We start from the raw sequence: 223,925 nt of genomic DNA, 5'->3' as shown, positions 1-223,925 counted from the left end.
CTCTTCCTCGGTGAGGTCGGGGCGCGAACCAGAATAGCTCTTGTCTTCCTGCTCTTTCAGGACGGCGCCCGGGCCGTTCAGGTAGCCGATGACGGTGAAGGGTTTGCCGTCGTCGGCGAGAACCGGTTCGTCGGAGTGTTTCACCTGGCCCTTGCCGATGTCGTAGCAGAGCCCGAGGATCGGCGAGCCGCGACCGCAATAGCCGTTGAGCGCAATCGAATGCTCATGGTCGGCCGTGACGATGATGAGCGTATCTTCCGGATTGGTCATCTCGGCCGCGGCGGCGACCGCATTGGCGAACTCCACACCGTCCGTCACGGTGCGGAAGGCGTTGCCGTCGTGATTGGCGTGATCGACGCGACCGGACTCGATTTCCAGATAATAGCCCTCGTCGTTCTTGGAGAGATAATCGATGGCCGTCTTGGTCATCTCGGTCAGGGACGGCTCGTCGGCTTCGGTGCGATCGTGCTCGTACTTCATGTGGCTGTCTTCGAAGAGAGCGAGCACAGGCGTTTCGCCGTCGAGATTGAGCGCCTTCGCGGTCTCCGTATTCCAGGCGTACTGGACGCCCGCTTCCTTGGCTTCATCGACGAGATTGTGGCCGTCCTTGCGTTTGCCCTTCTTGCCTTCTTCGTCGGTCACGGTCTCAGGCAGGAAATAGCGACGGCCTCCGCCCATGGCGAGGTCGACGACGCCCGCCTTCATCTGGTCGAGAAGCTGCGTGGCGATGTCGGTGCAACCTTCCGGCGCTTCGCCTTCCCAGTTGCGGTTCGCCGTCTTCGCATAGGCCGCCGCGGGCGTCGCATGGGTGATGCGCGCTGTCGTGACGACGCCGACGGACTTGCCCATCTCGCTCATCAGTTCGGAGAAGAGTGTGAGCTTGTTGCCTTCTTCCGAGGCGCATTCGTCATGAACGGCGTTCTCGCTCAGATTGATGGTGTTGAAGACTTGTTTCACGCCGGTGTTCATCGAGCCCGCCGTCGGTGCGGAATCGGGCGTCTGGGCGTTGATGTTGTAGGTCTTCACGAGCGCCACGTTCGGAAAGTCCTGATAGGCCTCGTAGGGCAGCACGTGCTCGGAGCCGTATTCGCCGTTCTGCTGGCCGGCATAAAGCCGAATGGCATAATTGGTGCCGACGCCCATGCCATCAGCAATGAACAGGATGACGTTCTTGGCGCGATTGGTGTTCGGCTGATGCTCGAGCCGCTGATTGAGAGCGGCCTCCGCATCGGTGTACCAGCTGCTTTTGCTCTGGACGATGTCCTGGGCAAAGGCGGCGGTGGATCCGAGCGCGAGCGCCGCGGAAGTCAAAAGGATGTTTCGAAGCACGACCTTCTCCATACGGAATTCCTACGGTCGCGTTCCTAGCTTCGCTGTGTGACAGCCGAGCGAAGGTAGTCGATCCTAAATGTGGGCTTTGCTTGCGGCCGCCGCGTATCAGGTCGGTGGCTTTCTTATGAAGTCATTCTAGCGTAGCCATGCCGCCGAGAATTTTCCGCAGGAGTGCCCATGACCCTCGATATTGCTCAAGACGCGCGTGCTATCCTCAACCGCCTCGGCGTGGCCGAAGCCGCCTTGTCGGGCGGTGACATTGTCGCGCGCACACCACTCACCGGTGCCGAGATCGGCCGTGTGCCCGCAGCTGATGCGGCCGCCACCGACAGCGCGGTCGATGCCGCCCATTCGGCCTTCCTCGAATGGCGTATGGTACCTGCGCCGCGCCGTGGTGAGCTCGTCCGCCTCTTCGGCGAAGAATTGAGGGCCGCAAAGGACGATCTCGGTCGTCTGGTCTCCATCGAGGCCGGCAAGATCCCGTCAGAGGGAGCGGGCGAAGTGCAGGAAATGATCGACATTTGCGATTTCGCTGTCGGTCTCTCGCGGCAGCTTTATGGTCTCTCCATAGCCACTGAGCGTCCTGGCCACCGCATGATGGAAACCTGGCATCCTCTCGGTGTTGTCGCCGTCATCTCCGCCTTCAATTTTCCCGTGGCGGTGTGGTCGTGGAATACGGCTCTCGCTCTCGTTTGCGGCGATGCGGTGGTGTGGAAGCCTTCGGAGAAGACGCCTTTGACGGCGCTCGCCTGCGAGGCGATCTTCAAGAGGGCAGCGGAACGCTTTGGCGGCGTGCCCGAGGGATTGGTCCGCGTCGTCATCGGCGATCGTGCTGTCGGTGAGGCCCTCGTTGACAATCCGAAAGTGCCGCTCGTTTCCGCGACCGGTTCGACGGCAATGGGCCGCCAGGTCGGGCCACGTCTGGCGCAGCGTTTCGCCCGTGCCATTCTGGAACTCGGCGGCAACAACGGTGCGATCGTCTGTCCATCCGTCGATCTCGAAATGGCAGTGCGCGCCGTCGCCTTTAGTGCCATCGGCACGGCTGGACAGCGCTGCACGACGCTGCGGCGTCTCTTCGTTCATGAGAGCGTCTATGACGAACTCGTACCGCGTCTGAAGAGGGCCTATGAAGGTGTGAAGGTTGGAAATCCGCTGGCCGGCGATGCGCTTGTCGGCCCCTTGATCGACAAGCCTGCCTTTGAAGGCATGATCCGTGCGCTCGATGCTGCGAAGGCGGCCGGGGGCAGTGTGACGGGTGGTGCGCGCGTCGAGACGGGCGATGCCGACGCTTACTATGTTCGACCGGCACTAGTGGAGATGCCCGAACAGACCGGGCCGGTTCTCGAAGAGACCTTCGCGCCGATCCTTTATGTGATGAAGTATCGTGCCTTCGACGAAGCGCTGGCCGCTCACAACGCGGTGGCGGCAGGTCTCTCCTCATCGATCTTTACGCGAGATCTGCAGGAAGCCGAGCGCTTTCTCAGCACGGCGGGCTCCGATTGCGGCATCGCCAATGTCAATATCGGCCCCTCGGGTGCAGAGATCGGTGGGGCCTTCGGTGGTGAAAAGGACACCGGCGGCGGCCGCGAATCGGGTTCCGATGCCTGGAAGGGCTACATGCGGCGCGCCACCAATACGATCAATTATTCCAACGCCTTGCCGCTCGCTCAGGGCGTCTCATTCGATATCGATTGATCGGCTTTCGGGTAGCGGCGGTTTCCCTGCCGCTGCCTGTTTTCCCGAAGCGTCGGTGGCCTCGACACTCTCTTCTGATTTAAGCGACCTGTGTCACCGCAACCGCGCGACTTGATGCGCTTGCAGATCTGCGCCTCTGGGCTCCGGATTTGAAAGAAGCGCCTGAACGATCCGACGTCGTCAGCTGCGTCACGCCTGATTCTCGATCGTCTCGACGTCGCGATCGTTGGATCGCCCGCTCGGCCGGCCGATAGGATCCGAATCAAAGCTGCGATTCGCCCCTTGGGCGGCGGTTCTGGCAGGGCTTGGGAGAAGATACGTCGCGGTCTGGATCTTTGGCCCAGACTGGACCGGCAGCGTAGGCCGGCAAAAGCTAAGGAGCCGCGATCCCGCCCCAAAGCCTCGGGATAAAATGGTCGGAGTGGCAGGATTCGAACCTGCGACCCCCTCGTCCCGAACGAGGTGCGCTACCAGGCTGCGCTACACTCCGCCAAAGCGGGGTGGCTTATAGCCTTGCACCGCTTCAGCTTCAAGCCATCTTCTTAATGTCATGCAATGGATTTCGCATAAGAGGCCTGCAGCTATGTCGCAGGCTGCTTCGCCGGCTCTTGATGGGCTCGGCATGTTGCCCAATTTCGTCAAAGCCCTTATAGGCGCATTCACTGCTCTCGCGAGCGTGTATTGGGGCGTAGCCAAGCGGTAAGGCAGCGGCTTTTGGTGCCGCCATTCGCAGGTTCGAATCCTGCCGCCCCAGCCAATTCCCTCATGTTTCGTAGTCCAGCTGGTCGCTTTCCCCGGGTCGGTTGCGCTCGGCTGTGGGCGGCGACCGCCCGCAGAGCGTGGATTGCGTGCGCAAACCTTGACCGGTAAGGCCTTGTGGGGGATCCCTGCCTCTGGTGATGAGACCGATGCGCTTTTTCCTGCCGCTCCTTTTTGCCGGCCTTTGGTTCTCTCTCTTTGCATCCGCCGGACAGGCGAAAATGCTGCGAGAGGATTTCGAAAGCGGCGAACTCGATCCCGCCGTTCTCTATTACAAAGACAATTTCGAGCAGCGGGCCGGCAGCTACCGCTTCGTGCCAGGGGAGGGGCGGGACGGCTCGACCGCGATCGAGCTCACGCTTGAGGAGCATTGTCCGCCACAGGCGGAAGATTGCAGCGAGCGGGCCGAATTGTGGGAATCGAAGAGTGCCCATCTGCCGTACGGAACGCCCGTCTGGTACCGCTTCTCGGTGCGTTTCGTCGGTCCCCGCCCGGACGGTGATCACCGGCACGTCCTGGCGCAATGGAAGCGTACGATCCCGAAGGGCGTCCCCGGCAACTCAAGCCCCTTCCTGGCTCTGAGACTGCGCGACGGGAAGCTCTTCTTCACCGTCGAGGCCGAATTGCTGAAACCGCTGCTCTCCGCTGACGGGACCAGGATCTCTCCGTGTCAGCCGGGCGAAATGGAGGTCTGGAACCGACCCTACGATGGTCAAAGCCGTGGCTGGGTGATTGCGGAGGGTGGCGATCGACCTGCCCGCCACGAAAAGTATGATGCCTGCACGGACGAGATCCATGTGACCCGTTTTGTGCCGGCCTTGCCCGAAGCGGAGGATGGCTGGTTCAATATCATTGCTTTCACACGCGCCGGGCCCGACGGTGACGGCCGCATCGAACTCTTCGTCAACGGCGAGCGGGTGGCGCAGGTGACCGGCCGCATCGGCCATCGCCATCTCGGTCCGAATCAGTATTTCAAATTTGGCCCCTACCGCGATGCCGGCGACGGCACGTGGTCGCTCTTATTCGATGATTTCGCGCGCAGCGAGAAATGCACCGATATGCTGGCGGAGAAGATTTGCCGCGAGCTCGGCTTGTGAGAACGCACAGGTGGCGGGTCTACGAGGAGGGCGTCTCAAGACCGAACTCTGCACGAAAGCGGCGTGCCATATCGTCGTTCACTTCGTCGCCGAGCCGCTGGTAGCGTGTTGGTGAAATCCGCAAGGTGGGTGCCGTCGCCCCCCCAAGAAAGCTGAAGATCTCGGCAATGCGCTCTTCCGGTGCTGCGAGAACGTCTTCGTAGACGACATTGAGTGCTGGCCTTCCTGTCCTGAAAAGCCAGCCGTCGATGGTGGCTTCTGCGGCGCTGTGCCGGCGATAGGAGGCGAGGATGCGCTGATAGTCGTAGGTGACGGCCTCTTTCGCCTCGCTGTAGGCGGCCATCGCTTCGCTGTTGCGCACATGCCAGACCTTTGTCGCTTCCGCGATATATTCCGACACCGCCTGGGCCACACGATCACGCCGACGAAAGCGGATGAAGCACGTCTTCGCGGCAAGGCGCTGGACCACGGCCCGTTCGCTGGCATCGAGAAGCGGAGCAAGCGAAATGGCGAAATCGTCGATGACCTTTGTCCCGAAGACCCCGTTTTTCTGCTCCTGCCGCACAAGAAGGGCGAGCCAGCGGCCGAGATCCACTCCAAAGCGGCTTCGGTGACGTGCCATAAAAACGATCAGCGGGCGCAGATGCTCGGTGGGCCGACCGAGCCGTCCCGTTTCGCGCAGGAGATTGACGAACCAGGTGGAGCCAGTGCGGGGCCCGCAGATAACGGCATAGAGCCGGCTGGGCTCCGGCTCACTGAGGATGCCGGTTTCGTCGGCAAGGGGATCGGCATGTGCCGCTGCTCTGAGAGCCGCATCGCCGATGAAGCCGGCGACGATCGTATCCGGAAACCGAACTGCCAGGCGATGTTTCAGACCTGCTTCATCATCGCACGAGACAGCGATGATCTGGTCGGGATGGCGAGCGGAGGCCGATGATCCTTCCTCGAGAAGAAGGGCGGCATAGGCGCCGTTGCGGTAGCGTTTGAGGAATTCGGCACAGGTGGGATCTGCCGCGATGCGAACATCTCCGGCATCCTGGAAACGCTGCAAGAGGTCGAGCTTCTTGACGGTGCGAAACAACTCCCGCGGGCTTGGCGGTTCACCCATGGGTCGTTGGGCATCCCGGCTCGCGTAGCGCGAAAAGCTCCTGGAGAGGCGGAAAGGCCGCGCCAGGATGATTTGCGAGGAGCGTCAGCAATTCGCGGGAGAAGTCCCAGCAGGCTTGGTCATGGGCGAGATGGTGGGTGAGGATGCCGATCGGTTCGCTGGCGCCCGCGAGCCGTCGCTCCGCCTCCTGGGTGAGAAGGTGGTAGGCCGCCTCTCGGCCGATGAAGCCGCGCGTGTGCCGCCATTCGATGATGTCGAGATGGGTGTTGCATTCCCCGCACGCGCCCTTCGTCGCACCAAATCGCGACAGACCCTGGATCCCGAGCGCAGTCAGTCCCTCCACAACGGGATGCGAGACGTTGTTCCATGGCGGCACAAAGACGGGGAGGAGCCTGCCGTCGAAAAGCTGCAGCAACCGCGTGCGACCGGTTTTGACATCGGCGAGACAATTCGTCAGCGGGCGCGAGAGCGGAAATTCCGACTTCTTTTCGCCTTCCTGCGCGTGATTTCTGTGTGCCAGGCCGTGTTGCAGGATGGCGATATGAGGCTCGCGTGCGAGCCGGTCGACGAGCGCCGGGCGGGCGCCGTCCGGGATCACCGCGAGGCCGAGCGGTGGACGTCTGGCCTCGTCGATCTCGCCGAAAAGACCCGCCAGTCTGTCGAGCTCGGGCGTCGGTTCGGTGGCGTCGTCGTCGCGCCACCAGAAGGAAAGCGCCCTTCCGGTCTCCGCCGCCGCGTCCAATCGCGCGCAAAACCGCTCCGCTTCTTCCATCACGATCCTCTTTTCGCCGCCGCGATCAAAAGCTTGGCGGTTTTTTGGGCGCCATCCAGCGAAACCGGCACAGCCATCGGTCTAAGCTGCATCGCCTGGTCCACTGCCCGGGCGAGGTTCTTCGCAGAAAGAGCTTCTTCTGGCACGACGACGGCAAGCCCATGGATGGCAAATAGGTCTGCACGCTGCGTTTGCTCGGTTTCAGATCCGGCCGCGAATGGAACGAAGAGCGCGGGCACCTTGGCCTGCAAGATGTCAACGGCGGTGTTGTAGCCAGCCTGGCTCACCGACAGCCGCGCACGTTTCAGGAGATCTGGAAAGTCACGCCTTGCTCTCTCCACAACGATGCCCGCCGGGGCAGCCTTCGCAAGAGCGGCAAAATCACCGGGGCTTAGATGGGGACCAGCGAGCACTCGCCAAAGGCATGTGGCTGCATGGGAGCTATGAAGGCGCGCTGAAAGCGCAGCCCGCAGGATGGTTTGTCCCACCGCTCCACCTCCGCAAGAGACGATCACCTCGCCTTCGCCATCACCATCCGGTGCGGGCACGGCGGAACTGGAATTGACATAGCCCGTGTAGGTGACGAGCGGCGCGAGCCTTTCCGCTTCCCCGAAACTATGTTCCAGCCGCACGAGCTGCGGATCTGAATGGATCAGGAGCTTGTCATAATAGGCGAGGGCAAGATCGGCCATCGCCCTTTCTTTGTCGGGTGGCTTGCGCACCAGGATGTCGCGAACCGAAGCGGCGATGATGGGTCGCCGGGGCTTCGCCCGTAACTTCTGAAGAAATGGGACGAGCTCTGTCCGAAAGGCGCGCCTTGCGAGCGGGAATGCCTCCGTCACCACGATGTCGGGATCGATCCGATCGGCGAGCGCGAGAAGGATGTCGCGTCGCCTTTGCCAGAAGGCATCATCCACCTTGCGGCCGTTGTCATCGATGATGGCGCTGAAGGCCGGATCAGATGCTCGCGCCGCCGGTAACGTCGTGACCTCGACGCCTTGTGTATCGACGGAGCTCGGCAAAGACGCTCCGGTTACGAGCGTGACGGCGACGCCTTCTTCACGAAGCGCACGCGCGATCGCGCCGGCGCGGACCGCATGCCCGACGCCCAGAAGATGCTGAACCCAGATTAGCGCCCGCATCAGGCGGTCTCGCGGCCGGTGACACCCGCTCGCGCGATGAGGGAGGACAATCCTGCCATGCCCGCCTCGAGGCTGTGCTTTTCGACAGCGATCTGCCGCCCTGCGGCGCCCATCCGCGCCCGCAGCCCAGGATCAGCGAGCTGGGAAAGCGCTGCCACCACATTCTGCGGCTCTTGCGGCTCGACGAGAAAGCCGTTCACGCCGTCCTGCACCAGATCCGGCACGCCGCCGCCACGGCCTCCAATGATTGGAAGGCCGCTTGCCATCGCTTCCAGGAACACAAAGCCGAGTGGCTCTTTGCGTGCGGGCCACACGAAAACATCAGCCGCCGCGTAAAGAGCGGGCATGGCGTCCGGCGCGACCGCGCCGATGAAGCGTGTTTTGGCTTTGGGGAAGAGCGGTTCGAGCGTGGACCGTTCTGGGCCGTCGCCCACGGCGGTCAACGTCCACTCTGCCTCCTCCCATGCTGCCAGTGCTTTGGCGAGGGCCTGGTATGTGGAGGCCTTGCTGCCTTCCCGCATCATGCCGACAGCAAGGAGCCGGAGAGATCCAGAATGCGGCGTGCTTTCGACGCGCAGAAACGGACTAAGCTCCATGAAGGGTGCGAGATGGGTAAGCCGTGCCTGCGGCACGATTTTGCGAAGTCCTGCAAGATCTTCAGACTGGATCGCCGCGACCATGTTGGCTTTCGCAAGCGCCGCCTCCGCAGCCGCGGCCCCCTCGCGCCAGGGGCCAGAACGCTGCTTTTTCGCGAAGCTTGCCTCGATCACGACATAGGGGATTGCGAGCCCTGCGCTGATTTCGGGTCCAAGCCAATCCGGCGCCTTGTGATAAAGGTGATAGGTAAGCCAAAGATCCGGAGGTGCGGTTTCGAGCCGGCCACGCACCGCCGCCCGTTCCGCCTCTGCGGCATGCGCGAGCGCGGTCTGTTCTCCAGGATTGCGGCACCAGCTGCGGAAGCGAGAAACCACCTCGACCTCGTGCCCAAGAGCCCTGAGAGCGGCAAGAATGGCGCGGGCAAAGGTCCTGTCGCCGGACGAAACAGGATGGTCCGGAGGTTTCATCGGCGCGTAGAAAGCAATCTTCATCTGGCGCTCGCGGCAGATGCTTCTTGATCCTCCTGATCGCCAATCAAAGAAGACCGCAGCATCGCTGCCACCTTGTCGATCCCTGGCGTTGCGGCAAAATCGGAATGTGCTCGGCGGAAAGCCGCAAGACCGAGATGGCGTCGGAAGTCCCCCTCGCGCATCAAAGCTGCGATAGCAGTCGCAAGTCCCTCCGTGTCGCGTTGCGCCACGAGCCGGCCGGTGACGCCATCTTCGATGAATTCCGGGATCGCCGAGACGCGGGTTGCGATGATCGGCAAGGCGAAGGCGGCCGCCTCCAGAATCACATTCGGCAGGCCGTCGCGATCGCCATCCGCGGTCACGCGTGACGGCAGAACGAACAGATCGGCCTGATCCAAGGCTGCGAGAACGGCGGCTCGCGGCTGCGGGCCGCGAAACTCGATACGTCCTGAAAGCCCAAGCCGTTCGGCTTGTGCCTTGAGAGGTGCGATCAGTGCGCCGCCGCCGATATGGACGAGCCGCCACCGGGGCTCCACAGGCAGACGTGAAAGTGCCGTGAGAAGATCGTCGAAGCCTTTCTTCTCGACGGCTCGACCGACGGTGATGAGCGTGAAGCAGCTGGCGTCCGAAGGCTCACGGCGTGGCTCTTTGGGAAAGCGGGAAAAGTCGAGACCATGATAGACGAGTTCGACCTTCTCGGGATCGTGCGTCAGGCTTCGAAGATACTGAAGATTCGCCTCGGTGCAGGTGACGCCCCAGGCGGCGCTCGCGAGTTTGTCTGCGAGCTCCTCCGGTGGTGTTGTCCAGATATCCTTGGCGTGGGCCGAAAACGACCAGCCGATGCCCGTCATCAGGCTTGCATAGCGCACGACCGAAGCCGGGGTATGCAGGAAGTGGCAGTGCATCCACCCGATATCTTCTGGCATTTCCGCAGCAAGCACCGCCGCCTGTCCGAAGCGGCGCCGACGGTTGGCTGTCGGATCGCGGGCGAAGTCCTGCTCAAACGCCGCTTTCGCCGCCTCGAAGCCTGAAAGCTTCTCCACCTTCCGCCGCGCCTGTGACACCCGCTTCGGATCGTCTTTGAGATATTCCGGAAGATAATAGCGCTCGGCTTCGATTTCGCGGTGGATGTCGTGTTCATAAGGATCTGTGGGATGGCGCAGCGAGACGATGCGTTGCGCGATGCCGCGCCGCTCCAGGCCTCGGATCTCCTGGGCGATAAACGTCTCCGACAGGCGTGGATAGCCTTTGAGGATTGTCGCGACGCGCATTTTGAACCCGCGAGAAGCCTTGCTCACGGCAAGCTGCGCTTGAGTGCCGGGGTTTCCAGAAAAGGCGTGAGCAATTCGCGGATCGTGTCCCACCCATCGAGAAGGCCCGGAACAAAATGCTGCGATGGCAAAGGTCGATCTGGCAAATCCGCAAGCGCTTCGGTGATGGCGCTCACATCCGGGTAGTCGTCGATCGGTAGATGCGTGCACAGGCCGAGCTTCTCCGCCTGTTCGGCCCGGATCGCCTGCTCGCGCCTCGGAACGACGCGTGGGATGAGGAGCGTCGGCTTGTCGAAGGAAAGAGCCTCGCAAAACGTGTTGTAGCCGCCCATGCCGACCAGGGCGACGGCATCATTGATGAGCGGTTCGAGTTGCGGGGTAAAGCGCATCGTCTTGACGTTGCGCAGCGATTGTGCCCGCTCGAAAAAACCCTGCTGATCGTTATGCGCCATGAAAGGTCCGAGCACGATCAATGCGGGAAAGAGCGGCCGCTCCTGCGCCTCATAGGCGCGCAGCACCCAATCGACGAGCTCAATGCCGTCTGCTCCACCGCCCGGTGTGACGAGGATGAAGGGATCGCCGTCGAAAGGCTGCGGATGGTTCGGATCGAATCTCGGCAGCTGGCGCCGCAGATAGCCCGTGAAAATTATCTTGTCGCGGACAGCGTCACTAATGGGCAGTCCGGCCAGTGGGTCATAGATGGAAGGCAGGCCATAGACCCAGATATCGTCATAGACGTCGCTGAGGGCCCGGTAGGAATCCTTGCGCGCCCATTCCTGGGCCAGGATCTCCTGATCATCGAGCACGTCACGGAGGCCCAGAACGAGGCGTGTGCCCTGCTTTTTAAGGAGCGACAGCGTGGGGCGCACCTCGCCCCTCAGACCGTACGGCTCTTTGTCGACGATAAAAATGTCCGGCCGATAGATCGAGGCCGTATGCTCGATGATCGATGAGCGCAGCGACAACGTCTCGTCGATGTCGATCTTTGGGTTGAGGGAGGTGTATTCGCCGTTCCTGAGTTTGATGACACCCGGAACCCGAACGAAATCGACGCGCGAGCGGTACTCGAAGCTGCCGATGATCGGTGATCCCGACAGGATCATCACCGATGCGTGCTCGAAATTCTCGACAATCGCCTCGGCAAGCCCCTGGCATCGCCGGAGATGACCCAGCCCAAAGGTATCGTGGCTATAGATAAGAACGCGTGATTTCTGTGTCATGCCGCTGCCGAGCCCGCCGTACACGAAAGGGCATGACCATTCCCCCAGTACCAACTTGCCCCGGGGGAAAGGTATCGCGCCCGTTCTTGTCCAACAAGAGAGGGGAGAAGGGCTGAATTGCCCCGGCGCTTTGAAGCCTTCATTGGTCGCCCATGGCAAGCGAAAAGCAGCACCGCTTCACGATAACCGCCGGCGAGATGAGGTGAGGGAGCTCGCCCGACCGGCTCTCTGCGGCAATTCTTGTGCAAGGGAATTCCGCGTCTGAGGCCGGGATGCTGTATTCCGCCGACCGATTTTATCCTCGCTTTCCGCCCGGCAACTGCCGACTGCGTTTGTGGCTTCTCTGAAGCTCTATCGCAACCGTATCGGAGGACAACGAAAGCGCTTGCCTGCCCTAAAGGGCTTCGCCAAGCTATGAGCCGTGGACGATGTAAAGGCTCCTCACTCTCCGTCGTTGCGTCTCGATGCGGCTCCCCGCCCGGTGCTCGAGATCACCGATCTCGTGGTGGAATTCGCCGGCGACGAGGGTCGCACACGCGCTGTCGATGGCGTCTCTTTGAAAGTGCCCGGGGGCTCCACGGTTGCTCTCGTCGGGGAATCCGGTTCCGGAAAGACCGTGATTTCGCAGGCGATTCTGGGAATACTGCCGCAAAAGGGCCGTATCGCAGGCGGGCGGATCGTCTTCACTGACCCCCGCGATGGCACCAGCGTGGATCTTGCGGCCAAGGACCCGCGCAGCCCAAAGATGCGAGCGATCCGCGGCGATCGTATCTCCATCATTTTTCAGGAGCCTATGACGGCGCTGTCGCCGCTTCACACGATCGGTGACCATCTGGGTGAAGTGGTGCGTGTGCATCGTGGCGCCAGCCGGGCGGAAGCGCGGGCGCTGTCGGCCGAAATGCTGAGGCTCGTTCGCTTTCCGGATCCCAAGCGGGCATTGTCGGCGTATCCTTTCGAGCTCTCCGGAGGCCTCCGCCAACGCGCCGTCATTGCCATGGCTCTGATGTGCCGGCCGGCGCTCTTGATCGCCGACGAACCCACGACCGCGCTCGACGTCACCATCCAGGCCGAGGTTTTGAACCTCATTTGCACGGTGCAGGTCGAGCTCGACATGGCGGTGCTTCTGATCACGCATGATTTCGGCGTCGTCGCCAATATCGCCGACTATGTGGCGGTTATCTATCGCGGCCGCATCATGGAGACGGGGGCGAGCGAGACCATCTTCCGTGCGCCAGAGCATCCCTATCTGCGTTCACTCCTGCGCGCTGTTCCCCGCTTCGATATGGGGCCGGAGGAGCGCCTTCAGCCCATCCGCCCGATTGAGGCCCAGCCGGCCACGTTTCTGCACCGCCCCGCACAGGACCAGCGGGCGCGTGGCAACGAGCCGTTGCTCGAATTGCGCAAGCTCAGCAAGGTCTACCGTCTGCGCAAGATGGGAGACGCGCTGACCCGAACGGTGCGGGCGGTCGATCGGCTCGACCTGACCGTGAAATGCGGCGAATGTCTCGGTCTCGTCGGGCAGTCCGGCTCGGGCAAAACGACCGCGGCGAAGCTCGTCTTGGGGGCCGAAACACCCGAGGAAGGACGCGTGCTTTACCGCCTCGACGGTGAGATGCGCGATCTGGCGCATCTTTCTAAATCGGAACGCTTCGCCTTTCGTCGCAAGGTACAGATCATCTTCCAGGATCCCTTTTCCTCGCTCAGCCCGCGCATGACGGTGCGCGAGATCCTGACGGAGCCGCTCGCCATCCATGGCATCGGCACGGCGGCTGAGCGATACGAGCGGGTGAAGGAGCTTGTGCGCATGGTGGGGTTGAGCGTCAGCCACCTCCGGCGCTATCCGCATTCTTTTTCGGGCGGGCAGCGCCAGCGGATCGGTATCGCTCGGGCACTGGCGCTCTCTCCGGAACTTCTCCTTTGCGACGAGCCGGTCTCGGCGCTGGATGTCTCGGTGCAGGCGCAGATCCTCAATCTTCTGAAGGATCTGAAGTCCGAGCTCGGCCTCACGTTTCTGTTTGTCAGTCACAATCTCGCGGTCGTCGATTACATCGCCGATCGGGTGGCGGTCATGTGCGCCGGTCGCGTCGTGGAGGTCGCCGACAAGAAGGCGATCGTTGAGGATGCGCGTCACCCCTATACGCAGGCGTTGTTGACCGCGATCCCGACGCCGAGCCTGGACCACAAGCTCGATTTCTCTGCTCTGGTGGAAAACGGCGCGAGCGAGCCGTCCTGCTGGCCAGAGCCCTACAGGCTTCTCCCCGGTATGGAACCGTGCCTGCGCGAGGTCGCGCCCGGCCATCTCGTCTGCCTTCCTGAATCCCACGATAAGGCCGCCTGATGCGCGTCCTTAGTTTTCTTTTGGTCGTTGTCTTTGCCGCGGCTTTTGTCGCTCCGGCTCATGCGCAGCCGCCGTTGATCGAGACGGAGACTTTGAGCAACACACATGACCCGGCGACGCTGCCGCCGATCGAAGATCGCGTGCCCGACGAGCCGCTCATCTACGACGATTTCCCGGAAGGCGGTGGACCTGGCCGCCATGGCGGAGATCTCAGAACGATCATCACGCGGTCCAAGGATGTGCGGCTGGCCAATGTCTGGGGCTATGCCCGTCTCGTCATCTTCGATCGAAACCTAAACCTCGTACCGGACCTCCTGAAATCCGTGGATATCGAAGGTGATCGCATCTTCACCTTCCATCTCAGAAAGGGTCACAAATGGTCTGACGGGCATCCGTTCACGGCCGAGGACTTCCGCTATTATTTCGAGGATATCGCATCCAATCCGGAGCTGATGCCGACGGGACTTCCGAGCTTTCTCCTGGTCGACGGCAAGGGGCCGCGCTTTGAGGTGCTGGATCCGCTGACCGTGCGCTATTCCTGGGATGGCCCCAATCCCGGATTTCTGCAGAACCTCGCCAAAGCACGGCCGCCCTTCATTTATCGTCCGGCGCATTTCCTGAAGAAATGGCATGGGCGCTATGGGAATAAGGCATTCATCGAGAGCGAGATGGCACGCGACCGCAAAAGGAGTTGGGCGGCCGAACACAATCTCATGGACGACATGTATGGTAACGAGCATGCCGGGATGCCGACCTTGCAGCCGTGGGTCATCCAACCCAGCTCAGGTCGCCGCTTCATTCTCGTCCGCAATCCCTACTATCACCGCATTGATCGCAACGGGCGCCAGCTTCCCTATATCGACCGTGTCGTAATGGATGTCGCCGATGCCCGCCTCGTCGCCGCGAAGGTGCATGCGGGCGAAGCGGATTTGCAGGCGCGCGGCCTGAGTTTTTCAGACATTACCGTGTTGAAAGACGGAGAGCAGGAGCGTCGGTATCAAACGCTGTTTTGGCCCGATGCTCGAGCCGCGCGGATCGCGCTCTATCCAAATCTCAATGTCGAAGACGAAGCTTGGCAAAAACTCTTTCGCGATGTGCGCTTCCGTCATGCGCTTTCGCTCGGAATCGACCGTGAGCTCATCAATCGTGTTCTTTTCTTCGGCCTCGCTGAACCTTCCAACAATTCCGTCACACCGCTGAGCCCGCTCTTTCGACCGCTCTATCGCAGTGCCTGGACCGAGTACGAGCCCAAGCGGGCGGAAGCTCTCCTTGAGGACATTGGTCTCACCGAGCGCCGTGGCGATGGCATTCGTATCATGCCAGATGGACGGCCCCTGCAGATCATCGTGGAAACGGCGGGAGAGAACCCGGAGATCGTTGACGCTCTGGAGCTCATCCGCGAGACATGGCGCGAGATCGGTGTCGACCTCGTCATCAAACCGTCTGAGCGTGACAACATCCGCCGCCGTGCCAATGCCGGGCTCGTGCAGATGATAGCCGATGCCGGCTTCGACAATGGCATCTCGACAGCTGACATGCCGCCTGACGATTTTGCGCCGGTCTCTTACGAAAGCTTCATCTGGCCCGCGTGGGGCGAGTATTATGCGCATCGTGGCGCCAAGGGAGAGCCGGTCGACTATCCACCCGCGAGCGAGCTCCTGAAACTCTATGATGCCTGGCAGCACACGGTGACGCTGCAGGAGCGCCAAATGATCTGGAGGCAGATTCTGGAGATTCATGCCGCGGAGACGTTCTCCATCGGTATTGTCGCCGACGTCTTTCAGCCGGTCGTACGCTCCAACTATCTGCGGAATGTGCCGCCCGCCGGCATCTATGGCTGGGATCCCGGCGCCCAGTTCGGTCTTCACCGCATGGATGCGTTCTGGTTCGACGACAAGCCGAAGATGGTGGATGCGCCCCTCTTCGGCAGGACGAAAAGCCTTGCGTCAGGTGAGTGAAGCTCGCCTGATCGTCTGCGAGAGGAGGGGCTGATGCTGCGCTATATGCTCCGCCGCCTCCTGGGTATGATCCCGACGCTGTTCGTCATTTCGTTGCTGATCTTCTTGATCATCGAGTTGCCGCCGGGCGACTACCTCAGCAATCAGATCGCCGCCTTGCGCGCTGCCGGCGAGGGGGCGAGTGCCGACAAGATCGCCTTCCTTCGAACCGAATTTGCGCTCGATCGTCCGTTTCTCGAGCGCTATTTCATCTGGATCGGCCTCTGGCCGGGCCCCACGGGCTTCTCCGGTCTTCTGCAAGGTGATTGGGGCTGGTCGTTTGAATATAACGCTCCCGTCGAGACCGTTATCGGCCCGGCTTTGCCGCTCACCATTATCTTGAATTTCGCGACGATCCTTTTCGTCTATGCGGTGTCGCTGCCGATCGGCGTCTATTCAGCCATGAAGCAATATTCATTCGGGGATTATTTTTTTACGTTTCTTGGCTATGTCGGCCTTGCGACGCCTAATTTTCTCTTGGGGCTCGTTCTTCTCTACTATTCCAATGTCTGGTTCGGCATGTCGATCGGCGGCCTTATGGATCCCGTCTATGTCGACGCGCCTTGGTCGCTCGCTAAGGTCGGCTCACTGCTGTCGCATCTGATCGTGCCGACAATCGTCATCGGCACGGCCGGAACCGCCGGGATGATCCGACGGCTGCGGGCGAACCTTCTCGACGAACTCGACAAGCAATATGTGCAAACCGCTCGCGCCAAGGGCCTGTCGGAGGAACGCCTCGTCGCAAAATATCCGCTCAGGATGGCGCTCAACCCCTTTGTCGCCGATATCGGCAATCTCATTCCTTCACTTGTTTCCGGCTCGGTGATCGTCTCCGTGGTGCTCAATCTGCCCACCGTCGGGCCGATCCTCCTTGATGCGCTGCAGTCACAGGACCAGTTCCTGGCAGGCTTTATCCTTCTCTTCGTCGCGATCCTCACTTTGATCGGCATGCTCGTCTCTGACGTCCTGCTCGCCGTGCTCGATCCCAGGATTCGGCTTGGTGGGGCCGCCCGCAAATGAAGAAGCGGCCATCTTCCGAGGGCGAAGTTTTTCCGCGCTACGTCGATCAGGCGCCCTTTGATCCGTCTGTGGCCGAAATTCTGACGCCCGAACAGGAGCGGTTTTATGCAGCCTCTGCCGCCCGCATCATGTGGTGGAAATTCCGCCGCCACCGTCTCGCCGTCCTCGCAAGCTTCGTTCTCCTGATCTTCTATCTAACGGTGCCGTTCGCGGAGGCGATCGCGCCCTATGCGCCCAATACACGGCATATCGATTACCTCTATGCGCCTCCCCAGGGAGTGCATCTCTTTCACGACGGACGGCTCATCGGCCCCTATGTTCATCCATACGTTGCCAAGGTCGATCTCGATCGTCTGCGTTGGGAATACACCCGCGCTCCTGAGGAGGTGCAGAAGCTGCGCGTCTTCTGCCAGGGCGAACCTTACCATTTCTGGGGCCTGTTTCCTGCGCGCTTTCATCTCGTTTGCCCGCCAGTGGGCGGAACGCTCTTCCTCGCCGGCACCGACCGCCTCGGACGCGACGTCTTCTCGGGTCTCGTCTATGGCGCCCGCATTTCTCTGACCGTCGGGCTCGTCGGCGTTGCGATCTCTATGCTGCTCGGCGTCGTCATCGGCGGAGCAGCTGGCTATTTTGGCGGCTGGGTCGATGCCGCATCCCAGCGTGTGATCGAGATTCTTCGGTCGCTGCCGGAGCTCCCGCTGTGGATGGCTCTGTCCGCGGCGCTCCCCGTCACCTGGAGCCCGATCTTCATTTATTTCGGCATTACCATCATTCTGGGGCTTCTCGACTGGCCGGGCCTGGCGCGCGCCGTGCGCTCAAAACTCTTGGCGCTGCGCGAGGAGGAATATGCCAAGGCAGCAGTTCTCATGGGCGCCTCGCCCACTCGCGTCATCGGCCGCCATCTCGTCCCGGGCTTCATGAGCCATTTGATCGCCAGCGCCACTTTGTCGATCCCGTCGATGATTTTGGGCGAAACGGCTCTCTCCTTTCTCAATCTTGGACTGCGACGCCCGATCATCTCCTGGGGGGTGATGCTCAACGAGGCGCAGTCCGTGACGATCATCACCGTTTATCCATGGCTCGTCGCGCCAGTGGTGCCGGTCATCATCGTCGTGCTAGCATTCTCTTTCTTTGGAGATGGTTTGCGGGATGCGGCGGACCCATACAAATAGTCCTGGGCCGGGCGCGGCAAACACAGAGAGAAAGGCGCGGGACGGCGGTCTCGATCGCAATTTCTTCCGCTATATCTGGCGCTATTCCAGGCGCCAACAGCTCGTCATTCTGGCGATTACGCTGGTTTCCTTCCCGATCCTCTATGTCACGCTGGAGCTTCCCAAGACGATCGTCAATCAGGCGATCGGCGGCACGAACTTCCCCAAAATCGTATTCGGGAGAGAGTTCGATCAGATCGAATATCTGATCCTTCTCTCCTTGGGCTTTCTCTTGGCTGTAGGGCTCAACGGCGTCGTCAAATACGTGATGAACGTCTATAAGGGGCTTGCTGGCGAGCGCACCTTGAGACGCCTGCGCTACCAGCTTTTCGAGCGCGTTCTGCGCTTTCGCCTGCCGCATTTTTCGCGCGCTTCGTCGGGCGAGATCATTGCCATGATCGCTTCTGAGGTGCAGCCGCTCGGCGGCTTCATTGCAGATGCCATCGCTGTGCCGATCTTCCAGGGCGGTACGCTCCTCGTCTATCTCTCCTTCATCTTCATGCAGGATCCGCTCCTCGGCGCGGCTGCCGTCTCGCTCTACCCCTTTCAGGGATGGCTCATTCCGCGCCTGCAGAAGCGTGTGAACATGCTGGCGCGCGAGCGTGTGCGCAATCTGCGTGAATTGTCGGAGGATGTCGGCGCCTCTATCGCCGGCATTCGCGATATCCACGCCAACAACACAGCCGCTTATCATCTTGCCGAATTCACCAATCGGCTGCAGAGAAATTTCGACATCCGCTACGAAATATTCAAGCGGAAATTTATGATCAAGTTCATCAACAATCTGATGAACCAGATCACCCCGTTTTTCTTCTATTCCGTTGGCGGCTATCTGGTGATCAAGGGCGAGATTTCCTTCGGTGCGCTGGTCGCAGTCCTTGCTGCCTACAAGGACCTGGCTTCGCCCTGGAAAGAGCTTCTCGATTATTATCAGAGTTTTGCCGACACCCAGGTGAAGTATGTCGCCGTCGTCGAGCAGTTTGATCCGCCCGACCTTTATCCGGTGGAGCGCCTGCACGCCGACCCGGAAATCGATTTTTCAGCTGCGCAAAGCCTCGTTCTCACCCATGTCTCCTATTCGGGTGAGGGAGCCGGGCAGGAAGTGAACGACGTTTCGGCGGAAATTCCGCTCGGTGAAAAGCTCGCGGTGCTCGGTTCTGAAGCGAGCGGACGCACACAGCTTCTGATGATGATGGCGGGCCTTCTGTCGCCCACCGCGGGGCGCATCGAGATTGGTGGATATAACCTTGAGACGCTGCCTCAGTCTGTGCTCGGCCGGCGTGTCGCCTACGCCTCGGCGCACCCTTACATTCTCAACGATACGATTCGCTTCAATCTGGTTTATGGGCTGCTGCATCGCCCGATTGCGCCCTCCGACGGCGTTGACGAGGCCCTTCTGAGAACCCGTCTCGCCGAAGCCAAACTGACAGGTAACGCGTCCTACGAGTATCTGAGCTCATGGGAAGATCTGGCCGAAGCAGGGGTCGGTTCAGTGGAAGAACTCGACCACCGCATCATTGAGAACATCGAAGCCTTCGGCATGAGTGACGAGGTTTATCGCCTCGGCCTCCAGGCGCGTTTGCCGGAGGGGCTCGGCGAGGAGGCCCGCGAGCGTATTCTTTCGGCTCGCAATATGATCGCGGAGAAAGTGACGGCGGGTGGTGCCAAAGCGGATTTCGTCGAGTTTTGGCGCGAAGACAGCTTCAATCGCAGCGCCACACTGGCGGAGAATCTGCTCTTTGGGGTGCCGCGCGACCCTGGCGTGACAACCCGCGAGTTGGCTGACGTTCCGGCCTTTCGCGAGGCTGTAAGAGAGGCAGGGCTCGAGGATGTTTTGGTGGCCGCGGGCCGTGATCTTGCGGCCGCCATGGTCGAGCTCTTTTCGAATGTCAGCGGACAGAGCGATGCTCTGGCGAATTACTCCTTCATTCCGATGGACGAGTTACCGGAAGTCGCGCCGGTTCTGCGACGGGCTAAAGATGGGATCGGCCGTTTAAAGCCGCGCGACCGCGCCCGACTGTTGGGTTACGCGCTGCAACTTGTCCCGGCGAAGCATCGGCTAGGTATCGTCACTCCTGAACTTGAGGCTCGCGTTGTCTCCGCCCGCCCTGACCTCGTGAGAGCACTGCGGCGCAAAGCGCCGGGTGCCTTCCATTTCTTCTCGCGAGAATCCTTCAACGAGGCTCTGACGGTGGAACAGAACCTCCTCTTCGGGCACTTGCGCGCCGATCGCAGGAAAAGTCGCGAGCAGGCGGAAGCTGTCATTGCCGATGCCGTCGAGCGCTTCGAGCTCCGTTCACTTATTCTGCGGGCTGGGCTTGATTTCCGCGTCGGTATCGGCGGATCGCGTCTGTCCTCCCTGCAGCGGGTCAAGATCGGATTGCTTCGCGGGCTCATGCGTCGTCCGGAGATCCTCGTTGTGGACGATCTTTTCAAAGGCAATGGCGAGGAGGGCGAAGATGCGCGTCTGGGCAAGCTCTTGCAGATGATAGAAGGCCGCACGGTGATCGTCGGAATGACGGGAATGTCCCTCTTAGATCAATTCGATCATTGCCTTAGCTTGCGTGGTGGCGCAATTCTTGCGGACGAGCGGCCTCCGTCACGCTCTCGGCCCGGAGCCCGCAGCCAGAGCGAAGACGACCCAGATGCGGTCGCCGCCGAATGATGAGGAACGCGCGGTCATGAGCATGGACGAGGAAGTCAGGGCCCTTTCGCGGGTGCCGATTTTCGCTAACGTCGATGTCGCGAAATTGAAGCTTCTCGCTTTTATCAGCGAGCGCGTGGTCTTCCACCCCGGAGAGGTCTTGTGCCGGCAGGGCGAGGAAGGCGACACGGCGTTCATTATTCTGTCCGGGGATTGTGATGTGCTCGTCGATACCGGTCAGGGGCGGAAGAAAATTGCCGAGCTTGGCAGCACGGACATTGTCGGCGAGATTGCCGTCTTGTTTGAGGTGCCGCGCACGGCGACGGTTGTCGCGACGCACACGACCGAGGCCCTGGCTTTGTCGCGCGATCAGATGTTCTCGCTGCTTCGGGAATTTCCGGATGTGGCCTTCGACATCATGCGTGTGCTCGCCCATCGCCTGGAGCGCACGACGCAGGATCTCGCAGAACTGAGGGGGCGGCTGGCAGGCGAAGCGGTGTAAAAATGGAAAACCATACGGGGCTTTCGATCCGTTTCTGGGGCGTGCGGGGCTCTTATGTGGTGCCGGGCGCCAAGACCGTGCGCTATGGCGGCAATACGTCATGCATGGAAATCAAGGCAGGCGGGCAAAGCCTCGTTGTCGATTGTGGGAGCGGTGTGCACGACCTCGGCGAAGCTTTCCTGAGGGCGGGAAAACGTCGAACGACCGTGCTTTTTACTCATACCCACCTCGATCACATTTGCGGTCTGCCTTTCTTCAGACCGGCATACTGCAGGGATTTCGAGGTCCGTTTCGTCGCGGGGCATCTTCTCGCGGATATCAAGCTTCGTGACATCTTTGAACGCTTGATGGATCCCGTTCTCTTCCCGGTTCAGCCGGTCGTGTTCAAAGATTGCGCGTTTCACGATCTGAGTGTTGGAGAGGAATTGGTTTTCGCGGACGGCCTGCGTGTGACCAGTGAGTGTCTCAATCACCCGGGGGGTGCGCTGGGTTACCGCTTCGACTATCGCGGCTCTTCCATCGCCATCATCACCGATCATGAACACGGCGACCAGGGTAAGGACGAGGCCGTGGAGCGTTTCGTCCGCGGTTGCGATATCATGGTCTACGATGCCACATACACGGCCGCGGAGTACCGAGACCACGTTGGTTGGGGGCATTCCACCTGGCAGGAGGGGGTGGCGCTTGCGCGCCGAGCCGGAGTCTCCCGGCCCGTGATGTTCCATCACCATCCAGAGCGCTCGGATGACGCCCTTGACCTTCTGCGTGCGCAGATGCGGAAGGTTTGTCCGGCTGCAGAAATCGCCTGCGAAGGTATGGTGCTTCATGCTGGGGAGGTGACGGCGCCGGTTGGATGAGCCGAACAATGAAGGCACTCCCGCCTGGCCTCAAACGGCGGATCGACGAACTCGATGAACGGGCCGAGATCCGCATTGGCTGGGCGCAGCTGGCTCTCATCGTCTTTTTCGGTTCGGCTTACGCATTTCTGCCCCGTGCGGAAGGCTCGGCAGGCTTCAACTTCGTGCCATACGCCCTTGCTTCCTACGCCGTGTTCACTGTCCTCCGGCTTGGTTTGGCTTACCGGCGCCGGCTTGGAACTTGGCTGATCGTCGCCTCGATCATCTTTGATGTGGCACTCCTAACGGCAATCATCTTCTCGTATCATGTTCAATATGACGAACCCGCGGCCTTCGTGCTCAAGTCGCCGACAGTTCTCTATTTCTTCCTTTTTATCGCACCGCGAGCGCTGCGCTTTGATCCGACCTTTCTTATCTTGACGGGGGCACTTGCGGTCGCAAGCTGGGTGTCTCTCGTCATCTATGCGATCTATTTTGACCCGGATTTCGCGGGGATCACCCGCAATTACGTGGAATACACCAACGGCTCGAAAGTTCTCGTGGGGGCCGAGCTCGACAAAATCATCGTCATCTCCGCCACCACCTTCCTGCTCGCCTATGTCTTAATGCGTTCCCGCGCACTTCTCGTTTCGGCGGTTCGCGACCACGTGATTGCCGGAAATCTTTCTCGTTTCTTCGCTCCGGAGATTGCCCGCAATGTTGGTGAACAGGAGCCGACGGAACTCGTGTCGGGCGTAGCGACGACGCGTGATATCGCTGCACTCTTTATCGATATTCGTGGCTTCACCGCCCTGGCGGAGGCAATGCAGCCCTCAGACGTGATGGCGCTTCTGACGGGCTACCAGAGTGCGATGGCGACCGTTATTGGTCGCTTTAACGGCCATATCGACAAATATCTGGGTGACGGCATTCTGGCGACTTTCGGTGCGGTGGATGTTTCTCCATGTTACGCGGCCGATGCGCTTCACGCTGCATTTAGCGTCTATGCCGCGGTCGATGCCTTGAATGAAGAGATGGCAAGGGAGGGGCGTGCTGTTCGCCTGCGGGTCGGCTGTGCAGTTGCCGCCGGATCCGCTCTTGTCGGCGTTGTTGGTGGTGGGGAGCGGCTTGAACACACCGTCATCGGCGTGCCGGTCAATCTGGCGGCCAAACTGGAAGATGCCAATCGCGTCGAGGGCACTGCCGGGCTTACCACAAGATCGACGCTCAAACTCGCCAAGCGCCAGGGCTTCGTGACGCCGCAACGCCTTGAACTCCGCAGAAAGCGGCAAGTTGCCGGCCTATCGGGGCGCGTCGACCTAATCGTTCTGAAAAGCGCGCCGGCGAGCACAGAGACGGTCCCGACTACGGCTTTGTCGTAAAGGGGAATGGCCTCTCGCATGCCGCAACTTCGCTGGGAACCTCACTTGTCTGCCGAATAGCGGCGCTTTAACCTCCGATGCATGAGCTGGTGGTCGGCGGCACTAATGAGAGAATGGTTCAAATCGCGCGGACGAGAGCTGCTGCCGCCTGGAGACAGGCTGTGAGCGGCCATGTCGTTTTGGCTGGAGGTGCCTCAGGCATTGGGCTCGCCACCGCCCGGCTTCTCGCTCACAGCGGCTTCCAAGTCAGCGTGCTTGATGCCAGCCGCGATTCCCTTGCCGGGGCCGATGCCGAACTCCGGGGCGGAGATGCCCTTCTTCTGGAAGCCGATATCACCGACGAAGACGCTGTCGAGGAGGCGCTAGACGAGGCGGAGGAGACTTTTGGCCCACCGGTGGGGCTTGTTAACTCGGCCGGATTTGCCCGCGACCTTTCCTTTGAAGCGACTGATGCGGAAGGTTTTCGCGAGGCGCTCGAAATCAATCTCACGGGGTCTTTCATAACCGCCAAGGCCGTCGTGTTGCGCATGGTCGATGGAGGGGCGGTCGTCAATGTCTCCTCGGTGTCTGGACTGAGGGGCTTCCCGGGGCGCATCGCCGACGCCGCAGCCAAGGGCGGCCTTATTGCGATGACGCAGGCGATGGCGGCAGAACTTGGCCCCAAAGGTATTCGCGTCAACGCCGTTGCTGCCGGTGCCATCGATACGCCTCATGTCCATCATTTGCACGATGCAGAGATGCGCAGATTGTGGCGCGACCACATTCCTCAGCGCCGCTACGGGGAGCCTGCAGAGGTCGCGGCCGCCGTCCACTTTCTGTTGTCGGAGGCGGGCGGCTACATCAACGGCCATGTCCTTTGTGTCGACGGCGGCTTTCTGGCTGCTGGTATTCTGCGTCCCGATTAGGCCGTGAGCTGAACTATGGAAGATCCCATTCTCGTTGAAGTGACGCGCGGCGGGCGCGTCGAAAGCCGTCACCGTGGTGCATTCGTGGTGTGTGATGCGCAGGGAAGCATGCGCGCCTGCGCTGGTGATGTCGAGCAGGCTGTGTTTCCGCGCTCGGCGGTGAAGGCGCTGCAAGCCTTGCCGTTGGTGGAGACGGGGGCGGCAGATGCCTATGGCTTCGGGCCAGCGGAGCTGGCGCTTGCTCAGGCCTCACATGGTGGAGAGCCCGCCCATGTGGCGCTCGCCCGCGCCATGCTGGACCGCTGCGGCCTGACGGAGGCGGCGCTGTTGTGCGGTCCGCAATGGCCGAGCCACGAGGAATCGATGCTGCATCTCGCCGCGAGCGGCGGCATGCCGAGCCCCCTTCACAACAATTGCTCTGGCAAACATGCCGGCATGCTCGCAGTCGCTGTGGGTTGTGGCTTTGATCCCGCCGGATACGTGGAGCCTGATCATCCCGTCCAGCATCTTGTCCGCGAAGCCTTGGAAGGCGTGACGGGCGTCGCCCATCCCGTAGAGCGGTCGGGCATCGATGGCTGTTCATTGCCGACCTATGCCGTGCCTTTACGCGCCCTCGCGCATGGCTTTGCCCGTTTCGGCACCGGTGCAGGTCTGTCGCCCGAGCGCGCCGCCGCGGCCGAGGCGCTCTTTGCCGCCGCCACCGAGCATCCCTGGTACGTCGCCGGGACCGGCCGTTTCTGTACTCTTTCCATGCAGGCACTCGGCGGGCGTGCGCTCGTCAAGACAGGTGCAGAAGGCGTCTTTTGCGCGGCTTTGCCTGAAGTCGGCCTCGGTATTGCTCTCAAGGTCGATGACGGTGCGACACGCGCCTCAGAAGCCGTGATGGCGGAGATTCTGGCCCGCCTCGTGCCGGGATGTGCGGCCTCATTCGCGCCTTGGCGTCCTCGAGAGCTCGTCAATCGCCGCTTGATTCCGACGGGCCATGTGGGCGTGATCGAAGAAGCTTTCGCGGGTCTCAGCTGAGCCGCTTTTCCGCGCCGCGGGATATCTCAAAGTGCCGGGCGTTGCGGAAGATCGTCGGCGTCTGCCAGTTCTTCGGTGACTGCACACCCTCTTGCGCTGGGGCGATCGGACCACGCAATTCCGCCGGGGCCTCACCGTGCGGTCCGGGACAGAGAGTCGCGGGAAGGACGGCGAGGGCTGTGAGGAGCAGCCGGTGAGAGAAAGACAGCTTTTTCATCTGCGCGATTATGACCCAAGATGTCCCGCGCCAGTCACTTTTGGTTAAGATAAAGTTAATGCAAAGCCGCAAGTTCGCGACGTTGCCTGTGTGCTCGGAGCTTGAGGAGAATCTCATCGCAGCAGGCGCACCATCGCCTCTTCGGCCGCGGCGGCCGCGCTCTGTCCGCCGTCTCTGACCGTATCTTCGAGCCTTGTGATCTCGTCTTCGAAGCCCGCCAGGACACGTTCGCGGATGCGCTCGTCGAGAATGGCGTGAAACCAGATCACGGCCTGCCGCCTGCGCCGCGCGGCGAGGCTGCCGGTTGTCTCACCTTGTTTGCAGAAGCTGTTGATCGTCTGCCAGAGCTCGTCGAGCCCTTCATTGGCAAGCCCCGAAATTGCCAGTACCGGAACAACCCAGCCATCCGGCCTTGCCCCGAGAATGCGCAAAGCCGACTGCAGATCGCCTGCCGCCTCGCGGGCGCGCGCGGCATTTGTTCCCTCCGCCTTGTTGACGGCAAGGATGTCGGCAATCTCTACGACGCCCTTCTTCAGCCCTTGCAATTCGTCCCCCGAGCCGGGCAGGGCGAGAGCCACGAAGACATCGACCATGTCGGCCACGGTCGTTTCTGACTGGCCGACGCCCACCGTCTCCACAATGATGACGTCAAATCCAGCTGCCTCGCAGACGAGCATGGCTTCGCGCGTGCGGGCTGCAACGCCGCCGAGTGTGCCGCCGGTCGGCGAGGGACGGATGAAAGCGTTCGTGTCCTGCGCCAGCCGGCCCATGCGGGTCTTGTCGCCGAGAATCGAGCCGCCGGTGCGCGTCGAGGTCGGATCGACGGCAAGGACGGCGACCTTGTGGCCCGCTGTGGTCAGATTGCTGCCGAAAGTGTCGATGAGGGTCGACTTTCCGGCGCCCGGTGAGCCCGTCATGCCGATACGGATACTGCGCCCGGTTTTTGGCCGGAGTTCTTCGATGAGCAGCGCTGCCTCGCGACGATGGTCCTCACGCCGAGATTCGACAAGCGTGATGGCGCGCCCGAGTGCCCGCCGTTCGCCGGCAACGACGGCCTGTGCAAGAGTTTTGATCGCTTCGGTCTGGTTCTTGTGCCCCATGGTGCTGTGGTAGCTGCCGGGCAGACATGGGTCCATGCCCTCGCGGATGTCTTACCCGTTACTCCACCAAAACCGCGGTGCCGGAGGCCGAGACCATCATCATGCCGCCGCGATCGCCGATTGAAATTGTTTCATAGTCGATGTCGATGCCGATGATCGCATTGCTGCCGAGTGCCCGGGCTTCCGCCTGCATTTCGGCAAGCGCTGTTTCGCGCGCTTCGCGCAGAGCGTTCTCGTATGCTCCGGCACGTCCGCCGACAATGTCCCGGATGCCGGCAAAGAAGTCACGAAAGACGTTTGTTCCAAGGATGGCTTCGCCGGTAACGACTCCGAAATATTCGCGGATGCGACGGCCCTCGATTGTGGGCGTGGTGGTGACGAGCATATCGGGCTCCTTCAAGCGACGACCGCAATTTGCCGTAAGCGCTGCCCGCTGAGAAGCCCGTGTTTCCCTGGTGTGGGAGGTGACCCGGATTCGTTCCAATTCAGAGTTTCGTCGAAAGACAACGTTCACGCTTGCAAATGCTGTGTCTATACAATCATAAATTGCAATAGTAGCCTAAGAACGTCGCCTGGGAGATGCGGCGACCACAGGTTCGGACCTGTAAAACGGAGGATAAAATGGCTGAATATTCAATCACTGTTGAAATGGACCAGAATACCGTCAAGGCCCTTAAGGATTCCGGGTACTATATGTATGGCTTCAAAGCTGTGCGCGGGCAATCCTCAGGTATGCCGACGGTCTGGTTCTCGAGTCAGAACTTCCTCACCGACACAACGCTAACCTGGGAGGAGAACTACCAGGCCTATATCTCGAACGATCAAATCGAATCGAACGTCGTGATCCACGCCTCGGCTAAAGCCGACATCGATCTCGGCCAGACGATGAATGTCGACAATGTCGGCAATGTCAGCGTGACCGGCGAGGGGACCGCCGGCGCGATCTCGATCATGAACAATTCGACGACGCAGTACACCTGCGGCATGTCTCAGCAGAACCCGAGTGGCGACTATACGACCCTGTGCGCCTTCCCGCTCTACGGCAATGGGCTCGATCTGATCGTGCCGATCGAGACGGTGCTGCTCATGTTCGCCACCAAGCCGGTCAAGACCGCGACGGTGATTGCCCAGGCCTTCGCACAGGGCGCCCTGATCGACCTGACCGGTGTGAGCTCGCGCTCGCTGACCTTCGACATCAACAAGGGCTGGGATGCGTCGAGCGCGACGTGGATGAAGAAGATCGCAGCCAACAGCCCCCTGCAGCCTCTCCTGATCCTCCCCCAGGTCAGCGAGAGCAAGGCCGCCAGACGGCTGGTTGCAGCTGCCGCTTGAGCTTCTGTGGCATTTCGCGACAGCTTGGCGGACTGCGATCGGGAGGGGGCGATTGCGCCCCTTCCTTTTTCTCCTGCGAAGCTGAGATTCTCGCCTGGTTGCCAGGTGCCGGGCTTTCTAAGCGGATAATGGCATGGCCTCGCGTAACGTCACCATCGAACTTGATAACGCGACGCTCTCCCAGCTGAGCAAGCAGGGTGCCCGGCTTTACGTGCTCCGTGCCGTGACCTCGGCCGATAGAACCGGCCAACCCACGGTCTGGTACACGAATTCGGCGCTTCTCGCGTCCAACTACGTCAGCTGGGACGCGACCTATGAAGCCTATATCTCGACCGATCCGCTGACCGCCTACGAGGTGGTTCGTCCCCAATCGAAAACCAAGATCGCGCCCTCGCAGGTGGCGGTCATCTCGGAGCCGGGCACGCTCACCACCCAGACCGGCGATCTTGAGGGGCGGTTCCAGATCGAGAATTCGAGCAAGACGGCCTACACTTGCGGCATCATCGGGGATTCCGCTGTCGGCGGCAATTATTGCGCCTTTCACGTCACGGTCGGTGGCCTCGTTGTCATCACGCCGACCGACAAAGTGTTCTTCATGTTTGCGTCTCAGAAGTTCGATGTCGGGACGATCATCTTGCAATCGTTTGGTGCGGGAATCGTTGTCGATGTACCTTCTGGGAATACAAATCTGAATTTCAATATTAACTCAGGATGGAGCGTGGATACGTCTACAAACTTCGAGTTGGTCGCTGCCGGAGAAAAACTTCAAGAAAAGTTAATCATTCCAAGTCAAATGATATTTGCTAGTCAGATGCAGAATTGAAGTATAGATGAAAAAATTATTGTCACATAGGAGAAATAGAATATAATGGATGTTGCAAGTTAAATTGCAGGATGAAGGAGATGCGGAAATGAAAAAATATGTTGTTTCCGGCTTTGCCGCTCTCGCGATGTTGGCCGCGATGGCTGCGCCAGCGGTTTCCAGCGAGACTCAAACCAACGGTTCGACACAGGTGGTGACGGAAGCGTTGAAGAAGCTCGCCCAGGCCGACGATGCGAGTGCCTGCGCCAACATCCCGACGAGCGAACTCGGCCGGTGCACGCTCGACAATCCGCCGGAGGTCCTCAACAATCTCAATTGCCCGGCCTGTTGTGCGCACCGCAATGCGCTGACGTGGATCTCTGCCAACCACAACGTGGCCTGCCAATGAGATAGGCAGCTGAGCACGGCTGCTTCGCTGCTTGAAACCCGGAGGCGGCGGCACCTGCGTCGCCGCTTCTACTCTTGCCCAAATCTGTCCCCTTGCTGCGTGAGCGCGACAGCGATGCTCGGCGTTGCCGGCAGGAGCGGCGTGAGCGTCGCCTGATAGGCGTGATAGAGATCTGGCTTGCCTTCGTAGATACGCTCACTGTCGCGCCCTTCGGCATCGACTTCGTTGAGCCATCCGCCGCGTTCGCGGTCAATCATGGCAAGGTCGATATAATCCCAAAGACGTCGGTACCATTCGCCATAGATTTTTCGCCCCGTCCGCTTGAAGAGCGTGGCCGCGGCAGTGATCGCTTCCGCGTGCACCCAATGAGCGCGTTCGGGGACGCTGGGCCTGCCGTTCCAATCAAGCGTGTAGACGAGGCCTGGCCGTTCATCGGCCGCCCATCCGAGATGCATCGCGGTCTCAAACAGAGCAATGGCATCCTCCAGGAGCCAGCTGGGCGGCGTCTCTCCATGGGCTAGAAGTGCTGCTTCCAGCTTGAGAAGCAGATGCGACCATTCCAGAGAATGTCCCGGCGTCGTGCCATAGGGGCGGAGATCGTCTTCCGGTTTGTCGCGATTGTAATCGCGCAAGATCTGCCAGTTTCGGTCGAAATGCTCTGGGATGCAGTAATCATTGGCGCGTGCATGGTCGTGGATCAGGCGTTCGGCGATGCGAACCCCGCGCTCGCGCCATTTCGGTGCATCGAGGGCGTCCGCAAGCGCGAGGCACATTTCCAGGGAATGCATGTTGCTGTTGGCGCCGCGATAGTCCTCTTCGTTGCCCCAGTCTGAGGCGAAGCTCTCTCGCATCGCGCCTTCCACGTCGTCCCAGAAATGCGTCTCGATCACGTCGATCGCCTCGTCGAGCAGCCGTTTCGCAGCCGGTCGCTTTGCGACGAACGCTGTCGAGGCTGCGAGCGCCACAAAGGCATGCGCGTAGGCCTGCTTGCGTCTTGGGGCGCCAGCATCCGGGTCCCGCAGCCACCAGCCGCCGTTTTCGCCGTCACGTAACGGCCCCGATGCGAGCGAGGCCAGGCCGTGATCGACGAGCGGAATGCATCCGGGAAGGCCTTGCAGCATGCCGAGCCCATAAGAATGCACCATGCGCGCAGTCACGATGGTTTCGGCGACCGGCTTATCCGGAAGGCGTCCATCGAGATCGAGCGCAGCAAACCCGTGGGCGACAAGCGACGGCTTGGAAAAGTCGAGAAGTCTGCGACCTTGCGTTCCGAGCCAAGCCTGGTGCTGGCGTTGGACGAGCCAGTTGCCCGGCTCCGGTCCGAAAAGTGCAAGAGGATCAAGCATTGACGATCATGCCGCCGTTCACGTGGATCGTCTGACCGGTAATGTAGGAGCCGTCTTCGCTTGCCAGATAAACGAAGGCGGGGCCGACTTCAGAAGGCTGGCCGATCCGGCCCATTGGCGTATCCTTACCCATCTCGGGCATGCTCTGCGGATCCACGCGACCCCAGCTGGCGGGCTGAATGGGCGTCCAGATTGGGCCTGGCGCAACCTGGTTGACCCGCACGCCTTGTTTGGCGACTTGCTTGGCCAGAGCCCGGGTAAAACCGGATATGGCCCCCTTGGTGCTCGAATAGGCGAGGAGATCTTGGTCTCCTAGAAAGCCATTGACGGAGGCGCAGCTGATGATCGAGCTGCCCTTGCTGAGATGCGGCACTGCGGCCCGGCTCAGATAAAAGATCGAATGAATGTTGACGTCGAAATGCCAGTTCCAGTCGGCATCGGAGATCTCGGTCACATCCTTGGCCACTTTCTGAATGCCGGCGATCGGTACCAGAATGTCGAGGCCGCCGAAGGCGGCAACAGTCTTTTCGACCGCCTGCTGACAGAAACCCGGATCCCGCAGATCACCTTCAATCGCTATGGCGCGCGTCCCCTCTGCCTCGATCCGGCGGATCGCTTCTCGCCCGTCATCGGCTTCTTCCGGCAGGTAGACGATGGCGACATCCGCTCCTTCGCGAGCAAAATGCAGTGCCACGGCGCGGCCGATGCCGCTGTCGCCGCCGGTAATGAGCGCGCGCTTCCCGGCAAGGCGTCCGGCTCCTTTGTAGCTGTCTCGGATATGTTCGGCCGGCGGCGTGAGTTCGCTCTCGCGGCCCGGCATGCGGTCTTGGCTTTGCGGTGGGATCTCGGTCAAGGGATCGTCCTCCGTTGTTTATGGGATCAATAACGCAACGGAGAAATGCCGAGCCCGTTGCATGATCGCTGTCATGCTGGGCGATATCTGCTGGGTCGACGCGCGTGGGCGCCCGACTTGGTTTTCAAGAGGCTTGCGGGGCGGCGGGAAGCCGCCCGCAGTACCTCTTCAGATCCGAGATCTTACTCAGCCGCTTCCTGACTGTGATAGCCACGCCGATGATTGAGCTCGTCCAAAAGCTTCGCCGCCGATTCCGCAATCACGGTTCCGGGAGGGAAAATCGCCGAAGCTCCGGCCTTCTTCAGCGCCTCGAAATCCTGCGGAGGGATCACGCCGCCGACGACGATCATGATGTCTTCAGCCCCCTCGCGATCAAGCGCCTGCCGCAGCGCCGGTACGAGCGAGAGATGGCCCGCTGCAAGAGACGAGACGCCGACGACATGCACGTCGTTTTCGACCGCCTGACGCGCCACTTCGTCCGGCGTGGAGAAGAGAGGGCCGACATCGACATCGAAACCGAGATCCGCGAAGGCCGACGCGATCACTTTCTGGCCCCGGTCATGCCCGTCCTGACCCATCTTGGCGACGAGGACGCGCGGTCTCCTTCCGTCGGCGCGTTCGAACTCGGCCGTCATTTTTAAGACTTTTTCGACCGCTTGATTCATCGAGCCGACCTCGCGTTTGTAGACGCCCGACAAGGTCTTTACCTCGGCCATATGGCGGCCGAAGACCTTCTCCATGGCGTCGGAGATTTCGCCGACCGTGGCGCGTGCCCTCGCGGCCTCGATGCTAAGGGCGAGGAGATTGCCTTCGCCGCTTTCGGCCGCTTTGGTCAAATTGGCGAGGGTTTCCTGAAGTTTCGCCGGATCGCGCTCCGCCTTGAGGCGGGTGAGTTTGTCGATCTGCTCGCGCCGCACGGCCTCGATGTCGACCTTGAGGACATCGATCTCCGGCTCTTCGTCGCTTGGGTAGAGATTGACGCCGATGACGGCCTGCTTGCCGGAATCGATGCGCGCCTGCGTTTTCGCGGCGGCTTCTTCGATGCGGAGCTTCGGCAGGCCAGCCTCAATGGCCTTGGTCATGCCGCCGCGGGCTTCGACCTCTTCGATATGGGAAAGGGCGCGCCGTGCGAGATCGTCGGTCAGTTTCTCGATCGCGAACGAGCCGCCCCACGGGTCGATCGTATCGGCGGTGCCGGATTCAAGCGCGAGGATGAGCTGGGTGTTGCGGGCGATGCGGGCGGAGAAATCCGTTGGCAGCGCAAGGGCTTCGTCGAGTGAATTCGTATGAAGACTTTGCGTGCCGCCTTGCGTTGCTGCCATCGCCTCGATCGCCGTGCGCGCGACATTGTTGAAGACGTCCTGCGCGGTCAGCGACCAGCCGGAGGTCTGGCAGTGGGTGCGCAGCGACAGCGAGCGCGCATCGGAGGGAGAAAAATTCTCCTTGATCAGCTTCGCCCAGAGGAGGCGGGCGGCCCTAAGCTTTGCCACCTCCATGTAAAAATTCATCCCGATGCCGAAGAAGAAGGAGAGCCGCGGTGCGAATTTGTCGACGTCGAGCCCGGCTTTGACGCCGGCGCGCACATATTCGATGCCGTCGGCGAGCGTGTAGGCGAGCTCAAGATCTGCCGTCGCCCCGGCTTCCTGGATATGGTATCCGGAAATCGAAATGGAGTTGAATCGCGGCATATTCTCCGCAGTATAGGAGAAAATATCAGAAATGATGCGCAGAGACGGGGTCGGCGGATAAATATAGGTGTTGCGGACCATGAACTCTTTCAGAATGTCATTCTGGATGGTTCCTGAAAGATCCTTCTGCGCAACACCCCGTTCTTCCGCCGCGACGATGTATAATGCCATCACCGGCAGGACGGCGCCGTTCATCGTCATCGACACGCTCATCTTGTCGAGCGGGATGCCGTCGAAGAGTTCCTGCATGTCGAGAATGGAATCGATGGCCACGCCCGCCATGCCGACATCGCCGGAAACGCGTGGATGATCAGAGTCATAGCCACGATGGGTGGCGAGGTCGAAGGCGACCGAAAGGCCCTTCTGACCGGCGGCGAGATTGCGGCGGTAGAAGGCATTCGATTCCTTCGCCGTGGAGAAGCCGGCATATTGGCGGATGGTCCACGGTTTCTGGACGTACATGGTCGGGTAGGGGCCGCGGAGATAGGGCGCGATACCCGGATAAGTCTCTAGAAAATCGACGTTTTCGACGTCGGACGCGCCCGGGCGGGGGGTGAGCGTGATCTCTTCCGGCGCGGTCCAGGAGCCCTGTTCGTGAGTTTTCGGCGCGGTTTCGGGCTTTTGCCAGGCGATCTGGCGAAAATCGGGAAGCGGGCTCATGCCGACACCTTTTTGTTGGCCGTCAGGGCCGTGATTTCAGCCGCATACAGCGGCGTGAGAAGACCGGATTGTTGTGGAATTTGAGAGGCTTCCACGGCAATCTCCGGCTCCTTCGGATTGGGGTAGAGCGTCGCCCCGACAAAGGGCGAGGCGCCGTCCGAGATCTTTTCAAGCAGCGCCTTGCGCGCCTCCGCGATGCGCCCGGTAAAAGCCTGATCGACAAGGCTTTTCAGGATTCCGCCCTCGGATTCGATCGCCTGAAATTCTGCCCAGCTTTTCTCACAAAGGGCGTCCGTGAGGGCTTCGACGGCGCCGGAGCCGGCGGTGGGATCATCAAGATGATGTATGCCGGATTCCGCCATCAACAAATGCTGGATGTTGCGGGCATAACGGCGCGCGGCGCGGTCGGGCAGCCCGTGGGCGGAAGAAAACCCAAGCACGCCAAGGGTTTGTGCCCCGCCGGCGGCCGCCGAAAAGGCCGCGATCGTGGTGCGGATGAGGTTGTTGTGCGCGTCCGCCGCCATCATCATGCGCGACGCCGTCTCGCCGTGAAGGCACGGGGAAAAGTCCGACACACCGCAGACTTCGCCGAGCCGGCGGGTGAGAAGCGACACAGCGCGGAATTTGCCGATGGTGGCGAACTGGTCGTGCCCGGCCGCGAGCGTAACGCCGATTTTCGGCAGGACTTCGCCGGGCGAAAGCCCTTCGGCCGCAAGACCGCGAACAAGGCCCGCGATCGTCGCCACGACGGCGGCAAGCTCCTGCGCCTCGCTCGCGCCGGCGGAATGATAGATGCGTCCGTCCGCTTCGAAGACCGGACCGGCAAAGCCGGCTGTCTCGAGTTCTTTCAAAAGAACAGCGAGAGCGGAAAAATCGACCGACGAAATATCCCCGCCGAAACGGGCGATGCGGCCGATCGGATCGATGCCGAAGGCGATGGAGCACTCGGCCGGGGAGAAGTTTTTCTGGGCGATGAGCGCTGCGACACGGCGCGCGGTTTGAACCGCGTCGGCACCCGGTTCGAGACGAAGATGAATGGCCGGGAGCTCGACGCCCTCGAGCGCGGTCGCGATCGCCTCCTCGCTCTCCGGCAGACCGAAGCCGGCGGCGGACGGCGCCCCCGCGAAGATGAGGGCGAGCCCATCGGCGCCGCCCGACAGATCGGCAAGCGCCTGGCGCGAGGCGGCGGCCGGTTCGGGATGGTCGATGCGCTGCACGATCCGCCACGGCCCGCTGCGTGAGGCGATCGGCGCGGCATCGGCGGCGCGGGGATAAAGCGGCTCGATCGCGATGCCGTCGCGGGTCTCTGAGCGCAGCGAGGCAAACTCCGCGCCCTTCAGCGCCTTGTCGGCGAGCGTGCGCCAGTCTTCGGCGGCGGGCTGCGGAAAGATGTTGAGCGGCGGGCGCTGCTGCCCGGTTCCTGATGCCCCTGTTCCGGGCGAAGAGGCCTCAGATGAACGGCTCGATGACATGACAAATCCTCCCGGCCTTTTTGGTTTGGCCGTTTTACTCTTGGGCGAAGCGAGGGGGCAAGACAGGCGGGGATTTCGCCCGCACATCGACGCCGCTTTCGCCACACCGCTTTTGGCTGGCGTCTTACCGGCTCGAAAGCCTGGCGCCCATTCGCCAATAGTCGTTGCCGCTCAAGCGCCTCGGGGGCGGGGGGTGAGGGAAGGGCGCGCATGGCGCGAAAACGTGGCGGAGTGCGCGCGCGTCGGGCGCGCGGCCAGGCGGACCCTCAATAGGTCATCATCACGGGCAGGCTTTTGGCTTCCTCGACCCAGCCGGCGACGCGCTTTTCGCTCGGCAGAAGCTGCACCATCGGCCGCGCCGCGTTCGCCTCCTGCATGCGCTTGACGAGATTGGCGACGTTGCGCCGTTTCAATTCCTTGACGGTGTCGACGCCCGCTGCTTCGAGGAGCTCCGAATATTCCTCCGCCACGCCGCGAATGCGCATGAGATCGGCCATATTGGCGAGGCGCAGGATGAATTTTTCCGAGATGCCGGTTTCCTGGGCGAGCATCCGCCGCCCCTTCGGCGTCGACGCACGCTCCAGGAGTTTTGCGGTCGTGCGAACGCGCACGCGCTTCAACGCGGCGCATTCTTCAGGCGACAGGCATTCCATGGCGGAGATGGAATAGGACGGCACGCTCTTCCTCCAGCAGCCCCCCTCTGCCATCATTTAGACGCATTTTCGCCCGCAACGCCAGCGCCGAGATCACGTGGGTGTGAGCGGCCCCCGGTCGCGGCTCGGATGACGGCCTGGACGACGGCCCGGACGACGGCCCCGTGGCCGGCCCGAGCGACGAGCCCGAACGCAGGTGTTTGAAGGTCCGGCTTTAGAGAAACTGGGAAAGCCCCGGCGTGCCGCGCACCAGTCTGTCGGTCGTTTCCGTGCCGACCTTTTCGCGGGCAAAGCCAAAGATTTCCTCGCCCAGCGTCTGGATCTGGCCGATGTCGAGGCCGAGCCCCTGAAGGGCGCCCAGAATTTCCATGATGCCGCCGCCCATCAGCCCGCCGAGGCCGCCGAGCGTCACCGCATCCTGATCGGGCGTCGGCCCGACATAGTCTTCCGCCCCGTCGATCGCCGCGACGAGTTTTGCCATTTCCGCCTCGGGGCCCTCCCGGTTGAGGAAGGAGAACACGGCGCGGATGGCGGATTGCGCCGTCTCCGCGTCGACACCAAGGGCGCGCCTGACGCGCTGAACGAGCTCTTCCATGAGGGTCTTCCCGCGAGGTTTCGGCGAGGGGTTATGGCCGCGGGGAGGAGGGGAGGCAAGGGGGAGGGCAAAGTGGCCAGCTCCGGAGCGCGGAACCGGATCTCTGAAATTTTTTGATTCGTTCATCCATCTTGGCTGGCGGAGTCATTTCGGAGGTGACGTGGCTGCGCTTTGTTTTTCTCAAACCTTTTTCTTGAGGTTCGCGGGAGATCTGTTCAATCGGCCATTCTACGTAGTTTTCTGACCAGAAATTATGTATAATTCTTAGAGTTAATTTACCAGCCTTAGGTGGCCGCGAGGCGGCGTAGTCGGTACTGTCTGCGAGGCCGACGGTACGCCAACGGTCGCGAGACCAAACAACAGTCTCGCAAGCTCCGTCCCGGGCAAGTAAAGAAGCTCCGACAACCTGGCTAATCCCAGGCGTTCGTCTCGACGAACCTCGCTTAGCACTTTCTGCCATATCTGGGATTGCTCCCGTCGAATTGGCGAAGGCTCTTCAGTCCGCCAGCCACGCCTAGAGATCTCGACAAATATCTGCTGGTAGTTCCATTTGGTAAGGAGGCCAAGCTCGTGCAGTCGGTAAGCCATGGCAGCCACAGATACAGACCACTCCTGCTTCAGCTGCACTACTTTTGGAAGTCCGGAAACGCGCCCCACAGCTCGGAGCGGCGCCTCTGGCATCAAGAAGGCTGCTGCGAACTCATTAGCCTGCTTCTCTGCCTCCAAGCCGTTTGGCGCCGCATGCTTGTGTAATACTAGGTGCCCGAGCTCATGCGCAGCGTCGAAACGGCTTCGCTCAGCCGATTTTTGGGTGTTTAAAAACACATAAGGTCGTGCATCACGCCAGAGCGAGTAGGCATCGATCTCTTTGCCGTCTTCCCCAAGGGAGAAGACTCGAACACCTTTTAGCTCCAGCAAATGAACCATGTTCTTGATGGGTTTGTTGCCCAAGCGCCAATAGTCTCGGAGCCCAGCTGCCGCAGTCTGAGGTAACTCTTCTCGCATGTCGGGTAGGTCGGCCTCGGGCAGGTCAAACTCGCTTTCTAGCCAATCCGACAGAAGAAATGCTACAGCCCCAGCGGCGATCGCACGATCCCGCTGCCTAGCGGTCATTTTACTCATAGACCGAAAACTCACACCTTCCGCCCGAGGTATGTCTAGGTCTTCCGCTATGAAAAACTCCTGTGGAAACCCCAGTACCTGCTCAAATTTTCTGACTACGTCGTCGCTTGGAAGGTACTCTCCAGCCTCATAGCCGGTCACAGTACGAGGTTCGATGCCAACTCTCGACGCGAGTTCTCGCATCGTCAACCCGGCGCGCTGACGAGCGACTTTCAGTCGCGAATTGTTGAACATTTATGCGGCCTTACGCTTCACCGGCACGTCGATATCGGGCGTGTCATCTATGTTCTGCGGCACGCCGCCGTCCGCACTAGGTATGGGGATGTAAATACGTTCGGCCCAACCTGTTACCATCTGGTCGTCGAACTCTGAGGGAAGGGAGAGCTCAGCCCGGCACTGTTCGTCATCTATGTTTATAAGCAGCATGTATGTCTTGTAGTTGAGTATGTTTGCGGCTCGCCGGAGATCATATTCCACTGTGTCAGGAAAAAGGTCACCCTCTAAACTGTTCTTCAGCACGGCCGCCTCAGTAAAGAGGCCCTTTAGTGACTTAGTTTTTGGCATGCCCGGCGACCTGCAGGTGAGGTCGTCAGCGCTCGCCACTACAATGTTAATCTCACTCGAATCGTTGATTACCAAAGAGTAATTGCTCGGGTCGTCTTTGCGCCAACCAAGGGGCACCAATTCGTCCCTCAGAGTGCGTACTACCATTCTCCATGCCTCAGTGCCGGGTATGAAAGGTGGATCATTGTCCGTGCAATTCAACCGAGCCACGTGACCGGCCAGGACAGCCTTTATCAAAGCCTCCACAGAGATGCCGAGTTCCATCAGACGGCGGCGAGCGTCGTGAGGGTGCTGGTAGAGTGCGGTGCTCGCGCCAATGTTCATGAGAGAAGCTCACTTCATTTTCCGGACCTTCTAGCAGGTAGAAAAAATGAAGTCCAGCTCGAGCGTCGTGTCTTGTATGATACGCCATCCGTGTGGACTCCCTTCGGCCTCGCCTAACAAAGAGTTCAAGCTCGTCGAAGCGCTTATGGAGTGCGCTTAATCGGCTTCTCTTAGGCCAATAAGATCGCCGATTCGCTCTCCGAACTCCTTCTCACCCGGTTGTTTGCGGCCACCCTCTCCCCCCCCATAGTGTTTTGGGGGGGGCGAGGGTTGGGCCGTGCCGCGGGCTGATGGCGGGCTCGACAATCGGCGCCACCCCTCACCCGCCGCTGCGCGGCGACCTCTCCAGCCTGTGTTCCTTTGGGGGGAGAGGAACAGGCCGTGCCGCGGGCGAGGCGGTGGCTTGACTCGTGCTTTCCTGGTTTGTCGTGACCTATGCCGAGCTCCGGTTGCGGCCGACGGATGGGTGAGGGCGTGTGTTCGGGCACGGCGGAGTTCCCCTCCCCCTTGCGGGGAGGGGTTAGGGGAGGGGTGTCGGCGGCTTTTGCGCGTTTGGCGCGGCCGTGCCCCGAGCTGGCTCGGAGTTGCCCCTCACCCGGCTGCCTTTGGCAGCCACCCTCTCCCCGGAAGGGGGCGAGGGTAGGCCGTGCCTTAGGCTGATGGCGTGCTCGCCAATCGGCGCCACCCCTCACCCGCCGCTGCGCGGCGACCTCTCCAGCCTGTGTTCCTTTGGGGGGAGAGGAACAGGCCGTGCCGCGGGATGGGCCGTGCCGTGAGTGCGGCGCCGTGGAGCGACGCGCTTTCTCTTTTGCGCTTCCTTGCGTGTCGGCTTAGGCCGTCCCGCCTTATCCCCTCTTTCTCCCCCCGCGCGTGAACCTCAATGCGCTCAGGGCGTTGGCCTCTCACGAGTGGACCAAAAACGTGGGAAACGGCATGTCGGAGACAGCGGAAAGAGTGGCCCCGGAGAGAGGGGCGCAGGGCCGGGCGCCTGAGAGTGGAATGCCGGCGAACGCCAACGGGCAGGGGCGTGCGAGCGGGGCGAAGGAGGCTGCCGTTTATCGCATGGTGATGGAGGAGCATGTCTGCCCCTATGGCATCAAGGCGAAGGATCTGCTCGAACGCGAAGGGTTTGCGGTCGACGATCACTGGCTCGAAACCCGCGCGGAGACCGACGCCTTTCAGCGCGAGCATGATGTTGAGACGACGCCGCAGATCTTCATCGCGGGCCGCCGCATCGGCGGCTATGACGAATTGCGCGAGCATTTCGGCCAGCATGTGACGAAGGAAGGCGAGACGAGTTACCGGCCGGTGATCGCCATCTTCTCCGTCGCCTTTTTGATGGCGCTCGCCGTCAGCTTTGCCGCCTTCGGCACCATCTTTACCGTGCGCGCGCTCGAATGGTTCATCGCCATTTCGATGTGCCTGTTGGCGGTGCAGAAGCTGCAGGACGTGGAGAGCTTTTCCACCATGTTCCTGAACTACGATCTCCTGGCGCCGAAATATGTGCGCTACGCCTACTTTTATCCCTTCGGCGAGGCGGCGGCCGGGATCTTGATGATCGCCGGGGCGCTCACCTTCATTTCCGCGCCGATCGCGCTCTTCATCGGCGGGGTGGGGGCGGCCTCCGTCTTCAAGGCCGTTTATATCGACAAGCGGGAGCTGAAATGCGCCTGCGTGGGCGGCGGCAGCAATGTGCCGCTCGGCTTCGTGTCGCTGACGGAGAACCTGATGATGATCGCGATGGGGATCTGGATGCCCTACCGGATGCTGGTTCTGGGCTGGTGATCGGCGCACGGCTTTTCTGCGGGTCCGCCATGCGCCTGTGATTTGCCGAGCGGGGGCGCGATCGGCTAGGGACGGGGGAACCCTGGCGCGCCCGGGCGGGACAGGCATCGTTCGTGCGATGCCGCGATCGCAACGCCCGCCCGGCCGGCGCGAAAACATGAAGGCTCACATGCTTCAAGACACCCTTGCCCGCATCGATTCCGCCGTTTCCGGCGAGGCGCTGGAGCGGCTCTTTCAGCTGATCCGCATTCCGTCGATTTCCGCCGATCCGGCCTATGCCGCCGCCTGCCGCAACGCCGCCTCCTGGTGCGCGACGCAGCTGAACGAGATCGGTTTTGAGGCGTCGGTACGCGACACGATCGGCCATCCGATGGTGGTCGGCCATTACAAGGGCGCGGGCGCGGACAAGCCGCATATCCTCTTCTACGGCCATTACGACGTGCAGCCGGCGGACCCGCTGGAGCTGTGGGAGACGCCGCCGTTCGAGCCGCAGGTGGCGGGCGAGGGCGATGAGGCGAAAATTCTCGGCCGCGGCTCCTCCGACGACAAGGGCCAGTTCATGACCTTCATCGAGGCGGCGCGGGCCTTGATGGCGGAAGAGGGCGCGCTGCCCGTCAATGTGACGGTGCTTCTGGAGGGCGAGGAGGAATCGGCGAGCCCGTCGCTGCTGCCGTTCCTCAAAGAGAATGTCGAGGAGCTGAAGGCCGACGTCGCCTTCGTCTGCGACACCTCGCAATGGGACGCCGATACGCCGGCGATCGCGACGCGCCTGCGCGGGCTTCTCTATGAGGAGGTGTTCATCGAGGGGCCGGCCTATGACCTTCATTCCGGGCATTACGGCTCGGCGGCCAGGAACCCGATCCATGTCTTGACGAAGGTGCTCGCCGATCTCCGCGACGATGAGGGGCGCATCCAGATCCCGGGCTTTTATGACGGCGTCGCCGAGCTGACGGCGGAGGAAAAGGCCGCCTGGGAAAGCCTCGGCTTCGACCCGCAGGCGTTTCTCGCCGAGATCGGCCTCAAAGAGCCGGGGGGCGAAAAGGCCTATTCGGTTCTGGAGCAGATCTGGGCGCGGCCGACGGCGGAGGTGAACGGCATCATCGGCGGCTATACCGGCGACGGCAGCAAGACGGTGATCCCGGCGAAGGCCTCGGCCAAAGTCTCCTTCCGGCTTGTCGGCGAGCAGGAGCCGGACAAGATCCGCGAGGCGTTCCGCGCCTTCGTGGCGGCGCGCGTGCCGGGCGATTGCAAGGTGACGTTCAAGAGCCATGGCGGCGAGGGCGCCATCACCCAGCCATCCGACAGCGAATGGGTGTCGCGGTCGCTGACGGCGCTTTCAGAGGAATGGGGCACGGAGGCGAAACTCATCGGCATGGGCGGCTCGATCCCGATCGTGGCGCAGTTCAAGCGCGTGCTCGGCATGGACACGGTGCTCGTCGGCTTCGCGCTCGATGATGATCGCATCCACTCGCCGAACGAGAAATACAATCTGAAGAGTTTTCGCCACGGCATCCGCTCCTGGGCGCGGATTCTTTCCGCGCTCGGGGCGTAAGCGGGGCATATTATGCAGGCGATCTGCGTCTTTTGCGGCTCCAATGCCGGAGCGCGCGCCGATTATGCGCGCGTGGCCTGCGGTCTCGGCGCGGCGATTGCCGAGGCGGGGCTGCGCCTCGTCTATGGCGGCGCGCGCGTCGGGCTGATGGGGGCCGTCGCCAACGCCGCGCTGACGGCGGGCGGCGAGGTGATCGGCGTCATCCCGCATGCGCTCGTGCAAAAGGAGGTGGCGCATAAGGGGCTGACGAAACTCCACGAAGTCGGCTCCATGCATGAGCGCAAAGCGCTGATGGGCGACCTTTCCGACGGGTTCGTGGCGCTGCCGGGCGGGGCGGGCACGCTCGAAGAGCTCTTCGAAGTGTGGACCTGGGGCCAGCTCGGCTATCACACAAAGCCGGTCGGGCTGTTGAACGTGGCGGGGTTTTACGACGGCCTCGCCGCCTTCCTCGACCACCAGGCGGCGGAACATTTCATGCGCCCCGAACACCGGGCGATGCTGATGGTGGAGGCGGATCCCGGCACGCTTCTCCACCGCTTCAAGACCTATCAGCCGCCGCAGGTGGAGAAATGGATCGCCGGCCGCGAGAGGTGAGCGCGCCATGAGGGAGATGCGCTTCGACGATGAGGAACGCGCGCGCCTTGAACGGGCGCTTCAAGCCCGCGCGCCCGGCGCATTTCACTTCCCCGAGATCTATGGGGACGCCTGGGACGGGCTTTACATCGGCGACCGGGTGAAGCTCGGCCGCACGTTCTTGAACGCCGTGCGCGCCGGCGATTTTCCGGGCGTCGAGGATACGGGCCGCAAGACGGACGGCGGCCGGGTCTATCGCTGGGCCGGGCGATGACCCCGCCCGTGGACAGGGAAAACCGCGCCAAAGAGACCGCTGAGGGCGAAGGCCCGGAGAGGGAGGGTGCGGGCGCCCGCGCGGGGATCGACGATGCGGGCGCCGGTGATGCGGGGGTGGTGGAGCTGCGCGCCCACCATCTCCTGTGCATGCTGACCTTTGCGGGCAAAGGCTATTCGCCGGGCTTCGTCGCCCGCTTCGAGGAGGTGGCGGCGGCGATCAATGCGGGGGCTGCCGTCAAGATCGTCGACGGCCCCGACCCGCTCTGCGCCTGCGTGATCGCGGCGGAAAAAGAGCCGCATTGCTTCAAGGCGTCCGTCACCGAACGCGACCGCAAGGCCGCCCGCGATGTCGGCGAAAACCTCGGCCTGACGATTGAGGCCGGCACGGTGATCCCGCTCTCCCACACGCGGGTCGACGAGATGCGCACCTGGTTCCAACAAGGCACCACCCGCCCCGCCTGCGCCGGCTGCGAATGGGACACGCTGTGCGCGCGGCTCGCCGATGGCGGATTTGAGGGGTGCCGGGTGAGGGGGGTGTAGGGAAAGCGCTGTGCCGACGGGAAAACAACTGCTAAGGACCGGGAGCGGAACTTCCGTTTTGGAGTGCTGCGGTCGGAAAGCTGACGTTCAGGTTTCGACCATCTCCCATCATTTAGGCTGATCTGCCTGGATCACAGGAGCAGACCTAACGCTCAGCGTGTTGTGCGATCCCTCAGCTAATTTACGAACCTGGTGCCTTCCCTGTGCATCAGTCTTCACTTCGAAGTTCAGCGTCATGCCCTCTGAAAGATTCGACTGTACGTCTCGATCGAATATCGAATAATGGAAGAACGCGTCCGCTCCCAACTCTGGCACGTACACGAACCCGTACCCGCGTTCGTTGAACAGCCGGGTAATTCTACCTGTAAAAATTTTTGACGGCGGCGTCACGACATCGTGGATAGCCGAGATATAGTAACCTTTAGCGTTCTTTGATAGGTCGCAGAGGAGATCGTCTCCGTCATGCACGTCAAAACCCGCACTATCTGCGACCCGAATGTGCAGGAACGCATCTTCCTGCAGTCCCTCCACGGAGGCGAAGCCAAAACCTTTAGAGTGGTCGAACTTCTCTACGGTAGCGATGACGCCTTCTGCTACGTTGGCGTCCCCCAATATAGGAACGTCGATAAATCTACTGCACCACCGCGCCCGTACATCTTCGACGAGCGTTCGCTGGAGTGCAAACTCAGCCCGATCCGGTACTGCGCCAAAACGGAGATCTTCATCTATGAGATATGTGGCGAATAGCCTGCGGACGTTCTCCATTTTCTCTTGGAGCGAAAGGTTTTCGTGATATGCACCCCTGATTTGAGCCGCAACATCCGCGTTAGTAATCCGGGTAGTCAACGCCATCTGTTCGAAGTAGGTAGAATTCGCCATTGCCAAGTCCACGTGAGCAAGGCCACTATGCGTAATCGCAATCCTTTGATCCTGCGAGTATCCTTTCATCGACAGATCGAAGGGTTCTATCAATTTCGACTCAAGTAAATAAATAAGAGATTTTTCAACAGCTACTTCAGAAAAAGACATAAGATCGAAGTATGAATATATAGATTTGACATTAATATGACGATCTGTCTCCTCAGAAGCCTTTATATGCGCGTCGCGAAGTAAAATTAGGATGCGCAAATGTATCAGTGGTGATTGGCGGATATTAATGTCAACTTCGAACATCGGAAATATTTCATGATCGTCATCGCGCCGGAAGTGGGAGTAGTCCCCCTTAAGGAGCGCATTCATAAACTTTTCCGCCGAGGGTGTGACGATTTCCCCCGAGAAGTAGGATTTGACGATATCATCGATGCCAAGAACCGACGATGTTATGACTCGCTTCGAAAGCTTCAACGTCTTTCGCATGTTGTAATTAGAAAGTTCCCCAACCCTTTTGGATGAGTAACCTTGATCCACAAAAATGTTTTCGACGACGCTAGCAAAGGCGGATAGATCGGTGATCTTGAGTTTGATACCCTGTCCGACCAGGTATTGAGATTCCGTCTTTTCTTTTGATTGTGTGTTAATTTTATCTTTCAAATAGTCGACACGTTTTCTGAAAACCTCCCGCGGCGAAGGAGTTGGAAGAAAAAAAGATTTTGAGGAGTAGATATTGAAAATATCTGTTTTAGAAAACGACCATGCCGATTTATCGGTAACTGGAAAAATCAAAAGGCAAAATTTAGCTGAGCGACTAAGAGACTGAAAGTATTGAAAAACTTTCTCTTTATAAGATATATCAAACTCATCCGTGTTATCGACCACGAAAATCGGCAATTTATTTCGGTTCGATACAACATCTCTGAGGAGTTTGAGGAGATATCCTTCTCGATCATTTTCAACTAAGTCTTCAACGATACCCGCAAACTTGCGTTTAAATGCCGGTTTGTCGGCCGCATATAGGTCTGCATCCACTCCTTTGAGGCGCTTCAGGTATTCCAAGTGATATAGCCCAAGAAGGTTATCCCATTCTGGTATGCCATCAGTGAAGATGTTGTCCTCGATTAGAGATATGACTCTATTTGTCATCGAGGGAATAGCAGTGGTTGGGTCACCGGTCGCATCTAGTGCGTTGATGCTTATAACCACACACCGGCTTCGTATCAGGGGTGGCAGGGTCTTTTTAAAAAATCGGTCGAGGAACGTGCTCTTGCCGGCACCTGAAGGTCCAACAATAAAGACAGTCTGCCCCGTACCTGCTTCAATCGTCGTCTCGATTACCGAATGCAAGCCTTCATCAACGGGCTTCTCGGCAGGCTCAAGATTGCCGAGGACGTTGGCCGTTATGCGCTCTAGCGAGAAGTCAGCGACTCGGCTTTCTCTGGTCTCAACGAAGCAGTTGATAAGGAGGTCAGGGTCATCATCGCCGGCGAGGTTTGAGAAGAATTTTGCAAAGACTCCTTCTAGGTCAAATGCCAGCGCAGATTTCGGTTGAACGTGGATTTCGCTCAAAGGAATCGCAGGCACAAGCGACGCCGTTTGTACCAATCTGTTTTCATGAATATTATCAAATATAATCTTATATGTGTTCTTTCGGCACTCTGTTTTTGAAATTAATTCATAGAACACATTAAAATCATTTAAAACAGATTCGAAAGTCGGAAAAACAATGGCTTGTTTTTCCTGATATCGACCGCCGGGTATATGCGGGAGAAACACGACCCAAGTGACGCCGTCAGTGAGTACGCCAAGTTGGATCCCAAGAGGGGAAGCATATGCGGCAGCCTGCGCTATGCCTCGAGCTGCCTCTTTTAGTGCTGGACCCGAGATTTTGTACTTTTGCATTGTCAGGGCGTGCGTCGTGATGCCGATTACTCCGACCTTTTTCGCCTCAACTACGAAAGCGTCGTGGTCGCCATCGGACACAATGTAATCCGAAAACCCATTCTCATTGTGATGTTCGGCGGAAATGTCTTCGAAACCCCATCCCAATGCGTCGGTTAGCACCCGGGTGATAATCTTCAGCTTCGCGTCTTCTTCGGATTTGATGTTTGCGAGGTCCTTGGAAGCGCCCTCAAAGATCGCTTTGGCTATTTCATACGATTCGTCGATCTCGGCCAATGGTCTCACTCCGACGTTTGGCAGGCAAATTTCCACTCAAGATCAATATTCGCCTGGGTATCAATTCAGCAAATAGCCACATATGTGGAACGCGTAACCCGTTGCTACAACGATACAGATAAATGACGAAACGCCCACACAGGGAATGGTCGCGTAGCATCGATGGCGCTTGTTGCTGGTGGAATCGGAGGAGCCGGCCGTTCAAAACATCATCCTTGGCGATTCGGCTGAGTCCCGATAGTTGGTCGTCCAACGGACGGATTTGCAACTCAGAGATCGAGCCAAAGATCCTCCACACTCAAAACAGATCGTAGGTCCGGTTAAGCGGTCAGGTCAAGAATCTCGGCGGCGGCGTCTACCTCGCAGGTGCGTTTCGAGTGTGCTTTTGGGAGACCGAACCCGTTGCGGTGTCTTGAATATCCAGGGGGGATGTGAAGAGGACCGAGGGCAGGGCGACTACCCGAAATGGACTACGCGATGATCGCTTCAGGGCAAGGTTGGAAACTCACCACCTATTGAAAGGGGGATCTATATGGCTAGCGTAATATTCGGCTCCCGGAGAAGTCGAAAGTTCCGCCCGATCGACCGGCCTGGGCGCATAGCGGCCGATCGTCATTACTTTTCGTCCTTAGTGACCTTGTAAAAGAAAAAGGGCGCGAGCAGCCCGCCCGCGCCCTACGCTTCTCTCAACCCCACGCCCCTACACCACCTCCGCCAACCCGATCGGAAAGCTCCGCACACGCTTCCCCGTGGCGTGGAAGATGGCGTTGGCGAGGGCGGCGCCGGTGCCGGTGATGCCGATTTCGCCGACGCCTTTGATGCCGAGCGGGTTCACATGCGGGTCTTCCTCCGGTACCAGGATCGCTTCGAGCCCCTGAATGTCGGCATTCACCGGCACGCGGTATTCGGCGAAGTTGGCGTTGACGATGCGGCCGCTGCGGCGGTCGTGGACGGCTTTTTCGTGGAGCGCGAAGGAGAGGCCCCAGATCATGCCGCCCAGATACTGGCTTTCCACCATGCGCGGATTGATGACGCGCCCGGCGGCGAAGGCGCCGACGAGGCGGTTGACGCGGATCTGGCCGAGTTCCGGATCGACGGCGACCTCGGCGAAGACGGCGCCATGGGCGTGCATGGCATAGGCCTCCTGCGCGGCCGCATCGCTTGCCGCCTGGCCTTCGGCCGCGATCTCCTCAAGGCCGGCGCGCGTTAAAATGTCGGCAAAGCTCTCGGTTGCCGTCTCGTCGTCGCGGCGGGTGAGGCGGCCTTCGCGGGCGACGACCCCGACATTGCCGGCGCCGAAGAGGGGGGAGCGCTCGTCGGCGACGGCGAGGGAGGCGAGCTTGTCGATGACGGCCGCACCGGCGCGGTGGATGGCGTTGCCGGCGGTGGCCGTATGGCTCGAGCCGCCGGCGAGGCCGGCATCGGGGAGGTCCGACGTGCCGGAGCGGAAATCGACCGCCTCGACCGGGAGGCCGAGAGAATCGGCGGCGATCTGGGCAAAGGCCGTCCAGGCGCCCTGGCCCATATCGTGGGCGCCCGCCTCCATCACGCCGGTGCCGTCGCGGCGGAGAACGGCGCGGGCATTGCCCTGAAACATGATGGCGGGAAAGATCGCCGTCGCCATGCCCCAGCCGAGAAGGCGGCCCGACGGATCGCGCATCTGGCGCGGCTGGAGCGGGCGGCCCGCCCAGCCGAAGCGCTCGGCCCCTTCGCGGTAGCATTCCTTGAGCGCCTTGGAGGAGAAGGGTTTGCCGGAGATCGGCTCGACCTCGGCATAATTTTTGAGGCGGAAGGCGAGCGGGTCCATGCCGGCCGCGTAGGCCGCCTCGTCGATGGCGCTTTCAAGGGCGATCGAGCCCGAGGCCTCGCCCGGCGCGCGCATGAAGGAGGGCGTGCCGATATCGATGCGCACGCCCTCATGCGCGGTGTGGAGCGCCGGCACGTTGTAGAGCGACTGGCCGACGCCGGAGGAGGGCTCCAGAAAGTCGTCGAAGCGGCTGGTGGCGGCGCGGGTGAGGTGATCGAGCGCGGTGAGGGCGCCCTCTGCATCGATGCCGAGACGGACCGTCTGGCGCGTCTGGCCGCGATGGCCGACGGGGCCGAACATCTCTTCGCGGGCGAGGACGAGTTTCACCGGGCGCCCGGTGAGTAGGGCCGCGAGAATGCCGAGCGCTTCCGGGCTCGAGACTGAGCCTTTCGAGCCGAAGCCGCCGCCCAAGAACGGGCTGCGGATATGGATGTTCTCAGGGTTCAGGCCGAAAAGGCCGGCGATGCGCATCCGCGACATGGCAAGGCCCTGGGTGGGCATGTCGAGGAAGAGTGTGTCGCCGTCGAAGCGGGCGACGACGGCATGCGGCTCCATGGCGTTGTGGTATTGCGGCGGCGTCTCGTAGACCGCCTCGATCACCTGGGCGGCCGCGGCAAAACCCGCATCGACATCGCCCTTCGTGGCCTCCGCCGGCTGGCCCGGGCCGACGGCCTCGGGCGTGTATGGCTCGGCATCGAGGGTGACTTCGGGCGTGTCCGCCTCGTAGCGCGGGGCGAGGAGGGCCGCACCTTCTTTCGCCGCTTCCAAAGTCTCGGCGATGACGACGGCGATCGGCTCGCCCGCATAGCGCACCGTCGGGTCCGACAGGAGATGCATGCGGAACATGAGCGGGTTGGACTTTTCGTACGGGTCCATCGCAAGCGGCGGGCGGTTTTCCGGCGTCATCACCTCGACGACGCCCTGATGCGCCCTGGCGGCGGCGACATCGAGGGAGGTGACGCGGCCGCGGGCGATTTTCGCCGGCACGATGACGGCGTGGAGGAGGCCGTCCGGATGGTTGTCGGCGGCATAGACGGCGGCGCCGGTGACTTTGAGGCGGCCATCGGCGCGGGTGAGCGGCTGGCCGATATTGGAGCCGTGGCGCTGGCGCGGGCCGGGCGTGAGCTGTGCGATCTCAGACATGGGAGGCACCTTCTGGCTGGGCATCTTGCGGGATGAAGCCGTCGGGGAGGGCGGCAAAGGGCGAGGCGGGGAGCGCCGGCATCTCCTCCGGCGTGCCGGCGGCGGCCATCGCCAGCGCCCGCACGACGAGGCGGCGGCCGAGCGCGATCTTGTAGGAATTGTCGCCGGAGGGTTTTGCGGCCGCGAAGGCGATCTCGGCGGCCTCTTCGAAGGCGGCGCGGTTTGCCGGACGGCCGGCGAGGCGCGCTTCCGCCTCTTCCGCGCGCCAGGGTTTGGCCGCGACACCGCCCAGCGCAAGGCGGGCCTCGGTGATCGTGCCATCCGCGAGTGTGAGCGCGGCCGCGGCCGAGACGACGGCGAAGGCATAGGAGGTGCGCTCGCGGACTTTGAGATAGCGCTGGTTGGCGGCGAAGGCGGCGGCTTCGGCCGGAAGGCGCAGGGCGACGATCATCTCGCCCGGGGAGAGCAGGTTTTCCCGCTCGGGCGTGTCGCCGGGCAGGCGATAGAAATCGGTGATCGGCACCTCGCGGCGGCCACCCTGTCCCTCGATCTCGACGATGGCGCCGAGCGCCGTCAGTGCGACGCAGAAATCGGAGGGGTGGGTGGCGATGCAATGCTCGCTGAAGCCCAGGACCGCATGGCCCTCATTGGCGCCGCCGAGCGCGTCGCAGCCGGAGCCAGGCGCGCGTTTGTTGCAGGCGCTGGCGGTGTCGTAAAAGTACGGGCAGCGGGTGCGCTGCAGGAGATTGCCGCCGACGGTCGCGGCGTTTCGGAGCTGCGCCGAGGCGCCGGAGAGGAGCGCTTCGGCGACGGCCGGAAAGCGGGCGGAAAACGCCGCGTCGTAGGCGAGCGCGGAATTCTTGACGAGCGCGCCGATGCGCATGGCGCCGTCGGAGAGCGTTTCGATGGCACCGAGGCCCGGCAGATGCGTGACGTCGACGAGGCGCTCGGGGCGCGCGACGCCGCCCTTCATCAGATCGAGAAGGTTGGTGCCGGCGGCGAGATAGACGGAACCCGGCTTCGACGCGGCGGCGACGGCCTCGGCGATCGAGGCGGGACGGAGATAATCGAAGCGGTTCATGCGGCGTCCCTTTCGCGGCTTGCGAGCTTCGCTTCGGCCTCGAGCACCGCCTCGGTGATGCCGCGATAGGCGCCGCAGCGGCAGAGATTGCCGCTCATCAATTCGCGCACGCGTTCCGCATCGCCGTGCGCATGGCCTTCGGCGATGAGGCCGACGGCGCTCATGATCTGGCCGGGGGTGCAATAGCCGCATTGAAAGCCGTCATGGGCGAAGAAGGCCTCCTGCACGGGATGCAGGCGGCCTTCTTCGGCGAGGCCTTCGATGGTGGTGATCGCCGCACCGTCATGGCTGAGCGCGAGCGCGAGGCACGAATTCACCCGCGCGCCATCGACGAGAATGGTGCAGGCGCCGCACTGGCCGCGGTCGCAGCCCTTCTTGGTGCCGGTGAGATGCAGGCGCTCGCGCAAGAGATCGAGGAGCGTGACGCGCGGATCGTCGAGTGCGACGGATCGTGGCTCGCCATTGATGGTGAGGCTGATAGAGAGGGTCATGCGGCCACCTTTGGACAAGAGGTCGGGCCGGAAACGCCGCCGCGGCGATGACGCATTCGGCGGTTTTCCGTCGCGCAGCCCGGAAGGTGCACTGCGCACTGCCGGGCCTGGCTCGCATGAGTTATATGGAGGGTGCCTCCGCTTTCAAGGGAGGTGAAGTGAAAAGACTGGCGTAAAAGACTAGATGGAACGGAAACTGGAACAGCCAAGGCGCAGGCCGCGTGCCGATTATCTGCGCAACCGCGAGCGGCTTCTCACCGCCGCGGCCGAGGTGTTTCGCACCCATGGCGGGCAGGCGACTTTGGAAGGCGTGGCGAAGGCGGCGGGGGTGGGCATCGGCACGCTCTACCGGCATTTTCCGACGCGCGAGGCGCTGTTTGAGGCCGTCTATCGCCGCGAGATCAACGAGATGGTGGCGCTCGCCGAACGGCTCGAAGGCGAGGCGGACCCGGTGGCCGCACTGCGCCAATGGGTGCACGCCAATATCCGGCTGATCGCGACGAAGCAGGGCATGCTGACGGCGCTGGCGCTCGCCGTCGACAAATCCTCGGAGATCTACACCTATTCCTACACGAGCCTCACCGGCGCGATCGCACGCCTGCTGGAGCGCGCCAAAAAGGCCGGGCGCATGCGCGAAGACGTGACGCCCGAGGATCTGCTTCTGACCCTCATCGGCATGTGCCTGGTGCGCACCGGGCCGGAGTTTGAAGATGATGTGACCCGGCTCGCGGATCTGTTTTTGGATGGGCTGACGCGGGGGTAGGGGGAGCGAGACTGAATGCCGTGTGGTGGCCGCAAGTGTATGGCGAACGGGGTAAACCCAGCACGTGCACGTCATTCGATCGTTGCGTCGCGAATGGCATGGCGAACTTCGGGAAGCGGGTCGCATGCTGCAAGTTTTAGCCACGCACGGACCGATCCTCTTGTCACTCCCTTCTCCCCTAGTGCATGTGCGAGGCGAACGCATTCGGCCCGAACGAGGGGTAAGGAGATCCCTCGATCGGACTCGATATCAGCGTCACCGTTGGGTGGACCATACTCGGTCGCTGCCAGCATTTCTTCGAGCACTTCGGTGATTTGAGAGAGTTCAGGGCCGCCGCAACGACCCGCTTCGATCAGGCGACGTGCGAGATAAATGAGGTGGGCCAGTCCGCCAACCCGCCCTCGCTCCAATGCTCGTAGCGCACGATCGCGCAAGATGTCTGGCAAAGACGGCGCTTTCCCCGCTTCGGCCAGATGGAGCCAGCGGTCAACAGCGTCGACGGCGGCAGGAGTCGCGCTGCGGTCGCCAATTGCGAGTGACCGGCGGAAGGCGTCAACGATTCGCTCGTCGATGGTTGCATCCAGGCCATGAAAAACGGGTAGCGCAGCGAGGGCTTGGGGCAGACCGGTCTTATCCAGGAAGGCCAGTGCCTCCTCTGCACGCTCAACCGTGCGGTCTTTAGGCGCCAGCGCCGGCGCCGCAACGACACCGAGCACCGACGCTATCGTTCGCTCGTTTTGTTCTTGGATCGGACGGGTAAGGGCATCGCCGATGGATTCGGACGCGGGTTTTTTCTGGCCCCAGCCTACCACGTCGCGGAACAGTCTTACCGCGTCCGCTTCGCTAGGCTGTAGGTACGGCGTTCGGTCCCAGGCAGCCGCAACCAATTCTGGCCTCCCCACTCGTGCGCCTTGCGCGAAAAGGTGCGCATAAACGCGAGCGCGCGCATCGATGCCCGATGGCGCGGGCGCAACCAGGAAAGCGTGCGAACGTAGATTGAAGCCTTCGGGTAGCGCGTTGCCCTGGCGCGGGACTCCCTTCCAAAGAATGTCGGCGAATGCGTCGACCTGTTCGCTCGTTAACTGCTCCTCCTTGTGCAGATGGAGGAGACGGACTGCGGCCTCAGGCTGCGATAGCCCACCTGCAGCCAGATGTTGAAGGAATACGGCTACGCGAGCGTCAAAGATACCTTCACTTCCGCATCGGCGCACAAAGGGGTAGGTATCCGGAGCAAGGTCGTACCAGTCCATCGACGGCCTGTTCGCATCCCGTTCCCCGGCCAAGGGGAAACGCAGAAACTCGGACGACAACCCTCTACGCTTATCCGGAGGAACCGCACTGACGGCGCGTTTCAGTAGATTCCCGATCGGCTTATCCAGCCACCAGTGGTTCAACCGATCGTCGCTTCCCAGCTCCACAGCAAGACGTGCGTGCGCTTGTGCGGTCTTGGGATCGTCGCGTGCCGCTAGGCGGGACAACGTCTCGATGTACAGGCGCAGTGAGCTAATGTCGTTTTCATTGAAATCGCTTCTCTCACGTACGCGGACGCGCCAGAAGTCGACGGCGCGCTCGACACGCTCCCGAAGCACAGTGACCGTGTCTACATCGAGCCGCGCGACGGGAATGCGACCGAAGTGGATGTCGATCGGCCCCCTCGGGTAACGTGGCTTTGTCGAGAGAAATGCAGCGTGCCAAGCGGCGGTCGGCTCGAAGGCGAGGCGGAGCGCATCCGCGAGGTTGGAGCCGAGCATGTCCACATGCGACATCCGGATTGGCAGTCCAGCTCGCTCGGCAATGTGACGCAACTGACCGAGAGGTGTAACCTCGGCGGCATTGCCGAGAGTAACAGTGTTGCGGTTATCGTGGTAAGTTCCAGCTTCGAAACCGGGCTCGATTTGTCGTGCCTCTAAACGCTTACGGAGTCCGTCGTCGACCTCCGCGTCGAGCTTTCGCAACTCCTCCCATGGATCATATTCGCGCAGCGTTAGGCGATCGCGGCCGCCCAATTCAGCAAGAAGAGCGCCGCGGTCCTCCCACTGTAAGGCATGAGCCAGCAACTGCACCCAAGCTAGGCGTGAGCGGAGCGCGACACTGTCCGGGTTGCGAAGGGTGCAGCGTTGAAGTTCGCGTGCAGTCGCACCGATCGTTTGCAGCGCCTCATCCGCCTCTCCGACCCAATAGAGCAGAGCTGCCCGCCGGAGTCCCCAGGCGGAGTCGTCGCCGGCGACGTTGCCCGCATTTTCTGCCACGAACGCGAAGTCGAGTCGATCCCGTGCAAACAGGCAGCGCTCGTGCGTGACGAGAGCGGTTATATCTCCTGGAGTAGGGAGTGCTTCGAAGAGCCGCGCGCGGGCCTCAAGCATTCCCTCTTCATCAGCCGCACGAGCTGCACCCAGGAGGACACGGGCGAGGGAGCTGATCAATTCCGGCTCGGATTCTGCCAGAGCTTCGGGCGTCGCTATCGCGTCCATACGCTCGGCCAGCCATGGTGAAAGCGGCTGTGCACTGCAGTCATGCCGCCACGCCAACTCCAACAGAGAATCCCGGCGTTCATTCTCTGGTAGAGAGTCGATGGCCAGCGAGAGGTTGTCGACGCTGTCGGTGCCGTGGCGGATAGAACGACGTAGGTCATGTGGGAGAACGAGCCAACGCGGGCACGTCTGCCGGTCCTTGCGCCAGATCGCCAAGGCTGCACGGACAGATTCAACAGCCTTCACGGGGTCGTCAAAGTCGCGGGTCCAAGCTTCATGATCTTCGCCGTGCAAGCTTGGATAATCGCGATACGATGCTGGCTTCCAGTCGCCCGGCTCCTCGAGCCCGGCCGCCTTGAGATGCGCGAGAAACAAGGAAATAGCAGCGGCGTGACGCCGGTCGGTCCGCTCCCCCTCCACCGCTGGGGCAAGATCGATCGGGGCGACGCCCCGCGCCTCTAGTAAGCGCCGCTTGACTGGCGGCAGGTCGAGTGCGCCGACGAGGTAGATACGCCGCGCGCGGCCGCCAAGCCGGTCGCGCACCCACCCCGCCCATTGGAGAAAGTTCGGGTCGTCACCCGAGAAGCCGAGTAGGCACAGTTCATTCTCAATGAACAGCTGCCGGGCGGTGTTAACGAACGCTGCCCGGCGCTGCGGGTATTTGCGGTAGTCCTCTTCTGAAATTACGATGTTCTCCCCATCCCTCAAGGAGCCATGCAATTTGATAATCCGTTTGCCTCCTGCGTGTGCGAGGTCGCTCTCCGAAAGTACAAGGTCGTAGCCTCGCCGTGACTCCTTCGCCGCGCGCTCAAGCAGCGTGTCATAGTTCGTCGTCAGCACGTCGGCCCACGGCAAGTCGAGTAGATCAAAGTGGATGTTTCCCGGCTCAAAGGCATCGTCGCGAATGCGGCGCCGTAGAAAATCTGTCAGCGCCGCATCGCCAAGGCCAGCTCGGAACTCCTCGGCGAGCCTAAGCGGGTCCCTCGGTGCTTTCGCACTTTGGTCGCCATAGAGTTCTTGGGCCATGTCGTCCGCGAGATCGGACCACAGGGGTGGAGGTGGTGTATCCTCCGAAAGAAGCCTCGCCCCACCGCGGCTGACGCCTGCCCCTACAAGAACGGCCGCGCCCCGCAACGTTCCGCGAGACCACAGCGCGCGGGACAGTTGCTCCAGCATCGGGCGGTCGGGCAGATCGGCGAGGGGGTCTGAAGGAGATAGAGAAGCGTTGGGAGTCGACACGGCAGCGTTAGGGGCGAGTGAGAACGACGGATATAGAGCCTAGCATTACTTTCCGTCGGCTCACCAATTCTTTGGATGAAAGATTATCAATCAACGGCTTTCGTGTGCGCGACCGCGATAGGATAGAGGTGCAAATTGCAGGCTCTGAGGTCTGAAATCGCAGCATCGCGCATGCCGTAGGGGGCGTTGGAGAGACAGACGAATTGCAAGATAGTCGCGGTCGTCGGCTCTCAAATTCAGGTGACCGTGGCCAGAGTCCCCTGCAAACCTCGCGCCCAAACACGGCTTTGGGAGATCAGATCATGGCGTCGGAACGGGTGATCCGGAGCGGGCAGTGCCATTGTGGGGCGGTGCGTTTTGAGGCGGAGCTTGTCGATGATCTTGCGACGGCGCGGCGGTGCACCTGCTCTTATTGCCGGATGCGGGGTGCGGTCGCCGTCTCGGCGTTGACGGGCGGCGTCCGGATTCTTCAGGGCTAGGGGTTTTTGACGCGTTATCGCTTCAACACCGGGACGGCGGAGCATTTTTTCTGTTCGCGCTGCGGGATCTACACGCACCATCAGCGCCGCTCCAACCCGCTTCAGTATGGCGTCAACGTCGCGTGTCTTCAGGGGCTGAGCCCGTTCGATTTCGCCGAGGCGCCGGTCACGGACGGCGTCGAGCATCCCTCCGACACCGGTCGGCCCGCGCGCCTCGCTGGTGTTTTGCGCTTCATTCCCGCGGAAGACGACGCGACGGCGTGAGCGGGCGGCGGGTGAGATGAGAACGGATGCTGCGGCCTGACGGGGCCTCGGCGACCCCCACCCGACGCGCCGGGCGGCGCGTCGACCTCCCCACAAGGGGGAGGTGGGAGCGCGCGGCGTGGCCTTGCTGGAGAAGTGGGCGCCGGGGAGGGTGGAGTGGTGCGGGGGGCGAAGGTCGCGCGACTGGGTTCGAGGGCGTGCCTGGGTTTGAGAGCGGGCCCAGATTTCAGAGCGGGCACGGGTTTGAGAGTGGCACGGCCGTCCCCCTCCCCCTTGTGGGGAGGGGTTAGGGGTGGGGGTCCGCTAAGAGAACCGGCGCTGGGTGGTTGGAACGAACTCGGTGACCCCCACCCGACGCGCCTGGCGGCGCGTCGACCTCCCCACAAGGGGGAGGTGGGAGCGCGCGGCGCGGCCTTGCTGGAGAAATGAGCGCGGAGGAGGCTGGAGCGATGTGGCGTCACAGATTTCAGAGCGGGCACGGCCGTCCCCCTCCCCCTTGTGGGGAGGGGTTAGGGGTGGGGGTCAGCTGGAAGAAACAACGTCTGAGATCTGACGGGGCCTCGGCGACCCCCACCCGCCGCGCCGGGCGGCGCGTCGACCTCCCCACAAGGGGGAGGTGGGCGTGTGCGGCGCGGCCTGGCTGGGCCGGGCGGTGGCGCGGGGCGCGTTTTGGGGCTCGGTCAGATCCGCAAACCGCTCATTCGCTGCGAAAGCGGATGTGGGGGCGGCCGGTGTCGTCGGCGGGGCTTACCTCCGCCTTGATGCGGAAGACGTCGCGCAACAGGGGTTCGGTCAGCACGTTCGACGGCAGGTCGCAGGCGACGAGCGCGCCGCCCGCAATGACGGCGATGCGGTCGCAAAACATGGACGCGAGATTGAGATCGTGCAGCGCCACGACGCTGGTGAGGTCGAGGTCGCGCACCATGCGCAGGATCTCGATCTGGTGGTGAATGTCGAGATGGTTGGTCGGCTCGTCGAGGAACATGATCGTCGGCGATTGCGCCAGCGCGCGGGCGATATGGACGCGCTGGCGCTCGCCGCCCGACAGCGTCTGCCAGGGCTGGGCGCGACGCTCGACCATGTCGACGCGCGCGATGGCGGCGGCGACGGCGGCTTCGTCGGCGGGCGACCAGCCGGAAAGGGCCGAGCGATGCGGCGTGCGCCCGAGCTTCACCACGTCGCGCACGCTGAGATTGGTGTCCGATGCGGCGCTCTGCTGAACGAAGGCGAGCTGGCGCGCGAGAGCGCGGCGCGACAGGTTTCCGATCTCGCGCCCCTCGATCTCGACTTGTCCCGAACGCGGCCGCTTCAGCCCGGCGAGAAGCCGCAGGAGCGAGGATTTGCCCGAGCCGTTCGGGCCGATGAGCCCGAGCGTCTCGTTCTTTTCGACGCGCAGGGAGACATCGCGCACGATGGTTTTTCGTCCGACGCCCCAGGTGAGATTGTCGGCACGGATCGTCATGCGCGTCATGTTGAGGGCCGCGCGCGATAGAGGATGATGGCGAAGAACGGCACGCCGACGAGCGCCGTCACGACGCCGATCGGCACCGTCTGCTGTGTGGCGACAACGCGCGAGGCGATATCGGCGAGCACCATGAAGACGGCGCCAAGCGCGGCCGAGGCCGGCAGAAGGCGCAGGTGCAGCGGGCCGACGATGTAGCGCGCCGCATGGGGAACGACGAGGCCGACGAAGCCGATCGCGCCGACCATGCTGACGATCGTCGCCGTGATCAGCGCCGTTACCGCGAAGAGGACGAGGCGGATGCGCGCCACCGGCACGCCGAGCGCCGCCGCATCCTCGTCGCCGAAGGTGAAGGCATCGAGCGAGCGGGCCATCCACAAACAGACGGCGAGGCCGAGCGCGATGACGAGGGTGAGAAGCTGAAAATCCGGCCAGCGCACGCCGCCGAAACTGCCGAGAAGCCAGAACATCACGTCGCGCGCCTGCTGGGCGTTGCCCGACGTCGTCACGATGTAGGAGGTGAGGGCGTTGAAGAGCTGCGCCGCCGCGACGCCCGCGAGGATCGTGTGGTTGGGACCGCTGGTGGCGCCGTTGGAGAGAAGCGCGACGAGGGCGAAGGCCGCAAACGCGCCGGCAAAAGCGCCCATCGACAGGGAGAGGCTGCCGGCCCCGATGCCGAGGACGATGACGCAGACGGCGCCGGTCGAGGCGCCCGCGGAGACGCCGAGCACGAAAGGTTCGGCGAGCGGGTTGCGCAGGAGCGCCTGCAGGATGGCGCCGCAAAGCGCGAGACCCGCCCCGGAAAAAGCCGCCACCAGCGCCCGGCTGAGACGCAGATCCCAGACGACGGATTCCTGGATGGGCGGAATGTCGGCGCCGGTGAGCCCGAGACCGTTGGTGATCGCCAGAACCACCGTCCCGAGCCCGATCCTGAAGTCGCCGATCGTCGTCGCCAGGGCGACGACGAAGGCGAGCGCCACGAGCATGAGCGCGAGGAAGAGGGCGAGCCAGCCGGCCCCGTCTTCCGCGGGTTCTGGCGGAGCCTTGTCCTCAGTCTCTTGCAATGTCTCTGGCGCTGCCCCGGGCGCTGTCTCTGCCGTCGTCACTGGAGGTCGAGCGTCCGCAATTGCTTGGCGACCTCTTCGGCGCCGTAGAGGGTCTGGATGCTCGGATTCATGGCCGCGCCTCGCATGACGACGATCCGGCCCTTCTTGACCGCCTGCATCTGGCTGACGGTCGGGTCGGAGGTCAGATAGGCGATCTTCGCGTCCGCCGCGTCGAGCGCCCAGCGCTTGCGATCGACCTGCGAGGCCACGATGACGGTCGGATCGGCGGCCATGATGCCTTCCCATCCGAGCGTCGGCCAGTCGGCTTCGGTCTTGATCGCATTCGAGCCGCCGAGGAGATCGGCGATATAACCCGACGGGCCGTTGCCGCCGCCGAGATAGGCATCGTCCGCGGGCGACGGGCTGGAGAACCAGAAGACGAAGGTCGGGTTTGCGGGACCGGAGAATTCGGCACGCAGAGCCGCCTCGCGCGCCTTCAGATCGGCGATGAGGGCCTCGCCGCGATCGGCGACGTCGAAGATCCGCGCCAGGTCGTCGATCTCCTGATAGAGGAGGTCCATGGTCCACAGCGCGTCGCGGCTGCCATAGGCGTCGTTGGCGTCAAGTGTCGTCGAACAGGCGCTCGGCGCGAGATAGGTCGGGATGCCGAGGCGTTCGAAATCGTCGCGCTTGGCGACCTTGCTGTCCGGCCCGAGGAGCGTCGTCAGCATCGCGGCGACGAAATCCGGCTGCTTCGACAGGACCGATTCAAGCGTCGGAAATTCGACCGTCAGGACATCGACCTCGTCCTTCGCGGCCCGCAGCTCCGGCAGCACCTCGTTCGGCCAGAAGGCGGTGGCGGCCATCCGGTCCTTCAGCCCGAGGAGGAGCATGATTTCGGCGGTGTTCTGCCCGAGCGCGACGGCGCGCTCCGGCGCCTTGTCGAAGGTGATTTCCCGGCCGCAATTTTCGATCGTGAGGGGATAGCTCGTCGCTTCCGCCTGCGCCGACGCGCTGAAGGTGGCCATGAGAACGGCGAGCGAGAGCAGAATCCTGTTCGGCATGTTCGGGTCCATTGTGCACCGGGAAACGTGGCGCCTGCCTATTCGGACATGTTGGAGAAAACAAGACTCTCGCGCTCATGATTTTGTGTGTTGCGCGGGTGTACGTGCGCGAACGCGGGCTCGGCACCATTTCACCTTATCCTAGCAGTAGCTTGCCAGCTACAATCCCCACCCCGATCGCTACTACGGTAGTCAAAACCCTGGACGGGATATGGCCGCCATCTGCAATGTCTGACGAAGCCAGCCGGGCTGTCTCCGCCGCCGGTGGCAGGGCCTCTGCGCGAGGCTTTCCGAGGGTGGGGGTGAAGGGTCAGGTGAGAGGGGCATTGGGCGCGGCGGATGCCGTGGCGGCTTCTTTTGCTATGAGGCTGCCGCAATGGGCCGAATGTTGACATCCGGTCTGGAGCAGGCACACAACGGAGCTGCCGTTTCAGTCCAACCTCCAATGCCCGTTGTCTACCCATTGCAGTCGTTCGCGTTCGTCGCCGGGCATCTCTGCTTTTGCAGCCTTTGGGACACTATCTCTCTGGCGGGACTGCGCATATGACAAGCATCAGACCCGCGCGGGACAGTGATGTCGCTCTTCTGCCCGAGATCGAACGCAGTTCCGGTGAGATATTCCGGCAATGGCCCGGGCTGGAATGGATCGCCGATGACGATGTCCAGTCACAGGAGCAGCATCGTGCCCTGATCGCAGGTGGCGTTGCTTTCGTGGCGGAACTTCAGGGTCATGGCGTCGTGGCTTTCCTCAATGGGGAGATGGCAGCAGACGCCCTGCATGTCTGGCAGATTGCGGTCCATCGCGAACAACAGGGGCGCGGTATCGGACGGGAATTGATGGAGGTCGCGCAACAGTCAGCCACCCATCATCGGGTCAATGGGCTGACCTTGACCACATTCAGGCAAGTCCCCTGGAACGAGCCTTACTATCAGAGACTTGGATTCATCACGCTGAATCGCGAAGAAGTCACACCCTGGCTAAAGGCCGTTTTGGACGCCGAGGAGCGCGCAGGGCTACCTGCGTCGCAGCGTTGCGCTATGAGGAAGTCACTCTGACGGCAGCGGACCGGCAATAGCTGCCGTTGATCCTCTCTACGCGAATGACCGCTTCGCAACCTTCTACGACATTGCCCAGACAGCGGGGAGCGCCCGCTTCGGAGGAGCTGCCTGAACCGTATCAACGACCATAATGGGCGCGTAGCCGTTCGTGGCGACCTCTCTGTCTCAAGGATTGCGGCACGTCCTTGTATAGCAAAAAGAAATTTCTGCAAAGCAATAAAAATATGTTGCTGAGCAGGGAAGCCTGCACTAGAGACGACGCGTCTCTCGTTGCTGGAGGTTTCCATGCAAGCTGATCTCGATGCCTCTCTCGGGCTGGAGCCGGGGCGGCCGCGCGAGGCGGCCTGGCGCATGCGCCTGCTTTGCCGGGCTCTCGCCGCGACCTGCCTGATCGTTGCGGTCACGCTGCCCGCGACGATCCTCTTCATGTGGATGTTTCAGGACGGCGAAACGCTTTATCGCGCCGCCCTTTCGGACCCTTCGGCGCAGATCTCCGCCCATGTGCCGCACGATCTCGCGCTCTGGCAGCGGCTTGCCGGTGCGGCGCTGACGCTTATCCCCGCGGCCTTCACGACCGTGGGTCTTCTCAAGGCGCGGCGGTGTTTCCGCCTCTTTGCCGCCGGCACCTATTTCGACCCGGAGGTGGTGCGTGGGTTGCGCGGATTTGCCGGCATGACGGCGGTTTCCGTGGCGCTCGGTCTTTTGATGCGCGCGCCGGCGAGCGCCGTCATTTCGCTGTCGAACCCGCCGAGCGAGCGCTTCGTGACGCTCGGGCTCGCAAGCGGCGATCTGAGAGATCTCTTCTTTGCCGGCATGGTGTGGGCGATTGCGGCGGTGATGGCGAAGGCGGTCGTTCTCGCCCGCGAAAATGCCGCGTTCGTGTGAGCGGGGCGGGAGGAATGTCGATCGTCGTCACGTTGGATGTCATGCTCGCGATGCGCAAGATGAAGTCGAAGGATCTCGCCGAGGCGGTCGGCATCACCGAGGCGAACCTGTCGCTCCTGAAGCAGGGGCGGGTGAAGGGCGTGCGCTTCGAAACGCTGGCCGCCATCTGCCGCGCGCTCGACTGCCAGCCGGGCGATCTCTTGCGATATGACGACGGTGACGAGGGGGGCGGACTGTGATGCTTTGATCGCCGCACCCGGAGCGTTCGTTACCTGGATGAGACGAGGCCGATCACCTGAAACAACGCCTGCAAGTCCGCCTCCACCGCTGCAACGCGCTCGATCGCGGCGCGGTCTAGCCGCTCCGCCAGCCGGGGAGCGTGCAACCATCGAGATGTCGCATCAACCGCCCCATGGAACGGCCTTGCGCGCCCTCACACCCTGAGCAACGCCTTCAGGTCCGGCAGGACGGCGGCGGCGGGGAGGTCGTGGTATTCGTCGGCCTGGCCGGAGCGGTTGATCCACACGGTGCGGAAGCCATAGGCGGTGGCGCCGGCGATGTCCCAGCGGTTCGACGATTGAAACGAGATCGCTTCCGGATAGACGCGGAAATAGGTGGTGGCGAGTTCGTAGGCGCGTTCATCCGTCTTGTAGAGGCGGATGTCGTCGACGGAGAGGACGGCATCGAAGAGGCCGTTGAGGCCGGCGGCCGCGATCGCCGCATCGAGCATGTCGCGCGTGCCGTTGGAGAGAATGGCGAGCTGGCAGCCGGCCGCGCGCAGCCGGCTCAACGTCTCCGGCACCTCCGGATAGCAGTCGAGGCTGCGATAGGCGGCAAGAAGCGTCGGCTTCATCGAGGAATCGAGCGCGGGATAGGACTGGAAGGCGTGGTCGAGCGCGGTTTCCGTCAGCGTCCAGAAATCGACATAGCGCCCCATAAGTGAGCGCACCCAGGAATATTCGAGCTGTTTGGCGCGCCAGTGATGGGAGAGTTTTTCCCAATCCGGCCCGACGGCTTCCGCATGCCGGCGCACGGCCGCATGCACGTCGAAGAGCGTGCCATAGGCATCGAAGACGAAGATCGATGGCTGCATGCGGCTTCCCCCTTCTCTCACGCGCCGTCGGCTTTCGGGCGCCAAATCGCCGGCGCGCCCGCATTCTCTGCACGCCCGCAGATGCCGCCGGCCGGCGGCTTGTGACGAGATAGGGTCTAGCAAGACGGCGGCATTCAGGCTACCGCCAGGAGTTCATATTGGCGGCGACGGGCGTCTTCGCCGCGCCCCGGCCGCGCCGCGAAAGACGTGGCGCAACCTCGTTCAAACGGGGCCGGGACGGGCGTTTTTGAAGGCGCGGGCCGTTCGCCGCAAGCAAGCGACAGACGAGAGGCACGACATGGCTGAGTGGTCGAAAACCTGGACCTTTGTGGATGGCGACTGGCATGAGGGGAATGTCCCGCTCATCGGCCCGCGCAGCCATGCCATGTGGCTCGCCTCGATGGTTTTCGACGGGGCGCGGCGCTTTGAAGGCGTGATGCCCGACCTCGAATTGCATTGCGCGCGCGTCAATGCCTCGGCCACGGCCTTGGGGCTCGAGCCGAAGGTCGACGTGGAGACGATGGTGGGGCTCGCCAAAGAGGGCGCCACGAAATTCGACGACGAGACGGCGCTCTATATCCGGCCGATGTATTGGGCGGAGGAAGGCGGCTTCATGTCGGTGCCGCCGCTCGCCTCGTCGACGCGCTTTTGCATGTGCATTTACGAGACGCCGGTTCTGGAGCCGAAAGGCTTTTCGCTGACCTTGTCGCCCTATCGCCGGCCGACCATCGAATGCGCGCCGACGAACGCCAAGGCGGGCGCGCTTTATCCCAACAACGGGCGGGCGATTTTGGAGGCGAAGTCGCGCGGCTTCGACAATGCGCTGGTGCGCGACATGCTGGGCAATGTGGCGGAGACCGGCACCTCGAACATTTTCATGGCGAAGGACGGCGTGGTCTTCACGCCGGCGCCGAACGGCACCTTCCTGAACGGCATCACGCGCCAGCGCGTCATCTATCTTCTGCGCCAGGCGGGCGTGGAGGTGCGCGAACAGGCGCTGACGATCACCGATTTCATGGCGGCCGACGAGATCTTTTCGAGCGGCAATTATTCCAAGGTCGTGCCCGTCAATCGCATAGAGGACCGCGATCTGCAGCCCGGCCCGATCGGCAACCGGGCGCGCGCGCTCTACTGGGAGTGGGCGCACGCCTGAGTCTGCCGGGCCATTCGTGGCTTCTGCCTGGCCCTGATGTTGGAAGCGGCCGACCAGAACCCCAGATAAGGCTGACGTTGATTTTCAAGGGAGTTGTGTATGTCCCGCTTTCTGCCTGCCGCCGTTTCGGCCGCCGCCCTGTCCGGGCTTCTTCTTCTCGGCGGGACGGCGCCGGCCGATGCCACCTGGCTGAGTTTCGACAAGGGCGAGGGAACCTGCAAGGCGCTGACGGCGCGATACGACCCCGCGAGCCTGTGGTTCGGCTGGGTGTCCGCCCAGGGCGACGGGCCGAACGGCGGCTGGCGCGGCGGCAGCAAGCCCTTCTACGCCGAGGGCTGTTTCCGCACCGAGATCGAATGCCGCCGCTTCGTCAATGAAGGCTTGAGCTTTTCCAACGGCCGCCTGATCGGCATGAAATGCGAGCCGGGCGTGCCGCCGCGCGCGCTCCGCTGAGGGTTTTGGGCGGCTCCCGCTTTTTGTGGGGGACCCCCTGCTTGTTTTAGAGAGACCCCCACCCCTGACCCCTCCCCACAAGGGGGAGGGGGACTGTGCGGCTGATTCCGGAGTTTTTGGTGCGCCGCTGCGGGCTTGCGGAGGGGCCGGCCCTCTGCGGGGGTCGATCGACCCTCTTCTGGTTTGACCGACCCTCTTCGCGTTCGAGATGTCGTCGTTTCGGCGGATGGTTCTGCCAGGCGGATCGGTGCGCTCCACCACCTCCCCCTTGTGGGGAGGTCGACGCGGCGGCGAAAGCCGCAAGCGTCGGGTGGGGGTGACGGCGCTGATGGCCGTTCTCCGAAGTCAGCACTCGGGCAGACTCCCACTTTTTGTGGGGGACCCCCACCCCTGTCCCCTCCCCACAAGGGGGAGGGGGACTGTGCGGCTGATGCCGGAGTTTCGTCGGGCCGCCCGGTCAAGGGGCGCATGATCAAGGGGCCGGATGATCAAAAGGCGGGATGATCAAGGGGCTGGCGGGTCACCACGGGATGATCCCGGGATAAGTCTCGCCTGGGCGGCTCAGCTTCCCGGGGCTGCCTTTCCGGTCCCCGCTTTAGCCTCCGGTGTTGTCCGCGCCGCTTTTGTCGGCGCCGAGGGGCGGGATGGCTTTGAGGTAGGCGGCGATGGCGGCGCGGTCTTCGGGCGGGAGTTTGGCGAGGTTTTCCTGCACCGGCACCATCGGCCCGCCGACGCTGTCGAAATCCGGCGTGAAGCCGCTTTCGAAATAATAGGTGAGGTCGGAGAGGCTCCAGCTGCCGATGCCGTCATCGGACGGTGTGATGTTGGGGATGCGGCCTTTGCCTTCCGGGTTCGGCGCGCCGGCGAGCCAGCGATCGGTCTCAAGCCCGCCAAACGCATCGCGCGGAGTGTGGCACTGGGCGCAATGGCCGGGGCCTTCGACGAGGGTGCGCCCGCGCATGAGCTCGTCGTTGCTCTCATCGACGGCGATCACCGGCGCGTCGGAGAGATAAAGCCGCTTCCACAGACCGATGCCGCGGCGCAGCGAATAGGGGAAGGCGAGGTCGTGGCCCGCGACCCGGTTTGCGCTCGCCGGAAGCGTGTCGAGATAGGCCTTGAGATCGAGAAGATCGGTGAGGCGCATCTTGGCATAGGAGGTGTAGGGGAAGGCCGGATAAAGATGCGCGCCGGACGGCGAGAGCCCGCGCTTCATCGCATTGACGAAATCGATGTCGCTCCAGGAGCCGATGCCGGCCTCGCGGTCTGAGGAAATGTTCGGCACGCGGAAGAGGCCGAAATCGGTGTCGAGCTCGAGCCCGCCGGAAAGCACGAGCTTTGCATCGCCCTCCGCTTTGGGCGCGGCATGGCAGGAGGCGCAGCTGCCCGCCAGAAACAGGCGCTCGCCGTTGGCGACATCGGGCTCATGCGCGGGAAGCGCCGCGGCCGCGAGCGGCCACGGCATCGTTACGACATAGAAGCCGACGAGTGCCGCGGCCGCCAGAACGACGACCGCTGCCAGAAGCTTTTTCGCCACGAAAGCCTCAGTCCTTTTTCACGCGATAATCTTCGTGACAGGATTTGCAGTTCTTCGCGACCTTGCCGAACGTCTCCTTGAAGGCGTCGAGATCCTGCGGTTTCGCTTTCACCGCCGCGGTGGTCGCCTGCTGCAATTCGTCGATCTTGGCGTGGAAGCCCTCCATATCCTGCCAGATCTTCGGCGAGGCCTCGGTGTCGCCCGTGTCGGAGCCTTCCGGGAAGTAATGCGCGAATGTGTGGGCGCCGGCATCAAGCGTGGCGAGGACGAGCTGGCCGACCGCGGGATTGTAGGGGATTTCGCCCTTGATCATGCCGCCGCCGACCTTGGCGGAGGCCCCGAAGGATTCCATGATCGTCTGGCGCGTCTTGATGGGGTCGTCGGTGCCGCTCGATGCCGCATCTTGGGCATGGGCGGCGAAGCCCGCGACAGAGGCCGCGGTGAGGGCGCCGGCGATGGCGAGGGAGATGCTGCGAAGCATGAGGCTGCCTCCTGTTTGTCTTGGACAGGTCTAGTTATAGGGGGCGGTTTCGCGGCAGCCAGCGGCAGAGACCGCGACGGCGCCCCTTCACGCAGGCGTGACGGCGCGCGAGCGATCGGGAGGGTTCGTGATGGCGGCATTGAGAAGCTTTTGGGCGGCGCAGGGACGCGGGGCGCGCGGTGAACCACGCGCGGCGGCGAAGGCCGGGGTTTTGGCCGGGGTCTCTGCCGCTGTCGGGGCGGCGGCTCGGGCGGTGGTCTTGGCGGGGGGCCTGGCGACCCTCGTGGTGGCGGGCGCGCTCACGGCGACGCCCGCGGCGGCCGTGGTCGGCCATCCGCCGGCACCGGAAGGCGGCGGCGCCTGCGAGGATGGCGGCTGGAGCTGGGTCGGGACGTTTTCGGGCACGAGGGAAGACCCGATGAACGACTGGCGCCGCCCGGTCTTCCTGCGCGCCTGTTTCCCCAACGAATACACCTGCCGCCGCTGGGTGAACTCGGTGCAGACCTGGGCCGAAGCGCCGGGGCTGATGCGGTGTGAGAGGTTGGGGCGGTAGGGGGATGCGCCACGGGGGTGAGTCCCCGCTCGGAGGAATCACCCCTAAAAACAATTTACCCCGGCCGCATGCCAGAGGCAGAGACGGTACCGGGGTTTACGGTAGATATATATATATCCGAGGTGGGGGCGAGGTTCGAGCGTTGCCGGGGCGCTCTAGAAGGGGATCTAGTTGTTCCAGGGTGGGGCGACTGCCCTGCAAGCGATCGCGCATACCGGCACGATGCTCCCCCTTCCGACCTTGCCAACGCACTGCTTAAGTCTGGTTCAGTCCGTGGCGCAGGTGTCGTGCGCCAAATGTAATGTCTATGATTAATTTCGTAATAACCAATTCTCACAAAAATTTTCTATTTGTATAAACTGGCTTTTTAGGCCAGTAAGTTTATCTGACTGTTTACGTTTATCCTGCTCGTTCGTCGCCTTAAAAAGGTCTGATCGAGCCTTATGTGTTTTGTAGTGCTGCCTGTGCGGCAACATTAATTTCCCATTTTTAATAACAGCTCCAGTGATTTCAGCGGGCCGATCTATATATTTTTTCTCTTTATGATACCGTAACCCTGATCGATGAATGATGCGCTTGATAGACCAAATTACTTCCGGAGATATATTATTACCAGAAATTGTCACGTCATCTATGTAAACGGTCAGGCAGTAGTCATTCTTTTTACATATGGCGCTTATCTCCTCCCAAACGTCATAATGAGCAAAGTATGACATAATAGGACTGAGTGGGCTCCCGGTTGGCAAGTAGCCCTTAAATGTCGCTATCCTAGATAGATGCCAAGAGACATCTTCTGAACATTTCATGATGTGACGAAAAAACCAAAGAACTCGCTCAAACGTTGTGCTTGGAAAGTATTTTCGAATATCTAAGCAGTGTATTGTACGATTAAATCGATGTTTCGCGGCATTAGAGATATAGCAACGTCCTTTGACAGGGCAAAAAAGATAATCTGGAGGATTGATGCAGCTTAATTTTCTGGAAATATATTTTTGAATATCTTTGAGATCCTTTTGGGGATTCTCGATGCGGCGCATTTTTCCCGTTTTACGTTCAATATCAAATTCGTTATAAAGATCGTCTGATTTGTTAGCCAGAAATCTAAGCGTATTGACGTCTATATGAAGAATTCGTGCGAGTTTTTTTCGAGTTTTAAGTTTATAGAAGGGCGACTGATTGAGTGGATATTGCTTCTCAGGCATCAGCCTTGCTCGACTTGTCTTCTAAAAATTTTAGTAGAGATAATATTTTTGACGCAACAAAGGTGCGTGATTTTTCATATTTGTTTTGGCTTCCCAGGTTTTCTGAAAAGAATAAAATAGATGAAGATGGTATCTCAAATGTCTGTGCATACCTATCGATAAGGTCAAGAGTTGGTGTCTTTGTGCCTTTTTCAAGTTCTGATATATAAGATTTCGAGATACCTAGTTGTTTCGCAGCCTCAGTCTGCTTCATGTCGTGATACACGCGAATGAGCCGAAGGGCTTCGTTGATCATATTAATATCCTCCATAAAGCATACAAGACAGGGCGGCATTATTCCCGGAAGCAATCAATGAATCGATAGATCCAAAACAGCAGTTTTAGTGCTACGGCACCGATTCCAAACACGAACCTAAGGGTCCGTGGTCGGACGAGATGACGCGCCCAATTTACTTGCCTCTTCCGTTCACTCCGCCGCCGCTCTCGGTCGACTTGATTCGATGCTTCCATCGTTTCGTTCCTTCTTCACCACCAAGACCGAATGCCTTGGCGCCATCATGGTGAAGTCGGTAGGGGCGAGAGCAGTAAACCCTGCTTGTACGGCGAGCCCCCGGCCATCGGGGGCTCGCCCGCGCCTGACGCCGGGGACGTCTCCGCCCCTTCTGCCGGCTGAAAGTTAGAGGGCTTGTGAGCCCTCCGCGCGGCGCATGCGCCGCAGATGATGATGGCTATCCCCTCTTGTTCGACCAACTTAATATAGGCGCAGCGAAAGCGGCCATCAAGAAAAAAGTTCGCTGAAGGCGAATTTTTACGATTTATGCTAGCTGGTGGTGCGCATGCGACTTGCCCGCAAAGGCGGACTGAGACGGGCACGTCTCGTTTCGAAGAAGAAGAAGCTACGACAAACGCGACATTCAGGCGAAAAGGATGTTCCGACGAAGGCTGCCCGGCGCCTAACGCGTCTCCTCGCACCCAAGAATATGACTTCCCGCGCTGACCATCCGGGGCGTATGAAAAACGGGACAATCGTTCTTAGCTTTCCTGCGCTTTGTTCAAAGGGCGGGCTCATGAAATAACTTGTCTTCGCGTTCGCGGCACTCCTTGCCATGGCCGGCTCTTTTCCGGCGGCGGCGCAGTCTGGCGCGGATGAGCAGGCGGTCGCGGTGCTCATCCGCAGCTGCCGGAATCTGCCGCCGGCCTTAGCTGGACCAGCGCGCAGAAGACCCGATGAACGATGTCGATCTGAACCCAGCCTGCGCGACGCTCTGCGTTCGCGTCCGGCGACCATCCGTCTTTTTCAGAGCAATTCGAGCGTCGGTCGAAACTCCTGCGCGGATGTTTCGGCGAGGGTGGCCGCGCGGCTGGAGGGGTGGTTTTGCAGGTAGTTTTCGATGAGGCGGAAGCCGAGGGAATAGCCGAGCCATCTTGGCAGGTCGCCTCGGCCGTAGAACCAGGCTTCATGGTTATAGTCTGTCCTGTCCCATTCGTCCGCCACGCGCGCCGAATGGGGGCGGATGTCATCGTCTGGCAGCCGCTCCCAGGGTTCTGGCGGGCCGCCAAACAGCTCTTGAACGAAATGGCCTGCCAGTCCTTCCGAGACCAGCGCCTCGCCCAATGACGCGCCATAGCCGGGTCCGTCCCAACGCGCGGCGTGATGAAGCTCGTGGGCGAACATGCGCTCCAAAGACATGTCCGCGTTGGGGCGGAGGGCTGGATTGCCGGGATCCAAGGTGAGGAAAATAACGCCAGGCTTGGGCGAGCGACCGACATGTCCCTTCTCGGGGATGACCCATCTCCCGCTTTGCACCACGACATCCAGGGGCCGGAGCGGCATGAGGGCCGCCGCCTTCTCGTGCGTGGCCGTCAGGGCGTCGCGGAGCCAGGCGCGGATGTCCGCGAGGGTGCCGCGCGCATCGAGGACATGGAGTGTGAGCGAGGACATGCCGGCAGCATAGCGCATCATCCTGCCTGCCGAACATTGGCTCTCGGATTGCCCGAATGGCGCCGGGCGCGCCAGGCGCGGAAGCACGGTGAGGGCGGGCCGCATGCAACCGCCGCGGCCGTTCCGGGTTCTCCCTCGGCATTTTGGGAAGGGCGGGCTCATGAGACGGGTTGTTTTTGCGCTTGCGGCATTCGTCGCCTCGGCCGGGTGTCTTCCGGCGGCGGCGCAGTCCGTTGCGCGTGAGCAGGCCGAGCGTTCGGCGGATGCCGCCTTGGCCGAGGCGGTGCGGGCGGTCGGGATGCGCATCCGGGCCTGCTGGAATCCGCCGCCCGCCGCGTCGGGCGCGCGCGCCGTCGTCTCCTTTGAGGTTGGGGAAGAGGGACGGCTGGTCGGCGAGCCGCGCGTCGAGGAGGCGGATGCAGGTGCCGCATCTGGGGCCGCCTCGGGGGGCGCTGGCGTCTCTGGGGCCGACCAGGCTTTTGCGCTCTCCGCGGTGCGTGCCGTACGCAACTGCGCGCCCTATCCGGAGATCCCGCCGGGCGAGACCGTCAGGGCGCCGTTCGTGTTCGTGGCCGAAGGCGGCGGCGCTTCCTCCGAAGCAGAGACGTCTGCCGACGCGGATACGGGCGCCGACGAATAGCCATTTCGTGCCGAAATGCGTTTCGGTCGCGCGCAGGCCGACGGACATGCGCGGTCTCCCCGGGCCTTTCGCCAATCATGCGCGCGCGCCTATGATGCGGGTTTCGCGATGCCAGGGGATGCGGGCGCGTGCCGCTGTCTCGACGGCCGGGATAAGGGACGTTCGATCATGACCACGGGAGGCGCAGACGCGGCGGAGGGGCCGTTTACGTTTCGGCTGAAGCTTCCCGCGGGCGTCGAGGCGTGGATTTATCCCTCCGCCTTGGTCGTGGCGGTGGTCTTCAGCGCGCTCGTTGCCTATCACCATGCGCATCAGCCCGTCGCGCTCGCGGTCATCCTTCTCGTCGGTCTCGTTCTGTCGGATCTCGCGCATGAGCTCGCGCATCTCGTGGCGGCGCGCGGCTTCGGGCTCGCCTGCGATCGGATCGTCCTGTCGGTCGACGGGGCCTTTGTTTTTCTCGAAGAGCCGAAGTCGCGGAGAAGTACCATCGCGATCGCCTTCGCCGGCCCGGCGGCGAACCTTGTCATTGCGGGCGTCGCGTTCGCGATCTGGGGCTTGAGCCCGTCTGCGCCGGTGCAGCATCTGCCGGGCTTCGCGACGCCGCTGCCCGCGTCCCCGACGCTCGCGCACGAGGCAGCGTTCTTTCTCGGCCTCTTCAATCTGGCTTTCGGGCTCGCCAATCTCGCGCCGGCCGTTCCAACCGATGGCGGCGTCATTCTCCGGGTCGCGTTGCCACGACGGCTGTCGGAAAGGACTGCGCGCCTGATCGTGTCAGCGTTCGGGCTCGTCTTTGCCGTCGTCTCGACCGTGGCGCTGATCGCGAGCGTTCTTGCGATGGTGCCGCTTTATCTGCCGCCGTCCTTCGGCGACAATTTCCGCGAATTCCGCCGCGCCTGGCGGATGGCGCCGGGTTAGCACCGAAGGATGGCGTCTCTCAGCCGGCACCAGTTTCCAGACGCAAAATTCGTGAGTTCCTCCCCGCCAAGCCCGCAGTTTTCGATGAAGGCGCGGGCCTGCCGCTCCGGGCGGTACTGGTAGGGAAAGTCTGCCGAGAACAACAACCGATCGGGCCCGACCACGCCCCGTGCGCGGCGCAGATGTTCCGCCGAGAACATCCCGCTCGCGCCCAGATAGACGTTCCGGCGCAGATAGGTGTCCAACGGATGGGCAAGTTCAGAGACCGCGTCGAGCGCACGCAACCGGTCGACGTAATAAAGGACGAGCTCGCCCCAATGGCCGAGAAGGACCGGCAGATCGGGGTGCCGGTCGAAGAGCCCCGACAGAAGCAGGCGGATGAACTGGATGCCCGCATCGAGATGCCAGCCGATCGCATAGCCGGCCAGGGCCATCTCGACCCTGTCGCCGAAACCCGAGAACCAGGCGGTGCGCACCCCCTCCGGCACGACGCGCGGATGCAGCAGGAGCGGCACGCTGCGCCGGCCCGCAACCTCGAAGATCGGCGCGAAATCGGGATGGTCGAGGTGGTGTTCACCCACCCGTCCGCACAGCATCGCTCCGGTGAAGCCGAGCTCGACGATGCAGCGTTCAAGCTCCGCCGCCGCGGCCTCGGGCCGGGCGACCGGGAGCGTCGCCATCGCCTCGAACCGGTCTGGATGGCGCGCGACCGTTTCGGCCAGCGTATCGTTCACCCGCCGCGCAATGTCGACGCTTTCGGCCCCAAGGTCGTGGAGCGCCGGCGTGGTCAAGGACAGGACCTGCACGTCGACGCCGGCCTCGTCCATCAGCGCGATGCGGTCCTTGGAGAGGTCGAGCAGCCGTTTCGCAATGTCACCGATCTGGTGATAGGCGACGCCCGGATCGCGGCTTTCCAGTCCGAGCCTGGACCAGGCGTCGACGACTTCGGCGGTCGCCATATGCTCTTCGGTGGCGATGATCTTCACAGGCTCGGCACAAAAAAGGGGCTCACCATGCAAGAGGGTCACCACGCCACCGTGCGACCGTCGCGATCCTCGTAGCGCAGGCCGGGCCTTCCCGTCTGCGCAAGGAGAAGATCGACGAGCTTGGGCGCCGATTCTGCGAGCGTGTAGCGCGCTTCCGCCCCGCCCAGCTCCGTCTTGATCCAGCCGGGCGCGATCAGCAGCATCGGGTGCGTATTTCCGGCGCGGATCGCATAGCTTCGCATGTACTGGTTCAGCGCTGCCTTCGAGCCGCGATAGACCTCGTGGCCGCCGCGCGTGTTCTCGGCGATGCTGCCCTGGCCAGAGGACATGACGGAGATGGTTCCTTCGGGGGTCGTGAGGTCGGCCAAGGTCTCGACCACCCGCATCGGGCTGAGCGCGTTGGTGACCATGACGCGGATGAATTCCTCCGTCGAGGTCTCGGCGATCGTCTCGCTCTGGTTGGCGTTCGCCGTTCCGGCGTTCACGAGCAGGATGTCGTAGCGCCGGTCCTGAAGCTTCTCGCGCAGAGCCTCGATCTGGGTGGGCACGGTGATGTCCAGCGAGGCGATCTCGACCGCCTCGGGGTGCTCGTCGCGCAGCGCGTGCAGGGGCGTTCCGGCGGTGTGCCGGACCGTGCCGGTCACATGCCACCCGCGCCCCACGAACTCACGTGAAAGGGCATGACCGATCCCGCGGGACGCGCCGATGATGAGAATGCGTTGCATGGGATGTCTCCGTTACCAGTTCGAACAATGTTCTCTGCAAGCTAGGGAGCAAAAGATGGTTTCGCGAGGCGCATCACCTTCAAAAACAAGTTGCGCGCCATGCAAGTCTTGCTCATACCCGGCGCATGGCAAATACGGATCTCAACCTGCTGCGGGCGCTCGATGCCTTGCTCGCGACCGGCAGCGTGACCGAAGCGGCCGCACGTCTTGGCCTGAGCGTATCGGCGATGAGCCGCAATCTGACGCGATTGCGCAAGGTCACTGGAGACCCGCTGCTCGTGCGCGCCGGATCGCGGCTGGTGCCATCTCCGCGCGCGGTTGCCTTGTCCGCCGAAGTGCCCGCGCTGCTGGCTCGGGTCGAGAGCGCGCTCGCCCGGGACGAGCATGGTCTCGAGCTTAAGACCCTCAGCCGGACCTTTTCGCTCCGCGCCAATGAGGGGTTCATCCACCGCTTTGCAGCGCCCCTGCTCCAAAGGATGCTTTCGGCGGCACCGCAGACCCGTCTGAAGCTGGCGGCGAAACGGGTGAAGGATGGGACGCCGCTGCGCGAAGGCGCCGCTGATCTGGAGATCGGCGTGTTAGGGGATTTCGCGCCGGAAATCCTGACCCGGCGGCTTTTCGATGACGAGTTCATCGCTGCCGCGCGTCCCGGTCACGCGTTGCTCGACGCGCCGGTCACGCCGGAGCGTTTTGCAAATTGCCTGCATGTGGTCGCGTCCCGACGCGGCCAGACGACTGGGCCGGTGGATGAGGCGTTGGCCCGCCTCGGCCTTGTTCGAAAGGTGGTGGCGGTCGTACCGGGATTTCCCGACGCGATGGCGATCGCACGCCGGTCCGATGTGATCGCGCAGATCCCCCGCTCCGTCCTGAGCTCCGATCTGGTCGGAATAGAACTGCCGGTGTCGGTGCCGGGCATTTCCGTATCCGCCATGTGGCATCCGAGGTTCGATGTCGACCCCGAACAGAAATGGTTCCGGGAGATGGTCTTCGAGACGGTGCTGAAATCCCCCGGCGAGCCCTCCTGACGAGCGCGCCGTCCTTCTGTCGGCTTCGGTGTCCCGTTCTGGGCGGTCCGGTCGCCGCTCTCTCCTCACCGATAAACCATGTCGATGCAGTCGAAGGCGCCGAGGGCGTGGTCTTCGCGGAAATGCTGGTGGTCGGCCTGGAGGCGGTCGGCGGCTTCTTCGGCGAAGCGCACGAGATCGGCGATGAAGAGTTTCCGCGGCGTGGCGGCGGCGATGATCGAGGGTTCGACGTCGTAATCGATCTGGCCGAGATCGTCTGAGAGCGCATGCGCCTTGGCGAGTGCTGCGCCGCAGACTTCGGCGTAGTCCTTCCAGGTGCCGAAACTCAGTTCGTCGAGATCGATGTCGTCGCGGAAGGGCGCGCGCTCGCGGCTCATGAAGCTCTCGCCGTCGATTTCGACGGCGCCGTAAAAGATGTCGCCATGGGCGAGCTGCACGGCCTGGCCGTGGGCGATGCGGTCGGCCTTGGCGCCGGCATCGAATTCGGAGGGCGGGGCGAGCCCGTCGAGGGCGGAGCGGCGGGCGCGCTTGAACTCGATGATGATGTCGTCGGTGGCGTTCTTCGAGGGGCCTTCGATGAGGACGTAATAGCGCGGCAGGCCGAGCGAGGCCGTGCCCTGGCCGTGGCGCACGCACACATCCTTGACCTTGAGCTCGCCGGCGCGGTCGGGCGCGTCGATCCCGTTCGATTTCGCCAGATCGTCGACCGCCTTCTGGAATTTTGCCACCTCTTTGGAGATCGGCTGCAGCTCGTCGCTCGCCTTGAAGCCGCGGCCGGAGCCTTTGAGATAATCGTCCCACAGCCAGTCGTGGCGGTCTTCCCAGGCTTCCTTGAAGAGGCGGCGGATGACTTTCGGCGAATTGTCCATGCGGTAATCGTCGTTCTTCTCCGTCGCGTGCTCGGCATAGGCCTCCATCGCCTTGAGGTAGCCTTTGACGAACTTCTTCACGACCTTGCGCCGCTTCTTGCGGGTGAGGCCGCCTTCCTCGCGCGCGGCGATCCAGAAGCCGACGGCGCCGCGTTTGATGTCGAAGGTGAAGGGGGCGTAGATCGTCTCGTCAAAATCGTTGACGCCGAAAATGGGTGCGCCGTTTTCATCCGGCATGATGCCAAAATTTTCCGGATGCACGTCGCCGAGCGCCATGACGGAGGGCATGTTGGAATCCTGGCCCACCAGATCGCGGTAGAAGAGAAGCGCCGTGCCGCGGAAGAACTTGAAGAAGTCCTTCGCGAGCGCGTCGAATTTCGTCCGCGCGCCATGGTTGCGCTGCTCGATGCGCTGGGCATGGTCTTCCCGCAAGGTGGAGCGGACGTGCTCGCGCCGCGCCTGGCCGGTGAGGAGCACGGGCGGGACGATGTGTTCGCCGGAGGCGATGCGCTGGGCGAGGTCACGAAAGGCGTCGCGCTGGCCGCCGGCCTTGCGGGCGGGCTTGATGTCGGCGGATTGGGTCTTCGTGTCCGCCTTGTCTCTCGCCGGCTTGTCTGTTGACTGCTTTTTCTTCGCTTCGGCCATGGTCGCTCTTTCCTCTGGCGTCAGCTTGAAAACGCAAACCAGGAGTTGCCGTTCCGAGGGGGCCGTTCCGGGGCACCGTTCCGGACGGGGCTCTGTAGGGCCGCGACGCTGCGGGGGCGCCGCTTGGTGACAGGGGTGGGCCGGACCGTCGCGCCGGCTGTGGGCTTCCTGCACCAATCTCTGCGAAATGTGCCATTCCGCCGGGGAATGTCCGCCTGCCTGCGGCCTCTGCCTTGCGTTTTCAGCTTCAAGCAGGCTTTGGATGTTTTCCAAGTTCGCAGGCGTGTCACTAGGTGATGCCTACGGATTGCGTTCTGCGTTCGAGGACGTGATGGAGCGAAGGCGGGGGGAGAAATGGCGGTTCGGTCCCCCGCCGCGGATGCATCTGGCGGAGGTGCATGCCGCACCCGACGGCGACATCGGGACCGCAATCGAGGGGGCGGGATTGAGAGCCGGCGCGAGCGCCGGATTCGGCAGGTCGGCATTCGCGGGCCGGATGCAGTGGGATGAGAATGTTGACCGGACCGTACCCGAGAATGTCGCCTCGCCTTATGGGGATTGTTCGCAGCAGCCTCGCTTTGATCGTGGCGGCGCTCGTCCTCATCGCTTCGGCCGCGCCGGGCCGCGCCGTCGAATTGAGCGAGACCGAACGCCAATGGGTGGCCGAGCATCCGACCGTCACCGTCGGTGTCGTCGCCGACAACGAGCCCTATTCGTTTTTCCGCAACGGCTCGATGATGGGCTGGACGCTCGATGTGCTCGACCGCATCGAGGTGGAAAGCGGCCTCACCTTCGTGCCGCGCATGGGCACCTGGCCGGAGATTTACGGCAATTTCCGCGCCGGCCGGCTCGAGGTCGTTGCCGACATCTCCCTGACCGAGGCCCGCCTGCCTTTCATCGCCTTCACCGATCCCTATCACCAGCGCCGCACGGTGATCTTCCAGAACGTCGACCATCCGCTCGCGCCGCCGATCGATGTGGAGGCGCTGTCGAAGAAGCGCATCGGCGTCATCAAGGACATTTATTACGGCGGCGCCCTGCGCAAGGCGGGCATCGAACCCGTCGAATACGACACCTACCGCGATCTGATGGCGGCGCTCGCCTTCGGCTGGGTCGATGCCGTGATCGCGGCGGAGATGACGGGCAATTTCTTCGCCCGCGAGAACGGCTTTTCCAATGTGGAAGCAGTCGGGCCGGTGCCGATCGCCGGCGTGTCGCTTGAAGATTTCCGCCTGGGCGTGCTGAAGGCGGAAGCCGAACATGTGGGGGGAGATGCCGGGAACGCATCGCAGAGGGCCGCTGAGGGCGTGGCGGCCGAGGCTGCGCGCGACCGCGACCGGGAGATGCTGCACGAGATTTTGGCGAAGGCCGTCGCCGCGCTGCCGACGGAAGAGCTCGCCGCCATCACCGAGCGCTGGCTCAGCTATCGCAGCGGCCGGGTGTTTTCCGCAGGGCCCCTGCGGCTTCTGCCGGAGGAGCAGCAATTCGTCGCCAATGCGCCGCCTTTGAAGGTCGGCCTCATCAGCGATTACGAGCCTTTGAGTTTCTTGCGCGACGGCAGGGGGCAGGGGTTTGCGGTCGATCTGATGCATGAGATCTCCGCCGCGACGGGGCTTGCCATGATCCCCGTCTACGACAGCGGGGCGAACATTCTGCAGGCGTTTCGCGACGGCGACATCGACATCATGAGCAACATGTCGCGCACGGCCGAGCGCGAAGACTACACGCTCTTCACGCGCGAATATCACCGCATCCCGAACGCCGTCTTCGTGCGCTCCGGCTTCGGCCTCTATCGCGGTCTCGAATCGCTCGAGGGCCACAGCGTCGGCATCGCCGAAGAGATCTATTATGCCGACGCGCTGAAGGCGCGCGTCGCCGATCTGCGCACCTACGCGACGCAGGAAGAAATCCTGCAGGCGCTGGCGCGCGGCGAGGTGGATGCGGCGATCCTGGCGCTGTCCAACGGCAGCGCCATCATCCGGCGTCTGGGGCTCATCAACATCGATATCGGCGGCGAATTTCTGATGCCGGGCGTGGAGCGCGAGGATCTGCGCTTCGGCGTGTCGCCCCGCTATCCTTATGCGCGCAGCATCATCGACCGGGCGATGAGCGCCATGTCGGCTGCGCGGTGGAACGAGCTCGAAACGCGCTGGCTCGGGCCGACCGTCGCCGGGATGGAGCGCCAGCGCCCGCTTCTGACGAGCGAAGAGCGCAGCTATCTCGATGGCAAGGGCGTCTTGAAGGTCTGCGTCGATCCTCTGACGCCGCCTTACACCTCCGTCGACACGGATGGCGATTTCACCGGCGTCGCCTCCGAGGTGATGGAGCGGCTGGCCCGCCAGGGCGGCTTTTCCTGGCAGGTGGTGCCGGTGCCGATCTGGGGCGGCGGCCTCAAGAAGGCCGAAGATTACGAATGCGACGTCCTGCCCTTCGTCACCGACAGCGCGGCGGCCGACGACCGCTGGACGTTCACGCTGCCCTATCTCGTCTTGCCGATGGCGGTGGCAAGCTCGCTCAACGAGCCGATCGTCAGCACGATGAACGATCTGGCCGGCAAGCGCGTCGGCATCGCCCCCGGCGAAAGCCCGCTGCGCGTTCTGCAGGAGCGCTATCCGAACGTTAACCTGGTGGAGGTGGCGAGCGAGGCGGAGGCTTTGACGGGCGTGCGCCAGGGCGAGCTCGACGCCGCCCTCGGCACGCTGCCGAGCCTCGGCTATCTCTTGGCCTCCAAGCGGCTTTACGACGTGAAGGTGGCCGGCCGCATTTTTGAGGATTGGCGCGCCTCGATCGCCACCCGCGCCGACGAGCCGATGCTGGCGGCGATTTTTGCAAAACTCGTCGCCGGCCTCGACGAGCAGGACGTGCAGACGATGCTGAGCCGGCAGATGCTGGTGCGCATCGACCAGCGCGTCGATTACAGCCGCCTGCTTCTCCTCGGCGGGGTGGCGCTCGTCACCCTCGTTCTCGTCGTTTACTGGAACCGCAAGCTGCGGCGCCTCAACGCCGCGCTCGAACGCGCCAACCAGAAGCTTCAGGACGTGTCGATCACCGATGCGCTGACGGGCCTCTACAACCGCCGCCATTTCGACGCGCGCGCCGCCGACGAATTCGCCCTGTGCCAGAGGAATGGCTGGCTGTTTTCGGTGGCGATGATCGATGTCGACCATTTCAAGAACGTCAACGATGCGCGCGGCCACCTCTTCGGCGATCAATGCCTGCGCCACATCGCCCGCCTGGCACGCGCAATTTTCGGCGAGGACGGCGACATTCTGGGCCGCTATGGCGGCGAGGAATTCATCATCTTCACGCTCGGCGGGGCAAGCGAGGATTTCTTCGATCGCCTGGAGCTTCTGCGCCGGCGCGTGGAAGGCGAGCCGTTTTCGACCGGCGAGGAGACCTGGCGCCTGACGATCAGTCTCGGAGGCTATGCGGCGATCCCCGCGCCGGAGGCGAAGCTCAGCGATTTCGTGCGCGAGGCCGATGCACGGCTCTACGAGGCGAAAGCGCGCGGCCGCAACCGGGTGGTGGGCGAGACGCGGGCTGACAAGGGCGCCGACGTGAAGGCGGAAGGCCGTGGGGAGATGGAGGGGGCGGAGTAGGGGGGCGCGGCTCTGATGCAGCCGTGAGACGCGCGGCTGCTGTGTTGCGACTCGGGCGGTTTCCTGCGAGGCTGACGGGGCGGGGTGAGAGCGGACGCGAACCGGCCAGTCTCGCTGAATTCGTCACCGCGCTGGGAGAGCTCGACAATCCGCTGATGCAGGGCATCCGCTTGCACGAACTCGATCGGAGGCGGCGGGGTGGTCCATGCCGACGTTTGGCACTTGATCGGCGGTTGCGCCGATGGTGTCGGCTCGGATCCTACTTCAAAGCGGGCTTCCGCTCATCGCCTGCGAGTGTCGTTCGGTCTTCGGCGAGAATGGGCCGAAAGCGGCCTGGCGGCTTTCAGTGCGGTATGGCGGAAAGCCACCATACCGCACCCGACCGGTTCCCTGTCGTTTCTGCCCGTGACGGGTCATTTCCAAGCGGACGTGTGTGGAGATTCTGCGCGGCGGCTGATTCGTCACAGTGCTACCTCATGTCGATGACCACCTTGCCGAAGGGACCGCGAGCGAGATGCGCGAAAGCGGCGGGCAATTCGGCGAGCGGATAGCGCGCGTCCACCACCGGGCGGATGCCGGCGCGGTCCACCGCCCGCACGAGGCGCTCCAGCGCGCCGCGACTGCCTGTTCCAATGCCGTGAATGGTGACGTTCTTCAGCATCAGGGGCATTGCGGCGGAGCTGAACTCGAAGCCATCAAGAGCGCCGATCTGACAGACATGGCCGCCCACGGCGGCAAGCTCGACCGATTGGCCGAGATGCGCCCCGCCGATCACCTCCAGGACGATATCGGCGCCGCGATCGCTGGTGATCCGGTAGACCTCCTCCATCCAGTCTTTCGCACCGGCATCCACGAAGTGATCCGCGCCCAGAGCGCGCACTCGCGCTTCATTGTTGGGCTGGCCGCAGACGATGACCTCCGCGCCGCTTGCCTTGGCGATCTGCAGACCAAACAGTGCGACACCGCCGGTGCTGGGGATCAGCACAGTGTCCCCTGCGCGCACCCTTACGCTTTCCGCGAGCGCCGACCACGCCGTCAGCCCGGCTACCGGCAGCGTCGCCGCTTGCCATGGTTCGAGGCTTTTGGGTGCCTTCGCAAACCAGACTTCCGGCATTGCGACATATTCGGCGAGCACGCCCGGATAATATCCACCAAGCGTCTGGTAGGCGGGAGTGCGGGCCGTGCCGGGACGAAGGCCGTCGATCCAGTCCGGCGTCGGTGTCGAGACGACCCGGTCCCCGACAGCGAACAGACAGGCTCCCTCGCCGAGAGCTGCGACTTCGCCGGCGAGATCCGATCCCGGTGTGAAGGGGAAGCGGAGCGGCAGGCCGCGCCCGGTTTCGACCACCATCTTGTCGCGGTAGTTCAATGCGACGGCTTCCGTCCGCACGAGTATCTCGCCAATGCCGGGCGTCGGCATCGGACGTTCGTGCAGTTGCAGTCGATCAAGCCCGACCGCATCGATTTCCCAGCGCTGCATTTCCGTCATGCTCATATCCTCGTTGGTCGGAGCCGGAGGCCGCCCGATCGATCGGCGATCGGTGCGCTCCGGTGTTGAGGGGAATGTGCATCCTGGAATCGTGCAGAAAAATAGTGCTAATCCGGCATCATTTGTTGCGCGGGAATGCACAATGACGCCAAGCGAGTTTGCCGAGCTGCGCGCCTTCGCACTGGTGGCGGAAGAGCGGAATTTTCGCCGCGCCGCCAAGCGGCTCGGGCTATCGCCCTCCGCCCTCAGCCGCGCCATTCGCTCGCTGGAGGAACGACTGGGAGTCCGGCTCCTCAACCGTACGACACGCAGTGTCGCGCCGACGGAGGCGGGCCAGGGCCTCTACGCCCGCATCGAACCCACCCTTGCTGAGATGGACGCCGCCCTTCGCGAGACAGGCGCCTACCAATCGCAACCCAAGGGCGTCGTGCGGATCAATCTGCCGAGCATCGCGGCCAAGCTGGTGGTGATGCCGCGCCTCGGTGCTTTCGCTGCAGCCTTTCCGGGGGTCGAGCTCGACCTCGTGATCGACAACGAGATCACCGATATCGTGGCAAGAGGCTTCGACGCCGGCGTGCGCATCGGCGGCGAAGTGAACCGGGACATGATCGCGGTGCGCCTGACGCCGGACATCCTGACGACCGTGGTCGGCTCGCCGGACTACTTTGCTGCGCACCCACCGCCAAAGACGCCACGGGACCTTTCCCGCCACCGCTGCCTCAGCTATCGGTTTGCGGGAAGCGGCGCCCTTCTACCGTGGCGCTTCGCGGGGGCCGGCAGGGCCTCGGAAACGATCGCGGTCGAGAACGCCTTCACCACCAACGATACCGATCTCCTGCTCGCAGGAGCCCTGCAGGGAATGGGCCTCGCCTTCCTGCCCGAAGACTTCGTCGCGCCGCATCTCGAACGCGGCGAACTGCTGCGGGTCCTGGCCGATTACGGCGAGGAGCTGCCAGGCTTTTATCTTTATTATTCAAATCGAACTCGGATGCCGGCTGTGTTGCGAGTCTTCATCGACTTCATCAAACTCGGGACGGATCCGGGTTCGAAGGACATTCGCGGCAGCGGAACCGCCATGCTCTAATGTGAAAGTCCGAGTTGCCGAGGCGGGACACGCGTTTGTTTAATGAGTGGAAACACGGCGGTCAGCTATCGCGTCAGCAAGGCGGGAAGCGGAATGCGGGGGCGGACGAGATCGCTTGCGCGGCTTTGCGTGAAAGAGCCGTCTCGTCATCGCCCGGCCGGGTGCCGGGCTTTCAGCCGGGTGCCGGACGATCGGTCGAACCGTGCCGGGCTGGCGACAGTCTCGGCCGTCAGGGGCCTGCCAAAGCTTGCCGATCCGCCATGCCGGCTCGCGCTTGCGCTCGGCCGGTTACGGCAAGCAAGGCGATGCCCATGGCGATGAGGCGGGCGAGCGTATCGGGCGCTCGGTCCGGTTCACCTCAGTCGATGTCGGCAAAGCGCCTCAGAAATGCGAGATATTTGGGGTCGTCGTCTTCGAAGATCTCAGAACCGCCGCCCATATAGGCGCGCATCAGGTCGTCCTTGGCTCGATCCTCGTCTCCGAGCTCGAGCGCGCATTCGCCCAGGCGGAGATGGATGAAAGGATTGCCGAGCCCGTCGGGGCCGGCAACGGCCTTGCGAAACGCGTCCCGGCACGCCGGCCAGTCACCTTCGAGGAAGAAGGCGTCTCCGCGCGCCGCCTGCAACCAGGTCCATGCCGACCATTCGCTCTTCGGTTCGGGCAGAAGGGCGACCGCTTCGTCGTATGCGGTGAGAGCGGATGCGAAGCGACCGGCCTCGGCGAATTCGTCACCGCGCCGGGAGAACGCGACAATCCGCTGATGCAGGGCCTCATCGAGTTCGGCCGCGGGGGCCGCTTGCACGAACTCGATCTGAGGCGGGGGTGTGGCGGGGTCGTCCATGACGGTTCTGGCACTCGATTGGCGGTTGCGGCGATGGTGTCGGCTCGATCGGCAGGTCTGTCATGGCCGGTCCAGGCTATGCCGCGAGGGCAACCGCAGCCTCGCGGTACGAATGAAGCGGGCGACCGAGAAGGCCGACAAGACGCTCGCGGTCGCCTTCGTCCGGGATCATGCCGTCGCTGACGTAGCGCTCGGCCATCAGACGCATTTCGTAGGCGGTCCACTTCGGCATGGTGGCCGCCATGTTCGCTTCGAAGCCACTCGGATCATCCCCGCCATAGACAACAGGTCGTCCGAGCACGTCGGTCCAAATCTGCGCGATGTTCGAGCCCGTCAACGTGTCCGGGCCGACCAGGTTGATGGTCTTCATCGGCAACGGACCGGATGCCTCCTCGCGGCGCATGAGTTCGATGGCGGCGGCCCCGGCGATATCGCGGGTGTCCACCATGGCAACGCCCTTGCTGCCGATCGGCATCGGGTAGACGCCGTGCTGAAGGATGACGTCCCGCACCATGACTTCGTTGTCGATGAAGTAGGTCGGCCGCAGGATCGTGGCGCCGAAGCCCATCGTTTCGAGCATCCGCTCGGCGCCGTACTTCACGGCGAAATGAGGAACGTTGACGGCACGATCGGCGTCGAACACCGAAAGGTAGACGACACGATCGACGCCGGCCTCGCGGGCGATGTTCAGCGCGATGATGGCTTGCGTGAACTCGTCCCCGGTGACCGCATTCAGCAGAAAGAACGAGGTGACGCCAGAGAAGGCGGCGCGCAGGGCGTCAATGTCGAGAAGATCGCCCTTCACGACCTCGACGCGGTCGTCGAAATCGGCCTTGGCGGGATCGCGGGTGAGGACGCGAACTTTCGCGCCGCGCTCGACGAGTTCACGAACGAGATGCCGGCCGACACGGCCGGTGGCTGCGGTGACGAGAATGGTCATGTTCTTGGCTCCGTTTGGGTTTCAAGCCGTTTGGCTAGGACCCAAATTAGCGATCCATTTATGCGCCAATAGCCGCTATATTAAGACCCTCTGTCTCGCTGGTGGAACACATGGATCTCCTCGCTCTCGCCGACTTCAACCTCGTGGCCAGGCATGGAGGGTTCGGAAAAGCCGCCCGCGCCTCCGGGCGTGCGAAAGCGACATTGTCGCGACGCGTCGCGGAATTGGAAGCCGCGCTGGCCTTGCGTCTGTTCGAACGGGGAGCTCGCGACCTCAAGCTGACCGAGGAAGGACGTGCGATTCACGAGCGGACGTCGGCGCTGCTCAGTGATCTGGAGGAGACGACCGCGGCGATCGCCTCGGGGGGCGGGGCAGTGCGCGGTCGGCTTCGCATCAGCGCACCGCTTCTGTTCTCGCAGATGGTCATGGGCCGACTGGCTGCGCAACTTGCGCTCAGATACCCGGACCTGCGGCTCGAAGTGACCTCCGACGATCGCCCGGTCGACATGATCGAGGAAGGCTACGATCTCGTCATTCGGGTGAACCCGGCCCCCGACGAAAGCCTGGTGGGGCGCGCCTTTCTGCGCGATCGGCTGGTTGTCGCGGCGAGCCCGTCGATGAAGCAGCCGGGCGACGGTGACGTCCTTCCCGTCGTGATCCATGTATCTTCCGGGCAGAACGGAACCTGGGAGATGGCAACGTTGCAAGGGCGACGCACAATGGCGACCGAACCGGTGCTTCGCCTGTCGTCACTGCCGATGGTTCGCGACGTGATCCTTGCGGGGGTCGGCGCGGCCAAGCTTCCCATCTCGCTCGTGAAACGGGATTTTGACGAGGGCAGGCTCGTTCATTGGGGCGACGTACCAGGCTCTGAGATCGCACTCTGGGCGCTCTATCCGTCGCGGCGTCTTCTCAGTGCTCGGGTCTCCGCGTTCCTCGATCTCCTGAAGGAAGCGTTTCCCACCGGCAGCTCAGACGAATTGGCCGTCTATAGCGCACATTGACCCTCGGCTCGAAAACGAAGTCCGCGTCTCAGTCGGTGCAACCTCGAACCAGGCGGTCCGCCCGCCACCCTTTTACGACGTCGCCCAGGCGATTTCGTGGTGTCTCAGAGCCCGGCGGCGTCGCTGCGGTTGATGTGGTTGTCGAACCGGGCCGCGAGGTCTTTCGGCCGCGCGTTGCTGTCGTCGAGGGAGCGGAGGTGGATCGGAGCTCTTCTTTCATCGCTTCAATGCCATCAATTGCGCGTCGCAGATCTCCAGGCAGATGGTGTCGTGGCGACGCTCGCCTTGAAGGCGCGTGCAAAATGGCTCTGGCTGGAGAAGCCGCAGGCCGCGGCGATTTGCACGAGAGGGTCGGTGCCGCGCAGCAGCTCCTTGGCACGGTCGATGCGCCGTTCGGTGATCCAGGCGTGCAGGGCCATGCCGCGCGAGGCGCGGAACATCCGGTGGAGGTGGAAAGGCGAAAGACCCGCGAGCGCGGCAAGGTCCGGCAGGCGGATCGTCGCGTCGAGATGTGAGCCGATATAATCGTCGATGCGGCGCAGGATATGGGGGGCGAGCCCGCCGCGCAGAGAAATCCGGCGAGAGCCGATCTGCCCGACGATTTCGGCCATGGCGGCGTCGGCGAAGAGGATGTCGCCGGCGTCGGCCGCGCGGGCCAGGGCATAGAGCGGTGCGGCCAAGGCCGGCATCTCGGCGAAGGTGATTTCCGGCAGGTCGAGCCGGCGGGCGTCGCAATCGTGAATGCGCGAGAAGTCGGCACGAAGACGGTCGTCGGGCAGGTAGAGATGCACGAAGCTGGAGGACGTCGTGATCTCCCAGTGCGAACTCTGCCCGTCGGGGAAGATGCAGACCGCGCCAGGCCAGCCGCGCGCGCCGCGCCCGTCGACGCGCCGCGTGCCGGTGCCGCCTTCGAGGTAGAGGCTGAAGGCATGGCCTCGCGCCCCATCGTAGGAGACGCGGTCGTCGTGATTCTCCCAGATCGTGACGCCGCGGCCCCCGCCAAGATCGAGCGTCGCGGCCGCGCGGGCGACCGGAGAGCCGAGAAGGAAATCGCGAACAGAGGCCATGAGCTCCTCTAGGCCAGCCGTGCACGGCAGGGAATGGCCGGATCGCAATCCGCCGCAAGATCGTGCAAGAGGCCGGAGCGGGGACGGCGTAGATGACGCGCCACAGGAGCGTCAGATGACCACCCCATTCCTCTTCGTCGCGACCGTTCTCGTCTGGGGAACGACGTGGATCGCCATCGCTGCGCAGGTCGGCGACGTTCCCGTCACCGTCTCGATTTTTTACCGCTTCGCCCTGGCCGGAGTGTTGATGCTCGCCGGCCTTGCGGTGATGCGCCGCCTGCGAAGGCCGGCCGTCTGGCGGTTCGTCGTGGTGCAGGCGCTCTGTCTTTTCTGCCTGAACTTCGTGGGGCTCTACACCGCAACGTCGCTCGTGCCCTCGGGCCTCGTCTCGGTAATCTTTTCGCTGGCCTCGATCTTCAACTCCATCAATGCGCGGCTCTTCTTCGGCGAGAGGATCAGCCGGCAGACGGTGCTGGCCGGAGCCTTGGGCGTCACGGGCGTCGTCTGTCTCTTCTGGCCGGACATCGACATGGGCGGGGGCGCCGAGACTTTGCGCGGCATCGGCTGGGCCGTGCTCGGCACGGCGTTCTTCTCCTGGGGCAATATGGCCTCGCGGCAGAACACGCGTCTCGGCATCACCCCCGTCACCGCGAATGCCTGGGGCATGGGGATCGGGGCGCTGTGCCTTCTCGCGATACTGACCGCGACGGGACAGCCGCTGGTCATGCCTTTAGGAGGCGTCTACTGGACGGCGCTGCTCTATCTCGCGATTGTCGGCTCCATCGTCGGGTTCACCTCATATCTCATGCTGGTCGCCCGCATCGGATCGGCGAAAGCGGGCTACGCCACCGTTCTCTTCCCGATCGTCGCGCTCGCCGCATCGACCCTCTTCGAGGGGTATGTGTGGACCCCGATATCGATCCTGGGCATAGCGCTTGCGGTCGTCGGAAACGTCGTCATGTTCTGGAGACGGTGAGCACGGCATGACGAACGCGGGTTTTGCTCGCGTCGCTGACGACGTGCGACCGACGCCCCCCCCCCGAAGCCCAATGACGCGCGGCTGCTGCGCGAAAGCAGCGGGCGACCCCTTCGAGGGATGACGCAAATCGGGCCGATGTCCGATTTGAGGGGGCGACGACCGCGACGTCAACGAGCAGCGAGCGCATGCCTGCACTCCCGCGCCTCCCACAAAAAAGCCCCGGCCACAGGGGCCGGGGCGGAGCTCCCGCAAGGAGCTTGAAACGCATTGAGCCGACGACCTGGTCGGCCGAAAAACCGATGTCGCGGCTTCGTAAAACCCGACGACGTCGTCCCAGTCGACGAAGGCGTCGAACCAGGCCTCGCGTCCTTTGCCGGATTCCGTCTTCGCCACGGGCCGCGCCCGCCTGTCAGCCTGTCCGCTGGCCCCGACGCGGCGCGGAACTCGGCCGGGGAGCATGTGTTGAATGGGCGAGGACGGACTTCGAGACCGCAGTGGCATCCGGCCGCTCTGACGGCCTTGGCCGCCGCGTGCCCGCCTCTCTCGCATCGAAGAACCACAAGCGACCATGACTGAAACACGCCGCCTTTTTCTGAGCCTTGCCGCAGCCCTCCTCATTCCCCTCCTTGCCGGCTGTGACGGCTTTCCCAAAGACATCGCCGGGACCATGCAGAACGTGAAGGAGAGGGGCGTGCTGCATGCCGGCATCGTGGCCGACGGTCCGGCGGAGGGCGAGGAGCGCGCGCTCGCCGAACGGGTCGCGCAGGCAGCATACGTCAAAGCGGAGTTCGAGATCGGCAGCGACGAAGTTCTTCTGCGCCGGCTCGAGGACGGCGACATCGACCTCGTCCTGGGGGAGTTCGCCAAGGCCTCGCCCTGGAAGAAGCGGGTGGCCTTTACCGCGCCGGCGGAAGCGAAATCGCCGTCTGCGCATGAGCCTGTGCTGCGGGCCGCCGTGCGGCCGGGCGAAAACCGCTGGCTGATGTTCGTTCAGAAGACCTTGAGGCAGAAGACCCTGAGGCAGAAGGCCTGAGACAGGAGGACCGCGATGCCGCCGGTGCCGGATAAGCTGAAGTCGGACCTGAACCGAGCCATCCACCTTGAATGGTGGACGCTCGGGTGGCAGGCCTCGATCGTCGTCATCATGTTTCTCGTCATGGGATCGAGCCAGGCGATGAAATCGGCCTGGACGGAGGATCTTCTCGGCCTGTTGCCCGCAACCGTGTTCCTGCTCGCCGTGCATTTCGAACGGAAAGCTCCGAACCGGAGGTTTCCCTACGGCTTCCAGCGCGTCAACAGCCTCGCCTTTCTCGCCTCCTCGAGCGTGCTCGCCTTCATGGGGCTTTATCTCCTTTACGATTCCGGCAGCAAACTCATCGCCATGGAGCATCCGACGCTTGGTCCCCTGGAGGTGTTCGGGAAGACCATCTGGATCGGCTGGGCGATGATGGCAGCGCTCGCCTATTCGGTCGTGCCGCCGGTCATCCTCGGGCGGCTGAAGAAGCCGATCGCCGAGCGGCTCAAGGACAAGGTGCTGCACACCGATGCGCTGATGCAGAAGGCCGACTGGATGACGGGCGTGGCGGGCATTCTCGGCATCGTCGGCGTCGGCTTCGGCCTGTGGTGGGCGGATTCCGCCGCGGCGGCCCTGATCGCCTTCGACATCGTTCACGACGGCTATCGTGCCGCGCGCGTGGCGATGGCGGAGCTCATCGACGGGATGCCCCGCGAACTCGGCGGTACGGCCATTGCGGACGACGCAAAGGCCTTGCGTGAGGGGCTCCAAGAGCGCTTTCCGGAAGCGGAGGTGCGGCTTCGCGAGACAGGCCGCTACATCGCCGCCGAGGTGGTCGGCGCAGAGGCGCCGACAAAGGCGGTTGCCCTGAAGGATTACTGGGCGGGAGATCCGGACCGCGCATGGCGTCTCGCCAATCTCTCTTTCGCGCCCCGTGAGGGGGCTTGAAGCCGGGTTCGGTGGGGGGCTTGCGACAAAGCGGGTGGCTGAGCTTTGCGTCTGCGGGGCTTGCCTGCCTCATTCTCGCGCTCGCGGCTCTCTCCTGTCTGCCGCTGGTGAGAAGCGATACCTGGTGGGTCCGCTATGCGGACTTTCCGCGCCTGCAATTCGCCATCGCGCTTGCCGCGCTTCTTTGCGTCTATCTGAGCATCTTTCTGGTACGGCGGGGCGGGAGCTGGAAGTCTGCCTCGGTCGTCGCCGGGCTCACGCTTCTCGTCATCGCCTGGCACGCGGAAACGCTTTATCCCTATAGCGGGCTCGGCGCACCGTCCGCCATCGGTGCGGAGGCCTGTCCAGGCGGTGCGACGCTCAAGGTGATGGTTGCCAATGTGCAAAAGCGCAACGAAGAGGCCGATGCCTTCCGCCGCCTCGTCTCCGACGCCGATCCCGATCTCCTGCTGATCCTGGAGACGGATCGGTGGTGGGACCGGCATCTGGCGCCGCTGGAGCAGAGCTTCTCAGATCACGTGCAGTACATTCCCGAGGACGAGGGCGCCTTCGGGCTGCATTTCTTCTCGAAGAAGGCTCTGGCCTCTCATGAGTTTCGCTTTTTCTTCGGTGTCGATACGCCGACGCTGTTCGCCGATGTGAGGCTCCCCGGGGCTGCGAACGTGCAGTTCATCGGCCTGCATCCGCACCCGCCGCTCGCCTGGTCGCAACCGGCGAGCCTGCGCGACGGTTCGATCCTGAAGGCGGCACTCGAGGCCCGTTCTTCTCAGGACGCCAGCATCCTGGCGGGCGATTTCAATGCGGTGCCCTGGGAGGGCGTGACGCGGCGCGCGGCACGGGGGGGCGGGCTCCTCGACCCGAGGATCGGACGCGGCTTCTATGCGAGCTTCAAGGCCGGCAATCCGGTTATCTCCTGGCCTCTCGACCAGATCCTTTTCCAGGATTCGTTCACGCTTGAAGGTTTCAAGGTGCTGCCGGGTTTTGGTTCCGACCATTTCCCGGTCATGGCCGAACTTTGCTATCGACCGGATCGCTCCGGGGGCGAGAGCGCGCCCGAGCTGCAGCCGGACGATCTTCAGGACGTGCAAGCCTCTTTCGAGGCCGCAAGGCGCGCCAAGTCGGAGTGACAACGTAGCCGCCGGCGCCCGCAGCTCGTCACAAGCCGGATCCCCACAAAAAAGCCCCGGCCACAGAGGGCCGGGGCAGAGCTCCCGCAAGGAGCTTGAAACTTAATGAGCCGACGGCTGCGTCAGCCGGCGGCCTGTTCAGCCGAAAAGCTTATTTCGCGGCTTCGTAGAGCTCGGCGACGTAGTCCCAGTTGACGAGGTTGTCGAACCAGGCCTCGAGGTATTTCGGCCGCGCGTTGCGGTAGTCGATGTAATAGGAATGCTCCCACACATCGACGCCGAGGAGCGGCGTGGCGCCATGGACGAGCGGGTTCTCGCCGTTCGGCGTGTTCATGACGGAGAGCTTGCCGTCCTTCATGGCGAGCCACGCCCAGCCGGAGCCGAACTGGCCCTTGCCGGCGTCGATGAACTTCGACCGGAACTCGTCGAAGGAGCCGAGGTCGGACTGGATCTGCGAGGCGAGCCCCCCCGGCAGCGAGGTGCCGCCGCCGCCGGCCTTCATCCACTTCCAGAAATGGATGTGGTTGTAGAACTGCCCGGCCTGGTTGAAGAGCTTCGGGTTGTCGGTGTGGCTCTTCTTGACGATCTCCTCAAGGTCCATGTTCTCGTATTCGGTGCCTTTGATGAGGTCGTTCATCGTCGTGCAATAAGCGTTGTGGTGCTTATCGTGATGATATTCGAGCGTCTCCGCCGACATATGGGGGGCGAGCGCGTCGTAGGAATAGGGCAGGTCCGGCAGGGTGAATGCCATCGATCCATCTCCTTGTCTTGAAATTGCAGTCGGGTGCGTAGTCAACACGACCGGCCCGGGGCCGGTTCCAGGCTACATAAGGGGGTCGGTCTCTTTGACAACGGCTTTCCGCAAGGGAAGGTGTCCGGTGCCAGACTTCTGTGCGGCCTTCTCAGCCTCTCGGCCGCTTGTCCCGGCAGGGCCGCATCGCTAACGTCCCGGGCACCATCGAGCGGCCGAGGGAATCGAATCGGATATGGCGCAGAAATTCCACGTCCTGGGAGCACTTCTCGCTTCCGTGTGTTTTGCTGGAACGACACAAGCATCTGAGTTTACGGGGGTTTTGAACGAGGCGGCGAGTGTCGCCGGCGAGCGTCACGGCGCGCCTCCGACCTTGGTGAAAACGCCCCTTCTGCGTCTGGCGCAGGCCGATATCTCCGTCACGCCGGCGGAGGAGAGCGAGGCGACGGGCGGCGAAACGGCGCCTGAAAAGGCCGCCGACACGGACAGAGATGCGGCCGGCGACGAGGTCGCCGAAGAGCCTGCCGGCGAGACCGCCGGCGAGGCCGCCGACGAGCTCAACGATAAGGACGGCGCGGCCGATTCCGCCGGGGCGGAAAAAGGTGCCGCAGACGGCGCGAAAAGCGAGACGCCCGAGGGCGAAGCCTCAGACAGTGAGGCCTCGGAGAGCGAAGCCTCCGGTGGGGCAGAGAGCGCGCCGGCCGAGATGAAGGCGGAAGACGCCCCCGAAGCCGACAGTGCGCCCGCAGCGGCCGAAAGCCCGGCGGAAGACGGCCTTTCGACGGAAGACGGGGCGGGACCGGCTGAGGATACGGTGCCGGCTGAGGGCGAAGGCGCGGATGCGGCCTGTGCCGGGGCGGAAGAGGCCTTTGCCAAGGCGATCGGCGAGGACGGCGCGGATGCGCTCGAAGCCTATGTGGAGGATTTTCCGGACTGCAGCCTGAGCGATGTCGCGCGCACGGAGATCGACCGGCGCGAGGCGGCGGCAGAAGAGGTGGAGCGCGTCTCGCGCGACGCCGAAAGCCGCATCTCCGACATGGAGAAGAAGCTTCAGGAGGAGACCCGAAAAGGGGCCGCGACCGCCGCGGAAAATCAGGCGCCCTTCCTGGCGCTCGCCTGCGATACGCTCGCCGCCTCTCCGGAAGATCCCGAAAGGCCGGCGGATGTGCCGGGCGTGCCGTTCGCCATCCTCGATGCGCCGCGCGCGATCGAGGCCTGCGAGACGGCGCTCGCCGCCAATCCCGATGAGCCGCGGCTCGAGTTTCAGCTCGGCTACGCGCTCGACAAGGCCGGGCGCGACGATGAGGCGATGGAGCATTACCGCAAGGCGGCCGATGCCGATTACACCCATGCCTGGACGCTGATCGGCACGATGTACGATTTCGGCGAGGGCGTGCCGGAAGACGACGCGGAGGCGATCACCTGGTACCGCCGCGCGGCGGAAGCGGGGGATGCGCTGGCGCAGCGTTATCTCGGCACGAAGTATCGCAACGGCGAAGGCATCGAGGAGAATTGGGAGGAGGCCGCGAAATGGTATGGCCTCGCCGCCGAACAGGGTGACGCTTTTGCGCTGAACGAGATGGGCTGGCTCTATGAGACCGGTCGCATCGTCGAGCAGGACGACGTCAAGGCGGCGACCTACTACCGGCAGGCGGCGGAGAAGGGCAACCGCACGGCGCAGCACAATCTGGGCCTTGCCTATCTCTACGGCCGCGGCGTGGCGCAGGACCCGGTGACGGGTGCCCTGTGGCTGTCGCGCGCCGCGGAAGCGGGCGACACGGATTCGCAGAGCGAGCTTGCCGGCCTCTACCGCGAAGGCCGCGGCGTCGACAAAGATCCGGAGCTCGCGCTCACCTGGCTGCGGCGGGCGGCTGACGCCGGCAACGCCTCGGCGCAGAACGAGCTCGGCCTTGCCTATGAGCGCGGCGACGGCGTGGACAAAGACATGGTCCAGGCGGCGCGCTGGTACCGCAAGGCGGCGCTCGCCGGCGAGGGCTCGGCGCAGAACAATCTCGGCGTTCTCTACCGCGACGGCAACGGCCTGCCGCAGGACGACGAGAAGGCGGTTTCGTGGCTGCAAAAGGCGGCCGACCAGGGCAACGCCGTGGCGCTCGCCAATCTCGCCTTCATGTACATGGAAGGCGGCAACGGCGTTGAGGCGGACCCGCTGCGCGCCGCCAATTTGATGCTGGAAGCCTTGGCACAGGGCGAAGAGAGGGCTGAACGGCTCCTGATCGACGACAATGCCCGCGGCCAGCCCGCCGCCTTCCGGCGCGCCGTGCAGGAGAGGCTGCAGGACAAGGGGCTTTATAACGGCCCGATCGACGGCATTCTGGGGCGCGGCACGCAGGCAGCCTTGCGCCGCTACCAGGAGCTGCGCGGCTGAGACGAATCCCGAGGCGCTTCGGCGCCTCGGCCTTTCTTGTGAGCCCCGGGGTCTTTTGTGGGCCTCGGTTTTTTTGTGCCCCGGGGTTTTTTGTGCATGCGAGCGTCGGGCGGTCTCGCCCGTCAGGTCCCGTCGGCGGGAACAAGCCGTGTCGTGGCGACGCCGAAGATGGCGGCGATGAACATGACGAGGCAGATCGCGCCGAAGACGAGGCTGCCGGCAAAGAGGCCGAAGGCGTTCGACGCAAAGCCCATCGACAGAACGGCGAGCCCGGCCGTGCCGTAGCCGCCGAGGAAGAAGGTGGCGTTGACGGAGCCGAGGATTTCTTCCGGCGTGTGCCGATTGACGAGCTGCACGCCCGTATATTGCCCGACGCTCTGAGCGATGCCGGCCGCCGCCGCGGCGAGTGCGAAGAGCGGCAGCGACACTGAAAGTTCGCTCAAGAGCACGAGAGCGAGGCTTGAAAGCGCCAGCGCCAGGCTGAGCCAGGCGGAGCGCCACACCGTCAATTTGCGCGCAAAGATGCCGCCCAAACCGCCTGAGGCAAAGACCAGAAAGGCGGCGGCGCCGGCGACGATCGGGCTGTCGTTGTGGAGAAGATCGGCGAGCATGGAGGGCGCGAGCGAGATGAAGAGCGCAGAGAGCGCGAACGGCCCGGCAAAGATGACGATCGCCGTCACAAGGATGGGCCGGTTATCGGACGGCAGGCGCGGCATTTGCCAGATGCGCGAGCTTTGGGACGGTCGCCGGAGCGGCGGCAGAGTGCGGGCGAGGACGAGAAGGAGCGCCGCGAGCAGGCCGGCGAGGAGGACGAAGACGAGGCGGCTCGGGGCGGGGGCGAAGCTTGCAAGCGCGCCGGCGGTCAAGGGGCCGAGGCCGAAGCCGAGAACGACCGATAAAGTGGCGTAAAGCGAGATATGGCCGATGCCGCGCCGGCGCCCGGCGAGGAGAATGGCCGCCGTTCCAGCGCTGACGCAGCCGCCGGAGGCAAGCCCGATCAAAAAGCGCGCGACGCACAAGACGGCGACATTGGGCGCGAAGGCGAAAAGAAGCGCGGCCGCAACCGCAAGCACGAGCGCCGGCAGAAGCACGAGGCGCGGGCCATAGAGGTCGGAAAGCCGGCCGCAGCACAACAGCGCGAGCAAGACACCGAGATTGTAGAAGACGAAGATGACGCCGATCGTGCCCGGCGCGAAACCCATCGCATGCTGCCAGATCGGATAGATCGGCACCGGCGCATTGGCGGCCGCGAAGACGACGAGAACCGCCGCCATCAGGGCGAAGAGCGGCAGGGTGTGTTCTGCAGATGCGGCGGAAGGGGCGGCGGCACCGGCGGGGGGCGTGGCCGGCGGCTGGGACGAAGGGCGCATGGCGGGATCGTGCTTTGGCGGAGGCGGCGAACGGACGTCCGCGGGAGATACAGCGGAGTTAGGCGAAGACGCCGCTGCGGCAAGGTTTTGGGGGCGGCGAGGCCTCGCGCGACGCATCGGAAAGCCTTACTGGGCCGGCGCGCGCGCCCTGAAAGTCGTGAGACCTCTCTTGCGCCTATGGACGCGAGGTTGCGCGGCCGCCTCCTGCGTGGCTGATCGAGGCGTGGTCTTTTATAGGCGAACTGCGGCGAGCGGAATTTATTCCTCGCCTGCCGCCGTCAGCTCCCGTGGCGCCTTTTCGGCCGGCGCATTGCGGGGCTGAAAGCTGAGCCGCAGGCCGAGCGCTTTGGCGACCTTCAGGATGGTGTCGAGCGTCGGGTTGCCTTCCCCCGACAGAGCCTTGTTCAGGCCTTCGCGGCTGATGCCGGTGTCGCGCGCGAGCTGGCTCATATTGCGGGCGCGCGCGACGACGCCGAGAGCATGCGCGACGAAGGCCGGATCGTCGCCGCCTTCGTCCATGACGGCTTCGAGGTATTCCGTGATCCGGATCTCGTTCGTCAGAACCTCAGCAGGATCGAACGGGCGCAGTGTTTCAACGGTCATATCTGATCTTTCCACTTGTGAGCCAAGGCCTTCGCTTTCTTGATATCGCTGGCCTGGCTGCTCTTGTCGCCTCCGCACAGGAGCAGGATCACGACGCTCCCACGCTGCATGAAGTAGACACGGTACCCGGGGCCGTAATTGATCCGGAGCTCAGAGATGCCTTCACCGACGGATTTGACGTCGCCGGGATTGCCCTCGGCCAACCGTTCCACTCTGACGGTGATGCGCGCCGCGGCCCTGTCGTCTTTGAGGCGCGTGAGCCAGTCCATGAAAACGGGCGTGCGGAGTAGCTTCATATGCCAACTCTAGTGCGCAGGACAGGAATTGCCAACTGGAGTTATCAGGTGCGGCGTGGTCAGGCCTGCCGGGGTGTCGCCGGGCGTCGACCCGCTCGCTTGACTTTGAGGGCGGAAGGCCTAGCCTGAGGGCATCATGATCCGAGCGCTTCTTTCCATTCTGCGAATGCTCCAAGGCCAGCCCGTCACGGGACTGTAGCCCGAAGCTCGGCCGTTGCGCCTTCCGAGCTTCGGGGGTGCGCAGCGATTTTTCATGATCCATCAACTGCATGATCTGTGATCCGGTCGTTCTGCGACCGGGACGATCCGCGATCTGAACGATCGGCGCGAAGGCGTTTTTCCCAAAACTCGTTTGCGTGGTCCGGCGGGATGTCTCGTCGGCCGAAGGGTCGTGCAACCATGTCTCAGATCGCCGAAAAAACTCAGATCGTCCAGAAACCTGTCGTCCGGAAACCTGGCGTCCGGAAACCCAAAGCCCTGCCGCGTCTCGTCATCGGCAGCGAAGATCATGCGCGCCTTTATGCGATCGCCAACAGCCTCGGCGGACCGCTCGCCGAGCTCGGCGAAAAGCTCCTGAGCGAGCTCGACCGCGCGCGGATCGTTCCTCAAGAGAAGGTCCCTGCCAAGACGGTGCGCATGGGCTCGACCGTTTCCTTCGCCACGAGCGACGGTTTCGAGCGGACCTACAAGCTCGTCTATCCCGAAGAGGCCGATGTCGCGCAGGCGCGCATCTCGGTGCTGACGCCGATCGGCGCCGCGCTCATCGGGCTTTCGGAAGGCCAGACGATCCCCTGGGAGGCGCGCGACGGCCGCGCCCTGTCGCTCACCGTCCTCAAGCTCGCGGACGAGGGGTGAGCCCGATGTTTTGCCGTGATGTCCGCGCCTGCGGCGGAGCGGAGGTTCTGAAATTCTGCACGTCTGGCCGGGCCGGCATCAGCCAGCCCGGCCGTGGGTCCTTCACGACACGACATAACCGGGACACCAGACATGCCAGATGCGATTTTTCCCAAAGTTACTCCGCGTGATTTCTCCATCCTCGAGAACCTGCTCGAGGCCCGCCTCGGCAGCGACGAGCTTCTCGTGGCCGCATTGCGACGCAAGCTGCGCGAGGCGCAGCTCGTCTTCTCCGAGGATCTCCCTGCCGATGTCGCAACGATCGATTCGCGCATCCTATTGCGGGTCGACGAGCGGCTGCCGGCGGAACGAACCCTGGTGACCCCCGCCCATTACATCCCGGGCGTGGGTCATCAGTCGATCGCCACCCCGCGCGGCGTGATGCTGCTCGGACTCACGGAAGGCGAGAGCGTCGACGTCGATCACCTCGACCGGATCGAACGCGTCGAGGTCCTGAAGGTGCTGTACCAGCCGGAGGCGGAACGCCAGCGCTGGGCGCGCATGACGCGTCCGCATCTGGTGCCCGCGCGAAGCGCCGTAAACACAGGTGGGATAGCGTCGGGCGGACGGCCGGGCGCTGCCAACACAACGCTCATGTCGTCGCATGACGACGATCCCGGGCCGGCAGCCGCCTGAACCCGGCCCGGGGGCAGGACCTCCCGGGTCAGGACTTTGCGGAGAAGCGCGCGAGGACGCGTGCGAGGAAGCCTGACAGCGTCGCGCGCATGCGCCGTTCGCGCGCATGGAGAAGATGGAAGGGCCGCGCCGGACCTTCGTAATCCGGCAGGAGACGCACGAGCCGGCCTGAGGTGAGATCGTCGGCGACGGCGTTTTCATAGCCGAGCGTGATGCCGAATCCGTCGAGCGCCGCCTGGTGGATCGCCCGCCAGTCGTTGATCGACAGACGGCTCGCGCTCGGCACCTCGACCGTCTCTCCGCCCTTCGAGAAGGGCCATTCGCGCCCGAGCGCGCCGGACCAGGGGCTGAAGCCGAGGCATTCGTGGTTGCGCAGATCCTCGGGCGTCTGCGGCGTGCCGTGTTCGGCGAGATAGGCGGGCGCGGCGCAGGCGACGAGCCGGTAGGGCGTCAACGGATGGGCGAGAAGCGCGTGGGTCTGGGTGAGCGGGCCGATGCGGAAGACGAGATCGAAACCTTCTTCAATCGGATCGACATAGCGGTCGCTCAAGACGAGGTCGCAGGTGACCTGCGGGTGGGCGCGGAGATAGGCGGTGACGAGCGGCACGAGCACCTGGGCCCCGAACGTCACCGGTGCGTTGATCCGCAACAGGCCGCGCGGTTCCGAACCAGTTTCAGAGGCCTGCGCTTCGGCGTCCGCGACATCGGCGAGGATCGCCTTGCAGCGGTCGCGGTATTGCCGGCCGAAATCGGTGAGGCTGTGGCGCCGTGTCGTGCGGTGGATGAGGCGCGTGCCGAGACGCTTTTCGAGTGCCTCGATATGCTTGGCGACCATCTGGGGCGAGATGGAAAGGGCGGTCGCGGCGGCGGAAAACGAGCCGAGCTCGGCGACGCGCACGAAGACGGACATGCTTTCCAGGCGGTCGGGCATTCACCACTCACACTTGGGACAGGAACAACCGGAGAGGCATTTATCACTCCTGGTTGGTCGCCGAAACTCGGCGCCCTGATTTTCAGGAACCTGGTTTTCGAGGAGTGAGGCATGGCCTTTTACATCGTGACGATGACGCATCCGGACGGTCCCGGCTGGAACGAACATGTGCTGGAGCATGTGGAATATCTGCTCGACCTGATCGACGAGGGCACTTTGAAGGCCTCGGGGCCGCTGAAGGGCACGCCGCTGCGCGCCGGCTTCCTGATCATGGTCGCCGACAGCCGCGAAGAGATCGAGAAGATCGTGGCGGGCGATCCGTTTGCGCGCGAGGATCTGATCGTGGAATTGACGATCGAGGAATGGGACCCGCTCTTCGGCGCATTCGGGGCGGAATCGAGCAAGGTGCTGCCGCCGGACATGAAGCCGCTGGCAGCCCGGCTCGGTTATGAATGAAAGCTCGGCTATCAATGAGGTGAGGGCGCGACATGCTCTATGAACTTGCGACGCTCTCCTGCCCGGTTTTGGGCGTCACCAAGGCGGCCGAGGGCGCGCGGCGGTGGATCGGCGATGAGGACGCGCTTGGAACGCCGCTCGGCATGTGGCGCTCCGACATCGGCACGATCGGCGAGCTTTTCGTGCTTCGCTCCTTCGAAGCCGAGGAGGAGCTGCGCGCCGAGCGTGAGCGCGCCCTGATGAGCGAGGACCCGTTCTTCGGCCGCGAGACGGCGAAGGGGCTCCGGATGGAGAGTTTCGCGCCCTTTCCCTTCCTGCCTGAGATTGCGCCCCGGCAATATGGCGGCCTCTTTGAGTTTCGCACCTATCATCTGCGGCCGGGCGGGCTGCCGCGCACGCTCAAGGGTTGGGAGGCGGCGATCGGCCCGGCTTCCGCCTATACCGATCACCTCGTGACGAACCTCTACGCCTTGGACGGGCCGCCGCGCATCACGCATATCTGGGGCTTTTCGAGCCTCGAAGAACGTGCGCGTCTGCGCACCGAGCACTACGCCGCCGGGCTGTGGCCGCCCAAGGGCGGACCGGAGGAGATTGTGGAGGCGAGTTCGACGATCGCCAAGGCGGAAGAGGGCTGGCCGATCGGGTAGAAGAAGCCCAGCCTTATCAGCTGAGGCGCGGCACCGGCAGGCAAGAGGGATCGTGGAAAGAGGTCACCGCGGTCGGTCGCGATCGACAGGTTTCAGGCTTCCTTGGCGCATGGATCTCCGCACAACTTCGATCAGACGCTTCGTGATCGTGCCAGGCAGATAACCGAAAGCAAATCCTTTCGACAGGTGCTTCGGATCGACAGGGCGCAGGTCGGGGCCCGGCCACAGGAAGTAATTGAGATCATCGGCGATGATCCAAGACTGGTCGGGATCGAGCCCGAGACGGGCTTTTGTCCCCGGCGGTATTTCGATCGCGGCTTCCGGGCTGGTGGGTGGCCTGTGCGTGATCGGTGCGACGACGACAGTCGTTCGACCTTCGCTCCGCTGCGTGGCCAGGACCACCGCACAGGGACGATCTTTGAGACCTTCTTCGACGCCACGTGCCGCTTCGAACCGCCAGAGATAGGCGCAGCGGATGACAAGGCCGGGTCGAGGATCCGGCAGAGTGGCCATCAGGCCTCGTCCCCTCAGACCTCGTCGTTGAAGCGTTGGCTTTCTTCAGGCGGTTCGGCGGTCTCGAGCGCCTCGCGAAGATCTGCCGGAAGCTCCCACGGATAGACGGCCTGGCGTGTATCAAGCGCCTTCAAACGCGCATATTCCTCCGCAGAAAGAACGACGAGACTGTCGCGGCCGTGGTGGCGGACGGAAACGGGCTCCTTGAGTGCCAGATCGCCATAGCGGCCAAACTGGCGCTGCAACTCGGCCGCGGTCACCTTGATCATCGACACCTCCTGCCGGACTTCGCCTAAAATAACGGCCCAAAAATAAGGAAAGTCCGGCAGATCCGCAATCAAGCCGCGCCGGCCGATCACCGCGTGGGCTTCGGCCGGACCCGTGATCCTCACACAGCCGGGAGCGGGGCTTTGTCGGTGAGGCCCATGACCTTGAGGGCGAAGGCGTATTCGATGGCGACTTCCTTCAAGGCGTCGAAGCGGCCGGAGGCGCCGCCGTGGCCGGCATCCATATTGGTGCGCAGGAGAAGGATGTTGTCGTCGGTCTTGGTGTCGCGGAGTTTTGCGACCCACTTCGCCGGTTCCCAATAGGTGACGCGCGGATCGGTGAGCCCGGCCATGGCGAGAAGCGGCGGATAGGCCTGCGCGGTGACGTTGTCATAGGGCGAATAGGCGAGGATCGTCTGATAATCGGCCGCGCTTTCGACCGGGTTGCCCCATTCGGGCCATTCCGGCGGGGTGAGCGGCAGCGTGTCGTCGAGCATGGTGTTGAGGACGTCGACGAAGGGCACGTCGGCGATGACGCCGCCGAAGAGATCGGGTGCCATATTGGCGACAGCGCCCATCAGCATCCCGCCCGCCGATCCGCCATGGGCGACGATCCGCCCGCGCGTCGTCAAACCTTCGGCCACGAGATGCTCGCCGGCGGCGATGAAATCGGTAAACGTATTGGCCTTCTTGCTGCGCTTGCCCTCTTCGTACCAGGCAAAGCCCTTGTCCTTGCCGCCGCGGATATGGGCGATTGCGTAGATGAAACCGCGATCGACGAGCGACAGGCGGGTGACGGAAAAGCCGGCCGGAATGGCGATGCCGTAGGAGCCGTAGCCGTAGAGAAGGCAGGGCGCGGAGCCGTCGAGCGGCGTGTCGGCGCGGTAGAGAAGCGAGACCGGCACCTCCTCGCCATCCGGCGCCTTGGCGATGATGCGGCGTGAGACGTATTTCGCCGGATCGTGGCCCGACGGCACCTCCTGCTCCTTGAGAAGCGTGCGGGCGCGGCTCTCCATGTCGTAATCGAAGACGCGCGACGGCGTCGTCGGCGAGGAATAGGAGAAGCGGATCGTCGTCGTGTCGAATTCGTAGCCGGGATCGAGGCCGAGCGAATAGGCCTCTTCGGCGAAGGCGATCTCGTGCTCCTCGCCGTCTTCAAGCCGGCGCACGACGATGCGCGGCAGCCCGGCCTCACGCTCCAGGCGCACGAGGTGTCCGCCGAAGAGGGCGTGCGAGAGGAGAAGGCGCCCCGGCACATGGGCGACGAACGGCTGCCAGTTCTCCAGCGAAGGCGACGCGACGGGCGCCGTCAGAATCTGAAAATCTTTGGCGTCGCCGGAATTGGTGCGGATGAAGAGCGTGCCGTCCGCCTCGTCGACGTAATATTCGATGCCGTCGCGGCGCGGCGCGATAAGGATGGGCTCTGCCTCCGGCCGGTCGGCCGGGATGAGCCGCGTCTCCGAGGTTTCGTGCGTGTGGCAGTCGATGAGGATGAAATTGCGCGACCGCGTCGCGCCGAGGCCGACGAAGAAACCGGGATCCGCCTCCTCATAGATGAGGACGTCGTCCGTGACCGCGGTGCCGAGCTTGTGGCGGAAGACTTTCGACGGGCGGTGATTGGCGTCGAGACGCACATAGAAGAGATGCGTGTTGTCGGCCGCCCAGACGGCGCCGCCGCTCGTATCGGGGATGACGTCGGCGATGTCTTCGCCGGTTTCCAGATTGCGGATGTGGAGCGTGTAGAATTCCGAGCCGGCATCGTCGAAGGCCCAGGCGAGGCGGGAATGGTCGGGCGAATGCGCCGCGCCGGCGATCTTGAAATAGGCATGGCCTTCGGCAAGCGCGTTGCCGTCGAGAAGGATGGTTTCTTCCCCGCCGGCGCGCGGCTGGCGCACGAAGATGGGGTGCTGGCCGCCCTCGATGTAGCGGATCGCATAGGAATAAGGTCCGTCAGGCACCGGCACGGAGGAATCGTCCTCCTTGATGCGCCCCTTCATCTCCGTGAAGAGCTTTTCCTGAAGCGCTTCCGTGTCGGCCATCTGGGCGGAGAACCAGGCGTTTTCGGCCTCCAGATAGGCGCGGATCTCAGGATCGAGGACGGAGGGATCGCGCATCACCTCCTGCCAGTTGTCGGCACGCAGCCAGTGATAGGGATCGTTGCGGGTGTGGCCGTGGCGGGTGATCTCGTGCGGCCGCTTTGCGGCGCGCGGCGGGAAGGAAGGAATGTCGTTCATGGGCGCGAGGTAGGCCGGATTGTTTTCCGGGGCAAGGGAATGGGTGGTGCGGCGTTAACCTGGGGCCTCTTGGGGACGGCGGCGCGAACCTGCGGAAACCTGCATTGCCCCTGCGGCATCCGCGCACGGGGCGATGGCCGCAAGACAAAGCCGAGGGTTGCGCGTGGAGAAACCGGAGCGCCGATAAGAGATTCGCAGCTTCGGCGCATCTGCCCCCAGGAATGGCCGGAGCCTGACCAGAAGCGCGGCGTTTTGTGCCGGTTCTGGTGTCGGACATACTTGCAATTGCGCGATTTCGACTGTCCTCAGGATCACACTTCTGCGAGGAAATGCGGCGACGGCTGGACAAGGAAGGCGTCGCCCGGTCTTTCTCCTGTCGCGATTTGCCGGAAAGCATGGGTCATGCTTGAAAATCGCCGCGCTCTAAGGATTGCCAGAAGCGCCCAAATGCTTAGCTTGTCCGGCTGATGCGGCAAAGCTGGCAGCTTGCCCCGCTCTGGATCGCCCGCTATCCGTTCCTGGTCCCGCGAACGTCACCCCGCTGATGCAAGAATCCCAAATCGACTGGACTTTCCTCGTCATGGCCGCCCCGTTTCTGGCGGCGTTCGTGGCGCCGTTGTTGAAGCGGCTGTTGGGTTCTGGCGCGTCCTGGATACTGGCGGCGGCACCCGCGGCGATGTTTGTCTATTTCATCACGCTGATTGCGCCGGTCGCATCCGGCAGCGTCATCGCCAACGGCTTTGCCTGGGCGCCGTCGCTTCAAATCAACTTTTCCTACCGCCTCGACGGGCTGTCGCTTCTCTTTGCGCTTCTCGTCTCGGGCATCGGCACGTTCATCCTGATTTATGCGGGCGCCTATCTCAAAGGCCATGCGCATCAGGGGCGCTTCTTCTCCTTCATCCTCCTCTTCATGGGGGCGATGCAGGGGCTGGTGCTCGCCGACGATTTCATGACGCTCTTCGTCTTCTGGGAGCTGACCTCGATCACCTCCTTCCTGCTGATCGGTTTCGATCACACGCGTGAGGCGGCAAGGCGCGCGGCCTTGCAGGCGCTGGTGATCACGGCGGGGGGCGGGCTCTGCCTGCTGGCCGGGCTCCTGATCATGACCGGGCTCGTCGGCGTGCATTCGATGTCGGAGGCGATCGCGCTCGGCTCGGGTTTTGCGGAGAACCCGTATTACCTGCCGGTGCTGATCCTGCTTCTCGGCGGCGCCTTTACGAAATCGGCGCAGTTTCCGTTCCATTCCTGGCTCGCCAACGCCATGGAGGCGCCGACGCCGGTCTCGGCCTATCTGCATTCGGCGACGATGGTGAAGGCGGGCGTCTATCTGCTTTTGCGCGTCCATCCCTTCATGGGCGAGACCGCGCTGTGGACGACGATCCTGCCGCTCTTTGGGGGCGCGACGCTTCTCGCCGGCACGCTTCTGGCGCTCCGCCAGACGGATCTGAAGCTCATCCTCGCCTATACGACGGTCGCCTCGCTCGGCCTTCTCGTCATGCTGACGGGGACGAGCAACGAGACGGCGATTTTGGGCGCGCTCGTCTATCTTCTCGCCCATTCGCTCTTCAAGGGCGGCCTCTTCATGATGGCGGGCTCGGTCGACCACGAGGCGGGCACGCGCGATCTGCGCGAGCTCGGCGGTCTCGGGCTCAAAATGCCGGTCACCTTCCTTTCGGGCCTCGTTCTCGCCTGGGCGATGGGCGGGCTTTTCGTGACGCTCGGCTTCTTTGCCAAAGAGGCGATGTATGAAGGGCTTCTGCACGGGGAGGGCACGACGCCCGTGACGCTTGGCGTCGCCGTCTTCGGCAACGGTCTCATGTTCGCGGCCGCCTTCGCGGTCGGATTGCTGCCCTTCATCGGCAAGCGGCCCGAAAACCTTTCCGGCGCGCATGAAGGCCCGATCGGGCTGTGGATCGGCCCGCTCGTCCTCGCCTGTCTCAGCGTCGCCGGCATCGTCTTTGCGGCCTTCACGCAAGAGGCGCTGATCGGCCCGACGCTTGCTGCCGTCGCCGGGGCTGAGCCGCATCCAGATCTCTCCTACGCCATCCACGTGAACGAGGCTTTTGCCGCCTCCGGCGTCACCTGGGCGATCGGCATCCTGGCGCTTCTCGCCCTGCGGCCGGTGCGGCGCGGGCTCGCGGCAATTCTCGATGCGATCGGCTGGGGTCCCGACCGGGGCTTCGACCAACTCGTGAACGGGCTCACGACCGGCTCGGCCGCGGTGACCCGCTTCATCCAGAACGGCGATCTGGAACGCTATCTTTCCATTACCTTCACGGTCCTGGCGCTTGCGCTGGTCGTGCCGCTTGTGGTCTTCGGCGAATGGCCGCATGCGCCTGAGACCTTCGCGCTCGCGCCGCATGAATGGGCGGTGATGGGGCTTGCGGCCGTCGGTCTCGTCGCCGTCATCGTGGCGGAGAACCGGCTGACAGCGATCGTCTCTCTCGGCATCCAGGGCTTTGCCGTGGCGCTCATCTACATGCTCTTCGGCGCGCCGGACCTCTCCTTCACGCAATTCATGGTGGAGACGCTTTCGGTCGTCATTCTGGCGCTCGTGATGACGCGCCTGTCCCTGATGACGGCCGACCGGCGCAACATGTTTCAGCGCATCAAAGACGGAACGATCGCGCTCGCCTGCGGCATCGGCACGGCGGCCTTGCTGATTGCCGTCACGAACCAGCCCTTCGATTCGCGCCTGTCGGATTTCTTTGCGGAGCATTCGCGAACCATCGCCCATGGCCGCAACATCGTGAACGTCATCATCGTCGACTTCCGTGGTCTCGATACTTTGGGTGAGATCGCGGTCGTCATGATCACCGGCCTCGCCATTCTCGCTTTGTTGCGCTTCCCGGCGCCGTGGCGTCAGACGAGAGCCGTGGAGGAAGAGAAGTGAGCACCGTCATCTTTCGCGCGATCGCGCCTTATCTCACGGCCTTGATGGTGCTGTTTTCGGTCTTCGTACTCTTGCGCGGCCACAACAATCCGGGCGGCGGCTTCATCGGCGGGCTGATCGCGGCCTCCGCCTTTGCGATCTACGGCATCGCCTATGGCGTGCCGCCGGTGCGCCGGGCCCTGCGCTTTCATCCGATGGGGATCGCCGCTTTCGGGCTCGTCTTGGCGGCCCTTGCCGGGGTGCCGTCGCTTCTCGGCGGCAAGCCGTTTTTGACGGTGCTGTGGGCCTATCCGAAGATCTTCGGCATGGAGGTCGCCGTCTCCACGGCGACGTTCTTCGATATCGGCGTCTATCTGGTGGTTCTCGGGACCATCACCTCGGTGGCGCTGTCGTTGGAAGAAAGGGAGCGCTGATGGAAGGCCCGCTTGCACTTCTCGTCGGCTGCTTCTTCGCATCCGCCGTTTATCTGATGCTGTCGGATTCCTTGATCCGCATCCTGCTTGGCGTGACCATCCTGTCGAACGCCGTCAATCTTCTGATTTTCACGGCGGGGCGGATCGTCAAGGAAGTACCGCCGATCATTCCCGAAGAAGCGATGGTGCCGCCGTTTGAGACCGCCAATCCGCTGCCGCAGGCGCTGATTTTGACGGCGATCGTCATCTCGTTCTCGTTCTTCGCCTTCCTGCTGGTTCTGGTGTTCCGCGCCTATCAGGGGCTCGGCACGGACAAGACCGGGAAGATGCATATGGCCGAAGAGCCGGGTGATCCGGTTCCGCCCAGGGGCTATTGATGGCAGAGAGTGCAGGCCATGCAGCGGTGGACGTCGCGTCCGCCATGGTGACGGCGCCGATCGCGCCCCTGGACGCGATCATCGTCGCGCCGACTTTGATCACCCTTCTGTTCGGGTCCATCCTGTTGATGGCGCGCAAGCGCCCGGAGACGCAGGCGCCGCTCGGCATCGCGGGGCTCCTGTTTTTGACGGCGGCGACGGCCGGCATTCTGGCGCGCGTCGTGACGGGCGGGCCGCTCACCATGACCATGGGAAGCTGGCTGCCCCCCTTCGGCATCACCTTCGCCGTCGATGCGCTCGGTGCCTCCTTCGCCTTCGTGTCGTCGGTGGTGGCGCTCGTCGTCGGTGTTTTCGCAAGCCGCGGCCTGCGGCGCGTGGAGAGCCGCTACGGGTTTTATCCCTTTCTGCTGTTGATGATGACGGGCGTGTGCAACGCCTTCCTCACCGGAGACATCTTCAATCTCTATGTCTGGTTCGAAGTGATGCTGATCGCCTCCTTCGGCCTCATCGTCCTCGGCAATTCCAAAGAGCAGCTAGACGGCGCGGTGCGCTATGCCGTCCTCAATCTTCTGGCTGCGGCCTTCTTCCTGACGGCGACCGGCTATCTCTATGGGGCGCTCGGCACGCTCAACATGGCCGAGATCGCGATCAAGCTGCGCGAAGGCGTGCCCGGAATGCCGATCAACACGATCACGGCGCTTTATATTCTGGGCTTCGGCATGAAGGCGGCGGCGTTTCCGGTCGCCTTCTGGCTGCCGGCCTCCTATCACACGCCGTCTCCTTCCGCGGGTGCCGTCTTTGCCGGGCTTTTGACCAAGGTCGGCGCCTATGCGCTGTTGCGCACGCTGATCATGCTGATGCCCTCGGAAGAGGCGCTCTACGACACGTTTCTGACGGCGCTCGCCATCGGTACGATGCTTCTCGGCTCGCTCGGCGCGATGGCGCATTCCGATTTCCGGCGCATCCTCGGCTATCTCGTCATCTCCGGCATCGGCGTGATCCTGGCAGGTCTCGCGATCGGCACGGCGGAGGGGCTCTCGGGCGGCATCTTCTATGCCTTCCATTCGATGATCGTCATGTCGGCGCTCTATCTCGCCTCCGGGCTCGTCGGCCAGCTCGGCGGCAGCCAGGACCTGCGCAAGCTCGGCGGGCTCTACGGCGCGAGCCCGCTTCTGGCCGGGCTGACGCTGACCCTCGTCTTTTCCGTCTCCGCGCTGCCGCCGTTTTCCGGCTTCTGGGCGAAGATCCTGGTGACCGAGGCCGCGATGGTGGACGGGCGCTGGTGGCTTGCCGGCATCGTGCTCGGCACCGGCCTCCTCAACGCGCTTGCTTCGGGGCGCGCCTTCACGCAGATTTTTTGGCGTGGCGGACCGGTGGGGACGCCGGACGGTGCGGAAAAGAGCGTGCCCGGCGAGATCGCCAGGGAGGACCGGGCGGTGCTGTTCGGCTCGCTTGGCGCTCTCACCTTGCTGAGCCTGGTCATCGGCCTGTGGCCGTCGCCGCTGATGCGGCTTGCGGAAGCCGGTGCGGCCGGGCTTCTTGATCCGACCCTTTATATTCGCGCGGTGTTTGGAGGCGCTTCCTGATGGTGCTGTTTCCCGTCAACGTGCTTCTGGCACTCGCCTGGGCGTCGATCACCGGCAGCTTCACGCTGCCGAACCTGCTGTTCGGCTTCGTGCTCGGCGCCATCGCGCTGTGGCTCATTCGCGAGCAGATCGGCACGCGCGGCTATATCGGCCGCTCGCTCCGGGTGATCAATCTGTTCTTCCTGTTCATCTACGAACTGGTCATGTCGGCGCTCAAGGTGACCTGGATCGTGCTGCAACCGAAGATGCCGATTTCGCCGGGGCTGATCGCCTATCCGCTCAGGGTGAACCGGGATTTCGAGATCACGTTGCTTGCCAATCTCATCACGCTGACGCCCGGCACCTTGTCGGTCGACGTGTCGGAAGACCGGCGCACGCTTTACATTCACGCCATCGACGTGCCCGATCCCGACCAATTGAAACGCGATATCGCGCAAGGCTTTGAGCGAAAGATACTGGAGGCGTTCCGATGAGTGCTAGCGAGTTTCTCGAAATCTGCGTCCTGATTTCGCTGGCGCTTCTCGTCCTTTCGTTCGCGCTGATTACCATTCGCATCGTGCGCGGACCGACTTTTGCGGACCGGGTTCTGGCGCTCGATATGCTGGTCTCCACCGGCATCGGTTTCATTGCTGTGATCGGCGTGAAAACTGGTTTTTATCTTTATATCGACATTGCAATCGCTCTTGGGCTCGTCGGTTTTCTTGCAACCGTAGCGTTTGCCCGCTTCGTGATGCATTGCGGAGACGTGCTCGGTGGCGAATCAGCAATGTGCTACGGCTCCGATTCGGAGAAGCAGCGATGAGCGGCTTTCTCGACGTCTTGGTCGGCGTGATGATTGTGATCGGCTCGCTTTTCGCAGTCGTTGCGAGCGTCGGCCTCTTGCGTTTTCCTGACCTTTACACGCGCATGCATGCCGCCAGCAAAGCCGGAACCTTGGGCTCTGGACTGATGTTGTTGGCCCTTGCCTTAGAAGCGCCCCATTTGGACATCTTCACTCGCGCTGTGGCAGGTGTGGTGTTCTTCCTTCTCACCGCTCCGGTTTCCGCGCACCTTCTGGCCCGGGCGGCTTACCTCACTGGTGTAAAGCCGGTCCCTGAGACGGAGCCCGACGACTATTCGCGGGCTATAGGGGTGACGCGCTCCGATCCAGAAGGCGAGCGTTGAAACAAAGACTGCCATCTTCCGTAAAAGCAGGGTGGCGCTTTGTTGGTGAATTCCTATCTTTCCAGGAATGAGCGAGCGAGTGCTGACAGAATTTCACACCTTCTTGTTGCGCGCGGTGAAACGCCGCTAAGATTGCTGTGATGTAGGGTTTTTTCTTCTTGTCAGACCGCGCCACCAGCAGTAGCAAGGCGCACTTGATGACTTGCAGTGTGTTGCTGCAAAGGTCACATAGCGAGGATTCAATGGCAGAGGCTATCCAGAACGACAACCTGATCGAGCTCACGGCAGACATCGTGTCTGCTTATGTGAGCAACAACACAATTGCGGCTGGCGATATTTCCGGTCTGATCGGCAATATCTATCAAGCGCTGCAGACGACCGCCGATGGCGGCGCTGAGCCTGAGCCGGAGCCGCAGAAGCCGGCTGTGCCGGTCCGTCGCTCGATCAATCCGGACTACATTATTTGTCTGGAAGACGGAAAGAAGTTCAAGTCGCTGAAGCGTCACTTGCGCACGCATTACGACCTGTCCCCGGAAGAGTATCGCGAGAAGTGGGGCCTGCCGGCCGACTATCCGATGGTCGCTCCGAACTATGCGAAAGCCCGTTCGCAGCTTGCCAAGCAGATGGGTCTTGGTCAGAAGCGCGGCCGCCGCTGAACGACGTTTTCTTCCGAACGTGTCAGACGCCGGCCCTTATGCCGGCGTTTTACTTTTCCGGTCGGCGGCTCCCACGCCGGCGCTTTGCCTTCCCCGAACGCCGGCTCCCCCGCCGGCGTTTTGCGTTTTCCCGACGCCGGCTGTCATGCCGGCGTTTTCCTTTTGGATGTCCGGGCCTCGCAGAGCCGCGCAAGCTCGCCGCTTTCGGCGTCGAGCGCTGTCTTGAGCGCGATATGGCGATTGAGATCGTAGCTCCGATGGCCGGCCCGGCCTTTCCTGCGCTCCGCCCGCAGGGCGCATTTGAGACGCGCAACGATGCTGCGCGCGCGCTCCGTGTCATTCGTCCCGAGCTCTCCCGGCAGACGATGGATCAACCGCGGCAGATCGCTGTCGCGGCTGTACGTGCCGGCGCCGCTTTTGGCCGGGCGGGGAGGCGCCGAGTTTTGGCGCCGTTGGCGGCGAGTGGGCCTGCCGGCCCCGCCTGAGATTTGGGGATCGTAAAAGCACTGCGCATCGACCATGCCGGGAGCTCCTGAAGCTTTCGCGGCACGATCGCAGGGCCCGGAGCGGCGGGGATAAGTTCGGCGCCTCCCGGCGCGACAAGGTGTGCGGTAAGCTTAAAAACATATCCCCGGTTGCTTCTCTTCGCGGTATAGGAAATAAATCCTATCATTGGAGGAGGGGCCATGCAGAACCATTTTTACGACGATTTGCGAGGGTCGCAGGGGGCGTTCGGGCCATATCGGCGCGAAGCCGGCCGCGCCCTCGCTGGGAGTCCCGCCGCCGGACGTGCCGCCGCCGGACGTGCCATCGTCAGGGATCGGGAGACGGATGCGGAGAGTTCCGTCTGCCGCTTTGCCGAAGCGGCGCTCGGCGCGGTCTTTCGGGTCGGGCACCATGACCTGCGCAAGGCCGGACGGGGCGTTGCGCGGGTGGCGCAGACGCGGCAGGCGGCGATGTATCTCGTCCATGTCGGCTCCGGCCTGACGCTGACCAAGGTCGGCGCGCATTTCGGCCGCGACCGCACCACCGTCGCCCATGGCTGCCGGATGATCGAGGAACGGCGCGACGAGCCCGTCTTCGACCAGGTGATGGAAAATCTCGAATTCGCGCTGAGGCGCTGGATGGAGGTTTTCGGCGAGGATGCGAGATGAGCCGCGGGAAGAGGCGCGGCGGGGCGCTCGAAAGCCTGATCGAGATGCTGCTGGTCCATGCGGATGCGCGGCTCGTGGAGGCGGATGCGGCGACCTTCTCTTGCGAGGGTGTGGCGGGGCGGCGGCGCGAGATCCCGGCCGCCCTCGTCAAGAAGCTCCTGGCGGCGGGCCTCCTCTGCGAGGCCGGAGAGACGGGGCTTGTCGCGAGCGCGGAGGCCGCGGCATGGCTTCGGCGCATGAAAGCCGGCGAGCCCGCCTTTCTGGCGCAGCACAAATGCCTGGAACGCCAGAAGGGCGGCTCACCCTCGGCGCCCGCTCCGCTCGCCGATCTCGACGAGAGCCCGATCGGCCTCCTCGCCCGCAGAGGCGGCGAGGATGGCGCGCCCTATCTCGGAGCCCCGTTGGTGGCGGCGGCGGAGCGGCTTCGCCGCGATTTCGAGCGCGCGAGCCTGCAGCCGCGCATCACCGCCAACTGGCAGGCCGACCTCAAGGCGCCGAAAGGCTCCCGTCAGCGGGGCGGCCAAGCGGATCTGACGGAGACGGCGATCGCCGCCCGCGCCCGCTTTCATGCCGCCATGGACGCGGTCGGCCCAGAACTCGCGGGCGTCCTCGTCGATGTCGCCTGTTTCCTCAAAGGTCTGTCGAGCGTGGAGCGCGAACGCGGCTATCCGGCACGATCGGCGAAGCTCGTCCTGAAGCTCGCGCTGCAGGCCCTCGCCCGCCATTACGGCCTAGACGAAGAGGCCGAAGGCAAAGCGCATGTGGCGATGCGCCATTGGGGCGCCGAGGGCTATCGGCCCACGATCGGCGAGTGAGAGGGTGAGGAGGGGGGAATGCGCCGCGAGCGGGGAGACGGCTATTTCGCGTGCCGGCTCTCCGCGTCGCGGCGAATACGCTGCAGCATGGCGGAGAGGCCGTTGGAGCGCTGCGCCGTCAGATGTTCGCGCAGGCCCATGCGGGCGAAGACGGCTTCGGCATCGGTCTTCAGGATCTCTTCGGGCGTCGTGCGGGAATAGAGCGCAAGCACGATGGCGATGAGACCGCGCACGATATGGGCGTCGCTGTCGCCGCGGAAGACGAGGACCGCCTCGCCGTCCTCCACCGCGTCTTCGCTGACGAGCCAGACCTGGCTCGCGCAGCCGCGGACTTTCGTGGCCTCCGTGCGTTCCTCGGCCGGCATCTCCGGCAAGGCCCGTCCGAGCTCGATCACGTACCGGTAGCGATCCTCCCATTCGTCGAGGAGGGCGAAATCGTCGATGATGGATTCAATGCTCATGAAGGCCTGTCGCGTGCTTGCGTGTCCGCCGGGAGGTGCCCCGCCGTCGCCGGGCGTCTCAAAAAAGGTGGTGCAAGGCAAAATAGGCATATGAGCCCGGGGCACAAGCGCCGAGGGCCGGATGCGGCCTTGATGCGCGGCCCTGAAGCTGGCCCTGACAAGCGGCTCTGTTTGCGCGAATGGGCCGCGTTAACGGCAATCCAAAACATGATTACCACTTTGTGAAGTTTTGGCTTATTGTTGAAGCTAAGTTTTACGTTTTGCTGGAGCGGAACCCATGCAAGAGCAGCGCGCCCTCAGACGGCACCATTTGGACAAACGGTCGACCGTCATGTCGCATCGGCTCTATGCCAATTGCCAGGTGCGCAACATCAGCCCGACCGGCGCCTGCATCGAATTGGACAGCCGGGCTGTTCTGCCCGCGAGCGTGCGCCTGCCGATGCCCAATTGTGGCACCGCCTCGGCGAAACTCGTCTGGCAGCGCGGCAAGCTCGCCGGCGTCATGTTCAATGAGCCTTTGAACGGCGAAGTTCTGACCCAGTACATCGATGTGCGCGCCCCCGTCCGCCAGGAGCGGCAGGTGGCAAGGGATCTCGCCTCGACCATCGGCAAGCCGGCCGCACGCGCGCATCTGCGCCTCATCGATTGCTCGGCCGACTGAGCCTCGCCGGACGGGCTGTTCTCGCGCGGCGGCGTGTGGCTGCGCGCCGCTGAACAAATCCAGCCGTTTGAACAGGACTGGCGGCGAGAAACCGCATGCTTCGTCCGCAGTGTGAGCCGCGTTGTGCTTCAGCCGGTGAGCATTGCGAGCGCGACATAGGCCGCGAGACCGCCGCCCATCGTGACGACGACGTTGTTGGAAACCCAGGCGATGGCAACGGCCAGCGCCGCGGCGATCCAGGTTGTGGCCTCCGTGCCGGCGAGGGACGTCGCCACGAGCGCGACGACGATCAGGCCCGGCAGATCATCCAGAACGAAAGCGAAGCGGGACTGACGCAGGCGGTCGCCGGCGAGGAACCCGAGAAGGCGCGTCGCGAAGGTGGCGACCGCGAGCCCGGCGATCAACAGCCATTGCGAAGAGCTCATGCCGGCCTCCGATAGCGGCGCAGGAGAGCCGCAAGGGCGAGGCCGGCGAGAGACGCGACGAGGATTGCCGACGCCCGCGAGATCCCTGCCGAGACGAGGCCGATCGCCAGCACGAAGGTCATTCCCCAGGGAAGGAAAGCGGCGATGCGTCGGGGCGCCATGCTCCGGGCCATCGCAATGAACGCCGCGGTGAAGGCGAAGCCGAGCCCGGCCGCATCGAGGTCGGGCAGGACCGCGCCGATCTGCGCGCCGATCGCCGTCGATGCAAACCAGGTGACGAACATGACGCTGCCCGCCCCGAGGAGGAAGGGCGCGCCGATGCTCGGATCCTTGCCGCGCTCCGACATGGTGAGCGCCCAGTTTTCATCGGAGGTGAGGTGCAGGGCGAGGAGACGCCGCCATGGCGGCAGGCGGGCAAGGATGCCGGCGAGCGAAGCCGTGATCCCGAGATAGCGCAGATTCATGATCGCGCCCGCGAAGACGGCGCCGACCAGGCCGCTTCCCGCCGAGAACTGATCGACGGCGACGATTTGCGACGATCCCGCGTGAACGCCGGCGCTCATGAGCCCGACGCCCCACCAGGGAAAGCCCGCCTGAGCCGCCAGGACGCCGAAGGCGAGACCGTAAAGTGCGGCGCCGACGGCGAGCGGCAGGATGGAGAGCATGCCTCGTTTCATGCCATCGGTTTATCTGTCCGGAGCGAGATGATGAATGCGCCTGTTGCGCTTTCGGTGATATGATCAGCGCATAATAGGCAACCTTTCGAGTGAAAAAGATCATGGATGACAAGGATCGTGCGCTGCTTGTCGAACTGCAGCGCAATGCCCGGCTGCCGATTGCTGAACTGGCCGATCGGGCGGGGCTTTCGAACGCATCCGTTCAGCGGCGATTGAAAGCTTTGCGCGAGGAGGGCGTGATCCAAAACGAGGTGGCGCTGCTCGACCGGCAGAAGCTCGGTCTCGGGGTGACTGCCGTGATCCTGGTCGACCTGGAGCGCGACCGGCTCGACCAGATCGATGCCTTCAAGCGCAAGGCGCGCGCCGAACCGCAGGTTCTGCATCTCTACTGTATCGCCGGCGAGATGGATTTCGTGATGATCGCGGTAGCGCGCGACATGGCGGATTACGAGGCCCTGACCCACAGGCTGTTCTTCGCCGATGCCAATGTCCGCAAGTTCCGAACCTCCATCGTGGTCTCGACGGAAAAGGCGAGCTCGGAATATCCGATCCTGCCGTGAGGGGGCGGGCGCGGCGTCAGTGGCCCTCAGCTGGCGACGGGCGCTCCGGCTGCGTGGTGGTTGCGCTTTAGAGAAGACGCGGGCGGGGCTGCGGCAGGGCGATGTCTATGCGCGTGGTGCTCGGGGAGGCATCGTCGCTCGATGCGGTCTGCGTTTCATCGAGCCGCGCTTCGCTTGTTTCTTTGGTTTGAGCGTCGATGGCGTCCTCTGGCGGCTGCGACACGGGCAGGCGCGCGCTCGCCGGGATCGCCTCGATCGGGGGCGCGCCCCGGCCGCTCCACGGCACGGAAAGGTCGCTTGCGCTCAGGCTGCCGTGATCGACGTTGCCGTCATCGCTGCCGCCGGTGCTGGCGGAGAGGGCGGCGGAGGCCATGTCGCGCCCGGTGGCGATCTTGCGGCCGAGAAGGGTGAAGGTCTCGCGACTCGTGGCGCAGGCTTCCGGATGCCGATCGCACACGCCGCTCACATCCTTGGCGAGGACCTGGAAGGCGAGGGCGGATTCCAAAAGGGTGACGCGGGGCGGCGGGCCGCCATCGGGCGACGGAGGCAGAACCAAGATCAGTGCCGTCAACCAGAAGATTGATCGGAACAAGAACATAAACCTTACCCTGTTTGCGGATTCTTCCGATCCAGCGCCGCGAAGGAACCATGAAGGCTCCAAGAACGCGTTCATTAGGTGTCTACAATTCGACGCAAATCCGGCTCATTCCAGGCAGTAAGGACCTATTCCACAGTGCTGTTCCCGAAAGCTTGTTGCGGTGGTTAATACATGCTTTGTGCCGCCGAGCGGCACGACCGCCGGCCGTGGTTTGGCAGAGTTCAAGTTTCCTTAAGCCAAAGCGGCGAAGTTGAGGCACGACAAGCCGGTCTGAAGGAGGCCGGTCGACGATGGGGTTGGTGTGTGAGTGTGATGGCCTCCGAGGCGGATCGACCGATGTCCCGGACGACGAGCCGGGCTGCAGGCGGACGCCGGAAGCGACAGACGCGGGGTGACAAGACCGCGGCGGCGAAGCCGGCAGCGACGAAGGCGGCCTCAGCCCTCGGCGAGCGGAGCCGGCTCGGCCTCGTCCTGCGCCATGGCCCGGCGGCCGCGCTCGGGCTTCTGGCCGTGGCCGCCATCGTCAACGCGCTCGTCCTGCAGCATGGACGCCATCCCGATCCGCTCTTTGCCACGCGGGAGAGAGAGCCCGTCTCGACGCTCCAGGCGGGGGAGAAGGGCGATCTGGAAATGATCATCCGCACCGGCCTCGTCGTGCCGCGCGAACGCCCGGACGCGGTTGGAGCCGCAGAGGCGGCCTCCACTGCCGTGTCTTCCCCGGCGAGCTCAGCTTCCGGCTCAGGCCCCGACCCGGTCGTCTTCGCCGTGCAGCAGGCACTCGCCGACACGGCCTATGGCCCGGTGACGGCAGACGGTCTCAAGGGCCATGAAACGACCGAGGCTCTGAGACGCTTCCAGCTCGATCAGGGGCTCAAGGTGAACGGTGAGATCGACCGCGAGACGCTCGACCGGCTGGCCGCGATCGGCGCCATGCCGGACAATCCGTAAGCCCGTGTTTGCGCTCATTCGGTTTCGGGCCGGCTGCGAGGCCGGGCCGTCACGCCCATGGTGAGCCCATGGTGAGATTGCGCACCGACATCTTCGTGCAGGCGTTGATTCGCCGTGTCTCCGCCACGGGGGCCTTTGCCACCGTAGCGCGCAAAGGCGCGCTCGAAGCTGGCACGCTCTTCATCATCGTCGATCGTCTCGACGGACGCCTCGATCTCTATGGTCCTGCGCCACAAAGCTTTTTCATGGATGAGATGGAGATGCCGGCCGATCGTTTCTTCACACCACTTGTGCGCGAGGGAGAACGCGGCAAGATTGAGGAAAGGTTGGTGAGCGAAAGCCGTTTCGATCCTGACTTGTGGGTGGTGGAGATTGAGGATCGGGAAGGGCGTTCCTTCGTCGCGGTGGCAGACAGCGACGCTTCGTCGGGGCGGCCGTAACCCAGAATCGCTTTATCCCCGTTCAGCAGTTGTTAACCATACTGCGGCGACAGTGGGTTCGCCGGATCAACGGACGGCCCTTCTGAGGAGGTGGATATGGCCGAAATCCTGAACTTTCCGACGCTGAGCGAAAGCCAGGCGCGCAAGCCTGCACATAGCGGCCCGTGCCAGATTCTGATGTTTACCGGAGTGCGGGTCGAATACCGCGACGAGCCGGGCAGCGTGGCGCTTTCGCGTCGGGCGCGGGCGGCGACGAAGCCGAAGAAGCGCCGCGCAAGCTAAGACATTTGCGGCGGCGCCTGCGTTTCAGCCGGCCGGCTCAAGCGGGGCCGGCACGCATTCCGCCGCCTGAAGATGTTCGATCGCGACCTGGCGTTCGCGCGGGGTCGGCGCATAAAAACGCACGAGTGCGATGAGATCGGGCTGTGCCGCTTCCACGACGATGGTCTGATCGAGGGCTGCGGACGTGGTTTCCTTCAACTGAGCATTCTGAATCGGATCGACGATCAACATGTCGAGCCGCCCGTCGATCGCCGTGCGATCGTTGACGGAAAAGAGGACGGTGCCGCGCCGCTGGTAGAGCGCCAGCGACCAGAAACTGTTCGGCCCCGAAAAGGACAGAGACGCCGGCGCATCTTTCAGCGAGATGCGGCAGGCGCCGTGCACGAAGAGCGGATCGAGCCCGGCGATCGCCGGCCCCTTGCCGTCGGGCGGCAGGAGCGTGAAGCCCGCTTCCGTCGTGACGGCGGCAAGCTTCGACCAGCCGTCGCTCGAGGCGAGCCGCGGCACCAGGAAAATCACCACGATATGGATCGAGGCGGCGAGCAGGAAAATCGCGAGCAGCCAGGCGAGTAGGCCGCCGAAGAAGCCGGCCGGGATGAGCCGCCGGCGGCGGCCGATGCGCTCCTCGTAGATCATCGGCAGCCCTTCGGAGTGATCGCCGGAACGGTGAATTGCGTGAGCGCCGTCACCGTGCGGGCCGTGGTGTCGTAGAGGCGCGCGGCGAGCCGGATCTGGCCGGCACCTTCAGAGGAGAGCCAGTTGCCCGGCTGCGGATTGGGCGCCAGCGTGATGGTGAAGGTGCCGTCCGCCTTGCGCACGATCTCGTCGCTGCCGAGTGCCCGGCCGCCGCGTTCCGCCGGCGGCAGATGTCCGCCCGCAGCGGTTTCCACAGAGATGGTCCAGAGCCGGGCCGACGGCATCTGGCCGGAAATTTCGTAGCTGCATGCGCCGTTGAGGTCGCCGCCCGCATCGTCGGAGCGGGCAAGGAGTTTCAGGCCTTCGCTCGGGCCGAGCGCGAGCTCGCCGGTGCGGGCAAGACGGGCGCGCGAATAAGGATCTTCGTCCTCCGTGCCGGCGCGCGGCCAGCCTTTCCAGGCACCGCTTTCGATCGTGTCGATCGGCGTGAGGTCGCGCAGGCTCAAAAACGCGCTGCCGACGCCCAGGACGAAGGCGATGGCGACGCCGAGAATGATGACGAGGGCACGCAAGGCAGTGGGCCTAACGGGTGGCCGTGCCGCCAGGCGCGGCGGCGGAAGCCTCGCGCTTCAAGGCGGGAGCTGCGATCTCGGCGGTTTTGGCGCGCTCTTCCAGACGATCGAGAATGTCTTCCGTCGGCGGGGCGAGGCGGCCCGAGCCCAGGAGCTCGCCGCCCTCCGGCAGGCCCTCTGCGACCGGCACCTCGTCTTCCGCAGGCGGCGGCAGCGGGATGCCCGGAAGCGGCCGATGCTCGATATTGGCTTCCGCGACGCGCATATATTTCTGCCAGGTCATGGCCGGCAGCGTGCCGCCGGTGAGACGGTTGGTGCTCTTGTAATTGTCGTTGCCGAGCCACACGGCGGTGGAGAAATCGCCGGTATAGCCGACGAACCAGGCGTCGCGATAAGCCTGGGTGGTGCCCGTCTTGCCGGCGACGGAGACACCCGGAATGAGGGCGCGGCGGCCGGTGCCGTGCTCGGCGACGTTGTGCATCATCTTGACCATGTCGCGCGCGACGCTTTCCGACAGGACGCGTTTGGGCGGCCCGTTGGCGCGGTTGAAATCGTAGATGACCTCGCCGTCGGGGGTGAGGATTCGTGCGACGCCGTGCGGGCGCGCGCGAAAGCCACCGGAGGCGAAGGCGGCATAACCCGTCGCCTGGTCGAGGACCGTCACCTCCGACGTGCCGAGGGGGAGCGAGCGGGTGACGCGGATCGGCGTCTGGACGCCGAGACGCTCCGCCATTTCCGCAATCGGCTGGCGCCCGAAGGCGATCGAAAGGCGCACCGGGATGGTGTTGATGGAATGGGTGAGGCCCTGCATCATGGTGATGCGGCCACGGTAACGGCGCGAATAATTCTGCGGCGACCAATTGCCGATGGAGACCGGCGCGTCGAGGATGACGCTGTCCGGCGTATAGCCGTGTTCGAGCGCGGCGGCATAGGTGTAGGGCTTGAAGGACGAGCCCGGCTGGCGCTGCGCATTGGTGGCGCGGTTGAAGGTGGAGGCGCCGTAATCGCGGCCGCCCACCATGGCGCGCACGGCGCCCGACATATCCATGGAGACGAGCGCCGCCTGTTTGACGCCGTAGGCATCACCGGATTCCCGCAGCGAGGATTCCACCGCAAGCTCGGCCGCGCGCTGCAGGCGCATGTCGATCGTGGTGCGCACGATGAGATTGCGCTGGCCCGGAGGGGCGAGGCGCTTCACCTCCTCAAACACCCAGTCGAGGAAGTAATCCGGCGAGGGCGTCGCCTCGCGCGAGACCGGCGTCGCCGGATGGCGCCTCGCGCTGATCACCTGGCCCTCGGTCATGAAGCCGGCCTGGACCATATTGGTCAAAACCTCGTTGGCGCGCCCGCGCGCCGCCGGCAGGTTGATGTGGGGGGCATAGCGCGTCGGTGCCTTGAAGAGGCCGGCGAGCATCGCCGATTCTTCGAGCCGGAGATCGGTGACGGGCTTGCCGAAATAGAATTCGGACGCCGCCCCGACGCCGAAGGCGCCGCCGCCCATATAGGCGCGGTCGAGATAGAGCTTCAGGATCTCGCGCTTGGTCAGATTGGCTTCCAGCCACAGGGCGAGGAAGGCTTCCTTGATCTTGCGGTCGAGCGTGCGCTCGTTGGACAGGAAGACGTTCTTGGCGAGCTGCTGGGTGATCGACGAGCCACCCTGGACGACGCCGCCGGCACGGGCATTTTCCACAAGCGCGCGCAAGGTGCCGATGACATCGATGCCGAAATGCTCGAAGAAGCGCCGGTCCTCGGTCGCCAGCACGGCCTGGATGAGATGGTCGGGCAATTGGTCGAGGGAGAACTGCACCTCCTGCAGGACGCCGCGCTTGCCGATCTCGTTGCCGTAGCGGTCGAGCATGGTGACGGAATAATCGGACTGGGCGCGCCAGTCGCGCTTGACCGCGTCGAAGGCGGGGATGGCGAGCGCCAGCAAGACGATGAGGCCGGCGCAGCCGAGAGTGACGCTCTCTGACAGGAGCTCGAAGACGGGCCGCTTCCAGCCGGTGGCATGGAAACGGCGAAAGAACAGAATGGTGCGCTCCCAGGCCATGCCGGAGCTTTGGCCGAGCTCGAAGAAGAAGGTGTCGATCGCGGAATCGATCTCCAGCGCACGCAGCCAGTGCGGAAGCTTCTTCTTCGGTGTAAACGGATCGCGCATTTGGTGTTTTCACAAGAGGCTCGGCCGCGAGCCTTGTCAGGCACGGTTCTAGCACGATTTGGGTCTTTGATAAGTGGCGGCAGGGCCTTGCCGCCGATCGGCGAGAAAGCGGTGCGCGATGGTCACAGGAGCAGGGATGCTCGAAAAAGAGCCGTTCTGGCGCCAAAAGGCGCTCGAAGAACTCACTGACAAAGAGTGGGAGGCGCTGTGCGACGGTTGCGGCCGCTGCTGCCTCAACAAGCTCCAGGATTACGACACGGGCGAGATCTCGTGGACGAATGTCGCCTGCCGTCTCTATGACGAAAATGCCTGCCGGTGCCGCGATTACGAGAACCGCATCGAGATCGTGCCCGACTGCCTGCCGCTGTCAGCGGAGGCGGTGCGCGAGATTTCCTGGCTGCCGCCGTCCTGCGCCTATCGCCTCGTCGCGGAAGGCCGCGATCTCTATTGGTGGCACCATCTCGTCTCCGGATCGCGCGAGACCGTGCACGAGGCGGGGATCTCGACGCGCGGGCGCACGGTGTCGGAGAGGGACGTGCCGGTGGACGAATGGGAAGACTTTCTTGTCGAATGGCCCGAAGAGACGCCGCCGCGGTAGGGTTTTCCGGGTGTATGGTGCATGGCCTTTCGGCCCTGAGTTGAAAAGGTGGCGTCTCGCGGTCGCTGAAGGCGGCTGAAGCTTGACCGCGCGCTGCGGGCTTCCATCTCCTGCGGAATGTCAGACAATTTGATGCTTTCCGTTCTCGATCTGGCGCCCGTGCCGGAGGGGACGAGCGCCGCGGACGCGCTGCGCGCCACCGCGACCTTCGCCGAGGCCGCCGACCGTTTCGGTTATCACCGCCTGTGGTACGCCGAGCACCACGGCATTCCCAACATCGCCTCGGCCTCGCCGGAAGTCCTGATCGGCCATGCGGCGGAGCGCACGAGGCGCATTCGCGTCGGCTCCGGCGGCGTGATGCTGCCGAACCACGTGCCCTTGCGGGTGGTGGAGACCTATCGGACGCTGGAAGCGCTTTATCCGGACCGCATCGATCTCGGCATCGGCCGTGCGGGCGGCAGCGACAGCCGTACGCTGTCGGCGCTGAGGGCGGTGGACGGCGGCCAGTTCGCCCAGCAGATGGCCGAATTGATCGCTTTCGAGACGGGGGCTTTCCCCGAGGGGCATCCCTATCAGGCGGTCGAGGTGGTGCCGGGCGAGGTGGCACTGCCGCCGATCTGGCTCCTCGGCTCGTCGGGTGCGAGCGCGGAATTTTCAGGCCTCAACGGTTTCGGCTATGCCTTTGCCGGGCATTTTTCGCCGGCGCCGGCAGCTCCGGCCTTTCAAGCCTACCGTCAGGCCTTCAAGCCCTCGGACGATTTTCCGGAGCCGCGGACGCTTCTCTGCCTCGCCGCCATCTGCGCGCCGAGCGAGGAGGAGGCGGCCTATCTCGCGGGGTCGATGGAGCTTGCCTGGCTGCGTCTGCGCCAGGGCGGGCTGCGCAAGCTTTCAAGCCCGGAGGAAGCGGCCAATTACGCCTTCACACCGCAGGACCGCGCCACCGTGGAGGCCTATCGGCGGATTGCCATCACCGGCACGCCGGAGAAGGTCAGGCGGGAAATCGAGGCGCGCGCGGCCGCGTGCGACGCCGACGAGGTGATGGTGACGACGAATGTCTGGGACCCCGAGGCCCGGGTGCGAAGCCTCGATCTTCTGGCGCGCGCCTTCGATCTGCCGCGGCCTTCACGCGAGCCGGGTAAGACTGAATTCGCTTGATGGGTGCGTACGACAATTTTTTCGCGTAAAAGGGGAAAAAGACAGCGAAGATGAAAACTGTCCGAACGCCGTTCACCAATTGAGAACCGGATTGATGAAAGCGTAGTCGCCGACATGATGCCCTCTCCGAGACAACCTTTTTCCGCGATGCTGCAGAAGGCGTTGGACGACGTCCTGAGCTGTGCCGAATTCTGGGCCTGGGCGACCGACAAGGATCTGCATATTACTTATCTTTCGGAGAATTTCGAGCGAATCACCTCGCTTCCCGCGGGAGAGTTCGTCGGAATGTCTCGCTATGAGGTGATTCCGGCCGGCATGAGCGACGCGATGGCGCGCCGGCATCGCCATGAGCTTGAAAAGCGGCTGCCCTTCGTCGGCCTGCGCTACGAATTCAACGATAAGCGCGGTACGCGCTGCTTCGAGACGAGCGGCACGCCCACCTTCGATCGGCGGGGCCGCTTTCGCGGCTATCAGGGCATTGCCCGCGACGTCACCGAAGAGGTGCGCGATCAGGAGCGGCTGGAGGAGCTCGGCCGCGAGCAGCGCATCCTGAACGTTCTCTTCAACCATGTGGAACGCATGGCCAATATCGGGGCCTGGCGCTACGACCCCGAGCAGGACGTGCTGACATGGTCGGAACAGCTCTACCGCCTCTATGGCATTCCCGTCGGCGCCAGGGTGACGCTGAAGGAGGGGCTCAGCGTCTTTCCGCCCGACGTGGCGAAGGTGCTGCACGCGGCGATCGACGAGGCGATGGGCGGCGAGCGCGCCTTCGATCTGACATTGCCGTTTTTGTCGACGCGTGGCGAGGAGCGCTATGTGCGCGTGCTCGGCGAATGCGAAAGGCGCAACGGCCGACCCGTCAGCGTTTTTGGCACGATCCAGGACGTGACGAGCGAAAGGCGCCGCGAAGAGGAGAGACAGCGTCTGGCGGTGAGCGATCCCCTGACCGGGCTCGGCAACCGCAACGCCTTCCGCATGGAGCTCACGGAGACGTTGAAGAAGCTCGGCGCGCGCAAGCGCGAGGCGGCTTTGTGCATCTTCGATCTCGACGCCTTCAAGGATATCAACGATTTCTTCGGGCACGACATCGGCGACAAGGTGTTGCGCGAAGTCGCCGACTGGCTGCGCGCAACGTCTAGACCCGGCGACCTTGCGGCGCGCTCCGGCGGCGACGAATTTGCGCTTCTGACGAGCGCGGCAACGGCCGCCGAAGCTGAAGAGGCGCTCCGCCGCCGCCTGCAGCCGCTCGTGCGCCGCAGCGGTTTCGGCCATTCCATCACCTATAGCCTGAGCGCCGGTATCGCCGTCTTCCCGCAAGACGGAGCGACGCCCGAAGATCTTCTGCGCCATGCGGACCTCGCACTTTACGAGGCGAAGCGCGGCCGCAGGTCCACGATCGAGCGCTACGAGCCGCAATTGTTGCGCCAGGCGCAGAACCGCTTCCGCCTTCTTGCCGATTTTCGTGAAGGGCTCGCTGTCGGCGAGATCGAGGCATATTATCAGCCGCTCGTTGAGTTTTCGTCGAACCAATTGTCCGGCTTTGAGGCGCTGATGCGCTGGCGCCATCCGGAGAAGGGCATCGTGCCGGCCTGCGAATTGATGCCGGTCTTCAAAGACAAAGTGCTGTCGGTGGAGCTCGGCGAATACATGCTGAGGAAAATCGTCGGCGACCTGAAAGCGTGGCGCAAGGCCGGCATCGATTTCGGCCGGATCGGCTACAACGTCACCGCCGCCGATCTGCAGCAGGAGGATTTCGCCCCGAGACTGCTCGGCGCGCTCGCCGAAGCGGGGCTCTCATCCGGGGATATCGTTCTCGAAGTGACGGAAACGAGTGTCATCGACGAGGACAACCGGGCGATCCGCGCGCATCTCCACGCGCTGCGGGAGGCGGGCATCGGCGTGGCGCTCGACGATTTCGGCACCGGCTTTTCCTCCCTGACGCATTTGAAGAGCCTGCCGGTCGGCGTGCTCAAGATCGACCGCAGTTTCGTGAAGGATCTGACGTTTTCGCCGGGCGACCGCGCCATCGTGCGCGCGCTCATCGGGCTCGGCAGCGAGCTCGGCTACGAGATCGTGGCGGAAGGCGTGGAGACTGCGGCGGAAGCCGCCTTCCTGCACCGCGCCGGCTGCCGCTATGGCCAGGGCTATTATTTCGGCCGGCCGATGCCCGCCGACGACGTGCCGGAATTCATCGCCGAATGGGATGCGGCTGAAGAGGCGGTGAGGAGGGCGTGAGGGGGCGAGGCTAGCCGCGGAAGCTGAACGGAACGCTCTATCCCGGCTCTCAAACCTCAAATCCAAGAGTCTTGAGCCGGATGCGCATAGCGGCTGGAGAAACATCGAATTCACTGGCTAGTGCTTCGACGTCCGGCTTACCTCCACCGACTCTAGCTCGAATCTGCGGTGCTGGCATTAAGATCTGAGCAGCAAGCTTATTTGCCTGCACCTCATGCAGCGGCGAAAGTGGCGCAGATGGATTGGCTGCAGCACCGCCATAAAGGCGGTCTAGATGCCCACGCTCGTCCAAAAGATCTCGATGGAGCAGATAATGGGCGAGTTCGTGTGCTGCTGTAAAACGGCGTCTCTGCGGACCCTCTGCTGCATTGACTGAAATTCTATAGCCTCCGTCACGGTACTTCTGGATGCAGCCCGACGCACCGTTTTCCATATCCTCCGTGACGAATCTCACTCCTAACCCCTCGATTATATCTTTCGGTTGAACCGGGGGATGAGCCATGTGGTGCTTTAGGATTTCAAGATCGTTCTCTCGCATGTTCCTCCCTCCCCATCTCCGTTACCAACTCACCGATTTGCTCATCCGTCGCGTCCATCCCATCGAATAGCCCTTCGCTATCAATGAGCTCCCGTAATATTTTGGGATAAAGCTCCTCTCGCACAAGCTTCGGCGCGATCGATTCAATTTCTTCCGCAGCCCTTGATCTCACCTCGCTTCTCAAGAGCCAGAAACCTCCGACCGCGAGCAATATCAGAAATGTCTGAAGAAGGGTGATTGAAAACGAAAGATTGGAGACATCGGGATCGCCGCTCGAATTCCAGATTAATAGAATCAAAAACGCCCAGAGGCCATGTAAGCACCAACCGACGACACCCCAAGGTAAAGCTCTCCACTGGCCCGGCAATCGCCATCTTTTTACCCGTGCAGCTAGGCGGTTCCACCAAAAGGGGTCACTCTCCATATCGGCCCTCCCGCTGATCCCCCTCAGAGTTGTAGGTATTAGACATATAATTAGATCATTTTGTAAGTGAGTCTTATGGGTGTCAGGCTATCTTGTGTTGATCTGTTTCTAAGGGATGTTTTCGAAGGTGGATGTCAGGTTCTAATAATTCGTATTGGTGACGAGACGAGCTTCCATGCCGGCCTGCCCGCCCTCCGGATCTCCTTTGTCGTGACGACCATTCGAATTAGGAAAAAATTCCTTGACGACCGTACGGTGCTTTGCTAGGGTTCAGGCACGGTCGGAGATGTGCGGCTGACGCACGGTTTGGGCCGATCGTTTTCCGAGATTTTTGGGGTTCGCGCGGCGCTGGTGAGGCGGGAGTGCGCTTGTCCTCGTCGGTTTGCTCGCTTGTCCGCTTGCCTGCTTGCCCGACGCATTTGTTCTTGAGTGTTCGTTCGAGCGCGCTTTGTCGCTCGCTCATGGCCGGCGGGCTGCGGGTCCGGCCGGCGGTGTGACGAGCTGATCGGGCCGCGGGCCGGGCTTTTCAATACGTTCAGATGCGGAGGGGTCTTGGCCGAGGAAGCTGACTGGGCCGCGATCCGGGCCGCCTATGAGGACGGCGCGGAGCCGCTGTCCGCCATCCGCCGGCGCTTTCATGTGAGTGCGGGGGCGATCGCCGAGCGCCGCCGGCGCGAGGGCTGGACGCCGCGCTCCAGCGATTTGGCTGCGATCAGCCGCCGACGCGCGGCGGAGCGTGAGGAGCGGGCGAAGGCGGGAGCCGGGTCTGAAGACGGATCGACGAAGCCTGCGGCCAGCGGGCGCGGCGGTGCTGTGGCCTCGGCGGTGGGCGCGGCTGGGGCGGGGCGCAAGCCGGGGGCGCGGGCGCGCTCCAAAATGCCGGAGCGGCCGCCAGGAAGGGTCGAACGGCTTCTGCGGCTCGTCGATGCCGAGCTCGGGCGGCTCGAAGCGCGGTTCTCCAGGGAGGGCGAGGTGGACGAGAAGGATGTGCGGCTCCTGTCGGAGGCGGCGCGCATGCTCGACCGGGCCGAGGCGCTGGCGCGCAAGGGCGGCGAGAAAGCGCCGAGCGAGACGGACGATCAGGACTGGCTGCGCGCCGAGCTGTCGCGGCGGATCGTGTCGTTGAAGAAGCGCGCCGAGCGGCGGTGAGGCCGCGCGGAGGCCCCTGAGCGTCGCGACAACACGAAAAGGTGGCCTGGCCGCCGGGGAGGCGGCGATGCGCCCGAAATGCCCGCCGGGCCTGCGCGCCGAATGGACGGCGCTCGTCGGCGCCGAGGATCTCGACGCGGCGATGTCGGAAAAGAGTTCAGACGAGCTCGCCCGGCTTCTCGACTGGCGGCTTTGGGCCCGGCCCGACCAGCTGCCGCCCGAGGGCGACTGGACGGTCTGGCTCTATCTCGGCGGGCGCGGCGCCGGCAAGACGCGCGCCGGGGCGGAATGGGTCAAAGGGCTGGCGCTCGGTCAGCGCCCGTTTGCGCGCGAACCGCTGGAGCGCATCGCGCTCGTCGGCGAGACGCTCGCCGATGTGCGCGACGTGATGGTGGAGGGGCCGTCGGGGCTTTTAGGCCTTCACCGGCCGAGCGAACGGCCGAGTTTTTCGACGACGCGGCGCAGGCTCTTATGGCCGAACGGGGCGCAGGCGCTGATGTTCTCCTCGCAGGATCCGGAAAGCCTGCGCGGGCCGCAGTTTCACGCCGCCTGGTGCGACGAGCTCGCCAAATGGACCTATGCCGAGGCGACCTTCGACATGCTGCAATTCGGGCTCCGGCTCGGGCTGAACCCGCGCCAGCTCGTGACGACGACGCCGCGCAACGTGCCGCTCGTCAAACGGCTTCTGGCGGCGCCGCGGACGGCCGTGACGAAGGCGACGACGGCGATGAACGCCGCCAATCTGGCGCCGGGTTTTCTGGAGGCGGTGGTCGGACGCTATCGGGGTACCAGGCTCGGGCGTCAGGAGCTCGATGCGGAGCTGATTTCCGACCGGCCGGATGCGCTCTTCAAGCGCACCGATATCGAGGCGGGGCGGGTGAATGAGGCGCCGGAGATGATCCGCGTGGTCGTCGCCGTCGATCCGCCGGCCTCTTCGGGGCGCGAGGCCGATGCATGCGGGATCGTGGCGGCCGGGCGCGGGGCGGACGGGTTTGGATATGTGCTCGCCGACAAGACGGCGCAGGGGCTTTCGCCCGCCGGCTGGGCGGGGCGGGCCGTCGATCTCTTTCACGCGCTGTCCGCCGACCGGCTGGTGGCGGAGGCGAACCAGGGCGGCGATATGGTGGCCGCCGTCATCCGCCAGGCCGATCCGGGCGTCGCCGTGCGCCTCGTCCATGCGAGCCGCGGCAAGGTGGTGCGCGCCGAGCCGGTCGCCGCCCTCTACGAGCAGGGGCGCATCCGCCATGTCGGCGCGCTGCCGGAGCTTGAAGACGAAATGGCCGATTTTGGCCTCGGCGGGCTGTCCTCGGGCCACTCGCCGGACCGGGTCGACGCGCTCGTCTGGGCGCTGACCGATCTGATGCTCATGGGCGGCGGCGAGGCGCGGGTGCGGCGGATTTGAGGGGGCGCGGAGGTTTCCCTCGCTGGGGCGATGAAGAAACTGCCGTCGTGATCGGATCGATGTCCGCGACCCCCACCCGCCGCGCCTGGCGGCGCGTCGACCTCCCCACAAGGGGGAGGTGGGGGCGTGTGGCACGGGCGTGCCGGAAAACGAGCTTCGAAGAGAGAGGAACGGAGCCAGAGTGGCGAAACTGGTCTGAAACAGAGTTGAGGTGCGGGCACGGACTTTTCCCCTCCCCCTTGTGGGGAGGGGTTAGGGGTGGGGGTCGACCAGGGAACCCGGCGTCGCCAAGGAAACCGCCGTCGCCGTGATTGGATCGACGTCCGCAACCCCCACCCGCCGCGCCTGGCGGCGCGTCGACCTCCCCACAAGGGGGAGGTGGGAGCGTGCCGCGTGGCCTTGCTGGAAAATGAGCGCCGGGGAGGGCGGAGCGGCGCCCGAACCGCAGCGAGGGCGGCGGGAATGGATCTGCGTTCCTGGATTTGAGAGCGGGCACAGATTTCAGAGTGGGCACGGCCGTCCCCCTCCCCCTTGTGGGGAGGGGTTAGGGGTGGGGGTCGACCAAGGAAACCGACGTTGCTGTGATCGGATAGACTTCGGGTTGGCCAAGGAAACCGCCGTCGTCGTGAGTGGATCGACGTCCGCGCCCCCCACCCGCCGCGCCTGGCGGCGCGTCGACCTCCCCACAAGGGGGAGGTGGGTGCGTGTGGCACGGGCGTGCCGGGAAACGAGCGCCGATGAATGTTGAACGGTGCCGGGCCTGCGAAGGTGGCGAAGACGGATTTGAGGGTGGGCACGGACTTTTCCCCTCCCCCTTGTGGGGAGGGGTTAGGGGTGGGGGTCCACCAAGAAAACCGGCATTGCCGTGACCGGATCGACTTCGGGTTGGCCAAGAAAACCGGTATTGCCGTGATTGGATCCACGTCCGCGACCCCCACCCGGCGCGCCTGGCGGCGCGTCGACCTCCCCACAAGGGGGAGGTGGGAGTGCGCGGCGCGGCCTTGCGGAGAGACGGGTTTCCGAGGTGGGAAACGCGTTTCCGATGGGGCGGATGTCGTTATGCCGCTTCCGCCATTTTCTGGCGGGCTTCGACGACAGAGGCGAAATTGGTTTCGGCCCAGTCGATGAGGGTCAGAAGGGGGCCGGCGAGGCTTTTGCCGAGGGGGGTGAGCGAATAGGTGACCTGCGGCGGGACGGTCGGCTGCACGTCGCGGTCGATGAAGCCGTCGGATTGCAGCCGGCGCAACTTCTGCGTCAGCATGCGCTTGGAGATGTCGGGCACGGCGCGGGCGAGCGCGCTGAAGCGTTTCGGGCCGCCGGCGAGCGCCGCCAGGATGAGGATCGACCAGCGGTCGCCGATATGGTCGAGGAGGTTGCGCACCGGGCAGCGCGTCGCGTCGAAATCGAATTGCATCCAGCTTTCGAATTTTTCACCGAGCGCGCGGTGCGGCTCCAGCTCTTGCGCCATCTCGACCTCCATAAGGGGCTTGTCGGTAACCTGGTGACGGGAAAGTGCCGTCTTCTCTGATCGATATACGGTCTCTAAATGAGACTATGTCAAGACAAGAGACCGGAGAATTCCGATGAGCACCAATCCACGTTATGCCGTCACCGGCGCGAGCGGCCAGCTCGGCCGTCTCGTCATTGCAGCCCTCGTCCGCCGCGTCGGCGCCGAGGTGGTTGTCGCGATCGTGCGCGATCCCGCGAAATCCGCAGGGCTTTTCCCTGAGGGCGTCACGATCCGTGAAGGCGATTATGAGCGCCCGGAAACGCTCGATGCCGCCTTTGCCGGTGTGGAGCGGCTGTTGTTGATTTCCTCAAACGCCGTCGGACGCCGCGCGGGCCAGCACCGCAATGTCGTGGAGGCGGCAAAGCGCGCCGGTGTCGAGCGCATCGCCTATACGAGCATCCTGCACGCCGACCGCTCGACCCTCGGGCTGGCCGAGGAGCACCGCGACACCGAAGCGGCGCTGGCGGCGAGCGGTCTCGCCGTCACGCTGCTGCGCAACGGCTGGTACACGGAGAATTACGCCGCCTCGATCCCGCCGGCGCTGGAGCATGGCGCCCTGATGGGGAGTGCCGATGGTGGGCGGATTTCAAGCGCTGCCCGCGCCGATTATGCGGAAGCGGCCGCGGCTGCGCTGGTCGATGACACCGAGCCGCGCCACGTCTACGAGCTCGCAGGCGACGAGGCCTATACGCTCACCGAATTCGCCGCCGAAATCTCGCGCCAGTCGGGCCAGGCGGTCGCCTATGCCGACATGCCCGAGGCGGAGTATCGTGAAGCGCTCAAGAGCGCCGGCCTGCCGGACGCGATTGCCGCGATGCTCGCCGATTCCGATGCCGGCGCGGCGCGGGGCGATCTTTTCGACGACACACACGAACTGTCGCGGCTGATCGGCCGGCCGACGACGCCTTTCGCGGCAACGATCGAGGCGACTCTGAAGGGCTGATCCGGCGGGATCTCCCTGTTTGGGCCATCCCGCAAGCTTATCCCTCACCCGGCCGGTCTCACCGGTCCCCCTCTCCCCGGCGGGGAGAGGACGGGTGCGGCTTCAAGCGTCGGGAGCGGCCGCGCGTCTCGAAATGCCGCCTGAACAAGGGAGAAATGCATGCGCTGGTGGAGACAAGCGCCGGAGGCGAAAGCCTCGCGCACGGGACCGCTGATCGCCTTTGCACGCACCGGCGCGCCGGTGTGGACGCCGCGCCATTACGCGGCGCTCGCCCGGCGCGGCTATATGGAAAATGCCATCGTCTACCGCGCCGTGCGGCTGATTTCCGAGGCGGCGGCCTCCGTGCCGCTGCTTCTTTATGAGGGGGCGCGAGAGCTCGCCGAGCATCCGCTCTTGGCGCTTCTCGCCCGCCCCAATCCGCGCGAGGCCGGGGCGGAGCTGTTCGAGGCGGCCTATGGCCATCTCCTGACCGCCGGCAATGCCTATCTGGAGGCGGTGGCGGGCTCAGACGGTGAGATCCGTGAAATCTATGCGCTGCGGCCGGACCGGATGAAGGTCATTGCCGGGCCCGAGGGCTGGGCGGAGGCGTATGAATATACGGTCGCCGGGCGAAGCCTGCGCTTTCAGATGCCGGAGGAGGGGCTGTCGCCGATCCTGCATCTGACGCTCTTTCATCCGCTCAACGATTATTACGGCTTTGCCCCGCTCGAAGCGGCACAAAAGGCGCTCGACCTCCACAACGAGGCGTCGGCCTGGAACAAGGCGCTTCTGGAGAATGCGGCGAGGCCTTCCGGTGCGCTCGTCTATCAGGGGCCGGAAGGGGCGAACTTGTCGGAAGACCAGTTCACCCGTCTCAAAGGCGAGCTCACAGAGAATTTCGAGGGCGCGGCCAATGCCGGACGGCCGCTTCTGTTGGAAGGCGGGCTCTCCTGGCAGGCGATGAGCCTGTCGCCGAGGGACATGGATTTTCTGGAGGCGAAGAACGCCGCGGCGCGTGAGATCGCGCTCGCCTTCGGGGTGCCGCCGATGCTTTTGGGGATTCCGGGCGACAACACCTATTCCAATTACCAGGAGGCGAACCGGGCGCTGTGGCGCCAGACGGTTTTGCCGCTGATCGGGCGCATGACGGGTGCGCTGTCGAATTGGCTGGCGCCTTCCTTCGGCGAGCGCCTGCGCCTTGCCTATGACGCCGATCAGATCGATGCGCTCGCCGCCGACCGGGCGGAACGCTGGAAGCGGCTGTCGGAGGCGAGTTTTTTGACCGACGACGAAAAGCGCGAGGCGCTGGGTTACGGGCCGCTCGAGGCGTAACGGTTTTCAGGCCTTCATCAGGGCGAGGCCGCAGGCGATGCAGGCGGCCGAGATCCATCGCCAGCGGCTGACGGGTTCGCGCAGGACGAAGGCGGCGATGAGCGCGGCAAAGAGGATGCTCGATTCCCGCAAGGCGGCCACGAGCGCGATCGGCGCCTGCGTGAACGCCCAGACCGCGATCCAATAAGAGCCGAGCGACATCGCCCCGGCGGCGACGCCGCTTTTCCAGGCGGGCCGGAGGGCGACGAACGCGGCGCGGCCATGCCGGAGGGCGATGAAGGCCGTGAGGAGGGCGGTATCGCCGATGACCATCCACAGGACGAAGCCGGACGGTGTGCCGGCGACGCGTGCGCCAAGCCCGTCGAGGAGCGTGTAGCTGGCGGTGAAGCCGGCCGTGCCGAGGGCGAAGAAGAGGGCGTGCCCGTCCATGCGGCCGGAGGTCGAGCCCTTCGCCGCCATCAGGAGAATGCCGGCCGAGATGGCGCCGATGGCGACCAGAGCGGACGGGGCAAAGGTGGCATCGAGAAACACGACGGAGATGACCGTGACGAAGATCGGCGCGGCGCCGCGGGCGAGCGGATAGGCCTGGCTGAGATCGGCGCGCGCATAGGCTTCGATGAGAAAGAGCTTGTAGCCGGCATGAAGGGCGGCCGCGGCCGCGATCATCGGGAAGGCGGCCGCCGCCGGCCGGTCGACGAAGGGCAGGGCGCATGCCGCGATCGCCGCCTGCGCGATGGCGAGGAGCAGGATCGTGGAGACACGGTCGAGCCCGACCTTCACCACGGAATTCCATCCGGCATGGAGAAGGGCGGCGAGGATGACCGCGGCGAAGACGTGGTTGTCCATGCAGGCTTTCCAGGAGAGGCGTCTGAGGCCGCCGGCAGCGCGGCGTGATGTGTCGTTTCCTCTTCTGGCTGATTGCGTTTTCTTGGAAAAACGATGATTTTTGGCGCTTGGTGTGAGGAAAACGCACATGAAGCGCGGTGCTCTTCCGCTCAATGCCCTGCGCGCCTTCGAGGCGACGATGCGGCATGGCCAGATGCGGCTTGCCGCCGACGAGCTCGGCGTGACGCATGGCGCCGTCAGCCGACAGGTGCGGCTTTTGGAGGAGATCCTTGAGGTTCCGCTGTTCGAAGGGCCGCGCAACAAGCTGGTGCCGACGCAGACGGCGCTGGAGCTCGAACCGGCCCTGACCGAGGCCTTCGACGGCATCGAGGTGGCAGTCGCCCGCGCCATGCAGAGCGAGAGCCGGTTTCTCGACGTCTCCTGCACGGGCACGCTCGCCATGCGCTGGCTGATCCCGCGGCTCGTCGATTTCCAGACGGCGCATCCGAAGATCGAGGTGCGGCTGACCGGCGAATACGGGCCGATGGATTTCTCCCGCCATCGTTTCGACGTGGCGATCCGCGTCGGCCGCGCGCCCTGGGGCGATGCGGAGGTGACGGAGCTGTTTGCCGAGGCGGCCGGGCCGGTCGTGAGCCCGAAGCTTGCCGCGAGCGTCGATCTCGATGCGCCGGAGACGCTTCATGCGCTGCCGGTGCTGCATACGAAGACGCGGCCGGCGGCCTGGGCCGATTGGTGCCGTGAGATGGATCTGGCGCCGCCGGCGGGCGGGCGCGTCTTCGAGCATTTCTACTTCCTGCTCGAAGCCGCGACGGCCGGGCTCGGCGTGGCGATCGCGCCCGAAGTGCTGGTGCGCGACGATGTTGCGGCGGGTCGGCTTCTGGCGCCTTTCGGCTTTGCCCCGACGGGGCAGACCTATGTCGCACTGAGGCCGCGCCGGCCGAACCGCGATGCGCAGCTTTTCATCGCCTGGCTGGAAGACGCGGCGGTCGCGCCCGGCCCGGCAGGCTGATCCGGGCGCCGGCCGGTTCTCCGGCCGGGCGGACATGACAGGAAGCGAAGGGGTGACGATGCCTGAGCTCACCAAGACCTTCGCCGAACGGGGCGATCTGGCGCATCTGGCGCTGTTTCTGTGGGCGTCGGGCGCCTCCGGGCTTCTCGTCTGGAGCCTGCGCGAGCTCGCCGCCTCCAACCGGCGTTTCAACGATTTCGTCAAGGAGATCGCACAGCTCAACCGGCTGTTCCGCGACCATTCCTGAACTTTCGAGGCCACGATGAAGAGACTTTGGAACGCGCTGTTGCCGGCGCGAACGGACCATCGCGCCGTCTTTTCGGAATTCGCCGTCAGGCTTCTGGGGGCGATCGCCGAGCAGAGATTTGCGCGCCACGGAAACGGCGCTGCCGGCGAGACCGGCAGGCCGCGCTTCCGGATGGTGCGATGAGGGCGCGCGCCCGGCACAGGCCGGACATCCTCCCCGCCACCGCGGCCTTGCGCGAAAGCCTGCAGGAGATCGGCGCCGATGGGCGCTTCTCCGGCTATGCGAGCCTTTTCGGCCGGCGCGACATGGCCGGCGATATCGTCATGCCAGGCGCCTTCGCGAGCTCGTTGAAAGCGCGCGGGGCGGCCGGCATCCGCATGCTCTTCCAGCACGATCCGGCCGAGCCGATCGGTGTGTGGGAGGAGATCCGCGAAGATCGGCGGGGGCTTTTCGTGCGCGGACGGCTGACGCTTGACGTGGCGCGGGCGCGCGAGGTGCATGCGCTGTTGAAGGCGGGCGGGCTCGACGGGCTGTCGATCGGCTACCGCACGCTGCGCGGACGCAAGGACCGGCGGGCCGGCATCCGGCGCCTCTACGAGATCGACCTCTGGGAGGTCTCGATCGTCACCTTTCCGATGCTGACGGAGGCACGCATCGCCTCCGTCAAGACAAGCGAGGCGGGGCTTTCCGCAAGGTTTTTGGACGCCGCGCGGCGCCTGACACCCGCCCGGCCGAAAGCTGCTGGGCCGAAAGCTGTCAGGCCGCGGCGTGCGGCACCGGCCTTTTCCTGAACACGCGAAACCAAGAGGACGAAATGACGATGTCTGCCCGAACGGCCGAGCTGCGCCCGGCGCTGGAAAACAAGATGCATGGCGATGGCCTTACCGAGACCAAGGCGGGGCCGACGCCTGAAGTGGGCGCCGCCTTCGACGAGTTCATGAACGCCTTCGAGGCCTTCAAGGAGGCCAATGACGAGCGGCTCGGCGAGATCGAGCGGCGTCTTGCCCCCGATATCGTCACCGAAGAGAAGGTGGCGCGCCTCAACGACGTGCTCGACCGGCAGGAAAGGGCGATCGAACGCCTGACGATCGAGGGGCGGCGGCCGCGGCTTTCCGGCGGCACCGGGGCGGAGCCGCGTCTGGAACGCTCCGGCGCTGATCTCTCTGGCCATGGCGCTGCCTTCTCCCGCTACCTGCGGGCGGGCGAGACCGCGGCTCTTGCACGGCTCGAGCGAAAGGCGATGGCGATCGGCACCTCCGATGGCGCGGATGGCGGCTATCTGGTGCCGGACGAGACGGAAGCGGAGATCGGCCGCCGGCTTGTCGAGGTGTCGCCGATCCGGGCGATTGCGAGCACGATCACCGTGTCGGGCAGCCTCTACAAAAAGCCGTTCGCGGTGAGCGGGCCGGCGACCGGCTGGGTCGGCGAGAGCGAGGCGCGGCCCCAAACCGACACGCCGGTTCTCGACGCGCTCGAATATCCGGTGATGGAGCTTTATGCGATGCCCGCGGCGACGGGCGCGCTTCTCGATGATGCGATCGTCGATCTGTCCGCCTGGCTGGCCGGCGAGGTCGACCAGGCCTTTGCCGAACAGGAGAGTGCGGCCTTCGTCAAAGGCGACGGCAACAAGAAGCCGACGGGATTTCTGGCCGTGCCGAATGTTGCCGAAAGCGCCTGGGAATGGGGCAAGCTCGGCACGCTTTCGACCGGCGTTTCCGGTGGCTTTCCGGCCGACATGCCGAGCGATCTTCTCATTGACCTCGTCTATGCGCTGAAGGCCGGCTACCGGCAGAACGCCCATTTCGTCATGAACCGGCGCACCGAGGCGGCGATCCGCAAACTGAAGGACGCCGACGGCAATTATGTCTGGGCGCCGCCGGCCGGGCTCGGCAGCCGCGCCACGATCATGAATTTCCCGGTCGTGGACACCGAAGACATGCCCGACATCGCCGCAGGCTCTCTGTCGATCGCTTTCGGCGATTTTTCGCGCGGCTATCTGATCGTCGATCGCCAGGGCATCCGCATCCTGCGCGATCCCTATTCGGCCAAGCCCTACGTGCTTTTTTACACCACGAAACGGGTCGGCGGCGGGGTTCTCAATTTTGAAGCGATCAAACTTGTCAAGTTCAGCGCAAGCTAGGCGTGCGAAGACAAGGTCGTCACCGACCTGAGGGTGCTGCCCTCATGTGATCCGGGGTCCCGCTCCTGCACCCCCATCCTCCGACGGGGCCCCGGCCTGCGGCCTGCCTTCGGGCAGGCCGCTCCTTTTTTCCAAGGTGACATATGCAACGCATTCTTCTGGAAGGCCCGGAGGTGGAGCCCGTGTCGCTCGCCGAGGCGAAGGCGCATCTGCGCGTCGAGCACGAGGCCGAAGACGAACTCATCTCCGCTTATCTTGTCGCCGCACGCGTAGCGCTCGAAGGCGATCTCCGAAAAGTCCTGATCGCGCAGGCATGGCGGCTGGTCCTGACGGAACGGCCGCAAGGCGGACGTCTGCGCCTGCCGATCCGCCCGCTCCTGTCGGTGGATCGGGCGCGGCTTAAGACGGCTTCAGGCGAAAGGCTCCTCGAAGAGGATGAGATTTCGCTTGGGGGCACGGCGGACGAGCTCCGGCTCGACACGCGGCTTTGGGGAATGATCCGCCTCGAAATCGACGTCACCGCGGGGTTCGGCGAGACCGCAGTCGAGGTGCCGGGGCCCTTGCGCCAGGCGATCCTGTTGCGCGCCGCCCATTGGTACGAGCATCGCGGCGCGGCCCTCGAGGCCGATGGGCCCGGCGCGCTGCCGGCGGGTTACGAGCGGCTGATCGCGCCGTTTCGCGAGCTGGTGCCGGCATGAGCGCGGCGCGCCGACGGTCGAGGCAGTCCGGAATGCGAGCTGTGACGCGACCTTTGACGAGGCCGGGCCGGCTTTCCCAGCGCATGGTCTGGGAACGGCCGGTAACCGCGCCCGACGGGCTCGGCGGCGAGAGCCTAGACTATGTGCCGATCGGGCATGTCTGGGCCGATCTCCGCCCCGGGACGGCGCGCGATGTGGCGCTCGGCGAAGGCCGGGTCGGCGAGGTGACGCACGAGATTTTCGTGCGGCGCGAGGTGGGGCTTCTGGCCGGTGACCGGCTGCGGCTGGGTGCGCGGATGTTTCTCTGCGTCATCTGCCACGACCTCGACGCGAGCGGCCGCTTCACTCGCGCCGAAGCCGTGGAGGAAGTCTGATGGGCGCCGAAGAGGCCCTGCAGCGGGCGATCTATGAACGGCTTGCGGGCGATGCGGCGCTCGTCGCCCTGATCGGCGCCGACAAAGTCTTCGATCATGTGCCGCGGAATATGAGCGCGCCTTACGTGCATCTCGGCGAGATGGAGGTGACGCCCGTGGCCGCCGGCAGCGGTGCGGAGACGAAGCTCGTCGAGATCGTCTTCTCGCTCGTCGCCTTTTCGCGCGGCCGCGGCCGCCGCGAGACGCTCGGGCTGGCCGCGGCTTTGCGCAATCTGCTGCATGACGCCGAGTTCGCGCTCGCCGGCTTCACGCTGGTCGCCTGCCGCTTCGTCCAGATGAAGACGAGCGGCGCCGGCGAGGTCAGCGGCCGGCGCGCGGTGCTGAAATTTCGCGCCGTGGTGGAGGAGGCGTGAGCCTCACTCGGCCTCCCAGGTGAGGCCGGTGAGGTGTTGGCTGAGGGTCCACAGGCGTTTGGCGGCGTCGGGATCGACGGCGTAGGCGCGCACGCCGGTCGTCAGACGCGTCGAGGGGTCTGAGGCGTTTTCGGCGGTTTCCGGCGCGATCGGTGCGACGTCGCAATCATCGCAATAGACGCCGCCCATGCCGTCGAGATCCGGGCTGACGGCGCACCAGACGGAGGTGGCGGCCCCCTGGGGGATCGTCTTCAGCGAGCGGGCCGGATCGATGACCGGTTCGCCGTTGTCGTCGATGGCGCCCATATCGCGCAGCCTCGACGGATCGAGATGGCGGCCGAGATCGGTCGCGACGATGCCGCCCGGGTGCAGCGAGAAGGCGCGCACGCCATGGCTTTCGCCCCGCCGGTCGAGCTCCAGCGCAAAGAGGATGTTGGCCGTCTTCGACTGGCCGTAGCCGAGCCAAGGGTCGTAGTCGCGTCGCTCGAAATTGACGTCGTCGAACATGACGGGCGAGAAGCGGTGGCCGCGCGAGGAGAGCTCCACGACGCGTGCGCCGCCCGATGCGCCGGCCGCCTTCAGGGCTGGCCAGAGCCGCGCCGTCAGCTGGAAATGCCCGAGATGGTTGGTGGAGAACTGGGATTCGTAGCCGCGCGCATCGCGCGCCAAGGGCGGCGCCATGACGCCGGCATTGTTGACGAGAATGTCGAGGGCCCGGCCGGAGGCGAGAAAGGTCTCGGCGAAAGCATCGATGGAGGCAGGGTCCATGAGGTCCATCGGCGCCGAGGAGACGTGCGCAAGACCGGCGAGGGCGCGCTCGGCCTTTGCCTGATCGCGCACCGGGACGACGACTTCGGCACCGGCGCCGGCAAGCACGCGCACCGTTTCGAGGCCGATGCCGGCATAGCCGCCGGTGACAATGGCTGTCTTGCCGGAGAGATCGATGCCGGAAACGACCTCTTCGGCGGTGGAGGCGGCACCGAAACGGGAGCCGATCGGGGCCTGGGAACTGGGCATGGGGCGAGAACTCCGTTTGGGACGAGACCGGGAGATAGGGTCTCATTCGGGCGGCGGCTTGCCTGATCCTGTCAATTGCTTGTCCGCTTGAGCGAAGCTTCTTCGCCGAGATCCCCCGGGCGGTGCTCCGAAACCTCTGCCTGAAATCAGCGGGAGAACCCATCATGAGTGCCCAGAAAGGCAAGGACCTGCTCCTGAGACTGGAGCGGGACGGACAATTCGTGACTGTCGCCGGGCTTCGTGCCCGGCGGATCTCGTTCAACCAGGCGAGCGTCGACATCACCAATACCGATTCCGCCGGGCGCTGGCGCGAGCTTCTGGAAGGCGCGGGCGTGAAACGGGCGGGACTTTCGGGCTCCGGCGTGTTTCGCGACCAGGCGAGCGACGCGACGATCCGCGAGATCTTCTTTGCCGGCGCGATCGCCGCCTGGCAGGTGGTGATCCCGGATTTCGGTACGGTGACGGGCCCGTTTCAGGTGACGGGGCTTGAATATTCCGGCGAGCATGACGGCGAGGTCGCCTACGATCTGGCGCTGGAATCTGCCGGCGAACTCGCCTTTGCGGCGTTGTGAGCGGAGGCGAAGATGGCGAATTCCCATCGCGGCGAGATCGATGCGGTGCTCGGCGGCGAGACGCGCAGGCTCTGTTTGACGCTCGGTGCGCTCGCCGAGCTCGAAGCCGCCTTCAAGGCCGACGATCTGGTGGCGCTTGCGGCGCGCTTCGAGACGGGCCGGCTGTCGGCCCGCGATCTCATCCGCATCCTGGGTGCGGGTCTGAGAGGCGCGGGCGAAGCGATCTCCGACGACGAGGTAGCGGTGCTGCGTGTCGATGGCGGCGTGGCCGGCTTTGCCAGGATCGCGGCGGAGCTTTTGCGGGCGACGTTCGGTGGGTCGCAGGGAGACGACGGCGGTTCCGACGCCCCGGGCGAAAGTCCAAAAAACCCTCTTTAGCCGCAGACGGCAGGACAGGCGGCGCGAACGCCTTTCCCTGGCAGGAGGCGATCGCCTTCGGCCTTGCCGTTCTGCGGCTTTCTCCACGCGATTTCTGGGCGATGACGCCGCGCGAATTTTCGGCCTGCCGCACGGCTTTGTGCGGGGCGGGCAAGACGCCGCTCACAGCGGGTGAGCTCGCGCGGCTGATGGCGCGCTTTCCCGATCGGTAGGACATGATGGCAGACGATTTCGATTTCGGCTCGGACGAGCTCTCCGGGAGCGCTGAGGCACTGTCAGCGACGCTCGGCGACCTTCAGCATCTGGCGGACGGGTTCGGGCGCTCTATGACGAGCGCCTTCCGCCAGGCGGCAGTGGAGGGACGACGCTTCGACAGCGTGTTGAAAAGCCTGGCGCTGGGGCTGTCGCGGCGCGCCCTCAATGCGGCGCTCGCGCCGATCGCCGGCGGGCTGTCCGGCGCGCTCACCTCGGTGTTCGGATCGTTTCTGGGCGGCTCGTTTCTGGGTGGTTTCGCCAAGGGCGGCGTGTTTGCGGGCGGCAAGGTCACGCCCTTTGCTTCGGGCGGCGTCGTCGCCGCGCCGAGCTATTTTCAAGCGGGCAGCGGCATAGGCCTGATGGGGGAGGCGGGGGCGGAGGCGATCCTGCCCTTGCGGCGCGGCGCCGACGGCAGGCTCGGTGTTGCGGCCGCGGGTTCTGGAGGGCAGCCGGTTCACGTCACCTTCAACGTGACGACGCAAGATGCGGCGAGCTTCCGCCGGTCCGAAGCCGAAATGACGGCGATGCTGGCGCGTGCGGTGTCGCGCGGCCGGCGGGGGCTCTGAGCCGTCATGTCCGCAGGCTTTCACGAGGTTTCGTTTCCGCTGGCGCTCGCCTTCGGCTCGTCCGGCGGACCGGAGCGGCGCACCGAGGTGGTGACGCTCGCCTCCGGGCGTGAGGAGCGCAATCAGCGCTGGGCCGATTCCAGACGCCGCTACAATGTCGGCTCGGGCGTGCGCTCGCGCGCCGATATGGAACGGCTGATCGCTTTTTTCGAAGAACGGCGCGGCCGGCTCTATGGCTTCCGCTTCCGCGACCGCAGCGATTTTTCCTCCGCACCCGCGCCGGCCGAACCAGGCCCCTTCGATCAGCGGATCGGCACGGGCGATGGTGCGAACGCGGAATTTCTCCTCGTCAAGCGCTACGGCGACGGGCTCGCCCCCTGGCTGCGTGCGATCGAAAAGCCGGTTGCGGGCACGATCCGCGTTGGCGTCGGCGGGGTGGAGAAGGCCGCGGGCGCGTTTTCGCTCGACGCCGCCACCGGGCGCATCGCCTTTTCCTCCGGCCATGTGCCGGCGGCGGGGGCGGCGGTCACCGCCGGCTTCCTCTTCGACGTGCCGGTGCGCTTCGACACCGACCGCCTCGACATCGATCTTGCCGCCTTCGAGGCGGGCGAGGCGCCCTCCGTCCCGATTGTGGAGATCAAGCCGTGAAGGATTTTTCCGCTGCGCTGACCGTGCATCTCGAGGCGGGCGTCACGAGCCTGTGCGCCTGCTGGACGCTGATCCGCGCCGACGGGGTGAGGCTCGGTTTCACCGATCACGACCGGACGCTTTCCTTCGATGGCGTCACCTACGAGCCGCAGAACGGGCTGACGGCGTCGGGCGGCGTCGCCCATGCGGGGCTCGAAGTCGGCGGCCTCGATGTCGCCGGGGCGCTGAGTTCCGAACGACTGTCGGAGGAAGATCTTCTCGCCGGGCTTTACGACAATGCGCGCGTCGAGATGTGGCTCGTCAACTGGGCGGCGCCCGCGATGCGGCATCTGATGCGGATTGCCTCGATCGGCGAGGTGACGCGCGAAGATCATGCCTTCAAGGCGGAGCTGCGGGGGCTCGCGCACGCGCTCGACCAGGAGAGCGGGCGGCTCTTTGCGCATCTCTGCGACGCCGACCTCGGCGACGGACGCTGCCGGGTCGATCTTGCGGCCCTGCGCGTCGAGGCGAGCGTGACGGCGACGGACGGGGCGGGCTGGATCGAGACCGTCGAACTCGGCGCAGAAGAGAGGGTGGCGGATGGTAGCCTGGCGCGCGGGCTTCTGACGTTTCTCTCCGGCGCCAACGAGGGCCGCGCCATCGAAGTGGCACGCCACGCCGTCGAGGGGACGGCACACCGCCTGACGCTCTGGCAGAAGATGGAACGGCCGATCGCCGTCGGCGACCGGGTTGCGGTGACGCCGGGCTGCGACAAGCGGCTTGCGACCTGCCGGGGGCGCTTCGGCAATACGGCGAATTTCCGCGGCTTTCCGCATATGCCGGGCAACGATTTCGTCTGGTCGGTGGCGAGCGTCGACCGTTTGAGCACGGTGAAGCCCCGCAACGGGCGGTCGGGATCGGGCGCATGAAGCGCGCCGGGCAAATGAGACCGGTCGCACGCGAAGAAATCGTGGCGGCGGCGAGAGGCTGGATCGGTACGCCCTACCGCCATCAGGCCTGTTTGTGCGGTATCGGCGCCGACTGTCTCGGCCTCGTGCGCGGTGTGTGGGGCGATCTCTATGGCGAGGAGGCGGAGATGCCGCCCGCCTATACGCCCGACTGGGCGGAGGCGGCGGGGCGCGAGACACTGGTGGAGGCCGCACGTCGGCATCTTTGCGAGATCGAGATTGCGGCAGCGCGTGCCGGCGACGTGCTCCTCTTCCGTTGGCGAAGGGGGCTGCCGGCAAAGCATGCCGCGATCCTTACCGGCGGGATGACGATGATCCACGCCCATGAAGGGGCGGCGGTGGCCGAGGTTGCACTCGTGCCCGCCTGGCGGCGGCGCATCGCCTATGCCTTCGCCTTTCCGGGCCGCGACGATGTGGATTGGGAGGACGGCTGATGGCGACGCTTCTCTTGAGCGCTGCGGGCGCGAGCCTCGGCGGCATTTTCGGCGGGGTGGGAGCGATCGCCGGACGCGCGCTCGGTGCGCTTGCGGGCTATGCGATCGACCGGAGCGTATTTTCCACCGAGCGCAAGGCGGAGGGCGCGCGGCTTTCCGATCTTACGGTGCAGGGATCGACGGAGGGCGCGCCGATCCCGCGCGTCTATGGGCGCGTGCGGCTTGCAGGCCAGGTGATCTGGGCGACGGATTTTGAGGAAGTCGCGACGACGGAGACGCAAAGGACCGGCGGCAAGGGCGGCGGCGGCAGCCGCGTGACGACGACCACCTACAGCTATTTCGCCAATTTTGCCGTGGCGCTTTGCGCGGGCGAGGTGGCGCATATCGGCCGCATCTGGGCGGACGGGACGCCGCTCGATCCCTCGCTCGTCACCCTGCGGATTTATAAGGGCGGCGAGGACCAGATGCCCGATCCGCTGATTGCCGCGCATGAGGGGGACGCGCCCGCCTATCGCGGCACCGCCTATGTCGTCTTCGAACGCCTGGCGTTGGCGGAATTCGGCAACCGCATTCCGCAGCTTTCCTTTGAGATTTTGCGCCCCGTCGGCAGCATCGAGAAGGACATCCGCGCCGTCTGCATGATCCCGGGGGCGGGCGAATTCGTCTATGATACGGCGGTCCGGCTGCGCGAGGGCGATCCCGGCACCTATGCGACGGCGAACGCCCATGCCCAGCGCGAACAGGCGGATTTCGAAACCTCGCTCGACGAGCTCATGGATCTCTGCCCGCGGCTTGAATGGGTGACGCTGGTGGTCGGCTGGTTCGGCAACGACCTGCGCGCGCCGGCCTGCCTGATCCAGCCGATGGTCGATAACGCGCAGAAGAGGGTGAGCGACGGCGACTGGTCGGTGGCGGGGCTTTCCCGCGGCGAGGCGGAGGTCGTCTCCTATATCGACGGACGGGCGGCCTATGGCGGCACGCCGAGCGACGAGACCGTCATCCGGGCGATCCGCGAATTGACCGCGCGCGGCCTGAAGGTGGCGCTTCTGCCCTTCATCCTGATGGATGTCGCGGCGGGCAATGCGCTTCCCGATCCGCGCAGCGGCGAGACGGGCCAGCCGCCCTATCCCTGGCGCGGGCGCATCACGCTGTCGGTGGCGCCGGGGCGCGCCGGCTCGCCCGACAAGAGTGCGACGGCAGCAGGCGAGATCGCGGCGTTTCTGGGCGGGGCGTCGCTCAGCCAGTTTTCGGTGGGCGCTGGGGGCGCCGGGGGCGTCTCCTATTCGGGCCCGGCGGAATGGCGCTATCGCCGCTTCATCCTGCACAATGCGCATCTGGCGAAGGCGGCGGGCGGTGTCGACGCGTTTCTGGTCGGCTCCGAGATGGTGGCGCTGAGCCAGATCCGCGGGCAAGCGAACCGCTATCCCTTCGTCGAAGCGCTGCGCGTCCTTCTGGGCGAATGCCGGCAGGTTCTGGGGGCGGCGACAAAGATCTCCTATGCGGCGGACTGGTCGGAATATTTCGGCCACCAGCCGGCGGACGGGACGGGCGATGTTTTCTTCCATCTCGATCCGTTCTGGGCGGAGGCCGATTTCGTTGGCATCGATGTCTACTGGCCGCTCGCCGACTGGCGCGACGAACCGGGCCATGCCGACGAGGCAGAGGGGAGGTCGATCTACCGCTGCGATTACCTGCGCAAGAACCTCGCCGCCGGCGAAGGCTTCGACTGGTATTACGCTTCCGACGAGGACCGCAGAGCGCAGCGGCGCAGCCCGATCACCGACGGGGCGGCGGGGAAGCCCTGGGTGTTCCGCTTCAAGGATATCGAGAGCTGGTGGGAGAACCGGCATTACGACCGGCCCGGCGGCGTGGAACAGGTGACGCCGACGGCTTGGCTGCCGTCGTCGAAACCGATCTGGTTCACCGAATTCGGCTGTCCGGCCGTCGATAAGGGCGCGAACCAGCCGAACGTTTTTTACGATCCAAAATCCTCAGAAGGCGCGTTGCCGCATTTTTCCGCGGGCGAGCGCGATGATCTGATCCAGCGGCGCACGATCGAGGCGCTTCTGTCCGCCTATGACCCGAGCCACACCGATTATGCGGGGATGAACCGGGATGGGCCGAACGGTCCGATGGTCGATCCGGCGCATCTCACACTCTGGACCTGGGATGCGCGGCCCTATCCCTGGTTTCCCGCGCTCGAGGATGTCTGGGGCGATGCGCCGAACTGGCGGTTCGGACACTGGCTCAACGGACGGCTCGGCGCCATGGACCTTGCCCGTCTGATCGAGGCGGTGCTGTCGGATCACGGTTTCGATGCGGCGGAAGTCGCCGATGTGCATGGGCTCGTCGAAGGTTTCGTCGTCAGCGAGCGGTCGTCGGCGCGCGCGACGCTCGAACCGCTTTTGTCCGCCTATGGTGTCGATGCGGCGGATGCCGGCACGACAATCCGCTTTCGCGGGCGCGCGCGGCCGCTCGATGTGAGCCTGTCGGACACGCGGCTCGTCGATGCGGCCGATGCGCCGCTGACGACGCGGCGGCGGGCGCAGGAGACGGAGCTTGCCGCGGAAGTGGCACTGCGCACGCTGTCTCCCGACAACGATTACCGCATGGCGGCGGCGCATTCGCGCCGGCTCGCCGGGGGAAGCCGGCGCGTCCTGACGCTCGATCTGCCGATCGTGGCGCGCGATGCGGAGGCCGAAGCGCTCGCCGAGGCGATGCTCGCCGATCTGTGGCGGGGGCGTGAGGAGATTTCCTTCGCGCTCCCGCCGAGTTTTTCCGCGCTCGATGCGGGCGATGCGGTGCGGCTCACCCTGGAGGGGAGGTCCGACACGTTTCTGGTGACGCGGATTGCCGATGGCGAGGCACGTGAGGTGGAGGCACGGCGGGTGACGTTGCGGCGGAAGGCGATGGTGCCGGCCACGCCGACCCCGCCGGGGGTCGTGACGCCGCCGGCCTATGGTCCGCCGCTCGTCCATGTGATGGAGCTGCCGGCGCCGGCCGATGGCGAAAAGGCGCATCAGCCGCGGCTGGCGGCCTTCGCCGAGCCATGGCCCGGCACGCTCGCCGTCTATCAGGGAGAGGCGGGGGGCGGTTTTTCCTTTCTCTCGACGATTGCGACCCGTGCCACCTGCGGCCGGCTGGTGACGGCTCTGAGGCCCGGCCCGCTCGGCCGCTTCGACCGTGCCAATGTGCCGGAGGTGACGCTCTATGGCGGGGCGCTCGCCTCGCTGCCGGAGATCGATGTGCTGGCGGGCGGCAATCTCGCGGCGGTCAAAGCCGATGATGGCAGCTGGGAAATTTTGCAATTCACCACGGCCGAGCTGATCGGGACCCGCCGCTATCGTCTCGCCCGGCTGTTGCGCGGGCAGGGCGGCAGCGAGACCGCGATGGCGGCGGGTGCGAGCGCCGGCAATGCTTTCGTGCTGTTGAACGACGCCGTTTCCGTCCTGCCGATGGGGCTCGATGCGATCGGGCGGGACAAGCGCCTGCGCATCGGGCCGATCGCCGAAAGCCATGCGGCGGCGAGTTTCGTGGAGATCGCCGTCACGCCCGAGGGGCGGGGGCTGAAGCCGGCGAGCCCGGTGCATCTGCGGGCAAGGCGCGTTTCCGCGACGGGCGATGTGGCGCTGTCCTGGATCCGGCGCACGCGCTTTGGCGGCGACAGCTGGGCGCTCGCCGACGTGCCGCTCAACGAGACACGAGAAGCCTATCGTCTGGAGATTTTGGACGGCGGTGCCGTGCGGCGCGGGGTGGAAACGGCAGGTCCGGGCTTTGCCTATGCCGCCGCCGCGCAGCTCGCCGATTTCGGCGCTTTGCCGGAGGTGCTGACCGTGCGTGTCGCACAGCTCTCGGAGACGATCGGGCCGGGCTTTGCGGCCGAGGCGACGCTTCGCCTCTGACTGGCGGCGGCACCGAGACAAGGCTTTTCAAATACAGAGAGGGAGAGCGGCATGATCGCCGTCAACAACCTGCGCGTGATCGCGGGCGCGAGAGCGCGCGCCGGCATTCTGGAAGGCGTGGCCGAGGGGCTTGCCCGGCACGGAGCCGCTTTCGGGCTCGACCGGCCGGAGATGCTCGCCGCGTTTCTGGCGCAGATCGGCCATGAGAGCGGGCGCTTTCGCTATCTGGAAGAGATCTGGGGGCCGACGGCGGCGCAGCGGCGCTACGACACGCGCACCGATCTCGGCAACACGCCGGAGGCGGACGGCGACGGCTATCGCTACCGCGGCCGCGGGCTCATCCAGGTGACGGGACGGGCGAATGTGGTGGCCTTTGCGGCCTGGGCGAAAGAGCGTGTTGCCGATGCGCCGGATTTTTTAGCCGAGCCGAACCGCCTGGCGGCCTTTCCATGGGCCTTCGTGTCGGCGCTCTGGTACTGGGAGAGCCGCGATCTCGGCCGGCTTGCCGCGGTCGGCGATCTGATCGGCCTGACGCGGGCGATCAATGGCGGGACGAACGGCCTCGCCGACCGGCGGCGGCTTTATGTGCGCGCCGCGCTCGTGCTCCTCGGCCAGGAGCTGACGAAGGGGGCGGTGAAACGCTTTCAGGCCGCCCGCGGCCTCACCCCCGACGACATCGCCGGCGCGAAGACGCTTCACGAGCTGCATGCCGCGCTCTCGGAACTGCCGGCGCTGAAGGCGGGCGCCGCGATGCGCCCCGCGCCTGAGGCGGGCCACGCTGTGCCGGCCTGGGGCCTGATCTTTCTCACGCTTTGCGTCCTGGCCGCTCTCGCAGCGGCCATTTTTCTGTCTGGAGGAAAAATCTCATGACCACCGTCACTCAGCCGACGCTCCTGCCGACCAACAAGCTGACCGCGGCGACGTTTGCCGCCTCGCTCGCCAATCTCGCCCAGCTTCTCGTGGCGCGGCATTTTCCCGAATTCGCCGATCCGGAGATCTGGGCCCCGCTCGCCCCGGCGCTGGCGCTGCTCGTCGGTTATTTCGTGAAGGACCGGGCGAATGTGTGAGGGGATGCGGAGACTCTCGAATGTTTGCATCCGGGAGCTGCACACAATCAACTTGAAATAGGCAGTCGCCCCGTCCACACTCGTGTGGACTTCCACAGTGGTGTGGCGGGCGATATGTTCCGATGAACTCTGCTGAACTCCGCAAGCTCTTGAAAGACCATGGCTGCAAGTTCGAGACTCACAGAGGCGGCAGCGGGCATCAGACTGTTCGGCGGGGCAACCGCAAGGCGGTCATTCCGATCCATGGCTCGAGCAAGGAACTCGGAAAGGGCCTCGTTGCCCGTATTCTCAAGGATCTCGGGATAAAGTGACGTGTCCATGTACTACGAAATCGCCATCGAAATGGACGAAGCTGAAGACGGGACTTTGAGCTGGCTCGTCTCGGTGCCTGAATTCCCCGAGATCACGACTTTCGGTGAGACGAAGGAAGAAGCCTGCCAGAGTGGTTTGAAGGCCATCGAGGAGGCGATCGCCGCGCGCATTGCAGATGGAGAGGCGATTCCTGCGCCGCATCACGAACCGAGCAGACATGGTTATTCTGTGCAGTTACCGGCGCTGATCTTTCTCAAGGCGCTGCTGTATATGCTCTCCAAATCCAAGGGCGTGACCCGTGCGGAGCTTTCAAGAAGGCTCGGCTGGCACCGTGAGCAGGTGGACCGACTGTTTCGTCTGGATCACAAATCACAGCTCGACCAGCTCGAGGCGGCTTTCGAGGCGATCGGCGTACCACTTGCCTTCGATATCTCATTTCCAGAGGCCGCATAGGGCTGGATCTTTCCAGAAACTCTCCTCCCCATTCAGCCCGCATTCAGCCGCTCGTGTTATGAGACAGGCATGATGATGTTGCGCTCCTTCCTGTCGGTCTTCGCCCTTCTCCTGTCGCTTCTGGTGGCCGGGGAGGCGGCTGCTGCCTGTCTTGGCCCCGGCGAGGCGCGCCAGGTGGTGGCGTCCGGCCAGGCCGTGCCGCTGTCGCAGGCGCTCCGGCGCGCCGGAATTTCCGGCGAGGTCGTCGACGTCAAATTGTGCGAGGCGGGCGGCGGCTATGTCTATCAGGCCTCCGTGCTCGGTCCGGACGGAAGGCTCCAGCGCGTCAACATTCCGGCGCGTTAGGCAAAGAGATAGATTTCCGAAGACGAATCGCGGCCGGCGGAGCGTGGCCGACGAACACGGCCCTGGAGAATACGGGCCGGCGAATACGAGACCGCGAAAAAGGCCGGGTAAGAGGCCGGTCAAAAGGGATCCCGATCGCGGGTGATAAATCCCGAGCAGAGACGAAAGGCGAAGGCTCTCATGCGCATTTTGGTCGTGGAGGACGACGAGAATCTGAACCGTCAGATGGTGAGCGCGCTCACCGAGCAGGGTTATGCGGTCGATGCCGCGCTCGACGGTGAGGACGGCCATTTTCTCGGCGAGACGGAGCCCTACGACGCCGTGATTCTCGATCTCGGCCTGCCGCAGATGGATGGGCTGTCGGTTCTGGAAGCCTGGCGCCGCGAGGGGCGCACCATGCCCGTCCTCATCCTGACGGCGCGCGACCGCTGGTCCGACAAGGTGCAGGGGATCGACGCCGGCGCCGACGATTATGTCGCCAAGCCCTTCCATATGGAGGAGGTTCTGGCGCGCGTGCGCGCGCTCGTGCGACGCGCCGCCGGCCATGCCTCGAACGACCTCACCGCCGGGCCCGTGCGCCTCGATTTGAGGGCGAGCCGCGTGACGGTCGACGGCAACCCGGTGAAGCTCACCTCGCACGAATACAAGGTGCTCGAATATTTGATGCACCATCGCGGCAAGACGATCTCGCGCACGGAGCTGACGGAGCATCTTTACGATCAGGATTTCGACCGTGATTCCAACACGATCGAAGTTTTCGTCGGGCGTCTCAGAAAGAAGCTCGGCATCGATCTGATCGAGACGGTGCGCGGGCTCGGCTACCGCATCGATCCGCCGGGGGGCGAGACCGACGGCGCCGATGCTTGAGCGGCTGCATCCGAGAAGCTGGGGGCTCAGGCGCAGCACGTCCGAGGGGCGGGCCAAAGGGCAGGGCTCGCTCAGCCTGCGGCTCGCCATCATCGCGGCGGCCGGTACGACGGTCGCGCTGCTTCTCGCCGCCATTCTCTTCATTTCGCTTTTCCGCGACAGCCTGCAGCGCAGTTTCGATTTCCGCCTGGTGGCACTGCACAAGGCGCTCGTCGGCGCCGTCGTCGCCTCGGGCGAGGGGCCGAGCGAAACGCAGGTGGCGCTCGGCGAGCCGCGCTTTTCCCTGCCGCAATCGGGCTGGTACTGGCAGATCCGCGACATGGAGACCGGCGCGGTTCTGACAGCCTCGCCGTCGCTCTTCGGCGATCATCTCGCCGTCGACGATCTGCCCGACCCGGACGGGCGGCCGCGCCGCCTTTCTTTCGAGGGGCCCGGGGGACGCGGCCTCAGAGCCGTGGAACGCCAGATCACCAAGCCGGACGGCAAGCGCCTTGCGGTGCTGGTGGCCGGCGATGCCCGCGGCGTGGCGCGCGATATTTCCAGATTCACCACCATCGTGGCGATCACGCTCGGCATCTTCGGACTGCTTCTCGCGATCGGCGCGGCCGTCCTGATTCGCTTCGGGCTTCGACCCTTGCGCGATGTGCGCGCCGCCTTGCAGGAGGTCCGACGCGGCGAACGCGTCAGCCTCGGCGGCCAGTGGCCCGACGAAATCGCCCCGCTTGCCGAAGATCTCGATGCGCTCATCCTTTCCAATCGCGAGATCGTGGAACGGGCCCGCCGCCATGTCGGCAACCTTGCGCATGCGCTGAAGACCCCGCTCGCCATTCTGCAGAACGAGGCGGAGGCGGGCGAGGGCGAGCTTGCCGAGCGCGTCGGCCGTCAGGTGGAGGTGATGCGCGGCCAGATCGGCCATCATCTCGACCGGGCCCGCATCGCCGCGCAGACGAACGTCATCGGCGCCATGACGCCGGTGGCGCCCGTGGTGGAGGCCCTGGCGCGCGTCATGCAGAAGGTGCATGGCCGCGACCGTCCGCTCGAGATCAGCGTGCATTGTCCGGCAACGCTCATCTTCCGGGGCGAGAAGCAGGATCTCGAAGAGATGGTCGGAAACCTCCTCGACAATGCCTGCAAATGGGCGCGCTCTGAGGTGACGCTCTCGTGCCTGCCCGCCGGCGACGGCAATGCGCGGCGCGCGCGGCTCATCATCACCGATGACGGGCCGGGGCTCGCGCCGGACGAGCGCAAGAAGGTTCTGGCCCGCGGCATGCGGCTCGACGAGACGAAGCCGGGCTCCGGTCTCGGCCTGTCGATCGTGGACGAACTCGCCCGCATCTATGGCGGCGCTTTGACCTTGGAGGCGGCGCCCGAAGGAGGCCTGAAGGCCGTGCTCGACCTGCCGGTGGCGGAAAAGAACGGATAGGCCGTCGGAACGTCTGCTCCTTGAAAGGTGAAGAGGCCTCCGACCGCAATTTTGCCATCCTGCTCTGGAACCGGTTCGCTCGATCTGCCATGGATTGGCCGAGGGGTTTTTTCGAGAGGATTGTTCAATGAGACTTGCAGTGACGAGTGCCGCGATCGGTGCTCTGTTTCTCACCGCTTGCCAGACCGAGCCCGGGGGAATGGGGCAGCGCGAGGGCATCGGCACCCTCGGCGGTGCCGTGGTCGGTGGCGTTCTCGGCAACCAGATCGGCCATGGTTCGGGTCGTGTCGCGGCAACCGCGATCGGCGCACTCGCCGGCGGCCTGATCGGCAACCGCGTCGGCGCGAATATGGACCAGCAGGCCCGTCAGCAGGCGCTTGCGGCCGAATACCAGGCGCTCGAATACGGTGCGCCGGGCCGTCCGGTTCAGTGGCAGGCGAGCTCTGGCAATTACCGCGGCGAAATCGTTCCGGGACAGACCTACCAGATCAATTCCGTCGATTGCCGCGACTATGCGCACACGATCTATATCGAAGGCTCGCCGCAGGTGGCCCGCGGCACGGCCTGCCGTCAGCCGGACGGCACCTGGCGTCCGGTGAGCTGAGCTCGGTAGCGTTCTTTGTGATCCCAGGCCGCGGTGTTGTGCCGCGGCCTGAAAAAGTGACCTGCCGCGAGGTTCTTGGGCATCCTATCTAGACGAAAGCGTGTTCGTCGCATTGTGACCCGGGCTTTGGACGGGTACATCTAGCCCAAGTTAAGAGCTTGAGATCTCATGCTTCTCTGGTTGGCGATTGCAATCTTCACGGTCATCGCTGTTCTGGCCGTCGTTGTTCCTCTCCTGCGGGAGGGAAAACCCGTCGATTCGCGCGAAAACTATGATGCGGCAGTTTACCGCCGACAGCTCGACGAGCTCGAGCGCGATCGCGAGGCTGGCCGGATCGGGCCTGAAGAGGCCGAAGCGGCGAGGGCCGAGATCGGCCGCCGTCTGATCGCTGCGGATCGCCGCGAGGCGGCGCGCACGGCCACCGCCGGTGGCGGCTTCCGGCGCGCGGCGACGGCTGCCGTCGCACTCGTCGGCATCCCGCTCCTCGGCCTCGGGCTTTATCTCGCGCAGGGCTCTCCGGGCCTGCCCGACGAGCCCTTGCAGGCGCGTCTCGGCGATGCGCCGGACAGCAAGAACATTTCGCTTCTCGTCGGACGCGTGGAAGACCATCTGGCGCGCAATCCCGACGATGCGCGTGGCTGGGAGGTGCTGGCGCCCGTCTATTCGCGTCTCGGCCGCCCGGTCGACGCCGCGCGCGCCTATCGCAACGTGATCCGCCTCGGCGGCTCCACGCCAGCGCGGCAGACGGCGCTCGGCGAAGCGCTCGTCATGGCCTCCGGCGGTATCGTCACCGACGAAGCGCGCAAAGCTTTTGAAGCCTCCGCCGAATCGGGTGCCGAGCTCGACAGCGATACGGCCAAGGCCCGTTTCTATCTGGCTCTCGCCATGGAGCAGGAAGGCGACAACGAGGGCGCCACGACCGCCTTGCACGCGCTTCTCGACGACGCACCCGTCGATGCCGCCTGGCGGCCGGCGATCGAAGAAACGGTGGCGCGCATCGAGCGGGCGGAGAAGGACACGGCAGCAGCGCTTTTCGCCAAGCCGAACAAGCCGGCGCTCGGGCCTTTGCGCGAGAACGCGCCGAGCGCGCGGGCCGGCGCGGATGCGCCGCCTGCTGCGACGCCCGCGCGTGGGCCGAGCCAGGAGGAAATGGATGCCGCCGGCGCCATGGCTCCTGAAGATCGCATGGCAATGATCGAGGGGATGGTCGACAATCTGGCCGATCGTCTCGAGAAGAAGCCCGACGATGCGGATGGCTGGCTGCAGCTCGTCCGCTCCTACGCCGTGCTCGGACGGCGCGAAGATGCCGCCGAGGCCGCACGCACGGCCCTTGCGTCGGTCTCCGACAGGGAGAAGCGGCGTGAAATCGCTCAGCTCGCCCAGGACCTGCGTCTCCCGGGCATGGAGGAGATGACGCAATGACCCGCAAACAACGCCGTTTGTCGCTCATTGCCGGAGCCGGATTGGTGCTTGCGAGCGCCGTCGGCCTGGTGGCCTATGCACTCAACGACCAGATCGTCTTCTTCTACGCGCCGAGCGAACTCGCCGAAAAGAACATCGCCCCGGGTTCGCGCATCCGGCTCGGCGGCCTTGTCGCCGAAGGGTCGGTGAAGCGTGAGAAGGACGGCGAAGTCTTCTTCTCCATCACCGATACGGCGCAGGTCGTGCCGGTCATGTATCGCGGCATCCTGCCGGATCTGTTCCGCGAAGGGCAGGGCGTCGTGGCCGAAGGCCGGATGGAGCCCGACGGCAGCTTCCATGCCGACAGCGTGCTCGCCAAGCATGATGAGAATTACATGCCGCGCGAGGTCGCCGATTCCCTGAAATCGCAGGGCCTGTGGAAGCATAACCAAGAGACAGCGACGCAGTGATGTCTTCGATGTCTGGCTTTTCGATCGCTGAACTCGGCCATTACGCGCTCGTTCTGGCGTTGGCGCTGTCGCTCATTCAGTCGACGGTGCCTCTGTGGGGCGCTTCGGCGCGCGACAACCGGCTGATGCGGGTGGGGACCGTCTCGACCCTCGTCGGCTTTCTGTATGTGGCCTTCGCCTTCGGCGCGCTCACCGTCGCCTATGTGAATTCCGATTTCTCCGTGGCGAATGTCTGGGAGAACTCGCATTCGGCGAAGCCGCTTCTGTTCAAGATTTCCGGCGTGTGGGGCAATCACGAAGGCTCCATGATGCTGTGGGTCCTGATCCTGTCGCTCTTCGGAGCGCTGGTGGCGGCCTTCGGCGGCAATCTGCCGGTGACGTTGAAGGCGCGCGTGCTCGCCGTGCAGGGCTGGGTCGCGACGGCGTTTCTGCTCTTCATCCTGACCACTTCGAACCCGTTCCTGCGCTTGACGCCGGCGCCGGGCGAGGGGCGCGATCTCAACCCGATCCTGCAGGATGTCGGCCTCGCCATTCATCCGCCGCTTCTCTATCTCGGCTATGTCGGCTTCTCGATCGTCTTTTCGTTTGCCGCCGCTGCGCTCATCGAAGGCCGCGTCGATGCCGCCTGGGCGCGCTGGGTCAGGCCCTGGACGCTGATGGCCTGGATCTTCCTGACGCTCGGCATCGCCATGGGCTCCTACTGGGCCTATTACGAGCTCGGCTGGGGCGGCTGGTGGTTCTGGGATCCCGTCGAGAACGCCTCCTTCATGCCGTGGTTGGCGGGAACCGCTCTTCTGCATTCCGCGATCGTCATGGAGAAGCGGGGCGCCCTCAAGATCTGGACGATCCTTCTGGCGATCCTCACCTTCTCGCTGTCGCTGCTCGGCACGTTTCTGGTGCGCTCCGGCGTGCTCACCTCGGTGCACGCCTTCGCGACGGACCCGACGCGCGGCGTCTTCATCCTGGCAATCCTGGTGCTCTTCATCGGCGGGTCGCTGGCGCTTTTCGCCTGGCGGGCGCCAGAGCTGAAACAGGGCGGCCTGTTCGCGCCGATCAGCCGTGAGGGCGCGCTTCTCTACAACAATCTCTTCCTGGTGGCGGCAACGGCGACGGTCTTCGCCGGCACGCTCTATCCGCTCGTTCTGGAAGCGCTCACCAAGGACAAGATTTCGGTGGGGGCGCCGTTCTACAACATCACCTTCGCGCCTTTGATGGTGCCGGTGCTTCTGGCCGTTCCCTTCGGGCCGATGCTCGCCTGGAAGCGCGGCGATCTCGCTGCGGCCGCACAACGCCTGCTTTTCGCCATGGTGCTGGCCGTCGTGGCGTTCGTGGCGACCTTGATCATCGAGGGCGTGCAGCATCCGCTTGCGCCCGTCGGAATCGGTCTCGGCATCTGGCTGATCGCCGGCGCCGCCAACGAGATCATCGATCGCTCCGGCATCGGGCGCATGCCGCTGAAGACCTCCTGGGCGCGCTTTACGGGCATGCCGCGGACGGCCTTTGCGACGGCGCTCGCCCATGCCGGCCTCGGCGTGACGGTGATCGGCATCGTCGCCACGACGACCTATCAGACCGAGACGATCGTCTCCGTGAAGCCCGGCGAATCTCTGGAAACCGGCGGCTACACGCTGACCTATCAGGATTACGTGCCGCATACGGAGAACAATTACCGCGAGGAGCTCTACCGCTTCGTCGTGTCCCGCAACGGTGAGGCTCTTCTCGCCATGGCGCCGGCGAAACGCTTCTATTCCACGCGTCAGATGTCGACCACGGAAGCGGCGATCAAGACCTTCTGGTTCTCGCAGCTTTACGTGTCGATCGGCGATCAGCACGATGACGGCTCGCTCACCGTGCGCGCCTACTACAAGCCGCTCGTCACCTTCATCTGGCTGGGTGCGGTTTTGATGGCGATCGGCGGGACGGTGTCCCTCTCTGACCGGCGCTTCCGCATCGGTGTCGCCAAACCCGCACGCGCCAAGCGTCTGCAGGAGGCAAAGGCGTGAAACGCTTCTTGATCGCGCTTGCTCTTACGGCGCTGCTTCTTCCCGCAGGAGGAGCGCTGCAAAGGGGCGGCGGCTTCGACCTCGTCTCGCAGGCCTGGGCGGTCGAGCCCGACGAGATGCTGAAGGATCCGAAGCTGGAGGCGCGCGCGCGCGACCTTTCCGAACATCTGCGCTGCCTCGTCTGCCAGAACGAATCGATCGACGATTCCAACGCCGACCTCGCCAAGGATCTGCGCCTTCTCGTGCGCGAGCGCATCAAGGCCGGCGACACCGACGAAGAGGTGAAGAAGTTCCTGGTCGACCGCTACGGCGAGTTCGTGCTGCTGCGACCCGTGCTCGACTGGAAGAATCTGATTCTGTGGGCGGCGCCGGTGATCGTGCTTCTGATCGGCGGCATCGCGCTCTTCATCCGCTTCCGCGGAACGGGCGTCCTATCGGAATCGAAGCTCTCCGCCTCCGAGGAGCGAGCGCTCGCCGATATTTTGAAGAAGTACTAGAGCCACTGCACCTCCATCGTCTGGAAAGCGCCTGAGGTTCTTGTGGGCGGACTTTGCTCCGCGGCAAGTGTGGCCCGCGGGTCGCAGGGCGCTTTGAAAGCTTCCGGCCAGCCGCAGCAGTTGCAACAAGGACGCCCGCTGCCTTGCCGGGAGATCGCGGATCGATCAGAACTGCGATCGATTCCCGTGTTTCGCCATCTGCAATGGGCCTCCATGACCAAGCCCTGCCTCAGTCTCGTCATCCCGATGCACAACGAGGAAGAGTGCCTGGACGGACTCTTTCGACGTCTTGAATCCGTGTTGGGCGAGCTTGGCATCTCCTACGAAATCGTCTGCGTCGACGACGGCAGCCGCGACCGGACGCTGGCGGCCCTGATCGAGCGGCAGAAACACGCGCCCTATCTGCGGGTGATCGACCTCTCGCGCAATTTCGGCAAGGAGGCGGCGCTGACCGCCGGCCTCGACGCCTCGCGGGGCGATTGCGTGATTCCGATCGATGCCGATCTGCAGGACCCGCCGGAGCTCATCGGCCGCATGCTGGAGAAGTGGCGAGAGGGCTACGAGGTCGTCAACGCCGTGCGCTCCGAGCGCCAGACCGATACGCCGATGAAGAGGTGGACGGCGGGCCTGTTCTACTGGTCGGCGAACAAGCTCTCGGAAATCGAGATCCCGCCGAATGTCGGCGATTTCCGGCTCATGGACCGCAAAGTGGTCGATGCCATCTGCGCGCTACCGGAGCGAAGCCGCTTCAACAAGGGGCTGTTCGCCTGGGTCGGTTTCCGGCAGACCAGCATCGAGTATTCCCGCGAGGCGCGCTTTGCCGGTGAGACCAAGTGGAAATACTGGCGGCTGTGGAATTTTGCCCTCGACGGCATCACCTCCTTCAGCTCGGTGCCATTGCGCATCTGGAGCTATCTGGGCGGAGCGATCGCGGGACTTGCGATCGTCTATGCCATCATCGTCGTCGTGCGCACGATGCTCTTCGGCCGTGACGTGCCGGGCTATCCGTCCCTGATCGTCGCCATCATGTTCTTCAACGGCCTCACCATGCTGAGCCTCGGCGCGATCGGCGAATATCTCTCCCGCATCTTCATCGAGGCGAAGCAGCGCCCGCTCTACATCGTCCGCAAGATCTACGAGCCGGATGCTGAGTTCGACGAGGCGCCCGAAGAGGCGACGCGGCAGGGCGAGGTCGGGGCGTGACGTCTCGGATTCGCGTCCCGGCGGCGCTTTTTCTTCTGCTCTGCATTCTGTCGGTGGGCGTCGCCTTTGCCTGGGCCAAGTCGCTTTACTCGTTCCAGTTCGGCGATCAGGCGCTGTTTCACAATTTCGCACGCTGGATCAACCACGGCGAAATCTACATTCGCGACTTCATCCATTTTCGCACGCCGGGCACTTACTATTATCTGGCGCTGGGGCAGCGGCTTTTCGGCGAGACGTTTCGTGCGACCTCGTTTGCGATCCTGCTGGGACCCTATCTGTTTCAGATCGCGGCGAGTTTCGCTTTGGCTCTGGCCGCGACGCGCGCCCTTCTCGGGCGCGCCTCCTTCGCGATCGCTGTTTTCGTCGCCGCAACCTTCCTCTTCCTGACGCCGATCTTTCAACTGCGCACGGCCATGCCGGCACTGGCGCTTGCCGCCTATCTCATGACGATGGGTGGGGACAGGCCGCGCGCGGATCGGGCTTGGAGCCTCGCCGCCGGCGTCCTTCTCGGCCTCAGCTATTGGGTCGGCCAGGAAGTCTTCATTCTTCTCGCCTGGGTGATTTTCTGGGTCGAGCTCGCCGCGCGCAAGGAGCCCTTTGGAGAACGGGTACGGCGCCTTGTGTGGATCGCCGGCAGCAGTTTTGTCGTCGTGGCGGGAGGCATTGGAGCGCTGGTGCTGCAGGGCATGCCGGTCGGCGAATATCTCTATTACACGTCGATCTACGCGCTCTTCATCCAGCCCGCCGGGATGGACCTGCCGTTCCCGCCCTTCGCGATCGAGAATTTCGTCTATTACGTCTTCTTCCTCGAGATCGCGCTGATCGGAGCTCTGTTCGTTTTAAGCGGCGTCTTCGCCGAGCCCGCCGCAATCGCGTTCTCGAGCTACGCGATCCTGCGGTTGGTCTCCGCCCTCGGGCGTTCCGATTATCTCCATCTCGTCTTTTCGATCTCCGAACTCGTCGTTCTGACGCCGATCGCCATCGCCATGATCTGGGCGAGGCGGGGGGAGGTGGCTCGCGCGATCGATCGGCGCGCGCCGCGGCGCCTGATCGAGGCTCTCCTCGTCGCGCTTGCGATCCTCATTCTCTTCGCTGCCGCGATCTCGACCTCCTCCCTGGTGCTGCTTCTGGCGCCGCCGCTTTTGTGTCTCGGCGCGCGGATGCAAGGTTCGCCCGCGAATGAACCGGGAGGCGCATCCTCGGGCCTGACGAACCTCGTCGCCGGGGTGCTCGGATTGGGCGCGATGGTTGCGGTCTTCTATCCGAATTCGACGGCGGCGTTTCGCTTCGGTACCGACGCGCTCTTTTACTCCGTGCCGTCGCGTCCCCTCATCGGCGGCGTTCAATTTGGTCCGGACCAGGACCAGGAGCTGAAGGGGGTCGAGGCCTTCTTCGAGGAGCATCGCCCTCAGCGCATTTTCAGCTACCCGATCCGGCCGATCTATTATGCCTTCGCGCCCGAGCACGCGACGCGGCTCACCTATCTCGAGCCGCAGACGACGGAAGCGGAAGTCGCCGGCCTGATCAGCGATCTCGAGATCGCGCCCGCCGATGTGATCGTGCAGGATGTCGGCCAGATGCTGCGGGCGAGGCCCGTGCTTTATCCGCTCGCCGATTATATCGCCTCCAATTACCGCACCGCGCATGTCAACCGAGAGGGCAGGCTTCTGGAGCTGCGGCTGCCGCGCGATGAGATGCGCCCAACGATGCGTCTGATGGACCGCTATCGTCAGCTCGCCGGAGAGAACGGTGGCCGGGTCGGATTTCGGGCGATCGATGGCGCCGGGAACCGTGCCGGGGCCGGCGGTGGTGACAATGAAGCGAGATTGGTTCTGGAGGCCAAGGGGCGGATTTCTCATCGCCTGGCGGTCGCCGACGACTGGGTCTTCACGACCGCGCTCCTGGAATGTGCAGACTGCGCCCGTGAGGCGGACGTGGAACTCATGCGCGGCGAGAAGGTGACGCGCATGCGCCTGAGCGCGGGCGCGGCGGCCGACACGATCCCCATGCCCGCGGGAACGGGGCCGGTGACGGTGATCTTTCAGCCGAACGCCGACGGCAAAAGAGCCGCCTGGATCGATCCTCGCTTCGAAGGGCCGGTGAAGTGACGGCGGGGAGGGGCGCGTGAAGCGGCTGCAACCGCGCCTCGATGCGCTCGTCGCGCGTCTGCCGCTGACGGCCGTGCAGTATCTGAAGTTCGGCATCGTAGGCGGCCTGGCAACGGCCTTTCACAGCGTCCTCTTCGTCCTCTTCATCGAGGTGTTCGGTGCCGAGCCGATGCTCGCCAATACGCTCGCCTTCGCCTGTGCCGTGGTCGTCTCATACCTCGGCAATTACCGCTGGACCTTCGGCGCGACCCGACGGAGCTGGGCGAGTTTTGTCAAATTCGCCGTCGTCAGCCTGATCGGCTTTGCGCTCAACAGTCTGGCGATCTTCATCATCGTCGAGGCGATGGCGCTGTCCTATCTCTGGGTGCTGCCGTTCATGGTCGGGGTCGTGCCGATCGTGGTCTTTGCGCTCAACCGCGGCTGGACTTTTGGTGAGGCGCGGCGCGTCGGCTGAAGGGCAACGCGGCCCGGATAATGCGGGCGCGCAGGCTGCGGCGGCAGATGCGATCCTGGCGGATCTTCTCCGGATTACGAAGTTTTAATTCCAAGGTCACTGCGCGGTAAGCCGGGCTCACCTATCTGTGAGCGTGCAGCAGGACCTCATTGCCCCTGTCCCCTGCTGCGGCCTCCAGTCCGCTCCGCGCGCCCCCCCGCGGAGCGGACACCGAGTTAACGCCCTGGAGAACGAGCAATATGACGAACAACAAGAACCGCGTTTCGACACTTGGAAAGTTCCGGAATGCGCTTCTCGCCAGCGCTGTGACGCTTGGCGTAGCGGGTGTGGCTGCCTCCGGCGCCATCCTGTCCGACACGCAGCCGGTCCGCGCCGAGCAGGTGCAGGTTCAAAACCAAGGTCCGGCCGATTTCACCGGTCTCGTGGAGAAGGTGAAGCCCGCCGTCGTGAGCGTGCGTGTGAAATCCGAAGTCAATCCCGTGACGTTCCAAGGCGATGGTCGCCACTTTTCCATGCCGGATCTGCCCGACGACAATCCCTTGAACGAATTCTTCAAGCGCTTCGGCCCGCGCGGCTTCGACTTTGACGACAACGACCGCGGACGCAGCCCCCACCATCGCAATCATCCGCGCTTTGGCATGAGCCAGGGTTCCGGCTTCTTCATTTCGCAGGACGGCTACATCGTCACCAACGACCATGTCGTCGAGGACGGCTCCGAAGTGACCGTCGTCATGGAAGACGGCAAGGAGCTGCCGGCCAAGGTCGTGGGCGTCGATGAGCGCACCGACCTCGCCCTCCTCAAGGTCGACGGCGACAATTACACCTATGTGAACCTTTCCAAGGACGCGCCGAAGATCGGCCAGTGGGTCGTGGCGGTCGGCAACCCGTTCGGGCTTGGCGGCACCGTGACGGCGGGCATCGTGTCCGCAGACGGACGTGACATCGGCGCCGGCCCCTATGACGATTTCATCCAGATCGACGCGCCGGTGAACCGCGGCAATTCCGGTGGCCCGACCTTCAACATGAAGGGTGAGGTCGTCGGCGTGAACACGGCCATCTTCTCGCCCTCCGGCGGCAATGTCGGCATCGCCTTCGCGATTCCGGCGAATGTCGTGACCGACGTCGTCTCCGAGCTGCGCAAGGACGGCGCGGTGACCCGCGGCTGGCTCGGCGTGCAGATTCAGCCGGTGACGGAAGATATCGCCGAAGGCCTCGGCATCTCCTCCACCGAGGGCGCGCTCGTGGCCGACCCGCAGGATGGCGGCCCGGCGAAGCAGGCGGGTATCCAGGCCGGCGACATCATCACGCAAGTCGACGGCAACAAGGTCGACGGCCCGCGTGAACTCGCCCGCATGATCGCCGCCTACGATCCGGACACCAAGGTCGAGCTGACGGTTCTGCGCGATGGTCGCGAACGCACGATCGACGTGGAACTCGGCAAGCTCGGCAAGCAGACGGCGTCTGCCGACAGCCAGGACAGCGGCGATCAGGCCGCGCCGACGAGCCTTGAGGGCCTCGGTCTTGCGGTCGAGCCGAACCAGGACGGCGACGGCGTCATGGTCATCGGTGTCGACAGCGGTTCGGCGGCCGATCAGAAGGGCTTCGAGGAAGGTGATGTGATCGTGCGCGCCGGCGGCAAGTCCGTGCGCGACGGCTCCGATCTCGAAAACCAGATCGCTGCGGTGAAAGAGCAGGGCCGCAAGGCGGTGCTCATGCAGGTCGAGCGCAACGGCAATTCGCGCTTCGTGGCTCTGCCGACCGACGACCAGGGCTGACGATAAGAAGCGGGGCCTCCTCTCCGGCCCCGACTTCAGAAACGGCCTTTCGGCGGTTAAAGTCGCCCCCACCGCCGGCCGTCCGGAGCGGCGGATCGCAGCGCGATCCGCCGTTTCGCGTCTCAGCCCCACCAAGGAGACGGAAAGGAAGCTCCCTCTCATGCGTATTCTCGTCATCGAAGACGATCAGGAAACGGCCGCCTATCTCGTCAAGGCGCTGAGCGAGGCCGGCCATGTCGCCGACCACGCAAGCGACGGCGACGAAGGCTATGCCATGGCCTCGCACGAGAATTACGACGTGCTCGTGGTCGACCGGATGCTGCCGAAACGCGACGGGCTCTCCGTGATTTCGGAACTGCGGGAGGAGGAAAACCGCACGCCCGTGCTGATCCTCTCGGCGCTCGGCCAGGTCGACGATCGGGTGAAGGGGCTGCGCTCCGGTGGCGACGATTATCTGGCCAAGCCCTACGCCTTTTCAGAGCTTCTGGCGCGTATCGAGGTGCTGGCGCGGCGCAATACGCCGAACGAGGCGGAAACCCGCTACCGGGTCGCCGATCTCGAGCTCGACCGTCTGGCACGCACCGTGACGCGCGGCGGCGAGACGATCCTGCTGCAGCCGCGCGAATTCCGGCTTCTGGAATATCTGATGAAGAATGCCGGCACGGTCGTGACCCGCACCATGCTCTTGGAGAATGTCTGGGATTATCACTTCGATCCTCAGACCAACGTGATCGACGTGCACATGTCGCGCCTGCGCGGCAAGATCGACAAGAACTTCGAAAAGCAGCTCCTGCACACGGTGCGCGGCGCCGGCTACGTCATCCGCGACGATGGCTGAGCGGTCTCCCGCGGGCAAGGTCGGCGGCCGGCTGCGCCTCTTGCGAACGACGGCCTTCAAGCTCGCCGCCGTCTATCTCGCCGTCTTCACGATTTTTGCCGCCTTCCTCATCTTCTACATCGCCAAGAACACGACGCAGCTGTTGACGACGCAGCTCGCCGAGGCGGTGGACCAGGAAACCCTCGAGCTCGCCCGCCAATACGAGGTTGGGGGCTTGAGCCGCGTTGCCCGCATCATCGACCGGCACAGCCGCCAGCCGGGCGCGAGCCTTTATCTCGTCACCGATCCGGATGGTGACATCATCGTCGGCAATGTCGCCGCTGTGCCCCCGGAAGTGCTGACGCGCCCGGATTCCGATCTCCATCCGATCCCCTATCGCCGGCTGGAAGAGGATACGAGCGCCGACCATGTGGCGCTGGTGCGCGTCTTTGCGCTGCCCGGCGGTTTCCGGCTTCTCGTCGGCCGCGACATCGGTGAAAGGCAGCGTTTCGTGGCGATCATCCGCCAGGCGCTGATCCTGACTGTCGGGCTGATGGTGGTGCTCGGGCTCGCGAGCTGGCTGTTCGTGTCGCGACGCGTCCTGAAACGCATCGATTCCATCTCCGCGACGAGCCGGCAGATCATGACCGGCGATCTGTCGGGGCGTCTGGAAGTGACGGGGACGGGCGATGAGTTCGACCGCCTGGCGCTCAGCCTCAACACCATGCTGGCGCGCATCGAAGCCTTGATGGTTGGGCTGAAACAGGTCTCCGACAATATCGCCCATGACCTCAAGACGCCGCTGACGCGTATGCGCAACCGCGTCGAGACGGCGTTGGCGCATCCCGATGACGGCGGCCGCGAGGCGCTGGTGACGACGCTCGAAGACGCCGACCAGCTGATCAGAACCTTCGATGCTTTGCTGATGATTGCGCGCACCGAGGCGGGTTCGTCGGGGCTTGCCTTCGGCGAAATCGACGGCAGTGCCGTCGTCGCCGACGTGGTGGAGCTTTATGAGCCTCTCGCCGAAGATGCGGGCGTTTCGCTGAGTGCGGACCTGCCGGACGAGCCGGTGATGCTCTACGGCAATCGCGAGCTTCTGAGCCAGGCGCTCGCAAACCTCGTCGACAACGCCATCAAACATGCCGGCGAGGTGGTGGAGGATGCGCATGTGACGATCGGCCTGAAGCGCGGGAAGGCGGGTGTGGAGCTTTCCGTCGCCGACAACGGGCCGGGTATTCCGGAGGCCGACCGCCCGCGCGTCATCGAACGCTTCGTGCGTCTCGACGAAAGCCGCACGCGCCCGGGCTTCGGCCTCGGCCTCGCCCTCGTTGCGGCCGTGACGAAACTGCATCATGGCGAGCTGAGGTTGGAAGATGCCGCGCCAGGCCTTAGAGCTGTCCTGGCCCTGCCCAACGAAAGAGCGCTCACCGATGACGCAAAAAGCTCTGAGGCAAAGGATCAAGCCGCTGCCGCCGTCTCCGGAGGCGGAAAAGGCGCTTGAGCGCCTTGCCCATGCCGCCGGACGCCAGGAGAAGGGGGCGGCGCTTCAGGCGCTCCTCGCCGATGACGCGCTGAAAGCCTTCCTGGGGACGAGCCTCGGCGATTGTCCCTATCTCCTCGATCTGGCGGCAAAGGATATCGACCGGCTCGCCGAGATCATCGGGGCGGCGCCGGAGGCTTTGCTTCAGGAGACGACGGCCGCTCTCGCGGATCTGGAGCCTGCGGATGAGAAGGCGCTCATGGCGGCGCTGCGACAGGCGAAGCAGAAGGTCGCGCTGACGCTGGGCCTTGCCGATCTCGGTGGTGCGCTGGAGCTTGAAGGCGTCGTTGGCGCTTTGTCCGATTTTGCCGATCAGGCGATCGACACCGCGCTCGCCTTTCTCCTGCGCGAGGCGGAAAGGCAGGGCAAATGGCAGGGGGGCGGGCCGCGCGATTGTGGCCTTGTCGTGCTCGCCATGGGCAAGCAGGGCGCGCACGAGCTCAATTATTCCTCCGACATCGATCTGATCGTGCTCTTCGACCCGCAGACGCCGGGGCCGGCGGAGGGCGTCGAGCGCTCCGTGTTCTGGGTCAGGATCGTGCGCCGGCTCGTCTGGCTCCTGCAGGAGCGGACCGCCGACGGCTATGTCTTCCGTGTCGACCTCAGGCTTCGCCCCGATCCGGGGGCGACGCCCGTCGCGCTGTCGATCCCCGGGGCGCTCTCCTATTACGAAAGCATGGGCCAGAACTGGGAGCGGGCCGCGCTCATCAAGGCCCGGCCGGCCGCCGGCGACAGGAGGGTGGGCGAGGACTTTCTGCGCGAGCTCGGCCCCTATATCTGGCGCAAGCATCTCGACTTCGCCGCGATCGCCGACATCCATTCGATCAAGCGGCAGGTGCATATCCATCGCGGCCACGCCAAGGTGCGCGTCGCCGGCCACGATCTGAAGCGCGGGCGGGGCGGCATTCGCGATATCGAGCTTTTCGCCCAGACGCAGCAATTGATCGCCGGCGGCCGCGATGCCGATCTGCGCGGCCTGCGCACCCGCGACGTGCTGGCAAAGCTTGCCGAAAAGGGCTGGGTCACTGGCGAGGAAGCCGCCGAGCTCGACCGCGCCTATGTGTTTTTGCGCGGCGTCGAGCATCGGCTGCAGATGGTGCGCGACGAGCAGACGCAGACCCTGCCGCAAGAAAAAGAAGGGCTTCAGCGCATCGCCAGGCTCTGCGGCTTTGCCGAGCTTGAGGATTTCGAGACGGAGCTTCTGAAACATCTCAACGCCGTCGCCGCGCGCTATCAGGAGCTGTTCGAGGAGGCGGCGCCGCTGTCGACAGAACTCGGCAATCTCGTCTTCACGGGCGGCGACGACGATCCGGGCACGCTTGAAACCTTGTCTCACCTCGGTTTCCGGCAGCCGGGGAACGTGACGGAGACCGTGCGCGCCTGGCATTTCGGCCGCTATCAGGCGACGCGGTCGACGACGGCGCGCGAAAGGCTGACGGAGTTTACGCCGGCCCTTCTCGCCGCCCTTGCCGAGACGCCGGATCCGGACGCCGCCTTCCGCGCCTTCGATGCGGTGGTGCGCAAATTGCCGGCGGGGGTGCCGCTGTTTTCGCTGCTTGCCGCCAATCCGGGCCTGCTCGAGCTTCTGGCGCTGGTTCTCGGTGCCTCGCCGATGCTGGCTGAAACGCTCGCCAAGCGGCCGCATGTCATCGACATTCTGACAGACCCGGAATTGCTGGCCGAGCCGATCGGACGCAAGGTGCTCGACGAGCAGCTTCGCACGAGCCTGGCCGATGCGCGCAGCTACGAGGATCGGCTCGACCGGGCGCGGATCTTTGCGCGCGAGATGCGCTTTCTGATCGGCGTCAAGGTGCTGGCGGGCGCGATGGATGCGCCGGAGGCCGGCAGCGCCTTCGCCGATCTCGCCGAGACGGTGATCACGGAGCTGTTCGTGGCGACGCGGCGGGAATTCGCCCGCCGTCATGGCGAGGTGCCGGGAGGCGATGTGGCGCTTCTCGCCATGGGTCGGCTCGGCAGCCGCGAGATGACGGCGACCTCAGATCTCGATCTCATCGTCGTCTACGATTTCGCCGCCGACGCGAAGGAATCCGACGGCGAGAAGCCGCTCGCGCCGAGCCAGTATTACACGCGCCTGACGCAGCGCTTCGTGACGGCGCTCTCCGCGCAGACGGCGGAAGGCGCCGCCTATGAAGTGGATCTGCGGTTGCGCCCGTCGGGACGCGCCGGGCCGCTGGCGACGCCGTTTTCGGGCTTTGAACGCTATCAGAGGGAAGAGGCCTGGACCTGGGAGCATATGGCGCTGTGCCGGGCGCGCTGCATTTTTGCCGAAGGCGATCTCGGAACGCGCGTCGAGACGGTGATTTCCGAGGTGCTCGCGACCCGGCGTGAGGACGAAAAGCTCAAGGACGACATCGCCTCCATGTATGACCGCGTGCAGGCGGCCAAGGGCGGCACGTCGCGCTGGCAGCTGAAGACGGTGCCCGGCGGGCTGACGGCGCTCGAATTCCTGGCGCAATATTTGATCCTGGCCGGGCGCGCGGCCCCGCAGCCGGCACCGCCTCACCGCATCTTCGAAAGCCTGCACGATGCGGGGGACGAAGAGCGGGGCAATGCGGGGGAAGACGGGACGTGGAAGGTGCTGGCCAAAGCCTCGCGCTTACAGGCGGCTTTGCTGCAGGGGCTCCGGCTCATCGGCGAGGATGCGGCACGCGATCCGGATGCGACGGCGGAGGGCACGAAGCGTCTGCTCTTGCGGCTCGCCACGCAGGCGGAGATCGTCGCCGAAGCTGGCGATCTGCCACCGAGCCAGGTGATGAGCGATTTCGACGGGCTGATTGCGCGCCTCGATCAGGCGCAGGCAGAAGTGCACAAGATCTTCGACGAGATTTTGCGCCGGGAGGGCTCTCAGGCGGCCGACGAGGGTGACGGCGCCTGAAAGCGAGGCCTGACCGGAAAAAGAAGGCGGCGCCGGGGGTGAGCGCCGCCCAAGCCGAAAGCCGTCAGCCGATCTTGATCGTCGTGTCGTCGACGAAATTATTGATCGGAATATCCATGTTGCGCGGCGCCGGCCCATGACGGATGCGCCCGGCCGTGTCGTAGACGGAGCCGTGGCAGGCGCAGAACCAGCCGCCGAATTCGCCCGCTTCACCGGTCGGCACGCAGCCGAGATGGGTGCAGATGCCGATCATGACGAGGAATTCTTCGCGGCCCGCCGGGCTGCGGTTTTCCATCGTCGCCGGGGCGCCGGCTTCGAGATTTTCGTTGCGCGCCACCGGATCCTTGAGGTCCGCAAGTGGCGTGTCGCGCGCTGCCGCTACCTCGTCCGGGGTGCGGTAGCGGATGAAGACCGGCTTGCCGCGCCACATCACGGTGATCGACTGCCCGGCTTCCATGCCGGACACGTCGACCTGGATGGAGCCCAGCGCCAGCGCCGAACTGTCGGGGTTCATTTGGTCGATGAACGGCCAGGCGAGGCCGCCGACAGCCGCGACCGTCATGGCGCCGGTCGCGACGACGATGAAGTCGCGTCGCGTAGGCTCGCCGCCTCCGCTCGTTACAGCTGCGGTCATGGAAATGCTCCCTTGCCGATAAAAGGACGCCGGCCCTTCGGAGAGCATGTCAACGACGGTGTGGGGACGAGGTCGTGTCGGTACAGCCGCCGCCGCAGGCCACCCGATGGTCCGGCAAATTCAATGTAGGTGAGCGCTCACGACCGCAGAAATAGTAATATCAGAGGGGCATACTCAGCTTTTGCGAGGGTCTCCCGGAAGACTGAGGCAAAGCACTGCGCGCGACGTCGAGAAGGCCGGTGAGAAGCGCGTTCTGGGGCTTTCTGTCCGCATAGACGAGACGCTGCGCCGCCCGGCCTTCCATATCAGACAGCCAGGAGATACCCGGTGTTTCGGCGGAGCAGGCGGAGATGTGCAGGAAGCCGCCGGCCATGCCGCCGGCGATGAGCTCCCGCGCGGTCTTTTCGGGAACGGTGCCGGCGATCGCCTGCGGGTGGATGCCGCGCCGCTCAAGGATCGCCTCGGCGAGCCTGCGGCACTGGGTGCCGGGGGGCGGCAGAAGCCAGGGAATTTCGGAGAGCGCCTGGCTGTCGGCGCCGGCGAGCCGCTCCTCCCAGGCGCTCGGGATCGCGGCGCGCACCACGATCGTATCGATCTCCACCGCGGCAAGCCCGGCTTCGAGATCGGGCTCGGTGGAGACGCAGCCGGCGAGAAGCTCGCCGGAGCGGATGCGCTCCAGGATCTCCGCCGAAGAGGCCTCGCAGATGTCGAGCCGGGTGAGGGGATGCGCCAGCGCCATGCCGGCGATGAGGCCTGCCAGACGATGCTCGCAGGCACAGGGCGAGATGCCGAGGCTGATGACGCCCTTGAGAGTGCCGCCGAGCGAGCGTCCGTGATCGACGAATTCGGCACGGGCTTTGAGGACAGCGCGCGCCCGCACCAGCATTTCGGCGCCTGCCGCCGTGAGGCGCATGCCCTGCGAGGAACGCTCGAAGAGGGCAAAACCCAGCTCTTCCTCAAGCTGCTTGATATGCGCGCTGACGGCGGGCTGGCTGGTGGCGAGGTGCTCGGCCGCGCGCGAGATCGAACCGGTCTCGGCAACGCCGACGAGGCTGCGCAAATGGTGAAATTCCAACGGCCTGCCTTGCTGCTGCGGGGATCACATGATGCAACCTGCATATAAGGATCGCGGCCGCAGGATTAAGCCGTGTTCGGCGGGCGGAACGTCGCGGGCGGGGGAGCGCCGTGCCGGATGCTCAGGCGGCGTGCGCCGCCTGCTGGTGCAAGGGCAGGGACAGCGTAACGCGGGTGCCGACGCCTTCAGAGGAATCGATGCGCATATCGCCGCCGTGCAGCTGCACGATCGACTGGGTGATGGCGAGGCCGAGACCTGAACCCTTGTGGTCGCGGGTCATCTGGCGGGCCACCTGCTCGAAGGGCCGGCCGAGCCGCTCGAGCGCTTTTTTCGGAATGCCGATGCCGGTGTCTTCCACAGCGATCAGCGCTTCGCCGCCGCGCCTGCGGGCGCTGATCTTCACCTTGCCGTCGGCGGGCGTGAATTTGACGCCGTTGGACACGACGGCGAGGAGGGCCTGACGCAGAGCCTTGCGGTCGGCATCGAGGCGGAAGTCCTTCTCCACATCCAGGCGGATGTCGATGTTGTTTTCGGCGGCTTCCTTGCCGAGGCTCGCGACGACCTCTTCGGCGAGTTCGGCGAGATCGACCTCGCTCGGATCGAGCGAGATGTGGCCCGATTCCAGCCGCGTCATGTCGAGGATGTCGGAGATGACGCTGAGGAGATAGCCGCCGGAATCGCGGATATCGGCGCAGTATTCCTCGTACTTTTCGTTCCCGAGCGGGCCGAAGGCGCCCGATTGCATCATCTCCGAAAAGCCGATGATGGCATTGAGCGGCGTTCTGAGCTCGTGGCTGACATTGGCCATGAATTCCGATTTGACGCGGGAGAGCTCTTCGGCGTGCTCCTTTTCGAGCGCGTATTTCTCGGCGAGTTCGACGAGCTGCTGCGCCTGCTTTTCGAGCTGCTGGCGCGAGCCGCGGAGGTCGGCGACGGTGGCCGTCAGCTTGCGCTCGTTCTCCAGTAGCTGGGCTTCATGCTGCTTCAAGGCGGTGATGTCGGTGCCGACGGAGACGAAGCCGCCATCCTTGGTGCGCCGCTCGTTGATCTGGAGCCAGCGCCCGTCCTCGATGCGCGCTTCGACGGAGCGGCCGCCGAGCTGCGGGCTTTCGGCGGCGGGCAGGAGGCTTGCAAATTGCGGCCGCCGTCCGCTCGCCACGACGTCGGCATAGGCGGTGCCCGGCCGCACCAGATTGTCCGGGAGCTGATAGAGCTCCTGATATTTGGAATTGCACAGGACGAGGCGGTTGGACGCGTCCCACAAGACGAAAGCTTCCGAGATCGCCTCCACCGCATCGTGCAGCCGAAGATCGGCGGTTCGGGAGGCTTCCGCGGCAAGCTTCGATTCCGTCACGTCGACGGCGATGCCGATCCAATGCGGCCCGTCGGCATCGCGCACGACCTCGCCGCGCACCCGAACCCAGATCCAGCGGCCGGATTCGTGGCGCATGCGGAATTCGCGGTCGATCTGCGCCCCCTCGGCCTGGATGAGGGCGTTCGCCATTTCGATGAGATCGCCGTCCTCCGGATGGATGCGCGACGACACATCCCCGGCGGAGAGGAGGTTGTTGATCGCGGGCAGGCCGACGATGTCGTACATCGAGGGCGACCAGAAGATCGCCCCGCGCGACAGATCCCAATCCCACAGCCCCGAACGGCCGCGCATCAGCGCCATATGCACGCGGTTCTGGGTTTCGCTGTAGATGTAATCGGCCTCTTCCGCCCGCGTCGTCTGCGCCTGATAGGCAAAGCCCAAGATCGACAGGATGATCGAGGTGCCGACGAAGACGGTGGCCTCACGGGACACGTTGCTGCGCCAGTTGGCGAAGACGGCGGACAGCGGCTGGTAGACGGCGACGGAGCCGGTCGCCTCGCCGATATGATGGACGGTGGCGAGCACGTCGTTGCCGTCCGGCAGACGGATGGACAAAACGCCTGCGCGCTCGCCGAGCGTGGTGAGCGGCTGGCCGGGACCGAGAAGATCATCGAGCGAGCGGCCGACGAGTTCGACCGCATAAGGATCGACGGCAACGATCTTGCCGAGTGGATCGGCGAGCACGGTGACGCGGCCGGAATCCTCCGCGCCGGGCGGTAGAGCGTTGGCGAGGATGCCGTGATAGGTCTCCGACATCGCCGTTGCCGGCATCTGCCCGCGCATCTCTTCGAGATTGGTGGCGATCGAACTTGCGAGGAGGCCGAGCGTCAGCTTGGCGCGGTTTTCAATGTCTCCGCGCGCATCGCTCAACACCACGATCCGCATCATTCCGAGCGTCACGATGAAGAGGACGATGAGGAACGGGATGAGGCGGCGGATCAGCGGCTCCGCTCGCACCAGCCGCGCATAGGCAGGGTGGATGAAGAGGCGCGCATGGCCCGCCAGCGCTTGCCGGTCGAGGCGTCTTACGTTGGGTAGACGCCTGAACGCGGACGCGATGGCTTGATGAGCCCGCGCCATGCAGAACCTCCAGTGATTTGGGGCAGCCGCACCCCCGAATCACCTCATTTGAATCTGAGCGAATCAGATTGTCCAGACCCGCAGGGAGATCGGCTCCTACCCCAGCGTGCGAATGACGATATCGGCCACGTCCGTGGAGAGGTCCGGACGGTCGGCGAGCGCCCGCAAGGCGGCCTCCGCATGCGTGCGGCGCCCCGGTTCGAGCAGCCCGTAGCTGCGGAAGCAGGTGGCGAGCCGCGAGGCGACGGACGGATTGCTCTTGTCGAGATCGGCGATCGCATTGGCGAGGAAATGATAGCCGGCGCCGTCGGGACGGTTGAAGGCCGTCGGGTTGCCGGCCCCGAAGGTGCGCACCAGCGAATAGACCCGGTTCGGCGTCTTCCAGGAGAACGCCGGATTTTGGGTGAGCTCCTCGACCTTTTTCAGCGTCTCGTGGCCGGGCTGCATCGCCTGCACGGCGAACCATTTGTCGAGGACGAGCGGATTGTCGCGGTAGCGCTCGAAGAAGGCGTCGAGCGCGGCCGAGGCGCCGGTGAGGTCCTCGTGCACGAGAAGCCTGAGCGCCGCGAGACGCTCGGTGAGGTTGGTCGCCGTCTCGAAGGATTTGCGCACCTGCGCGCCTTCGTCCTGTCCGCGCGCCTTGCCGGCGGCGATCTGATAGCGCCAGGCGGCGAAGGTGAGGGCGCGGCGCCCGGCATTGTCGGCATCGGGCGAATAGGCCGGCATTGCAGGTTCGCGCTTGGCCGCCTCGACGATGCGCTCGGCCGACTTCTCGCCGATGAAGCCGGCAAGCGCCTGCCGCGTCTCGTAGACGATGTCGGGATCGACATCCTTGGCGATCAACTGGGCGATCTCGTTTTCCGACGGCAAGGCGAGGGCGAGCGCCCGGAAGGCCGGGTCGAAATCGGTGTTCTCGGCAAGTTCCGCGAAGGCCGCCGCGAGCCTTGGATCGAACGAGGCGGCACCGCCGCTCGACAGCGCCTGATAGCCTGAGAGGATCGCCCGGCGGGCGAGGCTCTGCAGCGCCTCCCAGCGGTTGAAGGCGTCCGTGTCCTGGCGCGCCAGGAAGAAGAGGTCGTCGTCGGTGAGATCCGCCTCAAGGTGCACGGGCGCCGAAAATCCGCGCAGCACCGACGGGACGGCTTCGGCACGCACGCCGCGGAAGGTGAGGTTCACTTCCTTCTCGGTGAGAAGAATGAGACCGCGCCCGAGCGCCTCCTTGCCGCCATCGCCGAGGCCGGCCGGGGCATCGACGTCTTCCCAGGAGAGATCCTGACCATCAGGGCCGACGAGACCGAAGGACAGCGGGATGAGCTGCGGCTCTTTCGGCTTGTTGTCCGGCGTCTGCGGCAGCTCCTGGGCAAGGCTGAGAGAGAGCGTTTCGCTCTGCGCATCATAAGCGTGGCGGAGCGTCACTTTCGGCGTGCCGGCCTGGTGGTACCAGAGCGAGAACTGGGTGAGATCTCTGCCGGTCGCATCGGCAAAGCACGCGATGAAATCCTCGATGGTGACGGCGCCGCCATCATGGCGCTCGAAATAAAGGTCCATGCCGGCGCGGAAGCCTTCATCGCCGAGGACGAGCTTCAGCATGCGGCAGATTTCGGCGCCCTTTTCATAGACGGTCGCCGTGTAGAAGTTGTTGATCTCGCGGTAGGCGGTCGGGCGCACCGGATGGGCGAGCGGGCCGGCATCTTCCGGGAACTGCGCCTGGCGCAGGCCGATCACGTCGGAGATCCGTTTCACCGGGCGCGAACGCATGTCGGAGGAGAATTCCTGATCGCGGAAGACGGTCAGGCCTTCCTTGAGGCAGAGCTGGAACCAGTCGCGGCAGGTGATGCGGTCGCCGGTCCAGTTGTGGAAGTACTCGTGCGCGATCACGCCTTCGACGTGGGCGTAATCCATGTCCGTTCCGGTCTCCGCATCGACGAGCACGTATTTGTCGTTGAAGACGTTGAGACCCTTGTTCTCCATCGCGCCCATGTTGAAATCGGACACGGCGACGATGTTGAAGACGTCGAGATCGTATTCGCGTCCGAAGACTTCCTCGTCCCAGCGCATGGAGCGCTTCAACGCATCCATGGCGTAGCGGCAGCGCTCTTCCTTGCCGTGCTCGCAAAAGATGCCGAGGCGCACGCGCCGGCCGGATGCGGTGACGAATTCGTCGTGGATGGAGCCGAGGTCGCCGGCGACGAGGGCGAAGAGATAGGAGGGCTTCGGAAACGGGTCGTGCCAGACGGCATAATGGCGGTCGGTGCCTTCCACCGGGCCGCTTTGGATGAGATTGCCGTTGGAGAGCATGACGGGCGTCGCCGCCCGCGGCGCTTCCATGCGCACGGTGTAGACGGCGAGAACGTCGGGCCGGTCGTAGAAATAGGTGATGCGACGGAAGCCTTCCGCCTCGCATTGCGTCGTGTAGACGCCGCTCGAGCGATAAAGCCCCATCAGGGCCGTGTTGTTCTCCGGATCGATCTCGGTGACGATCTTGAGCGTGAAGGGCTCGTGCGGCGGTGTGGAGAGCGTGAAGCGGTCGGGCGTCGCTTCGTATTCGTCGGCGCTGAGCGTACGGCCATCGACGAAAACCTGCTTCAGTTTCAGCCCGTCGCCATTGAGAACGAGAGGTGGCTGCTTGGCTTCAGCATCTGAGGACTCGCGGCGACGAAGCGCCAAAGAAGCGGTGACCTGGGTCGCCGTCGGATCGAGGCGGAAATCGAGATCGACGGTGTCGATGGCGTAATCGGTCGGTCGGTAATCTTCGAGCCGCACCACTGCGGCGCCCTCACGTTGCATCATAGGCTCCTTGCATCTCGTTGCCGATGTAGAGGTGAAATGAGCCGACGAAAAGGCAGGAAGCCGCGGTTTGCCTGCGATTTCGCGGAATTTGCTGCGCCTTTTCCGGCTTTCGCCCTTGCCGGCCTCTCTGCAATCGTCCATGCCCCGGCAAAAGTCTCCTTCCGTTCATAGCCGAGCCTCGGACCGCCATGAAGAAACCGCTGCCAGAAATCGTCGAACGTCGTCGCGTCTATGACGGCTGGAACCTGATGGACGAACTGACGGTGACGGGGCTCTCGTCAGAGGCGCATAAGCGCGAAGTCGTCGACCATGGCGATGCGGCGAGCCTGCTTCCCTACGATGCCGAGCGCCGCACGGTCCTCCTCGTCCGGCAATGGCGCGCGCCGCTCGCCGAGCGCCCCGAAGGCGGCTTCATCATGGAGGCCTGCGCCGGGATCATCGATCCGGGCGAGACGCCCGAGCAAGCGGCTCTGCGCGAGGCGGAAGAAGAACTCGGCGTGACGCTCGGCAAGGCGGAACATGTGGCGAGCGTCTATCCGGCTCCCGGCTGTCTCACGGAACTCGCGCATCTCTTTCTGGCGCCCTACCGCCCGGCGGACCGCAAGAACGCGGGTGGCGGCAAGGACGAGGAAGGCGAGGCGATCGAGGTCGTGGAGATCTCGTTCGATCGGCTTTTCGCCCTCGTGCGGGAAGCGGGGATCAACGACGCCAAAACTCTGGTTCTGGCTCAGGCGCTGCTTTTACGCGGTCTGTGACACCTCGTCCTCTTGCGAGGCAGCAAACTTTTTCAAGCGTGCAATTGAACCGAACACGTTCCTGGGCGTTATCTGTCCCGAAAGCGCCAGTTGGCGCAGTAGACAGGAGAGTTTGTCATGCTCGGTTGGGCATTAACCTTTCTCGTGATCGCGCTGATTGCTGCGGTTCTTGGATTTGGTGGTATTGCCGGTACGGCTGTGGGCATTGCCAAGATAATCTTCTTCGTCGCCGTGGTCCTCTTCCTTATCTCGGCCATCTTCGGCGGCATCCGCGGGCGTCGTATCTGACGTTCGCCTGAGCCAAATCTCCCGGTCGGGATCGTCGCCGAGATCCTCAGATCGGTGCGGAAAACCAGACAGGCCGCTGCCGGCAAAACGGCGGCGGCCTTTTTCTTTGTCTCTCACTTTTGTCCGTCGGCCGTGGTTTGAGGTTCGGCAAAGCTCTGCGGACATCGCCGAAAGGCCCCTTTGCGCTTGCGATCCGTGCACGCTATCAGGCCCGCACGCGCCTTGAGCGCGATCCTGACGGAGAAGCATATGTCCGAGCCCCAAGCGCGCCCCAAAGCTCACATCATCGACGGCAAGGTGATCGCACCGCAGACCATCGACAAGGTGAAGGCGGTGCGTGAGAAGCTCGAAGCGGAAACCGGCGTGAAGCCGGGACTTGCGGTCGTCATCGTCGGTGAGGATCCGGCAAGCCAGGTCTATGTCCGCAACAAGGGTCTGAAGGCGGAGGAATGCGGTTTTCATTCCGAGACGCATCGCCTGCCGGAGGCAACGAGCGAGGCCGAGCTTCTCGCCTTGATCACGCGGCTCAACGCCGATCCGAAGATCCACGGCATCCTGGCGCAGCTTCCCCTGCCGAAGCATATTTCAGAGAAGGCGGTGATTGCCGCGATCGATCCGGACAAGGATGTCGACGGGCTTTCGCCGATCAATGTCGGCCGTCTCGTGTCGGGCTCGGCCGATGAAGCGCTCGTGTCCTGCACGCCGGCCGGCTGTCTCGTCATGGCGAAATCGGTCACGCCCGATCTGAGCGGGCTCAATGCCGTCGTCGTCGGGCGCTCCAACATCGTCGGCAAGCCGGTGGCGCATTTGCTTCTAGCGGAGAACTGCACGGTGACGATCGCCCACTCGCGGACGCGCGATCTGCCCTCCGTCTGCCGCTCCGCCGATATTCTGGTCGCGGCCGTCGGGCGGCCAAAGATGATCAAGGGCGATTGGGTGAAGCCGGGCGCCACCGTCATCGATGTCGGCATCAACCGGATTCCCGCACCCGAGAAGGGCGAGGGCAAGACGCGGCTCGTCGGCGATGTCGATTTCGACGAGGCCGCGGACGTCGCCGGCGCCATTACGCCGGTGCCGGGCGGCGTCGGGCTGATGACGATCGCCATGCTGATGGCGAATACGGTGATCGCGGCCTCGAGGAAGGCGGGACGCCCGGAGATCGGGGCGGGAATCTTTCAGGGCTGAGTCTGCCGCGACGGCGGGCCGTATGGCCGTGGCCGCCGGCCTTCTCTATTTTCCGGAGATGACCGATTTCATCCCTGGCCGTCAAAGCACGAGCCCCGTGGCCGCGGGCGACAAACGCCTCGACACGCGCTCGTTCCATAAGAACCACGTGCCGATCCGCACGGCGCTGACGCCGTTTCTGGAGGGGCGCTCAGGCGATGTTCTGGAAGTGGGCTCCGGCTCCGGCCAGCATGTCGTGGGTTTCGCCAAAGCCTTTCCGCATCTCACCTTCTGGCCTTCCGACAGAGAGCCCATGCACCGGGCGAGCATTGCCGCCTGGGCGGCGCTCGACCCGCAGCCCAATCTGCGCGACGTCGTCGATCTCGATCTCGATCTCTGCGAGACCTGGCGGCTCGGCGAAGAGGGCGGTGCGACGGGGCGGCCGCCGGCGAAGCTTGCCGCCATCCTCGCCATCAACATCCTGCATGTGACACCTTTTGCCGTGTCGGGACATCTGATGGCGGGGGCCGGCCGTTATCTCGCCGATGACGGCCTGCTCTTCATCTACGGCCCGTTCGCCCATGACGGTGCGATGAGCGAAAGCAATGCCGAGTTCGACGCGCAATTGCGGGCGGCGAATCCGGAATGGGGCCTGCGCGACGTGCAGGCGCTCTGCGTCCTTGCCGGCGAGAACGGGTTGAAGCCGCTCGACAAGATCGAGATGCCGGCGAACAACCACATTCTGGTCTACGGGCGCTGAGGCAGGCGAGCTCTCCTAGAAGCGCTGCCTGGCGAGAAGCGCGATCGTCTCCATGACCTCGCCGACGGCATCGACGACGCCGCCGAGCTCCATGAAACCATGGACCTGCCCGGGGAAATGCCGGTGCAGGACTTCGACGCCGGCATCGCGGAGCTTTTGCGCATAGGCCGCGCCGTCATCGAGCAGGGGATCGTGACCGCCGGTGACGATGAGGGCCGGCGGCAGGCCGTGATGGTCTTCGGCAAGAAGCGGCGAGGCGCGCCAATCGAGGCCTGCCTCGGCATCGGGCAGGTAGTTGCGGACGAGCGCGATCATGTCTTCAAGCGTGATCGGCGGCGCCTTGGCATTGGTGATGCGCGAGGGGCGCGCATTGGAGGCTTCGCTGTTGTCGGTCGCAGGATAGAGAAGCACCTGGAAGGCGATCTTCGGCGTGTCTTCGCGAAGCGCGCGCGTGGTGACAGCGGCAAGGCTGCCGCCGGCGCTGTCGCCTGCGATGGCAATCCGGTTCGCATCGATGCCGAGCTCGCCGGCATGGGCGCCGATCCAGCGCGTGGCGGCGATCGCATCCTCAGGGCCGGCCGGAAACGGGTTTTCCGGGGCGAGGCGGTAATCGACGGACACGATCCGGCAGCGGGCGGTATCGGCCATGCGCCGGCAGAGCGTGTCGGCCGTGTCGAGCGTGCCGAGCACCCAGCCGCCGCCATGCAGATAGATGATCGCGGGTCCGGTGTCGTCGACGCCGTGCGGCGTGTAGAGCCTGAGCCTGATCGGCCCGGCCGGCCCGTCGGCCGCCACGTCTTTCACCTCCGCCATATCGATGATCGGGCCGCCGAATGTGTGCTGCAGCACGCCCTGGGTGGCGCGCATCTCCGCGACACTCATTGTGTGCAGAGGCGGTCCGCCGGCCTTCGCCATGCGTTGGAGCACTTTTTCGACTTGCGGATCGATGGGCATGTTCGTCCTTTCCTGTCTGTCGACGCGCCTGGCGCAGAGGCGCTGCCTCCGGCTGCCAAGGGTCGGCCGTCAGGTCGGATTTAGGTGGGTTCCGGAGCGCCGCGAGGAAAAACCCGGCCCGGCATAGGAGATGGCCGGCGAGTGCATGGGCCGTGGGGGCGGATCGATCCGCTGCCCGCCTCAGATAACGAGCTTTTCCGTCGGCCCGGATTCAAGCTCCCACCAGGCTTCCCAGGCGCCGTGTCGGCGGGCGAGCCTCAGATAGTTGCGCTCTGCCGTGTAGATCGTGCTCTTGCCGGGGAGCGGCAAAAGTTTGATCGGATGCTGCTTCAAGGGGGCGGAGCCGAAGCTCGCAAGCGCGCCGAGGGTGGCCGCATAGGCTTTCGGCGGCGGCGGATGGGTGATGCCGGAGGCGACGAGCTGATGGAGGTCGCCGGTATCGGAGGCGAGCGTGCCGCGCGTGGCGAGATGGATCTCGCCGGAAAGAACCGTGAGCCGCGTATCCTCCCGCTCATGCGCGGCAAGAAGCGTGCGCAGGAACTTGCACCATTCCTCGCGATGCGTGCGGCTTTGCCACTGATCGCGCAGATCGTCCTCGTATTTCTCCGCGATCGGCGTGATCCGCATCACCGCCTCGATCAGCGACAGACGGGGGCCGAGTGCCGGCACGCTCGACAACAGAAGGATGCGGCCATCTTCGGCGTCGGCGAGCGCGGTTGCGAGGGCGCGCCAGCCCGCCGGTCCCATGACCCGGTCGCGCCGTCGCTCCGAGCGCAGATCGGGCGCGATGAGCATCAGCCCCGGCATTTGCACGCGGCAGGTGAGCGAGGTGCCCGACGGATCGAGACAGGTTTCGGGCAAGGCCCCTTCGACGGCGCCCATCTGGAAGAGCAGGAAGTGCTCGCGTGCCACCGCGAAGACGGCGTTGCCGACGGGTGAATCGAGTTTCTTGTCCGGCAGCGAGCCCCAGCCGTCGCAGATGTCGTGGTCGTCCCACATGGCGAGCGAGGGGACGCGGCAGAGAATGTCGGCAATGGCCGGCTGGCCGTAGAGTTCGAGATAACGCTGCAACAAAACCCGGCGCAGGGCGGCGACGACCTCCGGCACTTCCGCGCCGGAATTGGAGCCCGGATCGCCGCGATCGCGGCCCCATTCGCGCGTCAGCGGATGCGCTTCGAGGATCTCGTCGGCATAGATCTGGTCACCGCCATGCAGAAGAAGATGCAGCGGCTCTCGCGCATGCGCCGCACCAAGCCGCGCCCAAAGCGTGTTGCGGCTTTCTTCCGGTCGTTCCCGGTCGCCTTCTTCCTGGCCGTTGCAGGAGACGAAGGCGAGCGCGAGATCGCCGTCATAGGCCGTGTTGACGACATAACGCGTGCCTTCGAGCTCGTACCAGGCGGCTTTCTGGACCTCGGCGCCGGTCGGCAAGGCGAAGGTGTAGCGCAGCGCGAGGAGGCCATAGCGCGACAGGAGAAGCTCCGGCTCGACCGCACCGTTGCGCGTGACGAGGTTCGGAAGCTCCGGCGTGAGCGGGCGGATGAGGAGCACGGCGAGGCGCACGCGGTCCCCCTCCATACCGCGCAGGAAGAGCAGCGGCTTCAGCCGTCCGGCGAGGCGCTGCAATTCGGCATTGTCGGCCATGTCTGGGACGCGGCCGGTCATGGGGTTTCGTCTTTCGGCGCGCCTGTTTTCGGCGTTGCCTTCGCGCGGGCAGATGTCACGGACGAATCGAGCATGGAACCTCGGCGGCTACGCGGTGACCGTGGTAAAACGCTGCGTGCGCCTGTCAACGGGGCCATCGTCGCGCGCGAGCCCGATCATCAGCCCAGAATGTCATAGGCCGTGCGCAGAAAGATGCGCGCGCCGATGGCGATGAGATCGTCCGGGAAATCGTATTCGGGATCGTGCAGGGGCGGATGGGTCTCGCCGGCGCCGAGGAAGAGGAGGGCGGATTTCGCGCTCGCGCCGAAACGCCCGAAATCTTCCGAGGCGCGCATCGGCTCGCCGGGAGAATGGAAGATCCGCTCATGGTCGAGCGCCCGGCGGAGATGCGCAACCGCGTCGGGATCGTTGTCTGAGGCGAAGAAGACGTCCTCATAGGTGATGTCGAAGGAGAGGCCAAAAGCGCCTGCCGTCTCCGCCACCAGCGCCTCGGAGCGGGCGACGAGCGCCTCCATGCGCGCGTCCTGAAGCGTGCGCAGGGTCGCAAAAATCTCCGCCTCGCCGGGAGCGATGCCGAAAGCCGGCTCGCCCATCGCCGCATGGGTGATGCTGACGAGCGAGAAATCCTCCACGAGCGCGCCGCCCGCCGCGAGAGCCGTCAGCTCCGGCATCAGCCGTGCGATGGCCGGCATCGGCGAGAGGCCGGTCTCGGGCTGCGAGGCATGTGCGGTGCGACCGGTGAGGGTGATCTTCATGCCCCGCGAGGCGCAGGCGGCGGCGCCGTCCTTCAGGGCGACATGGCCGAGGCGGAGACCCGGAAAATTGTGGAGCGCGAAGGCGAAGTCGGGCGCGATCTCGGCAAAGCGCGGATCGGCGAGGATGGCGGCCGCGCCCGCGCCGGTCTCTTCCGCCGGCTGGAAGAGGAGAACGACGCGGCCGCTTTCGGGGCGCCGGCAGGCAAGGCCGCGGGCGACGCCGGCAAGGATCGCCATATGCCCGTCGTGCCCGCAAAGATGGCCCTTGCCGGAAATCTCCGAGCGGTGCGGCGCTTCCGTCCCTTCGGTGATCGGCAGCGCGTCGAGTTCTGAACGGAACATGAGCGTGGGGCCGGGCCGGCCGGATTCGTAAAAGGCCGCAAGCCCATGCCCGCCGAGCCCGGTGAGGAGCCGGTCGGGTGTCGTCGGTGCAAGGAAGGCGGCGACTTCCGCCGCGGTCTCCTCCTCCTCGCCGGAGATTTCGGGGCGCTGATGGAGTTTTCGCCGCCATTCCGTCAGTTCGACGATGTCGCGATTGGATAGGGGCATGGACGTGTCCGGAGGCTGAAAAAGACGAGGCGAGAGCGGCGGACGAGGGAACGTTGGAGACTCTCGCCCGTTCGGCGTGCCAGGGCGCAAGGTGGCACGACCCTGTGAGGCGTGCCACCTTGCGCGCGTGAGAACAAGTTCGGAGATCAGAATGAAGCCTGCCGCAGCCGCGACCTTTTTGAGCCTTTCCATGGCGATGTTTCCGGCATGGGCGGCGGCCCAGTCGACGCTCAGCGGGGCGCATGAAGTCGGCGAACTGACGAGCGTTCAGGCGACGCTGGAGGACACGCCCGATTCGTCCCCGGCGACGCTTCGCGTGCGCGGCCTGATCACGGCGCCGGAGCCCTGCCAGGTCGCGACGGCGGAGGCGGTCGGCGAAGGGGAGAGCGAGACGGCCGGGATCGCCCGCGTCCTGAAGATCCGTGTGACGACGGCGCGTGCCTCCGAGGACCAGATGTGCACGCAAAAACTCACGGATCTGCAGTTCCAGTTCACGCAGGAGGTGGGCCTGCGCGAATTCGAGGAGGTCGAGGTCATCTCCGGCAGCGATATCGAGCGCGCCTTGGTCGAACTCGCCGAATAGGTCCGGCGCGCCGAATGGCCGGCGGACAGGTCGAACTTGCGCGACTTTGCAAATCCGTATACTTTGCATTGCAGAGTTAATCGGAGCCGCTGGTGCGCGACCTTCAAAAGGCCCTTGCCGATATCGATGAGATCCGCAACCAGATGGCGGCGGCGACGGCGTTTCGTGGTTTTGGGCCCGGTGCGCTCGCGACGACCGGTGTGCTCGCCTTTTTTATGGCGGCGGCGCAGCAGGCTCTGATCGGTGCACCGCTTGCGAATCCCATCGCCTTTTTCGGTGGCTGGATCGCCACGGCCGTGATTTCCGCGATCATCATCGGCGTGGAGATGGCGGTGCGAACCCGGCGCCATCATGCCGGGCTCGCCGACGCGATGCTCTACAATGCCGTGCAGCAGTTTCTGCCTGCGGGCGCGGCGGGGGCGCTTCTCACGCTCGCCATCGCGCGCGTCGCGCCGCAGGCCCTGTGGATGCTGCCGGGCCTGTGGCTCGTCTTCGTCAGTCTCGGGGTCTTCGCCTCGGCGCGGTCGCTGCCACGCGGCATCCACCTCGCCGGTGTATGGTATTTCGTTTCGGGCTTCGTCGTCTTCGCGCTTGCGAGCGAAGGCCCGCATTTGTCGCCCTGGATGATGGGCATTCCCTTTTCGGTCGGACAGGTGGCGATCGCCGCGATCCTTTATTTTTCGCCGGGAGAGGCCGATGGTTGAGACGAAGGGCACGTCCGCCCCGGCTGCTGCGCCCTATTCCTATGAAGGGCTCGACCGGGTGATCCACGAAAAGGCGCGGCTCGGCGTCCTGACCTCGCTCGCCACGCATCCGAAAGGCCTTGCCTTCGCCGATCTCCGAAAACTCTGCGGGCTGACGGACGGCAATCTGAGCCGGCATCTGCAGGTGCTCGAAGAGGCGGGGCTCGTGCGTCTCGACAAGGGCTTCGAGGGCAAGCGCCCGCTCACCACCTGCCGCATGACGGGAGAGGGACGCCGCCGTTTCGTGGAGTATCTCGCGGTTCTGGAGCGGGTCGTGCGCGATGCCGCGGGTGCGACGGGCGCGGCGGATGAGGAGAGAGAGCCCGCCGATGCCGAGGACGCGAAGGGACGGCTTCGGCCGAAGCTCGCCTGATTTCTCTTTTTTTGCCAGGAGGCTTTGTAATGCAAAGTGGTCGCGACGACAGACTTCATGTCGCCATCATCATGGACGGCAACGGACGATGGGCGACGGCACGCGGCCTTCCCCGGAAAGCCGGCCACGAGGCGGGCGTCGAGACGGTGCGCCGCGTGGTGCGCGCCGCCCCTTCGGAAGGCATCGGCACGCTGACGCTCTACGCTTTTTCGAGCGACAATTGGCGCCGGCCGAAGGCGGAAGTGGCAGCATTGATGCAGCTTCTGCGGCACTATCTCGCCGGCGAGGTGGACGAACTCGTCGACAACGGTGTCCGGCTCTCCGTGATCGGGCGGCGCGACCGGCTTCCCTTCGGGCTTGGCGCCGCGATCTCGAGGGCGGAGCGGGCGACGGCGGCGGGCCGCAAACTCCATCTGCGCATCGCCTTCGATTATTCCGCCCGCTGGGCGATCGCCGAGGCCGCAAGAAACTGCGCCGCAGCGGGCGACATATCCGAGGAGGCGATCGCGAGCCGGATTTCGGGAGCCGCGGCATCGCCCGACGTCGATCTCCTCCTGCGCACCGGCGGCGAAAAACGCTTAAGCGATTTTCTCCTCTGGGAATGCGCCTATGCCGAACTCGCCTTCACCGGGGTGATGTGGCCCGATTTTGCGGCCGGCGATCTCGCCGAGACCGTCGCCGCCTTCCATCGCCGCGAGCGCCGCTTCGGCGGCCTGCCGGGTGAGGCCGTCGAAGACCGCTCCGCCGCCTGAAATCCGTACATTTCGGGAGCCGACATTCTCGCCGCGCGTGCCTGCGTGCCTCACAGAGATTACGGCGTGTCGCGGAAGAGCCATGATCGCGCGATGACGCGCCCTAAGCTCATCTTTGAGGATCGGGACTTCAAGGGAGCGGGGAATGCGGGACAAAGCGCGCGTGGTGGTGATCGGGGGCGGCGTCGTGGGCGTTGCGACCCTCTATCATCTGGCGAAAAAGGGCTGGTCGGATGTCGTTCTGGTGGAGCGGCGCGAGCTCACCTCCGGCTCCACCTGGCACGCCGCCGGCCTCCTGCCGCTCTTCAACATGAGCTACTCGGTCGGCCAGATCCACAAATACTCCGTGCGCTTCTACCAGGAGCTGGCGGAAGAGACCGGTATGGATACCGGCTTCCGCAAAGTCTCCAATGTGCGTCTTGCCCGCACCAGGGACCGCTGGGACGAGTATCAATATTATGCGGGCGTGGCGCGCACGATCGGCGTCAATGTCGTCGAGATGACGCCCGAGGAGATCAAGGAGCGCTGGCCCTACGTCGACACCGACGGGATCCTGGGCGCCATCGCCCATCCCGACGACGGCTATATCCAGCCGGCCGATCTGACGCAGGCGCTCGCCCGCGGGGCCCGCAATCTGGGCGCCGAGATCAACCGCTACACGACCGTTTTGGGGCTCGAGCAGCAGCCGGACCATTCCTGGATCGTGAAGACCGACAAGGGCGACATCCACGCCGAGCACGTCGTCTCCGCCACCGGCAATTTCGTGCGCAAGACCGGCGAGATGGTGGGGCTCGAAATCCCCGTCATCCCGGTGGAGCACCAGTATATCGTGACGGAGCCCATCCCCGCGATCCAGGAATTCCGCAAGAGCGGCGGCGCCGAACTCTGCGTTTTGAGAGAATCCGATTCCTCCTGGTATATGCGCGAGGAGGCGGGCGGCCTTCTGCTTGGACCCTACGAGAAAGGCGCGCCGGTCTGCTATGTCGAGGGACCCGATCCCGATTCCGAATACGAGCTCTTCCAGGAAGATCTCGACCGGCTGATGCCGCATGTGGAGACGGCGATCACGCGCGTGCCCTATTTCGGCGAGGTCGGCGTGAAGAAGGTCTATAACGGCGCCATCGCCTATACGCCGGACGGTTCGCCGATGGTGGGCCCGGCCTGGGATCTGAAGAATTTCTGGCTGAACGAGGGGCATTCCTTCGGCGTGACGGCGGCGGGCGGCGCCGGCTGGCAGCTCGCCGAATGGATCGTCGAAGGCGAGCCCTCGCTCGATCTGACAGGTGTCGATCCGCGCCGCTTCGGCCCCTATGCCTCGCGCGGCTATCTCAAGGCGAAGAACGAAGAGGCTTACGCCAACGTCTTCACCATGCACTATCCCGACGAGGAGCGGGCGGCGGGCCGGCCCCTGAAGACCGCGCCGTGCTATTTGCGCATGGCCGACCTCGGGGCGGTCTTCGGCTCCGTCTATGGCTGGGAGCGGCCGAACTGGTTCGCGCCTGCGGGCTACGAGGTGCCGGCCGAAGAGCTCGACGTCGACGACACGCTGACGAACGACAACCATCCGCCCGCCGACCATACGGGAAAGATCCGCGAGCGCTGGTCCTTCCGCCGCTCCAATTATTTCCCCTTCGTCGGCGAAGAGGTGAAGAATGTGACGAACGGCGTCGGCGTGCTCGACATGTCGGCCTTCGCCAAGATCGAGGTCTGGGGACCGGGCGCGCGTGCCTGGCTCGAGACGATTTTTGCCAACCGCATTCCGAAGAAACGTGGGCGCATCGCGCTCTGCCACCTGTTGACGCCGTCCGGTGGCGTGCGCTCCGAATTCACCGTCTACGAATGGGCGAAGGACCGCTTCTATCTCGTCTCCGCGGGCGCCTATGAGCGCCACGACCACGACGTTCTGATGAAGCTCGCGCCGATGGACGGGACGGTCCGTCTGCGTCCCATCACGACGCAGATGGGGGTTCTGGTCGTCGCCGGCCCGCGCTCGCGCGAGCTGTTGGAAAAACTCACTGATGCCGACCTGTCGAATGCCGCCTTCCCGTGGCTGTCCGGCCGCTTCGTCAATATCGGCATTGCCCAGGCGCATGCGTTGCGCGTCAATTTCGTCGGCGAGCTCGGCTGGGAGCTGCATCATCCGATCGAGATGCAGAACACGATCTTCGACCTTCTCATGCAGGCGGGCGAAGAATTCGGCATCAAGCCTTTCGGCATCCGGGCGATGGACACGATGCGGCTTGAGAAGAGCTACCGGCTCATCCCGCGCGAGCTGTCGATCGAATACACCGCCTATGAGAGCGGCCTCGACCGCTTCGTGCATCCCAACAAGGGCCCGTTCATCGGCCGCGATCAACTGGCGGAAGCGCGTGAGAAGGGCGACCGCTGGACCTTCGTGACGATGGAGGTGTCGGGCGTCACCGATGCCGATGCGCGGGGTTCTGAACCGATCTTCAAGCCGGGAACCGACGAACTCGTCGGCCGCGCCACCTCCGGCGGCTATGGCTGGCGGCTCGGCGCCTCGCTGGCGCTTGCGATGGTGCGGCCCGAAGAGGCCGATCACGGCGGCGAGCTGGAGATCCAGATCCTCGGCGAGCGCAAGCGTGTCACGATCATCGAGGAGAGCCCGTTCGATCCGAACAATGAGAGATTGCGGGGGTAAACAAAGGAGGAGCAAATGACTGACTACGCGATCGTGATTGCTCCCTTGTCGAACGAGGATGGAGGCGGCTTTGTCGGGCGTGTCCCTGATCTTCCAGGCTGCATGTCGGATGGCGCGAGCGCCGAAGAGGCGCTGAGGAACACGCAGCTGGCGATCGTGGAATGGATCGAGGAGTGCAGACGCCTCGGTCGCAGCTTGCCCAAGCCCGAGGCTGCTCGAAGCAATCTCGCCGTGTCGTTCGATCCGAACAATGAGAGGCTCAGGGGATAGGGCGGCGAAAGCGTCTTGCCGGGCTTTCTCGGGTGGCTGTAGAGAGGGCGCCATGACCTTCCCGACCGCTCAGACGCCCCCCGAAGACTGCACCACGATGGACGAGGTGCGCGCCGAAATCGACCGGCTGGACCGGATCCTCGTGACGCTCCTGGCCGAGCGTCAGCGCTACATCGAAGCCGCCGGGCGGATCAAACCGCGCGCCGATGAGGTTCGGCTGCCCTGGCGGATCGAGGATGTCGTCGCGAAGGTGCTTGCGGAAGCCCGCACGAAAGGGCTCTCGGAGAAGATCGCCGAGCCGGTCTGGCGCGAACTGATCGATCGCTCGATCGACCATGAGCACGAGGTCTGGGACCGGCACCGATCAGCGGCCGCGGAAAAGAGCTCCTAGAGCGCTTTTATCGGCCGCCGCATGCCGGCGAAGCCGAGATATCCTCAAATCGACCGCGAGGCGACCTCGTCGAGGTGATGGAGAAGGTCGGCGGGGTCTTCATAGACGCGGAGCGCACCGGCGCGTTCGAGCTCGTTCTGCCCGTAGCCGCCGGAAAGAAGCCCGACGCCGAGCGCCCGGCAGCGCGCCGCCGCCAGCATGTCCCAGATGGAATCGCCGACGACGATCGAGCGTTCGATCGGGACGTCGAGACGGCGCGCGGCTTCCACGAAAAGATCCGGATCGGGCTTGGCATGGCGCACCTGATCGCGCGTGACGACGGTCGCCTTGTCGGGATCGACGCCGAGCGCCTTCAAATTCGCACCGGCCGTCTCCATCCGCCCGCTGGTGGCGATCGCCCAGGGCGCGCTGTGTTCGCTCAAGGTCTTGAGAAGCTCGGAAGCACCGGGCAAAGGCACGACGGAGCGAACCAGTCGCTGATAGGCCTCCGCGTGCAGAATGCGCAGCCGCTCGGCCATATCCGGCCCGACATCCTTGTCGATCTCGCGCAGGAGCTGGTGGGTGAAGAGCCCGCCGCTCATGCCGATCTTGCGGTGGATGCGCCAGACGGAAAGCGGAATGCCTTCATGATCGAGCGCTTCGCGCCAGGCGAGAACGTGCTGATAGACGCTGTCGACGAGCGTGCCGTCGAGATCGAAGAGGAAGGCGTTGGACAAGGAAATCTCCATGCTGCGCTCGCTTGGGGAGAGGGGCGCTGCAGGGGAAAGAGGGCGGCCGGCCCAATCTGTCAATCCGAGCGGACGGGCCGGCATATCTTCCCTGCGTTCGTGGGGAGCTTCCACTGGCCCCCATCCGGCAAATGTGATTTGGACGAACGCGACCGATGCCGGATGCTTCCTGCATGCGGCCTCGTCCGATCCTGTCTCTGTGCCTGACACTTGCGCTGGCCGGCGCGGGCATGCGGGCCTTTGCGGCCGAGGACACGCCCGTCGATCTCGAACTCGTGCTCGCCGTCGATGTCTCCTGGTCGATGGATTACGACGAACAGGTGTTTCAGCGCGCGGGCTATGTCGCCGCCTTCCGCGATCCGGAGGTGATTGAAGCCATCCGTTCCGGCGGCTGGGGGCGCATCGCCGTCACCTATGTCGAATGGGCGGGTTCGAGCCTGCAAGAGGTCATCGTGCCGTGGACCTTGATCGAAGATGCGTCCACCGCCCATGCCTTTGCGGACGCGCTCGATACGACGACGACCGGCCGCCTGCGCCGCACCTCCATCTCCGGTGCGCTCGGCTTTTCCTTCTCCGCCTTCGACGACAACGGCTATGCGGGGCTGCGCCGGGTGATCGACGTTTCCGGCGACGGACCCAACAATCAGGGCCTGCCGGTGACGGTGGAGCGCGACCGTCTCGTGGCCGCAGGGGTGATCATCAACGGCCTGCCGATCCTTCTGAAAGGGTCGAGCGGCCGCGGCTTCATGTCTATCCCGAACCTCGACGCCTATTACGAGGATTGCGTCATCGGCGGCACCGGCGCCTTCGCATTGCCGATCCGCGATGTCAGCGAGTTTGCCACCGCCATCCGCCAGAAACTGCTTCTGGAGATCGCCGATTATCCACCGGAAAAAGCGCTCGTGCAGGATGCGCAGGACGCCCCGCGCGTCGACTGCATGATCGGTGAGAAGATGTGGATGCGCTGGCGGCGCATGAACGACGATTATTGAGGCGTCGTCAGCCCGCTACGACAGCACCTTCTCGCGCCCCTGGCGTTCCTGCTGTGGCGAGCGGCCGTAGAGCTCGCGGTAGCATTTGGAAAAATGCGAGGCGGAGACGAAGCCGCAGGCGACCGCCACTTCCACGATCGGCACGTCCGACTGGATGAGGAGATGGCGGGCTCGGTCGAGCCGGATTTCCAGATAATAGCGCGCCGGGGAGCGCCCGAGATTGCGCCGGAAGAGCCGCTCGATCTGGCGGCGTGACAGGCCGGCGTAACGGGCGATGTCGAGCAGAGACAGGGGCTCGGCGACGTTCGCCTCCATCAATTCGATGATGAAGAGAAGCTTCGAGTTCTGCAGGCCGAGGCGGGCGCGCAAAGGCAGGCGCTGGCGGTCCTGCGAGCCGCGCATGCGGTCCGTCAGAGCCTGTTCGCAGACCTTGGTGACGGTCGTGTCGCCGAGATCGATGCCGATGCGATGCAGCATCATGTCGAGCGCAGCCGTGCCGCCGGCGCAGGTGGAGATGTTGTCGTCGACTTCGAAGAGATCGGCGTAGGCTTCGGCTTCCGGAAACCGTTCCTGGAAGGCGGGCAGCGATTCCCAGTGGATGGCGCAGCGCTTGCCGTCGAGGAGGCCGGCATCTGCGAGCACCCAGGCGCCGGTGTCGAGGGCACCGATGCTGATTTTCTGGCGGTGGAGCGTGCCGAGCCAGCTGTTGAGCTCGCGGTTGTGGAAACGCTCCACGCCGAGCGAGCCGCAGACGAAGACGAAGTCCGGACGGTCGTCCGTGCGCGCCCGCTCCTTCGCTTCCTTGAGCGACATGTCGGCGTTCACCGCAATGCCGTTGGAGGCGGCAACGGGTGCCCCGTCGAGCGTGATGACGCTCCATCGGTAAGGGCCGTGGCCGCTCATCCGGTTGGCGATGCGCAGGGGCTCGACCGCCATCGCGAAGGCGAGCATCGTGAAGTTCGGCAGCAGGAAAAAGGCGTAGTGATGCGTCCGGGACGCCGGTGAGACAGGCTTGTTCGGCTTTTCTTTCACCGACGGTCCGTGCAATGGCACCTCCCACCGACCGATCAGGTCGAGCGCCTATGTCGCAAACGGGCCATTGGCCCAGATTGGAAACGCTAGTAGGTCTTTGCTCGCGTGACAATGGCATGACGCGCCCGCCGGCGGCTTTCCTTGCTTTTGAGGCAAAGCCGTTTCGATCGAACGAGGCAGACAGGCAAAGGGGAAGACTTTTGAAGAGCGACATCGAGATTGCGCGGGCGGCTGCGCGCCGGCCAATCTGGGAAATCGGCGAAGGGCTTGGTATTCCGGCAGAATTTCTGGAGCCCTACGGCAACGACAAGGCCAAGGTCGCCACCCCTTTCATCGAATCCTTGCACGAGCGGCCAGACGGCAAGCTCATTCTCGTGACCGCCATCAGCCCGACGCCGGCCGGCGAAGGCAAGACGACGACCACCGTTGGCCTCGGCGACGGCATCAATCGCATCGGCAAGAAAGCTGTGATCTGCCTGCGCGAGCCCTCGCTCGGACCCTGCTTCGGCGTGAAGGGCGGCGCGGCCGGCGGCGGCTATGCGCAGATCGTGCCGATGGAAGACATCAACCTGCATTTTACAGGTGATTTCCACGCGATCTCGACCGCTCACAATCTCCTGGCGGCGATGATCGACAACCACATCCATTGGGGCAACGAGCAGGATCTCGATCCGCGCCGCGTCACCTGGCGGCGCGTCATGGACATGAACGACCGGGCGCTGCGCGACATCGTCTGTTCGCTGGGCGGCGTGGCGAATGGTTATCCGCGCGAGACGGGCTTCGACATCACCGTCGCCTCGGAAGTCATGGCCATCCTGTGCCTGGCGGAGGATCTGGAAGATCTGGAGCGCCGGCTCGGCAACATCATCGTCGGGTATCGCCGCGACAAGAGCGCAGTGACGGCACGCGACTTGAAGGCCGACGGGGCCATGGCGACGCTCCTGAAGCAGGCGGTGAAGCCCAATCTGGTGCAGACGCTGGAGAACAACCCGGCCTTCGTGCATGGCGGACCGTTCGCCAACATCGCCCATGGCTGCAATTCCGTCATCGCCACCAAGACGGCGTTGAAACTCGCCGATTACGTGGTGACGGAAGCGGGCTTCGGGGCCGATCTCGGTGCCGAAAAGTTCTTCGACATCAAGTGCCGGATGGCGGGATTGAAGCCCGATGCGGTGGTGCTGGTGGCGACCATCAAGGCCTTGAAGATGAACGGCGGCGTGGCGAAGGAAGACCTGGGCCGCGAAGATGTGGCGGCGGTGGAACGCGGCTGCGCCAATCTCGGCCGGCATCTTGAGAATATCGGCCAGTTTGGCGTGCCGGCGGTCGTCGCGATCAACCATTTCACCAGCGACACCAAGGCCGAGATCGATTGCGTCAAAGCCTATGTGGGAGAGCTCGGCGCCAAGGCGATCGTCGCCCGGCACTGGGAAGAGGGGTCGGCCGGCATCGAGGATCTGGCGCGCGAGGCGGTGATGCTCGCCGACAGCGGCACGGCGGATTTTTCGCCGCTCTATCAGGACGACCTCTCGCTCTTCAAGAAGATGGAGGCGGTGGTGCGGCGCATCTATCGCGGCGCGCATGTCGCTGCGAGCGAGACGGTTCTGGCGCAGCTTGCCGAGTGGGAGGAGAAGGGTTTCGGCCATCTTCCCGTCTGCATGGCGAAGACGCAGTATTCGTTCTCCACCGATCCGCATCGGCGCGGCGCGCCGGCGGGTCATACCGTCCCCGTGCGCGAGGTGAGGCTGTCGGCCGGCGCGGGCTTTGTCGTCGCCATCTGCGGGGAGATCATGACCATGCCAGGCCTGCCGAAGGAGCCGGCGGCAGAAAAGATCCGCCTGAATGCAGAAGGGTTGATCGAAGGTCTCTTTTGAAGCTTTTAAAGCGGCTGGTGCGGACGCCGCACCAGCCAAAAGCAAGAACGACAAGAAACGATCATCTCAGGGAAGGAAACAGCATGGCGGAAGCCGCAAAGATCGCACTCGTCACCGGCGCCGGGTCCGGCATCGGCAGGGAAACCGCTTCGGCCTTTTTGATGGCGGGCTGGAAGGTCGTTCTGACCGGCCGGCGCGAGGCGCCCTTGAAGGAAACGGTTGCGCTTGCGGAAGCCGACGAGGGGGATGCGCTGGTCGTGCCGGCCGATGTCGCGGATCCGGAATCCGTCGATGCCTTGTTCGGGAAGATCGAGGAGGCTTACGGCCGGCTCGATCTTCTCTTCAACAATGCCGGTGCGAATACGCCAGGGGCACCGATCGACGAGATTCCGGTCGCAGAATGGAAGAAGGTCGTCGACATCAATCTGACCGGCTCTTTCCTATGCGCACGTGGTGCCTTCGCCCTGATGCGGCGGCAGAAGCCACAGGGTGGCCGCATCATCAACAACGGCTCGATCTCGGCCTATGCGCCGCGGCCGGGCAGTGTGCCCTATACCGCGTCGAAGCACGCGATCACGGGTCTGACCAAAACGCTCGCTCTCGACGGGCGGCCCTTCGACATCGCCTGCGGCCAGATCGATATCGGCAATGCGGGAACCGATATGGCGGCGGCCCAGGCAAAGGGGGTGCCCCAGGCGAACGGCAGCGTCGCCGTCGAGCCTCTGATGGAGGCGCGCGAGGTGGCCGATGCCGTCCTGCACATGGCCTCGCTGCCTCTGTCCACCAACATCCTTTTCATGACGGTGATGGCGACCAAGATGCCGTTCGTCGGCCGCGGCTGACGGCGGCCATCGCGCGTCTTCGGAGCGAACGCGCTCTGTTCGGTAGTCTTCACTGAACTTTCCCTGGTCCCGGCTCTGTCGGGGCCAGAGAGGACGCGCGTGGCCCCTCCCGGATGACGGCGTCAGGCGCGGCGGCTCAGGCGGCGCGCGAACCGTTTTGTTTCGGAAAGCGCGGCTTTCAGCGGCTCGAGATAGGCTTCGTAGGCGCGCCAGGCTTCGACGCGCCTGGTATGCACGGGCTCTCGCACCTGCGCATGCGAGGCGGTCTGCGTGAGGCGCTTGCTTTCGTGGAAGTCGAGGCAGCGCGGATCCCAGGAGAGACCGGCCGCATCGACGAGCTTCGGCGCGGCGTTTTCCGGATCTCCGACGAGCTCTTCATAGCGGCATTCGAACACCGTCTGCGGCAGCACCGTCGTGACGTGCGCGGTGAGCTCTTCATAGAGCCCATAATAGCGCCCGAGCGTGGTGAGATCGCGCCGATAGGCGTGCCAGTCCCCGAGATCGGTGGTGAAGCAGGAAAAGCAGGTCGCCATCGGATCTCGCCGGGCGTGAATGAAGCGCGCCTTGGGGAAGAGAAGGGCGATCAGCCAGAGATGCAGGAAATTGTGTGGCGTCTTGTCGGTGATGCGCGCCGCAGGTCCCGCGATCTGTTTGAGCCGCTCCAGGTAGAGGGGCGCGATGCGCGACAGCTGTGCCCCATCGAGACTGTGCAGATGTGCGGCGAGTTTTTCCGGCGGCACGGCGTTGCGCTCTCGCGTGAAGCGGATGCCGAGTTCGGAGACGGCGCGCTGAAAGAAAGGAAGCTCGCCCGCAGCCGCCGCCTGCGGATGCGCGGTGACGATCTGCTCCATAAGGCTGGTGCCCGAGCGCGGCATGCCGAAAATGAGAACCGGCACCTCGCTGGCATGCCCGATGTTGCGGCGCTCTGAGAAGAAGTCGGGCGTCACCGCCTCTTTGAAGGCCGCCACCATCTCGGCGAAATAGCCGAGATCGAATTCCGGCAGCAGGGCATTGCCGGCGGTCGCATGGGCGAAGGATTTCTCTTCCCGCTTCAGCCGTCGGTCGAGGCCGGAAAGGCCGAAATGCAGCATCCGCCTTTCGACCTTTGGATGCTTTGCGTCCTCGGCCATCGCTTCGATGTCGGCATATTCCGGTGGTTCGGCCTCGAAGCGGCCGGCTTCCAGCAGGCCGGCATAGACGACGGGGCGTCTGTCGCCAGAGGCGAGCATGTCCCGGTAGAGCTTTTCGGCATCGGCATTGCGGCCGCGGTAGAGCACAAGGCCCGCGAGCCTGAGCTTTGCCGTCGGGTCGCGCGGATTGAGCTCGACCGCGCGGCGCAGCATCTCTTCCGCCTTGTCGGCATCGCCGGCGCGCAGATAGGCGCTGCCGAGGGCGGAGAGAAACGCCGGCGCCTTGGGCGCGAGCGAAACCGCCTCCTTGAGCTGGCGGAGGGCGGAACTGATATCGCCGCTTTCCAGATAGGCGAGGCCGAGAAGATGGCGCGGTTCGGGCTCCTTGCGTTTGGCGGCGACGGCCGTCTTCAGCGGTTCGATCGCGTCGGCCGGGCGACCGACACCGAGGAAGATGCGCCCGATCGCAAAATTGATCTGTGCGTCCCGAGGCAAAAGCGTCTGGGCCTGACGATAATGGGCGAGTGCCGCATCGAGCCGTCCGGTGCGCTCAAAGCCTGCACCTTTGGCGACGATGGAGGCGGCCATGGCACGCTTTTCCTCCGGCGAGCGCCGCTGCTTGCCGTCGGCCGAATGCGAATTGTCGTGGGTCATGGATGTATGAAGATGAATCCCGGCATGCTTGTCAATCGACGGGTGGCAAGCCGCACGGGCTTTTTGGAAACCGTGCGTTTCCCTTCAGAAATAGTGATGGCGCCGGGGCCGGCTCAGTCCGCGGCGACCATCCCACCGCCGCCCATATGCTGCGGTTTGCGCATGAATAGGATGAGCGGGAGCACAGCGAGCGTGATCAACATCATCAGTTTGAAGTCGTCGATATAGGCGATCATCATGGCCTGCTGGTTGATGCTCTGGCTAAGGACGGCGATCGCCGTCTCGCGGCTCGCCCCGAGCGAACTCGCCGCCTGATCGAGCATCGGGTTGAACGGCGTGATATGCGCGCCGAGTTCGGCGTGGTTGATCTGGACGTTGTGGGCGAGCACCGTCGTGACGACGGAAATGCCGACGCTCGAGCCGATATTGCGCAACAGACTGAAGAGGCTGGCGCCATCCGTGCGGAAGCGCGGCTCCAGGGTCGCGAAGGCGACGGTGGAGAGAGGCACCATGACGAGCCCGAGCCCCAATCCCTGAATGATGCCGCTCGAGATGAGCAGATGGTTGTCCATCAGCGGGGTGAAGCTGCTCATCTGATGCAGCGAATACGCGGTGAGGCACAGGCCGCAGAAGATCAGGATGCGCGGATCGACCCGCTGCACGAGCCGTCCGACGACGATCATGGAGATCATCGTACCGACGCCGCGGGGGGCCAGAACGAGACCTGTCGTCACCACCGGATAACCCATGATGTTCTGCAGCATCGGCGGCAGGAGGGCGAGGGCGGCGAGCAGGATCATGCCGACCATGAAGATCAGCACGAGGCCGGTGACGAGATTGCGGTCCTTGAAGATCTTGAGGTCGAGGAACGGATGCTCCGTGCTCAGCGCGTGGATGATGAAAATCCACAGGCCGGAGATTGTCAGGCCGAGTTCGATCCAGATTTCGGGCGAAGAGAACCATTCCACCTGTTCGCCGCGGTCGAGCAGCATCTGAAGAGCGCCGATGGCGATGGCGAGCATCGCAAAGCCGAAGAAATCGAAGCCGCGATGCCGGCGCTCCGTATCCGGGAGAAAGACCAGCATGCCGATGAAGGCGACGATGCCCACGGGCAGGTTGACGAAAAACACCCAGCGCCAGTCGAAGGTGTCCGTGAGCCAGCCGCCGAGCGTCGGACCGATGATCGGGCCGATCATGATGCCGGCGCCCCAGATCGCCATCGCCTGGCCGTGCTTCTCCTTCGGATTGATGTCGAGGAGCACCGCCTGCGAGAGCGGCACGAGGGCGGCGCCGCACAATCCCTGCAGGACGCGGAAGACGACCATCATTTCGAGGCTGGTCGAGAGACCGCAGAGCATGGAGGTGGCCGTGAAGCCGACGACGCTACCGAGAAAAAGCTCGCGCGTGCCGTAGCGATCCGACAGCCAGCCGGTGACCGGCGTCATGATCGCAGCGGCGACGATGTACGAGGTCAAGACCCAGGTGACCTGATCCTGCGTCGCCCCGAGGCTGCCGCGCATGGACGGCAACGCCACGTTGGCGATGGTCGTGTCGAGGATCTGCATGATCGTCGCCAGCATGATGAACACCGTCACCATGGGGCGATTGATCTCGCGCGGCGCCGCAGGGGCCGCCGCGTCCTGGGTCGTGGAAGTGGCCATGGTCAGTGCTGCGTCACACCCTGGGCCGCGACCGTCTCATGCGCCTGGGCCGTGGTGGTGGGAAAATCGAAGCCGAGAAAGGCGAGGCCTTTTTCGACGAACTCTGGCAGTTCCGGCGAGCGGCCGGTATCGACGGTGGCGCTGACGCTCATGCCGGTGCGCAGGGGGACGTCTTTCGGCAGATCGGCGATGGCGATGCGCACCGGGATGCGCTGGACGACCTTCACCCAATTGCCGGTGGCGTTCTGCGCCGGCAGAAGCGAAAACTCCGAACCGGTGCCCGCGCCGACACTCGCCACCCGGCCTTTCAGCGGATGGTCGGGATAGGTGTCGACGTCGATTTCGACGGGCTGGCCCTCACGCATATAGGTGAGCTCGGTTTCCTTGTAATTCGCTTCGACCCAGACTTCGTCGGTCTCCACGAGGCTCAGGACCGACGTGCCGGAGGTGACGTATTGGCCGACGCGCAGCCGGTCCGTCTGGCTGACGATGCCGTTCGCCGGCGCCGTCACCACGGTGTGATCGAGGTCGAGCTCGGCTGCTTCCAGCTTTGCGAGGGCCTGCATGACTTCCGGATGATCGTCGGTCGCGATGTCGGGATTGCCGGCAAGCGCCGCCTTGGCACTCATCACGCTCTGCTCGGCTGACCGGGCCTTCGCCTGCGCCTGCTGCAGATCGAGCCGTGCCTTGTCGAGGGCCGATTGCGAGACGAACCCGCGATCGTGCAGGCGGTCCTGGCGATTGAACGTGTCCTCGGCGAAGGTGAGGGACTGATCCGCCGATTCCTTATCCGCGACCGCCGAAGCGTAGGCGGCTTTCATGCGCTCCACCTCGAGGCGGGCAGAGGCGACCGCCGCTTTGGCCTGATCGACGGCGACGCGATACTGCGCATCGTCGATGGCAAAGAGGAGATCGCCGGTCGTCACGGGTTGGTTCTCGCCGGCCCCGACCTTGACGATGCGCCCGGCGACTTCCGGCACGACATTGACCTTGTCCTGCTGGACATAGGCGTCTTCGGTCGAGATGTAGCGTCCGGAGGTCAGCCAGAAATAGCCGCCACCGATGGCAAGGGCGAGCGGCAGCGCGATCATCAGCGCCACCCGCTTCTTGCGCGGCCGCTTCTTTTCGGGTTCGGGCGGGGCAGGATTCTGTTCGCGACTGTCCAAGGCTTCCAACACTTCGCTGGAGCTTTCGTCCTCGTCGTTCGTCTCGTCCACCCGGTTTTGTGCCGGAGCTTTGGATGGGCGCGCATCCGCGACGTCGTCGTCGGGGAAGAGCGGCTCCTCACGTGGCTTTAAATCTTCACTCATAGGCTTCAGGCTTCCACATGCTGACGCTGCGGTTCGACCTCTTCCCCGGGCCGTTCCGACAGATTGCTGACAATTCGTTCAAGCGCGGTAAGCAGGGTCGCGCGTGTCCCCTCCGAGAGACCGTTTTGCGCTTCCTCGAAGATCTCGTTTGCGAGATTGCGCATGTCCGGCAAAAGCTCACGTCCCTTGTCGGTGATGTGCAGCGTGCGGACGCGCCGATCGTTCGGATCCTGACGGCGTTCGATGAGGCCAGCAGTCTCCATGCGATCGACGTGACGGCAGACGGTGATCGGCTCCATGTCGAGAAGTGCCGCAAGACCGGCCTGGTTGATGCCTTCGATCTTGGAAAGGCGCCCCAAGATGTGAAGTTGCGCCGCGGTCATGCCGAACTGCCGTGAACTCTGTTCGAAGCGCCGCCTGAGCAGGCGCGCCGCATCCGTGATCAGAAATCCGAGTGAGGTTTTGTGCTCCATGGTCAGGCATATAATAAGCGTGCTTATAATGTGCAAATGAAATGTCCGTAAGGGACCTCATCCAAATGGCGTAGTCGGATAAGGCGAAAAGGGCGTAGAGCGACAATCGGACGTCGCTCGTGCATTTGCCCTTAACGCCTGCGGCGGCTAAACGGCTTTCATGCAGCGCTACAACGTCGTCCGCCTCATTCGAGAAGGCCTGAGCGGCCACAAGGGCTGGCAGCCCGCGTGGCGCAAAGCGGAGCCTAAACCCTCCTACGATGCGGTGATCATCGGCGGCGGCGGCCATGGGCTGGCGACCGCCTATTATCTCGCCAAGCTCCACGGCATGACCAACATCGCCGTCGTGGAAAAGGGCTGGATCGGCGGCGGCAATTCCGGCCGCAACACCACCATCATCCGCTCCAACTATCTCTACGATGCTTCGGCCGCGCTTTATAACCACGCGCTGACCTTGTGGAAGGATCTGTCGCGCGAGCTCAACTACAACATCATGATGAGCCATCGCGGCGTTCTCAATCTCGCCCATGACGAGGGCGAGGCGCGCCAGCTGAAGCGCCGCGTGGAAGCGAACCGTCTGAACGGTGTCCAGGCTGAGTGGCTGGAAGCCAAGGAAGTGAAGGCCTTTTGCCCGCCGATTTCGGTGGCGGCGGACGCCCGTTATCCGGTGATCGGCGCCACGTTGCAGCGCGACGGCGGTGTCAATCGACATGATGCCGTCGTGTGGGGCTTTGCGCGCGCCGCCTCCGATATGGGTGTCGACATCATCGAGCAATGCGAGGTGACGGGCATCGACACGGACAAGGGCGCGATCACGGGCGTGCGCACGACGCGCGGCACGATCGCGACCGAAAAGGTCGCCTGCGTCACGGCCGGCCACACCTCGGTGATCGCCGGTATGCTCGGCCTGCGCCTGCCGATCGAAAGCCATCCGCTGCAGGCGCTCGTCTCAGAGCCTTTGAAGCCGGTTCTGCCGTGTGTGGTCATGTCGAATGCCGTCCACGTCTATATGAGCCAGTCCTCGAAAGGCGAGCTCGTCATCGGCGCCGGCATCGATCCTTATCTGTCCTATACGCAGCGCGGCTCCTTCGACATCATCGAGCATCAGATGGCGGCGCTGATCGAGCTCTTCCCGTTTGTTTCGCGGGTTCGGATGATGCGCCAGTGGGGTGGCATCGTCGATGTCTGCCCGGATGCCTCGCCAATCATTTCCAAGACGCCGGTGAAGGGCTTCTATATCGACGGCGGCTGGGGCACCGGCGGCTGGAAGGCGACGCCGGGCTCCGGTCACGCTTTGGCCGATCTCGTCGCCAATGACGAGCCGAACGCGATTGCCGCACCGTTCACGCTGGAACGCTTCGTCACCGGCAACCTCGTGGCCGAGCACGGCGCGGCAGCCGTCGCGCATTAGGAGAAGCCCGATGTTTGTGATCTCCTGCCCCTATTGCGGCGCGCGCGACCAGTCCGAATTTTCCTATGGCGGCGAGGCCCATATCGCCCGGCCGGAATGGCGCGAGGATATGAGCGATGCCGAATGGGCCGACTTCGTCTTCATGCGATCGAACCCGAAAGGCGTTCTCGCCGAGCGCTGGGTGCATTCCGCCGGCTGCCGCCGCTTCTTCAACATGCTGAGGAACACCGCGACCGACGAGATCCTCGCCGTCTATAAGATCGGCGAGAGGGCTCCGGAGGTGCAGGCGAAACTGCCCGCAACGCCGTGCGGCGAAGCGCCGATCGGCTCGGGCAATGATGCCGTCAAGGTGATGCAGCCGGGCGAGGCCGAGTGATGTCGAAACAGCCGTTCCGCACGCCACAGGGTGGTCTCGTCCAGCGTTCGCGCACCATTCGTTTCACCTATGACGGCATTTCCTATCACGGCCATCCGGGCGACACGCTCGCCTCGGCCTTGATCGCCAATGGCCGCCACATGGTGGCGCGGTCTTTCAAATATCACCGTCCGCGCGGCATCTACGCGGCAGGCTCCGCCGATCCGGCAGGCCTTGTCGCGATCGGCGTCGATTCCAAGCGCTTCGATCCCAACACCCGCGCCGCCGAGCAGGAAATCTATGATGGGCTGGTGGCGAGCTCGCAGAATTGCTGGCCGTCTCTCGGCACGGATATCGGCGGCATCCTCGATCCGTTCTGGCGCTTCATGCCGGCGGGCTTCTACTACAAGACATTCAAGGGCCCTCCGGGCACCTGGACGGCGCTGTTCGAGCCGCTGATCCGCGCCTTCGCGGGCCTCGGGCGTGCGCCGGAGGCGGGCGATCCCGACCGCTACGAGACCGTCAACCGTCACTGCGACGTTGTCGTCGTGGGAGCCGGCCCTGCCGGCCTGATGGCGGCGCTTGCCGCCGGGCGCTCCGGCGCGCGCGTCATCCTGGTCGAAGAGACGGACCGCCTCGGCGGCTCTATTCTGTCGCGCGATCCCGAGAAGCTGTCGCTCGGCGGCGTGCAGCCGGCGCAATGGGTGGCCGACATCCAGAACGAGCTTGCCGCGCTGCCCGAGGTGACGATCCTCACCCGCACCAATGCCTTCGGATATTACGGCAACAATTTCTTGGGTCTTTGGGAGAAGGTCTCCGACCATCTGCCGAAGGAGAAGCGCCTCGGCCATCTGCCGCGCCAGCGCCTGTGGCGGGTGCGGGCGAAGGAGGTGGTGCTGGCGACCGGCGCGCTGGAGCGCCCGCTCGTCTTCCACGAAAACGACCGTCCGGGCATCATGCTCGCAAGTGCGGCGCGCACCTTCCTGCACCGCTACGGCGTGCTTGCCGGCAAAAGGCCCGCGATCTTCACCAACAACGATACCGGCTGGGTGACGGCCTTCGATCTGGCCCGCAACGGTGCGGAGATCGCCGGCATCATCGATGTGCGCTCCGATCTCTCCGGCGAGCATATGGCGGAGGCGGCACGTCTCGGCATTCCGATCCATGCAAGCTCGACGGTCGTCGGCACCTCCGGCCGCCACCGCGTCAATCAGGTCGAGGTGCGCCCGCTGCATCGCGACGGCAGCGTGGGCACGAGTTTTTCCCACATCGGGTGCGATCTTCTGGCGGTCGCCGGCGGCTATGCGCCGAACGCCGCGCTGTTTTCGCAGTCGCGCGGCAAGCTGCGCTACGATTCCGAACTCGCCGCCTTCCGCCCCGGCCGCTCCTGGCAGAAAGAGCGCTCGGCCGGCGCCTGCAACGGCACCTATGCGCTCACCGACGTGTTGGCCGAAGGCGCGCGCGCCGGTGTGCAAGCGGCGGCGCAGGCAGGCTTTGATTCCGGCGATGTGACGGTTCCGGACGTCGATGGCGTGGAACTCGGCCAGGGCCATTTGAAGGTGATGCCGGAGATGCCCTCGCATCTGCCGCCGCACCGCCGTCGCGCCTGGATCGATCTCCAGGACGACGTGACCACGAAAGATCTGCGGCTCGCTCTGCAAGAGGGCTATCAGGCGGTGGAGCATGCCAAGCGCTACACCACCACCGGCATGGGCAACGACCAGGGCAAGATCGCCAATCTCAACGCCTTCGCCTTCATCGCCAACGAACGCGGCGAGGAACTGCCGGCCGTCGGCACGACGACGTTCCGCCAGCCCTATAAGCCGGTGACGTTTGCGGCGATCGCCGGTCAGCATGTCGGGCCGCATTTCGCCCCGCGGCGGACGACGCCGATGCATGGCTGGCATCGCCGCCGCGACGCCGTCTTCGAGCCCGTCGGCGACTGGCTGCGCCCGCGGGCCTATCCGCGCGAGGGCGAGGATTTCTTCCAGGCGGTGCAGCGCGAGGCCCGGGCGGCACGCACCGATTGCGGTGTTCTCGACGCCTCCACGCTCGGCAAGATCGACGTGAAGGGGCCCGATGCGCGCGAGTTTTTGAACCGCGTCTACACCAATTCGTGGTCGAAGCTCGCGCCCGGCCGCTGCCGCTACGGGCTGATGCTCGGCGAGGATGGCATGGTCGCCGATGATGGCGTGACCGCCTGCATCGCCGACGATCACTTCCACATGACGACGACGACGGGCGGCGCGGCTTCGGTTCTCGCCAAGCTCGAGGATTATCTGCAGACGGAATGGCGGGACCTCAAAGTCTTCCTGACCTCCGTCACCGAGCAATGGGCCGTCGCCTCGATCTGCGGACCGAAATCCCCGGCGCTGATGGCCGAGCTTCTCGATGATTTCGATGCCGATCCCGAGCGCTTCAAGTTCATGGACTGGCGAGACGCGACCATGGGCGGCATCCCGGTGCGCGTCTTCCGCATCTCGTTCACTGGCGAGACGTCTTACGAGATCAACATTCCGGCGACCTATGGGCGCTGGATGTGGCGGCAGATCATCGAGAAGGGCGCCAGGCACGGCATCACGCCCTATGGCACGGAGGCGATGCATCTCCTGCGCGCCGAAAAGGGTTTTGTCATCGTCGGCCAGGACACCGACGGCACGGTCACGCCCGGCGATCTCAGAATGGATTGGATCGTCAAGAAGAACGGCGATTTCATTGGCCGCCGCTCGCTGTTCCGCTCCGATACGGTTCGGACGGATCGCCGCCAGCTCGTCGGCATTTTGACGGAAGACCCCGATCTCGTTCTGGAAGAAGGCGCCCATCTGATCGAGCGTCGCAACGAGCCCGAGCCGCCCGTGCCGGTTCTGGGGCATGTCACGTCGAGCTATTACAGCCCCAATATCGGCCGTTCGATCGCGCTTGCGCTCGTCTCCGGGGGCGGCGGGCGAATCGGCGATCGGATTTTTGCCACCCGCGGCGGCGAGCCGACCGTGCCGGTGCGCGTGACAGAGATCGACTTCCTGGATTTGAAGGCAAAGGGCGCGCTGCCGCAGGCGGTGCGCCGGGAGGGCGGCCATGGCTGAGAATGCGACGAAGTCGTCTGAAGCTGCGGCGCCGCCTGAAGGCCTGACCCCGCCTGAGAGGCGCACGCCGCTGGCGCTGCGTCAGCCCGTGGAAGGGGCGCCCGGAACGCTGCGCCTGGCCGAAATGCCGTTTGCGGGGAAGTTCATTCTGCGGCTCGATCCGGCGAGCGGGGGCGAGGCGTTTCGCGAGGCGGCCGGTCTCGATCTTCCGGCGGCACCGCTCATGTCCGTCGTCAACGGCGAGCGGGTCGTCTTCTGGCTCGGACCCGACGAATTCCTGCTTCTGGTGCCGGAGGCGGAGGCTGCGGCCTTTGCCGAGGCGGTGGAAAAAGGCCTCGCGGATCAGCATCACCAGCTCGTCGATGTCAGCGATTATTACACCGCGATCGAGATCTCTGGCCGCAAGGCGCGCGAAGCCTTGATGAAGCTGACGACGCTCGATCTGCATCCGCGTGGCTTTCCGGTCGGGCATGTCGCGGGCTCCAATTTCGCGCGCGCCCAGGGCTGGCTGTGGCTGGAGCACGGGGAGGAGGAGACCGCACGCTTCCGTCTTTATGTGCGCTGGTCGATGGCGGATTATCTGTGGTGCGTGCTCGCCGACGCCGGACGCGAATGGGGCGTGCCGGAACAGATCCCGGCAGCCGACGAAACCTTCCTCACCGAAAGCGTGCATTCAAAGAAAGCGTGAGCGCCTTCGGCGCCACAGCGTGATCGCGGCGGGGGGCAGGCGATGACACAGACGGCACATGCGAGCTTCTGGGACAAGATCGCCGAGCGCTATGCGGCGCGGCCGATCAAGGATCCGGAAGCTTATGAAGCGATGCTGGCCGACGCGTCCGGCCGCTTTGCGCCGACGGACCGCGTCCTGGAGATCGGCTGCGGCACGGGCGGAACGGCGATCCGCCTTGCGCCCTTCGTGGCGGAATGGATCGCGACCGATTTCTCGCCCGAGATGCTGCGCATCGCCAAGGCGAAGCCGGCGCCGGGCAATCTGCGCTTCGTTCTCGCCGATGCGCAAAGCGCTTTCGACGGTGGACCGTTCGATGCGATCTGCGCCTTCCAGGTGCTGCATCTGGTCGACGACCTTGAGGGCACGCTGGCTGAGATCCACGCGCATCTGAAGCCCAGCGGGATGATGATCGCCAAAACCTGGTGTTTTGCCGATATGAGCCTGAAGCTGCGTGCCCTATTTCTTGGGCTGCGAACCTTCGGGCTTTTCCCAAAGGCGAATGCGCTGACCAAAACGGCTCTGCGCGAGGCGATCCGCCAGGCGGGTTTCGAGATCGTCGACGAACGTGTCTTCGGCACGAACCCGCATGGTCCCTATATCGTCGCACGGAAAGGCTGAGACGACCTCGCCAAAGGTCGTCGATGCGCAGGCAGGGCGGCTGGCGCGCCAGCCGCCTCCTCAACAATCCTCGTTCGAGATCGACATTTCGGCGACGAGATTTTCGTCTGCATCCAGATACCGGAAGCGCGTCACCCAGCCGAATTCGGCCACGACCGGATCCTGACACGTTGATGGCGTGACGCGCGGTTTCATCGTATTCGCGAGCCAGGCTCGGATGGACGCGGCATCGATGTCGGACGATGCGAACGAATATCGGTAGACGATCTCCTTTTGGCTGGCATCGAAATTCACCTCTTCCAGCGTCGTCATCTCATTCAATTGCTTGGGCAGGCGCTCGTTCTGGATGGCGACTCGCTCTTCGACGCGATCGGCGACCTGTGCCTGGAAAAGCATGCGCGAGGCCTCGTCCTGCAACGTGCGCAATCCGACGCTGATGACGACCGCGGCGAGAGCGATGGCGATGCGCACGATGCGCCATGCCGGGACATAGGCCGGCCGCTCGGGAGCTTTCTTCGGGGAGGCAAAGATGAGCCATAGATTGGCGACCGGCACGATCCCGAGAAGCGCGAAGCCGCGTGTTCGCCCCGCATCTTTTGCACGAAGCAGCGCGGCGTAGGCATAGGCGACGCCTGCCAGCGCAAACATGGCCGGCACGCTCCAGAAGGCGGCTTCCGGCGGATTGCCATTGAATATCCCGTAGATTTCGATCGTCAGAAGCGTCGCGCCGAACGTCAGCACGAGAGAAATCCCGGCCTGCCAGATCATGTAGATCATGATCGAGCCCTTATTCGACGTGATCGGCTCCTCATCGAGAGGACCCGTCTTCTTGAAGGTGTCGTAGGCGATAAAAACAAGAAAGCCGATGACTAGCGACGTGAGCAGCGTACCCACGCTCATAGCTTGCTCAGAACTCAAGATTGTCTCCAGATCGTGTCGGGATGTGTCGGCAGCGAGGTGCACCAGGCGAGCGAAGCGATCGAGCGCTGCCAGAGCGACAGCACCGCGCGAAATAAGTTGATTCTAAAGTGCGGGAAAGAGCAGGCATTCATGCCGCGTGTCCGGACAGGCAAGACGGCTAAGAACGGTCCTGACGCAATCCTCCGAGATGCACCGAGCGACCGCGCAACGGGGCGATGCTGTTCGCTACTCTGCTGGTTGTTCTCACGCAGAAATTCTCAAGTGCCGCAGGGCGGCTTGCGACTTGCAGACGGCGCTGTGAATGAACTCGTGAATACTTGAGGAATCTTGTCGCAGGGGCAAATAGCTGATGGCGGAAATGGACGTCGATCCGCCCTAATACGACCATGATCGCCCGTAAATCTCCGCTCGTCGCTTAAGCGGTAGGTCGGACCCCCCTCAACAGGGGCTAGTCGGGGTGGTCCTGGAGGAAGGCCAGTCAGCCATGAGTGCCATCGAGAAGATAAGTATCGCTCTTCCGCCGCAGCTCGCTGTGATCTTGCAGCAAGCCGTTCGGGACGGTCTCTATGAATCGATGAACGATGTGGTACGCGAGGCTCTTCTGGAATGGCGTGAGCGCCGCGAAACGGCCGGCCCGACGCGACATGCGATCCCGCGCCGCGCAGAGGGTTGACGCGGAAGAGCGCTGACGCGCTCCAACGCTTCCAAGACAGACGATTTCGTCGCCCGCGATGCGGCCCTGCCGCATCGTCACGGGATGCGTATGTCTGGCTTTCGCGGCATGCGGGCTCTCTCGGCACGCGCTGGGCAGACGCAGAGGTGGCGGCTCAGCGCCGGCGCCCGCCGCGTCGGCGCGGACGTCCGTCTTCGCCTCCGCCGAGCACCTTGCGCGGCGGCAGGGTGACGGCTCCGGCAAGGTGGGGGAACGCCTCGACCTTGTTGGGGAATGCCATCGCCGCCACGAAATGCTCCTGGAAGCGCGGCTCCATCGCCGTCTCGATCTTTTCGATCTGTCTGACGACCTCCTCGATCTCGCGCCGGTAGGAGCGGTTGAGGAGGGCCATGCGCGCGCCCGTGCCGGCGGCATTGCCGACGCCCTTCACCTTGTCGATCGGGCAGTCGGGGATGAGGCCGATCACCATCGCGTAGGTCGGGTCGATATAGGAACCGAAAGCGCCGGCGAGCTTGATCGCCTCCACCTCTTCGAGCCCGAGCTTGTCCATCAACAGGCGCACGCCCGCATAAAGCGCCGCCTTGGCGAGCTGGATGGCGCGGATGTCAGTCTGCAGGATTTTGATCTCCTGGCTGCGCGCCGCCTCGTCGCCGCGCCAGAGGAGATAGGAGAAGGTGCGGCCCGTCGGCTGAATCCGCTCAGACTTCGCCGCAAGACTGCCGTCGATGACGCCGTCTTCGTCGATGATGCCGGCGAGATACATCTCGCCCACGACCTCGATGATGCCGGAGCCGCAGATGCCGGTGACGCCGACATCGCGCGCGACCTTCTCGAAACCTTCCTCGTTCGACCATTCGTCGCCGCCGATCACCTTGATCTTCGGTTCCAGCGTCTCGCGGTCGATCCGGACACGCTCGATCGCGCCGGGGGCGGCGCGCTGGCCGCCCGAGATCTCCGCGCCCTCGAAGGCGGGCCCCGTCGGCGAGGAGGCGGCGACGAGTTTTTCCTTGTTGCCGAGCACGATCTCCGCATTGGTGCCGACATCGACGACGAGCGTCATTTCTTCGGCGCGATGCGGGCCTTCCGCGAGCGTCACCGCGGCGGCATCGGCACCGACATGGCCGGCGATGCAGGGCAGCACATAGACATGCGCGCCGTTGTTGATCGGCAGGCCGATCTCGCGTGCCTCCAAGGTGACCGCGTCGGAGACGGCAAGCGCGAAGGGCGCGCCGCCGAGCTCGGTCGGATCGATGCCGAGGAAGAGGTGGTGCATGATCGGATTGCCGACGAAGACCGCTTCGAGAACGTCGTCGGCGGTGATGCCAGCCCCCTGGACGAGCTCGGCGATGAGAACGCCGATCGCGTCGCGCACCGCCTTGGTCATCTGCGCCCGGCCTTCCGGGTTCATCATCACATAGGAGACGCGGCTCATCAGATCCTCACCGAAGCGGATCTGCGGGTTGGGCGCGCCGGCAGACGCCATCGTGCGGCCGGAGAGGAGAGAGGTGAGGTGAGCCGCGATCGTGGTCGAGCCGATGTCGACGGCAAGGCCGCAGCCGACATTGTGAAAGCCCGGGAAGATCGCCGTCACGATCGGTCCGCCGGCCTCCGCGCGCCCGTCGGTATAGACGGCGCAGGTGACCTTCCACTCGCCCTCGCGCAAGAGCTTCTGTATCTGCGGCAGGAGGCGGGAGGAGATGCGCGGCTTCTGAAAGCCCCATTCCTTCTCAAGCGCATGGAGGAGCCGGTCGGCATCGCCGAGCGGCTTTTCCATGTCGGGCTCCTCGACCTCGACATAACAGAGCTGGGTCGCTGGATCGCGCTCGATCACCCGCGTTTCGGCACGCTTTCGCACGATCTGGCGGTTGATCTGCACGTCCTGCGGCACGTCGACGACGAGATCACCTTCGACGAGCGCCTGACAGGAGAGGCGGCGGCCTTCGGTCAGCACGCGCTTTTCGGCGTAGCGGTTCTCCGCCTCAGTGACACCGGAGAGATGGTCGGATGCGGAGGAGATGCCGTGCTTGGCGAAATGACCTTCCTGCGCCTCGATCTGGCAGCGCCCGCAGATGCCGCGCCCACCGCAGACGCTCTCGATATAGACGCCGAGCTGGCGCGCCGCATCGAGGACGGGCGTGCCTTTCGGAAAACGTCCGCGCCTTCCTGACGGCATGAACAGGACGAGGGGGTCTTTTTGAGGTTCGGTCATGGATGGCTGAGTGTTTCGGGTTTGGTGGCCGCTGGTCGACGCAGCAAAGGCATGCCGCTCACTTGGAGCGCCTGTTGAGGGGACGCAAGCGCTGCCGATCGGCAAAGCCGGATTCCCCTCCCCCCTGCGGGGAGGGGTTAGGGGAGGGGTCACGCCCACCCTTGAGGTCTGCGTCGAACCGGCTCCCTGGAACTTTCAAGTGTGAGAGGATCGCCGCCTCGATCGCTTCGAACGCCTCTCGGCGATTTGCCATCACATCCGCATCGCGGACCCTGAAGACACGGAAGCCACGTCCTTCGAGGAACCGATCTCGGCGCGCATCTTCCACAGGCCGCCCCGGCAGATCATGCGAGGCGCCATCGACTTCGATGACGATCCGCGCCGAAAGCCAGGCGAAGTCGACGACGTAGGGGCCGATCGGCGCCTCCCGCCGGAAGCGCGCGCCATACGGTCGGAAGCTCCGGAGATACTCGTGCATTGCCTTCTCGCCGCGCGTCGGCGATTTGCGCTGTTTGCGGGCCCGGTCCCGGACCTCCGGCTCGATCACCGAGCGCGGCACGGAGCTACCCCTCCCCCAGCCCCTCCCCGCAAGGGGGAGGGGAGTTCCGCCGTGCCATTGTCATCCGCCCGTCCGTGCGCGTCGGGCCTCGCGGCCGCCGCGGCGGCGGCCACCGCCACCGTCTGCCGGGGCGGGCGATGCGGCTGGCGTGCCGCCCGCGGCCGGCTGGTAGTCCTTGTAGGAGCGGATCCAGGTCATGCAGTCCTTGTCGGTGCCCATGAGGACGTTCGCCGCGCGCACCGCCTCCATCTCCTGCGGCCGGACCGGGTTCATGATCGCCGACGTCATGCCGGAAGCGATGGCCATCGGCAGGAAGGCGGCGTTGATGCCGTGGCGGTGCGGCAGGCCGAAGGAGACATTGGAGGCGCCGCAGGTCGTGTTGACCTTGAGCTCCTCGCGCAGCCGCCTGACGAGCGCGAAGACCTGCAGTCCGGCCGTCCCCATGGCGCCGATCGGCATGACCAGGGGATCGACGACGATGTCTTCGGGCTTGATGCCGTAATCGGCGGCGCGTTCCACGATCTTCTTGGCGACGGCGAAGCGCACGTCCGGATCTTCAGAAATGCCGGTCTCGTCGTTGGAGATCGCCACTACCGGCACGTTGTATTTCTTGATGAGCGGCAGGATCGCTTCGAGCCGATCCTCTTCGCCCGTCACCGAATTGACGAGGGGGCGGCCTTCGGCCACTTCGAGCCCCGCCTTCAGGGCGGCCGGCACGGAGCTGTCGATTGAAATCGGCACGGAGACGAGCGACTGCACGATCTTCAGCGTTTCGACGAGAAGCGGCGGCTCGGTCTCGTTCGGATCGACGGCGGTGACGCCGGCATTGACGTCGAGCATCGTGGCGCCGGCGGCGACCTGGGCGAGCGCGTCGGCTTTCACCGTCTCGAAATTGCCCTCCACCATCTCCGCCGCGAGCTTCTTGCGGCCCGTCGGGTTGATGCGCTCGCCGATGACGCAGAAGGGCTGGTCGAAGCCGATCGCGATCTCCTTTTTGGCCGAAGCGACGATGGTGCGTGTCATGCCTGCTCTTCCTTCACTGGTCCCGTTGCGGGGCCCGTTTTCGGGCGGTGTCGCCCCTCGTTCCGGGCTGGTCTGTAGCGGCAGGCGCCCGGCGCGTCAAAAGCGCGCCGCCTGCGCCGTGCGATCTCAGCGCTCGAAGCCTTCCTGATCGACGAGCGCTTTGAGACGCTCGGGCGGATAATCGGCCTCGATCGCCGCCGCTGAGGCATCCGCCTCCGCCTCGAGATCGTCGCCGCAGGGGGTCGGCTCGCCGCGGCGCCATTCGGCGAGATAGGCGTCGGAATCACGCGCGCCCACCTTCATGGCGCAGCGGTCGATCGCTTCCGTGAAGCGGATCGGCAATTCGCGCTTGGCGCTTTTCCGCCCCGCCTTGATGATCACCTGAGCCGGAATATCGCGCCATGACAGGATGATCCGCTGAGCCATTCGTTGTTCTCCTGGGTGATTGTTGCAGCGCCCCGGCCGCAAGCGAGCTTGGCCGCGACAAGTCGGCTCCGAATTGCGACTTTCTGCCGACTTGCGCAACATCGACGGGAAATTGCGGTGCTTCAGCCGGCGTCTGCCGGTGCCGCACTGAGGAAGCTTGCGAGATCGCCATAGCCGGTCACCCGCATCTCAAAGGCGAGATCGAGGCGGTTCGCCGCCTGGCGGGCTTTTTCTTCGAGCACGGGGTCCGGCCGCTGCGCCAGATAGACGAGGCGGCGGTAATGCCCGAAATAGGCGTCGCGCAGCTCCGGATGCCGGTCGAGGCCGAGCGGTTCGATAACGAAAGCCTCGAACTGACGGGCGAGAAAGTCGGTCAGGAAGAAGGCGTCCATATCGGCGTCGCCCCGCGCGGCGAAGCGGGCATTGCCGGAATAGAACGCATAGCAATGCGGCCCGTCGATGCGTGAGACGCCTTCGGCCGCGCAGACCTCGTCTAGGCGCCCGCCCGTGCCGCAATCGCCATAGCCGATGAGGATGCGCTCAAAGCCTTGTGCGCGGGCCTTGCGGATCGCCTCTCGGACGGCTTCCGGGATCTTTTCCGGCCGGTTGTGCAGGATGGCAGGCAGGCAGGTGAGGCGGACATGGGCGAGGCCGTTCGCTTCGACGACATCGCCGATCTCGCGCGCCAGCGCACCGCAGGCGATGACGAGGAGATCGTCGGCTTTCGCCGCGCCCGGCTGCGGCGCTCGGCCATCTGCGCGAATGTCGCTCATCGGGCTTTCTATAGAGCTCCTGAGCTTTCTCGGCAAAGTCTGCTCTTCTTTGGATGTTGGCGTGCTACAAAGTGTATATACATGCAAAGCGCGGCGATGTGCTCCGCGTGATTTCGATGAGGAGAGCCCATGCCGGAGAAGAAAGAGCGCATCGTACGATTCACGGCGAATGACCTGGAGGAGATGCGCAGCCGAGGCGAGGTCGGTTCGGATTGGAAACGGGCCGCCCGGCAGGGTGTGCCGGATGGAAGCGATCCGGACGACGCGCTTAATGCGGTCTCGCCGGACTGGGTCATGACCGAAGTGCCGTTGCCGCGCACGAAGACCCACGCCTCGATCAGGATCGATGCGGATGTCCTCGAATGGTTCAAGTCGCAAGGGCGTGGCTACCAGACGCGCATCAATGCGGTTCTGCGGCAATACTACGAGCACCATCGCGAGCCTTGAGGACGTGTGCGAGCCGGAACCAATCGCGCTCAGGCGCCGTTGCACAAGAAAGCCGCCGGGGTGGCGGCCTCAGGGAGTTCTGTGATGAATCTTGTGCGTCGTGGTGTGTTTTTCGTGGTCCTTGCTTCGTTCGGCCTGAGCCTTGCCGCCTGCGAGCATACGGTGCGCGGTGTCGGGCGCGATGTTCAGGAAACCGGCAACGCCGTCGAAGACACCGTCCAGGGCAACCCGTAAGAAGTTTTCCGGCTGGTGCGACCGCCCACGGAATGGGGCGGCCTTGCGGGCCGAGCAACCCCTTGAACGCAATGAGCGGCGCCCGGGCGCCGCTCTTTTTATGTAAGGATCGTCCCGCAGCTCAGGTTTTTGAACCGGAGCTTTTGGCCAGCACCTACGAGGCTCAGCTGGCCGCGCTGGCCCGCTGATTGTGCCGGCGTTTGATGAGATCCGTGGCGGTCTCCACCGTTACGGCGGCATCGCGGCAATAGGCATCGGCGCCGATCGCGCGCCCGAATTCCTCGTTCAAAGGCGCACCGCCCACGAGAACGATGTAATCGTCGCGGATGCCTTTCTCCTTCAGCGTATCGATGACGACCTTCATATACGGCATGGTGGTCGTCAGAAGCGCGGACATGCCGATGATGTCCGGCTGATGTTCCTCGATCGCGGCGAGATAGTTCTCGACGGGATTGTTGATGCCGATGTTGATCACCTCGAAGCCGGCGCCCTCCATCATCATCGCGACGAGGTTCTTGCCGATGTCGTGGATGTCGCCTTTGACGGTCCCGATCACCATCTTGCCGATCTTTGGCGCGCCGGTTTCGGCGAGCAGCGGGCGCAGGATCCCCATGCCCGCCTTCATGGCATTGGCGGAGAGAAGCACCTCCGGGACGAACAGGATCCCATCCCGGAAATCCTCGCCGACGATGCGCATGCCTTCCACGAGCGACTTGGTGAGGACGTCATAAGGTGCCCATCCCCGCTCCAGGAGAATGTTTACACCCTCTTCGATCTCTTCTTTGAGCCCGTCGTAAAGATCGTCGTGCATCTGCGCGACGAGATCCTCATCGCTGAGTTCGGACAGGACAATTTCCTCTTCGGCCACAGGCAGGCTCCTTGCCAAGCGTTTGCACGTGGAAGCGTCTTCGCATCATGCGGACATTTAGAGCAAGCCAATGCTTTGATCACGACCTGAGATGATTTTGTCTGCGACCTGGAATTTTTCGAGTTTTCCCGCCGCGTCACACTCTGCCGCAGGCGGAAGACCATGCGGGCAAGCGGCGCTCTAGCCTTCGCTGACGATTTCCGCTGAGGCAGGAGCGCTGAGGATGGGCACGACCGACGAAACGGCCGGTGTGGACGAGCGTGGCGGACGGCGCCGCCGGGCAAGCGGCGGAGCGGAGGCGAGGCGGGCGAAACGGTCCGGCTCGCGCTCTCTCCAGATGCCCTTCATTCGCCGTATCCTTCCGGAGCAGACGGTTCTCGACGAAGAGGGCCTGGCGCTCATCGAGCAGAATGCCGACACGGTGCTCGAAGAAATCGGCATCGAGTTCCGCGAAGATCCCGAAGCGCTCGAGATGTGGCGCGAGGCGGGGGCAGACGTCTCCGGCGAGCGCGTACGCTTTCCCAAGGGTCTGTGCCGCGAGCTTCTGAAGACGGCGCCCCAGACGTTTACGCAGCATGCTCGAAATCCCGAGCGTTCGGTCGAAATCGGTGGCAAGGCGACGGTGTTTGCGCCTGTCTATGGCCCGCCTTTCGTGCGCGATCTCGACAATGGTCGCCGCTACGGCACGATCGAGGATTTCCAGAACCTCGTGAAGCTCGCCTATCAGGCGCCGGCGCTGCACCATTCCGGCGGCACGGTGTGCGAGCCGGTCGATATCCCGGTCAACAAGCGCCATCTCGATATGGTCTATTCCCATATCCGCTATTCCGACAAACCCTTCATGGGTTCCGTCACGGCGCCGGAACGGGCAGCCGATTCGGTCGCGATGGCGCGCATGGTCTTCGGCGAGGAGTTCGTCGACCAGAACTGCGTTTTGATCAACCTCATCAACGTCAATTCGCCGATGGTCTTCGACGCGACGATGCTGGGTGCGCTCAAGACCTATGCGCGGGCGAACCAGGGCACGATCGTGACGCCGTTCATTCTGGCGGGCGCCATGTCGCCGGTGACGGTCGCGGGAACGCTCACGCAGGTCCTTGCCGAAGTGCTTGCGGGTGCCGCCTTCACGCAACTTTGCCGGCCGGGCGCCCCGGTCATCATGGGCACCTTCGCCTCGTCGATCTCGATGCAGTCGGGCGCACCGACCTTCGGTACGCCGGAACCGACTTTGGTGCTTTACGGCGCGGCGCAGCTCGCCCGCCGCCTCAATCTGCCGTTCCGCTCCGGCGGCTCGCTCTGCGCCTCCAAGGTCTGCGACGCGCAGGCGGCCTATGAAAGCGCGCAAACCCTCACACCGACGGTGATGGCCGGCACGAATTTCGTGCTGCATGCGGCGGGCTGGCTCGAAGGCGGGCTCGTCTCGTCCTATGAGAAATTCGTCATGGATTGCGACCAGCTCGCCATGATGCAGCAGCTCTCGCGTGGCGTGGACCTTTCGGAAAACGGCCAGGCGATGGATGCCATCCGCGAGGTCGGACCGGGCAGCCATTATCTCGGCTGCGCCCATACCCAGGCGAATTTCGAGACCGCGTTCTACCGCTCGCCCGTCGCCGACAACAATTCCTTCGAGCAATGGCTGGCGGAAGGCTCAAAGACGGCCGAGGAACGCGCCAACGGGCTGTGGAAGAAATGGCTCGCCGAGTACGAGGCCCCGCCGCTCGACGAGGGCATCGACGAGGCGCTGAAGGAGTTCATCGAGACGACCAAGGCCTCGATGCCGGACGCTTTTAGCTAAGAGGCGCAAGGGTCTAACCTGCATGCTGTTTTACGGCGGCGGGCGTCGTCGACCGTGAATGGACGAGTCCTCGCGTCGAGCGGCAGGCCACTCTCAGACCGGCGTGTCGAAGGGCTGATAGATCGTCTTGAAGGCGGGCAGTGCCTCGAGCCGTTCCGCATGTGCTTTGAGCGCCGGATAGGCGGCCATATCCACGAGACCCGGATGCGCCTCGCTCAAAAAGCGCAGGGCCGTCGCGACGAAAATGTCGGCATGGCCGATCGAGGTGCCGAGCCAGTAGGGCGCGTCGAGCCGCTTGCGGTCGGCCTCGAGCGCCGCGAGAACGCCCGAGATCTGGTTGCGACAGCGCTCCATCCAGATGTCGGATTTTTCCCCGTGCAGGCGCAATTCGTAGATGAGGCTGACGGCCTTGTCGGCGAGCCCTGAGGCGAGCGAGGCGATCTTGATCGCGCGGTGGCGCGCCGGCTCTTCGATTGGAAACATCGCCCGCTCCGCCCCGACGAGATTGTCGAGATAATCGAGGATGGCGTAGCTTTCGATGAGGACGTCGTCATTGTCGAGGACGAGGGTCGGCACCCGCATCAAAGGGTTGTACGCGCGGATCTTGTCGCCATCACCGAAAACCGACCAGGGCCGGTGCTCGAAAGGCATGTCGTAGAGCGTGAGCGCCACGCCGACGCGCCGCACGAAAGGGGAATCGTATTGGCCGATGAGGATCATGCTTGTCCCCTGAAAAGGTCAGGAATAGGTACCTGCGCAGCGAGAGGGAGACAAGCTGGTGCTGAGCGAGATCGCAGCGAGGCTGGGACACCACGGCCTCATCCTGCGCGGCGGGTTTCACCCTGACAAGGACGAGGCGGAGCTCGACGGCTGCGGCACGCTCCTCCTCGTCGGCAATGCCGGGCCGGCGATGTGGCAGGCCTTCGCGCCACATGCGGGGGAGGGTGGCGACCCGCTCGACCGCTGGACTGAGCACGTGGTGGAGCCCATTGCGGAAGCTTTCGGCGGCGAGGCGGTCTATCCGTTCGATCGGCCGCATCGGCCGTTCCAGCGCTGGGCGGGGAGGGCGGAAGGGCTCGGGCCGTCGCCGCTCGGCATTCTGATCCATCCCGAGTACGGGCTCTGGCACGCCTACCGCGCCGCTTTGCTCTTCGCCGAACGTCTCGATCTGCCGCCGCGTCCAGCTCCAGACATGCCCTGCGAGAGCTGCGCCGAAAAGCCCTGTCTCACAACCTGTCCGGCCGGTGCCGTCCGCGAAGCGGCCTATGACGTGGCGGCCTGCGCCGCCCATATCATGAGGCGCGAGGCCGATTGTCTCGCCGTCGGCTGCCACGCCCGCAACGCCTGTCCGGTCGGCGCCGCTTACCGCTATCAGCCGGCGGAGACGGCATTTCACATGCGGGCTTTTGCGCGCTTCCTGCCCCGCGCCGCAACGGCCTGAGGAGAGACGAGCGCCCGACCCCGGTTCGTCGCGGACCAATTTGTGCGGTTGCTCTGGTGCGGTTTCGGCTCGCCGAGGGAACACCGGGAGAGGGGAGCGGTTTTTGTCCGGTCGGCCGCGGCGCGTGACGAAGCCCGCGCGAGAAAGATCGGATCCCCCTTGCCCGCTTCCCGAGAACGCCTTCTTCTCCAGATTGTCGTTGCGATCCTGTCGCTGATTCCGCTTTCCGCCGGCGCAGCGGGCGTCGTCCTCGGACCCGGCTTCCTGCAGGCGTCGGCCCCATGGCCGGTCGACCTCGACAGCCATCTGCGCTTTCTCTCCGGCGTCTTCTTCGGTGTCGGCCTCGCTTTTCTCTCCTGCGTCCCGGCGATCGAGAGGAAGGGAGAGCGCTTTCGACTTCTTTCCATGCTGATCGTTCTCGGCGGCCTCGCCCGGCTTCTCTCGCTGGTGCTTGCGGGCTCGCCTTCGCCCGGTCATGTCGGCGGGCTCGTCATGGAGCTCGCCGTGGTGCCGTGTCTTGTCGTCTGGCAGAGGCGGGTGGCCCGCCTCAGATCCCCACCAGGATCTGCAGCGCAAAGATCACCCACATGAGGAGAAGGACGAAGAGGCCGAAGGCGAAGATGCGGAAGCGGGACCGCAGTTCGTTGGAGCCGGTGTGGATATAGGCGTGCAGGATGCGGCTCGCGACGAAGACGAAGCTCAGGATGACGAAGACGAAGCCTGCCTTGTTGGTCAGGACCGCCAGCGCCGTGAGGGCATAAAAGAGGACCGGCAGCTCGAACTGGTTGCGATAGCAATTCGCCGCCTGCAGGGCTTTCGTCGGCCAGTTCGGCTCGTTGAGGGCGATCCCGTCGGGATTGACCTCGCCGCGGCGGATCGCGGCAAACCGCACCCGGCCCATATGGAAGGCGAGGACGAAGGTGAGCCCGACCTGGATGAAGGTGGGCAAAAGAACGAGGAAGAGCGGCATTGAAGCTCCGGTTCAAAGGATGAGACAGCGTAAGGCGGGTGATGTGCAAGACCAAGGGGCGGGATCGCCCCTTGGCTTTTGAGATCGCCACGGGAAGAGGGCGTCAGGCCTGCGCCGACAACGGCTCCGCCACCTCTTCCAGCCCCCGCTGTTCGGCCTTGACGCCGAAGACGATGGCGATCCCGGCCGCCACGAAGAGAAGGGCGGCGGCGAAGCAATAGCCGTAGAAGACGTCCATCGGGTTGCCGGTCCCGATCAAGGAGCCGAAAATCCATGGCGCCAACACGCCGCCTGTGGCCGTCCCGATGGCGTAAAAGAGCGAAATCGCCATGGCGCGCATCTCCAGCGGAAAAACCTCGCTGACGGTGAGATAGGCCGAGCTTGCTGCCGGTGAGGCGAAGAAGAAGATCACCGTCCACATCGCCGTCTGGGTCGCTGCCGTCAGCGCATCCTGGACGAAGAGGATGCCGGTGACGATGAGAAGCGTCGCGGCGATACCGTATGTGGCGGAGATCATCTGCCGCCGTCCGATCGTGTCGAAGAACGAGCCGAGCACGAGAACGCCGAGAAAATTGCCGATGGCGAAGGGCAGAAGATACATGCCGGTATCGCTCGACGGGACCTCGTAGAAGCGCGTCAGAACCATCGCATAGGTGAAGAAGATGGCGTTGTAGAGAAACGCCTGCGACACCATCAGCGACAGGCCGAGGACGGAGCGTTTCGGGTAGGTTCTGAACATCGTCTTGAAGATGATGGCAAAGCCGAAGACCCGGCGCGGATGGATGGTGATCGCCTGATCCTTCGACGGTCGCTCCAGCTCTTTGCCGGTCTCTTTTTCGACCTCGTCCTCAATGCCTTTGACGACTTTTTCCGCCTGCTCTTCGTAGCCATGGGTGGCGAGCCAGCGGGGGCTTTCCGGCACATAGCGGCGCACCAGGAGAATGCAGAGGCCGAGAATGGCGCCGATGCCGAAGCCGACGCGCCAGCCGATATCGGTCGGCAGAATGTCGGGATCGAGAAGCACGAGGGTGGACAGCGAGCCGACGGCGGCGCCGAGCCAGTAGGAGCCGTTGATGAAAAGGTCGATCCGCCCGCGCACCCGCGCAGGAATGAGCTCGTCGATGGCGGAGTTGATCGCCGCATATTCGCCGCCGATGCCCGCGCCAGTCATGAAGCGGAAGAGCGCGAAACTCCACCAGTTCCAGGAAAAGGCGGTGAGAAGCACACCGACGAGATAGAGCGTCAGCGTGACGAAGAAGAGGACTTTTCGGCCGAAACGGTCGGTGAGATAGCCGAAGACGATGGCGCCCACGACGCAGCCTGCCAGATAGAACGACGCGATCGCCCCGATCTGCGCGCTGGTGAAGTTGAGAGTTTCAGTTTCTTGAAGGACGCCGCTGATGGCGCCTTTGAGGGTGACTTCCAGACCGTCGAGGATCCAGGTGATGCCGAGCGCGAAAACGATCAGCCAATGGAAGCGGCTCCATGGCAGGCGGTCGAGCCGCGCCGGGATCAAGGTTTCGAGGGGTTCTGGTTTTTGCGTGTCTGCGTTGTCCGCCTGTGCGTCTGCCACGGCCTGTCACCTCCGTTTTTCCGGAGATGAAAACCCCTGGTAGAGAGCGCCGGTTCCTCGTATCGCGGCGCAAAAATGACGAAAAGCCGCCAAAACCGCGGTGCGAACCCGTTTCGGCGGGGCAACAGGGCCGGCTGGGCTGATCGAAGCGTGGTAAAATACGCCTCAGAGAGGCGTGACGATCACTTGCCGAATGGATCTCAAAGCCATCCGCGGCGCTTGAAATAGAGAAGCGGCAGACCAGCGGAGACGAGCATCAAAATGAGCGCGAAAGGATAGCCGAAGCTCCAGCCGAGTTCCGGCATGCCTTCGAAATTCATCCCGTAGATAGAGGCGACCAGCGTCGGCGGCACGAAGATGACGGCGACGACGGAAAAAATCTTGATGATCTGGTTCTGCTCCAGATTGATGAGGCCGAGCGTGGCGTCGAGCATGAAGCTGAGTTTGGTGGAGAGGAAACTCGCATGCTCGCCCAGGGATTGGGCGTCGCGCACCAGGATGCGGGTACGGTTCCTGGCTTCCTTGTCGGCCTTTTCCGCCTTGTCGCCCTTGGCGCGCGGCGACAGCGTGTGGTGGTAGGTCAGAAGGCGCGACAGCGAGACGAGGCTTTCGCGCACCAGCGACAGGAGATCGCCCTGCCGGCCGATCTCGCCCATGGTCGAGCGCAGGTCGGCGGTCTTGCGGCTGACCTTCTTCACCTTGCTCTGAAAGACCCCGTGCGACATGGAATCGATGTCGTGGCCGATCAGCTCCAGAAGGTCGGCAAGCCAGTTCACCTGCGCTTCGAGAAGCCCGAGCATGACGGCCTCGGCCGTATCGTAGCGTTCGCCCGTGCCTTTCTGAGCCTGGGCGAGGAAGGTGCGGAACTGCCGCGGTTCGGCATAGCGCACGGTGACCAGATGGCCGTTGCGCAGAATGAAGGCGACAGGCGTCTTGGCCGGCTCGCCGCTCTGCACGCCGACGACGGTCGTGACGGTCATGAAGACGGCGCCTTCCTCCGCGTAGAGGCGCGAGGACGGCTCGATCTCCTCAAGGTCGGCGACGGCCGGGATCTCGATGCCGATATAGTTTTCGACCGTCGCGGCCTCGGCCGGTGTCGGGTCCAGAAGATCGATCCACAGAGGCGCGCGGGCGGTGTCTACGGAAGGCGGAGAGGTGAGGTCTGCGCCATCCACGGGCACGAGCCGGTCACCCTGGGTCTTGTAGATCTGCAGCATCCTGGCTCCTTCTGCGGACGGGGAAAGGAACGCCTAGCGCCCCGTTTCGATCCGCTCAAGAGCGTGGGGTGCCGGTCTTCTTTCCGCCGTTCTTGAACGGCGCCATGCCTTTGCGCGCAAGCGCATCGGCGCGCTCGTTCATCTCGTCGCCGGCATGGCCGCGCACCCAATGCCATTCGACATCGTGCTGCTTGATCGCAGCTGTGAGCGCCTGCCACAGATCAACGTTCTTGACCGGCTTCTTGGCAGCGGTCTTCCAGCCGTTCTTCTGCCAGTTTTTCACCCAGCTTGTGATGCCCTGGCGCAGATATTCGCTGTCGGTGTGGAGTGCGATGCGCGACGGCCGCTTGAGGGCGCCGAGCGCCTCCACCGCGGCGGTCAGCTCCATGCGATTGTTGGTGGTTTCGCCTTCGCCGCCGCAGAGCTCCTTTTCCACCCCGCGATATTGCAGGATGGCGCCCCAGCCGCCCGGTCCCGGATTGCCGGAACAGGCGCCGTCGGTGTGGATGACGATGGCGTCTTTATCGGTGTCTTTATCGCTCAAAGGTCGAAACCGTATTCGCTGCTCGAACGGACGCTGCGATGGAAGCGCAGCTTGCGCACGAATTCTCCCGGATCCTTGCGCGTAACGAAGGCGCCGGGCGGTGTGGTGTTCCAGTCGTAGAGACGGGTGAGGAGAAAGCGCAACGCCGCGCCGCGCGCCAGAATGGGCAGCGCCTCGCGCTCTTCGGGCGTCAGCGGCCGGCTCTTTTCGTAAGCCGACAAGAGCGCATGCGCCTTGGTGACGTTGAAGGTCGTCTCCGGCTCAAAGCACCAGGCATTGAGGCAGATGGCGAGGTCGTAGGCGAAGAAGTCGTTGCAGGCGAAATAGAAGTCGATGAGGCCGGACAGCGCGTCGCCGAGGAAGAAGACGTTGTCCGGGAAAAGATCGGCATGGATGACGCCGGACGGGAGATCTTTCGGCCAATTTTTTTCCAGAAAATCGAGCTCGTCGGAAAGGAAGGCGTGCAGGCTCCCATCGGGTTCGCTCGCCGCCTCGTAAGCGCGTTCATGCAGCGGCCGCCAGTCGGCGACGGTCAGCGCATTGGCGCGCCGCATCGGAAAATCGCGGCCCGCCTCATGCATTTGGGCGAGCGCTTTTCCGAGTTCGGCGCAATGAACGGTCTGCGGCCGGCGGACCCACATCCCGTCGAGGAATGAAAAGATCGCCGCGGGCCGTCCGCCGAGTTCGCGCAGCGCCACCCCGTCGCGGCCCTTGAGCGGCGTCGGACAGACGATGCCGCGGGCCGCCAGATGTTCGAGGAGCGACAGGAAAAAGGGCAGATCCTCGGCTTTCACCCGCCGCTCATAGAGCGTCAGTATGTAGAAGCCGGCATCGGTGTGCAGAAGGTAATTTGAGTTCTCCACGCCCTCGGCGATGCCCTTGAAGGCGAGCAGCGTGCCGAGCTCGTAGTCTTTGAGGAACGCCTGAAGCTCGCCGTCCCCAATCTCCGTATAGACTGCCATCCGTGGCGTTTACGCTGCAGCCTGGTCGCGCAGGGCCCGCGGCAGCAGGAAGGTGATGTCTTCCTCCGCCGTCGTCACGAGCTCGATCTTGAGATCGAAGCGCTCGCGGAAGGCGGCGACGACTTCTTCCACCAGAACTTCCGGAGCCGAGGCGCCGGCTGTCAGCCCGACGCGGCTGACGCCGTCGAAATCGGCCCAGTCGATCTCCGCGGCGCGGTTGATCAGCATGGCCTTGGGGCAGCCCGAACGCTCGGCGACTTCGCGAAGGCGCCGTGAATTGGAGGAATTCGGCGCGCCCACGACGAGCATGCGTTCCACCGTCGGGGCGACGGCCTTCACCGCCTCCTGCCGGTTGGTGGTGGCGTAGCAGATGTCGCCCTTCTGCGGGCCGGCGATCGAGGGGAAGCGCTCCTTCAGGATCTCCACCATCTCGGCCGTATCGTCGATCGAGAGCGTCGTCTGGCTGATCCAGGAGAGGTTCTCCGGATCCTTCGGCGTGAAGGCGCGCGCGTCCTCCGGCGTCTCGATCAGGGTGACCGTGCCAGGTTCGAGCTGGCCCATCGTGCCTTCCACCTCCGGGTGGCCGGCATGACCGATGAGCACGATCTCGCGGCCGCGGCGCTCATGCAGGATCGCTTCCTTGTGCACCTTGGAAACGAGCGGGCAGGTGGCATCGAGATAGAAGAGGTTCCGGGCGGTCGCCGCTTCCGGCACGCGTTTGGCGACGCCATGCGCGGAAAAAATCACCGGCTGCTCGGTCTCCGGAATCTCGTCGAGCTCTTCGACGAAGACGGCGCCCTTTTCCTTGAGCGTCTCCACGACGAAGCGGTTGTGCACGATTTCGTGGCGGACATAGACCGGAGCGCCGTAGCGCCTCAGCGCTTCTTCCACCACCTGGATGGCACGATCGACGCCGGCGCAGAAACCGCGCGGGGCGCAAAGATGAAGTGTGATCTGAGGTTTGGTCATGGGTCGTCCCGTTCAGGGCGAGGTAGGTCCGAGGGTGGGGTGAAGTCAAGCGTCGCCATCACCGCAGGCCCGATTGCATATCGTTTTCAGCCCTTTCGCCGCGCAGACGCGGGGCGGCAAACATGAGGAAAACCGCAACGAGCGCGATCGCGAGCCCATACCAGGTGAGCGCATATTGCAAATGGTCGTTGGGGAAAGACATGCGCGTTTCGCCTGCCTGAGGCAGGGCCGGCCCGTCGGGCGAGGCGAGAAGGTCGAGCGTCATCGGCGCGACCGGCCCGGCGAGGTCTTTGGCCGCCGAGATCGCGGCGATGGAGCGGGAGAAAAAGAGATCTTCGCCCGGCTTGTTGTCGGGAGTGAGCCAGGTCGGCGGATCGTCGGGGCGGATGAGGCCGGAAATCTCGACGGTGCCCTCAGGTGGCGGCGCCCACTCCGCCCGATCTGGCACGAAGCCACGATTGACGAGAACCGTCCCCCCGGCATCGAGGGCAAACGGCGTCATGATCCAGGCGCCGGGGCCGGACGCGGGGCCGCGCGCATCGCCGAGCGGCAGGCTGGTGAAGACGCGCACTTCCTTTTCCGGCAGGTAATGGCCCGACAGCTCGATGCGGCGGTAATGCAAATCGGCGATATCGCCGGTGAAGATCGCATCCTCCGGCACGGGCGGCAGCGAGGGCCGCTCCGCCACCTGCGCGATCAGGTCTTCCTTCCAGGCGAGACGCCGCAGCTGCCAGTTGCCGAGCGAGACGAGGATGGCGACGGCGACGACCACAAGAACGCCGGGGACGAGGAGGCGGCGGAGGCTCCTCATTGGCCGCTGCGGTCGATTTCGCCTTCTTTCGCTTTGTTGGCGTATTGCAGCGCCACCGCCAGGCCTTTGAGTGGCCTGAGCAGGACGAGGCAGAGAACGAGAACGATCGGCAGCCACAAAACGATGTGCACCCAGAAGGGCGGGGTATAGGCGAGTTCCACGATGACGGCCGCACCCGCCACCAGAAAGCCGACGAACGTCATGGCGAAAAAGGCTGGCCCGTCGGCGGAATCGGCAAAGGCATAGCTGAGCCCGCAAGCGGGACAGGCCTCTTTGAGCTTCAAGAAGCCGTCGAAGATGCTCGCCTGACCGCAGCGCGGGCAGCGTCCCCGGAGTCCGGGCGAAACCGGATCGGGAGATTTGGTCGGGATCGCCTCGGACGTCATGACATCAAAGGATGGTCCGGCGGACCATCCCTCCTTGCGTGTGAATTCAGTGCGTGACCGCGCCGGCCGTTCCCCACACATAGATGCAGGCGAAGAGGAAGAGCCAGACGACGTCGACGAAATGCCAGTACCACGCAGCCGCCTCGAAGCCGAAATGCTTCTCAGGCGTAAAGTCGCCGCGCGTCGCCCGCCACAGGCAGACGGCGAGGAAGATGGTGCCGACGATGACATGGAAGCCGTGGAAGCCGGTCGCCATGAAGAAGGTGGCGCCGTAGATGTTGCCGCCGAAGGAGAAGGCCGCCTCGGAATATTCGTAGGCCTGCACGCAGGAGAACAGAATGCCGAGAGCGATGGTCAAGGCGAGGCCCCATTTGAGGCCGCGGCGATCGTTTACGAGCAGCGAATGATGCGCCCAGGTGACCGTCGTGCCCGAGGTCAAAAGGATCAGCGTGTTGAGAAGCGGCAGATGCCACGGGTCGAAGACTTCGATGCCTTCCGGCGGCCAGGTGCCGCCGGTCAGTTCCGCGCGCATCGGCTGGATGGCTTCTCCGGCATAAAGGCTCGCATCGAAGAAGGCCCAGAACCAGGCGACGAAGAACATCACCTCCGAGGCGATGAACAAGATCATGCCGTAGCGCAGATGCAGGGAGACGACGCCGGTGTGATAGCCCTGGTGGCTTTCCTTGATGACGTCGCTCCACCAGCCGATCATCGTGATCAAAACGCCGAGCAGGCCCGGAGCGATCCAGTAGACGCCCGCTCCTTTCATGGCGGCGATGGCGCCGAGTGCGAGTGCGAAAGCCGACACGGAGCCGACGAACGGCCACGGGCTGGGGTCCACCAGATGGTAGTCGTGGTTCTTGGCGTGGGCCTCTGCCATCGTTTCCTCTCTTGCAGGATCGCCGCTTCGGGCGCCCGATTGGTTACAGCTGTGCCGACGGCTTGTCGGCAGGCGCCTGCGCCACCGGCTCCGTCGGATTTTTCTCAGGGTAGAAGGTGTAGGACAGGGTGACGGTCGTGATCGGATCCATGTCCGTGTCTTTCACGAGCGCCGGGTCCAGGAAGAACTGCACCGGCATTTCCGCTTCTTCGCCGGGCTCCAGTCGCTGCTCGGTGAAGCAGAAGCAGGCGATCTTATTGAAATAGGCGCCGGTCTGATCGGGGGCGACGTTGAAGGCCGCCGTGCCGACCGTGGTGCTGTCTGAGAGGTTCTTGGCGCGGTATTTGATGAAATAGGTCTCGCCGACCTTGGCGCGGATCGAAGCCTGCTCCGGCTTGAAGCTCCACGGCAGCCCGACGACGTTGGAATCGAAGCGCACGGTGATGACCCGGTCGACGATCTCTTGTGATCCGGCGCTGGCGCGCTGCGTGGTGCCGCCATAGCCGGTGACGGAGCAGAAGATGTAGTAGAGCGGCACGGCCGCATAGGCAGCGCCGACCATCCCGACCGCGACGCCAGCGAGAACGAGGCCGACGAAGAGGTTGCCGCGATTCTTCTTCTTGTCAGCCATCAGCCGCCTCCTGCGAGGTTGGGGCCGATCCGAATGATGGTGATGGCGTAGAAGACGACCACGAGTGCCGCCAGAATGAGGCCGATGGCGACCGAACGGCGGCGCCGGCTGCGCTTCTGTTCTTCAGTGAGCTGGATGCGATCTTCAGACATGGACATGTTGCTCATGCGCTTACGAGCCTCTCGAGTGCCGGGGCGAGCGCCGCGTCGAGCATCAGCATGGCGAAGAGAGCGAAGAGATAGACGATCGAATAGCCGAAGGCCTTCTTCGCCGCTCCATGCTCGGCTTCCTTTTCGCGCAGCACCTTGAAGGCATGGAAGATGAAGAGGGCGCCGAGCACGATCGCCGCCCCGCCGTAGAAGGGGCTCGCAAAGCCGAGCGCGAAGGGGGCGACGCCGAGCGGCGCGAGAATGAGGGTATAGGCGAAAATCTGCCGCCGCGTGGCGCGCTCGCCATGCGTGTTGGGCAGCATCGGCACGCCGGCCCGTCCGTAATCCTCCTGCACGAAGAGGGCGAGCGCCCAGAAATGCGGCGGCGTCCACAGCAGGATGATGAGGAAGAGAAGGACGGGGTAAAGCGTAACGTCGCCGGTCACGGCCGCCCAGCCGATCATCGGGGGAAGAGCGCCCGCCGCCCCGCCGATGACGATGTTCTGTGCGGTAAACCGCTTCAGGAACATCGTGTAGATGACGCCATAGAAGAAGATGGTGAAGGCGAGGAGCGCCGCCGCGAGCCAGTTGACGGCGAGCCCCAGCGTCATCACGGAGAAGATCGAGAGCGTGAGGCCGAACGTATAGGCTTCCGCCGTGCTGACGCGGCCCATCGGGATCGGCCGTGAGCGCGTGCGCTTCATCAGCCCGTCGATATCGACCTCATAGGCCATGTTGAGGACACCGGAGGCGCCGGCGCCGACCGCGATGGCGACGACCCCGATCGCCGCGAGGATCGGATGCAGATGCCCCGGTGCGACCACCATGCCGGTGAGCGCGGTGAAGATCACGAGCGACATCACCCGAGGTTTCATCAGGGCGAAGTAATCGGCGGGCTCCGCCGTCATCAACAGGGCTGGATCAATCGCCGGGTTCGTCTCGTTCGCTGCTCTGGTCACGCATTCCTCGTCGTTTCTTGCTGGTGCCGGCCCCGCGTCCTTGCCGGGCCGGTCCGTTCGCAAGGCAGAGGCGGTTCGCCCGCTTGCCGGAGGTCCGGCCCTCAGCCCTGCAAAGGGACGGGCCGGACGCTCATGCCGTCATTTGATCCGCGGCAGCTCTTCCCACTGGTGGAAGGGCGGCGGGGACGGCAGCTGCCATTCCAGGGTCGTCGCCCCCGGTCCCCACGGATTGGGTCCTGCGACCCGCTTCTTGGAGAAGGCTTCGAAGATCCCATAGAGGAAGATTAGGACGGCGATGCCCGAAAGGTAGGAACCGATCGACGACACGTAGTTCCAGCCGGCGAATGCGTCCGGATAATCGATGTAGCGGCGCGGCATGCCCGCAAGACCGAGGAAATGGTGCGGCATGAACACCATGTTGACGCCGATGAACGTCACCCAGAAATGGGTTTTTGCGATCACCGAATTGTACATGTAGCCGAACATCTTCGGGAACCAGTAATACCAGGCTCCAAAGATGGCGAAGACCGCGCCGAGCGACAGCACGTAGTGGAAGTGCGCGACCACGAAATAGGTGTCGTGCAGAGAGCGGTCGAGGCCGGCATTGGCGAGCTGCACGCCCGTCACGCCGCCGATGGTGAAGAGGAAGATGAATCCGACCGCCCACAGCATCGGCGTGCGGAACGAGATCGAGCCGCCCCACATCGTCGCGATCCAGGAGAAGATCTTCACGCCCGTCGGCACCGCGATCACCATCGTGGCGAAGGTGAAATAGGCCTGCGTGTCGACGT

216 protein-coding genes, 2 tRNA genes and 2 pseudogenes (2 of these 220 cut by a window edge) are annotated in these 223,925 nt (G+C 64.2%); 126 read left to right on the top strand and 94 right to left on the bottom strand.

The window, feature by feature from the left end; all coding sequences use genetic code 11:
• Positions 1-1,329, bottom strand: the 5' portion of a protein-coding gene (locus tag NYQ83_RS06395; protein ID WP_261213401.1) for an alkaline phosphatase. 171 nt of this gene lie to the left of the window's left edge; only the first 1,329 of its 1,500 coding nucleotides appear in the window; it begins with the start codon at positions 1,327-1,329; its stop codon lies beyond the left edge, outside the window.
• A gap of 180 nt (positions 1,330-1,509) precedes the next feature.
• On the opposite strand from NYQ83_RS06395, the gene NYQ83_RS06390 reads away from it, so the two are divergent.
• Complete coding sequence (locus NYQ83_RS06390) at positions 1,510-3,027, top strand: aldehyde dehydrogenase family protein (RefSeq protein ID WP_261213399.1); 1,518 nt, start codon at positions 1,510-1,512, stop codon at positions 3,025-3,027.
• A 413-nt stretch (positions 3,028-3,440) separates the two neighbouring features.
• Here NYQ83_RS06390 and NYQ83_RS06385 read toward each other — a convergent pair.
• Positions 3,441-3,517: transfer RNA gene (locus tag NYQ83_RS06385), tRNA-Pro, on the bottom strand.
• A 192-nt stretch (positions 3,518-3,709) separates the two neighbouring features.
• On the opposite strand from NYQ83_RS06385, the gene NYQ83_RS06380 reads away from it, so the two are divergent.
• Together NYQ83_RS06380 and NYQ83_RS06375 are read left to right on the top strand one after the other, a co-directional pair.
• Positions 3,710-3,784: transfer RNA gene (locus tag NYQ83_RS06380), tRNA-Gln, on the top strand.
• Between the two features lie 142 nt (positions 3,785-3,926).
• Entirely contained in the window at positions 3,927-4,883 is a 957-nt protein-coding gene (locus tag NYQ83_RS06375; protein WP_261213397.1) for a polysaccharide lyase, read from the top strand.
• Between the two features lie 19 nt (positions 4,884-4,902).
• Here NYQ83_RS06375 and NYQ83_RS06370 read toward each other — a convergent pair whose 3' ends face one another.
• From NYQ83_RS06370 to NYQ83_RS06345, 6 genes are read right to left on the bottom strand one after another with little or no spacing between them, the layout of a single operon-like run.
• Positions 4,903-5,991 carry a Stf0 sulfotransferase family protein gene (locus NYQ83_RS06370; protein ID WP_261213395.1) on the bottom strand — a complete coding sequence of 363 codons (1,089 nt, stop codon included), beginning with the start codon at positions 5,989-5,991 and terminating at the stop codon, positions 4,903-4,905.
• Positions 5,984-6,763, bottom strand: coding sequence for a polysaccharide deacetylase family protein (locus tag NYQ83_RS06365; RefSeq protein ID WP_261213393.1), 780 nt, complete (start codon positions 6,761-6,763; stop codon positions 5,984-5,986). The genes NYQ83_RS06370 and NYQ83_RS06365 overlap by 8 nt, the downstream gene beginning before the upstream one ends.
• Complete coding sequence (locus tag NYQ83_RS06360; RefSeq protein WP_261213392.1) at positions 6,763-7,905, bottom strand: glycosyltransferase family protein; 1,143 nt, start codon at positions 7,903-7,905, stop codon at positions 6,763-6,765. The genes NYQ83_RS06365 and NYQ83_RS06360 overlap by 1 nt, the downstream gene beginning before the upstream one ends.
• Positions 7,905-8,993: a glycosyltransferase family 4 protein gene (locus tag NYQ83_RS06355; RefSeq protein WP_261213390.1), complete on the bottom strand. Its 1,089-nt coding sequence runs from the start codon at positions 8,991-8,993 to the stop codon at positions 7,905-7,907. The genes NYQ83_RS06360 and NYQ83_RS06355 overlap by 1 nt, the downstream gene beginning before the upstream one ends.
• Entirely contained in the window at positions 8,990-10,243 is a 1,254-nt protein-coding gene (locus NYQ83_RS06350; protein ID WP_261213388.1) for a glycosyltransferase family 4 protein, read from the bottom strand. The genes NYQ83_RS06355 and NYQ83_RS06350 overlap by 4 nt, the downstream gene beginning before the upstream one ends.
• 23 nt (positions 10,244-10,266) lie before the next feature.
• Positions 10,267-11,463: a glycosyltransferase family protein gene (locus NYQ83_RS06345; protein ID WP_261213386.1), complete on the bottom strand. Its 1,197-nt coding sequence runs from the start codon at positions 11,461-11,463 to the stop codon at positions 10,267-10,269.
• Positions 11,464-11,944: 481 nt separating this feature from the next.
• On the opposite strand from NYQ83_RS06345, the gene NYQ83_RS06340 reads away from it, so the two are divergent.
• The 10 genes from NYQ83_RS06340 (at position 11,945) to NYQ83_RS06295 (ending at position 25,321) form a co-directional block, all read left to right on the top strand.
• Positions 11,945-13,801 carry an ABC transporter ATP-binding protein gene (locus NYQ83_RS06340; protein WP_261213384.1) on the top strand — a complete coding sequence of 619 codons (1,857 nt, stop codon included), beginning with the start codon at positions 11,945-11,947 and terminating at the stop codon, positions 13,799-13,801.
• Positions 13,801-15,759 (top strand): ABC transporter substrate-binding protein, encoded by a 1,959-nt coding sequence (locus tag NYQ83_RS06335; protein WP_261213381.1) that lies wholly within the window; start codon positions 13,801-13,803, stop codon positions 15,757-15,759. Before NYQ83_RS06340 ends, NYQ83_RS06335 begins: the two co-directional genes overlap by 1 nt.
• Before the next feature lie 33 nt (positions 15,760-15,792).
• The gene (locus NYQ83_RS06330; protein WP_261213379.1) at positions 15,793-16,818 is read left to right on the top strand and encodes an ABC transporter permease; all 1,026 of its coding nucleotides are present in this window, start codon (positions 15,793-15,795) and stop codon (positions 16,816-16,818) included.
• A complete protein-coding gene (locus NYQ83_RS06325; protein ID WP_261213377.1) occupies positions 16,815-17,990 on the top strand; it encodes an ABC transporter permease in 1,176 nt (391 codons plus the stop codon). The genes NYQ83_RS06330 and NYQ83_RS06325 overlap by 4 nt, the downstream gene beginning before the upstream one ends.
• Positions 17,968-20,694, top strand: a complete 2,727-nt coding sequence (locus NYQ83_RS06320; RefSeq protein WP_261213375.1) for an ABC transporter transmembrane domain-containing protein — start codon at positions 17,968-17,970, stop codon at positions 20,692-20,694. The genes NYQ83_RS06325 and NYQ83_RS06320 overlap by 23 nt, the downstream gene beginning before the upstream one ends.
• A 16-nt stretch (positions 20,695-20,710) precedes the next feature.
• The gene (locus tag NYQ83_RS06315; RefSeq protein ID WP_128292497.1) at positions 20,711-21,175 is read left to right on the top strand and encodes a Crp/Fnr family transcriptional regulator; all 465 of its coding nucleotides are present in this window, start codon (positions 20,711-20,713) and stop codon (positions 21,173-21,175) included.
• Between the two features lie 2 nt (positions 21,176-21,177).
• The gene (locus NYQ83_RS06310; protein ID WP_261213372.1) at positions 21,178-22,032 is read left to right on the top strand and encodes an MBL fold metallo-hydrolase; all 855 of its coding nucleotides are present in this window, start codon (positions 21,178-21,180) and stop codon (positions 22,030-22,032) included.
• Between the two features lie 8 nt (positions 22,033-22,040).
• Positions 22,041-23,393, top strand: a complete 1,353-nt coding sequence (locus NYQ83_RS06305) for an adenylate/guanylate cyclase domain-containing protein (RefSeq protein WP_261213370.1) — start codon at positions 22,041-22,043, stop codon at positions 23,391-23,393.
• Between the two features lie 161 nt (positions 23,394-23,554).
• On the top strand, positions 23,555-24,298 hold the full coding sequence (locus tag NYQ83_RS06300) for an SDR family NAD(P)-dependent oxidoreductase (protein WP_246008483.1): 744 nt from the start codon (positions 23,555-23,557) through the stop codon (positions 24,296-24,298).
• Positions 24,299-24,313: 15 nt separating this feature from the next.
• The gene (locus tag NYQ83_RS06295) at positions 24,314-25,321 is read left to right on the top strand and encodes an asparaginase (protein WP_261213368.1); all 1,008 of its coding nucleotides are present in this window, start codon (positions 24,314-24,316) and stop codon (positions 25,319-25,321) included.
• Between the two features lie 330 nt (positions 25,322-25,651).
• Here NYQ83_RS06295 and meaB read toward each other — a convergent pair whose 3' ends face one another.
• Together meaB and NYQ83_RS06285 are read right to left on the bottom strand one after the other, a co-directional pair.
• Positions 25,652-26,638 (bottom strand): methylmalonyl Co-A mutase-associated GTPase MeaB, encoded by a 987-nt coding sequence (gene meaB, locus NYQ83_RS06290; protein ID WP_261213973.1) that lies wholly within the window; start codon positions 26,636-26,638, stop codon positions 25,652-25,654.
• A 58-nt stretch (positions 26,639-26,696) separates the two neighbouring features.
• Positions 26,697-27,023: a heavy metal-binding domain-containing protein gene (locus tag NYQ83_RS06285; RefSeq protein ID WP_261213366.1), complete on the bottom strand. Its 327-nt coding sequence runs from the start codon at positions 27,021-27,023 to the stop codon at positions 26,697-26,699.
• A 236-nt stretch (positions 27,024-27,259) separates the two neighbouring features.
• On the opposite strand from NYQ83_RS06285, the gene NYQ83_RS06280 reads away from it, so the two are divergent.
• From NYQ83_RS06280 to NYQ83_RS06270, 3 genes are all read left to right on the top strand, one after another.
• Positions 27,260-27,970: a hypothetical protein gene (locus NYQ83_RS06280; protein ID WP_234630460.1), complete on the top strand. Its 711-nt coding sequence runs from the start codon at positions 27,260-27,262 to the stop codon at positions 27,968-27,970.
• 133 nt (positions 27,971-28,103) lie between these two features.
• Positions 28,104-28,793 carry a hypothetical protein gene (locus NYQ83_RS06275; RefSeq protein ID WP_261213363.1) on the top strand — a complete coding sequence of 230 codons (690 nt, stop codon included), beginning with the start codon at positions 28,104-28,106 and terminating at the stop codon, positions 28,791-28,793.
• Between the two features lie 88 nt (positions 28,794-28,881).
• Positions 28,882-29,181 (top strand): hypothetical protein, encoded by a 300-nt coding sequence (locus NYQ83_RS06270; RefSeq protein ID WP_261213361.1) that lies wholly within the window; start codon positions 28,882-28,884, stop codon positions 29,179-29,181.
• Positions 29,182-29,249: 68 nt separating this feature from the next.
• On the opposite strand, the gene NYQ83_RS06265 is transcribed toward NYQ83_RS06270, so the two are convergent.
• From NYQ83_RS06265 to NYQ83_RS06230, 8 genes are all read right to left on the bottom strand, one after another.
• A complete protein-coding gene (locus tag NYQ83_RS06265; RefSeq protein ID WP_261213360.1) occupies positions 29,250-30,527 on the bottom strand; it encodes an AGE family epimerase/isomerase in 1,278 nt (425 codons plus the stop codon).
• The gene (locus NYQ83_RS06260; RefSeq protein ID WP_261213358.1) at positions 30,520-31,380 is read right to left on the bottom strand and encodes an SDR family oxidoreductase; all 861 of its coding nucleotides are present in this window, start codon (positions 31,378-31,380) and stop codon (positions 30,520-30,522) included. The genes NYQ83_RS06265 and NYQ83_RS06260 overlap by 8 nt, the downstream gene beginning before the upstream one ends.
• A 182-nt stretch (positions 31,381-31,562) precedes the next feature.
• Positions 31,563-33,728, bottom strand: a complete 2,166-nt coding sequence (gene scpA, locus NYQ83_RS06255; RefSeq protein WP_261213355.1) for a methylmalonyl-CoA mutase — start codon at positions 33,726-33,728, stop codon at positions 31,563-31,565.
• Positions 33,725-35,200, bottom strand: coding sequence for a methylmalonyl-CoA mutase family protein (locus NYQ83_RS06250; RefSeq protein WP_261213353.1), 1,476 nt, complete (start codon positions 35,198-35,200; stop codon positions 33,725-33,727). Before NYQ83_RS06250 ends, scpA begins: the two co-directional genes overlap by 4 nt.
• A gap of 266 nt (positions 35,201-35,466) precedes the next feature.
• Positions 35,467-35,877 (bottom strand): DUF4332 domain-containing protein, encoded by a 411-nt coding sequence (locus NYQ83_RS06245; protein ID WP_307152890.1) that lies wholly within the window; start codon positions 35,875-35,877, stop codon positions 35,467-35,469.
• Between the two features lie 190 nt (positions 35,878-36,067).
• Positions 36,068-36,574: a DUF2267 domain-containing protein gene (locus tag NYQ83_RS06240; RefSeq protein WP_261213351.1), complete on the bottom strand. Its 507-nt coding sequence runs from the start codon at positions 36,572-36,574 to the stop codon at positions 36,068-36,070.
• 144 nt (positions 36,575-36,718) lie between these two features.
• Positions 36,719-37,804: an ImmA/IrrE family metallo-endopeptidase gene (locus tag NYQ83_RS06235; RefSeq protein WP_261213349.1), complete on the bottom strand. Its 1,086-nt coding sequence runs from the start codon at positions 37,802-37,804 to the stop codon at positions 36,719-36,721.
• A complete protein-coding gene (locus NYQ83_RS06230) occupies positions 37,805-38,458 on the bottom strand; it encodes a hypothetical protein (RefSeq protein WP_261213348.1) in 654 nt (217 codons plus the stop codon).
• 999 nt (positions 38,459-39,457) lie between these two features.
• Between NYQ83_RS06230 and NYQ83_RS06225 the strand changes: the two genes are divergently transcribed.
• The 5 genes from NYQ83_RS06225 (at position 39,458) to NYQ83_RS06205 (ending at position 43,184) form a co-directional block, all read left to right on the top strand.
• Positions 39,458-40,243 carry a MauE/DoxX family redox-associated membrane protein gene (locus tag NYQ83_RS06225; RefSeq protein WP_261213346.1) on the top strand — a complete coding sequence of 262 codons (786 nt, stop codon included), beginning with the start codon at positions 39,458-39,460 and terminating at the stop codon, positions 40,241-40,243.
• Positions 40,244-40,412: 169 nt separating this feature from the next.
• On the top strand, positions 40,413-41,795 hold the full coding sequence (locus NYQ83_RS06220) for a dipeptidase (protein WP_261213344.1): 1,383 nt from the start codon (positions 40,413-40,415) through the stop codon (positions 41,793-41,795).
• Positions 41,796-41,807: 12 nt separating this feature from the next.
• Positions 41,808-42,389 (top strand): TIGR00730 family Rossman fold protein, encoded by a 582-nt coding sequence (locus NYQ83_RS06215; RefSeq protein ID WP_261213342.1) that lies wholly within the window; start codon positions 41,808-41,810, stop codon positions 42,387-42,389.
• A gap of 7 nt (positions 42,390-42,396) precedes the next feature.
• Positions 42,397-42,642, top strand: coding sequence for a single-stranded DNA-binding protein (locus NYQ83_RS06210; RefSeq protein WP_261213341.1), 246 nt, complete (start codon positions 42,397-42,399; stop codon positions 42,640-42,642).
• The gene (locus tag NYQ83_RS06205; RefSeq protein WP_261213339.1) at positions 42,639-43,184 is read left to right on the top strand and encodes a DUF1284 domain-containing protein; all 546 of its coding nucleotides are present in this window, start codon (positions 42,639-42,641) and stop codon (positions 43,182-43,184) included. Before NYQ83_RS06210 ends, NYQ83_RS06205 begins: the two co-directional genes overlap by 4 nt.
• A 108-nt stretch (positions 43,185-43,292) precedes the next feature.
• Here the strand turns inward: NYQ83_RS06205 and NYQ83_RS06200 are convergent, their stop codons facing one another.
• The 4 genes from NYQ83_RS06200 to NYQ83_RS06185 form a co-directional block, all read right to left on the bottom strand.
• The gene (locus NYQ83_RS06200; RefSeq protein ID WP_261213337.1) at positions 43,293-46,235 is read right to left on the bottom strand and encodes a cold shock domain-containing protein; all 2,943 of its coding nucleotides are present in this window, start codon (positions 46,233-46,235) and stop codon (positions 43,293-43,295) included.
• A 700-nt stretch (positions 46,236-46,935) separates the two neighbouring features.
• Positions 46,936-49,185, bottom strand: coding sequence for a xanthine dehydrogenase family protein molybdopterin-binding subunit (locus NYQ83_RS06195; RefSeq protein ID WP_261213335.1), 2,250 nt, complete (start codon positions 49,183-49,185; stop codon positions 46,936-46,938).
• Positions 49,178-50,266, bottom strand: a complete 1,089-nt coding sequence (locus NYQ83_RS06190; RefSeq protein WP_261213333.1) for an FAD binding domain-containing protein — start codon at positions 50,264-50,266, stop codon at positions 49,178-49,180. The genes NYQ83_RS06195 and NYQ83_RS06190 overlap by 8 nt, the downstream gene beginning before the upstream one ends.
• A complete protein-coding gene (locus NYQ83_RS06185; RefSeq protein ID WP_261213332.1) occupies positions 50,263-50,757 on the bottom strand; it encodes a (2Fe-2S)-binding protein in 495 nt (164 codons plus the stop codon). Before NYQ83_RS06185 ends, NYQ83_RS06190 begins: the two co-directional genes overlap by 4 nt.
• Before the next feature lie 184 nt (positions 50,758-50,941).
• On the opposite strand from NYQ83_RS06185, the gene NYQ83_RS06180 reads away from it, so the two are divergent.
• Positions 50,942-51,520: a TetR/AcrR family transcriptional regulator gene (locus NYQ83_RS06180; protein ID WP_261213330.1), complete on the top strand. Its 579-nt coding sequence runs from the start codon at positions 50,942-50,944 to the stop codon at positions 51,518-51,520.
• A gap of 71 nt (positions 51,521-51,591) precedes the next feature.
• Here NYQ83_RS06180 and NYQ83_RS06175 read toward each other — a convergent pair whose 3' ends face one another.
• Positions 51,592-55,017: an SIR2 family NAD-dependent protein deacylase gene (locus tag NYQ83_RS06175; protein ID WP_261213329.1), complete on the bottom strand. Its 3,426-nt coding sequence runs from the start codon at positions 55,015-55,017 to the stop codon at positions 51,592-51,594.
• Between the two features lie 515 nt (positions 55,018-55,532).
• Here NYQ83_RS06175 and NYQ83_RS06170 point away from each other — a divergent pair.
• Positions 55,533-55,973: pseudogene (locus NYQ83_RS06170) on the top strand (GFA family protein).
• Between the two features lie 697 nt (positions 55,974-56,670).
• Here NYQ83_RS06170 and NYQ83_RS06165 read toward each other — a convergent pair.
• The 3 genes from NYQ83_RS06165 to NYQ83_RS06155 form a co-directional block, all read right to left on the bottom strand.
• Positions 56,671-57,435: an ABC transporter ATP-binding protein gene (locus tag NYQ83_RS06165; RefSeq protein ID WP_261213970.1), complete on the bottom strand. Its 765-nt coding sequence runs from the start codon at positions 57,433-57,435 to the stop codon at positions 56,671-56,673.
• Between the two features lie 5 nt (positions 57,436-57,440).
• A complete protein-coding gene (locus NYQ83_RS06160) occupies positions 57,441-58,421 on the bottom strand; it encodes a FecCD family ABC transporter permease (protein ID WP_261213969.1) in 981 nt (326 codons plus the stop codon).
• A gap of 116 nt (positions 58,422-58,537) precedes the next feature.
• On the bottom strand, positions 58,538-59,509 hold the full coding sequence (locus NYQ83_RS06155; protein WP_261213967.1) for an ABC transporter substrate-binding protein: 972 nt from the start codon (positions 59,507-59,509) through the stop codon (positions 58,538-58,540).
• 579 nt (positions 59,510-60,088) lie between these two features.
• Between NYQ83_RS06155 and NYQ83_RS06150 the strand changes: the two genes are divergently transcribed.
• From NYQ83_RS06150 to NYQ83_RS06140, 3 genes are all read left to right on the top strand, one after another.
• Positions 60,089-60,601, top strand: a complete 513-nt coding sequence (locus NYQ83_RS06150) for a GNAT family N-acetyltransferase (RefSeq protein ID WP_261213328.1) — start codon at positions 60,089-60,091, stop codon at positions 60,599-60,601.
• Positions 60,602-60,889: 288 nt separating this feature from the next.
• Positions 60,890-61,489 carry a DUF2975 domain-containing protein gene (locus tag NYQ83_RS06145; RefSeq protein WP_261213327.1) on the top strand — a complete coding sequence of 200 codons (600 nt, stop codon included), beginning with the start codon at positions 60,890-60,892 and terminating at the stop codon, positions 61,487-61,489.
• Positions 61,490-61,503: 14 nt separating this feature from the next.
• The gene (locus NYQ83_RS06140; RefSeq protein WP_261213325.1) at positions 61,504-61,728 is read left to right on the top strand and encodes a helix-turn-helix domain-containing protein; all 225 of its coding nucleotides are present in this window, start codon (positions 61,504-61,506) and stop codon (positions 61,726-61,728) included.
• Positions 61,729-61,922: 194 nt separating this feature from the next.
• Here the strand turns inward: NYQ83_RS06140 and NYQ83_RS06135 are convergent, their stop codons facing one another.
• Positions 61,923-62,582 carry a haloacid dehalogenase type II gene (locus NYQ83_RS06135; protein ID WP_234630500.1) on the bottom strand — a complete coding sequence of 220 codons (660 nt, stop codon included), beginning with the start codon at positions 62,580-62,582 and terminating at the stop codon, positions 61,923-61,925.
• A 298-nt stretch (positions 62,583-62,880) separates the two neighbouring features.
• Here NYQ83_RS06135 and NYQ83_RS06130 point away from each other — a divergent pair, with 298 nt between their 5' ends.
• Together NYQ83_RS06130 and NYQ83_RS06125 are read left to right on the top strand one after the other, a co-directional pair.
• The gene (locus NYQ83_RS06130) at positions 62,881-63,735 is read left to right on the top strand and encodes a branched-chain amino acid aminotransferase (RefSeq protein WP_261213324.1); all 855 of its coding nucleotides are present in this window, start codon (positions 62,881-62,883) and stop codon (positions 63,733-63,735) included.
• Positions 63,736-63,834: 99 nt separating this feature from the next.
• Complete coding sequence (locus tag NYQ83_RS06125; RefSeq protein ID WP_128292537.1) at positions 63,835-64,188, top strand: hypothetical protein; 354 nt, start codon at positions 63,835-63,837, stop codon at positions 64,186-64,188.
• Positions 64,189-64,783: 595 nt separating this feature from the next.
• On the opposite strand, the gene NYQ83_RS06120 is transcribed toward NYQ83_RS06125, so the two are convergent.
• The gene (locus NYQ83_RS06120; RefSeq protein ID WP_261213323.1) at positions 64,784-65,722 is read right to left on the bottom strand and encodes a c-type cytochrome; all 939 of its coding nucleotides are present in this window, start codon (positions 65,720-65,722) and stop codon (positions 64,784-64,786) included.
• Positions 65,723-65,729: 7 nt separating this feature from the next.
• Positions 65,730-66,203 carry a c-type cytochrome gene (locus tag NYQ83_RS06115; RefSeq protein WP_261213321.1) on the bottom strand — a complete coding sequence of 158 codons (474 nt, stop codon included), beginning with the start codon at positions 66,201-66,203 and terminating at the stop codon, positions 65,730-65,732.
• A gap of 130 nt (positions 66,204-66,333) precedes the next feature.
• On the opposite strand from NYQ83_RS06115, the gene NYQ83_RS06110 reads away from it, so the two are divergent.
• Complete coding sequence (locus NYQ83_RS06110; RefSeq protein WP_261213319.1) at positions 66,334-66,756, top strand: hypothetical protein; 423 nt, start codon at positions 66,334-66,336, stop codon at positions 66,754-66,756.
• Positions 66,757-67,067: 311 nt separating this feature from the next.
• On the opposite strand, the gene NYQ83_RS06105 is transcribed toward NYQ83_RS06110, so the two are convergent.
• The 3 genes from NYQ83_RS06105 to NYQ83_RS06095 all read right to left on the bottom strand — a co-directional run bounded on the left by NYQ83_RS06105 (position 67,068) and on the right by NYQ83_RS06095 (position 69,921).
• A complete protein-coding gene (locus NYQ83_RS06105) occupies positions 67,068-67,958 on the bottom strand; it encodes a reverse transcriptase family protein (RefSeq protein WP_261213316.1) in 891 nt (296 codons plus the stop codon).
• Positions 67,951-68,253 (bottom strand): helix-turn-helix transcriptional regulator, encoded by a 303-nt coding sequence (locus NYQ83_RS06100; RefSeq protein ID WP_261213314.1) that lies wholly within the window; start codon positions 68,251-68,253, stop codon positions 67,951-67,953. The genes NYQ83_RS06105 and NYQ83_RS06100 overlap by 8 nt, the downstream gene beginning before the upstream one ends.
• 1,002 nt (positions 68,254-69,255) lie before the next feature.
• Positions 69,256-69,921: a DUF2268 domain-containing protein gene (locus tag NYQ83_RS06095; RefSeq protein WP_261213312.1), complete on the bottom strand. Its 666-nt coding sequence runs from the start codon at positions 69,919-69,921 to the stop codon at positions 69,256-69,258.
• Between the two features lie 139 nt (positions 69,922-70,060).
• Between NYQ83_RS06095 and NYQ83_RS06090 the strand changes: the two genes are divergently transcribed.
• Positions 70,061-70,540, top strand: a complete 480-nt coding sequence (locus NYQ83_RS06090) for a hypothetical protein (protein WP_261213311.1) — start codon at positions 70,061-70,063, stop codon at positions 70,538-70,540.
• Positions 70,541-70,708: 168 nt separating this feature from the next.
• Positions 70,709-71,455, top strand: coding sequence for a site-2 protease family protein (locus NYQ83_RS06085; protein WP_261213309.1), 747 nt, complete (start codon positions 70,709-70,711; stop codon positions 71,453-71,455).
• Here NYQ83_RS06085 and NYQ83_RS06080 read toward each other — a convergent pair.
• Complete coding sequence (locus tag NYQ83_RS06080; protein WP_261213306.1) at positions 71,452-72,441, bottom strand: amidohydrolase family protein; 990 nt, start codon at positions 72,439-72,441, stop codon at positions 71,452-71,454. The two genes, NYQ83_RS06085 and NYQ83_RS06080, sit on opposite strands and share 4 nt — an antisense overlap.
• 38 nt (positions 72,442-72,479) lie before the next feature.
• The gene (locus NYQ83_RS06075; RefSeq protein WP_261213305.1) at positions 72,480-73,166 is read right to left on the bottom strand and encodes an SDR family oxidoreductase; all 687 of its coding nucleotides are present in this window, start codon (positions 73,164-73,166) and stop codon (positions 72,480-72,482) included.
• A gap of 125 nt (positions 73,167-73,291) precedes the next feature.
• Here NYQ83_RS06075 and NYQ83_RS06070 point away from each other — a divergent pair, with 125 nt between their 5' ends.
• Complete coding sequence (locus tag NYQ83_RS06070) at positions 73,292-74,191, top strand: LysR family transcriptional regulator (protein ID WP_261213304.1); 900 nt, start codon at positions 73,292-73,294, stop codon at positions 74,189-74,191.
• Positions 74,192-74,256: 65 nt separating this feature from the next.
• On the opposite strand, the gene NYQ83_RS06065 is transcribed toward NYQ83_RS06070, so the two are convergent.
• Positions 74,257-75,705, bottom strand: a complete 1,449-nt coding sequence (locus tag NYQ83_RS06065; protein WP_261213303.1) for a DUF2252 domain-containing protein — start codon at positions 75,703-75,705, stop codon at positions 74,257-74,259.
• A 536-nt stretch (positions 75,706-76,241) separates the two neighbouring features.
• On the opposite strand from NYQ83_RS06065, the gene NYQ83_RS06060 reads away from it, so the two are divergent.
• Positions 76,242-79,304, top strand: coding sequence for a transporter substrate-binding domain-containing protein (locus tag NYQ83_RS06060; RefSeq protein WP_261213302.1), 3,063 nt, complete (start codon positions 76,242-76,244; stop codon positions 79,302-79,304).
• Positions 79,305-79,773: 469 nt separating this feature from the next.
• Here the strand turns inward: NYQ83_RS06060 and NYQ83_RS06055 are convergent, their stop codons facing one another.
• Positions 79,774-80,793, bottom strand: coding sequence for a zinc-dependent alcohol dehydrogenase family protein (locus NYQ83_RS06055; RefSeq protein WP_128292544.1), 1,020 nt, complete (start codon positions 80,791-80,793; stop codon positions 79,774-79,776).
• A 142-nt stretch (positions 80,794-80,935) separates the two neighbouring features.
• Here NYQ83_RS06055 and NYQ83_RS06050 point away from each other — a divergent pair, with 142 nt between their 5' ends.
• The gene (locus NYQ83_RS06050; RefSeq protein WP_128292545.1) at positions 80,936-81,877 is read left to right on the top strand and encodes a LysR family transcriptional regulator; all 942 of its coding nucleotides are present in this window, start codon (positions 80,936-80,938) and stop codon (positions 81,875-81,877) included.
• Between the two features lie 358 nt (positions 81,878-82,235).
• On the opposite strand, the gene NYQ83_RS06045 is transcribed toward NYQ83_RS06050, so the two are convergent.
• Positions 82,236-82,718, bottom strand: coding sequence for a tetratricopeptide repeat protein (locus NYQ83_RS06045; RefSeq protein WP_128292546.1), 483 nt, complete (start codon positions 82,716-82,718; stop codon positions 82,236-82,238).
• A 76-nt stretch (positions 82,719-82,794) separates the two neighbouring features.
• On the bottom strand, positions 82,795-83,658 hold the full coding sequence (locus NYQ83_RS06040; protein WP_261213297.1) for an NmrA/HSCARG family protein: 864 nt from the start codon (positions 83,656-83,658) through the stop codon (positions 82,795-82,797).
• Between the two features lie 110 nt (positions 83,659-83,768).
• Between NYQ83_RS06040 and NYQ83_RS06035 the strand changes: the two genes are divergently transcribed.
• The gene (locus tag NYQ83_RS06035; RefSeq protein ID WP_261213295.1) at positions 83,769-84,662 is read left to right on the top strand and encodes a LysR family transcriptional regulator; all 894 of its coding nucleotides are present in this window, start codon (positions 83,769-83,771) and stop codon (positions 84,660-84,662) included.
• Between the two features lie 233 nt (positions 84,663-84,895).
• Here NYQ83_RS06035 and NYQ83_RS06030 read toward each other — a convergent pair whose 3' ends face one another.
• A complete protein-coding gene (locus NYQ83_RS06030) occupies positions 84,896-85,729 on the bottom strand; it encodes a helix-turn-helix transcriptional regulator (protein ID WP_261213293.1) in 834 nt (277 codons plus the stop codon).
• Between the two features lie 115 nt (positions 85,730-85,844).
• Between NYQ83_RS06030 and NYQ83_RS06025 the strand changes: the two genes are divergently transcribed.
• The 4 genes from NYQ83_RS06025 to NYQ83_RS06010 all read left to right on the top strand — a co-directional run bounded on the left by NYQ83_RS06025 (position 85,845) and on the right by NYQ83_RS06010 (position 89,798).
• Positions 85,845-86,705, top strand: a complete 861-nt coding sequence (locus NYQ83_RS06025; RefSeq protein WP_261213292.1) for a DMT family transporter — start codon at positions 85,845-85,847, stop codon at positions 86,703-86,705.
• Positions 86,706-87,276: 571 nt separating this feature from the next.
• Entirely contained in the window at positions 87,277-87,741 is a 465-nt protein-coding gene (locus tag NYQ83_RS06020) for a hypothetical protein (RefSeq protein WP_261213290.1), read from the top strand.
• 15 nt (positions 87,742-87,756) lie between these two features.
• Positions 87,757-88,671 (top strand): cation diffusion facilitator family transporter, encoded by a 915-nt coding sequence (locus NYQ83_RS06015; protein ID WP_261213288.1) that lies wholly within the window; start codon positions 87,757-87,759, stop codon positions 88,669-88,671.
• A gap of 20 nt (positions 88,672-88,691) precedes the next feature.
• Positions 88,692-89,798 carry an endonuclease/exonuclease/phosphatase family protein gene (locus NYQ83_RS06010; RefSeq protein WP_261213286.1) on the top strand — a complete coding sequence of 369 codons (1,107 nt, stop codon included), beginning with the start codon at positions 88,692-88,694 and terminating at the stop codon, positions 89,796-89,798.
• A gap of 151 nt (positions 89,799-89,949) precedes the next feature.
• Here the strand turns inward: NYQ83_RS06010 and NYQ83_RS06005 are convergent, their stop codons facing one another.
• Positions 89,950-90,549, bottom strand: a complete 600-nt coding sequence (locus NYQ83_RS06005; RefSeq protein ID WP_234630519.1) for a superoxide dismutase — start codon at positions 90,547-90,549, stop codon at positions 89,950-89,952.
• A gap of 235 nt (positions 90,550-90,784) precedes the next feature.
• On the opposite strand from NYQ83_RS06005, the gene NYQ83_RS06000 reads away from it, so the two are divergent.
• Positions 90,785-92,935 (top strand): peptidoglycan-binding protein, encoded by a 2,151-nt coding sequence (locus NYQ83_RS06000; protein WP_261213283.1) that lies wholly within the window; start codon positions 90,785-90,787, stop codon positions 92,933-92,935.
• Between the two features lie 122 nt (positions 92,936-93,057).
• Here the strand turns inward: NYQ83_RS06000 and NYQ83_RS05995 are convergent, their stop codons facing one another.
• The 3 genes from NYQ83_RS05995 to NYQ83_RS05985 form a co-directional block, all read right to left on the bottom strand.
• Positions 93,058-94,305, bottom strand: coding sequence for an MFS transporter (locus NYQ83_RS05995; RefSeq protein WP_261213281.1), 1,248 nt, complete (start codon positions 94,303-94,305; stop codon positions 93,058-93,060).
• A gap of 258 nt (positions 94,306-94,563) precedes the next feature.
• Positions 94,564-94,908: an addiction module antidote protein gene (locus NYQ83_RS05990; protein WP_261213278.1), complete on the bottom strand. Its 345-nt coding sequence runs from the start codon at positions 94,906-94,908 to the stop codon at positions 94,564-94,566.
• On the bottom strand, positions 94,905-95,204 hold the full coding sequence (locus tag NYQ83_RS05985) for a type II toxin-antitoxin system RelE/ParE family toxin (protein ID WP_261213276.1): 300 nt from the start codon (positions 95,202-95,204) through the stop codon (positions 94,905-94,907). The genes NYQ83_RS05990 and NYQ83_RS05985 overlap by 4 nt, the downstream gene beginning before the upstream one ends.
• 399 nt (positions 95,205-95,603) lie before the next feature.
• On the opposite strand from NYQ83_RS05985, the gene rnk reads away from it, so the two are divergent.
• Together rnk and NYQ83_RS05975 are read left to right on the top strand one after the other, a co-directional pair.
• Positions 95,604-96,059 (top strand): nucleoside diphosphate kinase regulator, encoded by a 456-nt coding sequence (gene rnk, locus NYQ83_RS05980; protein ID WP_261213274.1) that lies wholly within the window; start codon positions 95,604-95,606, stop codon positions 96,057-96,059.
• A 132-nt stretch (positions 96,060-96,191) separates the two neighbouring features.
• Complete coding sequence (locus NYQ83_RS05975; protein ID WP_261213271.1) at positions 96,192-96,734, top strand: nucleoside-diphosphate kinase; 543 nt, start codon at positions 96,192-96,194, stop codon at positions 96,732-96,734.
• Between the two features lie 28 nt (positions 96,735-96,762).
• Here the strand turns inward: NYQ83_RS05975 and NYQ83_RS05970 are convergent, their stop codons facing one another.
• The gene (locus NYQ83_RS05970; RefSeq protein WP_261213269.1) at positions 96,763-97,665 is read right to left on the bottom strand and encodes a LysR family transcriptional regulator; all 903 of its coding nucleotides are present in this window, start codon (positions 97,663-97,665) and stop codon (positions 96,763-96,765) included.
• Between the two features lie 111 nt (positions 97,666-97,776).
• Here NYQ83_RS05970 and NYQ83_RS05965 point away from each other — a divergent pair, with 111 nt between their 5' ends.
• On the top strand, positions 97,777-98,121 hold the full coding sequence (locus tag NYQ83_RS05965; RefSeq protein ID WP_261213267.1) for a YciI family protein: 345 nt from the start codon (positions 97,777-97,779) through the stop codon (positions 98,119-98,121).
• Positions 98,122-98,153: 32 nt separating this feature from the next.
• Entirely contained in the window at positions 98,154-98,768 is a 615-nt protein-coding gene (locus NYQ83_RS05960; RefSeq protein ID WP_261213266.1) for an NIPSNAP family protein, read from the top strand.
• Positions 98,769-98,831: 63 nt separating this feature from the next.
• On the opposite strand, the gene NYQ83_RS05955 is transcribed toward NYQ83_RS05960, so the two are convergent.
• The 3 genes from NYQ83_RS05955 to NYQ83_RS05945 all read right to left on the bottom strand — a co-directional run bounded on the left by NYQ83_RS05955 (position 98,832) and on the right by NYQ83_RS05945 (position 101,781).
• Positions 98,832-99,281: a type II toxin-antitoxin system PemK/MazF family toxin gene (locus NYQ83_RS05955; protein ID WP_261213264.1), complete on the bottom strand. Its 450-nt coding sequence runs from the start codon at positions 99,279-99,281 to the stop codon at positions 98,832-98,834.
• Between the two features lie 14 nt (positions 99,282-99,295).
• Positions 99,296-99,550: a type II toxin-antitoxin system Phd/YefM family antitoxin gene (locus tag NYQ83_RS05950; protein ID WP_261213261.1), complete on the bottom strand. Its 255-nt coding sequence runs from the start codon at positions 99,548-99,550 to the stop codon at positions 99,296-99,298.
• Between the two features lie 119 nt (positions 99,551-99,669).
• Positions 99,670-101,781: a S9 family peptidase gene (locus NYQ83_RS05945; RefSeq protein WP_261213260.1), complete on the bottom strand. Its 2,112-nt coding sequence runs from the start codon at positions 101,779-101,781 to the stop codon at positions 99,670-99,672.
• A 544-nt stretch (positions 101,782-102,325) separates the two neighbouring features.
• Between NYQ83_RS05945 and NYQ83_RS05940 the strand changes: the two genes are divergently transcribed.
• The 8 genes from NYQ83_RS05940 (at position 102,326) to NYQ83_RS05905 (ending at position 108,870) form a co-directional block, all read left to right on the top strand.
• The gene (locus NYQ83_RS05940) at positions 102,326-104,674 is read left to right on the top strand and encodes a putative monovalent cation/H+ antiporter subunit A (RefSeq protein ID WP_261213258.1); all 2,349 of its coding nucleotides are present in this window, start codon (positions 102,326-102,328) and stop codon (positions 104,672-104,674) included.
• Positions 104,671-105,087, top strand: coding sequence for a Na+/H+ antiporter subunit B (locus NYQ83_RS05935; RefSeq protein ID WP_261213257.1), 417 nt, complete (start codon positions 104,671-104,673; stop codon positions 105,085-105,087). Before NYQ83_RS05940 ends, NYQ83_RS05935 begins: the two co-directional genes overlap by 4 nt.
• Positions 105,087-105,464: a Na+/H+ antiporter subunit C gene (locus NYQ83_RS05930; protein ID WP_261213255.1), complete on the top strand. Its 378-nt coding sequence runs from the start codon at positions 105,087-105,089 to the stop codon at positions 105,462-105,464. Before NYQ83_RS05935 ends, NYQ83_RS05930 begins: the two co-directional genes overlap by 1 nt.
• Entirely contained in the window at positions 105,464-107,050 is a 1,587-nt protein-coding gene (locus NYQ83_RS05925; RefSeq protein ID WP_261213253.1) for a Na+/H+ antiporter subunit D, read from the top strand. Before NYQ83_RS05930 ends, NYQ83_RS05925 begins: the two co-directional genes overlap by 1 nt.
• A complete protein-coding gene (locus NYQ83_RS05920; protein ID WP_092809369.1) occupies positions 107,050-107,523 on the top strand; it encodes a Na+/H+ antiporter subunit E in 474 nt (157 codons plus the stop codon). The genes NYQ83_RS05925 and NYQ83_RS05920 overlap by 1 nt, the downstream gene beginning before the upstream one ends.
• A complete protein-coding gene (locus NYQ83_RS05915; RefSeq protein WP_128292569.1) occupies positions 107,520-107,852 on the top strand; it encodes a cation:proton antiporter in 333 nt (110 codons plus the stop codon). Before NYQ83_RS05920 ends, NYQ83_RS05915 begins: the two co-directional genes overlap by 4 nt.
• Positions 107,849-108,214, top strand: coding sequence for a monovalent cation/H(+) antiporter subunit G (mnhG, locus tag NYQ83_RS05910; protein ID WP_128292570.1), 366 nt, complete (start codon positions 107,849-107,851; stop codon positions 108,212-108,214). Before NYQ83_RS05915 ends, mnhG begins: the two co-directional genes overlap by 4 nt.
• A gap of 242 nt (positions 108,215-108,456) precedes the next feature.
• A complete protein-coding gene (locus tag NYQ83_RS05905; protein WP_092809372.1) occupies positions 108,457-108,870 on the top strand; it encodes a MucR family transcriptional regulator in 414 nt (137 codons plus the stop codon).
• Between the two features lie 143 nt (positions 108,871-109,013).
• On the opposite strand, the gene NYQ83_RS05900 is transcribed toward NYQ83_RS05905, so the two are convergent.
• Positions 109,014-109,391 (bottom strand): DUF6477 family protein, encoded by a 378-nt coding sequence (locus NYQ83_RS05900; protein WP_261213249.1) that lies wholly within the window; start codon positions 109,389-109,391, stop codon positions 109,014-109,016.
• 165 nt (positions 109,392-109,556) lie between these two features.
• On the opposite strand from NYQ83_RS05900, the gene NYQ83_RS05895 reads away from it, so the two are divergent.
• Both NYQ83_RS05895 and NYQ83_RS05890 read left to right on the top strand, forming a co-directional pair.
• On the top strand, positions 109,557-110,024 hold the full coding sequence (locus tag NYQ83_RS05895; protein WP_261213246.1) for a helix-turn-helix domain-containing protein: 468 nt from the start codon (positions 109,557-109,559) through the stop codon (positions 110,022-110,024).
• Complete coding sequence (locus NYQ83_RS05890; protein WP_261213244.1) at positions 110,021-110,839, top strand: DUF6456 domain-containing protein; 819 nt, start codon at positions 110,021-110,023, stop codon at positions 110,837-110,839. The genes NYQ83_RS05895 and NYQ83_RS05890 overlap by 4 nt, the downstream gene beginning before the upstream one ends.
• Before the next feature lie 41 nt (positions 110,840-110,880).
• Here the strand turns inward: NYQ83_RS05890 and NYQ83_RS05885 are convergent, their stop codons facing one another.
• Positions 110,881-111,300: a SufE family protein gene (locus NYQ83_RS05885; RefSeq protein ID WP_261213242.1), complete on the bottom strand. Its 420-nt coding sequence runs from the start codon at positions 111,298-111,300 to the stop codon at positions 110,881-110,883.
• 277 nt (positions 111,301-111,577) lie between these two features.
• Here NYQ83_RS05885 and NYQ83_RS05880 point away from each other — a divergent pair, with 277 nt between their 5' ends.
• Positions 111,578-111,961 carry a hypothetical protein gene (locus NYQ83_RS05880; RefSeq protein ID WP_261213240.1) on the top strand — a complete coding sequence of 128 codons (384 nt, stop codon included), beginning with the start codon at positions 111,578-111,580 and terminating at the stop codon, positions 111,959-111,961.
• Between the two features lie 128 nt (positions 111,962-112,089).
• Here NYQ83_RS05880 and NYQ83_RS05875 read toward each other — a convergent pair whose 3' ends face one another.
• Together NYQ83_RS05875 and NYQ83_RS05870 are read right to left on the bottom strand one after the other, a co-directional pair.
• Positions 112,090-112,386, bottom strand: coding sequence for an AzlD domain-containing protein (locus NYQ83_RS05875; RefSeq protein ID WP_261213238.1), 297 nt, complete (start codon positions 112,384-112,386; stop codon positions 112,090-112,092).
• Entirely contained in the window at positions 112,383-113,063 is a 681-nt protein-coding gene (locus NYQ83_RS05870) for an AzlC family ABC transporter permease (RefSeq protein ID WP_261213236.1), read from the bottom strand. Before NYQ83_RS05870 ends, NYQ83_RS05875 begins: the two co-directional genes overlap by 4 nt.
• 101 nt (positions 113,064-113,164) lie before the next feature.
• Between NYQ83_RS05870 and NYQ83_RS05865 the strand changes: the two genes are divergently transcribed.
• Positions 113,165-113,623 carry an Lrp/AsnC family transcriptional regulator gene (locus NYQ83_RS05865; RefSeq protein WP_128292577.1) on the top strand — a complete coding sequence of 153 codons (459 nt, stop codon included), beginning with the start codon at positions 113,165-113,167 and terminating at the stop codon, positions 113,621-113,623.
• 67 nt (positions 113,624-113,690) lie between these two features.
• Here NYQ83_RS05865 and NYQ83_RS05860 read toward each other — a convergent pair whose 3' ends face one another.
• Positions 113,691-114,215: a DUF5330 domain-containing protein gene (locus NYQ83_RS05860; protein WP_261213233.1), complete on the bottom strand. Its 525-nt coding sequence runs from the start codon at positions 114,213-114,215 to the stop codon at positions 113,691-113,693.
• A gap of 342 nt (positions 114,216-114,557) precedes the next feature.
• Between NYQ83_RS05860 and NYQ83_RS05855 the strand changes: the two genes are divergently transcribed.
• The 3 genes from NYQ83_RS05855 (at position 114,558) to NYQ83_RS05845 (ending at position 115,891) form a co-directional block, all read left to right on the top strand.
• Positions 114,558-115,169, top strand: coding sequence for a peptidoglycan-binding domain-containing protein (locus NYQ83_RS05855; protein ID WP_261213231.1), 612 nt, complete (start codon positions 114,558-114,560; stop codon positions 115,167-115,169).
• 68 nt (positions 115,170-115,237) lie between these two features.
• On the top strand, positions 115,238-115,609 hold the full coding sequence (locus NYQ83_RS05850; RefSeq protein ID WP_314733288.1) for a DUF1491 family protein: 372 nt from the start codon (positions 115,238-115,240) through the stop codon (positions 115,607-115,609).
• A gap of 96 nt (positions 115,610-115,705) precedes the next feature.
• A complete protein-coding gene (locus NYQ83_RS05845) occupies positions 115,706-115,891 on the top strand; it encodes a hypothetical protein (RefSeq protein ID WP_128292580.1) in 186 nt (61 codons plus the stop codon).
• 24 nt (positions 115,892-115,915) lie between these two features.
• On the opposite strand, the gene NYQ83_RS05840 is transcribed toward NYQ83_RS05845, so the two are convergent.
• The 3 genes from NYQ83_RS05840 to NYQ83_RS05830 are packed head-to-tail and all read right to left on the bottom strand — an operon-like array spanning position 115,916 to position 119,257.
• Positions 115,916-116,527, bottom strand: a complete 612-nt coding sequence (locus NYQ83_RS05840; RefSeq protein ID WP_261213229.1) for a hypothetical protein — start codon at positions 116,525-116,527, stop codon at positions 115,916-115,918.
• Positions 116,524-117,099 carry a DUF1214 domain-containing protein gene (locus NYQ83_RS05835; RefSeq protein WP_261213227.1) on the bottom strand — a complete coding sequence of 192 codons (576 nt, stop codon included), beginning with the start codon at positions 117,097-117,099 and terminating at the stop codon, positions 116,524-116,526. Before NYQ83_RS05835 ends, NYQ83_RS05840 begins: the two co-directional genes overlap by 4 nt.
• A gap of 10 nt (positions 117,100-117,109) precedes the next feature.
• Complete coding sequence (locus tag NYQ83_RS05830) at positions 117,110-119,257, bottom strand: PBP1A family penicillin-binding protein (protein WP_261213226.1); 2,148 nt, start codon at positions 119,255-119,257, stop codon at positions 117,110-117,112.
• A 136-nt stretch (positions 119,258-119,393) separates the two neighbouring features.
• On the opposite strand from NYQ83_RS05830, the gene NYQ83_RS05825 reads away from it, so the two are divergent.
• From NYQ83_RS05825 to NYQ83_RS05815, 3 genes are all read left to right on the top strand, one after another.
• Entirely contained in the window at positions 119,394-119,855 is a 462-nt protein-coding gene (locus NYQ83_RS05825; RefSeq protein WP_128292584.1) for a YcgN family cysteine cluster protein, read from the top strand.
• 132 nt (positions 119,856-119,987) lie between these two features.
• A complete protein-coding gene (locus NYQ83_RS05820) occupies positions 119,988-121,010 on the top strand; it encodes an LLM class flavin-dependent oxidoreductase (protein ID WP_261213220.1) in 1,023 nt (340 codons plus the stop codon).
• 162 nt (positions 121,011-121,172) lie between these two features.
• A complete protein-coding gene (locus NYQ83_RS05815; protein ID WP_261213217.1) occupies positions 121,173-123,248 on the top strand; it encodes a putative bifunctional diguanylate cyclase/phosphodiesterase in 2,076 nt (691 codons plus the stop codon).
• A gap of 49 nt (positions 123,249-123,297) precedes the next feature.
• On the opposite strand, the gene NYQ83_RS05810 is transcribed toward NYQ83_RS05815, so the two are convergent.
• Both NYQ83_RS05810 and NYQ83_RS05805 read right to left on the bottom strand, forming a co-directional pair.
• Entirely contained in the window at positions 123,298-123,786 is a 489-nt protein-coding gene (locus NYQ83_RS05810) for an ImmA/IrrE family metallo-endopeptidase (RefSeq protein ID WP_128292587.1), read from the bottom strand.
• Positions 123,767-124,210 carry a hypothetical protein gene (locus NYQ83_RS05805; RefSeq protein WP_164879653.1) on the bottom strand — a complete coding sequence of 148 codons (444 nt, stop codon included), beginning with the start codon at positions 124,208-124,210 and terminating at the stop codon, positions 123,767-123,769. The genes NYQ83_RS05810 and NYQ83_RS05805 overlap by 20 nt, the downstream gene beginning before the upstream one ends.
• A 552-nt stretch (positions 124,211-124,762) precedes the next feature.
• Here NYQ83_RS05805 and NYQ83_RS05800 point away from each other — a divergent pair.
• Together NYQ83_RS05800 and NYQ83_RS05795 are read left to right on the top strand one after the other, a co-directional pair.
• Positions 124,763-125,359, top strand: a complete 597-nt coding sequence (locus NYQ83_RS05800) for a hypothetical protein (protein ID WP_261213215.1) — start codon at positions 124,763-124,765, stop codon at positions 125,357-125,359.
• A gap of 142 nt (positions 125,360-125,501) precedes the next feature.
• Entirely contained in the window at positions 125,502-126,761 is a 1,260-nt protein-coding gene (locus tag NYQ83_RS05795; RefSeq protein WP_261213964.1) for a DNA-packaging protein, read from the top strand.
• A gap of 1,057 nt (positions 126,762-127,818) precedes the next feature.
• Here NYQ83_RS05795 and NYQ83_RS05790 read toward each other — a convergent pair.
• Entirely contained in the window at positions 127,819-128,229 is a 411-nt protein-coding gene (locus NYQ83_RS05790; RefSeq protein WP_261213213.1) for a winged helix-turn-helix transcriptional regulator, read from the bottom strand.
• A 115-nt stretch (positions 128,230-128,344) separates the two neighbouring features.
• Between NYQ83_RS05790 and NYQ83_RS05785 the strand changes: the two genes are divergently transcribed.
• Both NYQ83_RS05785 and NYQ83_RS05780 read left to right on the top strand, forming a co-directional pair.
• Positions 128,345-129,214, top strand: coding sequence for an SDR family oxidoreductase (locus NYQ83_RS05785; RefSeq protein ID WP_261213211.1), 870 nt, complete (start codon positions 128,345-128,347; stop codon positions 129,212-129,214).
• A 159-nt stretch (positions 129,215-129,373) separates the two neighbouring features.
• Positions 129,374-130,525, top strand: coding sequence for a phage portal protein (locus NYQ83_RS05780; RefSeq protein ID WP_261213209.1), 1,152 nt, complete (start codon positions 129,374-129,376; stop codon positions 130,523-130,525).
• A 6-nt stretch (positions 130,526-130,531) separates the two neighbouring features.
• Here NYQ83_RS05780 and NYQ83_RS05775 read toward each other — a convergent pair whose 3' ends face one another.
• Entirely contained in the window at positions 130,532-131,371 is an 840-nt protein-coding gene (locus NYQ83_RS05775) for a DMT family transporter (RefSeq protein ID WP_261213207.1), read from the bottom strand.
• A gap of 127 nt (positions 131,372-131,498) precedes the next feature.
• Here NYQ83_RS05775 and NYQ83_RS05770 point away from each other — a divergent pair, with 127 nt between their 5' ends.
• The 8 genes from NYQ83_RS05770 (at position 131,499) to NYQ83_RS05735 (ending at position 136,252) form a co-directional block, all read left to right on the top strand.
• Positions 131,499-132,380 (top strand): LysR family transcriptional regulator, encoded by an 882-nt coding sequence (locus tag NYQ83_RS05770; RefSeq protein WP_261213205.1) that lies wholly within the window; start codon positions 131,499-131,501, stop codon positions 132,378-132,380.
• A gap of 58 nt (positions 132,381-132,438) precedes the next feature.
• Positions 132,439-132,627 (top strand): hypothetical protein, encoded by a 189-nt coding sequence (locus NYQ83_RS05765; protein ID WP_092810102.1) that lies wholly within the window; start codon positions 132,439-132,441, stop codon positions 132,625-132,627.
• 15 nt (positions 132,628-132,642) lie between these two features.
• On the top strand, positions 132,643-132,810 hold the full coding sequence (locus NYQ83_RS05760) for a hypothetical protein (protein WP_261213203.1): 168 nt from the start codon (positions 132,643-132,645) through the stop codon (positions 132,808-132,810).
• Positions 132,807-133,418: an HK97 family phage prohead protease gene (locus tag NYQ83_RS05755; RefSeq protein ID WP_261213201.1), complete on the top strand. Its 612-nt coding sequence runs from the start codon at positions 132,807-132,809 to the stop codon at positions 133,416-133,418. The genes NYQ83_RS05760 and NYQ83_RS05755 overlap by 4 nt, the downstream gene beginning before the upstream one ends.
• Positions 133,419-133,492: 74 nt before the next feature.
• Positions 133,493-134,767, top strand: a complete 1,275-nt coding sequence (locus tag NYQ83_RS05750; protein ID WP_261213963.1) for a phage major capsid protein — start codon at positions 133,493-133,495, stop codon at positions 134,765-134,767.
• A gap of 143 nt (positions 134,768-134,910) precedes the next feature.
• The gene (locus NYQ83_RS05745; RefSeq protein WP_261213200.1) at positions 134,911-135,465 is read left to right on the top strand and encodes a head-tail connector protein; all 555 of its coding nucleotides are present in this window, start codon (positions 134,911-134,913) and stop codon (positions 135,463-135,465) included.
• Between the two features lie 41 nt (positions 135,466-135,506).
• On the top strand, positions 135,507-135,839 hold the full coding sequence (locus NYQ83_RS05740; RefSeq protein WP_261213198.1) for a head-tail adaptor protein: 333 nt from the start codon (positions 135,507-135,509) through the stop codon (positions 135,837-135,839).
• Positions 135,839-136,252 (top strand): DUF3168 domain-containing protein, encoded by a 414-nt coding sequence (locus tag NYQ83_RS05735; protein ID WP_261213195.1) that lies wholly within the window; start codon positions 135,839-135,841, stop codon positions 136,250-136,252. Before NYQ83_RS05740 ends, NYQ83_RS05735 begins: the two co-directional genes overlap by 1 nt.
• Before the next feature lie 3 nt (positions 136,253-136,255).
• Here the strand turns inward: NYQ83_RS05735 and NYQ83_RS05730 are convergent, their stop codons facing one another.
• Complete coding sequence (locus NYQ83_RS05730; RefSeq protein WP_261213193.1) at positions 136,256-137,269, bottom strand: oxidoreductase; 1,014 nt, start codon at positions 137,267-137,269, stop codon at positions 136,256-136,258.
• Positions 137,270-137,433: 164 nt separating this feature from the next.
• Between NYQ83_RS05730 and NYQ83_RS05725 the strand changes: the two genes are divergently transcribed.
• The 27 genes and pseudogenes from NYQ83_RS05725 to NYQ83_RS05595 all read left to right on the top strand — a co-directional run bounded on the left by NYQ83_RS05725 (position 137,434) and on the right by NYQ83_RS05595 (position 165,209).
• Complete coding sequence (locus tag NYQ83_RS05725) at positions 137,434-137,841, top strand: phage major tail protein, TP901-1 family (protein ID WP_261213190.1); 408 nt, start codon at positions 137,434-137,436, stop codon at positions 137,839-137,841.
• Positions 137,842-137,853: 12 nt separating this feature from the next.
• On the top strand, positions 137,854-138,219 hold the full coding sequence (locus NYQ83_RS05720) for a gene transfer agent family protein (protein WP_261213188.1): 366 nt from the start codon (positions 137,854-137,856) through the stop codon (positions 138,217-138,219).
• A gap of 44 nt (positions 138,220-138,263) precedes the next feature.
• Positions 138,264-138,431, top strand: a pseudogene (locus tag NYQ83_RS05715) (phage tail assembly chaperone); the annotation flags it as partial.
• Positions 138,432-138,437: 6 nt separating this feature from the next.
• The gene (locus tag NYQ83_RS05710) at positions 138,438-139,040 is read left to right on the top strand and encodes a phage tail tape measure protein (RefSeq protein ID WP_261213187.1); all 603 of its coding nucleotides are present in this window, start codon (positions 138,438-138,440) and stop codon (positions 139,038-139,040) included.
• Positions 139,041-139,046: 6 nt separating this feature from the next.
• Positions 139,047-139,688: a DUF2460 domain-containing protein gene (locus tag NYQ83_RS05705; protein WP_261213185.1), complete on the top strand. Its 642-nt coding sequence runs from the start codon at positions 139,047-139,049 to the stop codon at positions 139,686-139,688.
• Positions 139,685-140,596, top strand: a complete 912-nt coding sequence (locus tag NYQ83_RS05700) for a DUF2163 domain-containing protein (RefSeq protein WP_261213183.1) — start codon at positions 139,685-139,687, stop codon at positions 140,594-140,596. The genes NYQ83_RS05705 and NYQ83_RS05700 overlap by 4 nt, the downstream gene beginning before the upstream one ends.
• 14 nt (positions 140,597-140,610) lie before the next feature.
• Positions 140,611-141,069: an NlpC/P60 family protein gene (locus NYQ83_RS05695; RefSeq protein WP_261213182.1), complete on the top strand. Its 459-nt coding sequence runs from the start codon at positions 140,611-140,613 to the stop codon at positions 141,067-141,069.
• A complete protein-coding gene (locus tag NYQ83_RS05690; RefSeq protein WP_261213180.1) occupies positions 141,069-144,971 on the top strand; it encodes a glycoside hydrolase/phage tail family protein in 3,903 nt (1,300 codons plus the stop codon). The genes NYQ83_RS05695 and NYQ83_RS05690 overlap by 1 nt, the downstream gene beginning before the upstream one ends.
• Positions 144,972-145,022: 51 nt before the next feature.
• Positions 145,023-145,841, top strand: a complete 819-nt coding sequence (locus NYQ83_RS05685; RefSeq protein WP_261213179.1) for a peptidoglycan-binding protein — start codon at positions 145,023-145,025, stop codon at positions 145,839-145,841.
• On the top strand, positions 145,838-146,038 hold the full coding sequence (locus tag NYQ83_RS05680; RefSeq protein WP_261213177.1) for a hypothetical protein: 201 nt from the start codon (positions 145,838-145,840) through the stop codon (positions 146,036-146,038). Before NYQ83_RS05685 ends, NYQ83_RS05680 begins: the two co-directional genes overlap by 4 nt.
• Before the next feature lie 122 nt (positions 146,039-146,160).
• On the top strand, positions 146,161-146,349 hold the full coding sequence (locus NYQ83_RS05675; RefSeq protein WP_261213175.1) for a type II toxin-antitoxin system HicA family toxin: 189 nt from the start codon (positions 146,161-146,163) through the stop codon (positions 146,347-146,349).
• Positions 146,350-146,356: 7 nt separating this feature from the next.
• On the top strand, positions 146,357-146,803 hold the full coding sequence (locus tag NYQ83_RS05670) for a type II toxin-antitoxin system HicB family antitoxin (protein WP_261213174.1): 447 nt from the start codon (positions 146,357-146,359) through the stop codon (positions 146,801-146,803).
• Positions 146,804-146,872: 69 nt separating this feature from the next.
• Positions 146,873-147,148 carry a PepSY domain-containing protein gene (locus tag NYQ83_RS05665; RefSeq protein ID WP_261213173.1) on the top strand — a complete coding sequence of 92 codons (276 nt, stop codon included), beginning with the start codon at positions 146,873-146,875 and terminating at the stop codon, positions 147,146-147,148.
• Between the two features lie 180 nt (positions 147,149-147,328).
• Entirely contained in the window at positions 147,329-148,015 is a 687-nt protein-coding gene (locus NYQ83_RS05660) for a response regulator transcription factor (RefSeq protein ID WP_128292609.1), read from the top strand.
• A complete protein-coding gene (locus tag NYQ83_RS05655) occupies positions 148,008-149,438 on the top strand; it encodes an ATP-binding protein (protein ID WP_261213170.1) in 1,431 nt (476 codons plus the stop codon). Before NYQ83_RS05660 ends, NYQ83_RS05655 begins: the two co-directional genes overlap by 8 nt.
• A 127-nt stretch (positions 149,439-149,565) precedes the next feature.
• Positions 149,566-150,042: a glycine zipper 2TM domain-containing protein gene (locus tag NYQ83_RS05650; RefSeq protein ID WP_205649907.1), complete on the top strand. Its 477-nt coding sequence runs from the start codon at positions 149,566-149,568 to the stop codon at positions 150,040-150,042.
• A gap of 168 nt (positions 150,043-150,210) precedes the next feature.
• Positions 150,211-151,464 (top strand): c-type cytochrome biogenesis protein CcmI, encoded by a 1,254-nt coding sequence (gene ccmI / locus NYQ83_RS05645; RefSeq protein WP_261213168.1) that lies wholly within the window; start codon positions 150,211-150,213, stop codon positions 151,462-151,464.
• A complete protein-coding gene (ccmE, locus tag NYQ83_RS05640) occupies positions 151,461-151,913 on the top strand; it encodes a cytochrome c maturation protein CcmE (protein ID WP_128292612.1) in 453 nt (150 codons plus the stop codon). Before ccmI ends, ccmE begins: the two co-directional genes overlap by 4 nt.
• Positions 151,913-153,916 carry a heme lyase CcmF/NrfE family subunit gene (locus NYQ83_RS05635; RefSeq protein WP_261213164.1) on the top strand — a complete coding sequence of 668 codons (2,004 nt, stop codon included), beginning with the start codon at positions 151,913-151,915 and terminating at the stop codon, positions 153,914-153,916. The genes ccmE and NYQ83_RS05635 overlap by 1 nt, the downstream gene beginning before the upstream one ends.
• A 56-nt stretch (positions 153,917-153,972) precedes the next feature.
• Positions 153,973-154,413 carry a cytochrome c-type biogenesis protein gene (locus NYQ83_RS05630; protein WP_246008529.1) on the top strand — a complete coding sequence of 147 codons (441 nt, stop codon included), beginning with the start codon at positions 153,973-153,975 and terminating at the stop codon, positions 154,411-154,413.
• Positions 154,414-154,626: 213 nt separating this feature from the next.
• Positions 154,627-155,616 (top strand): glycosyltransferase family 2 protein, encoded by a 990-nt coding sequence (locus NYQ83_RS05625; protein ID WP_261213162.1) that lies wholly within the window; start codon positions 154,627-154,629, stop codon positions 155,614-155,616.
• On the top strand, positions 155,613-157,724 hold the full coding sequence (locus NYQ83_RS05620; RefSeq protein WP_261213161.1) for a hypothetical protein: 2,112 nt from the start codon (positions 155,613-155,615) through the stop codon (positions 157,722-157,724). The genes NYQ83_RS05625 and NYQ83_RS05620 overlap by 4 nt, the downstream gene beginning before the upstream one ends.
• 16 nt (positions 157,725-157,740) lie before the next feature.
• Entirely contained in the window at positions 157,741-158,178 is a 438-nt protein-coding gene (locus tag NYQ83_RS05615; RefSeq protein ID WP_261213159.1) for a GtrA family protein, read from the top strand.
• Between the two features lie 239 nt (positions 158,179-158,417).
• Entirely contained in the window at positions 158,418-159,953 is a 1,536-nt protein-coding gene (locus NYQ83_RS05610; protein WP_261213157.1) for a Do family serine endopeptidase, read from the top strand.
• Positions 159,954-160,113: 160 nt separating this feature from the next.
• Positions 160,114-160,791, top strand: a complete 678-nt coding sequence (locus NYQ83_RS05605; RefSeq protein WP_092809500.1) for a response regulator transcription factor — start codon at positions 160,114-160,116, stop codon at positions 160,789-160,791.
• A complete protein-coding gene (locus tag NYQ83_RS05600; RefSeq protein WP_261213153.1) occupies positions 160,784-162,274 on the top strand; it encodes a HAMP domain-containing histidine kinase in 1,491 nt (496 codons plus the stop codon). Before NYQ83_RS05605 ends, NYQ83_RS05600 begins: the two co-directional genes overlap by 8 nt.
• A complete protein-coding gene (locus NYQ83_RS05595) occupies positions 162,204-165,209 on the top strand; it encodes a bifunctional [glutamine synthetase] adenylyltransferase/[glutamine synthetase]-adenylyl-L-tyrosine phosphorylase (RefSeq protein WP_261213151.1) in 3,006 nt (1,001 codons plus the stop codon). Before NYQ83_RS05600 ends, NYQ83_RS05595 begins: the two co-directional genes overlap by 71 nt.
• A gap of 64 nt (positions 165,210-165,273) precedes the next feature.
• Here NYQ83_RS05595 and petA read toward each other — a convergent pair whose 3' ends face one another.
• The 4 genes from petA to pepN form a co-directional block, all read right to left on the bottom strand.
• The gene (petA, locus tag NYQ83_RS05590) at positions 165,274-165,843 is read right to left on the bottom strand and encodes a ubiquinol-cytochrome c reductase iron-sulfur subunit (protein ID WP_261213149.1); all 570 of its coding nucleotides are present in this window, start codon (positions 165,841-165,843) and stop codon (positions 165,274-165,276) included.
• A 160-nt stretch (positions 165,844-166,003) separates the two neighbouring features.
• Positions 166,004-166,918: a LysR family transcriptional regulator gene (locus NYQ83_RS05585; RefSeq protein WP_261213148.1), complete on the bottom strand. Its 915-nt coding sequence runs from the start codon at positions 166,916-166,918 to the stop codon at positions 166,004-166,006.
• Between the two features lie 121 nt (positions 166,919-167,039).
• Positions 167,040-169,373 (bottom strand): ATP-binding protein, encoded by a 2,334-nt coding sequence (locus NYQ83_RS05580; RefSeq protein ID WP_261213146.1) that lies wholly within the window; start codon positions 169,371-169,373, stop codon positions 167,040-167,042.
• A 96-nt stretch (positions 169,374-169,469) separates the two neighbouring features.
• The gene (gene pepN, locus NYQ83_RS05575; protein ID WP_261213145.1) at positions 169,470-172,160 is read right to left on the bottom strand and encodes an aminopeptidase N; all 2,691 of its coding nucleotides are present in this window, start codon (positions 172,158-172,160) and stop codon (positions 169,470-169,472) included.
• A 191-nt stretch (positions 172,161-172,351) separates the two neighbouring features.
• On the opposite strand from pepN, the gene NYQ83_RS05570 reads away from it, so the two are divergent.
• The 4 genes from NYQ83_RS05570 to NYQ83_RS05555 all read left to right on the top strand — a co-directional run bounded on the left by NYQ83_RS05570 (position 172,352) and on the right by NYQ83_RS05555 (position 175,130).
• Positions 172,352-172,918, top strand: a complete 567-nt coding sequence (locus tag NYQ83_RS05570) for an NUDIX domain-containing protein (RefSeq protein ID WP_261213143.1) — start codon at positions 172,352-172,354, stop codon at positions 172,916-172,918.
• A 117-nt stretch (positions 172,919-173,035) separates the two neighbouring features.
• On the top strand, positions 173,036-173,206 hold the full coding sequence (locus NYQ83_RS05565) for a DUF1328 domain-containing protein (RefSeq protein ID WP_092809512.1): 171 nt from the start codon (positions 173,036-173,038) through the stop codon (positions 173,204-173,206).
• A 249-nt stretch (positions 173,207-173,455) separates the two neighbouring features.
• On the top strand, positions 173,456-174,391 hold the full coding sequence (folD, locus tag NYQ83_RS05560) for a bifunctional methylenetetrahydrofolate dehydrogenase/methenyltetrahydrofolate cyclohydrolase FolD (RefSeq protein WP_261213142.1): 936 nt from the start codon (positions 173,456-173,458) through the stop codon (positions 174,389-174,391).
• Between the two features lie 22 nt (positions 174,392-174,413).
• Entirely contained in the window at positions 174,414-175,130 is a 717-nt protein-coding gene (locus tag NYQ83_RS05555) for a class I SAM-dependent methyltransferase (protein WP_261213140.1), read from the top strand.
• Positions 175,131-175,145: 15 nt separating this feature from the next.
• Here the strand turns inward: NYQ83_RS05555 and NYQ83_RS05550 are convergent, their stop codons facing one another.
• The 3 genes from NYQ83_RS05550 to NYQ83_RS05540 form a co-directional block, all read right to left on the bottom strand.
• A complete protein-coding gene (locus tag NYQ83_RS05550; RefSeq protein ID WP_261213138.1) occupies positions 175,146-176,084 on the bottom strand; it encodes an alpha/beta hydrolase in 939 nt (312 codons plus the stop codon).
• A 180-nt stretch (positions 176,085-176,264) separates the two neighbouring features.
• The gene (locus tag NYQ83_RS05545) at positions 176,265-177,746 is read right to left on the bottom strand and encodes an alkaline phosphatase D family protein (protein WP_261213137.1); all 1,482 of its coding nucleotides are present in this window, start codon (positions 177,744-177,746) and stop codon (positions 176,265-176,267) included.
• A 158-nt stretch (positions 177,747-177,904) separates the two neighbouring features.
• Complete coding sequence (locus NYQ83_RS05540; RefSeq protein WP_261213135.1) at positions 177,905-179,050, bottom strand: amidohydrolase; 1,146 nt, start codon at positions 179,048-179,050, stop codon at positions 177,905-177,907.
• Positions 179,051-179,201: 151 nt separating this feature from the next.
• Between NYQ83_RS05540 and NYQ83_RS05535 the strand changes: the two genes are divergently transcribed.
• From NYQ83_RS05535 to NYQ83_RS05505, 7 genes are all read left to right on the top strand, one after another.
• On the top strand, positions 179,202-179,633 hold the full coding sequence (locus NYQ83_RS05535; protein ID WP_261213134.1) for a hypothetical protein: 432 nt from the start codon (positions 179,202-179,204) through the stop codon (positions 179,631-179,633).
• A 92-nt stretch (positions 179,634-179,725) separates the two neighbouring features.
• Entirely contained in the window at positions 179,726-180,337 is a 612-nt protein-coding gene (locus tag NYQ83_RS05530; RefSeq protein WP_261213132.1) for a hypothetical protein, read from the top strand.
• Complete coding sequence (locus tag NYQ83_RS05525) at positions 180,330-180,749, top strand: winged helix-turn-helix domain-containing protein (protein WP_261213130.1); 420 nt, start codon at positions 180,330-180,332, stop codon at positions 180,747-180,749. Before NYQ83_RS05530 ends, NYQ83_RS05525 begins: the two co-directional genes overlap by 8 nt.
• 29 nt (positions 180,750-180,778) lie before the next feature.
• On the top strand, positions 180,779-181,501 hold the full coding sequence (locus tag NYQ83_RS05520) for a di-trans,poly-cis-decaprenylcistransferase (protein WP_261213127.1): 723 nt from the start codon (positions 180,779-180,781) through the stop codon (positions 181,499-181,501).
• 145 nt (positions 181,502-181,646) lie between these two features.
• Positions 181,647-184,163, top strand: coding sequence for an FAD-dependent oxidoreductase (locus NYQ83_RS05515; RefSeq protein WP_261213126.1), 2,517 nt, complete (start codon positions 181,647-181,649; stop codon positions 184,161-184,163).
• 15 nt (positions 184,164-184,178) lie between these two features.
• On the top strand, positions 184,179-184,433 hold the full coding sequence (locus tag NYQ83_RS05510; RefSeq protein ID WP_261213124.1) for a type II toxin-antitoxin system HicB family antitoxin: 255 nt from the start codon (positions 184,179-184,181) through the stop codon (positions 184,431-184,433).
• A 52-nt stretch (positions 184,434-184,485) separates the two neighbouring features.
• Positions 184,486-184,824, top strand: coding sequence for a chorismate mutase (locus tag NYQ83_RS05505; protein WP_261213122.1), 339 nt, complete (start codon positions 184,486-184,488; stop codon positions 184,822-184,824).
• A 44-nt stretch (positions 184,825-184,868) separates the two neighbouring features.
• On the opposite strand, the gene NYQ83_RS05500 is transcribed toward NYQ83_RS05505, so the two are convergent.
• Positions 184,869-185,552, bottom strand: coding sequence for an HAD family hydrolase (locus NYQ83_RS05500; protein WP_261213119.1), 684 nt, complete (start codon positions 185,550-185,552; stop codon positions 184,869-184,871).
• Positions 185,553-185,725: 173 nt separating this feature from the next.
• On the opposite strand from NYQ83_RS05500, the gene NYQ83_RS05495 reads away from it, so the two are divergent.
• Complete coding sequence (locus NYQ83_RS05495; protein WP_261213117.1) at positions 185,726-186,544, top strand: DUF1194 domain-containing protein; 819 nt, start codon at positions 185,726-185,728, stop codon at positions 186,542-186,544.
• A 15-nt stretch (positions 186,545-186,559) separates the two neighbouring features.
• On the opposite strand, the gene NYQ83_RS05490 is transcribed toward NYQ83_RS05495, so the two are convergent.
• Entirely contained in the window at positions 186,560-187,495 is a 936-nt protein-coding gene (locus tag NYQ83_RS05490; RefSeq protein ID WP_261213962.1) for a GlxA family transcriptional regulator, read from the bottom strand.
• 281 nt (positions 187,496-187,776) lie between these two features.
• On the opposite strand from NYQ83_RS05490, the gene NYQ83_RS05485 reads away from it, so the two are divergent.
• Positions 187,777-189,447, top strand: a complete 1,671-nt coding sequence (locus NYQ83_RS05485; protein ID WP_246008495.1) for a formate--tetrahydrofolate ligase — start codon at positions 187,777-187,779, stop codon at positions 189,445-189,447.
• Positions 189,448-189,530: 83 nt separating this feature from the next.
• Entirely contained in the window at positions 189,531-190,289 is a 759-nt protein-coding gene (locus NYQ83_RS05480) for an SDR family oxidoreductase (RefSeq protein ID WP_261213116.1), read from the top strand.
• 122 nt (positions 190,290-190,411) lie between these two features.
• On the opposite strand, the gene NYQ83_RS05475 is transcribed toward NYQ83_RS05480, so the two are convergent.
• The 4 genes from NYQ83_RS05475 to NYQ83_RS05460 form a co-directional block, all read right to left on the bottom strand.
• Positions 190,412-192,073, bottom strand: a complete 1,662-nt coding sequence (locus NYQ83_RS05475) for a tetratricopeptide repeat-containing sulfotransferase family protein (protein WP_261213114.1) — start codon at positions 192,071-192,073, stop codon at positions 190,412-190,414.
• A gap of 113 nt (positions 192,074-192,186) precedes the next feature.
• On the bottom strand, positions 192,187-193,734 hold the full coding sequence (locus NYQ83_RS05470) for a DHA2 family efflux MFS transporter permease subunit (RefSeq protein ID WP_128292641.1): 1,548 nt from the start codon (positions 193,732-193,734) through the stop codon (positions 192,187-192,189).
• A gap of 2 nt (positions 193,735-193,736) precedes the next feature.
• On the bottom strand, positions 193,737-195,044 hold the full coding sequence (locus NYQ83_RS05465) for an HlyD family secretion protein (protein ID WP_261213112.1): 1,308 nt from the start codon (positions 195,042-195,044) through the stop codon (positions 193,737-193,739).
• Positions 195,045-195,049: 5 nt separating this feature from the next.
• Complete coding sequence (locus tag NYQ83_RS05460) at positions 195,050-195,517, bottom strand: MarR family winged helix-turn-helix transcriptional regulator (protein ID WP_128292643.1); 468 nt, start codon at positions 195,515-195,517, stop codon at positions 195,050-195,052.
• Positions 195,518-195,677: 160 nt separating this feature from the next.
• Here NYQ83_RS05460 and NYQ83_RS05455 point away from each other — a divergent pair, with 160 nt between their 5' ends.
• Genes NYQ83_RS05455 through NYQ83_RS05435 form a run of 5 tightly spaced genes read left to right on the top strand, consistent with a single transcriptional unit; the run spans position 195,678 to position 201,714 of the window.
• Positions 195,678-196,928, top strand: coding sequence for a sarcosine oxidase subunit beta family protein (locus tag NYQ83_RS05455; protein ID WP_261213106.1), 1,251 nt, complete (start codon positions 195,678-195,680; stop codon positions 196,926-196,928).
• A gap of 10 nt (positions 196,929-196,938) precedes the next feature.
• Positions 196,939-197,304: a sarcosine oxidase subunit delta gene (locus tag NYQ83_RS05450; protein WP_128292645.1), complete on the top strand. Its 366-nt coding sequence runs from the start codon at positions 196,939-196,941 to the stop codon at positions 197,302-197,304.
• A complete protein-coding gene (locus NYQ83_RS05445; protein ID WP_261213104.1) occupies positions 197,304-200,366 on the top strand; it encodes a sarcosine oxidase subunit alpha family protein in 3,063 nt (1,020 codons plus the stop codon). Before NYQ83_RS05450 ends, NYQ83_RS05445 begins: the two co-directional genes overlap by 1 nt.
• Positions 200,359-201,054, top strand: coding sequence for a sarcosine oxidase subunit gamma (locus tag NYQ83_RS05440; protein ID WP_261213102.1), 696 nt, complete (start codon positions 200,359-200,361; stop codon positions 201,052-201,054). Before NYQ83_RS05445 ends, NYQ83_RS05440 begins: the two co-directional genes overlap by 8 nt.
• Before the next feature lie 42 nt (positions 201,055-201,096).
• Complete coding sequence (locus tag NYQ83_RS05435) at positions 201,097-201,714, top strand: class I SAM-dependent methyltransferase (RefSeq protein ID WP_261213100.1); 618 nt, start codon at positions 201,097-201,099, stop codon at positions 201,712-201,714.
• A 60-nt stretch (positions 201,715-201,774) separates the two neighbouring features.
• Here the strand turns inward: NYQ83_RS05435 and NYQ83_RS05430 are convergent, their stop codons facing one another.
• Positions 201,775-202,632 (bottom strand): hypothetical protein, encoded by an 858-nt coding sequence (locus NYQ83_RS05430; RefSeq protein ID WP_261213098.1) that lies wholly within the window; start codon positions 202,630-202,632, stop codon positions 201,775-201,777.
• Positions 202,633-203,119: 487 nt separating this feature from the next.
• Here NYQ83_RS05430 and NYQ83_RS05425 point away from each other — a divergent pair, with 487 nt between their 5' ends.
• The gene (locus tag NYQ83_RS05425) at positions 203,120-203,308 is read left to right on the top strand and encodes a type II toxin-antitoxin system ParD family antitoxin (RefSeq protein WP_092809560.1); all 189 of its coding nucleotides are present in this window, start codon (positions 203,120-203,122) and stop codon (positions 203,306-203,308) included.
• 154 nt (positions 203,309-203,462) lie between these two features.
• On the opposite strand, the gene NYQ83_RS05420 is transcribed toward NYQ83_RS05425, so the two are convergent.
• The 5 genes from NYQ83_RS05420 to NYQ83_RS05400 form a co-directional block, all read right to left on the bottom strand.
• Positions 203,463-205,517 carry an ASKHA domain-containing protein gene (locus NYQ83_RS05420; protein WP_261213094.1) on the bottom strand — a complete coding sequence of 685 codons (2,055 nt, stop codon included), beginning with the start codon at positions 205,515-205,517 and terminating at the stop codon, positions 203,463-203,465.
• 58 nt (positions 205,518-205,575) lie between these two features.
• Positions 205,576-206,076, bottom strand: coding sequence for an endonuclease domain-containing protein (locus NYQ83_RS05415; protein WP_261213092.1), 501 nt, complete (start codon positions 206,074-206,076; stop codon positions 205,576-205,578).
• A 60-nt stretch (positions 206,077-206,136) separates the two neighbouring features.
• On the bottom strand, positions 206,137-207,099 hold the full coding sequence (locus NYQ83_RS05410) for a methyltetrahydrofolate cobalamin methyltransferase (protein WP_261213091.1): 963 nt from the start codon (positions 207,097-207,099) through the stop codon (positions 206,137-206,139).
• A gap of 126 nt (positions 207,100-207,225) precedes the next feature.
• Positions 207,226-207,525: a virulence factor gene (locus NYQ83_RS05405; protein WP_234630615.1), complete on the bottom strand. Its 300-nt coding sequence runs from the start codon at positions 207,523-207,525 to the stop codon at positions 207,226-207,228.
• 122 nt (positions 207,526-207,647) lie between these two features.
• Positions 207,648-208,298 (bottom strand): DUF1638 domain-containing protein, encoded by a 651-nt coding sequence (locus tag NYQ83_RS05400; RefSeq protein WP_261213090.1) that lies wholly within the window; start codon positions 208,296-208,298, stop codon positions 207,648-207,650.
• A gap of 129 nt (positions 208,299-208,427) precedes the next feature.
• Between NYQ83_RS05400 and NYQ83_RS05395 the strand changes: the two genes are divergently transcribed.
• Together NYQ83_RS05395 and NYQ83_RS05390 are read left to right on the top strand one after the other, a co-directional pair.
• Positions 208,428-208,745 carry a BrnA antitoxin family protein gene (locus NYQ83_RS05395; protein ID WP_246008497.1) on the top strand — a complete coding sequence of 106 codons (318 nt, stop codon included), beginning with the start codon at positions 208,428-208,430 and terminating at the stop codon, positions 208,743-208,745.
• 84 nt (positions 208,746-208,829) lie between these two features.
• On the top strand, positions 208,830-208,979 hold the full coding sequence (locus NYQ83_RS05390) for an entericidin A/B family lipoprotein (RefSeq protein WP_128292653.1): 150 nt from the start codon (positions 208,830-208,832) through the stop codon (positions 208,977-208,979).
• A 163-nt stretch (positions 208,980-209,142) separates the two neighbouring features.
• On the opposite strand, the gene NYQ83_RS05385 is transcribed toward NYQ83_RS05390, so the two are convergent.
• Positions 209,143-209,847 carry a corrinoid protein gene (locus tag NYQ83_RS05385; protein WP_128292654.1) on the bottom strand — a complete coding sequence of 235 codons (705 nt, stop codon included), beginning with the start codon at positions 209,845-209,847 and terminating at the stop codon, positions 209,143-209,145.
• 223 nt (positions 209,848-210,070) lie between these two features.
• Here NYQ83_RS05385 and NYQ83_RS05380 point away from each other — a divergent pair, with 223 nt between their 5' ends.
• On the top strand, positions 210,071-211,642 hold the full coding sequence (locus NYQ83_RS05380) for a trimethylamine methyltransferase family protein (RefSeq protein WP_261213086.1): 1,572 nt from the start codon (positions 210,071-210,073) through the stop codon (positions 211,640-211,642).
• Between the two features lie 93 nt (positions 211,643-211,735).
• On the opposite strand, the gene NYQ83_RS05375 is transcribed toward NYQ83_RS05380, so the two are convergent.
• Positions 211,736-212,362 carry a glutathione S-transferase family protein gene (locus tag NYQ83_RS05375; protein ID WP_261213084.1) on the bottom strand — a complete coding sequence of 209 codons (627 nt, stop codon included), beginning with the start codon at positions 212,360-212,362 and terminating at the stop codon, positions 211,736-211,738.
• Positions 212,363-212,420: 58 nt separating this feature from the next.
• On the opposite strand from NYQ83_RS05375, the gene NYQ83_RS05370 reads away from it, so the two are divergent.
• Both NYQ83_RS05370 and NYQ83_RS05365 read left to right on the top strand, forming a co-directional pair.
• Positions 212,421-213,083 (top strand): hypothetical protein, encoded by a 663-nt coding sequence (locus tag NYQ83_RS05370; protein ID WP_261213082.1) that lies wholly within the window; start codon positions 212,421-212,423, stop codon positions 213,081-213,083.
• A gap of 159 nt (positions 213,084-213,242) precedes the next feature.
• A complete protein-coding gene (locus tag NYQ83_RS05365; RefSeq protein ID WP_261213081.1) occupies positions 213,243-213,674 on the top strand; it encodes a DUF4345 domain-containing protein in 432 nt (143 codons plus the stop codon).
• Here the strand turns inward: NYQ83_RS05365 and NYQ83_RS05360 are convergent.
• From NYQ83_RS05360 to ctaD, 13 genes are all read right to left on the bottom strand, one after another.
• Positions 213,631-214,053 (bottom strand): MAPEG family protein, encoded by a 423-nt coding sequence (locus NYQ83_RS05360; RefSeq protein WP_261213079.1) that lies wholly within the window; start codon positions 214,051-214,053, stop codon positions 213,631-213,633. The two genes, NYQ83_RS05365 and NYQ83_RS05360, sit on opposite strands and share 44 nt — an antisense overlap.
• 103 nt (positions 214,054-214,156) lie before the next feature.
• On the bottom strand, positions 214,157-215,626 hold the full coding sequence (locus NYQ83_RS05355; RefSeq protein ID WP_261213078.1) for an MFS transporter: 1,470 nt from the start codon (positions 215,624-215,626) through the stop codon (positions 214,157-214,159).
• A 200-nt stretch (positions 215,627-215,826) separates the two neighbouring features.
• Positions 215,827-216,843: a magnesium transporter CorA family protein gene (locus NYQ83_RS05350; RefSeq protein ID WP_261213077.1), complete on the bottom strand. Its 1,017-nt coding sequence runs from the start codon at positions 216,841-216,843 to the stop codon at positions 215,827-215,829.
• A gap of 55 nt (positions 216,844-216,898) precedes the next feature.
• Complete coding sequence (gene rnhA, locus NYQ83_RS05345; RefSeq protein ID WP_261213075.1) at positions 216,899-217,387, bottom strand: ribonuclease HI; 489 nt, start codon at positions 217,385-217,387, stop codon at positions 216,899-216,901.
• On the bottom strand, positions 217,384-218,349 hold the full coding sequence (thrB, locus tag NYQ83_RS05340; protein WP_261213074.1) for a homoserine kinase: 966 nt from the start codon (positions 218,347-218,349) through the stop codon (positions 217,384-217,386). Before thrB ends, rnhA begins: the two co-directional genes overlap by 4 nt.
• Positions 218,350-218,358: 9 nt before the next feature.
• Positions 218,359-219,318 carry a 4-hydroxy-3-methylbut-2-enyl diphosphate reductase gene (gene ispH, locus NYQ83_RS05335; RefSeq protein WP_261213072.1) on the bottom strand — a complete coding sequence of 320 codons (960 nt, stop codon included), beginning with the start codon at positions 219,316-219,318 and terminating at the stop codon, positions 218,359-218,361.
• A gap of 58 nt (positions 219,319-219,376) precedes the next feature.
• A complete protein-coding gene (locus NYQ83_RS05330; RefSeq protein ID WP_261213070.1) occupies positions 219,377-220,129 on the bottom strand; it encodes an SURF1 family protein in 753 nt (250 codons plus the stop codon).
• Entirely contained in the window at positions 220,126-220,515 is a 390-nt protein-coding gene (locus NYQ83_RS05325) for a DUF983 domain-containing protein (RefSeq protein ID WP_261213068.1), read from the bottom strand. The genes NYQ83_RS05330 and NYQ83_RS05325 overlap by 4 nt, the downstream gene beginning before the upstream one ends.
• A 46-nt stretch (positions 220,516-220,561) precedes the next feature.
• Positions 220,562-221,395, bottom strand: coding sequence for a cytochrome c oxidase subunit 3 (locus NYQ83_RS05320; protein WP_092809600.1), 834 nt, complete (start codon positions 221,393-221,395; stop codon positions 220,562-220,564).
• A 43-nt stretch (positions 221,396-221,438) separates the two neighbouring features.
• On the bottom strand, positions 221,439-222,026 hold the full coding sequence (locus NYQ83_RS05315; protein WP_261213065.1) for a cytochrome c oxidase assembly protein: 588 nt from the start codon (positions 222,024-222,026) through the stop codon (positions 221,439-221,441).
• The gene (locus NYQ83_RS05310) at positions 222,026-222,178 is read right to left on the bottom strand and encodes a hypothetical protein (RefSeq protein WP_164879595.1); all 153 of its coding nucleotides are present in this window, start codon (positions 222,176-222,178) and stop codon (positions 222,026-222,028) included. Before NYQ83_RS05310 ends, NYQ83_RS05315 begins: the two co-directional genes overlap by 1 nt.
• An 11-nt stretch (positions 222,179-222,189) precedes the next feature.
• The gene (locus tag NYQ83_RS05305; protein ID WP_261213961.1) at positions 222,190-223,083 is read right to left on the bottom strand and encodes a heme o synthase; all 894 of its coding nucleotides are present in this window, start codon (positions 223,081-223,083) and stop codon (positions 222,190-222,192) included.
• A gap of 189 nt (positions 223,084-223,272) precedes the next feature.
• Positions 223,273-223,925 carry the end of a cytochrome c oxidase subunit I gene (gene ctaD / locus NYQ83_RS05300; protein WP_261213063.1) on the bottom strand. The gene runs 997 nt beyond the window's last position, so only the last 653 of its 1,650 coding nucleotides appear in the window; its start codon lies off the right edge, out of view; the stop codon is at positions 223,273-223,275.

This window comes from Afifella sp. JA880 (assembly GCF_025379905.1).
GTDB classification, from domain to species: domain Bacteria; phylum Pseudomonadota; class Alphaproteobacteria; order Rhizobiales; family Afifellaceae; genus Afifella; species Afifella aestuarii.
Note: the sequence above shows the minus strand (reverse complement) of the source record. Positions and strands in the feature narration are given on the sequence as shown.

Bases quoted from the DNA above. Each gene is read 5' to 3' on its own strand.
- NYQ83_RS06390 (WP_261213399.1), top strand. From the start codon at position 1,510: ATGACCCTCGATATTGCTCAAGACGCGCGTGCTATCCTCAACCGCCTC.
- NYQ83_RS06375 (WP_261213397.1), top strand. From the start codon at position 3,927: ATGAGACCGATGCGCTTTTTCCTGCCGCTCCTTTTTGCCGGCCTTTGG.
- NYQ83_RS06370 (WP_261213395.1), bottom strand. From the start codon at position 5,991: ATGGGTGAACCGCCAAGCCCGCGGGAGTTGTTTCGCACCGTCAAGAAG.
- NYQ83_RS06365 (WP_261213393.1), bottom strand. From the start codon at position 6,763: ATGGAAGAAGCGGAGCGGTTTTGCGCGCGATTGGACGCGGCGGCGGAG.
- NYQ83_RS06360 (WP_261213392.1), bottom strand. From the start codon at position 7,905: ATGCGGGCGCTAATCTGGGTTCAGCATCTTCTGGGCGTCGGGCATGCG.
- NYQ83_RS06355 (WP_261213390.1), bottom strand. From the start codon at position 8,993: ATGAAGATTGCTTTCTACGCGCCGATGAAACCTCCGGACCATCCTGTT.
- NYQ83_RS06350 (WP_261213388.1), bottom strand. From the start codon at position 10,243: ATGCGCGTCGCGACAATCCTCAAAGGCTATCCACGCCTGTCGGAGACG.
- NYQ83_RS06345 (WP_261213386.1), bottom strand. From the start codon at position 11,463: ATGACACAGAAATCACGCGTTCTTATCTATAGCCACGATACCTTTGGG.
- NYQ83_RS06335 (WP_261213381.1), top strand. From the start codon at position 13,801: ATGCGCGTCCTTAGTTTTCTTTTGGTCGTTGTCTTTGCCGCGGCTTTT.
- NYQ83_RS06330 (WP_261213379.1), top strand. From the start codon at position 15,793: ATGCTGCGCTATATGCTCCGCCGCCTCCTGGGTATGATCCCGACGCTG.
- NYQ83_RS06325 (WP_261213377.1), top strand. From the start codon at position 16,815: ATGAAGAAGCGGCCATCTTCCGAGGGCGAAGTTTTTCCGCGCTACGTC.
- NYQ83_RS06320 (WP_261213375.1), top strand. From the start codon at position 17,968: ATGCGGCGGACCCATACAAATAGTCCTGGGCCGGGCGCGGCAAACACA.
- NYQ83_RS06315 (WP_128292497.1), top strand. From the start codon at position 20,711: ATGAGCATGGACGAGGAAGTCAGGGCCCTTTCGCGGGTGCCGATTTTC.
- NYQ83_RS06310 (WP_261213372.1), top strand. From the start codon at position 21,178: ATGGAAAACCATACGGGGCTTTCGATCCGTTTCTGGGGCGTGCGGGGC.
- NYQ83_RS06305 (WP_261213370.1), top strand. From the start codon at position 22,041: ATGAAGGCACTCCCGCCTGGCCTCAAACGGCGGATCGACGAACTCGAT.
- NYQ83_RS06295 (WP_261213368.1), top strand. From the start codon at position 24,314: ATGGAAGATCCCATTCTCGTTGAAGTGACGCGCGGCGGGCGCGTCGAA.
- meaB (WP_261213973.1), bottom strand. From the start codon at position 26,638: ATGGGGCACAAGAACCAGACCGAAGCGATCAAAACTCTTGCACAGGCC.
- NYQ83_RS06285 (WP_261213366.1), bottom strand. From the start codon at position 27,023: ATGCTCGTCACCACCACGCCCACAATCGAGGGCCGTCGCATCCGCGAA.
- NYQ83_RS06280 (WP_234630460.1), top strand. From the start codon at position 27,260: ATGGCTGAATATTCAATCACTGTTGAAATGGACCAGAATACCGTCAAG.
- NYQ83_RS06275 (WP_261213363.1), top strand. From the start codon at position 28,104: ATGGCCTCGCGTAACGTCACCATCGAACTTGATAACGCGACGCTCTCC.
- NYQ83_RS06270 (WP_261213361.1), top strand. From the start codon at position 28,882: ATGAAAAAATATGTTGTTTCCGGCTTTGCCGCTCTCGCGATGTTGGCC.
- NYQ83_RS06265 (WP_261213360.1), bottom strand. From the start codon at position 30,527: ATGCTTGATCCTCTTGCACTTTTCGGACCGGAGCCGGGCAACTGGCTC.
- scpA (WP_261213355.1), bottom strand. From the start codon at position 33,728: ATGAGCCCGCTTCCCGATTTTCGCCAGATCGCCTGGCAAAAGCCCGAA.
- NYQ83_RS06250 (WP_261213353.1), bottom strand. From the start codon at position 35,200: ATGTCATCGAGCCGTTCATCTGAGGCCTCTTCGCCCGGAACAGGGGCA.
- NYQ83_RS06240 (WP_261213351.1), bottom strand. From the start codon at position 36,574: ATGAACGAATCAAAAAATTTCAGAGATCCGGTTCCGCGCTCCGGAGCT.
- NYQ83_RS06235 (WP_261213349.1), bottom strand. From the start codon at position 37,804: ATGTTCAACAATTCGCGACTGAAAGTCGCTCGTCAGCGCGCCGGGTTG.
- NYQ83_RS06230 (WP_261213348.1), bottom strand. From the start codon at position 38,458: ATGAACATTGGCGCGAGCACCGCACTCTACCAGCACCCTCACGACGCT.
- NYQ83_RS06225 (WP_261213346.1), top strand. From the start codon at position 39,458: ATGCCGGCGAACGCCAACGGGCAGGGGCGTGCGAGCGGGGCGAAGGAG.
- NYQ83_RS06220 (WP_261213344.1), top strand. From the start codon at position 40,413: ATGCTTCAAGACACCCTTGCCCGCATCGATTCCGCCGTTTCCGGCGAG.
- NYQ83_RS06215 (WP_261213342.1), top strand. From the start codon at position 41,808: ATGCAGGCGATCTGCGTCTTTTGCGGCTCCAATGCCGGAGCGCGCGCC.
- NYQ83_RS06210 (WP_261213341.1), top strand. From the start codon at position 42,397: ATGAGGGAGATGCGCTTCGACGATGAGGAACGCGCGCGCCTTGAACGG.
- NYQ83_RS06205 (WP_261213339.1), top strand. From the start codon at position 42,639: ATGACCCCGCCCGTGGACAGGGAAAACCGCGCCAAAGAGACCGCTGAG.
- NYQ83_RS06195 (WP_261213335.1), bottom strand. From the start codon at position 49,185: ATGTCTGAGATCGCACAGCTCACGCCCGGCCCGCGCCAGCGCCACGGC.
- NYQ83_RS06190 (WP_261213333.1), bottom strand. From the start codon at position 50,266: ATGAACCGCTTCGATTATCTCCGTCCCGCCTCGATCGCCGAGGCCGTC.
- NYQ83_RS06185 (WP_261213332.1), bottom strand. From the start codon at position 50,757: ATGACCCTCTCTATCAGCCTCACCATCAATGGCGAGCCACGATCCGTC.
- NYQ83_RS06180 (WP_261213330.1), top strand. From the start codon at position 50,942: ATGGAACGGAAACTGGAACAGCCAAGGCGCAGGCCGCGTGCCGATTAT.
- NYQ83_RS06175 (WP_261213329.1), bottom strand. From the start codon at position 55,017: ATGGCCCAAGAACTCTATGGCGACCAAAGTGCGAAAGCACCGAGGGAC.
- NYQ83_RS06165 (WP_261213970.1), bottom strand. From the start codon at position 57,435: ATGACGATCCGTGCCGACAATCTCACCTGGGGCGTCGGACGAAAAACC.
- NYQ83_RS06160 (WP_261213969.1), bottom strand. From the start codon at position 58,421: ATGCTCGTGGCGCTCGCCTTCGTCGTCGCCCTGGCGACGACGATCGGC.
- NYQ83_RS06155 (WP_261213967.1), bottom strand. From the start codon at position 59,509: ATGGCCACCTTCAGCGCGTCGGCGCAGGCGGAAGCGACGAGCTATCCC.
- NYQ83_RS06150 (WP_261213328.1), top strand. From the start codon at position 60,089: ATGACAAGCATCAGACCCGCGCGGGACAGTGATGTCGCTCTTCTGCCC.
- NYQ83_RS06145 (WP_261213327.1), top strand. From the start codon at position 60,890: ATGCAAGCTGATCTCGATGCCTCTCTCGGGCTGGAGCCGGGGCGGCCG.
- NYQ83_RS06140 (WP_261213325.1), top strand. From the start codon at position 61,504: ATGTCGATCGTCGTCACGTTGGATGTCATGCTCGCGATGCGCAAGATG.
- NYQ83_RS06135 (WP_234630500.1), bottom strand. From the start codon at position 62,582: ATGCAGCCATCGATCTTCGTCTTCGATGCCTATGGCACGCTCTTCGAC.
- NYQ83_RS06130 (WP_261213324.1), top strand. From the start codon at position 62,881: ATGGCTGAGTGGTCGAAAACCTGGACCTTTGTGGATGGCGACTGGCAT.
- NYQ83_RS06125 (WP_128292537.1), top strand. From the start codon at position 63,835: ATGTCCCGCTTTCTGCCTGCCGCCGTTTCGGCCGCCGCCCTGTCCGGG.
- NYQ83_RS06115 (WP_261213321.1), bottom strand. From the start codon at position 66,203: ATGCTTCGCAGCATCTCCCTCGCCATCGCCGGCGCCCTCACCGCGGCC.
- NYQ83_RS06110 (WP_261213319.1), top strand. From the start codon at position 66,334: ATGGCGGCATTGAGAAGCTTTTGGGCGGCGCAGGGACGCGGGGCGCGC.
- NYQ83_RS06105 (WP_261213316.1), bottom strand. From the start codon at position 67,958: ATGCCTGAGAAGCAATATCCACTCAATCAGTCGCCCTTCTATAAACTT.
- NYQ83_RS06100 (WP_261213314.1), bottom strand. From the start codon at position 68,253: ATGATCAACGAAGCCCTTCGGCTCATTCGCGTGTATCACGACATGAAG.
- NYQ83_RS06095 (WP_261213312.1), bottom strand. From the start codon at position 69,921: ATGATGCGCTATGCTGCCGGCATGTCCTCGCTCACACTCCATGTCCTC.
- NYQ83_RS06090 (WP_261213311.1), top strand. From the start codon at position 70,061: ATGAGACGGGTTGTTTTTGCGCTTGCGGCATTCGTCGCCTCGGCCGGG.
- NYQ83_RS06085 (WP_261213309.1), top strand. From the start codon at position 70,709: ATGACCACGGGAGGCGCAGACGCGGCGGAGGGGCCGTTTACGTTTCGG.
- NYQ83_RS06075 (WP_261213305.1), bottom strand. From the start codon at position 73,166: ATGCAACGCATTCTCATCATCGGCGCGTCCCGCGGGATCGGTCATGCC.
- NYQ83_RS06070 (WP_261213304.1), top strand. From the start codon at position 73,292: ATGGCAAATACGGATCTCAACCTGCTGCGGGCGCTCGATGCCTTGCTC.
- NYQ83_RS06065 (WP_261213303.1), bottom strand. From the start codon at position 75,705: ATGGCCGAAGCGAAGAAAAAGCAGTCAACAGACAAGCCGGCGAGAGAC.
- NYQ83_RS06060 (WP_261213302.1), top strand. From the start codon at position 76,242: ATGTCGCCTCGCCTTATGGGGATTGTTCGCAGCAGCCTCGCTTTGATC.
- NYQ83_RS06055 (WP_128292544.1), bottom strand. From the start codon at position 80,793: ATGACGGAAATGCAGCGCTGGGAAATCGATGCGGTCGGGCTTGATCGA.
- NYQ83_RS06050 (WP_128292545.1), top strand. From the start codon at position 80,936: ATGACGCCAAGCGAGTTTGCCGAGCTGCGCGCCTTCGCACTGGTGGCG.
- NYQ83_RS06045 (WP_128292546.1), bottom strand. From the start codon at position 82,718: ATGGACGACCCCGCCACACCCCCGCCTCAGATCGAGTTCGTGCAAGCG.
- NYQ83_RS06040 (WP_261213297.1), bottom strand. From the start codon at position 83,658: ATGACCATTCTCGTCACCGCAGCCACCGGCCGTGTCGGCCGGCATCTC.
- NYQ83_RS06035 (WP_261213295.1), top strand. From the start codon at position 83,769: ATGGATCTCCTCGCTCTCGCCGACTTCAACCTCGTGGCCAGGCATGGA.
- NYQ83_RS06030 (WP_261213293.1), bottom strand. From the start codon at position 85,729: ATGGCCTCTGTTCGCGATTTCCTTCTCGGCTCTCCGGTCGCCCGCGCG.
- NYQ83_RS06025 (WP_261213292.1), top strand. From the start codon at position 85,845: ATGACCACCCCATTCCTCTTCGTCGCGACCGTTCTCGTCTGGGGAACG.
- NYQ83_RS06020 (WP_261213290.1), top strand. From the start codon at position 87,277: ATGACTGAAACACGCCGCCTTTTTCTGAGCCTTGCCGCAGCCCTCCTC.
- NYQ83_RS06015 (WP_261213288.1), top strand. From the start codon at position 87,757: ATGCCGCCGGTGCCGGATAAGCTGAAGTCGGACCTGAACCGAGCCATC.
- NYQ83_RS06005 (WP_234630519.1), bottom strand. From the start codon at position 90,549: ATGGCATTCACCCTGCCGGACCTGCCCTATTCCTACGACGCGCTCGCC.
- NYQ83_RS06000 (WP_261213283.1), top strand. From the start codon at position 90,785: ATGGCGCAGAAATTCCACGTCCTGGGAGCACTTCTCGCTTCCGTGTGT.
- NYQ83_RS05995 (WP_261213281.1), bottom strand. From the start codon at position 94,305: ATGCGCCCTTCGTCCCAGCCGCCGGCCACGCCCCCCGCCGGTGCCGCC.
- NYQ83_RS05990 (WP_261213278.1), bottom strand. From the start codon at position 94,908: ATGACCGTTGAAACACTGCGCCCGTTCGATCCTGCTGAGGTTCTGACG.
- NYQ83_RS05985 (WP_261213276.1), bottom strand. From the start codon at position 95,204: ATGAAGCTACTCCGCACGCCCGTTTTCATGGACTGGCTCACGCGCCTC.
- rnk (WP_261213274.1), top strand. From the start codon at position 95,604: ATGTCTCAGATCGCCGAAAAAACTCAGATCGTCCAGAAACCTGTCGTC.
- NYQ83_RS05975 (WP_261213271.1), top strand. From the start codon at position 96,192: ATGCCAGATGCGATTTTTCCCAAAGTTACTCCGCGTGATTTCTCCATC.
- NYQ83_RS05970 (WP_261213269.1), bottom strand. From the start codon at position 97,665: ATGCCCGACCGCCTGGAAAGCATGTCCGTCTTCGTGCGCGTCGCCGAG.
- NYQ83_RS05965 (WP_261213267.1), top strand. From the start codon at position 97,777: ATGGCCTTTTACATCGTGACGATGACGCATCCGGACGGTCCCGGCTGG.
- NYQ83_RS05960 (WP_261213266.1), top strand. From the start codon at position 98,154: ATGCTCTATGAACTTGCGACGCTCTCCTGCCCGGTTTTGGGCGTCACC.
- NYQ83_RS05955 (WP_261213264.1), bottom strand. From the start codon at position 99,281: ATGGCCACTCTGCCGGATCCTCGACCCGGCCTTGTCATCCGCTGCGCC.
- NYQ83_RS05950 (WP_261213261.1), bottom strand. From the start codon at position 99,550: ATGATCAAGGTGACCGCGGCCGAGTTGCAGCGCCAGTTTGGCCGCTAT.
- NYQ83_RS05945 (WP_261213260.1), bottom strand. From the start codon at position 101,781: ATGAACGACATTCCTTCCTTCCCGCCGCGCGCCGCAAAGCGGCCGCAC.
- NYQ83_RS05940 (WP_261213258.1), top strand. From the start codon at position 102,326: ATGCAAGAATCCCAAATCGACTGGACTTTCCTCGTCATGGCCGCCCCG.
- NYQ83_RS05930 (WP_261213255.1), top strand. From the start codon at position 105,087: ATGGAAGGCCCGCTTGCACTTCTCGTCGGCTGCTTCTTCGCATCCGCC.
- NYQ83_RS05925 (WP_261213253.1), top strand. From the start codon at position 105,464: ATGGCAGAGAGTGCAGGCCATGCAGCGGTGGACGTCGCGTCCGCCATG.
- NYQ83_RS05920 (WP_092809369.1), top strand. From the start codon at position 107,050: ATGGTGCTGTTTCCCGTCAACGTGCTTCTGGCACTCGCCTGGGCGTCG.
- NYQ83_RS05915 (WP_128292569.1), top strand. From the start codon at position 107,520: ATGAGTGCTAGCGAGTTTCTCGAAATCTGCGTCCTGATTTCGCTGGCG.
- mnhG (WP_128292570.1), top strand. From the start codon at position 107,849: ATGAGCGGCTTTCTCGACGTCTTGGTCGGCGTGATGATTGTGATCGGC.
- NYQ83_RS05905 (WP_092809372.1), top strand. From the start codon at position 108,457: ATGGCAGAGGCTATCCAGAACGACAACCTGATCGAGCTCACGGCAGAC.
- NYQ83_RS05900 (WP_261213249.1), bottom strand. From the start codon at position 109,391: ATGGTCGATGCGCAGTGCTTTTACGATCCCCAAATCTCAGGCGGGGCC.
- NYQ83_RS05895 (WP_261213246.1), top strand. From the start codon at position 109,557: ATGCAGAACCATTTTTACGACGATTTGCGAGGGTCGCAGGGGGCGTTC.
- NYQ83_RS05890 (WP_261213244.1), top strand. From the start codon at position 110,021: ATGAGCCGCGGGAAGAGGCGCGGCGGGGCGCTCGAAAGCCTGATCGAG.
- NYQ83_RS05885 (WP_261213242.1), bottom strand. From the start codon at position 111,300: ATGAGCATTGAATCCATCATCGACGATTTCGCCCTCCTCGACGAATGG.
- NYQ83_RS05880 (WP_261213240.1), top strand. From the start codon at position 111,578: ATGCAAGAGCAGCGCGCCCTCAGACGGCACCATTTGGACAAACGGTCG.
- NYQ83_RS05875 (WP_261213238.1), bottom strand. From the start codon at position 112,386: ATGAGCTCTTCGCAATGGCTGTTGATCGCCGGGCTCGCGGTCGCCACC.
- NYQ83_RS05870 (WP_261213236.1), bottom strand. From the start codon at position 113,063: ATGAAACGAGGCATGCTCTCCATCCTGCCGCTCGCCGTCGGCGCCGCA.
- NYQ83_RS05865 (WP_128292577.1), top strand. From the start codon at position 113,165: ATGGATGACAAGGATCGTGCGCTGCTTGTCGAACTGCAGCGCAATGCC.
- NYQ83_RS05855 (WP_261213231.1), top strand. From the start codon at position 114,558: ATGTCCCGGACGACGAGCCGGGCTGCAGGCGGACGCCGGAAGCGACAG.
- NYQ83_RS05850 (WP_314733288.1), top strand. From the start codon at position 115,238: ATGGTGAGATTGCGCACCGACATCTTCGTGCAGGCGTTGATTCGCCGT.
- NYQ83_RS05845 (WP_128292580.1), top strand. From the start codon at position 115,706: ATGGCCGAAATCCTGAACTTTCCGACGCTGAGCGAAAGCCAGGCGCGC.
- NYQ83_RS05840 (WP_261213229.1), bottom strand. From the start codon at position 116,527: ATGATCTACGAGGAGCGCATCGGCCGCCGCCGGCGGCTCATCCCGGCC.
- NYQ83_RS05830 (WP_261213226.1), bottom strand. From the start codon at position 119,257: ATGCGCGATCCGTTTACACCGAAGAAGAAGCTTCCGCACTGGCTGCGT.
- NYQ83_RS05825 (WP_128292584.1), top strand. From the start codon at position 119,394: ATGCTCGAAAAAGAGCCGTTCTGGCGCCAAAAGGCGCTCGAAGAACTC.
- NYQ83_RS05820 (WP_261213220.1), top strand. From the start codon at position 119,988: ATGCTTTCCGTTCTCGATCTGGCGCCCGTGCCGGAGGGGACGAGCGCC.
- NYQ83_RS05810 (WP_128292587.1), bottom strand. From the start codon at position 123,786: ATGCGAGAGAACGATCTTGAAATCCTAAAGCACCACATGGCTCATCCC.
- NYQ83_RS05805 (WP_164879653.1), bottom strand. From the start codon at position 124,210: ATGGAGAGTGACCCCTTTTGGTGGAACCGCCTAGCTGCACGGGTAAAA.
- NYQ83_RS05795 (WP_261213964.1), top strand. From the start codon at position 125,502: ATGTCGGAAAAGAGTTCAGACGAGCTCGCCCGGCTTCTCGACTGGCGG.
- NYQ83_RS05790 (WP_261213213.1), bottom strand. From the start codon at position 128,229: ATGGCGCAAGAGCTGGAGCCGCACCGCGCGCTCGGTGAAAAATTCGAA.
- NYQ83_RS05785 (WP_261213211.1), top strand. From the start codon at position 128,345: ATGAGCACCAATCCACGTTATGCCGTCACCGGCGCGAGCGGCCAGCTC.
- NYQ83_RS05780 (WP_261213209.1), top strand. From the start codon at position 129,374: ATGCGCTGGTGGAGACAAGCGCCGGAGGCGAAAGCCTCGCGCACGGGA.
- NYQ83_RS05775 (WP_261213207.1), bottom strand. From the start codon at position 131,371: ATGGACAACCACGTCTTCGCCGCGGTCATCCTCGCCGCCCTTCTCCAT.
- NYQ83_RS05770 (WP_261213205.1), top strand. From the start codon at position 131,499: ATGAAGCGCGGTGCTCTTCCGCTCAATGCCCTGCGCGCCTTCGAGGCG.
- NYQ83_RS05765 (WP_092810102.1), top strand. From the start codon at position 132,439: ATGCCTGAGCTCACCAAGACCTTCGCCGAACGGGGCGATCTGGCGCAT.
- NYQ83_RS05760 (WP_261213203.1), top strand. From the start codon at position 132,643: ATGAAGAGACTTTGGAACGCGCTGTTGCCGGCGCGAACGGACCATCGC.
- NYQ83_RS05755 (WP_261213201.1), top strand. From the start codon at position 132,807: ATGAGGGCGCGCGCCCGGCACAGGCCGGACATCCTCCCCGCCACCGCG.
- NYQ83_RS05750 (WP_261213963.1), top strand. From the start codon at position 133,493: ATGCATGGCGATGGCCTTACCGAGACCAAGGCGGGGCCGACGCCTGAA.
- NYQ83_RS05745 (WP_261213200.1), top strand. From the start codon at position 134,911: ATGCAACGCATTCTTCTGGAAGGCCCGGAGGTGGAGCCCGTGTCGCTC.
- NYQ83_RS05735 (WP_261213195.1), top strand. From the start codon at position 135,839: ATGGGCGCCGAAGAGGCCCTGCAGCGGGCGATCTATGAACGGCTTGCG.
- NYQ83_RS05730 (WP_261213193.1), bottom strand. From the start codon at position 137,269: ATGCCCAGTTCCCAGGCCCCGATCGGCTCCCGTTTCGGTGCCGCCTCC.
- NYQ83_RS05725 (WP_261213190.1), top strand. From the start codon at position 137,434: ATGAGTGCCCAGAAAGGCAAGGACCTGCTCCTGAGACTGGAGCGGGAC.
- NYQ83_RS05720 (WP_261213188.1), top strand. From the start codon at position 137,854: ATGGCGAATTCCCATCGCGGCGAGATCGATGCGGTGCTCGGCGGCGAG.
- NYQ83_RS05710 (WP_261213187.1), top strand. From the start codon at position 138,438: ATGGCAGACGATTTCGATTTCGGCTCGGACGAGCTCTCCGGGAGCGCT.
- NYQ83_RS05705 (WP_261213185.1), top strand. From the start codon at position 139,047: ATGTCCGCAGGCTTTCACGAGGTTTCGTTTCCGCTGGCGCTCGCCTTC.
- NYQ83_RS05695 (WP_261213182.1), top strand. From the start codon at position 140,611: ATGAGACCGGTCGCACGCGAAGAAATCGTGGCGGCGGCGAGAGGCTGG.
- NYQ83_RS05690 (WP_261213180.1), top strand. From the start codon at position 141,069: ATGGCGACGCTTCTCTTGAGCGCTGCGGGCGCGAGCCTCGGCGGCATT.
- NYQ83_RS05685 (WP_261213179.1), top strand. From the start codon at position 145,023: ATGATCGCCGTCAACAACCTGCGCGTGATCGCGGGCGCGAGAGCGCGC.
- NYQ83_RS05680 (WP_261213177.1), top strand. From the start codon at position 145,838: ATGACCACCGTCACTCAGCCGACGCTCCTGCCGACCAACAAGCTGACC.
- NYQ83_RS05675 (WP_261213175.1), top strand. From the start codon at position 146,161: ATGAACTCTGCTGAACTCCGCAAGCTCTTGAAAGACCATGGCTGCAAG.
- NYQ83_RS05670 (WP_261213174.1), top strand. From the start codon at position 146,357: ATGTACTACGAAATCGCCATCGAAATGGACGAAGCTGAAGACGGGACT.
- NYQ83_RS05665 (WP_261213173.1), top strand. From the start codon at position 146,873: ATGATGATGTTGCGCTCCTTCCTGTCGGTCTTCGCCCTTCTCCTGTCG.
- NYQ83_RS05660 (WP_128292609.1), top strand. From the start codon at position 147,329: ATGCGCATTTTGGTCGTGGAGGACGACGAGAATCTGAACCGTCAGATG.
- NYQ83_RS05655 (WP_261213170.1), top strand. From the start codon at position 148,008: ATGCTTGAGCGGCTGCATCCGAGAAGCTGGGGGCTCAGGCGCAGCACG.
- NYQ83_RS05650 (WP_205649907.1), top strand. From the start codon at position 149,566: ATGAGACTTGCAGTGACGAGTGCCGCGATCGGTGCTCTGTTTCTCACC.
- ccmI (WP_261213168.1), top strand. From the start codon at position 150,211: ATGCTTCTCTGGTTGGCGATTGCAATCTTCACGGTCATCGCTGTTCTG.
- ccmE (WP_128292612.1), top strand. From the start codon at position 151,461: ATGACCCGCAAACAACGCCGTTTGTCGCTCATTGCCGGAGCCGGATTG.
- NYQ83_RS05635 (WP_261213164.1), top strand. From the start codon at position 151,913: ATGTCTTCGATGTCTGGCTTTTCGATCGCTGAACTCGGCCATTACGCG.
- NYQ83_RS05625 (WP_261213162.1), top strand. From the start codon at position 154,627: ATGACCAAGCCCTGCCTCAGTCTCGTCATCCCGATGCACAACGAGGAA.
- NYQ83_RS05610 (WP_261213157.1), top strand. From the start codon at position 158,418: ATGACGAACAACAAGAACCGCGTTTCGACACTTGGAAAGTTCCGGAAT.
- NYQ83_RS05605 (WP_092809500.1), top strand. From the start codon at position 160,114: ATGCGTATTCTCGTCATCGAAGACGATCAGGAAACGGCCGCCTATCTC.
- NYQ83_RS05600 (WP_261213153.1), top strand. From the start codon at position 160,784: ATGGCTGAGCGGTCTCCCGCGGGCAAGGTCGGCGGCCGGCTGCGCCTC.
- NYQ83_RS05595 (WP_261213151.1), top strand. From the start codon at position 162,204: ATGACGCAAAAAGCTCTGAGGCAAAGGATCAAGCCGCTGCCGCCGTCT.
- petA (WP_261213149.1), bottom strand. From the start codon at position 165,843: ATGACCGCAGCTGTAACGAGCGGAGGCGGCGAGCCTACGCGACGCGAC.
- NYQ83_RS05580 (WP_261213146.1), bottom strand. From the start codon at position 169,373: ATGGCGCGGGCTCATCAAGCCATCGCGTCCGCGTTCAGGCGTCTACCC.
- pepN (WP_261213145.1), bottom strand. From the start codon at position 172,160: ATGCAACGTGAGGGCGCCGCAGTGGTGCGGCTCGAAGATTACCGACCG.
- NYQ83_RS05570 (WP_261213143.1), top strand. From the start codon at position 172,352: ATGAAGAAACCGCTGCCAGAAATCGTCGAACGTCGTCGCGTCTATGAC.
- NYQ83_RS05565 (WP_092809512.1), top strand. From the start codon at position 173,036: ATGCTCGGTTGGGCATTAACCTTTCTCGTGATCGCGCTGATTGCTGCG.
- folD (WP_261213142.1), top strand. From the start codon at position 173,456: ATGTCCGAGCCCCAAGCGCGCCCCAAAGCTCACATCATCGACGGCAAG.
- NYQ83_RS05555 (WP_261213140.1), top strand. From the start codon at position 174,414: ATGGCCGTGGCCGCCGGCCTTCTCTATTTTCCGGAGATGACCGATTTC.
- NYQ83_RS05550 (WP_261213138.1), bottom strand. From the start codon at position 176,084: ATGCCCATCGATCCGCAAGTCGAAAAAGTGCTCCAACGCATGGCGAAG.
- NYQ83_RS05545 (WP_261213137.1), bottom strand. From the start codon at position 177,746: ATGACCGGCCGCGTCCCAGACATGGCCGACAATGCCGAATTGCAGCGC.
- NYQ83_RS05540 (WP_261213135.1), bottom strand. From the start codon at position 179,050: ATGCCCCTATCCAATCGCGACATCGTCGAACTGACGGAATGGCGGCGA.
- NYQ83_RS05535 (WP_261213134.1), top strand. From the start codon at position 179,202: ATGAAGCCTGCCGCAGCCGCGACCTTTTTGAGCCTTTCCATGGCGATG.
- NYQ83_RS05525 (WP_261213130.1), top strand. From the start codon at position 180,330: ATGGTTGAGACGAAGGGCACGTCCGCCCCGGCTGCTGCGCCCTATTCC.
- NYQ83_RS05520 (WP_261213127.1), top strand. From the start codon at position 180,779: ATGCAAAGTGGTCGCGACGACAGACTTCATGTCGCCATCATCATGGAC.
- NYQ83_RS05515 (WP_261213126.1), top strand. From the start codon at position 181,647: ATGCGGGACAAAGCGCGCGTGGTGGTGATCGGGGGCGGCGTCGTGGGC.
- NYQ83_RS05510 (WP_261213124.1), top strand. From the start codon at position 184,179: ATGACTGACTACGCGATCGTGATTGCTCCCTTGTCGAACGAGGATGGA.
- NYQ83_RS05505 (WP_261213122.1), top strand. From the start codon at position 184,486: ATGACCTTCCCGACCGCTCAGACGCCCCCCGAAGACTGCACCACGATG.
- NYQ83_RS05500 (WP_261213119.1), bottom strand. From the start codon at position 185,552: ATGGAGATTTCCTTGTCCAACGCCTTCCTCTTCGATCTCGACGGCACG.
- NYQ83_RS05495 (WP_261213117.1), top strand. From the start codon at position 185,726: ATGCGGCCTCGTCCGATCCTGTCTCTGTGCCTGACACTTGCGCTGGCC.
- NYQ83_RS05490 (WP_261213962.1), bottom strand. From the start codon at position 187,495: ATGCTCGCCTTCGCGATGGCGGTCGAGCCCCTGCGCATCGCCAACCGG.
- NYQ83_RS05480 (WP_261213116.1), top strand. From the start codon at position 189,531: ATGGCGGAAGCCGCAAAGATCGCACTCGTCACCGGCGCCGGGTCCGGC.
- NYQ83_RS05475 (WP_261213114.1), bottom strand. From the start codon at position 192,073: ATGACCCACGACAATTCGCATTCGGCCGACGGCAAGCAGCGGCGCTCG.
- NYQ83_RS05470 (WP_128292641.1), bottom strand. From the start codon at position 193,734: ATGGCCACTTCCACGACCCAGGACGCGGCGGCCCCTGCGGCGCCGCGC.
- NYQ83_RS05465 (WP_261213112.1), bottom strand. From the start codon at position 195,044: ATGAGTGAAGATTTAAAGCCACGTGAGGAGCCGCTCTTCCCCGACGAC.
- NYQ83_RS05460 (WP_128292643.1), bottom strand. From the start codon at position 195,517: ATGGAGCACAAAACCTCACTCGGATTTCTGATCACGGATGCGGCGCGC.
- NYQ83_RS05455 (WP_261213106.1), top strand. From the start codon at position 195,678: ATGCAGCGCTACAACGTCGTCCGCCTCATTCGAGAAGGCCTGAGCGGC.
- NYQ83_RS05450 (WP_128292645.1), top strand. From the start codon at position 196,939: ATGTTTGTGATCTCCTGCCCCTATTGCGGCGCGCGCGACCAGTCCGAA.
- NYQ83_RS05445 (WP_261213104.1), top strand. From the start codon at position 197,304: ATGTCGAAACAGCCGTTCCGCACGCCACAGGGTGGTCTCGTCCAGCGT.
- NYQ83_RS05440 (WP_261213102.1), top strand. From the start codon at position 200,359: ATGGCTGAGAATGCGACGAAGTCGTCTGAAGCTGCGGCGCCGCCTGAA.
- NYQ83_RS05435 (WP_261213100.1), top strand. From the start codon at position 201,097: ATGACACAGACGGCACATGCGAGCTTCTGGGACAAGATCGCCGAGCGC.
- NYQ83_RS05425 (WP_092809560.1), top strand. From the start codon at position 203,120: ATGAGTGCCATCGAGAAGATAAGTATCGCTCTTCCGCCGCAGCTCGCT.
- NYQ83_RS05420 (WP_261213094.1), bottom strand. From the start codon at position 205,517: ATGACCGAACCTCAAAAAGACCCCCTCGTCCTGTTCATGCCGTCAGGA.
- NYQ83_RS05410 (WP_261213091.1), bottom strand. From the start codon at position 207,099: ATGACACGCACCATCGTCGCTTCGGCCAAAAAGGAGATCGCGATCGGC.
- NYQ83_RS05405 (WP_234630615.1), bottom strand. From the start codon at position 207,525: ATGGCTCAGCGGATCATCCTGTCATGGCGCGATATTCCGGCTCAGGTG.
- NYQ83_RS05400 (WP_261213090.1), bottom strand. From the start codon at position 208,298: ATGAGCGACATTCGCGCAGATGGCCGAGCGCCGCAGCCGGGCGCGGCG.
- NYQ83_RS05395 (WP_246008497.1), top strand. From the start codon at position 208,428: ATGCCGGAGAAGAAAGAGCGCATCGTACGATTCACGGCGAATGACCTG.
- NYQ83_RS05390 (WP_128292653.1), top strand. From the start codon at position 208,830: ATGAATCTTGTGCGTCGTGGTGTGTTTTTCGTGGTCCTTGCTTCGTTC.
- NYQ83_RS05380 (WP_261213086.1), top strand. From the start codon at position 210,071: ATGGGCACGACCGACGAAACGGCCGGTGTGGACGAGCGTGGCGGACGG.
- NYQ83_RS05375 (WP_261213084.1), bottom strand. From the start codon at position 212,362: ATGATCCTCATCGGCCAATACGATTCCCCTTTCGTGCGGCGCGTCGGC.
- NYQ83_RS05360 (WP_261213079.1), bottom strand. From the start codon at position 214,053: ATGCCGCTCTTCCTCGTTCTTTTGCCCACCTTCATCCAGGTCGGGCTC.
- NYQ83_RS05350 (WP_261213077.1), bottom strand. From the start codon at position 216,843: ATGCTGCAGATCTACAAGACCCAGGGTGACCGGCTCGTGCCCGTGGAT.
- thrB (WP_261213074.1), bottom strand. From the start codon at position 218,349: ATGGCAGTCTATACGGAGATTGGGGACGGCGAGCTTCAGGCGTTCCTC.
- ispH (WP_261213072.1), bottom strand. From the start codon at position 219,318: ATGACCAAACCTCAGATCACACTTCATCTTTGCGCCCCGCGCGGTTTC.
- NYQ83_RS05330 (WP_261213070.1), bottom strand. From the start codon at position 220,129: ATGAGGAGCCTCCGCCGCCTCCTCGTCCCCGGCGTTCTTGTGGTCGTC.
- NYQ83_RS05325 (WP_261213068.1), bottom strand. From the start codon at position 220,515: ATGACGTCCGAGGCGATCCCGACCAAATCTCCCGATCCGGTTTCGCCC.
- NYQ83_RS05320 (WP_092809600.1), bottom strand. From the start codon at position 221,395: ATGGCAGAGGCCCACGCCAAGAACCACGACTACCATCTGGTGGACCCC.
- NYQ83_RS05315 (WP_261213065.1), bottom strand. From the start codon at position 222,026: ATGGCTGACAAGAAGAAGAATCGCGGCAACCTCTTCGTCGGCCTCGTT.
- NYQ83_RS05310 (WP_164879595.1), bottom strand. From the start codon at position 222,178: ATGTCTGAAGATCGCATCCAGCTCACTGAAGAACAGAAGCGCAGCCGG.
- NYQ83_RS05305 (WP_261213961.1), bottom strand. From the start codon at position 223,083: ATGACGGCGGAGCCCGCCGATTACTTCGCCCTGATGAAACCTCGGGTG.